This is a genomic window from Pseudomonas corrugata (assembly GCF_001269905.1).
Lineage (GTDB): Bacteria > Pseudomonadota > Gammaproteobacteria > Pseudomonadales > Pseudomonadaceae > Aquipseudomonas > Aquipseudomonas corrugata.
The window spans coordinates 56824-284006 of record NZ_LHVK01000022.1; the positions used below are offsets into that span (position 1 = coordinate 56824).

Genomic DNA, 227183 nt, shown 5'->3' on the forward strand with positions numbered 1-227183 from the left:
TCCAGCGCCTTGAAGAACAGCGAGCGCGAGATCGTCAGCGAAGGCATGACACGCATCACGTTGCTGTAGCGACCGCAGGGGATCATCAGCACGCCGTGGTTCAGCAGGTAGCCCATGAGTTGGCCGATCCTGGCGCCTTCCAGCGGTGCCTTGGTGGCCGGGTCTTCAACCAGTTCGATGCCGATCATCAGGCCGCGGCCGCGCACCTCACCCACGAACGGGCTGTTGAAGCCACGGATACGTTCCTGCGCTTCCAGCCCCAGGGTGTGCGCACGGTTGAGCAGATCGAGCTCTGGATCCTGCAGGATGCTGATGTTGGTCAACGCCACGGCGGCGGACAACGAGTTGGCAGCGAAGGTGTTGGGCACCGAGCCGTCAGGAATCGCAGCGGCCAGGTCCGAGCGCATGATCAGGCCCGCCATGGGCAGGTCGCTGCCGATGCCTTTGCCGAACGTGAGCATGTCGGGTTTGACGCCCGAGTGTTCAACTGCCCACATCTTGCCTGTCCGCCCGGCGCCGGATTGCACTTCATCGACGATCAGCAGCGCGCCGCTGCGGTCGCAGGCCTTGCGCAAGAGCTGCAGGAACTCAGGCGAGGGAGGCACGTAGCCGCCTTCGCCCTGTACGGGCTCGACGATCACGGCGGCGACGTCATCGGCGGCGGTGTAGGGAGTGTTCAGCAAGTAGTCCACGTAATCGCCGGCGATCTGCTCGGCGCTTTTGTGGGTGGTATCGAACGGGAAACGGTAGGCATAAGGGTAGGGCGCGTGAATGACACCGCCCATCATGGCGCCGTAGCCCTTGCGGTAGGCCGTACCTGTCGTCAGCGCGCCTGATGCGTTCCACACGCCATGGTAGCCTCCATGGAAGGCGATGATCTGGTGCCGGCCGGTGATGCGCTTGGCGAACTTGACCGCGGCCTCCAATGCATCGCTGCCGCTTTGGGTAAAGAATGTGGTGCAATCGCCGCGCAAGCCATCGGGCGCGATCTCGGATATCTTGGCTGCCAGCTCGGTGCGTCGGGTGCTGTTGACTTCCAGGGCGTGCATCAACACTTCGGACTGTTCGCGGATGGCCTGTACCACTTTCGGGTGGCAGCGGCCCACGCTGCTGACGCCCACGCCGGCGGACAGGTCGATGTAGGTGTTGCCGTCCGGATCCTTGAAGGTCGCGCCGAACGCCCGGTCCATGGCCACCGGCATGCGTCCGCCGCCGCGGGCCATGGACTCGGTACGCGCCGACAACGCCAGGGCTTCGCGGGTCATGGGACCGGGGAGGGTGCTGGAAATAATCCGCGGGGCATCCGCGAAGTGGAGGGATTCAAGTTTGGCTTCACTCATGACGGTCTCTCTGGATGTCGATTGGAGTGTGCCGATCATCTCCAGCGCGCCTCCCCAAGCGGTAGCCCGAATCGGCACATGGGTGAATTGCGCCGAAGGTGGAGAGTGATATTCTGCTATGGAATTTTTCGAAATTCCTTTAATGTGCGAATATCGGTCAAGAAGGCAGGATAAGAACAATAATATTTGAGAGGCTTTCGCGTATTATGAGAAATATTCACATAAACCACTTTCGCGACGTCCACCTCCATGCCGCTACCGTCCAGGAGTGGAGTCAGGACTACAACCAGCTCACCGCCGGTTCGGCCGAAAGTACGCTCATGCAGCTGACCACTGCCCATTGCCACGTCTTTCGCGAGCAGATCAACCAGCGTGTCGTGCAGCACGGCGTGGCTCCTCGAGGCAAAATGTGTTTCGCGGTGCCGATCAACGTCCCGGGCGCGATTCGGATGCAAGGGCGCGACGTGGACGACAGCAGCCTGTTCTTTCTTCACGGCGGTGAGGAGTTCATGTTCCATATGCCGATGGGCATGGAGCTGCTTTCAATCACCTTCGAGCGAGAGTTGTTCGAGCAGGCGCTGGCGCAAACGGCCTCGGCGAAGGACATCAGCCAGCTGCTGCGTCAACCGGTGATCAGGGTTTCCACGCCGCACTTCGCGCAGGCGCGTCGGCGGTTGCTGGCGATATTCTCCCAGGCCCTGGTGAACGAAGAGCTCGACTATGTGTGGGAACAGGAGCTGGAACAGGCGATGCTCGGCGAGATGCTGCAGCTCATGACCGATCCGGCCTGCGACAAATACCAACGCACCACGAGCTCCACCCGTAGCTTCATTGTCGAGAAATGCCACCGTCTGACCACTGCCGAAATGAACAACGTGCCCAGCGTGGATGAGTTGTGCCAGCGCCTGCAGGTGAGTCGGCGTACCGTGCAGAACAGCTTCCGTGCGGTGGCCGAGACGACGCCGCTGAACTACCTGCGCTCGGTCAGGCTGAACGGTGTGCGCCGCACCTTGATGTCCACCCAGGCGTCGCATCTGTCGATTGGCGATGCCGCTGCCCAGTGGGGCTTTTATCACCTGAGCCACTTCGCGGCGGAGTACCAGGAACTGTTCGCGGAGCTGCCGTCTCATACCCAGCGCGCGGCCATTCCCGAGTGCGCCCTCGCCTGAGCAACACAACCCCTGTGGCGAGGGGATTTATCCCCGCTGGGCTGCGTAGCGGCCCCCATAAGGCTGGTGATAGTTGGCTGATACTCCACAAAACAGGGTTTGGGGCTGCTTCGCAGCCCAGCGGGGATAAATCCCCTCGCCACGGTTTTTGTGGGAAGGGCTGTCTGATGACCGATTTGGGTTACTGGGGCGTTGATGGGCAGGCATAGGATCGAACCCGGCGTGCAACAAGAACAATAAGCCATTCGGTGCCGGTGAACGGATGACTGCATCGATCCCACAGCGACTGCCTCATACAATAAGGTCAAGCACATGAGTGTATCTCTCCCGGTCAACAGCTCCACGGAGCTCAAGCGTGGTGCCTTGGGTGTCGGCTTCATCATTTTCTTCGTGGTGTCGGCGGCGAGCCCGCTGAGTGTCATCGCCGGTGGCTTCCCCATTGGCATCATGCTGGGTAACGGCGCCGGTACACCGGCGTTGCTGATCCTGGCCTTGCTGGTGTTGTTGATGTTCTCGGTGGGCTACACCACCATGTCCCGGCACGTCACCAATGCCGGTGGTTTCTACGCGTTCACCTCCCGTGGCCTGGGTGGCCTGGCGGGTGGTGCGGCAGGGGTGTTGGCGATGTTTGCCTACAACATCCTTCAGGTGGGGTTGTACGGCATGTTCGGCGGCGTGGTCAGCGGCACCATGGCCAGCGTGTTTGGCCTGGAACTGCCCTGGTGGGCTTATTCGTTGATGGCAATGGCCAGCGTCGCGATCCTGGGGTATCGCAAGATCGATCTCTCGGCCCGGGTGCTGTCGGTCATCGTGATTGCCGAGTACCTGGCGATCCTGAGCCTGGACTTCGCCATCCTCAGCACGGGCGGCGACAGTGGCGTCAATCTCGACGCGTTCGATCGCAGCCACGTGTTCAGCGGCACGCCGTCGATCGGCCTGCTGTTCTGCTTCGCCGCGTTCATCGGTTTCGAGGCCACGACCATCTATGGCGAAGAAGCCAGGAACCCGCAACGGACGATTCCGATTGCCACCTACTGCTCGGTACTGCTGATCGGCGGGTTTTATGCGCTGTCGGTCTGGTCGATGGTGGTGGGGGTGGGCGCGGACAAGATCGTGCCGATGCTGCAGGCCCTGCAGGATCCCACGACCTTTATCTACGGCATGTCCGATCACTTTGTCGGCCCGCACCTGACCCAGATTATCCGGGTGCTGTTCATGGTCAGTATCTATGCCGGGCTGCTGGCCTTTCATAACGCCGCCGCCCGTTACTTCTACGCCATCGGACGCGACGGGCTGTTGCCGCGCCAACTGGGAACGACTCATCGGGTCCACCAGAGTCCCCATATGGGCTCTGCCTTGCAGAGCTTGATTTCTGCGGTGGTGGTGCTGATTTTCGCCGCCATGGATGCCGATCCGATCCTGCAGTTGTTTGCCTGGCTGTCCAACCTGGCCACGCTGTGCGTGATCCTGCTGATGGCGCTCACGTCCGCCGCGGTATTTGCCTTTTCCCGCAGCCACCCCGAGCTGAGGCTCGGACTCTGGCGTGGGGGGATCTTTCCCGCGCTATCCTGCCTGGTCCTGTTGGCGGTCCTGATCATCGCGGTGCTGCATTTCGATGTGCTGACAGGCGCCAGCCAGACCTTGTCCTATGGCCTCTGCGCGATTATCCCCGCAGCTTTGCTGGCTGGAGTGTTCCTGGCGGCTCGACTGCGCAAGAGCGCCCCGGAGCGGTATCTGGCATTGGGGAGCCACAAGCTCTAGGAGGTCACAGGTGCTGCTTCAGGACGCGTATAAACTCAAGGGCCAGTTGCGAAGGTTCTTCCTGGGTAGGCAGCAGCAAGGCAATCTCGTACTTGATGGCGGGCTTGAAGGGTTTCAGGACCAGGTTGCGGGCGAAGGGACGGCTGACCACCGGATCGACCATACCGACGCCCATTCCGGAGCGGACCAGTTCGCATGCTGTCGCAAAGAACTCTGTCTCGGCCACCACGTTCCAGGATGACCCGTACGCCGAAAACGCCATTGCCAGTTGCTGGTAGAGGGGGTCGCCCTTGAACAGCGAAACGAACGGCACGCCATCCAGCTCCGCCGGGGTAATCATGTCCAATGCTGCCAGCGGGTGATCGGCAGGCATCATGCACTGGCATTCATAGGCAATCACCTCCATGCGGGACGTCGGATAGTCGAGCGGCAGCTCGGCAATGGCCAGGTCGAATTGCTGCGTCGTGATCAACTCACGAACGGACTGGGAGTTGCGGGTGATGACCTTGAGCTCCAGGCCCGGGCGCTCCCTGGCGAATTCGGCCATCAGGCGTGGCAGCAAACTGATCGAGATGCTGGCGTAGGCGGCGATCGCCAGATGACCGCGCTTGCCCGTGCGGATTTCCTTGGCGATGCGTTGGGTTTTCTCCACGGCCTCCAGCGCCCGTTCCGCCTCGATGAAGAACAGCCGGGCTTCAGGGGTAGGTTGCAGGCGACCGCCCTTGCGCACGAACAGTTTGAGGCCGGTTTCATGTTCCAGGTTGGCGATGGTGCTGCTGATCGCCGGCTGGGAAATATTCAAGAGCTCCGCAGCGCGGGTCATCGTGCCGTGAATCATCAAGGTTCTGAAGCACTCGAGCTGGCGGATTCGCATGGGTTGACCTATAGATCCAACTTATACTGAAGCCACTTTATATTATTGGTTTGAGGTTTTCTTCTGTGTTTTCCTTGATAGCAGGCCCATCAGCGCAGAGGAAAACCGCGACATGAACACGATGACTTCGATGACCCCCGGTGAGCGGCTTCTCCTGCCAGCGCGGCAGGGTGTAGCGCTACGGTTGAAGCAGGGGCAGACCCTCCAGGTGGTCAACACCCATGGCAAACAGGTGGTGGACACCTGGGCCTTCAACCCGGGCGACCTGCAGGAAGCCATGTCGATGGAGCACAGTCGTCCCTTCTGGTTGAAACTCAACCCACGGGAAGGCGACAGCTTGCTGACCAACAAGCGTCGCAGGATCCTGACGCTGGTCGAGGACACGACGCCGGGCATCCACGACACCCTGGTCGCCGCCTGTGACCCGACCCGCTATGTTCAACTGGGCGTCGTCGGCCATCACGCCAGCTGCAACGAAAACCTCTTCCTGGCCCTGGAGGCCATCGGTCTGTTGGCGCCTGATACGCCGAGCCCCTTGAACCTCTTCATGAACGTCCCGGTGCGCGAAGATGGACGCATCGAGTTTGCCGAGCCTGTCAGCAAGCCAGGACAATATGTCTGCCTCAAAGCGGAAATGGACGCTATTGTGGTGCTGTCCGCCTGCCCTCAGGACGTGACGGCGGTAAACGGCATGCGGCCCCAGGACGTCCATTACCGCATCCTCTGACGGATCGCCAACCTGCTGGCACCTGTTGCTCGCCAGCAGGATACTGAATACGTCGCAAGCACCCCGTCGGGTGCCCGGAGAAAACCATGCGCAAAATCCCCCCTCTGAATTCCGTGCGCGCGTTTGAGGCGGTCGCACGGCACCAGAGTTTTTCTGCCGCGGCGAACGAGCTCTCGGTGACGGTCGCCGCGGTCAGCCATCAAGTGCGCCAATTGGAAGAAGGCTTGGGGCAAAAGCTCCTGGAAAGAGGCCGAATGGTGACCCTCACGCCTGCCGGGAAGGCGATCTATCCGTTGCTGCGCGAGGGCTTCGACCAGATTGCCCAGGCGTTTGCCTTGTTGGGCGGGGCAAAGGAGGGCGATGCCATCCACGTGTCCACCACACGGGCCTTCGCCGAACGTTGGCTCATGCCGCGTCTGGCGAAGTTCAACGAGATTTATCCGAACATCGTGGTGTCCATCCACGCCTCGGAAAAAGTCGTGGACTTGCGTGCTGAGACCGTCGACCTGGCGATCCGATATGGACCGGTCGATGCCGAAGTGCGCGGGCCGGTGTTGTTCGAAGACCGGTTCATCGCGGTCGCGGACAAGCGCATTTGCCCACTGGAACACAACGCAACGATCAACGATTTCCCTAATCGATCGCTGCTGGCGTTCAAATGGAAGAACCAGGCACTCGAAGCCCCCTCGTGGTCGGCCTGGCTGGCCGGGGTCAAACGCGATACCTCGGGTGATTTGCGAATCTCCTGGTACAGCGAGGAAACCCTGGCGCTGCATGCGCTGGAGCGGGGCCTGGGGCCCTTGCTGTGCAGCGATGTGCTGATTGACGATGAGTTGCGTTCGGGGCGGATCCGGCGGCTAGAAGGACCGACCTTGGCGGGCTTCACCTATCACCTGATTGAAAACAGCCATGGCCACCCACGACGCAGCCTGGCGCTGTTCAGGGAATGGCTCCTGGACGAGGCCAGGTCATTCAGGGGCAATGCCCTCAATGACCTGGCGGGACATCAACGGTTACTCACCACCTGAGGCCATCCGCGAGCATGGCCGACTCTATGGCCAGGCATGCGCTGAGCAGTGGGTCATCGCGACCCCGGGTCGTCGAGAACAGCACTGAAGTGGCAAGCCCGAGGCTGTCCTGGCCGGATGGGAGGGCAACCCCCGGCATGTCCAGCAGGCTGCCGATCATAGTGAGTGACAAGGTCTCCAGATTGACCGCCGCGAACAGCGCGTCGTCCTGCTCCAGGGGCGCCATGGGCGGGGCGACATGCTTGACCGTCGGCATCACCAGCAAGGCACCGTCGAGCTCATCCTCGATGGCCGCCATCAGTGCTTCACGTGACTGTCGGATCCTGGCCTCGGTGGCCGAGTCGATGTCCTTGGCCGCACGCAGGCGCGCGCGCACGCGTCTGTCCATCCGGACACCTTGCGGGCTTTCCACGATCGGGCCCAGTAGACGCCAGGCTTCTATCGCGCCCAACCAGACCGAACGGGCAATCAGTTCACGGGTTTGGGCAACGGCGGCAAACGTTCGATACTCAACCTGGGTCCCGGCGGCGCGCAGCCGTTCCATCGTGGCGACAAGGTTCTGCCGTACCGCTGGTTGCAGCGCCGGGTCGGACAACACACCTTCGTCGACTACAAGGCGCAGGTCCGAAAGCCTCGCAGCCGGGCAGCCCCCGTCGTTGATCCCGCGCATCGCCCTGTCCAGCGCGGCGCAGTCAGCCACGCTGCGGGCGAAGGCGCCCAGGCTGTCGAGCGTGACAGCGAGGGGGTGAACGCCTTGCTGGCTGTATCGGCCTGTCGAGGCCTTGTAGCCGACCACGCCATTGAACGCCGCCGGGACGCGAATCGAGCCGGCGGTGTCCGTGCCAATGGCGCTGGTGACGATGCCCCGTTGAACCGCGATGGCCGAACCGGAGGAGGAGCCGCCGGGCACGCGGGTTTCATCGACCACGACAGCTGAGGCCGGTGTCCCGAAATGCGGGTTCAGGCCCAGGCCGGAATAAGCGAACTCCACGAGGTTGGTTTTCCCCAGCGGGATCATGCCCTGCGCGGTGAGGGCGGCGATGACTGCCGCATCCTCGACGGCGATCTCAGCGTCGACCCGCGTGATGGAGCCGGCCGTCGTCCGGCTGCCGGCAACGTCCAGCAGGTCTTTGACCGCGTAGGGAATGCCGTCGAAAGCGCTCAACGGGGTGCCTTGTTGCCAGCGCCGGGTCGACGCGCGGGCGGCGTCGAGGGCGCGTTGCTCCAGCAGGGAGATGAACACCGGCTGCGCTTCTTTCGCCGCGGCCAATGCGCAGGCGACCAACTCATCGGGTGTCGTCAGGCCTTGCCTCAATCGCTCGGCGGTTTGCAACATGGTGATCATGTGTTCTCCCTTGTCGAATAGGCCACGGTGCTGGACGCTCAAGCCAGCGACACCTGGTGTTGTCTTTGCTCGATCATCTGCCGGACCAGCACCGGAACGGCGTCGAAGGCATTGGCGATGGAGGCTTCATGGCGAGCGTCGGCAAACTCCTGGTAGTCGATGGAAATCACATGGGTTTCATTCACGCCCAGGTAGTGCGCGCACGTCTGGATGTGCGTGTCCAGGTGGTTCATGTTCTCGCGAACGCCACCCGGGCCAAACCCGAATTCGCCTCGGGACGACAGGATGACCAGTTTCTTGCCGCTCATGATCGGTTCCAGTGGGTAGTCGCCACGCTCCAGGTCGAAGGTGAAGGTTTTGCCGATTCGGATCACCTTGTCAAACCAGGACTTGAGCGCGGCGGGCATCCCGTAGTTGTACATCGGGGTGCCGATGACGATGACGTCGGCGCGGTCGAGCTCATCGATCAGTTCGTCCGAGAGGCGGATTTGCTCACGTTTTTGCGGCGTCATCTGCTCTTCGGGGGTGAAGACCGCGGCAATCCAGGCTTCGGTCACGAAAGGAGGTGGGTTGCGGCCGATGTCACGGGTGATGACCTGGGTGTTGGCATCGCGCTCACGCCACGCCTCGACAAAGGCCTGGGACAGTTTACGGCTCAGTGAGCGGTCGGATCGTGCGCTGGCGTCAATGTGAAGAAGGGTGGTCATGTCATGTTTCCTGTTAATACCGAGGTGGAAATACCTCAGTGACGGAGACAAGTTGGCCATGGGGTTCAGTTGTTCGACTATTGATATTTATTTGAACGACATCAAATAAAACTCAACAAGTGAATATTCTTGCTCGGACTGTTTTGAAAAGACGTTATTTTCAGCCCTGAAAGGCTAGTTTCATGCCTGGAAGTCTTGCGCGCTTAAGGAAAACTCAAGACGGCAAGTTTTCTAAAGGACGCTTTAGTTATCGTCAATTACTTAAATTTGCGGACCTCGCTTTAATGAATCCGGGCGATACAGGTGGTCGCCGGTCAGCGAGGAAAATAATAATGTCAACGCGTCGCGAATCTGAAAACAGCTTAATCAACGAGGCTAACTATGATGCACTCGGTGTCGAGCCCGTGCCCGATAGTCATCGCACTTCTACACCCCTGGACCAGTTCTGGATCTGGGCAGGGGCGAACGTGGCTCCGATCAACTGGGTATTGGGTGCCATCGGTATCCAGCTGGGCCTGAGCCTGATCGAAACCCTGCTGGTCATCGTGGTCGGCAACCTGTTGGGCGCCGCCTTGTTCGGCGGCATCTGCATCATGGGACACCGCACGGGAGTGCCGCAGATGGTGCTGTCCCGGCTGGCGTTTGGCCGACGCGGTGCCTACCTCCCGACCCTCATGCAAGTGCTGATGCCGATGGGCTGGGTGGCGACCAACACATGGATCGTGCTGGACCTTGCGGTGGCCGCCCTGGAACGAATCGGCATCAGTGGTGGCATGGAGCTCAAGTACGGCATTGCCCTGGTCGTCATGATCGTGCAGGTCGGGATCGCCGCCTGGGGTTTCAACGCAATCAAGTGCTTCGAGCGCTACACCATGCCGGTGATCCTGCTGATCATGGTGGTAATGACCGGTCTGGCCTTCACACACGTGGATATCCAGTGGCAGCGTTCGACCGTCGAGGGCATCGGCAAGCTCTCGGCCATGAGCAGTCTCATGACGGCGATCGGGATCGGTTGGGGCATTTCGTGGCTGGTATACGCTTCGGACTACACCCGCTTCACCCAGCGCAAACTGTCCGATGGGCAGGTGTTCCGCTCGACGTTCCTCGGCATGTTCCTGCCCACCGTATGGCTGGCTTTCCTCGGCGCGGCGATTGCCTCCGCGGGTGCCGGCTCGGACCCGGCACAATTGATCATTGCGGTCTTCGGCACCATGGCGTTGCCGGTCCTCCTGGTGCTGCTTCATGGTCCGGTGGCCACCAACATCGTGGTCATCTACTCGGCAGCGCTGGCCACCTTGTCCCTGGACCTGCGCGTCCCACGCTGGGTGGTTTCAACGGTCTCGGGCCTGGTGGCGCTGTTCATCCTCTATCTGTTCCTGCAATCCGGCGAGTTTGTCCACGCCTTTGAAAACCTGATGGTGTTTTTCGTGGTGTGGATCAGTCCGTGGGCGGGTATCACCCTGGTCGATTTTTTCCTGATTCGCCGGGGCCAGGTCGACTTGAAGTCGCTCTACTGCCATCACTCGGAAAGCAACTGCACCGATGTGAACTGGAGAGGGGTATTTGCACTGGCGGTCGGGGTGTTGGCGGCCTGGTTATTCCAGGTAGGCACCATTCAATCGCTGCAAGGCCCTCTTGCGATGGCATTGGGTGGAATTGATTTGTCCTGGTTGGCCGGGTTTGGCGTGGGCGGCGGTATTTATTACGTATTGCACCGTTCGCGCCCCACTGAAGTTATTCGCTCGTCAGTGATGGCCAAGTAAGCGCTGTGCAACGATTCATCATTAAAGAGGTTATTGCAAATGTCTCATCTTGAACAAACCAATGTGCTGGCTGCGTTGAGCGGCGGCGCCGAGATCGATGCGTTCCTGGGCAACGTCGTGGAGATCGCGATCGTGACCCGGGACCACAAACGCACCATGGACGGCTTGCTCAAGCTGGGGATTGGTCCATGGCGGGTGTACACCTTCAGCCCGGAGAACACCCAGAACCAGACGTACCACGGTGAACCGGCCGATTTTGTGCTGAAAGTCTGCTTCGCCCAATCCGGAAACATGGTCTGGGAGCTGATGGAGCCGGTGTCCGGGCCGACGATTTTCGCCGACTTCCTGGAAAAACACGGCGAAGGGATCCAGCACGTTGCCTATGACTGCAACAACATTCCGTTCGAGGAACGTATCGCTGAATTGCAGCGGCGCGGTTTCAAATGCGTGCAGTCCGGCTCCTGGATGGGTGTGAATCATTTCGCGTTCTTCGGCACCGAGGCCGACACCACCACGGTCTTCGAAACCTACGCCTTTCCTGACGATTGGGATTATCCGGAGCCGGAGTCCTGGTATCCGCCACGGGCATAAGCCCGCACGGCATCACCAGGTTTCGCCTGGGCGCCACTAGGTACAGAGCCTAGCGTCCAGGCTTGGCCGCTTTGCAACGACACAGGAGTAGAACCATGAACCCTGTCCGGATGGATAACATCAGTTGGGTGGACTATGAGCGCCGAGTGCGATCAGGCGCAGTGGTCTTGCTGCCTATCGGCGCCACAGAGCAGCACGGGCCCCATCTGCCCTTGGGTACTGACGCCTTGCTCGCCAGTGCAATCAGTGAAGACGTGGCACGGGAGATCGACGGTGTGGTCGCCCCGGCCTTGTCCTACGGCTATAAATCCCAGCCCAAGTGTGGAGGCGGGCAGCACTTCTGCGGCACCACCAGCGTGGATGGCGCGACGCTGATCGCCATGGTCCGCGATGCCGTGCGTGAGTTTCATCGCCATGGCGTGAAGCGCCTGGTCCTGGTGATCGGTCACTATGAAAACCAATGGTTCGTGACCGAAGGTATCGAGCTGGCGATGCGCGATATCGGCCCGGAGGCCGGACTGGAGGTCATGCGCCTGGAGCACTGGGAGTTCGTGAAGTCACAGACCCTCGACAAGGTCTTTCCGAACGGCTTTCCTGGCATCGCATTGGAGCACGCAGCAGTCATCGAGACGTCGATGATGCTGCATTATCACCCGGAGCTGGTGTCCCTGGACCAAATCCCCGATCACGGCCCGGCCGAGTTCCCGGTCTACGACATGTACCCGACCCGAACCGAATGGGTGCCGGCCAGCGGCGTGCTGTCATCCGCGCTGGGGTCGAGCGCAGAGAAGGGGCAGTTGCTGGTGGCGGATGTCATCAGCGGTATCGTCCAGGCGGTGCGGTCGGAGTTCAGGCTCGCCGGGGCCGAGTCGCAGGTTTCAAACGACTGAACCGGGTTCTTGTGCAGGGTTGCCGGACGCAAACATCGGCAACCGCTGCAACATCCAGTTCAGCAACTCTTGGGCAGGGGCCGCCAGCGCCCGTCCGGACTTCACCAGCAGTTTCGCCTCCACCCCTTGGAACAGTGGATGATCGACGGCCACCACCGCGAGGCTGCCTTGCGCAATCTCCCGATAGGCCGCCACTTCGCCCAATAGCGAGGCAAACTCGCCGCTGGCGACAAGGCGCTTGAGGGCGGCCAAGGAGTTGCTGACCAGCGCCGGACGGATCTCGATTTTCTCGGCGTACTCGAGCATCTTCAGCGCGTGGCCTATACCGAAGCTTGGCGGCGTCAGCACCAGTGGGCAGTCGAGCAAGTCAGCGACGGTTGCCATTGTCCCTTTCAAGGCCAGCGGATGGTCCGGGCGAACCAGCAGCATGACGGGCTGCCGGGACGTCGCGCGGTAATCGATGTGAACGTGGGGAGGCGGGTTGTAGGCCAGGCCGATGTGTGCGCGATTTTCCGCGATTTCGTTCAGGACATCGTCCACGGGCAGTATGTCCAGCCTGACGTCGAGCTTGGGATACTGTTTACAGAACGGTGCGAGCACGTGGTCCACCAGGGTATCGACGTAACCTTCGCTGATGACCACCCGCACGTGTCCCTGTTGCAGCCCCTTGATGGCCTGGAGCTGATCTTCGAGCTTCTCCTGATGTGATCGATAGCCGCGCCAGAACTCCAGCAGGTGTGCGGCAGCCTCGGTGGGCTGGACGCCACGGGCCTGGCGTTCGAACAGCCGGGTGCCCAATTCCTCTTCCAGCAACTTGATCTGACGGGTGATCACCGAGGGGGAGGTGTTGATGCTATCCGCTGCGCCACGGATCGATCCGTGGGTCAGCACTTCATGAAAATACCGCAAGCGTTGCTGGTTGATCTCGCGCATGGCTGGTGTCCTTTCGAATCTGCGTTGCCCATAGAGCAACGTTACACGAACATAGTTGCTCTTGCTGCTATTGAGGCCGTCGGCGCAACATCTTCGACACATCAGAGCAACAAGAAAATTGGAGACGCCCATGTCGACCATCGTGAATCCGGTACCTAGCGCAGCCCTTTCAACCTTGTACCGCAAGCTCAATTGGCGCCTGTTGCCACTCCTGTTCGTTTGCTACGTTTTCGCCTACCTGGACCGCATCAATGTCGGCTTCGCCAAGTTGCAGATGCAAAACGACCTCGGGCTGTCCGACGCCGCTTATGGTGTCGGGGCAGGGGTGTTCTTCCTGGGCTATGTGCTGTTCGAACTGCCCAGCAACCTGATGCTGCCCCGGGTGGGGGCGCGAAAGACCTTCAGTCGCATCCTGGTGTTATGGGGCATCACCTCGGCCTGCATGCTGTTCGTGCGCAACGTGCCGATGTTCTACGCCATGCGCTTTCTGCTAGGAGTCTTCGAAGCCGGTTTCGCCCCGGGGATGATCTATTACCTGTCCTGCTGGTACGGCCCCAAGCGCATGGCCCGGGCCATCGCGATCGTATTCATCGCCGGCCCCGCTGGCGGCATTATCGGGGGGCCGCTTTCGGCCTGGTTGATTACCACGTTCGAAGGCGTGGGAGGGCTTGCCGGGTGGCAATGGATGTTCCTGATCGAAGGCTTGCCCTGCGTCCTGCTCGGTGTGTTTGCCTATTTCTACCTGTGCAACCACCCGGCCGAGGCTCGTTGGCTGAGCAGCGAGGAAAAGCAACTGCTGCAGCGTGAGCTGGGAACTGCCCCAGGCGGTGCGCATTCGTTCCGGGCGGTGTTGCGCGATCGCCGGATCTACCTCCTGGCGAGCGCTTACTTCTGCATCATCTTCTCGATCTACGCCATGAGCTTCTGGCTGCCGGCAATCCTCAAGGCCCAAGGCGTCCACGACATGATGCAGCTGGGCTGGTTCGCCGCCATCCCCTACGTGGCAGCGGGCGCTGGCATGTACTGGATCGGACGTCGCTCCGACCGCTTCGGCGAGCGTCGCTACCACTGTGCGGTCCCGGCGGCCGTCGGGGCGGTACTGATACTTCTGTATCCTTCTGCCGATGGGAACCTGATGCTATCAATGGTTCTGCTGACGCTGGCGATCGCCATGATGTTCATGGCCTACACGGTCTTGTGGGCGATGCCCTCCGAGTTGATCAAAGGCGAAGCGGCGGCGGGTGGCATCGCCCTGATCAACACCATCGGCCTGTGCGGCGGTTTCTGGGGGCCAGCGGTGATCGGTTGGGCGAAGACATCAACGGCGAGCATGAACCCTGGCATCGTCGCGGTCGGTTGCGTGTTTCTGTGCGCCGCGCTGGTGATCATCGCGAGCAAGCCGCTGGCGCGTCGCGACCGGGTCTTGAATCCCGTGCAGATTGAACAGGCGCTTTGAACTTCACATCCATCGTGTTCCGCAAGGAACCTTTCCAAAGAGAGAACGCAGATGCTTTTACATCTATCCACCTGGGCCGAAATCGAAACATTCCTCCAACGCAGCCGTACCGTGGTCATCCCGATCGGCTCCAACGAGCAGCACGGGCCTACCGGCTTGCTGGGGACGGACTGGATGTGCCCCGAAATCATCGCCCATCAGGCGCAGCAGGCCGCAGACATTCTGATTGCCCCGACCTTCAACATCGGCATGGCGCAGCATCACCTCGGGTTCCCGGGAACGATCTCGCTCAGGCCTTCGACGTTCATCGCCGCCATCGGTGACTGGGTACGTTCGCTGGCTGCCCACGGGTTTGAAAAGATACTGTTCCTCAACGGCCACGGCGGCAATATCGCCTCCATTGAAGCGGCGTTCTCGGAGCTCTACGCCGAGGCGAGTTTTGCCCGGCGTCCGGCGGGTTTCGCCTTGAAGCTCTGCAATTGGTGGGACCTGGAAGGGGTCAATGAGCTGGCGCGGGAGCAGTTCCCCACCGGTCACGGTGTCCATGCGACGCCGTCGGAAATCGCCGTGACCCAGTGGGCCTATCCCCACGCCATCAAATCGGCGGATTACTCGCCACAGATCGCCAACTGGGGCCCGATCCGGGAGGCGGCCGATTTCCGCGCCCGTCATCCAGATGGCCGCATGGGGTCAGACCCGGCGCAAGCTTCTGCGGAGAAAGGCCGGCAACTGGTGATGCTGGCTGCACAGGGTCTGGTGCAAGAGGTGCAAGCCTTCAGCCGCGAGTCCATGCCGGGTTGAACCGCAGCGCTGCCATTGCGCACGCCTGGGCATCCCGGGCGTTGGCGCTTCATCTCGTAAAAACCGCAATCAATCAGGTACGCCGCGATGTGGAAAATCGATCACAGTTACATCGATGGAGCCTTCGTTCCTGTCCATGGAAATGAAACGGTGGTATGCATCAACCCGGCGACCGAGGCGGTCATCGGAACGGTCACCTTGGCTGATCGCGATGACGCCCGCCGCGCCATCGCTGCGGCGGCCCGTGCGCAAGCCGCGATGAATCGTACCTCCAAGGCTGAGCGTATCGAGATGCTCGAACGCTTGCAGGCCGCCGTGCTGGCGAGCACGAACGAGATCCGCGATACCGCCATCGAGGAGTACGGCGCGCCGCTCGCCCGTGCCCAATGGGTCAGTGGTTATGCTTCGCAGTCATTCGCCAACGCGGCGCAGGTATTGAAGGACTACGAACTGGTTCGCTCGATTGGCGACGCCACCGTGGTGATGGAACCAGTCGGCGTATCGGCACTGATCGCCCCCTGGAACAGCACCGCCGGAACGATCTGCAGCAAACTGGCATCGGCCATCGCCGCCGGTTGTGCGTCGGTCATCAAGCCGAGCGAGTTGAGTCCCTTGCAGACCGACGTGCTTGCCCGCGCATTGCATGGCGCCGGTTTGCCGAAAGGCATTTTCAACATTTTGCTGGGACGCGGCAGTGACGTCGGTGATGAAATCAGCACCAACCCACAGGTCGCCAAGATTTCATTCACCGGGTCCACCGCCACCGGAAAGCTGATCGCTCGTGCCGGTATCGAGACCATGAAACGCGTAAACCTGTCGCTCACCGGGAAGTCGGCCTCTATCGTCCTGGATGACGCCGACCTCGACACGGCCATTCCCCTTGCCTTGAACGCGGCGTTCATGAACAACGGCCAGGCCTGCGTCGCTGGCACGCGCCTGCTCGTACCGCGCACGCAGGCCAAAGAAGTCATTGAACGGGTGAAAAGCCTGGTCGAGGCGATGGTCGTCGGCCATCCGCAGGCCCCGTCCACCGTCATTGGACCGCTGGTCAACCAGGCCCAGTTCGACCGCGTGCAGGGCTACATCCGCCGCGGACAGGCGCAAGGTGCAACGCTGGTCATTGGCGGTGAGGGCAGGCCGGCTGGTTTTGACCAAGGCTATTTCGTCAGGCCCACCGTCTTTGCCGACGTCAGCAATGACATGGATATTGCACAAGAGGAGATTTTCGGCCCGGTGCTGTCGATCATCGCTTATGACTCGCAAGAGCAGGCGATCGACATCGCCAATGCCAGCCTCTACGGCCTGCAGGCCTACGTGTTTTCCCGAAAATCGGACCGCGCCCGAAGCCTGGCGAGCCGGCTGCAGGCGGGCTCGGTGCTGATCAACAGAATCACACCGGAGCTGCTGGCCCCGTTTGGCGGGGTCAAGCAGTCTGGGGTTGGGCGGGAGTTTGGGGTGTTTGGTTTGGAAGGGTTTTTGGAGGCGAAGAGTATTGTGTTGGGGGAGTGCGGAGTTTGTGGAGCAGGGTGAGCCGATAGCAGCTGCCTCCGGAACGCACGGGGGAACGAGCGATCAGATCAACGCCGGATAGTCGGTATACCTATCAGCGTACCGTACGTGCTCAATGCCGGGAGCAATTTTTATGCGGAGTCTGCCGATCAGATCGAAGTGTTGCTGCGAGTTGCGATGAGGTGAGCAACGACTCGACCCAGATCGCGGGTCGCGTCAGAGTGGCCGCCTCCCATGGATTTCTTCAACTGGTTCCCGGCACAGGTTATCGCTCAGCTCGTAGCTGAGCGCCCGCGAGCAAACCTTGAGTTCGAGTTGAATGACGCCCGAGTGGATCTACTGGGCGAGGACATTGACGTCGCGTTGCGCGGAGGTGATCGGGATCCTTCACTGTTCGCGCGCAAGCTCGGCACGGGTTGCCAGACCCTGGTAGCGAGTCCGGGTAACCTGGCGGCACATGGCGTACCGCCACAGCCAGGCGATTTGAGTTCCCATCACTGCGTCACCTCGCCGTCGCACGGTGGGGCGGCGCACTACCTGGCGGTTGGGAGGCGTCGACAATCAATCGGTAACCGTGGAAGTGGCTGGACCCTTTCAGGCCTATACCTCCTCTGCTTAGCTCGAAGGAGCACTGGCCAGAATGGGCATAGTGCTGCTGCCCCGCCGCACTCCGTGCACCCCATCGACGATGGGGTGCACTGTTCGATATCTGGGGATTGAGATCGATGACGCCCTGAGATGGCGGAACAGATTGAGGTTTGACCATGCACAGCGACGTTCGAAGTCAGGCCGTCGAGTGATGATCCGTGTCTGCTCAGTTAACCATATTGGGTGGCTCGGTCCATCCCAGAAAGTTGACCAGCTTAGCCGCTCAAAAAAAATTCCAAGCGAGGCTTGACCGAGGAGAACGATCGTTCTACATTGAGTCCGTGGAGATGAAAATGACAGATACCCGAGAAAAGATTCTAATGACCGCTGAGAAACTTATTTATCAGAACGGCATTCATGCGACAGGCATGGATCTTCTGGTGAAGACCTCAGGTGTCGCTCGCAAAAGTATTTATCGCTATTTTGCGACCAAAGATGAAGTGGCCGCTGCTGCACTGAATGCTCGTGATGTACGTTGGATGCAATGGTTCAGAACGGAATGCGACAGAGCGGATACTCCGCAAGAGCGTATTCTCAATATATTCACGGTGCTCAAGGGATGGTTTGAGTCAGACGGATTTCGAGGCTGCGCTTTCATTAATACAGCCGGAGAAGTTGGGGACCCCGATGATCCTATTCGCCATATCGCCAAACTGCATAAGCAGAAGTTACTCGATTACACACTCGAGCTGACCGAGCAGTTGAATACGGAGCACCCGGTCGTCTTGGCGAGACAACTGCTCATATTAATCGACGGCGCAATCACCATGGCGCGCGTGATGGGCGATTACAGTGCCGTCGATGACGCAAAAGAAGTTGCACGGTTGCTCTCGTATCCGTTCGCATAGCTAGATTGTTGAGATACTGATGTAAATCGCGATTATCGTGACGCGTTGATGTTGTGATGATGATCGCTGAAAGAAAGTTGTACCGCTTTGCTGAGTTCCGAAAACGTTAAATAAACCGATACATCCAATTGTCTTGGAGGCACTACCATGTCCAATGCACAAACTCGTCCGCCACTTCCTCCGTTCACTCGTGAAACGGCGATTGAGAAAGTCCGACTCGCTGAAGATGGCTGGAACACCCGCGATCCCGAAAAAGTATCGCTTGCCTATACACTGGATACCAAATGGCGCAACCGAGCGGAATTTGCTACCAATCGCGAAGAAGCCAAAGGTTTTCTTACACGCAAATGGAAAAAAGAGCTTGATTATCGCCTGATCAAAGAGCTCTGGGCGTTTACCGACAACCGCATCGCTGTACGTTACGCATACGAGTGGCATGATGATTCAGGTAACTGGTTCCGCTCTTACGGTAACGAAAACTGGGAATTCGAAGCGGATGGCCTGATGCACCGTCGCTTCGCCTGCGTGAACGACATGCCCATCAAGGAGAGCGAACGCAAGTTCCATTGGCCACTGGGACGCCGCCCAGATGACCATCCAAGCCTGTCTGACCTCGGTCTGTAAATATCTCAACCGACCTGATCCTTTCGTTGAAAAGGCTCAGGTCGGTTTTTGAGCCTAACGTTATAAATAGTTTCTTCATCAAAAATCCTCTAACCCGTAACCGCCCGCAATCCCTCCAAAGTTTTATCCTCCAATTCTTTGCCGGTCCTATCCAGCTCTTCCGCCTGCCAACGATCCTCACCGCCTGTTTCGCGAAAGGTCTAGCGGTCGCAGCTTTCCAGCCATGAGTCTATTACTGAAGGCCTCTAACAATACCTGCTCCACCAGATCCACCCATGAGGCTGCAAAGGCTTCGTAAGGGTTCTGAGGGCAGCCGGCTAAAGCAGGCATCAGTACCGGCGGGACAGACGAGAGGTGCGCAATTTTCAGGCACTACCGTTCAGGGAAATAGAGTTACCTGCACTTTTACTTACGCGATTCTCAACGTGATGCTCCATGACTGACCTGGATTGTGCGAATCAAGTCCCGTCGGCGCGGTGCTGTGCTGTGGTCCTGTTCTTAACGACGGCAACTGATCTCCCATCGTAATGCACGAGGTGGTAGCAAGTTGTTCCTCAGATCCATGCGCAGCCAAGTGGGGCGCGCTGATGACTGCTGCACTTACAGACTGAACGCAATCCTTCTCGCTCAAGCGACAGCGCTCGTGATCGTACGGCGTCCCTGCCTGAAGACACGACAAGGTGCGCTGGCCCGAATAGAGGATTCAAGGTAAGGGTTCGGCTTCTGACTTTGCGTTTAAGCCGGCGTGAAAGTGACAGAAGTGCCACGTCGGTCGATTTCCTCTCGCTACTCCGTTTCTAGCAAGCGGGAACTCGCGGTGAGCTGGAATTTGGCAGTCAGCCGTCGGCGGTTCTTGGTAGTGGATACGGCCTGAGTAAACGCACTTGCGTGCTATTACTGCCGAGTAGAGGCGGGAAGCGCGCTGTATGGGCGCAAGTGACGAAGGGTTATTTTTTCAAAGGACAAGGGACCGCGGTGTCTGAGCCCCCGTCCCTGGCGCCGAGCGATCGAGCGCCAGAGCGGACGGGAGAGGAGTCAATTGGTACAGCCGGTACCTATGACGTGGTACTCCATGATGTGCCGGTCGCCCTTGGAGTCGTCATAAGTCATCTGCACCGGCACTACATCACAGACACTTGGTATCTGAGTAATCGACACAATGTGAGCGATGTCCAGGTGTTGAGAGTAGCGATAGGGCTCGACCGTAATATGCGCAGTCTGAGTATCTTGCTCATCGGCCATAGCGACAGAGCCAATGCAGGCTAGGAGTAAAACGAGTAACAGTTTCATAGCGATTACCTGTGTTGAGGGCGTGAGAAGGCCAAAGCACTTAAGCGGTGCTCAGTCGTACTAAAGGGTTGGGGTGTAGCCCGGTCGCCGTCTGACGCCGGGCTGACTTGCATCAGAAGGGTTTGGTAGGCAGGTACTTGCCGTCCAGCGTGATCACAGCGCGATGGCCGCCCTCCGGATCTTCGACCTTCTTGATGTCCAGCTTGAAGTTGATGGCGCTGATGATGCCGTCGCCGAACTTTTCGTGGACCAGAGCTTTGAGGGTGGTGCCGTATACCGACATCATCTCGTAGAAACGGTAGATGGTCGGGTCGGACGGTACGCCGTCAAAAAAACTGCCGCGAACTGGCATCGATTGCAGCAAAGCGACTTGATCAGCATCAAGGTCGAGTTTCTTGCCCACGACATGGGCGGCGCTGGAAGGCAGCGGATGCTGGCCGAGCAGGGCGGCAGTGACGAAGGCTTCGGACAGGCCGGTACCGTCAACGATCTCGGCGAAAGACAGGTCCTTGCGAGCCTTGGCCAAAATGATGGTTTCGGTCAGTTCTTGGCGCGCGGTGCGGGTGGCTTGAGTCTGGATCATGGCGAATCTCCTAGGTTAGTAAGGGGTACAGGTACGGGTTTCAGGCAACGTGCCTGGCTTGCTGGGAAACGGCGTGGATTTCGGGGTTCTCTGCGAGGGACACGAAGGTCCCGGTACTGCCATCGAAGGCGTCGATACGCCCGCTCTCGATGTCATAGATCCAACCATGCAGGGTGACGCGGCCTTCTTCGAGAGCCAGGCGAACGGATGGATGTGTCTGGAGGTTGGCCAGTTGCGCGATGACGTTTTCACGCACCATGGACGTAACTTTGCTCGGTAGATCCGGGTGGTTGCGGGCTTCGTTAACCACCTTGGCCGAGTCGGCGTAACGGAGCCATCCGGCAACGGCAGGCATGTGATCCAGGCACTTGCACGTGGCTATGGCGGTCATCGCGCCGCAGTCGGAGTGGCCGCAGATCACGATGTCTGCGACCTGGAGAGCGGCGACCGCATATTCAACAGAGGCCGAAACGCCACCCGGCTCCGGGCCATACGACGGCACGATGTTGCCGGCATTGCGGATTACAAACAGATCGCCTGGCTCGCGCTGGGTGACGAGTTCAGGCACCAATCGGCTATCTGAGCAAGAGATGAACAACGCTCTTGGGCTCTGCTGATTAGCCAAGTCCTTGAACAGTTTGACCCGCTCAGGGAAGGCGTTTTTTTGGAATTTCAGAAAACCGTCGATGATCGCTTTCATGGTTGCTGTCTCAATGTCTGGGTGTGAGACAAAGATTAAGCGGCGCATTACATAAGGTAAAAGTCTGATTTATTATGATGTGAATCAGATTATCTTATGGGTTGAATCATGCTTGCTCGCCACATTCAATACTTCCTTGCGGTTGCGGAACATCTCAGCTTCACGAAGGCCGCAGCGGCGCTCCATGTGTCTCAGCCCGCCCTTTCGCAGCAGGTGAAACAGTTGGAAGAAAGTCTTGGAGCCCAGTTGTTCGACCGCTCAGGACGCACAACTCGTTTGACTGACGCGGGAAACGTCTATCTTCTGTATGCACGCCGTGCTTATCAGGAATTGCGAGATGCTAAAAGCGCCATCCACGATGTGAGCGATCTCACCCGCGGTTCATTGCGCCTGGCCGTGACGCCGACGTTCACGACTTATCTGGTCGGGCCGGTGATCGAAGCATTTCACTCGCGGTATCCCAAGATCACTCTCAACCTGAAGGAGATTTCCCAAGAGCGCATTGAGGAGCTGCTTTTGGCAGGAGAATTGGACGCGGGGATTGCGTTCGATGAAATAAGTACACCGAATATTGATGCCATCCCTTTGCTGAACGAAACCCTCGCTTTAGTGGTGAGTCGCAGGCACCGCCTGGCCGAGGTGCGGTCCATTGGATTGCAGGGTCTGAATGCCGAATCTCTGATTCTGCTCAGCCCAGAGTTTGCAACCCGCGAACAAATCGACCGCTACTGCCGCAAACACGCGATTCGTCCTCATGTGCAGATGGAGGCTAATGCCCTCGGCGCAGTGATCGAAATTGTTCGCAGAACTAATCTATCGACTTTATTGCCAGCCAGAATCGCGTTGAACCATGATGATCTGGTGGCCATCACACTGGAGCCCGAGCGCTTGCAGCGCACCGCCGTCCTTATGCGGCGCAAAGATGCCTTTCAGAGCGCAGCGATGCGAGCTTTCATCGAGGTGGCTAAAGAGGTATCCAATCAACTAAATGTGTAATAGCTGCGGCCGTCGATCCGGAAGGGGCTAAGCCGAGCCTGTGCCCTGTCAATAACAGGCTTGTTAGAAAAAACAGACTGCCCCTTTTTAAGAAATTCTGCTGTCCGCGCGAAGATATGTTCGCGTGCTACGATTGCAGTGACAGCTTCTGGCTGGCTACAGCCGGTCGTGGAAGGCAGAAATAGACCCAAAGCGTCCATCCAGGACAAGCGACTATCCCTGCGCGTTACTTCAGCCCTCTCAAGCGCATATTCGCCCGTTGCACCGCGGCCATTTTTTCAGGCCGCTTCATGCGTTTCCACTTTTTAATGTCCTCCTTGCTCCGCCCACAACTCACACACAGATCCCCCTTCAGCAGGCATATCGAGATGCAGGGATTTTCGATTTCCTTGGCCATCGTCAATCCCCTCTAGCCAGACGCTTTTGCCAATCGCCGCTATGAGTGCGCTGGCATTCTTCTTCGGAGTCAAGGCGGACATTGCGATCTGACAAGTTCAGATCGATGCCGGCCTCATTCAACGCGATGGCTGTCAGCTCAAAGATGCGAGCCTTCGCGTCAACCTGGGCCAGCTGTCTGTCAGCGAGGGTTTCGAACACCCAGGTCACCCTCAGGCTTCTCGCTAACGCGTTCAGGTCCGCCGTGTGGGTGAGCCAGGTAAAGCCCTGGATCTCACCCTTTGCTGTTTCGCACGCTTCGGTCAGCGTGGTTATCAACCGGCGTTCGATCCGCGCCAGTTCACGTTGCCCTGGAGGCATCGCAAGTTCCTTTGGAGTTAATGGAGGGCAGGCCCTGAATCAGACCGGTCGAAACTCGACCGTAAGATGGCTGACTTCGTGAACCGGTTTGAGACGCTCACGAATGCTGTCGGTGTTCGCAGTGGCTTCACCGAGGACGCTGACGATGGCCGCATGGGCTTGCGGTCCAACCCGCCAGACGTGCAAGTCCGTGATGGAGGCGTCCCCCGGCTTTTCGACCAGCTCGCGGATTTCCTCGGCAATATGTGCGTCTGTCTGATCCAGCAATACACCTGCGGTGACCCCCATCAAGGTCCATGCCCAACGCGCGATAACGATGGCGCCGACGATGCCCATGACCGGGTCCAGCCATACCCAGCCCAGATACCGACCGGCGAGTAGCGCAGCGATGGCCAGAACCGAAGTCAGCGCGTCGGCGATGACATGGGCATAGGCCGATTTCAGGTTGTTGTCGTTTGCATGGTGAGCATGGCCATGGCCATGATGGTGGTCGTGGTCGTGGTCGTGGTCGTGCCCGTGCCCCAGCAGCAGCGCACTGACGATGTTGACGATCAAGCCAGCTATCGCGATGAGTGTAGCGGTGCCGAACTGGACTTCCGTTGGCTGCAAGAGGCGCATGACGGATTCAGCGCCAATGCCCAAGGAAACCATACCGAGAATCAGCGCCGAAGCGAACCCTCCCAGGTCTCCAACCTTTCCGGTACCGAAACTGTAACGCTGGCTGGAGGCGTGGCGTTTTGCGTATCCGTACGCGGCCGCCGCGATGCCCAATGCGCCGGCATGAGTTGCCATATGAAAGCCATCGGCCAGTAATGCCATCGAGCCCGTGATATACCCAGCGGTGATCTCGCCCACCATCATCACAACGGTCAGTACTACCACCCAAAGCGTGCGCCTGGCATTCTCGTCGTGCGCCGAGCCAAGGAACAGGTGATCGTGTGCGTAGGGAGTGTTGTTACTCATGAGAGTGTACCTGGATGCGTTCACTTGGAATAACGGCGAATGGCTTCAAGCAGCTCTTCGACGCCCTGGTTGCGCTCTTCTTCGCTGAGCGCAGGGTTCGCGACATGCTCCCGCGCGTGATCCTCGATGATTTCTTCCATCAAGCCGTTGATGGCGCCGCGGGTAGCGGCAACCAGATGCAGTGTTTTGGCACAGTCGAGATCCGATACCAACGCCCGTTCAATGGCCTGGATCTGTCCCGCGATACGTTTTACGCGCTTGAGAAGATCGTCTTTGTTTGCTGCGACATGACTCATTGGATACCCCCTATCCTGATCATGTGCATGATAGGTATACCCCCTATGCCTATGCAAGGGGGGCGGACAAAGGGGATCATCTACGGCCTGTCGTGGGAAAGTGTCGTTGAATATGAGGGAACGCATGACGGTTTGGAGCGGCCGCTTTCCGTCAAAGAGCGGGCTTCGCCAGGATCTGTATGGCACTCAAATCGGGGAGCGGGTCACTAGGCTCTATACGAAAAACCTGGTTGCCTGGCAAGCACCAGGTCTTCAGCCTGCGGAGCGCATTTGGCTTCTCCAGCGATGCCTTTGACTCCCCAAAACAATCACAGCGGCTCCAGGGAGCCGCTGTGCCGTGCACGCAACGTCGAGGCCATGTTCGCCAGCGGCTTTTGACCCCGGCCGATAGCGAGCCAGACCATCGCCACGGGCAGCAGATTACCGATCACGTCCGCCATAGCGTATGGAATGCGATCCGATGGATCAGCTCCGTGTGCATGTCGTCCCGTTCGCCGCCCCAGATACGCAAGCCGTTCCGCTTGTCCGAGGTTGCCTCATCTTCGATCGGTAACGAGCGCGCTCGGACTTCTGTCAATCGAGTTTCTTGTCCACCTCCACCAGCAACGCGGCGATTTCTTTACGTCGCCCGGCGTCCGCGCTTTCCCGGCCGGGCCGGGGCGCGGCTTGCAGGGCTTTTTGCAGTGCTGCCTTGGCTTGCGCGTAGTGTTTCTGACGGTAGAGGTGATCGCCCCAGAAGTACAGGCTGTCGATGCCATCAGGGTTGAGTTGCAGCGCTTGCTTGAGCAATTGCTCGGCCTTGTCGCTGTCACCGAATCCGATCGGCCAGCCCGGCACCCGGTCATACAGCGCGGCCAGGCTGGTGTAGGCCGAGCCTTGCAAGGCTTTGGGGTCCAGGGTCAGGGATTTCTCAAGGTCAGCCTTGGCGTCCTTGGCCTTGCCCAAGGCTCCGAGTCCACCCTCGGCACCGGCCCAACTGCTGGTGACAATGCCTTTCCAGATCCATGCTTCGGCGACGGCTGGACGCTCCGTGGTGAAGTTCGTGGCTTGCGACGCCAGTTGTTCGAACGCGTCGGCGCGTTGTTTTTCCGGCGTTTCATATTGGATGTGCGCCCAGCTCTGCTGGATGCTGCTGAGGCGTTGCTGATCTGCGGCGTCCAGGGCCCAGACACTTTGGCTGAGGGTGCCCAGCAACAGACATGCGAAAAGTTTCTTCATGGTTTTGGCGGCTCGTTTTCGGTTTTTTCACTGAGACGACGGATCAACGGCAGCTGTTTGCGCAGGCCACGATCCACCAGGTTCGGCAAGAGGCTGTTGAGGCGCACGAAAAAGCGCTCCGGCCAGCCCAGGTACAGGTCGCGACGGTCGCCGGCAATCGCGTGGACCACCGCCGACGCCACGGCTTGCGGATCATCGACATTGGCCTTGAGCGCGCTGTTCAGTGCTTGCGCGGCGGCGCTGTTCATCGAAGTGCGGGTGGCGCGGGGCGCGACGTACAGTACGCTGACCCGGGTGTCCGCCAGTTCCCGGCGCAAGGCTTCGGAAAACCCGCGCAGGGCAAACTTGGTGGCGCAGTAACTGGCGTAACCGGGGTATCCGATTGAGCCATAGGTCGAGCCAACGTTGACGACCATGGCGTTGTCGGCCTGTTTGAGCAGCGGTAGCAGCAGTTTGGTCAGGCAGATTGGCGCGCTGATGTTCACCGCCAGCATCGCACTGATGTCGCTGTCGTCGAGCTGTTCAAGCATGGCGAAGTGATTGACCCCGGCCGCGTTGATCAGCAGGTTGATTCCGCCAATGCCCTCGGCAGCGGCCAGCACCTTGCGCCGGTCACTGAGGAAGGTCAGGTCGGCGGCGACGTGACACAAGGTATCAGGGTATCGGCTGAGCAGCGGCGCCAATGCCTCGTGATGGCGTGCTACGGCCAGCACTCGGGCTCCGGCGGCGCACAAGACGTCTGCAATGGCCAGGCCGATGCCACCACTGGCACCGGTCAATACGACACGTGCATCACGCAACTGCATATTGAACCTCCGGATCGCGGGGCAATCCACGGAACATATCGGTATAGAGTCGATAGACGACTTTCGAAGCGTGGATCACCGCCGCTTGGTCTTCCTTGTCCTCAAGTTTGTTCATCAGTGCGCGATAGGTCTGCATGTGTTCGATATCCAGCGAACCGTGAGAACTGAGATAGCTGAAAGCGGTTTCCGGCAATGCCAAACGCTCGCGAATGCTGCCCGCTGCGTGAGTGGCCAAAGCAATGCTGGTGCCTTCTAGCACGTTGACCATTCCGAACAGGCCAACCGGATTGCCCCGGGCGATCAGGTCGTAGAGGAAACTGATCATCAGCTCGATAGGCAGGGACGGCTGCGCGTCTCGCACCGCATCGCGATCCCCGCCGCACGCGGCGATGTCGTTGAGCACCCACTGTTCGTGACCATATTCATCCTCTATGTACTCGCACACTGCTTTGCGCAGCCATTCCAGGCGCATCGGAAGGCGTGCGCCACAGGCCATCATCAGCGGGACGGTGTGGCGCACGTGGTAGTAGGCTTGGGCGAGGAAGGCCCGATAACTTTCCAGACTGACCTTGCCTTGCAGGGCATCCAGGATGATCGGCAGGTTGAACAGCTCATGGCGTTCCTGTTGCGTGGCTTCTTGCAGGGTGTCGAAAAAACTCATGATGCGGATTCCTCGGATGCGACAGATCCAGTCAAGGTGTGGCGGTATAACTCGATGATGGCGTCCCGACGCGGGCGGCCATTGGAGGTCAGCAGGCCATTGGCGGCGCTGAAGGGCTGCGGCAGACGCGTCCAGTGATGCACTTGGGCGTAATCGGGCAAGGCTTCGTTGGCTTCGGCAACGGCCGCGGCCACTTCGGCGTCGGTGCAGTCCGGACGATGCGGCCAGAGTAGGGCGTGGTTGTGCGCAAGCGCTTCGCCGTAGACGAAGGCCTGGGCGATGTGGCGGCGCTGGGTCAGCTCCGACTCGACCCATTCCGGGTTGACGTTGCGCCCGTAACTGGTGACGAACTGATGCTTCTTGCGGCCCTTGAGATAAAGAAAACCTTCCTGGTCGAACTCGCCCAGATCGCCGCTCGGCCACCACTCATCGCCGTACGCCGGCTCGCCGAGATAGCCGAGCAGGGTCGAGCCCTTGATCAACACTTCGCCGTCCTCGGCCAGGCGTACTTCGACATGGGGCAGTGGTTGGCCGACGCTGCCCGGCCGGTGCGCACCGGGACGGTTGAGGCATACCACCGACGCGCATTCGGATAAGCCATAGCCTTCGTAGACCGGTATGCCGACCTGCTGGGCACGGTGCAGCAAATCCTCCGAAACCCGCGCTCCACCGACGGCGGCGAAGCGCAATGTTTGCGTATCGAAAGCTTTCTGTTCTGCGGCGTTGGTCAACAGCAACAGCAATTGTGGCACCAGGATCAGGCTCTCGGGCTTGCGCCCGGCCAGATAACCGAGCAAGCGCGGCACATCGACGCCACTGGCGCCCTGGATGCCCAGGCTTTTCTGGCTCGGCAGACTCAGCGTGACACCGGCGTACAGCGCCGCGTAACAGCCGAGGTTCTCCAGCAGGATCGCCAGCGGCAGCAGCGCCATGTGGTGTTGCGGATGGGTAGACTTGCTCGCCTGATCCAGCTCCCGCGCCACTCGCAGCAAGCTGTCGGCGCTCAGGCATACGCCTTTCGGGGTGCCGGTGGTGCCGGAAGTGAAGGTCAGTTTGGCAGTGCGGGCGGGCATCCGGTGGGGGCCGTTGAAGCGTCGGCACCAGAACTCGCCGCGTTTTTCATAACCGGCGTCGCGCAATTCGGCTTCCAGCGCCGGCTCGGCGATCACCCGTTCGGCCTGGCTTTGTTCCAGGCAATGGATGCGTTGCGTCGGGCTGAAGAATGGTGGCAGCGTCACGCAGGTCAGACCTTCGAACAGCACCGCCAGATCCCACAGCATCGCCTCGACGCCATTATCCAGCGCCAGAGCGATCACCTGTACCTGTTCGTCGCGCAGGCGCTCCTGGCGATACATTACCTCGGCATACAGCGTGGCGTAGTCGAGCTTCAGCGTGTCGCCCCACAGGGCGACGGTGCTGTCATTGCGTCGGGCATGATCGCGCAGGGTTTCCTGGAAACGGTGCAACTCAAGCGACATGGCAGGCTCCTTCAATCGAGGTCGGCAAACCCAGTCGGGTAAAGAGGCCGATGTTGCACAGATGGATGAAGCCGGCGCGGATGTTGCCTACGTGCACCCAGGGTTTGCTTTCGTAATAACTGCCCCAGTGTTGGCGCTCATCACCCAGGCGCTGCGGGTCGGCAGCGCACAATGTCACCGGCTTCAGGCCGAGACGATGGAAGCTGTTGACCAATCCGATGTTGCCAGTGAACGTCACCCATTCCAGACCGCCCATGGCGAGCAGATAAGTGATGGCGATGATGCTCATGCGCGCGCTGCCTGTGTCGCTGGCGGCGAGGTTGCCGACTTCGACAATGCCTGCCCGGTCCACTGGGCGATCAGCTGCGGTGCTGATCAGCGGTTCGATCGGTTCATCCAGGTAACGCTCCAGAAACAGTGGCTCCAGATGTGCCCGACGCACCCCGGCCACCGCGCACAACTCGCCGTTGCCGTTATGCACCCCGAACAGCTCGGGCATGAAGTGTCGGATGTCTGCGCCATGGGCCTGGCGAAAACGGTGTTGGATGAATGCTTCGAACGTCTCTCGTAGCGGGTCGTCGGGCAAGGCGCCGGTTAACGTCATCTGCAGGGCATCGGCTTGCCCAAAGCGCAGGGGAAGGGGGATGTTCCAGTCAAGATCGGGCATGGGCAGAACGCCTCCCTTAATGGTTTGAACGGAGTATGGGAGGCCTTTCTTAACGAAGTCTGAAGGTGAAATTCAGTTAACGACCGATCTGTCTTCAGACTGTCTTAAGGATGGGCTGGCAGGGTGGCGCCATCGGTTCGCTGGGCAACCGGATCGAGACTGTCGAACGATTCGACCGTCACGAAGGACAATCACGAGGCGCTTCTTATGACCCGCGACAAAGGCATACCCCGTTATGGAAAACTCTCAATCACCCTGCACTGGCTGATGCTCGCGCTGTTTGTCGGCGTGTACGCGTGTATCGAAATCAAAGGCTTCCTGCCCAAGGGCAGCGAAGCGCGTGGCCTGCTGTTGGGCTTTCACGGTCTCTTCGGCCTGAGCATCTTTGCTTTGGTATGGGTGCGACTGCTCGGACGCCTTTCGCCACGTCCACCAATCACCCCGCCGCCCCCTGCATGGCAAACCGGCACATCCCATCTGATGCACTTGGCGCTGTATGTGCTAATGATCGCCACGCCGGTACTGGCCTGGTTGATGCTGGCCGCTGGAGGCAAACCGTTCCCCTATTTCGGCTTCCATTTGCCAGCCCCGGTGGCGATTGACCCTGATCTAGCTAAGCGCTTGAAGTATTGGCATGAACTGTTGGGCAGCACCGGCTACTGGCTGATCGGTCTGCATGCGGCGGCGGGACTGTTTCATCACTATTGGGTAAGAGACAACACGCTGACTCGGATGTTGATTGAGCGAGATCATTCCTGAGGCGCAAGTCACGCTCGTCTCGGCACTCGGAAGGTACTGAATTCGTTGACGAGCGCACCGTTGCGGCGCTGCCGGGTGAGGGTGAACGGCCCAAAGCGCGCTGAGCTTGAGGACTGTCCCGGCCTCGGGGCGGTCTTACTGCGGCCACTGCTCAAGCAGGATAGAGACAAATTTCTCGGCGGCGGGGGACAGGGAAGCACCTCGTCGATAGACCAGGCCCAGTGACCGGTTGACCACCGGTTCGATCAGCGGCACGCTGACCAGTGTCGGATGGTCCCCGGCGGGCATCGCCAGGCTGGGCATTGCCGACACACCCAAGCCAGCCTCCACCAGCCCCAGTGACGTGGACAGGTGTTGCACCTCGTAGAACCACTGCGGACGCCAGCTCAGGCCCGACAAGGCATGATCGAGCAGCATGCGATTGCCGCTCAGGCGACCCACCCCGATCAAGCGATAGTCACTGAGTTCCGACCAGGTGACGGCGCTACGTCCAGCCAACTCATGATCGCGGCGGCAAGCCAGGACAAAGGGTTCGTTGACCAGAGGCACGAATTCGATATCCGGATGCTGGCCGCTCATCATGTTGATGCCAAAGTCGGCTTCGCCGCGCAGTACCGCCTCGAGTCCTTCGTTGGCACTGAGATCGAGAAGGCGGATGCGGATTTTCGGATAGCGCTCGTTGTACAAACGGATCACCGACGGCAGGAAATAGAACGCTGCGGTGGGAATGCACGCCAGGGTCACCCGGCCTATCTGCCGCTCGGCCAGCTCGCGAATGTTGAGGATCGAATCGTCGAAGTCATCCAGCAAGCGCCGCGCCTTGGGCAGGAAGTCACGTCCGACGCTGGTCAGGCTGACCTTGCGCGTCGTGCGATCGAGCAAGGCGGTGCCCAAACCTTCCTCCAGTTTCTTCATGCGCCGGCTCAGGGCCGGCTGAGAAAGGTGCAGGGCGTCGGCAGCCTCGTGGAAGCTGCCTAGTTCGGCGATTTTGACGAAAGATCGTATGTCCTGAAGCTCATATTCCATGCCAGATCCCATAAGCAAAGCGATGCGTCGTGCCAATCATCCTACGGTTATTCATTCGTCAAACGCAATAAAACCTCCGATCTTTGCATTGGAAACACTTTTCAAAGCCTGCCACTCTTGCCTCCAGAACATCAATTATCCAGATTGATTAACAAGAGTTAGTGTTCATGCAACGAATTCCTTGTGTGCTCATGCGCGGCGGTACCTCCAAAGGCCCGGTTTTTCTCGCTTGGGACCTACCGGCCGCCATCGTTGAACGTGACGAGCTGCTGCTCGACCTGATGGGATCTGGCCATGAGCTGGAGATCGACGGCATCGGCGGCGGCAGCCCGCAAACCAGTAAGGTGGCGATTGTCAGCCCATCATTGCACCCTGATGCGGATGTCGATTACTTGTTTGTCCAGGTCATGGTCTCCCAGCGTCGGGTCGATACCGCGCCCAACTGCGGCAATATGCTCTGTGCCGTCGGCCCGTTCGCCATCGAGCAGGGACTGGTCAAGGCGGGCGGCGACCGTACCCAGGTGCGTATCCGCAATCTCAATACTGGTACCTTCGTCGTTTCCGAGGTGCAAACCCCGGGCGGCAAGGTCAGCTATGAGGGTGACACCGCCATCGACGGCGTACCGGGCACTGCCGCGCCGGTGCAACTGACATTCCTGGATGCGGCGGGCAGCAAGACCGGCAAACTCTTTCCCACCGGCCAGCCGCAGGACGTCATCGACGGCACAGCGGTGACTTGCATCGACATGGCCATGCCCATGGTGATCGTCGAAGCGAGTCAGCTCGGCAAGCGTGGCGACGAAAGCCCCGCCGAACTGGATGCCGATAAAGCCTTCCTGCACCGCCTGGAATCCTTGCGACTCAAAGCCGGCTTGGCCATGGGCCTGGGCGACGTCAGCGACAAGGTGATTCCCAAGCCGGTGCTGGTGTCGCCGGCCAAGTCTGGCGGAACGCTGCAGGTGCGCTACTTCATGCCGCACAACTGTCATCGCGCGCTGGCGATTACCGGGTCCATCGGCCTCGCCACCGCGTGTGTGACCGAAGGCAGCGTGGCCGCTAGATTGATCGGCGGCGTCAGCGAGCCACGCTTGCAGCGGGTCCGCATCGAGCACCCAAGCGGTGGTATCGACGTGGTGTTGTCCTATGCCGGGGATAAGGGTGAGACCATCCGCGCCTCGGTGGTGCGTACCGCGCGCCGACTGTTTTCAGGTTTCGTCTACGCCAAGGGTTCCCAACGACTGGCCGGTTAGCCAGGCTGTCGTTGTCGTTTGCATCAGAACAATTCCAAAAATGGGTGATGCCATGAAAGTTGTTAAATCGCTCTACTTCCAGATCATCTGCGCCGTGCTGTTGGGTGTAATGGTCGGGCACTTCTGGTCGCAACAGGCGATTGCCTTGAAACCGCTGGGCGACGCCTTCATCAAGCTGATCAAGATGATGATCGCGCCAGTGGTGTTCTGCACTATCGTCACCGGCATCGCCGGCATGAGCGACAAGCGCTCGCTGGGGCGCTTGTTGAGCAAGACGATGCTGTTGTTCCTGGGCTTGACAGTGGTCAGCCTGATCATCGGCCTCGTGGCGGTCTATGTGTTCAAGCCCGGAGCCGGGATGAACATTGATCCGACCCGGTTGAACACCCAGGGCCTGGCGCAGTACGCCGACTCCGCGGCGAGGCTGGGGGTGGTCGACTTTTTCATGCACATCATTCCCGACACCTTCATCGGCGCCTTCAATAAAGGCGAGGTACTGCCGGTATTGTTCATCGCAGTGCTCTGCGGTTTCGCCCTGTCTTCATTGGGGGAGCGGGGCAAACCGGTACTGGACGTGCTGGAATCGGTTTCGCACATGGTGTTCAAGATCTTTTCCTACCTGATGCGCTTCGCCCCGATTGGCGCGTTCGGCGCCCTGGCATTCACGGTCGGGCAGTACGGCATCACTTCGCTGGGCAGCCTGGCCAAGCTGATCATGACCTTGTACATCGCCTGTGCCTTCTTCGTTTTCGTGGTCTTGGGCGGTATCTGCCGTGCCCATGGCTTCAGCCTATGGAAGCTGCTGCGTTACCTGCGCGAAGAGTTTCTGGTGGTGCTGGGCACCTCTTCGACCGAGCCGGTCATGCCGCGTATGCTGGAGAAACTCCAGGCCCTGGGTTGCAAGAAGGGAGTAGTGGGGCTGGTGCTGCCGACCGGTTACTCGTTCAACCTGGACGGTACCGCGATCTACCTGTCGCTGGCGGCGATCTTCATTGCGCAGGCCTGCAACATCGACCTGACGCTGACCCAGACCTTCACCATGCTGGCAATCATGCTGCTGTCTTCCAAGGGCGCGGCCGGGGTGACCGGTAGCGGGTTCGTCGCGCTGGCCTCGACCCTGACGGTCATCCACGACATTCCCCTGGCCGGCCTGGCCCTGTTGATCGGCATCGACCGCTTCATGTCGGAAGCCCGGGCACTGACGAGTCTGGCAAGCAACGCGGTGGCGACCGTGGTGATCGCCCTCTCGGAGGATGCCTGCGACCGCCAAGTGCTGTTGCAGACCCTGGATGGCAAGCCTTCCCCGTCAGTGGCTCAGGCTACGGATGACGCCTGGGACGACGCCAAGGCCGCGAAACACCTCTAGCCGGTCACGGCAAACTCGATATCACGGCGCTGCATCATTCATGACCTCTGCCAGGCACACTGAACGTGTCGCCTGGCAGGTTGGAAGGCGTGCGCCTGGGTGTTGGTAAAGCTACTAATAACAACAAGAGAACTGACCTATGCTCGCTTTACTTGGCTTGGCCATGGTGGTGGTCTTCACCTTCCTGATAATGACCAAACGCCTGTCGCCGATCGTGGCCCTGACGATCGTGCCAATTATCTTTGCGGTGATCGGCGGGTTCGGCGGCACCACCGGCAAAATGATGCTGGACGGCTTGAAGATGGTCGCGCCCTCGGCAGCCTTGCTACTGTTCGCGATCCTGTTTTTTGGCCTGATGATCGACACGGGCCTGTTCGATCCGCTGATCCGCAAGATCCTCAAGCGGGTCAATGGCGACCCGATGAAAATCGCCGTCGGCACGGCCCTGCTGTCGTTGGTGGTGGCGTTGGACGGTGATGGCACGACGACTTACATGATCACCTGCGCCGCCATGCTGCCGTTGTACAAGCGCATCGGCATGAACCCGATGATCCTGGCGACCGTGGCGATGCTCTCCCTGAGCATCATGAGCGGCATGACCCCCTGGGGCGGCCCGGCGACCCGTGCGATCGCCGCACTGGGCCTGGATGCCGGCGAATATTTCGTGCCCTTGCTGCCGACCATGATCGGCGGTGCGCTGTGGGTGGTGTTCACGGCGTTCCTGCTGGGCCGTGCCGAGCGCAAGCGCATTGGCAACGTCCAACTGCAAAGCGGCGGGGGGGACTGCTATATCAAGGCAATCATCGAGGACACCCCGCACAAGCGTCCGAAACTGGCCTACGTCAATCTGCTCCTGGTGAGCGCGGTCATGGCTGCCCTGGTGATGGGGCTCATGCACTCGGCGATCCTGTTCCTGATCGGTTTCGTCCTGGCACTGATGATCAACTATCCGCAACTGGACATTCAGAAGGAGCGCATTCTTGCCCACTCGGGCAACGCCATGACCGTGGTCCTGCTGGTTTTCGCGGCCGGTATTTTCGCCGGTATTTTCTCCGGGACAAAAATGGTCGACGCACTGGCGCAGACCCTGGTCGATTGGATTCCACCCTCGTGGGGACATCTGTTCCCGCTGGTGGTAGCGATCACCAGCATGCCGCTGACCTTTGTGCTGTCCAACGATGCCTACTACTTCGGCGTCGTGCCCATCCTGGCCAACGCCGCTGGCGCGTATGGGATCGATCCGGTGGAAATCGCCCGCGCATCCATTCTCGGTCAGCCGGTGCACCTGATGAGTCCGCTGGTGGCTTCGACCCTGTTGTTGGTGGGCATGGTTGATCGCGACCTTGGCGACTTCCAGAAGGCGACCGTCAAGTGGGCGGTGCTCACGTCCCTGGTGATTACCGCGCTGGCCTTGCTGACGGGTGCGTTGACCCTGTTCTCCTGATCAACCCGATACTTTCGCTTTGCGCCTGACACGCCTCGCCGCCGAGGGGTGCGCTGGCCTGCACGCAAAATAACGACAACGAGAAAACCTGGATATGAACACTTTTCTGACCCGTGGGGCTGTATTTTCAATGCTCGGCCTGTTGCCGCTGGCCACGGCCAGCGCCGAAGGTTTCATCGACGACAGCAAGCTCAAGCTGCAATTGCGCAACGTCTACATCAACGAGAATTTTCGCGACGAGCATGGGATGAGCGCAGGAGCGGCGAGAACCGCAAAGAGCGAACGCACCGAATGGGCTCAAGGCTTCCTGTTGGATTACCAGTCGGGTTTTACCCCCGGCACCGTTGGCTTTGGCGTCGATGCCCTGGGGCTGCTCGGGGTCAAGCTCGACTCCGGGCGCGGCCGCAGTGGCACTGGCCTGTTGCCCGTCCATGACGATGGTCGTGCCGCCGATGAGTTTGCCAGCGCGGGGATGACCGCCAAGGCCAGGGTAGCCAAGACCACGCTCAAGTACGGGACCTTGTTGCCCAAGACACCGGTGCTGATCTACAACGATGCACGAGTGTTGCCCCAAACCTACCAGGGCATGCAGATCAGCAGCACAGACGTCGACAATCTCGCCCTGACCGGCGGCCATCTTGAGCGTTTCAAACTGCGGGATTCCAGCGACAGCATGCCGATCGTGCCTGACGGCTACCGTGGGGATCAGTCAGGCGATTTCAACTACGCCGGTGCCGATTACAAGCTGGGGAAAAATACCCGACTGAGCTACTTCTATGGCGAGCTTGAGAACTTCTACCGACAGAATTTCGCCGGCATCCAGCACGACCTGCCGCTGGGCAGCGGGGTACTGACTGGCGACCTGCGTTACTTCAACAGTGTCGATTCCGGTTCGGCCTACGGCGGCAAGATCGACAACGACATGCTCAGCGGTCTGCTTTCCTACGCCGTTGTCGGCCATACATTCAGTGCCGGCTACCAGACGCTCAGCGGCGAGGCCGGTCTGCCGTACATCAGCGGCGCCACGGTCTATTCCTTCAGCAATGTCGGGATTGGCAAGTTCATCGAGGAAGACGAGAAGACCTGGATGCTCGGCTATGGCTACGATTTTGCCCGCCTCGGCGTACCTGGCCTCACGTTTTCCAGTCGCTACCTGAGCGGCAACGACGGCAAGTCCGACAGCGCGGTGAAGGAATGGGAGCGTGATGCCGAAATCGCGTATGTCGTGCAGCAAGGCACCTTCAAGGGGCTGGGGGTGAAGCTGCGTAACTACGTCTATCGCTCGGATTTCTCACGGGGGCGTGACAGCAACCGCATCTATTTCACCTACGATGTCGCGCTTTGGTAGGACGCTGGCCGAACCGGCTTGAACGTCTGCCCCAATGTGGCCTCTGAGAGTAATGCAGGGCGAGCACACTTCGCCCGTTTACCTCGGAGGCTGGATGCACATGAACATTCTGATGGTTCTTACCTCTCACGATCAGTTGGGCGACACCGGCAAGAAGACCGGTTTCTGGCTGGAAGAATTCGCCGCGCCTTACTACGTGTTTGTCGACGCCAAGGCTTCGGTCACGCTCGCGTCTCCCAAAGGCGGGCAGCCACCTCTGGACCCCAAGAGCAACGAAGCAGATGCTCAAACCGATGCGACCCGTCGTTTTGGTGCGGATACCCAGGCCCAGATGGCATTGGCCAACACCGTGCCGCTGGGCGAGATCGACCCCTATGACTTCGACGCGGTGTTTTATCCAGGAGGCCATGGACCTCTCTGGGATCTGGCCGAGGACACCGACTCCAGGGTCCTTATCGAAGCCTTCTACGGGGCGAATAAACCCATCGCCGCCGTCTGTCACGCGCCCGGGGTGTTCAAGAACGTCAACGCACCGGATGGGCAGCCGATTGTGAACGGTAAAAAGGTGACCGGTTTCACCAACTCCGAAGAGGAGGCGGTAGGGCTGACGCAAGTGGTGCCGTTCCTGGTGGAAGACATGCTCAAGGCCAAGGGCGGCGAGTATTCCAAGGCTGCGGACTGGGCCAGTTATGTGGTCGAGGATGGGCACTTGATCACCGGCCAGAATCCCGCGTCCTCTGAAGCTGCCGCCCATGCGCTGCTCAAGCGCCTTAAGCAGGAGCAATCGGCCTGACTCATAGGTTGTTCGCTTAAAGAAACGGACACTGTCGGCCGCGATGGATGCGGCCGGCCGCGGAGGAAAACGGCTCATGCACGACACTTACAATCTGTCCCGTTTTGTCGAAGCCCAGCGCCCGGTGTTCAGCAGCGTCATGGACGAGCTGCGGGCAGGCCGGAAAACGAGCCACTGGATGTGGTTCATCTTTCCGCAGTTGGAGGGGCTCGGACGTTCAGGGATGGCGGCCCGGTTCGCCATCTCCGGTCTGGCCGAAGCCCGCGCGTATCTGCAGCACGCGGTGCTCGGCCCTCGGCTGGAGGCGTGTGTCACCACTGTCCTGCAACACCACGACATGAGCGCCCGGCAGATATTCGGCTCGCCCGACGATCTGAAGTTTCGCTCCTGCCTTACGCTGTTCATGACGGCACAGCCCGAGTCTGCGCTGTACCCACAGGCGCTCGATCAGTTTTATTCGGGTGAGCCCGATAGCAGAACGCTTCTGCTGCTGGAAGGCTGATCATCAATGCCCGAACGCCGCGGTCATGCCGAGCAACCGCTTTTGCCGCCAGATCGGCGCGCTGGTGGGAAAAAGCACCTCGTTTGGTCGAAAGCGGGCGAGGCCGCAGGCGGCAGCGATGCGCTGGCGTTGTTGGCCGCAAATCAGTACCTGTTGAAATGAGCGTTCGCTGTGCGCCAGTCCCAGTAGGTAGCGAGTGCCCACCTGAAACTGACCGCCGTTGGCTTGCCACCAGGCTTCGATCGGGCGCGGATCGGGCCAGGGCAGGTTCTCATCGGGGTCCATGGCGACGTCCGGGTCTGCGGGGTTGTCGTTCGGGCCTGCATTGAAATCGGGCAGGTCCTGCAATTCAAGATCAAGTAGCGCCAGGTCGGCGCCGGTGATCATGCTGAAGGCTTCGCCGGCGACGCGGGCGTAAGGCAGGTTGCTCATCTGCTGGATCAGCCAGGGTACGCAGACCGGATCACCCAACAATCCAAGAGCCTGGATGCCAATCCGTAGGTCCCTGGGGTCCTGTACCAACTGGCGTATCCAGGCGATGCTGGGCTCGAGTTCTTGCCACACCAATAATGCGCAGAGGGCGCGATACTGGAATTGACCCGGTCGCTCGGCGAATTGGCGCAGAGGCTCAAGGGCTGGCTGATCGCCCATCTGGACTGCGGCCCAATTGGCCCAGAAGCGCGTGGCGGCCTCAGGGTGCCTGCAGTGGGCGCGGATGCTGGGTAGCAACTCGCGCCGGCGCAGCTCGCCAGCGGTACGAGCGGCACGGGCCAGCACGCTTGGATCGGTGTCGCAAAGTCCGTCAAGCAGGGCTGGACCAGGGTCGTGCCGATGCATGCCGCAGGCCGCCAGGCCCAGGCGGCGGAACATGGCTTCAGGGGCGGCGAGCATGCGATCGATCCAGGGCGATAGCTGCTCCCAGTCGAGCCAGCCCAAGGCCATCAGATAACCGCGTTCCGTTTCTGCAGCACTTCGCAGGTGTTCACTCAGCTGTGATAACACTTTTCCGTTGGCCGACTCGAAAGCCAGCACCACGCAGGCAAACATCTCGCCAATGGCATGGGGGCCAAGTTGGCTCAGCAGCGTTTCCAGGCCGTTACGGGCTGCAATACGCAACCCGTCGAGGTGAGCGTCAAGGCGGTTATCGAGTATGCCGAGGTGTTCGATGTCGTAGTGAGGCGCGTGCAGGGCGTCGTCCCGCAGATTGGCGAGGAAGCTGGCGTCTTCGGCATGCTGTTCGATCACCAGGGACAGCGAGTTGTTCATGGGAAGTTCATGTGTTGTGCAGGCATATCAACCGCTCCCACTGTTTGCCATTGAGTTTGAGAGGATGCTTGCCTTCTAGTTGATCTGCACCGAACCGCCCTTGATGCGGTTGACCCCGCTGGAGCGGCTGGAGAGGTAGGCGCCGCTGATGATCACTTTGCCCGCGCGGGTCAGGGTGATGCTGGCCTTGCCGCAGCGCAGGACGATTTCCCGTTCGGCGGTGAACTCCAGGCGTTCGCCATCCAGGTGGGCGAGCGCTGGCGATGCAGGCTCCTCCAGGCGCTGGATGCGGCCAATCACCAGGGGCCGTGCCGGGTCGCCCGCCTCGAACATCAGCGCGACCTGGACGCCGATATCTTCACGGGTCAGTGGGGTGGTGGTGCGGGCGGCGAGGCCGGTTTCACCGGGGCAGCCGGGAAAAGCCACCACCGGGGCGTCCACCCTGGGCACGTCCAGCAATACGCCAATCACCACGCCATCCACGCGCATCGGCGCGGAAGTGGGGGCTACGGGAAGCTGGTATTCAACGGTCATAGCGGCCACTCCATGGCTAGTTCTGCAGGATCTTCTGGCCCTTGACGACGACGTTCCTGTTGGCCTTGATATTGATGGCGCCGGAGCCGTCGAGGGTGATGTTCTTGCCGCTGATCATGATGGTGCCGTCCTTCTTCATGGTGATGCTGGCCGCCCCCGTGGTCAGCGTGATCGAGTCGCCGGCGGTGACGGAGAAATGCTTGCCAACCTCCAGGCTGTCGTTCTGCTTGATGTCGGTGCTGCGGTTCTGGGCGACATCACGGGATTCGTTCTGGCCGATCCGGGTGTTGTGGTTGCCGTTGATATCGGTGCTCTGGTTGCCGCTGATCTCGATGCCTTCATTGCCTTTGACCGACTCATCGCGGTTACCGGAAATGCCGATCGTCTCGTTACCGCCGACGTCTTCGCTGCGGTTGCCGACGATGGTGATGGCCTCGTTGGCGCCGACTTTTTCCGTGCGGTCCGCACCGATGGTGATGGTCTCGTTGCTGCCGACTTTCTCGGTGCGATTGACGCCGATGGTGATCTTTTCGTTGTTGCCCACTTTCTCGGTACGGTCCACGCCGATGGTGATGGTCTCGTTGTTGTCCACCGTTTCCGTGCGGTCATGTTTGACGTGCACGGCTTCATCGTTGTCGATGGTCTTGCTGCGGTCATGACCGACCCAGTGGGTTTCGTCGTTCTCGACCTCGATGTCCTGGTTCTTCTCGGCATGGATGAACAGCTGCTCCGCGCCTTTCTTGTCCTCCATGCGGATTTCGTTGAAGTTGGCCGGCGACCCGCCCTTGCTTGAACGGCTTTTCACCCCGCTCTGGGTGGCACTGGCGGGCAGCCCATAGGGCACGGTCTGTTCGGCGTTGTAGACGCGGCCGGTGATGATCGGCCGATCGGGGTCGCCTTCCAGGAAGCTGACGATGACTTCCTGGCCGATCCGTGGGATCTGCACCGAACCCCAATTCTTGCCGGCCCAGGCCTGGGACACCCGAATCCAGCAGGAGCTGTTTTCGTTGGATTGGTCGTGACGGTCCCAGTGGAAATGCACTTTGACCCGGCCATACTGGTCGGTCCATATTTCCTCGCCACCGGGGCCCACCACCACGGCGGTCTGCGGCCCGCGGACAATGGGCATGGGTGTCAGCGGGAGAGGGCGGAAGGCCTGATGAGCGTCCATGCAGTCCAGCTCGCTGACGAACTGTTCGGTCAGATCCGACTGCCCGCTTTCATAGGGATCCTGGCGGATCTGATAGCGTGCGACCACCACCAGGTATTCGCGATTCTGGTCTGCCCGGTCGTAACCCGTCAGCGTGAACAAATGACCGGAGCCCAGCCCACGAGCGAGACCGCGCAACTGCACCCGTTCAAACTGGCTGTGAATGGCTTCGATGCGGGTACGCGCGTAGTGCTCGCCGTCATTGCTCTGCAGGTATTCCCCGGGGTAGTCGTAGAGCGGGTAGTCACCGTTGCTGTGGTCGCGCATGACACTGGAGCGCACCTCAAGGCTGGCGCGAGGGCGTTGGAAGTCATAGTCGTTCAGCGCCAGGGAACCGGGTTGGACTTCCCGTGCCAGTTGCCAATCGTAGAAATGGTCCCGCTCGCGCATCTGTCGATCAGGCGGATAGAAGGGGACGCAGGCGTAGTCCGGCACCGTGGTATGGGCACCATAGGCATCGGCCAGCACCAGTACATGGCGTGCCTTTTCATGCCGGAAGTAATAGTAGATGCCTTCCTGTTCCATCAAGCGGCTGACGAAATCGAAGCTGGTTTCGCGGTACTGCACGCAGTACTCCCACTCGCGATAACTGCCGCTCAGGCTGTCTTCGAAGTCGGAGAAACCGAGGTCACGGAATACCTGCTTGATAATGTCCGGGACTGTCTTGTTCTGGAAAATCCGGCAGTCCGACGTGCGTGTTAGCAACCAGAACCACGGCCGCAGTGTGACCCGGTAACCGGCGAACTGGCCGTGGCCGGTCAATTGACGGCAACTGCAGACAATCCCGTGGAAGTAGCGTTTACCGCCGTCGTACAGTTCCAGGGTCAAGCCCATCGGCTTGCCCAGCAACTGATCGAAGGTGATCGCCCGGTCTTCGGAGGTCAGATCCAGTTCATAGTGAAAACAGCGACCTAATTCTTCACTGCCTTCCATGCCTTGCAGCAGCAGGACGTCACCACCGAGGGGGCTGTCGACCTGCACCAGGCGGTTGTTTTGCGTGATTGGCATCAACGGCGTCCTCTGGCTCGGGTTCGGACGTCAGTGGGCCGTCTTGACTGCATATCGCTGTCTATCTACCACAGGATGATCTCCCTATCGGTCTGTTCGGCGCTCAGTTCCACCCGTCTTCTACGGGCCGAGGGTGTCGTGCGCTTTAGCCTCGTTCAGCAAGCGTAGACGGGAATGGCGGTGTTGTTACTCGCCTCTTGGTCAAAGAGTCGAGCCAAGCGCCGAGCCAGCGGCATGCTATCGTTGCAGTACAACAACGCAGGTGTGCCAAGGAAAGGGAGGTGTGGGCTCGTATCGCCACGGCATAGGGTGTTCATGCCCTTCAGGACTGTTGCCAGGCTATGTGCACGAGCCACCAGCACTATGCAGATCACCAGCAACACCACCCCGTTTCTCGCCGAACGCTTTGTTTCAACAGATAAAAGCGGACAGAAGCACTGCGTTGTGGTCGTCAGGGCGACCTTTGACGTTATCGATCAGGGCCGCTGCGTGCCTGCATCGGAGCAGGTCCCCTTTGTCTATTGCGACCAGCATCACGGCGATCCCGGTACGACATCGGTCCGTTTCGAGACCGACTTCGCACCGGTGAAGCCACGCGTCGATGTGCTGGTCCATGCCTTGGCCGTTTCTCCGAAGGGTGAGCCAGTAAGCCGATTACAAGTCGGCTTCGCGGGTGCGGGTATCCATAAGCATGCAGTGGTGAGTGGCGATCGTGTCTGGACGCTCGGGGCTACTGGCATCATCGCGTCGCCGCCGTCGTCCTTCACCTCGATGCCGCTTTCCTGGGATCGTGCTTTTGGTGGCAGCGATCAATCCCATTACGACGAGACGAAACGTGGCAGCGATCTTCGTAATCCCTCCGGTGTTGGTTTCCATCTGAATGACCGAGACGACAACATCCTCAACACGATGTTGCCGAACGTGGAGCGCCACGACGATCTGATGGGGGCATGGACGGATAAGCCGCAACCCATTGGTTTTGCACCCGTCGGCCGGGGCTGGCACCCGCGTATTGGCTTCGCAGGGACATACGACCGGCACTGGTTCGAGACACGCCGGCCCTTTCTGCCGGAAAACTTCGACGTTCGTTATTTCCAGGCGGCGCCGCTCGATCAGCAGCTGGATCGTCTGGACGCTGGCACACGTTTCACCTGTGCCAATATGAGTTCGGGCGGGGCGTTTGTCGCTCAGACGCCGGCCTTTGAGATCCCGATCACCTTCCGCTTCGAAAGTCGCCAGGTACAGGCGCTCATCAACGCCGACACCGTTATCCTCGAGCCCGGTTGTGCGAGGCTTACGTTACTCGGCAGAACATCGGTGCCGCTGCCTCGCAAACTGGCGCAACTGCGAGAAATACAGGTCGGCAAGCGCCGTTATACAGACCTGCACGGTAAACCGCATTTCGCCAACCTGGCAGACTTGGTCACCTCATCTGGACATGGGCAGGCGAAGACATGATGCAGCCCGTCTACCTGTCTTGCCTGGGATTGGTCTGCGCTGTCGGTCTGTCTCCCGCGGCCGCTGCTGCAGCAATGCGTGCAGGGATAAGCGGCTTCGATGAATTGCCATGGGTCGAAGATGGCTTGGAGCCGATCATTGGGGCCAGAGTGCCAACGGTAGCGGAGGATCTCCACGGACGTGCACGGCTCGTAGAAATGCTGGTTCAGGTCCTGGAGCATAGCCGTGCCGCATTGGCGGGCCGCGCGGATCCAGGTGAGTTGCCGCTTCTTCTCTGCACCTCCGAGCCGCAAAGGCCTGGCTCGCGCATTGACGGCATCGTGACGGAAGTCGAGGCGCGATCAGGATGGCTGCTACAGCGTAAAGGCGCTGCCCATGTAGCCCTTGGACATGTTGCAAGCATCGAGGCGTTGAGTCTGGCAGAGCGGGCCATGGACCAGGCCGACCGTGACGCCTGCCTGATCGTGGCGGTCGACTCCCTCACGGATCCTCGCTGTTTGCTCTGGTTGGAGCAGAGCGGTCGACTCAAGAACACGCTACGCTCAGACGGCGTGATACCGGGGGAAGGCGCGGCGGTGCTACTCGTCAGTCGAAAGCCAATGAATGCGGCGCCCTTGGTCGTTCGTGGCGTGGGTACTGGAAACGATGCCGCCACAGTGTTCAATGACGAGCCACAACTGGGACTGGGAATGACAACGGCTGTCGCAGCGGCCATTGCACAAGCCGGCGTTGCCATGCACGACATCGCTTGGCGTTCGAGCGATGTGTCGGGCGAAGCCTATGGATTCGAGGACCTGGCCCTGGTCCAGTCTCGCCTGATGCAGCAAACCCGCCCGACCCAGGATCTATGGCATCCGGCGAGTTATGTTGGTGACTGTGGAGCAGCGCTGGGCGCGATACAAATCGCTTGGATTGAACAAGCGTTTGCGCGTGGCTATGCCCCCGGTCCGATTGCGCTGGTACACAGCTCATCAGCGAACGGTGCACGCGCAGCCGCCGTAATCAGTGGCACAGTGAGGGAGCGCTGACATGTCGCACGAGGTCTATGCCAACAGCAATGAGATTGCCGGAAAAGCCGGCATGGGCAAAGTGATCGCCTCGTTTCCCGATGTCTGCCTTTCGCCCCCAGGGCCACCTGCCGGGCCGATTCCGGTTCCTTATCCAGATACTTCCTTCTCGTCGGCGCTTAAACAGGGCTCCAGGACGGTCATGCTGCAACGCAAGCCGGCAGCGTTGTCACAACAGTCCTATTACCAGCCATCCATGCTCGGCGACGAAGCGGCAACCCGGGCCTGGGGAATGTCGGTGATCACGCACCAGATTACGGGCAAGACCTATTTCCAGGCCTGGTCGATGGACGTCCAGATTGAGGGCAAGTATGTCTGCCGACACTGCGACATCACCACCAGCAATCACGCCAGCGCACCTGGCGTGGGGGCTCCCAATCCGAATCTTGAAGCAGTGGGTTGGGGCGAACTGGAGGATGAAAGCCCTTACAAATGCGCGTGTTGCAACGGGCCTCGTCATTCCGCCGGCAAGCCGATGACGATGGACGATTGGTACATGAAAGATTCTGCCGGTAATGTGGCCCCCCATGCGGCTACATACACCACCTTGATGAACGACGTGAGCAATCGCAAGACGGCAACGCCTCCTTGCACCTGCAACAGCCGGCTCGTTCCGTCTGCGCCCTGCAACGTATTCAGGCGACCCGTGACGCCAGCGGAGCGGCAGGCGAACAAAAGTGCCTGGAACAGCCTGCGTGACACGTACCAAGGGGTCTTCAATGTACCGAGCGAAGCACAAGTGATTGCAAATCTGACGCCGAAGCTGGGTCGCGCACCGGTGCAGGCCGAGATTCAAGACGAGCGGCAAGTCAATCACTTGGTTCCCAAGGCTGCGGCCGGCGGCTGTCCCGTCGGTGAAGGTAATCTTGAGAAAAACGGCGACTTGTGTCCTGTATGTCGGAATCTGGACAAGCGCTTTGGTACGCTGCAGTCATTGGCTTCAAAAGCCTGAACCAGCGCAAGCGACGACTGTGAGGAGTGACAATGGAGTGGAGTCGTTATGGCAACCCCGAAATGGTCGACTGGGAAGGGCGGGGGTATTTTGCCTACCCTGATGCAGTGACCATGCCTCCCAAAAGGGAAGTCGGGCAGCTGCCGCAGGAGGATGACTACTTTCAGTGGTTGGAAGCCCTGAGGCGGGCAAAGCATGGCGATTTCAGCCTACTGCCAGGGCTCGTCGAGTTGAGCGGCGGCGACACCCATCCGGTAAACCGACGCCTATGCGCGGAGCTGCTAGGCGATGCCGGACCGACTTCTACCGTCGACACTCTCGCAGCACGACTGGCATCCGAAGACGTGGGCCTGGAGCTCACACTGGCCTGGGGCGCAGTGCTCACGCGGCGCGGGAAGCTGGCCGATATGCCCATTGTTCTCGCTGCATTCGAACGGGTCGCGACCATCAGCGACGCCGAGATCCTGCCCGTGCATCTCTCGGGTTGCCTGGAGACGGGATACGAACTTTGCGACCACCAGGACTATGACTCACTGGACAGCTATCGCAACGCGGTGCTGAACAAATGCGCCGAACTGGCAGGTAGATTCGGTACGGACCAAGTCTGTGTCGACGGCGGTGAACCGCTGAGCGTGATTGGCTTGGCCCAGCGGATTCTACGGCGCCTGCGGGAACCTTGCTTCCCATTCGAACTGCGACGGCGCTTCGAATGTGCGACCGGCATCGACTGCTCTTCCTTTTATCATGATCGGGTGTTCAGACCGATGCAGGCGTCAGCACTTCTGGAAGCCTTTCTCGAGGACTCCCATGCCAGTGAGTTTGAAAGTGGCGTCCGTTATTTTTTCGGGCATCGCATTCCGGACTAGGAGAACCCTGCAAGGTCCACGCTAATTTGCCTGGTTACCTGCCTTTTCGGCCGGGGCAAACTCGGGAAACTCCACCAACAATGCCTTGTTCCCGCCGATGATGAGTTTTTTCACTGCCCGGGAAATGTTCAATCGCACCACTCCGGTCGAGATGGAATACATCGCCCACGCTTGTTCGGGGGTGCAATGAATAATTTGTTCTTCAATCTCATTGTAGGCTTTGCTTTCGTCCGAGTTCAGGCTGTTTTGACAATCGCCTTGGCACATGATCTTGTCCCTCCCTAAGACCTCTAGGCTTTGTCTGAAAAGCCTTGATACTCGTTCATGCTGCGTTGAAAACCGGCTCGTGCGCGAGTCCGATCGGAATGCTCATTTACTCCAGTAAAGTCGAGCGCGACCCCGGCCGTTCCTCGCTGGTTTTCGTCTTGCCTGACCTTCGGCTCAAGACTTTTCAAACAGAGCCTAAGACAGTCCTCTTTAGTGAGAACTGTCCTCCCCTATGTAGTTTTAATTACGTCAAACAGGCACACCCTGGCCGGGGGCGATTCGCCTGTCCAATTGAGTGCTAGGCAAACCAGTGGTTTAAATGCCGCTCTTCACTTTGGTCCAGACGCGAGTGCGAATTCGTTCCAAGGCCAGGGGCAACGGCTCTAGAGGGACAAGTGAAGCAACTGTTCTCTTGTCTGGATAAATCCAGGGATTGTCACGTAACTGTTGCTCGACAAACTCAGTGGCGTCTTCGTTGGCGTTGGGGTACAGGGTGTGATTTGAAGTCTTTGCGATGATTTCTGGGCGTAGCATGTAATTGATAAACGCCATGCCTTCCTTCGGATGGGGAGCATCTTTCAATAAGACCAGATTTTCCGACCAGACCAGTGCTCCCTCGCGAGGGAGGCTGTAGGCGATCTTGCGCCCGGTTTGGTTTTTCTCGTTGATGGCCTGGGCAGCCAGAGCACCATTGGCCCATCCCACTACCGCACAGATATTGCCGTCGGCGAGGTCAGCGTCAATTCGGGATGAATCGAAATAGAGCACGTAAGGACGGATTTTCAACAGCAGCGCCTGGGCCTTCTTGTAGTCATCCGGATTCTTGCTGTTGCTCGGCAGCCCCAGATAATGCAAAGCAATCGAAATGATTTCGCTGGGTGAATCGAGCATCGCCACGCCACAGGACTTCAGTTTACTGATGTTCTCTTCTTTGAATATCAGGTCCCAGCTGTCGACTGGAGCATCATCGCCCAGTGCGGCCTTGACTTTATCGACGTCATAGCCGATGCCAGTGGTGCCCCAAAGATAGGGTACGGCGTAACGATTGCCAGGATCATTGACGGCAAGTTGAGACAAGATGTCCGAATCGACATGGGATAAATTGCCCAGCTGTTTGCGATCCAGCGGCTGGAGCACCCCGGCCTTGATCAGACTTGGCAAGACATTGGATGTGGCGACAACCACGTCATATCCCGTGCGGCCAGCCATCACCTTGCTCTGCATGATTTCGGCACTGTCGAATGCATCCATATGGAAGCGGATGCCGGTTTCCTGTTCGAACTCCTTCGGGGTCTGCGGGGCGATAAACCCAAACCAGTTGTACAGATTCATGCCGGGTTCCACAGCCCCCACCGAGCTGCTTATCCCGATACAAAGAAGCGAGGCTGAAAATATGCTGCGCAGGCGCGACTTGCTCATACAGCTATCCTTGTCAAGAGGAGGGCCCTCATGGCCCTCGTAACTCGGTAGCGAATATACCGGGCATTGACGAAGAGTAAATACCTACGAATACTTACCCGCGCCCGACGAATCCCTAACCCAAAAGGGGTAGAAAATGCCTCTCGACCTCCATAGCCTGGCTTGGCATCGATCGATTGGACAATTGATCATGCGACTGAACCGTCCAGAATTCTGGAGCTCACTTGTTCGTTTGTTGAATGAATACGTGCAGGTCGATAACTGGGTTGTACTGATTTTTAGCAATCACCAAGTGCAAGTTGTCAGCCTTCCTGAAGTGGCCGATACAGAAGAAGTCGATGCGTTTATCCATCGCTATGTGAAGGGTCTTTACATGTTGGATCCGTTCTACATAGCAGATCGAGAGAACCCTCAAAGCGGCTTCTTTCATATGCTCGATGTCGCACCTGAGCACTTTCTCGAGACAGAGTATTACCATCAATATTTTGAACAGTATATTTCGGTGGATGAGGCGCAATACAACGTCAGACTCGATGCTGAAAGAACCTTGTGCGTTTCTTTTGGAAGTCATATCCGCTTCAGTCAGGAGCAGATAACCACGCTTGATCTTATCAAGCCCTGGGTGACGGCACTCATGCATCAGCGCATGAATTTCGAGGTTGACGTCGCGAAGGATTTTACCGCGCCAGCCCCATGGCCGGAGACAATGTCCCCACTCGGCACGCCGTTGACGACGCGGGAGAATGATGTGCTCAAATTATTGCTGAGCGGTTTTTCCAATAAGGAAGTCGCGGGTAAGCTTTCCCTGTCAGCCGAAACGATAAAAGTGCACCGTCGCAATATCTACTCGAAATTGAATATCAAGTCACAGTCCGAGTTGTTTGCTCGCTTCTTTACGTCGAAGCAGGATGCTCTTACGTCGAGTTGAACCTGCGGACTGCTCCAAAGGTGGCTCTTACAAGGCGCTACCTTTTCTTCCAGTACTTCTGCATTTCGAGAAACAGAAAGGACGCCGTCCAGGTGATCAGCACCAGACCGGTCAGCGCTTGTAGGCCGGTCAGGTACTTGAGGTCGCCCACGGGGGTGATGTCGCCGAAACCGATGGTGGTATAGGTCGTGAAGGAAAAGTACACGCAGTCCATGAACGAGCCATTGAACTGGCCGGAGAGGTTGCCCCACTCGCCATCACGAGTCATCAGGTAATACGTCAGGGCGAAGCACCAGACTTCGATCGCGTGAGCCAGCAGAGCACCCAAAACTCCGATGACCATCCTGAAGCGGCTCCAGACCTTCAGCCGTGGCAGCCAATCGTTCAGACGCAACAGGCATTCGTAATGAATGACCACCGCGATGGTCACCACCAGCATGTTGATCAGCGTGACGGTCAGCATGGTGAGCCTCGGCAGGTTTTTTCAGGGCGCTGCCAAAATCGCGGCAACCGCAACCGGTGCAAGTGGCAACAGCGCGGGGAAGTCCTCTGGGGTCAGGCTTTCCTTTTCCATCAACAGTCGCGCGCCGGCCTCCAGGTCGGCGCGATGCGCCTGGAGCAAGGTCTTGGCCCGTGCGTAGGCTTCGTCGAGCAGGGCACGTATACACAAGTCGACCTCCCGGGCGGTCTGTTCCGAATAATCTTTCTGCCCTGGGGCCTGCATTTGCTCGCCCAGGTAGCTCAGGCTTTGTCGCTCCAGCACCGACTGTCCCAGCTCGGCGCTCATGCCGAAGCGGGTGATCAGCTGCCGGGCGATATCAGTCGCGCGGGCCAGGTCGTCGGCGGCCCCGGTGGAGATCTGGCCATAGATCAGAGACTCGGCGGCGCGGCCGGCCATCAACACGGCGATGCGGTCCTTGAGCATCTGGCAACTGATCAGGAAGTGGTCTTCCGTCGGACGCTGCAGGGTGTACCCCAGGGAGCCAATGGCACGCGGTACGATGGAGACCTTATGTACCGGGTCCATGGCCGGCAGGTGAGTTGCCGCCAGGGCGTGCCCCATCTCGTGGTACGCCACCACCTGGCGTTCTTCGGGGCGCAGCACGCTGCTCTTGCGTTCGAGGCCGGCGACCAAGCGTTCCACGGCTGCGGTGAAATCGTCCAGGCTGACCGTGTCGGCACCACGGCGGGTCGCGACAATCGCCGCTTCGTTGACCAGGTTCGCCAGGTCTGCGCCGGTGAAACCGGTGGTGATCTCGGCAATGCGTGCGCTGTCGAGAGTCGGGTCCACGGTGATTTTTTGCAGGTGCACGCTGAGAATCGCCTGCCGGCCCTTACGATCCGGACGATCGATCAACACCTGACGGTCGATCCGGCCAGCGCGCAGCAGTGCCGGGTCGAGAATTTCCGGGCGGTTGGTGGCGGCCAGCAGCACCACGCCCTCGCGTGGGTCGAAGCCGTCCAGTTCCGCCAGAAGCTGGTTGAGGGTCTGCTCCTTCTCGTCATTGCCACCCAATACGCCAACGCCGCGCATCTTGCCCAGAGCATCCAGTTCATCGATGAAAATGATGCAAGGCGCGGCCTCGCGGGCCTGTTCGAACAGATCATGGACCCGCGCAGCGCCGACGCCGACGAACATTTCGACGAATTCCGAGCCAGAGATCGAGAAGAACGGTACCCCGGCTTCGCCTGCGATGGCTTTGGCCACCAGGGTCTTGCCGGTGCCCGGCGGTCCGACCAGTAATGTGCCTTTGGGAATGTGCGCCCCCAGCCGTGCGTACTTGGCCTTGTCCTTGAGGAACGAGACGATCTCCACCAGCTCGGCCTTGGCTTCATCGATGCCGGCGACATCGGCGAAGGTGATGCCGGTGTCCCGTTGAACAAATACCTTGGCCCGGGACTTGCCGATGTTCATCAGCCCGCCCAGGCCCTGCTTTTGCGCGACGCCGCGGAACAGGAAGTGCCAGACCACCATGATCAGGATGAAGGGCAACAGCCAGCCCAGCAGGCCGCTCAAAAAGCCATTGTCATTGACGCCGGTGAAGCTGGCACCCGACTGCGCCAGGTTCGTGGCCAACGCGGGATCGACCCGTACTGTCGAGAACAGCGTGTGACCGTCGATCGGCACTTGCAGCTTGCCTCTGATCTGGTCTTTCTCGACCAGCAGGTCGCTGACTTTCTGTTCGTTCAACAGTTGCAGAAACTGGCTATAGGGGATGGTTTGCACTACCCGATGTTCCGCCCACAGAAACTGTGCAGCTGCGAACACGACAAACGCGGTCAGAAAGTAAGACAGGTTCCATTGATGGTTCTTTTTCATGACCTTGACTCACAAGAAGGTGCGCACCGCGAGTGCAGTCTCTGAATGCCCCCGGTTCGCCGGCCGATGTCCTGGGGCATGCCTCACTTTCAGGCCAGCAGCAGGTGATCTTCCACCCGCATGACTCCCGGCACCGACCAGGCGGCCCGCTCTATGAGTTTGCGCTGACGCCACAGGTGGACCTTGCCGTCGAGCCTGACCACATCACCGTCGACTTTGATGTGTATATCCCTGGCGTCCACTTCGGCACTGCGTTTGAGCGCTTCTTCAATCCGTTTGTGGATATCGACGATGTCCACCCGCGGGCTCAGGGTCAGCCGATTATTGACTCCAAGCACGCCGGACAGCTTGCGTACCATCTTCTCCACGGTTTCCTTCTGGTACTGCCAGTCGACTTCTCCTTCAAGTGTGATCCAACCGTTCTGAACGATGACTTTAACGGCGTTGGGCGGGACGTCGGCGCTCCAGCTGATGATTTTCAGAGCGCGGTTGGCGATGGTGTCGTCCGCTGTGCCAGCACCTTTGTGCAGTCTGACTTCAATTTCCTCGGCCACGGCGCGCACGCCTTTGACCGCTTTTACCGCGCGCTCGGCGCTGATTTTCTGATCGTAGCTACCGACATGTCCGGTCAGTGTGACAACGCCGTTTTCCACCGCGACACCGATGTTGGCTGCATCGATCTGGGGCTGGAATTCAAGTTCTTCCAAAATGGCCTTACGCAAGCTCAAGTCGCTCATGATGGTGTCCTCAGTCGAATTCGTGGCTCATGACGGGCCGTGAGTGGCCAGTGAATGGTTTCTACACCCGAGCCACGGAAAATCATTGAGGTATATCAACAAGGCCCGAGTGATTCGGTCATTGGGTTGGAGCATGCCATTAGTTGACAAAAATCAGAGCGTACGCAGGGCAGCGCCAGATACTTGAACGACGGTTTTCAGTCGTAAAGCAGGGAAGTCGCGTTGTATTCAGGGGGCGCACGCACCCAGGTCGAGGTCTCTAATGTTGTCACTCAAACGTATTTTGTTGATTGCGCCTTCAGAGATGATACGCACCCCTGCCTTTGACCGGGGCCAGGCACTGGCCAGTGCCACTGGTGCGCTGTTGCATATTGTGGCGTTTGACTACGTCACCCCGCTCGCATTGGCCGGGCTGCTCGACCATGAGGCGATGGCCCAGGCCAGGGAAGGCTATCTACAGATCCATCGCCACTGGCTGGAGCAGCAAGTTCGCTTTCAACGGCGCGCGGGGCTGGAGATCAGCTATGAAGTGGTGTGGGCAAAACCCAGCCCGGCGCATGTGCTGGCGTATGTGAACGACTTTAACGCCGACCTGGTGGTCAAGGACGTTCAGCATGTTTCGGCCCTTGACCGGACCTTCCATCAACCCCTGGATTGGCTGCTTTTACGCGATTGTCCGGCCTGTCTGCACCTGGTCACCGACGCCCAACATGCAAAGCCGTTGAAAGTACTCGCCGCCGTGGACCTGTCGCATCTGGAAGAACTGACCTACGGCCTGAATGAGCGCGTGCTTGAATTGGCGTCGACATTGGCACAGGCGTGCGACGCGCAATTGCATCTGCTGAATGTCAGCAACTGGTCGGTGATGGGCGATCCCCCAATGAGTGTGCCGACCCTGAGCCTGGAGAGTAATTTGAGCGATGCGGTCCATGACGCCCAGGCTGAAGCCTTCGACGCTCTCGCCGAGCGCTACGGCATCGAGCAGGCGCGCCAGCATGTATTGACCGGCATTCCTCACAAAGTGATCAGCCTGTTCGCCCGGCACAATGGGTTTGACGTGGTTGTGCTGGGCACGGCCTATTGCGACAGGCTCGACCGGATGATTGGCAACACCGCAGAGAGCGTGCTGAACCGCACCTCATGCAGTTTGATGATGGTCAAACCCCTTGCCCTGGCTTGACTGAAACCGCTGACCCCATGGCATCTCGGGGAGACAACCCAGGGGCGTGACATTTATTTGGGGTAGCGGGTACGGGCACCGGCAGTAGATACCTGCTGGAGGCAATCGAGCCGTCTGCAAACTGATTACCCCGCATTGGGTGCCGCAGCAATTGGCGCACGGGGTTTTCGATGTCGCGCGTACTTGATTTTTATCAATCGCTGCCTGCGGAAAAACGAGCAACGTGCCAAGCAGTATGGCTGGTGATTTGCGGTTGCCCAAAGGTGCGGAATGCCTGGTCATCCTGGTCCATGGCAGTGGGGGCGGTCATTCGAACCCTCGCAACCAGTTCATTGCCGACTATCTGTCGCGCCATGGGATGGGCACGCTGGTGGTTGACCTGCTGACCAGAACAGAGCAGCGCTGGGATAACCTGACGTTGGTCGCCGCCGCTCACAGCGGCAGTGTGCGGGCGGTGGTCAGTCGGGGAGGGCGCACCGATCTTGCCGCCGAGGCATTGTCCCGGGTCAGTGCGCCGACCTTGCAGGTGGTGGGTTCGGAAGATCCGATGACACTGCGCCTGAATGTGCGGACCGGCCAGACGCTGCACTGCATGCAACGTCTGGAGGTGGTCAACGGTGCCACGCATCTTTTCAAAGAACCCGGCGCGCTTGCCGACGTCGCAAGACTGACCGCGGATTGGTTCGAAATGTACTTGCACAAAGTGCCTTTGCCCACCGGGCCACTGCACAGAATGAACGGCAAGACCTCAACCTCATCGAGTATCGGTTGACGGGGCCTGCACCACCGAACCCGTCATGGAGCAATCATGCATTTCCTAGCCTTGGCGGTGGACTATGACGGCACTATTGCCGAGAGCGGCAATGTTCCGGAGCAAGTCTGCACAGCGCTGGCCACCCTCAGGGACAGTGGTCGCAAGCTGTTGCTGATTACCGGCAGGGAGCTGCAAGCGCTCAAGCATCATTTTGACCGTTTGGATCTGTTCGACCTGGTGGTCGCGGAAAACGGAGCGCTCCTGTATGACCCGCGCACCGATACAGAGGAGCTCATCGCCGATTCGGCCTCGACTGAACTGGTACAGCGCCTGCGCGAAAAAGGCGTTTCGCCCTTATCGGTCGGCAGGTCTGTCATCGCCACCTGGCATCCGTTCGAGGGCGCGGTGATCACCTCGATACGCGAACTCGGCCTAGAGCTGCAGATGACCTTCAACAAAGATGCGGTCATGGTCTTGCCGTCGGGGGTTAACAAGGCCTCGGGCCTGAGCGCGGCGTTGCTGAGACTGGGGATCTGTGAATTGAACGTGGTCGGTGTGGGCGATGCTGAAAATGACCATGCGTTTCTGGCGATCTGCGGCTGTTCGGCGGCGGTGAACAACGCCATTGAGTCGATCAAGGCCCAGGCGGATATCTGCCTGCGCAATGATCACGGGCAAGGTGTCTGCGAATTGATCGACATGCTCCTGGAAAAGGACGCGGCGCTGGTTCCGGTCGAGCGTATAGGCATGGAACTGGGGCAGACCGCCGATGCACGCAAGGTCTGGCTGGCGCCGGAGTCGGTGATGCTGGTCATCGGCAATTCCGGCTCCGGCAAGTCGAGCTATGTGACCTGGCTGACCGAGCGCATGGTTGAGGCGCGCCAGGGATTTTGCATCATTGATCCCGAAGGCGATTACCTGTCCCTGGACGGTGCGGTAACCGTGGGTGGCCTGACCGTTCCGCCGACCACCGAAGAGTCATTGCATCACCTGTTGCTGGCACGGCTCAACGTCGTGGTGAGCACCTTGGCCCTGGACCCGCCGGCCCGGGTGCAACTGTTCGGCGAGTTGCTGCCTTTTATCCAGCAGCTACGCAGCACCTCGGGCCGGCCCTACTGGCTGGTGGTGGACGAGGCTCATTACATGTTGCCCCACTGTGCCGCCTGGCCCGCGGGGTTTCTGGCCAATATGGGAGCGGTCATCGTGGCCCTGGATTTCGATCAGGTCTGCCCGTCCTTGTTGGAGGCGGTTGATGTACTGGTGACGTTGGGCAGTACCGCCCGGGAGCTGGTCCAACGTTATGCCCAACACACGCAGCGCAGCAGCCCGGAGTTTGCGCCGCGCACCTCAGCGCCTGAATACTGCTTTCTCTGGGAGCTGCGCAAAGGTAATGAAGTGGTGCAGATGACCCCGCAGCAACCCCAGCAGAAACATCATCGCCACAGCGGCAAATATGCGGTGGGGGATGTGGGGGACTGGCATGCGTTCTACTTTCCAAGCCTTGACCAACGCGCATCGAACCTGGCTGAGTTTTTATCTTCGCTGGCGCGCCTGGACGATGGCGCCTTCTGCCAACACCGCGAGGCCGGAGATTTTTCCAACTGGTTTCGCGAGGTGATCCGCGACGACGTGCTGGCCAACGAAACCCATCTGCTGGAAACCGACGCCTCGGTGGCGTCCCAGGATGCCTTGGCTCGGATCGCGCGCCTGGTACAAGCGCGCTACCACCTGGAACACCGATGAAAAGTCGGGCAACTTACCCGATTAGAGCTCCAGTTCGTGAACAATGCGATCAAAGTCCCGGTCCAGGTAAGTCGAGGTAAAGCCAAATTGTTTGTACAACCCATGTACCGGGTAATCAGTCGACAGGTTCGTCGAGCACATTTTGCGATACCCCTTGCGCTTGGCTGCATCTATCAGATGCCCGAGCAATAAACGGCCCAGGCCCTTGCGTAGCCAGGGTTCGGCAACGGCGACAGCGCAACCGCAGTGTTCGGGATTATCCTCGGCACGCCTGTAGTGGCTGACGCCGATGACCTGCAACTCGCCCTCATGGTGGATCAGTGCCAGGTAACCTCGGCTGAACATCTCGGACTCACTCAGCAGTGTATCGATGGCGTGCCCATCGACATGGTGCACCGCCCCCAGAAAGCGCAAGCGCAACGACAGAGGAGACAGACGCTGGAAAAAAAGCAGCAGGCGCGCATGATCATCGGTCGACAGCGGACGAATGAGCACATGGGTTCCGTCGTTCAGTTTCTCCAGCCAGTGCTCTGCGGGCGATGCTTTATCCATCTCGGCAATGAGAGCAGCAGTGTGTTGATTAGCTAGCATGGTGGACTCCAGCGCACAGTGAGGTCGAACAACGACCGGGACCACATTGAGGGTTTGGCGGCGCAAACGTATTGATCAAAGTCAGAAAGCGCGCTGCGGACCCGCAAAGCCCGTCGCGTGACATTCAGCGGCACATGCTCCACCCGCACATCCGAGCCACTGCCGTTCGCGGTTTGACCTGGATCAAACGCAGCCATCCGTACCGCGCCAGAATCAGGCACTCTGCTGATTCGTTCAGGGGCACGGCATGCCTGTCAGATCGCCCACTTCAGGTGTCATTGATTCGCCTGTGTTTGAAGAAGAGCCCCCCTATAGCCGCTCCGCGCTGTGGCTAACCTGGCTGCTGGGGGCCGCGATGTTTGCAGCCGTGGTCGGCGTGGCCCTGCGATTCACCGACGTCGAATCGTTCACACGCCTGCTGGCCCGGGCAGAGCCGTTATGGCTGGTCACCGCGCTGGCTCTGCAGGGGTTGACGTATATCGCCCAAGGCCAGGTCTTTCGGGTCGTGCTCAAGGCCGGGGCGCAATCGCTTTCACTCTGGGACGCGGGCAGACTCAGTGTGATGAAGCTGTTTGTCGATCAAGCGCTACCGTCCTCGGGTATCAGCGGAGCCTTCGCGGTCGTGGCCTCCTTCGTCCGCCTCGGGTTCGCAAAACCGGTGGTACTGGCAAGCCTGGTGCTGGACTTGTCCGGGTATTTTCTGGCGTATGCAGTGTCAGTCGGCGTGGCATTGCCGGTGGTGATCCTTCAGGGCCATGCCACACCGACGGTCATGACGGCGTGCCTGCTCTTCGTCAGCGTGAGTCTGCTGCTGGCAGTCGTCATGCCTCGACTGACGGGCAACCCGCGCCTGGTGGCGCATCTTCCGGGGCAGCGCTTCTCGATTGTCGCCAGAGTCGTGTCATTGCTCACGGGCGCGGACAAAGACCTGGCTCGCAGCCCGGCTCTGCTCTGGCGCATTACCCTCCTGGAGCTGATGATCATTGTGCTGGATAGCGCGACATTGTGGGTTCTGGTCCGGGCGCTGGGTGTCTCGGCACCGCCGTTGGGGTTGTTTGCCGGCTTTATGCTGGCCAGTGTGCTGCGCAGTATCGGCATCGTGCCCGGTGGGCTCGGTGCCTTCGAAGCAGCGGCGGTGGTGACATTGCATTGGATCGGGGTGAACGTTGCAGTGGCACTTTCCGCCACTTTGTTGTTTCGCGGGTTGACCTTCTGGTTACCGATGCTGCCCGGCCTTTGGCTGGCCCATCGCGAATGGCGCTCCACCGCCAGGCAACCGGAGCGCTTGGCTACCACCGATTACTGGAGCCCGGCGCTTAACCAGGTGTTCTGCAACGTCCACAGCAGTCCGCAAGGGTTGAGCCAGGCCGAGGCCCGTGCGCGCATGCGTAGCGCGCCGGCCCGGCCCAAGGACCGCCCGCGCGGTCTGGCCAGGCTGGTGCTGGAGCAAATGCGCACGCCCCTGGTGCTGATCCTGATTGTGGGCGCGCTGGTGGCCGTGTCGGTGGGGGACTGGCTGGATGCGGCGATTGTCGGCTGCATTGTGCTCATCAGCGCGGTACTCAGCGCCTGGTATGAAAATCGCGCGAGCACGGCGGTGGAGCAATTGCGCAGCAAGATCGCACTGCGCGCCACGGTACGTCGCGACGGCAAGCCCCTGGATATTGCCGCCAGCGAGGTGGTGCCGGGGGATATCCTGTTGCTCAGCGCCGGCAGCCTGATCGCGGCCGATGGCCGGATTCTGCAGGCCCTCGATTGCTTCATCGGCGAGGGTCTGCTTACTGGCGAAACCTTCCCGGTAGAGAAATTACCGGGCGTTTGCACACCTGAGGCCACCCTCGGCCAACGGCACAACTGTGTATTCATGGGCACCTCGGTGCGCAGCGGGACCGCCGAGGTGCTGGTCACCCGCTACGCCTCGGACAGTGAAATCGGGCGCATTGCCAAGACCCTGACGCTGCGCCCGCCCGAGACCGAGTTCGAGCGCGGCCTGCGACGCTTTGGCGGGTTGCTGCTGCGGGTGATGCTGGTGATCACGATTGTGGGTTCGGCATCAATATCCTGTTGCATCGTCCCGCCCTCGATACCTTGTTGTTTGCCATCGCGCTGTCCATCGGGCTGTCGCCGGAGCTGCTGCCGGCGATCCTGAGCATCACCCTGGCCAAAGGTGCGCAACGCATGGCGGGCAAAGGCGTGATCGTGCGTCATCTCAATGCCATCGAAAACCTGGGGGCGATGGACATCCTGTGTACCGACAAGACCGGTACGCTGACCCGGGGTGTCGTCGTGCTGGACGGCGCCATGGACGTAGAGGGCAATGGCGATGCCACTGTCCTGCAGCTGGCGGTATTCAATGCCAGTCTGCAGACCGGCATGCGCAACGCGATGGATGATGCGATCACCCTGGCTGGCAAAACCCTGGCACCCTGTCCCGGGGCGAACAAACGCGATGAAGTACCGTATGACTTCGTCCGCAAGCGCTTGAGCGTGGTGGTCGCGAATGCACCGGAGGCCGTGAGGCTGATGGTGACCAAAGGGGCGCTGGACAACGTGCTTGAGGTCTGCACCCATGTGCGCCGTGGTGAACAATTGTTGGCGCTGACCGCGACCGAGCGGGCCGCGATCACGCAGCGTTTCGCCGACTGGAGCGAGCAGGGGTTCAGGGTTCTGGGCCTGGCCACGCGTGTCTTGCCGGACCTTCCGCACTATGGTCGGGACGAAGAAAAAGACATGACCTTTCGCGGTTTTCTCCTGTTCTTCGATCCGCCGGAGCCGGGTGTCAAAGACACCCTTGCCAGCCTTGACCGCCTCGGCGTGCAGGTGAAGATCATCAGCGGCGACAGCCATCTGGTCGCCCGGCATGTCGGCCAGGCCGTGGGCCTGCCGGTGGAGCGGATCATCACCGGCGCCGAGCTCAGCGCCATGAAAGATGAGGCATTGATGCACTTGGCGCCGCTGACGACGCTTTTCACCGAGGTCGACCCCAACCAGAAAGAACGCATCATCCGCGCCCTGCAAAAGACCGGGCATGTCGTTGGTTATATGGGGGACGGCATCAATGATGCTCCGGCGCTGCAGGTGGCCGATATCGGTATTTCCGTGGATAACGCCGCCGATGTGGCCAAGCAGGCCGCCGACTTCGTACTGCTGGAGCACAACCTCGACGTGTTGCGCGAAGGCATCGAGGAGGGCCGGCATACGTTTGCCAATACCCTGAAGTACATTTCCATCGTCTCCAGTGCCAATTTCGGCAACATGATCAGCATGGCTCTCGCGTCCCTGGTCTTGCCCTTCCTGCCGATGCTGGCCAAGCAGATCCTGCTCAACAACTTCCTCTCTGACATCCCCTCCATGGGTATCGCCAGCGACAACGTCGACCGCGAATGGGAAAACACCCCTCATCGCTGGAACATCAGTGACATCCGCAGCTTCATGGTGGTGTTCGGACTGGTCAGCTCACTGTTCGATGTATTGACCTTCGCGGCGCTGTACCTGTTGGCGGAAAAGGGTCCCGAAGTCTTTCGCAGTGGCTGGTTCGTCGAGTCGCTGTTGACCCAACTATTGACGATTTTCATCGTGCGCACCTACCGCCCGTTCTACCAGAGCCGGCCGGCGACGCTGTTGCTGTCGAGTGCCGCTGCCATCGGTGCGTTGGCCGTCGGGCTGCCTTACAGCCCGAAAGCGCCGTGGTTTGGCCTGGTACCCTTGCCCTTGCCGATCCTGCTGACGGTGCTGGCAATCAGCGGGGTGTACATGGCGGCGGCTGAAGGAGTGAAGCGGCTCTTCTACCGCCACCAACGTTTGAGCCGCGCTCGCGGTATGCCATAGGGTCGGGTGTCATTCGTCACGAGTCCAGGTGATGTGTACGCCGTACTCAGTATCGCCGTAACGGTACTGAGCCTTTCCCTTGAACGCGCCTTCCAGGGCATGCCCCAGGCGATTCGCGAGATGGATGCCGGTGGTGGTCACCGTCAAATCCTGCGCAACGGGCGACAAGTGGATGATGCGCTCGAGCGCATGCTCCGCCATTTCTTGTTTTTCGGTGTTCTCGATCAGGTGGATGATTTCATCATGGTGCTTCTGCATGAAGCTCCCCGTTAGCGTAAGGGTGCCGGCCGGGGCATTATCCGCGATGCGACGGCAGGCAGGGCAGGTCACGCTTTGCGCGTTATGCACTACAGCGCTCTCGGGTTGGATCCAGGTCCAGTTCCCGGCCTGGTACACCGCGTTGCACTGCGGGCACACGGCTGAACCTTCAACACGCTGCAAGCAATAGGGATCATGGGGCGGTGTTTTGAACAGTTTGTTTTTCTGGCTCTGCTGATATTTGTCCATGCTGGTTCTCCTGGCGCGTCGAAAGGGGAAAACCCACGTATTGAGGCACGCGTGGATTTCACACTCTGATTGGGACGCGGTTTGCCGCCGGGCGGATTGATTTTTGTCAACTCTCGGAGCGCCGGGCGACAGTCGGTAAACCAACGCGACAAGCCTCGTCATGGGTATGGCTTTGTTGATAAAAGTCAACATGGGCACCGCCTCTTCAGAGAAGCATGCAGATTCCGTCGAACCGAAAGGAGAGCACTCTGGTGGCCCACAGCAAAATCGAGTTTCGCGCGGCCGCGCGCGAGCGAGTCCTCAGTGGTGCCACACAGTTGGCGGATGCGGTGTGCGTGACACTGGGGCCGAAATCCAAATCGGTGTTGATGCAGAATAAATGGGGCAACCCCACGGTCTGCAACGACGGCGTCACCATCGCCAAGCGCATTGATCTGCAGGACCCCGAACAAAACCTCGGTGCGCAAATGCTACGCCAGGCCGCGGAACGTACCGGTGATGCGGTAGGCGACGGCACCAGCACCGCAACGATACTGGCTCACGCCATCCTGGCCGATGGCATCCGCAACGTGGTCGCCGGCGCCAGTGCCATCGATCTCAAGCGCGGCCTGGACCGTGGCCTGTTGTTGGTGCTGGAATCGCTCGCGGCGCAGTCCCGCACGGTCAGCACGCCCAAGGAAAAGGCCCAGGTCGCGACGCTGTCGGCGCACAACGATCCAGTTGTCGGGCAACTGGTGGCGGATGCCCTGGAGAAGGTCGGGGTCGAGGGCGTGGTCAGCGTCGAAGAGTCCAAGACCACCGAAACGGTGGTCGAGGTCATGGAAGGGATGCGCTTTGACCGGGGTTATGTCTCGCCCTACTTCGTCACCGACACCGAAAAGATGCAGGTCGAACTCGAAGACGCTTGCCTGCTGCTCTGCGACCACAAGATCGGCGGACTCAAAGACTTGATTCCTTTACTGGAGCAGGTCGCCAAAAACGGTCAACCCCTGGTGTTGATCGCAGACGATATCGAAGGGGAAGCGTTGACCACCCTGGTCGTCAACCATATCCGCGGCGTGCTTAAAGCCGTGGCGATCAAGGCCCCAGGCTTTGGCGACCGACGCAAGGACATGCTGCAGGACATGGCAGTGTTGACGGGGGGCACAGTGATTTCCAGCGATCTGGGGATCTCCCTCGAACAGGTCGAACTGCAGCAGTTGGGCCGAGCCCATCGGGTGGTGGTTTCAAAGGACAGCACTTCGCTGATAGGCGGCGCCGGTACTCGCGAAGCCATCGACGCACGCCTGCAGCAGATTCGCGCGCAAATGGCGGCTACCACCAGCGACTATGACCGTGAAAAGCTGCAGGAGCGGGTGGCCAGGTTGTCCGGCGGCGTTGCGGTGATACGGGTGGGCGCGCCGTCCGAAGCCGAAATGAAGGCGCGCAAGGACGCCTTGGATGATGCGATCTCGGCGACCCGTGCGGCGATTGCCGAGGGGATTGTCCCGGGAGGAGGGCTGACGCTGCTCAAAGCCGTGACGTCGATTGCCGCCGAGGAAGCCCGTCATGAGGGGGATGTCCGTACCGGCCTGCAGATACTGCGCCGGGCATTGGAAGCGCCGGCCCGGCGTATCGCGGAAAACTCGGCGGTAGATGCCGGCGTTGTCGTGGCGCGCATGCTGGCGGAGCCTGGAAACATCGGTTTCGACGCGGCTGCAAACACGTACGTCGATATGTACGAAGCCGGCATTATTGATCCGACCAAAGTCGTGCGGATTGCCCTGGAGAATGCGGTTTCAGTGGCCAGTATCCTGCTACTGACCGAGGCGACCATCACCGATATTCCAGAAAAAGAACCGCCAGCCCAGCCGTCGTTTCCCGAGGGTTGAGCGGCAGGTCACGCCTTGCTTCGATATGAATCACCCGACCGTCCGCTCGGGTGGACGCCGTGATGAAACACTGGAGGCACGTACGCATGAACCTGACCCAGGCAATTTCCGGACGGCGCTCGACACGTGATTACACGTCTGAGCCGGTCGATGAGAAACTCATCTGTCGCTTGATCGAAGCCGCCGTCCAGGCGCCCAGCGCGATGAACCAACAGCCGTGGACGTTCACGGTGATTCGCGATCAGGCGTTGCTGGAGCGGGTTTCCCGCGAGGCCAAGGCCTGGATGCTCGCCACCATGCCGGCAGGCAACCACTCCAGCCACTTTCAGGCGTTGCTCGGCCAGGACAGTTTTCAGATCTTTTACCACGCGCCGGTACTGGTGCTGATCTCGGGTAACGCGCCCGGTCAATGGATGGTCGAAGACTGTGCCCTGGCTGCCGAGAACCTGATGCTAGCGGCGTATGCCGAGGGGCTCGGAACGTGCTGGATCGGTTTCGCCCAGGGCTTCCTGAATACGCCGCAGGGCAAGCATGCGCTGGGACTTGCGTCCGAGTGGACGCCCGTGGCTCCGATTATCGTGGGGCATCCCAAGTCGGCACCTGTGGCCATCGCGCACAAGCCCCCCGAGATCCACTGGATAGGCTGATTACCAACGCAAAAAGCAATAGCGCGCCTGCGTGCGCAAACCGGCCGCGCCGCGCCGCAAGCGGAGGACAACATCATGAACATGGACGCACTGAAACAGCGAGGCGCACGCACAGGCCCGGTGTAATCAAACCAAAGGCGTCAGCGCCTGACGAGGTGACCCATGACTCATAACCCTTCTCTGCAAACCCTCTGGCAGGATCGGTCGGCGGCCGGTCAAAGCCTGGTGGAGCCGTTGCTTAAATACGCACGGCGCCCCGACGTCATCATCCTGGCCTTGCCCCGTGGCGGTGTCCCGGTGGCGTATGAGGTGGCTAACGCCTTGCAGGTGCGGCTGGACCTCCTCGTGGTGCGCAAGCTCGGCGTTCCGTCCCAGCCGGAATTCGCCATGGGCGCCATCGCCAGTGGCGGGATACACATCCGCAATGAAGAGATGCTGCGGGCGCATTCGATAGATCAAGACAGTTATGACGCCGTGGTCGCACGGGAAACCCGCGAGCTATTGCGCCGCGAGCAGGTGTACCGGGGGACGCGGCCGCCGGTGCTACTCAAAGGTCAGGTGGTCATCCTGATCGATGATGGCCTGGCCACGGGGGCCTCGATGATCGCCGCCATCCACGCGGTGCAGCTGCAGGCCCCGGCGCGTATTGTCGTGGCGGTGCCGGTGGCGCCGCCAGATACGGTGGAAACCCTGCGCTGCATCGTCAATGAAGTGATCTGCCCGCTGATCCCTGGGCGGATGATGTCCGTCGGTTACTGGTACTCGAATTTCCCCCAGACCAGTGATGAAGAAGTCATTGAGCTACTGCAACGGGCCTGGCAGCGCGGATCGACGCAAGGGCGCCCGCCGCAGTAGTAACATCGGCCGCCGCCACCTGGCCACGGTCGGTGCTACCGATCGACATAGCCGGCGTCCGGCCAGTCGGCGTCTCAGCACTACCTGGGCATCGGTGAAGCGATCGAAATTGAGGTTTATCAATAAAGCCTGCTCCGCCTTGAGCGAAGGTGTTTGTACACTGAACTCGGGCTGTCGACGCTGATCATGGAGGTATGTGGTATGACGCGCTCTATCTCCCTGACGCTTGCCCTTTGCATGGCGACGCTCGTGGGCTGTACCGGCACAACGGATCGGCCCCCGGAAAAAACCGCGACAGCGCCCGCGCTGGTTCTGGTCGATGACGTGTGTTCCCTGTGTCATGGGCTGACCGGGGAGTCGGTTTCACCGATGTTTCCCAAGCTGGCCGGGCAGCAGAACGACTACCTCAAGGTGCAGTTGATCGATTTCAAAGGCCATGCACGCATGGACAAGGCCGCGACCCAGTACATGTGGGGCTTTACCCATTTGACAGAGTCGCAGATAGCCGGGTTGGCGGACTACTTTTCCAGGCAGCGCCCCATGCAAGCAGAAGCCGAAACGCCTGACTCAAGAGGGGAGTTGATCTTTCGCCACGGCGTACCTGAGTCAAATATCGCCCCGTGCAGCACCTGTCATGGTGCCGAAGGTCAGGGTCTCGGCCAGACGCCGCGGGTGGCGGGCCAGCACGCGGCCTACATGGTTCGCCAGATCAAGTTGCTCCAACAGGCCGACCTTCAGGAGCGGCGTGATCCAGGCAATCAGATCGCGCATGCACTGTCTGATGGCGACGCGCAGTCTGTCGCGCTTTACATGGCAAGGCTGGGGCGATGAGGCTGAAGGCTGCAGCGTCTCGGGCACCGCTGTCGACCCCGACCACAAGTTCACGCGCAATGAGCAACGATGACATTGCCGGGATTTTTGACGACATCGCCGACCTGCTGGAGATCGATGAGGCCATCGACGCACGCCGGTGACTTGGCGATCATGGATGAGTAGGGTTATCTGAGGATCATCGGGCGCAAACAAAGACATGATCATTCGGGGTGGCGAGAACATCTATCCACGCGAAATCGAGTAATTCTTCTTCACCCATCCTTCGGTGGCAGACGTGCAGGTGATCGGGGTGCCGGACGAAGTTTATGGAGAGGAGATCGTAGCTTGGGTAAGGTTGCATGAGGGGCACCAGGCAAACGCCGACGATCTGCGCGAATACTGAAGGCTGTATTGCTCATTTCAAGACGCCACGCCACTTCAAGTTCGTTGACGACTTTCCCATGACCGTCAGCGGTAAGGTGCAGAAATTCCGTATGCGTGAAATCAGCGTAGAGGAACTGGGGACGTCAAGTTGCTTTCACCCATGAGTACAGAAAGACCATATGAGTAGCGAAAGTCCACACACCAATGTTGAGCGTCTTCGTATTCCGCGCACGATCTGGGCCTTGGGCTTTGTCAGCCTGTTCATGGATATATCGTCTGAGCTTGTACACAGCTTGGTGCCCGTGTTTTTGGTCACCACGCTAGGTGCGAGCGCATTGACTGTCGGGATAATCGAGGGGATTGCCGAGTCGACCGCCATGCTCGTCAAGATATTCTCTGGCGCCATCAGCGATTTCATTGGCAGGCGCAAAGGACTCCTGTTGCTTGGGTATGGTTTGGCGGCCCTGACCAAGCCGCTTTTTCCTTTAGCTCACTCGGTTGAAGTAATTTTCACTGCACGCTTTCTGGATCGAGTCGGAAAAGGTATCCGAGGTGCGCCGCGAGATGCCCTTGTGGCAGATGTTTCGCCACCCGAGATCCGCGGGGCCTGCTTTGGGTTACGCCAATCGATGGATACCGTAGGGGCCGTTCTCGGCCCCGCTCTGGCGATCTCGCTGATGCTGTGGCTCGCAGATATACAGCTTGTACTGTGGGTTGCGGTGATTCCCGCAGCTATAGCGGTGGCTCTCATTGTCACTGGAGTAAAAGAGCCCGCTAGCGCCTCTCGAGAACACAAGTTTCGGTCTCCAATACATTGGCGAGTTCTTCACGACTTCTCCGCTGGGTATTGGTGGGTGGTTGTCGTTGGCGGGGTGTTTACGCTCGCCCGGTTCAGCGAAGCGTTTCTGGTGTTACGGGCACAACAACTGGGCTTGTCAGTGACTTGGGTTCCGCTGGTGATGGTAGTAATGGCGCTTTTCTATGCGTTGTCCGCTTACCCTGCCGGTTGGCTATCTGATCGTATCAGTCGCACGAAACTGCTCTGTGTGGGTATGGGGCTACTTGTCTTGGCGGATCTGATTCTTGCTCAGTGCGGTTCTGTCATCACGATGCTGCTGGGTGTTGTGTTATGGGGAGGGCATATGGGATTCAGCCAAGGGATTCTTGCCTCGCTGGTGGCCGATAAAGCGCCCGGAAAACTCAAAGGTACGGCCTTCGGCATTTTCAATCTGGTTAGCGGTGTATGCATGCTGATCGCCAGCATTCTTGCGGGCTGGCTATGGCAAAGCATTGGATCAGACAGCACGTTCCTCATGGGAGCATTGCTTGCCACAATCGCTCTAGTCTTGCTTTTATTCAAGAAGCAATAGCATCTTGGTCGGGGAACGCTTTGACGCGTTGTTCACGGTCTCAAAGAGTGTTTGAAGTCCCCCGGACAGGTCAGTGATCTGGGTGAACACCGGAAATCCTCTTGTTCTCCAGGACGGGGGCTTGTTGGGCGGTGCGCAAAGCAATTCCGCCGAAGGATACGCTGGCATCCACATAGCGCAACGCCGACTTCATGTCCTTCCAGCCCACATATTCCATCAATCCCTTGATGTCCCAGCCGTTCGCAGACGCCCAAGTCGCAAAGCCGCGCCGCATCGAGTGACTGCTGTATAGCTCCGCTGGTAGTCCGGCTTCTTTGAAAATACGGCGCAGTACGGGGATAAGACTATGGGGCTGCATGGGTTTGCCTGACAGGTTGCCCCAGCGATCAATCCGCTGGAACACCGGACCTTTCGCGATCCCGGCCACCGTTATCCAGCTGATATAAGCCTCTACGGGGCAAAGCATGACCAGCGCTGGCGTATGGAAGGAAGTGCCCTCATGCTGACGATCCCCCTTGGTGTAGGGCAGGAAAAAGGTAATGCCTTCGCCGCTTACGGCTTTCGTATTCTCCACCGTGAGCCTTGCCAGCTCATCGCCCCGAAAGCCACGCCAGAATCCGATCAAGATAATCGCCACCGAGCGACGATGACGCACCAGCGACTTGTAGTCTCCGCGTTCAAGCGCAGCTGCAGCTTGCCCTTCAAGCCAGGTGACCGCCTGCTCCAGATGTTTCAGCAGCAGCGGGGCGGCCTGTCTGACCTGTGCCGGATGCACGACCCTGATGCCTTTGATCATTTGACGAACGTCAGGCGTCTTGGTCGGATCTGGGAAGCCCTGAGTGATGTGCCACTGCGCCAGGGCTGCCAGACGCTGCTTCAGCGTGTTGATGGAGAGCTTGTCGGCGTACTCCGCCAAGTACCGAACCACACCTGTGCCGGTCGTGGGTAGATACCCGCCCCACGTGACCTCGAAGTGCTCGATCGCCGCCCGGTAGCTTTTCCGCGTGTTCTCCCGGGTGCCGGCGCTGAGGTACCGATCTGCCTTTTCCATCGTCTGCCGCCTTCAAAATCGGAGCGTTTCTGCCTGCATACGCCGCGGGGGAGGTGCTCCGGACGCAGCGACGGTTCAAGAAGCCATAAAGCACTATTATGGACTTCTAGATAAGCGCGATAAAAGGGTGTAATGTTCGCTTAATTCATTATGTATTTACATGACATGTAATACGGTACGTAATCGTAGGAGGCCCCATGGCTCGAGGCGGAATCAACAAAGCTGTAGTGCAGAAAGCACGTCAGGCGCTGCTGGCCAGGGGCGCCAACCCCAGCATCGACGCCGTGCGCGTAGAGCTCGGTAACACGGGCTCCAAGACAACGATTTCGCGCTACTTGAAGGAGCTTGAACCCTCCAACTCAGAGCCTGCGACCTCACGTGAACGCATGGGCGAAGCGCTCAGCGGCATGGTGCAGACGCTGCTGGATCAGCTGATGGAGGAGGGCCAGGAAGTCATCTCCCAGGCGACCGCGGCTTTTGAGCAGCAGCGGACTGCGCTGGAAGACCAGCTCGTCGAGCTCAGATCGGAGTTGGCGACCACTCAACGTCATTTGGCCACCCAGCAGGCCGCGACAGAGACGCAGAGCGCTGAGCTTGCGACCAGCCAGTCCTCGCTTCAGGCTGAGTTGATGCGCAACGCACGCCTCAGTCAGCGCTGCACCGACCTGGAGTCTCTGGTTGCAGAAAAGGACAAGCACATCCAATCCCTGGAGGAAAAGCATGTGCAGGCCCGTGGGGCACTCGAGCACTATCGAGCGGCGGTGAAGGAACAGCGAGATCAGGATCAACGCAAGCACGAGTCTCAACTGCATGAGATGCAGGTTGAACAGCGCAAGCTGCGAGAGACCATCGCCGTAAAACAGGACGATCTGACGCGACTCAATCGCGACAATGAACGCCTGCTTGGTGACGCCAGGCAGCAAACCAAAGCCCTGCATACTCAGGAAGCCTTGGTTCAGTCTCTCAACATTCAAATTGAGGCGCTACGCCAGAGGGAGGCGAAGACTGTTGGGGTGACTGAGCACCTCATGGAGCAGGCTTCGGCTTTGCGTGAGGAGGTAAAGGCCCTCCACAAGGCCACCGTTGTAGCCGATCTGCGTGAGCAGGAAACCATGGCGCTGCTGGCGTCGCTTCAGAAAGAGAATGAGCAACTTCGGCAGGCTGAGACAGATGAGTCAAGGGTAGAAGAGGAGGGCGCTGACTCCTCCGGGGCAGAGGATAAAGCGCCCGCCAAACCTACGAAACGACCTAGGAGATGATAAATGGAGCAGATCGCAGGAAAACCGCACAGCCGTGACGAAGGCACGTCAGCTTGGAAATTCGCTCATCAGCGTCTATCCCAACTGCTCACGGACAGGGGTGAGCCGTTTGGCCCACTGACTCCGATCATGAAGCTGGATGCGGCCCGAAACAGTCAACCTGTTAGATGGAGGTAGTGCATGTGACGCTCGTACTGGTCGAGAATGTCGCCGATCACTTCCTCACGTGACCACCCCATAATGTCAGTGTCTTGGCCACCCTCGCGTAAATGCACTTCAGCTCTGAAATACTTTCGTTCCTCATCTTCGGTGTCGCCCATCACAAAGCTCGGCATGGCATAGGGATGAGGACGCACCTCGTAAACGAACTTTGGATTCTCCGCGCTCCCGACACGTAGTCGAACACCTCCGTCTTCTCCATCTTCGACATCGCATGTGTAACCTTGCTTGCGCCATTCTTCCACCACGGACATGCAAGCGGGTTTGGCTGTCTCGGTGATGAAGCGTAGAACATGAGCGCGACGTGGGAACATGGCCATTGTTCTAAGCCGGCGCTGCCATCCGCCTGTGCTACGAGCGGTCGCAGATGATATCGATTGATAGCGAAGCCCGCGCTTGGTCGCGTCAAGTTTCAATGCCTTCAGCAACCCTCGTATACTGCATAGCAGCGCGATAGTGAAGGGGAGCGCACTGGCAATGGTTGCCGTTTGTAGCGCCTTCAATCCGTCAGCCAACAACAATGCGATAGCTACCAGCCCCATGCTGGAGGCCCAGAATACTCGTTGCCACACCGGGGTCACAGGTGATCCCCCCGAGGCGAGCATATCTACCACCATCGCACCGGAGTCCGCAGAAGTTACAAAGAAGACCACCACCATGATGATGGCGACCAGCGAAATGACACTCGAAAACGGGAAGTGCTGAAGAAAGGCAAACAATGCCAGCGAGGTGTCCTTGTCAATAGCGGCACTCAGGTCAGTCACCCCCTCGGTCAGAATCATATGAATAGCAGTGTTGCCAAACACGGTCATCCATAGCAGCGTGAATGCAGTGGGCACCAGCAGGACGCCCATCACAAATTCACGAATCGTTCGACCGCGGGAAATTCGGGCTATGAAAAGACCTACGAATGGAGACCACGCCAGCCACCATCCCCAGTAGAAAAGTGTCCAGCCACCAATCCAATCCGTTGGCTGATAGGCATACAAGTTCAAGGTTCGGCTGACTATCTCGGTCAGGTATCCACCCGTGTTCTGTACAAAGGTCTGCAGGATAAATACGGTCGGCCCGAGCACAATCACCATCAAAAGCAGTAACACAGCTAACGACAGGTTCAGTTCCGAAAGCCGTCGTACGCCTTTGTCCAGGCCGGTTACCACCGAGATGGTGGCGAGCGCAGTGGTTGCGAAGATCAAGATGATCTGCACTGTCGTATTGATGGGCACATCGAACAGGGCATTGAGTCCGGTATTGATCTGAGAGACACCGAATCCTAGGGATGTCGCTACGCCTAACACTGTGCCGATGATCGCGAAGATGTCGACTGCATGACCAATAGGACCAAAAATTCGGTTGCCAATCAGTGGATATAAGGCCGATCTCAATGTCAGCGGAAGACCATGCCTGTAGCTGAAGTAAGCCAGGATTAACGCGACGATGGCATAGATCGCCCACGCGTGCAGACCCCAATGGAAGAACGTGATCTTCATTGCTTCCCGCGCGGCTTCAACCGTGTTGCCGTCCCCCACGGGCGGGTTGAGAAAGTGCATGACGGGTTCGGCAACGCCAAAGAACATTAAACCGATTCCCATGCCCGCCGAGAACAGCATCGCGAACCAGGTTGTGCTGCTGTAATCCGGTGTGCTGTGGTCTGGTCCTAGCTTGATGTCTCCGTACCGGCTGATTCCAAGGAACACTACAGTGCCCAGGATGATCGCGACGGCAAGGATGTAGAACCAACTGACGTTCGTGATGATCCAGCTCTGGACGTGCCCGAATACGATCTGGGCGTGACTGTGAAAGACACTTGCGTATAACACCAGCAGAAGCAGAATGACGCCTGAGGTGTAAAAAACCGGCGGATTAAGCGTCGGCTTCCGAGGTGGCTCGACCTGGTCTGGCATGGACATCTCCTTCGGTGCGAGCCCAGGACAGCAACAGCCCGGGGCATGAATCGTGTGACACAAGATTGTGCATTGTTTAAAGCGCTGCCTTTGAAGAGAGTAGCGCTCATGATGTATCGATTTACTCGGCCTCTTCGCCGCTAACGTTCAGGCCCGAGAACAAGCCTAACGGATTCGACCGCCAGCAACGCATTTCGTCCCAAACATGGGGGCGGCAGACATCTTGAACTCGCTCGACGTACCTGGAATCAGCCTTGCCGGCCAAACCTTGAGTGTGAAAGTTCACGCATCCGAGCCCGTTCAAGGCTCAGATAACCAAATTCAAGAAACCTTCGTGTTCTGTCTCAAGTCGAACGTCTGACGAGGAAAAACTCCTAAACCTGACGGGAGAATTCAGATGACCAAGACTTACGAAGATTGCGTTTCCGAGTGCTTACGCTGCGCTTTAGCATGTGAAACGTGCGCATCATCTTGCTTGCAAGAGCAAAACGTTCAAATGATGGCTAATTGCATCAAGCTGGACCGAGACTGCGCGGATATGTGCGTACTCGCGGCAAGACTTATGGCACGCAACAGCGACCTTGCTACCGGCATCTGCCGTCTATGCGCTCAGGCCTGTCGAGCATGCGCCAACGAGTGTGGCAAGCACGAAGCGGAGCACTGTCAAAAATGTGCGCAGGCCTGCCGGACATGCGCTGAAGCTTGTGAGGCGATGGCCGCATAACAGGTCGTGAATCGGGCTCGGAGGAGGGTAGTGATGTCTCCGGGGGTGGAGGATATCCAAGCCCCCCGTGAAGTTAATCGGTTAAAAGCGTCCCAATCCAAGGGGATACTCGATCACCACGTAAATCCGGTCGATGTCATCCCCGCCCTGGGCGCTGTTGGCCCGATGAGTCACCTGGGACACCTGCAGGGACAAATCCTTGGCCCGCCCCGATTGCACGGTGTAGTGCAGATCGATATCCCGCTCCCAGTGGCGACCGCCATCCCCTTGTTGCGGGATGAATTGGCCGGTAGCCGGGTCAAATGGGTTGTAGGCGCCACCTAGAGGGGCATGGGAGCCGTCGATGCCGCGGCCGGTAACGTAGCGGGTCATGAATTTTAATCCCGGGATACCAAAAGCTCCCAGGTCGAGGTCGTAGCGGGCCTGCCACGAGCGTTCGCCAGCGCCGTTGAAGTCAGCGTATTTGATGGAGTTGGCGAGGTAGATCGAGTCGCCGCCCACAAAGTCGAAGGGCGTGTCGCCATGGATTTTCTGATAGGCCAGGGTGAATCCCTGAGCGCCGAGGGTGTATTTGCCAGACAGGCTATAGGCGGTGTTATCAATCGCGCCAGCCTCGGCGTCGCCGTAATCCTGGGTATGGTAAAGGTTTGCGTCCAGAAAGAATCCCGATTGTTTCAGATGCAGGTTGGCGTAGTACTGACGCCAGGTGTCGGTCAGTTCGGAAGCATACAGAGCGCCGCCCAACGGCTGGTCTTCGAACAATTGGGCACCGAGCAAGCTGATGCTGCCGGTATCGGTGCCCACTCCATAACCAGTGAAATCCCCTCTGCTGGTCGAGGCGTCCTGATTCTTGAAAGCGGTGAAACGCCCGGCCTGCAAATGCACGTCGTCGAATTCCAGGCTGTCGAGCAGAAACCCCGTGGCGTATTCCGGTTGCAGGCGTTTGTCGGCAGTGTCGAACACCGGGGTTTCCACGGTCATCTCACCGTAGGCCAAGGTGGTTCTAGAGGCGCGCAGTTTCAACGCACCACCGGCACTGGAGAAATCGCTCTCACTTCGGCCATCCGAATCCAGCGGCAGCAAACCTGTTCCGGAATGCCCCTTGCCACCATCCAGTTTCACACCGAGAAAACCATGGGCGTCGACACCAAACCCAACGGTGCCAGGGGTAAAGCCGGAGGCAAATGAGGCGATGAAGCCTTGAGCCCACTCCTGCTTATAGTTTTTGTTCGCCGGGGAGGGGGATCGGTAGTCATTCTGCAGGAAGAAATTGCGGCTCAGCACATCCAGGGTTGAGCCGTCCATAAAGCCTTGCGCCGATGGCTCGGCAGCCAGGGCTGTGCCGCAGGTGCCAATCAGCAACATGGATAACCAGAGCTTGGATCGTGGCCATTGTTGGGCGCGAGCTTTACTGCTGCAAAGGCTCTGGGTGTTCAGTGCTTGGTTTGCGGTATGCATGCTGTAGCCAGTTCGGTGACGAGGGCCTGATTATTGGCCGCGGGGCTCTGGCTGGTGAGTTAAACGTTGTTAATTCTGAGTGGGTACGACTCGTCGGGCTAAAGCTGGCGCAAGCTCGTATAGCATTGAACGCCTCGCAGTGCCTGTCCTCCAAGCACTATCAGAAAGAAGAAGGAGAACCAGCATGCAGCCTGAGACTGAAGGACTTGAAGAGCAGGGCCCTAGCGGCGTGCCTTACATCAACGATCCGGAAAAGCCCACGTCACCGCCCTTGAACGATGCCGACGCCACGGATGAGGATGAGGCGGAGGAAGATATTCAGGACGAAGCAGAATCCATTTGAATGTGAGGAGCAGGGCAATGGACAACTATCACCTGAGCCCGTCTGCGGATGGCTGGGAACTTAAGAAAGCCGGCGCAGAGCGTGCCTCTAAAAAAGCTGCCACAAAGCAGGAGCTGATGAACTCTCTGGCAGATTTCTTTGATGGCAAGACCGCCTCGGTGAAGATTCACAAAGCCGACGGCTCCATTGAGGAAGAACGCACCTATCCGCGTTCCGCTGACCCCAGGCGAACCAAGGGGTGACCCCCATTTCCGCTGCCGACCTGGGTATCGAGATCGACGCCCCGGGCGGCCACGGAGTGTTTCGGTGGCTGCTCGCCAGTTTTCTGATCGGTAAAAGGATTCGGTCCTCTGTCGCCGTCGAGGCGTACCGGAACCTGGTTGATCGATATGGCCTGGATACGCCTGCAAAGCTCGCCCGATGCTCCCGTCGAGACCTTGTCAGGCTCCTCGGGCAAGCGGGCTACGCACGCTACGATGAGTCCACGGCGCGGCGACTGCACGAGCTGGGTGTAGGCCTGGATACCGAACTGGAATCTCGGATGAACGCTTTGCAGAGCGGTTCAATGGAAGCTGCGGAGTTTGAGCGATGGTTGCTCAGCTTTAACGGCATCGGGCCGAAGACGTTGGAGATCTTCAAGCGCGGAGTTGCTCTAGGAGACAAATGACGCGTGTTGTCGCATGACTTTCCCTACCCAGTTGATTGGCCTGGAGCTTGTCCTCGGCCACCACCAGCCGGTAGCGGTGTGCCTCGTCGAACACATGGAGCCTCCAAGTACGTAAACGGCAGGACTGGCAAAATGCCACGCGCGTTGCTATTTTTTGACGTATCGACGGTTAGACTTACTACCGGACATTCGCGGACGTCGCTGTATCTGCCCAATTCGCTGCGGAAAAGGAAACCCGGAGTATGTACATCCCATCGGTTACGCGAAGCCCGGCGCCGCGCTTTGCATCTCTTCTAAAGTTTTTAATTGTCGTTGCCATTGCGCTGAATCTGTTTGCTCGTCCCGCGCAAGCCGAAGACCGGGAAAAGACATTTCGTTATTTCCCTTCCGGGCCCATCTATGAGTATCGCTGGAAGCTCCTGGAGCTGGCGCTTTCGCATACACAGGCGACCGATGGCCGCACCCATCTCGTTCCCTATGGGCAGGAGGCCAGTCAGAATCGTGGCATGGAGTTGCTTCAGACGGGGCAGATCGATGTCATCGCACTGGGAACCAACACCGAACGCGAATCCCTTATGCTGCCGATCAAGATCGATATCTTGCGTGGTCTTATCGGTTACCGCCTCCTCTTGATTCGTGCTGCCGATCAACCTCGCATCGCGCGGATGGACGAACAAGCGTTTCGCGAGCAATTGACATTCGGCCTTAATAGTCAATGGGCCGATGTACCCATCATGCAAGCCAGTGGTTTTACGGTGGTCACTTCGAGCAACTATGAAAATCTTTTTGGCATGCTTGCAGCTAAACGCTTCGACGCGTTCCCGCGTGGATTGAATGAAGCGGCTCGTGAGCTTGAGGAGCACAAGGATCAATACCCTCAGCTCGTCATTGAAAACAGCAAGGCGTTGTTCTTCCCTTATCCGGTGTACTTTTGGGTCAACAAGAGCGACACCGCGCTGGCCCGACGCATCGAACATGGACTCAATCTGTCGTTGGCGGACGGGTCCTTCCGCAAACTGTTTGAAACTTACCACGCAAAGGAGATAAGCGCGCTTGCCAAGGAACATCGGAGGGTCATCCGTCTTGCCAATCCCGTCCTGCCTGCCGGGACGCCTGAACCGGATACCCTCTGGTGGTGGAAATAAATGCAAGTAGGACGGATGTTTGCCGCTCAGACGCTTTTCAGGCGACTGCTTTACACCATGTTCCCGTGGTATCTCTTGATTGCTCTGGGTATGACTGGGGCGCAGTTGAGCATTCAATATTTCAGCGTCAGCAGGGATATCACGGATGACCTGGTCTCCCTAAGCAGAACCATCAGCCCCAGCTTCACCAAGGCCGTATGGGAACTGGACAAGGCTGAGCTCATGAGTATTGTCACAGCCGTGCGTCAGAACGCTATCGTCAGCGGCGTCCAGGTGGTCTCTGCCGGGGGGGAGGTCCTGGCGGTCTCCGGGCATGTGCCAAGCGGGAGGAGGGAAGGGCGGACGCTCTTTCCCGCCAGGTTCCGCCAAGCCGAATTACCGCTTACGTCGCCTGGGCAGGCGGGCGAGCATAATGTGATCGGTGTTCTCAAGATGTATTCAGATCGCAGTGTGCTATGGGATCGGACCAAGTACGCCTGCCTGTTCATTCTGCTCAATTCGATCGTCATTACCTCGGCACTCTGGCTGATCATTCTCTGGGCCATTCGTTATCGACTGTCCAATGCCGTCACCCGGGTCTCCCACGCTGTAGCGAACTGGCGTTTCAGGCCGGACAATGCGCCCGTGGAGAAAATCCAGTATCCCTACCGCGACGAGCTCGGAGAGTTGGTAAACGCCTTTAACGAGAGCCGCAGTCGACTCTTCGATTCGCTGCAAGCGCTTAACCAGCTCAATCACAATCTTGAGGGCATTGTTGCCGAGCGAACTGAAGAACTGCTTCTTGCCAAGGAGGAAGCGGAGCGGCTGACGCAGGTCAAGAGCGATTTCCTGGCTAACATGAGCCACGAGATCCGCACCCCCATGAACGCCATTCTCGGCATGCTCTATCTGGTCCTGAAAAAGGATCTGCCGCCGGCCTTGCGTAGCCAACTGGGCAAGGTACAAACGGCCGCCCATTCACTGCTGGGTGTGATCAACGACATTCTTGATTTTTCCAAAGTTGAGGCGGGCAAACTTAAACTCGAACAGATCGAGTTCGGGTTGGATTCCGTGTTGGAGCAATTGACGGATGCCATCGCCTTCCAGGCCGAAGAAAAAGGTATCGAGTTTCTTATTCGTCATGACCCCACCATTCCCACGCGGTTGTTGGGCGACCCATTGCGCCTGGGCCAGATCCTCCTCAACTTGTGCGGGAACGCTATAAAATTCACGGAAAAAGGCGAGGTGGAGTTAGCACTCCACAGCTTGGGCATTCGGGACGACATCCTGCATATGCAGATTAGCGTGCGCGACACGGGCATTGGCATGAGCCCTGAAACACAGCGTCATCTCTTTGAAAAATTTACCCAAGGCGACTCATCCACGACGCGGCGATTCGGTGGAACCGGCCTTGGGCTGGCCATCAGCAAGAGCCTGGCCGAACTGATGGGAGGGCGTATCTGGATTGAAGACTCGCAATCAGGCAAAGGCAGCACGATCAGTTTCACCGTGCAGTTGCCCGTCGCGCGGCAAGCACAGATACACCAACGACAACTGGTCGAGCAGAGCGGACCGTTGCTCAAGGGCATCCGCGTCTTGCTGGTGGATGACAATGCGGTCTCTCGTGAAATCCTGGCCGAGATGTTGCGTTTCTTCCAATTGGAAGTTGTCACCGTTGCCAGCGGCCCGGCCGCCCTCACCGAACTGCAGGCCCCAGCCGCTGAGCCCTATGATCTGGTCCTGATGGACTGGCGTATGCCCGGCATGAATGGCGACGAAACCACCCAGCGCATTCACCGTGATATTCGTTTGCCCCGTCTTCCCAAGGTCATCATGATCACCGCTTATGGTCGCGAAGATGTCTTGCGCCTGGCCGAGCAGGCCGGGGTGGACGGGTTCTTGATCAAACCAGTCTCACCTTCAGTGCTGCTTGACTCGATTCTTTCAGTCCTTGGACGTGGCCGCGTTCTCGGAATGGATGCTCAGGGCAGACCTACAACGCTCCAGCCCCCGAATAACAATCAGTTGGCGGGGGGCCACGTACTGGTCGTTGAGGACAACGATATAAACCGGGAATTCGCCGCCGAGTTGTTGCACTGCGAAGGCATGGTCGTGGATGAGGCCGTGAACGGTCAGGAAGCGCTCGACAAGGTCCAAGGTCATGATTATGACGCGGTGTTGATGGACATCCAGATGCCCGTGATGGATGGCCTGGAGTCAACCAGGCGTATTCGGGCATTGGCTGATATGCCTGGCGGAGAACGCTTTGGTGCACTACCGATTATTGCCATGACCGCGCTGGCGATGGCGCAAGATACCCAGGCCAGTCACGATGCGGGAATGAACGACCACATTACCAAGCCAATTGCACCCGATAGGCTGATGACCGTACTCTGCAAGTGGATACAATCGCCCGGCCGGCGTAGCGATCAGCCTGCGGTGCTCGATGTTGTTAAATCGCCGGCAAGTAGCCTGCCTGCCGATCTGCAGACAATGGTCCATATCAACGCTCAGGACGGTTTACGCCGTATTGGCGGCAAGGCTGATGGCTATCGAAAACAGCTGCGGCGGTTTCGCCTGCATTACGCTGACGCGGTCCTCAAGATCCGCTGTTTTGTTGCAAGTGGCGACAAGCAAGGTGCAGAGACATTCTGTCATTCACTCAGGGGCGTTACCGGAAATATCGGGGCCCAGCGCCTGTATGACATCGTTAAAACCATCGACGATCAACTCAAGCAGAACAGCTTCCCTGATGATCGCGTCCTGGAGGAGGCTGAAGGTCTCCTCCAGCTCGTGCTCTGTGAGATCGATGGGATTGCCGAGATTGATTACCCGTCCCAGTCGAGTGTCGAAACACCCTTATCACCATCATTGCTCGACGCGTTGCTGAACCAGCTCGTACAGGCCCTGGAATCGGACCTTGGTGCGGCAGAACCTATACTCGCTCAGTTGCTCAAGGGGACGCGCGGAACCCGGATCGAGCAAGAAATATCCGCTATTGCCGCCTTGATCGATGATTTCGAAATAGACGCCGCACTTACTCGATTACAGCACCTGAATGGGGTCGCCCCGGATACGTCTTCATGAACGAACTTGCTCCTAACAACAAACGTGCCCGCATTCTGATCGTCGATGATATCCACGAAAATCTGCATGCCTTGATGGGGATGCTGCGCGACGATTTTTCTCTGTGTGCGGCTACCAACGGTGAAAAGGCGCTTGAGCTGGCCAACCGCCAACCGCAGCCAGACCTGATCCTGCTGGACATCAAGATGCCGGACATGGACGGTTACTCCGTTCTTTCCGCACTCAAGCTTGACCCGTGCACCACGAATATCCCGGTGATTTTTGTGACCGCCCTGGCTGATGCCATGGATGAGGCGCGAGGCCTGGCGATGGGTGTCGCCGATTACATCACCAAACCGTTCAGCCCTGATCTGCTCAAGGCGCGCATCCACAATCAACTTGAGCTCAGGCGCCTTCGCCAGAACCCCATCCGTTTCGATATAGCCGGACCGGCAGACCCAGCCAACCGCCCCTCGCTGTTGGTTGTCGATGACATCCCGGAAAACATCCATGAGCTACTCGAGGCGCTCAAGGATGACTACCGCATCATGGTTGCACGCACTGGCGCCCAGGCGCTGGACGCCATTCAGGGCACCGTGCCCCCAGACCTTGTCCTCCTTGATATCGTGATGCCTAGCATGGACGGCTATGAAGTCTGCAGGCGCATCAAGGCAACGCCGACAGGCAGCCGAATCCCCATCATTTTTGTCACGGTCATAAATGCTGCATCAGAGAAAGTCAAAGGCTTCGAGATCGGAGCTGCCGACTACATCACCAAACCTTTCGATATCGACGAAGTGCGCGCGCGTATTCGCACCCATTTGGAGTTGGCCAGGCTGCATCGTTTCCTGGAGGATCTGGTGGCGCAGCGCAGTGCGTTACTGCAATTAACTGAAGACAAATATCGCATTCTTGCCCATCGCGACCCTCTGACCGGCTTGCCGAACCGCGTACTGTTCGCGGAATTGCTGGATCACGCGATTCTGCAGGCCGAGCGTGAGCAGTCCCAGTTTTCCTTGCTCAACATAGACCTGGATAACTTCGCGACGATCAACGAAAGCCTCGGCCACAAGTCGGGTGATCAACTGCTGACCCAGGTCGCACAGAGGTTGCGAAGCCTACTGCCCGAAAACGATAGCATTGCACGCATTGCCGGGGATGAATTCAACATTATTCTGGAGCATGTCGATGTTCCAGTGGACCTGATGTCCCAGCGCATCATCAATGCGTTGGCAGAGCCATTCGTACTAGGCAAGCAGAATGTCTACATGGGGGCCAGCATCGGAATTACGCTCTATCCCGACGATGGGACTGACTCCGAGACCCTTCTGAGCAATGTCGACGCCGCACTTCATCGAGCCAAAGAGCAGGGGCGGGGAGTGCTGTGCTTTTTCTCGCCAGAGATGACCCACCGCGCCAAGCGGCGTTTAAAACTCGAAGCAGAGTTGCGCAATGCCCTTGAGCAAGGAGAGCTGCGGGTTTACTACCAGCCCCAAGTTGATCTGGATACCGGTAATATTGGCGGTCTTGAGGCCCTGGTCCGCTGGCAACATCCCGAGCGCGGGATGATCTCTCCAGGCGAATTCATTCCCCTTGCAGAGGAAAGTGGCCTGGTTATACAACTCGGCGATTGGGTGTTGCACGAGGTCTGCCGCCAAATCAAAAACTGGTCAGAGGCAGGCATTGCGCCGTGTCAAACAGCGGTGAACATCTCTGCTGTTCAGTTAAGCGCGGGGAATCTGGTGAAGTCGGTCAAAAACGCCCTGGCGCAAACCGGCATCGAGCCCAGTCAGCTTGAACTGGAAATCACCGAAAGTTATGTAATGGTGGACCGCGATCAGTCATTCAAGTCCCTGAGCGAACTCAAGGCGCTGGGTGTTCGACTGTCGATTGATGATTTCGGAACGGGTTACTCCTCGCTGGGATATCTGCAGCAACTGGAAGTGCACAGGCTCAAGATCGATCTCTCCTTTGTCCGCGATATGACGACTAACGCGGGCAATGCCTCTATCGTCAAGGCCATTATCGCGCTGGGGCACAGTCTCGGCCTTGAAGTGGTGGCCGAAGGCGTCGAACATCCCGGTCAAGCGCGGTACCTGCGATCTATGCACTGCGATCTGATCCAGGGTTACCTGATCAGCCATCCCATGCCCGTCGAAGACACGGAACGCTTTCTCTCTTCCTACCAGCCACTGCATGTCGTACTTGAAAATGAAACATCATCGACGTTGTTGCTGGTGGACGACGACCTGGGCGTTTTGTCCTCGCTCAAGCGCCTGCTGCGCCACGAGAACTACCTTATCCTCACTGCAACGAGTGCCCAGGAAGCCCTCAAGCTTCTGGCTGAACATCAGGTTGGCGTCATCATCGTTGACCAACACATGCCGGGCATGAATGGCACGGAGTTACTCGCTCGTATTCGAACCATGCACCCCCATACCGTTCGAATGGTCCTGTCAGGCTCCGCCGCCGTCGATAACGTGACCGAGGCAATCAACCGCGGTGAGATCTACCGTTTTCTGACTAAACCCTGGCATGAAGCAGAGTTGCTCGAGACTGTGCGCGAGTCTTTTCGCCAGTACCGAACGTTGAGCGGGGTAAAGTCGTAGGAGTGGGGTGTCCTGGGTGATCTAAAGTAAAGGAACGGCGACCCCGCCTTGCCTGATTACGCCGGCTGTCACTTATACGACGTTTAGGGTGTGGTGGTTCTTGGGCTTAGCACCACACCCATGAGATCGCCGCCCGACCTATGCGCTTTGACAGGTCAAACCTGAAAGCACAGATCTGAGTCGATCCATCGTTGTTGAGGAGCAAGTTTGCATGGGCTCACGAAGCTCGTTGCTGATCAAGCCGTGGACGCTCAGAGCTGCTTTGATGACAGCCGGGTTGGGCTCAGCGAACGCCATCTTTATCCAAGGCAGGAGGCGGTAAAATGTAGCCCGGGCGCACATGACATCGCCTCTATCCATCTCCTGCATCATCTGGACATACAGATTTGGACGAATGTGTGCCGAGGCCGAAATTGCGCCGGCTCCGCCCAGGGCGAGGTTTGTGAAGATCTGGATATCCTCGCCGGTCAGAATCTCTGCATTGCCGTCCTCGATCAGGGCCATGGTGGTTTCGACATCACCACCGCAGTCCTTGACCGCTGCGATTTTGGGGTGACGCACGATCCTTCTCAGCGTCTCTCGTTCGATCCTCACGCCTGTTCGATAGGGGATGTCGTAGAGGACCACCGGGACAGATGAGGCATCAGCGACTGTTTGGAAAAATGACTCGATGCCTTGCTGCGAAGGCCGAATGTAGTAGGGTGCTGGAACCAGAACGCCGGTGATGTCACGGCTCTGGATCTTTTGTTGGAATGCCAGGGCTTCCTGCAGGTTGTTGGCCGACAGCCCCATGATCACCTGGTCAGGTCGAGCAATCTGTAGAACTGCATCCAGTACCTCGAGCTGTTCATCCTTGTTCATCGCTGCGGCTTCACCAGTGGTGCCGCATACGACCAGCCCCCTAACGCCTCCAGAAAGGAGCGTTTTCACCAAACCTTCGAGCGCGTCGAAGTCGACGTGTCCCGAATGAAAGGGCGTGGCCAGTGCAACCCAGATACCGCGAAAATTAGACATGCATTACTCCTCAGGCAGACCGATTAGTCGACGTCAGAGGAGGGGATGGGAATCAAGCGGGGAGGAGGCCTGGCGCTATCTGTCCTGTCAGCTCATCTGACGGGACAGCGCCCCGGTCAAATGAGCGGCTGTTTCTTGGATTTCTTGGCAACGGACACGCATGCGCATGCCTGGGCGCAGTGGCCCTCGGCAGACAGCATGTGGTCAGTGGTGAGAATCATGGTTGATCCGTTGCGAAGAGGAACTGCTCGATAGTGCACAGGGAACGGTGGCTTGGTCAACTCTGCAGCGGAAAATTGATCACGCAGTTCGGTTGGGCGCCATGCTCAACGGCGTGACAATCCACGAGGGGATAAGCGGTGGACATGTTCAACCTCCTTGAGCACAGGCATCCAGCGCTTGGGTGATGTCGGCCAGCAGGTCCGCGATGTCTTCAAGGCCCACCGACAAACGCACCAACCCCTCGGAAATCCCGTGGTGCGCACGCTCTTCAGGCGTGTAGGTGGAATGGGTCATGCTGGCTGGATGCTGGGCCAGGGACTCGGCGTCTCCCAGGCTGACCGCGCGGGCGAACAACTCCAGTGCGTTCATGAAACGCCGGCCGGTGGTCAGGCCGCCCTTGAGTTCGAAGGCGATCATGCCCCCAGGCAACTTCATTTGCCTCGACGCCAGGTCGTACTGAGCAAAGGAGGGCAGGCCGGGGTAAGCGACCCATTCGACGGCCGGGTGCGCGTGTAAATACTCGGCGATCACCTGGGCGTTGCTACAATGGCGTTCCATGCGCAGTGACAGGGTCTTGAGCCCGCGCATCAGCAGAAAAGCGTCCTGAGGCGACATTACCGCACCGGTCAGGTCCTTGAGGCCTTGCAGGCGAATGCGGTCCGCCAGTGGATGACTGGTAACTACGATGCCGGCCGTGATATCGCCATGGCCACTGAGGTACTTGGTGGCCGAATGCACCACTACATCCGCACCCATTTCCAAGGGGCGTTGCAGGTATGGAGTGCAGTAGGTGTTATCGACCACCAAGGTGACATTCCGATGATGGTGGGCAATCTTAGCCACCGCGCAAATGTCGACCAACTGCATGTTCGGATTGGCCGGGGATTCGAAATAGATCATGCGCGTCGAAGGACTGATGGCATCGCGCAGTTCGGCCAGGTTGGACATGTCAACATGACGCACCTTGACGCCAAACTCGCCGATACCGTGGTGCAGCAGGGCGAAGGTGCAGCCGTACAACGTACGGTTGAGAATGATCTCGTCACCGGGGCGCAGCAGGGTCCAAAAGGTCGCGGCAATGGCTCCCATGCCGGAGCTGAAGGCCACCGCCGCCTCGCCGTTTTCCAAAGCCGCCATGCGTGACTCCAACAGAGCCAATGTGGGGTTGGAGATCCGCGTGTAAAAATGCCCGGATTCTTCGCCGGCGAAACAACCGGCGCCGTACTCGGCGGTAGGGAAGGCGAACGTGGAGGTCAGGTAGATCGGCGGGATCAGTGCGCCGTTGTGGTCCAGCGGCTTATAGCCGTGATGGATGGCGCGGGTGGAAAAGCCCAGTTCATTGTTTTTATTGTTCATGTTGGACGCTCCTGTATTTCCTACAATGCTATGCTCAATTTCAACAAGAAAAATTCCAAATTGACCCAGAAATAACCCATAAATTGGAATAAAGGCTCCGGAAAACAAAATTAGGAGGCAAGACATGCCTAGCGAGCTGGATCGTACCGACAAGGCCTTACTCGCGGCCCTGCAAGGCAACGCCCGGCTGACCATCGCCGAACTGGCCGAACATGTGGCGCTGACCACTTCGCCGTGTTGGCGCCGGGTGAAAATTCTTGAAGAGAACGCAGTGATTACCGGCTACCAGGCGATTCTTTCGCCCAAGGCACTCGGCTACGGCGTCACCGCATTTGTTAGCGTGATGATGGAGTCCCACAGTCAGGAAATGGCTCGATCCTTCGAACAGCGCCTATTGGAAATCCCGGAGATCGTCGCCTGTCACAACGTTTCCGGACGCTACGATTTTCTACTGGAAGTGGTGGCCAAAGACCTGGAGTCTTTCGGCGAGTTTGCGCGAGAGGTGCTGCAAACCTTGCCGGCGGTCAAAGAGATTTATTCAAGTTTTTCGTTCAAATCGGTCAAGCCCTCGCGGGTGATCCCGGTGCTGGGCTGAGCGCGGTATTACCTTTTGATGTTTGTCCGGGCAGGCGCGTTATTTGGAGTGAAGGCCAGGTCGCAATATGGCTTCGTTAGCGAAGCTGATCACTTCAAGCACAGATGAGCTTGTCCACCTGTGCGCTGCGCAGTTGAGGAGGGCCCTCAGTTGAATACGTCGATGGTTCCAATTGCGATAGCCGCCACGAACATGACCAGGCACGTACCGATGCTCCAGCAGATGGACGCTCGCTGGTTGTCGCCGTAGTCGATATACAACAACCCGCACAGCAGGTAGGTGGAGGCTATAAGTGGGCTTAGGAGATGAACGGGCTGGCCGATGAGACCAGCAATGGCCATCTCTTTTGCGCCAATGCCATAGTGGCTAGCGGTCTCGGCCAGGATCGTCATAATCCCGAAGTAGAAAGCGTCATTCGTCGACACGATCCTTTGTTGAACAAGTGGGCGATGTCAGATGTTCATGTGTCGGTCAAGGCGCCGTAATAGCTGGATAGCATTCTATGAATGGGAATGGTTGTTCATCTATACGTGTTCATGAACCTTGTTCGTCCAGTACAACGGCAGCAGCGTCTGCTTGGAGATGGGCAACCTCGAATAGGAAGGAAAGACATCGCCGTGGTTCACGAAGAGTCCTGAAATCGCTATGTCCGGCGCCTTGCTCTAATTGTGGAGCCGAATGTTCATAAATTGATGCTCATGAGAGACAGCTCTCTAGGCCCCCCCCTTTTTCGGACCGCTGCAGCGCGTTCAGATTGAACGCGCTTGTCTGATTCATGCTGGACCGACTCAGCTCACCTCGGGGTGAATGAACCCGCCTGCTCTTGATACCCTTTGCGTAGTTTCTCCCCGATCAGCTTTTCCGCTTCACGCAAAGCACGTTCGGGACTGTCGAGGGACTTGATCAGGGTCTGACCCTCGGTGCCGATACGGCCAAAATTCACCGTCACCTCGGCCTCTGCGACACCAATACGCCAGAACTTGTTGGAGTTGCCTTCACCGAAGGTGAACTCGCGCATCAAGGGTGTCGCTTCAGCGGTGACAGGCGGCTCAGCCTCGATCTCGACGCTTTCCTCTACCGACTCCGGTTCCGGCAACGCAGGGGCTTCCTCACCCCGCAGGAGCGTTTCGATGCGATTGAGCACGTCTTCCGGATCGCGCAGCCAGTCATGGCTAAGCACGTCGATGATCTTCCAGCCAAAACTGCGCAGTACCGTCGGGCGGAAGATGTAGCGCTCACGCACGTCAGTGGCCGATGCGGTGTCGCCGTCCAGCAGCACGCCGAGGCTGAAGTGTTCGCCACTGGCGTCACTGATCGCCAGGTCACAACGGAACTGAGAACGCCCGACATATTCCTGGACCGAATGCCCGCGTTTGCGCAACGCAGCGGCTAGGGCGCTGCGCAGGTGGTCCTTGGGCAGGCTGACGGCAAAGGATTGCTTGGCGCCTGGATTGAGGTTGGCGAGGATACCCTGGGAGCGCGGCGCATCCCCAATGGCACTGGCCTGGGCAAACTGCAGGAACGCACGCAATGCAGCGGCACCATCGTTGTGGGTGTTGGTGATGGCCTCGGACTCAATGCTGGAGACGATCGCCATGCGCTTGCGGGCGCGACTGAAGATCACATTCAGGCGTTTTTCCCCGCCACGCTGGTTGATCGGGCCGAAGTTCATCAGCATCTTGCCGTTCGGCCCTGGCGCGTAGCAGATGCTCAGGATAATAACATCACGTTCGTCCCCTTGGACGTTTTCCAGGTTCTTGACGAACAGGCCATTGAATTGCCCGGCATCTTCACGCACATACTCGCGCTCAAGCCGTGTGGCAAAGGCCGAGTCGCTGCTGGCCAAGTCTTCCAAAGCCTGCTCGATAGCGCCTTGCTGGGCCTCGGAAAACGCCACGATGCCCAGGCTAAGGCCGGTCTCGCGTTGCAGCAATTCACGCACCAGGTTGGCGATATAGCGTGCTTCGGCCAGGTTGCTGCGGCTGAGATAGACACCGTCGCTCATCTTCAAGAAGCTGATCGGGCTTTCCAACAGCGTATCGGCACCTTGGATCACGGCCTCGGTATCCGTGGAGTCCAGCGCGGCGTGGGCCGGGGCAGGGCGCTCGATGCGACGGTCGGGAATGGTGATCAACCGCCCTTCATAGAACGCCGCGTTGGAAAAACTGATCAAGGCTTCGTGGCGGCTGCGGTAGTGCCAGGCCAGCAGGGTCGCCGGCAGGTTACGCGCAGCTTGACTGAGCAGGCTGTCGGCATCAAGGTTGATAGCGATCTGTTCGCCGTCCTCCATGGCAATCAGTTCGTTATCGTCCTGGTCGCCGGCACTGGAGAAGAAGTTGGTCGGTGGCAACTGCATCTCGTCACCCACCACAATCACCTGCTGCGCACGGCTCAAGGCCGGCACGGCTTCTTCGCTGGGGATCTGGCTGGCTTCGTCGAAAATCACCACGTCAAACAGGTCCGGCGTCAATGGCAGGGTGTCGGACACTGACAGTGGGCTCATCAACCAGATGGGCTTGAGGTCGTTGATCACCCGGCCACTGTCACCACTGGCCATTTCACGAATGGAGCGATAGCGCATGGTCTTGCCCAGCTCATGCTCCAGTTCACGGCGACCCTTGGCGTAGGCCTTCTTGAACTCGCGCGCCTGGGCGTCCAGTTGCGTCACCGACATCGCCGATTGCTTCACATGCTCCAGAAAACGCTGGTGCAGCGTGGCGCTGAGTACGTGAGCGTTGCTTTTGAGCAGGTTGCTTTCTGCCTGGCTGACCTGACGCGCAGCCAAACTCAAGGCAGGGCCATCGAAGCGGGCCAACTGAGGATTGGCGCGGTACAGGCGGGTCAGGTTTTCCTGGGCAATCAAACCGTCCAGTGCACGTTGCGCCAAGGCGTACTGTTGCACGACCGCGAGGCAGACAGGATTGGCCTGGTGCAGCTCATTGAGCAGGGGCAGGGTATCGGGCAGTTCGTCGAGTTCTTCACGTAGATCGCGCAGGTATTCCGCCAACTCGCCCAGGCTTGGCGCGGGGTCGAACACACAATGTTGCGCGACCACCTCGGCCAGGCGCGCCAACGGCTGACGCAGGCTGGCTTCCTGGCGCACGCCGGGCAGGGCATCCGGGTTACCCCGCAGGCTTTCGACCCACTGGCGCAACAGCGGTGATGCGCTGAGTTGCTGGAGCAGGGCTTGCAGGTTGTGCACGAACAGGTCGATGTCCGGGATTCCATAACGGCTTTGCAAGCGTTGCTGCTCGGCGTGCAATTGGGCCGTGGCGCGGTGCTCGCCCGCCAGGTTGTCGAGCACACTGCGCAAACTCGGGCGAATCGCGTGCTGGCTGAAGTCGTAGCGTCGTTGCAATTCACCGCGCAGCCGCCACCAGGCGGGTTGCAGCCAACGCAGCGGCGAGCTTTCCAGCCGCTGTACCAGCTCGAGGGCCGCCTGGGTGTCCTGTGGTGCAAGTTTTTCACGCCAGTAGTGGGTGGATTCGCGGGCGTTGTGTTGCTGCACAGCCAGTGCCTGCAACGCCGCTTGTTCGGCATGCAGCGCTTGAGAGCCTGATGAGCCTGGCTCCAGCAGATCGAGGTGCGCGGCCAGGTTGGCGCTGGTCAGTTGTTCGGCGGCCTGGGTCAGTACGCACGCATCTGCCAAGCGAGTATTCCCGGACAGCAGGCTCGATGATGACTCCAGAAACAGCTCGACACTGTCCATCAACCCACAGGCTTCATCCAGGAACGCCTTGAGTTGACCGTACGCATGTTCATGGGTAATCAGGCTTGAGGCCAAATGGCTGAAAGGATGACGTGCAAAGCTGTCGAGACCGAAACGTTCTTTGATCGCCTGATACACGCGGCCGGTCAGCTCGCTTTGGGCCTGCCAATGACGCCACTCGGGCAGACGCTCCAAGGCTTCGGGTGGCAGCTTGGCAAGCACGGGCGGCAGCTCGATCAGATGACGCACCAGCTCGCGTCCCGAGCATGCCAAAGACTCCGGCACGCCCGTCATGGCCTGTTCAAAACGCTCGATCAAGCCCAGCTGTTGGCTCAGGCCGGCCAGTAAGGTGTCGCGCCGCGCTTGCAACTGCGGCGACTGGGCATCGCCGGCGATCCAACGCTCATAGCACTCGCGCAGGTTACCCACGAAGGCTTTCTTATCGGTCTGGGAGTCATGGATCAGGCAGCACAAGTCGCCCAGTTCACTTTGTTGCAGGCGATGGAATACCACGTCCAGCGCCGCACGTTTCTCACAGACAAACAGCACTCGCAGGCCGCGACCGGCATAGTCCGCGATCAGGTTGGTGATGGTCTGGGATTTGCCCGTGCCCGGCGGCCCCTGAATAATGAAGTTGCGCCCGGTGCGGGCCAGGCTGACGGCAGCATTTTGTGTCGCGTCGCCGGCCACCACGTTCCACTGTTCGGGTAGTGGGATAGGGTCGGGGGCCTTGACCTCGACGTCCCGAGGCTCGATGGAGAACATCCGGTCAAACGCTTCGTTCTGCGCCGGTTCGTCGATCAACTGCGCATAGTCACGCACCAGCGACATCTTGCGATAGTTGAAGTTGGCCAGGGTCACCTGGGTTAGGTCGATGTCCCAAGCGTAGCGATGGCCCTGGTTCTCGGGCAGGGCGAAGGTGCTGTTTTCGGCGCTGCTCGCAACCATCTGAGGATGTTGATTGCGCAGCACAGGTTTGGCGCCTACGGCCAGGCGCAGCGGCAACTCACTGGGCAGGACCTTCTGCTGGAACCATTGCAGGCCCAGCGGACGGAAATCTTCGCGGTCGTAGCTGAAATCCGGTTTCACCAAAGGCGTCGACAGGCGCTGGCGGGCACGATGGCGCTGGAAGTGGTGCAGATGCTGCACGGCCTTCTGGTGGATCAGCTCGATTTGCGGTTTGCTTTGCAGGCGTAGCTCGACCCCGGGCTCGGTCAGTTTGATCTGGCGCGCAATATCGGCGTGGATGTCTTCCAGCGAAGTCTTTTGCAGGTCGACGGTTTCCGGCAATCGGATATCGTAGAGCTGACGCAGTTGATGGCGCAGCACCGGGTTGAATTCGGCCTCGGTTTCGTCGCACTGCAACACGAACTGATCACGCACGCCTTTCTTGCGACTCAACTCCACTGGAAGCCACAGCAGCGGGGTGACGATGCGTTCTTCCGGCGTGTCCTTGAGGTTGTGCCAGCGCATGAAGGCCACCACCAGGCGCAGGTTGCTGAAACCGAACTCGGCGCGGTCGCGGCGGGTTTCCTGGATGATGCGCTCCAGCGACGCCTGCAACCAAGTCTGGTCTTCAAAGCGCAGCCACTGTTGCAGGCCAACGGGCTTGCCGCTCAGCACTTGCTCGGAGAATCCGCCGAAGGTCGGCTGCCAGGTGCACAGCGCTTCGGGCCGGATGCTTTCAATGCGCATCACCAACGGCACGCTAGCCACGGTCAAGTTGACGTTGGCCTGGGTCGGCCGGAAATACAGCAGGCGATTGCGCCGCGAAAGGTCAAACAAGCGGTTGCGCAGATGTTCCAGCACCACCGTACGCCGCGACGCCGGGCCTTCAGCCTGGGCCAACACACGCTCGACATCCAGGCTGGCCGGCTGTTCGCGCCAGGACTCCAGGCGCCGCGCCAGCGAGCCGACATCCGTGGCACGTTCGTGGCGGTTGAGCTCCGTCATCTCGACGATCAGGTTGGCCAGCACCGGGTTGAGCCGGCCATTGAGCTGGAACAGGTTACGGCGGTGCCGTGCAAACGTCTTGAGGTCATTGATATCGGCAAAATCCAACCCGCACGCCAGACACGCCAGTAACTGACCAAGCTGGAATATGTCGGTGATCTCATCGTGGTGCCCGAGGCGATGCTCCCAACTGTGCAGGTCCGGAAGGAACACCGGGTGGTCGATAGCCTGATGCAGATCCTCCTGGACCTGCAGGTCGGTAATGGCCACGCCACTTTCCGAATCCCGGGTCAGGCGGACTTTGCCGACGACGTTCAGCGCCGATTCCGGATTGGGCTGCACCTGCTTGATCGCTTCCAGCGCCAGCCGCGGCGGCACACCCTCAGGATTACGCAGTTGCAGCGTGCGTTCCGGTCCCTGCAGCACATCGAGATAACCGAGCTGGGCGACACGTCCCAGTTCGTGAAGTTGTGCCACTTGACGTAGCAATGGCAGCGCCAGGAACAACACATCGTCGATGGGCACGGCGGCGCCATCGTGGCTCTGCAGTAATTGAGTGAACGTGACGGGTTGGATTACTGGGTCCATGTGTCGACCTCCGCTTTGAGCGCGCGAACGAGCGGGTCGAGCTCACGTTTGGGTAATTTGATATCGCGCTTGAGCACGCTGATAAAGTCATCGGCGCTGCCGAGTTTCTTCGCGGTGCGCGCGGCATGCAGCAGAGCCTCATCCCGCAAGTCACGGTCCACGAGGCTCAGGTCGAGCATGATGAAGTGCAAGTATTCATGGATGCTGGTGTCGATGCGCTCGGCATTCAACGTCGTCAGGTCGAGTGGCGTTTCGTTGTCTTTCCAGTCCGGGAAAAAACCACGTACCTGATTGAGCACAACCTCGGATTGCAACACCGGGGAGCCGATGAAATGGGCCATAAAGCCGCGGGTGAGGGCGGTCAACTCGACCTGATCGGTCACATCCAGGCGATTGAGCGACAAGGGCCCGCGCAACCGGCGATCCAGCCAGTTATCCGTCTGCGGGAGTTGCTGCCACCAGCTGTCCACCGCCTGGGAGCGCAAAAACGTCTCCGGATGGGAAACGCCCTGGGACAGCTGCGCATCCTTGCCATCCAGCTCGCGGGCCTGCTTCAAGTAACTGGCCGCATCGACGCTCACAATGCCGGTGTGAATCTTGACCAGCGAGGTAATCGACGCCTCCGACCCATTGGCCACCAGTGCCGCGCCGCGGTCGGCATAGATCTCAGTGTGCAGGCTATATAGACGTGCAGTCTGTTCCAGGCTGGGCGGCGTATTCACGTCGGCCATGGCGTGATTGAGAATCCGCTCGGCGGTGAGAAAGTCGCCACCGTGCTCCGACCACAGTCGGTAATGAGCCAGCTCGTGCCCAAGCAATGCCAGCAGTTCCTGGGCGTCCAGACGCTCAAGAATCGGCCCATAAAACACCACATGCACCTCATCGGCCAGGTAATACAGGCTCGCGTTCATCGCGCCGTCGCCGGCCTGGTAAAGGGTGGCGGGTGCCTTGATCTGCAAGCACTGCAACGCCTTTTCACAGGCTTGATAGGCCTGTGGATGGGCCTCGGGGCTCAGGCGATAAGTATCTCGCAGTAACTGTGCACGCACATCTTGAGCATGTTCCTGCTGAACACCCAAAGACGATGCCCAGTTCCAAACGACAGGTTCATGGGTCTTCAGGTAATCAACCACACGTTGCTGGTAAGGCAGTGGTGTCAGGTTGCTGATATCCAGCGCGGGGGGGCTCATCGTTCAAACATCCTTGAGGATACGGCTCCATAACTGCGACTGCGCAGCAGAGATATGGGCTGGCATCCCGGTATCAGTGATTGGCAATAAGCGCGGAGCATACCTAGGGGGCAGGGAAATTACTTGTGAAACTGCATGTTACCTGGCTCAAGAGCTCAGGCGACAAACCAAATACGCATCGTTTAACATAATATACATTATGCGTAACAAAATATTACCAAGCCTGCCTAGTCATGAACGCACATTGCCCCAGCGCTCACCGATTCCGACCAAGACAACTGACGAAGCTATCCAATCCCTTGAGACGCACCTCACACACCACAAGCCCAGCGCTTGTCCAACGCGAAAGTCCGTGCAAGCCTTGGGCAGCATCTGGAATCGTTTCCCCTTTGTCTGGACCACTCATCATGCCGCGTCTCTTACCCTTGGCTTTATTCCTCCTGGCCAGCCAGGCCATGGCGCACCCAGCCCTGAAGGACACCGAGCTCTACACCGAAAAAGCCAGCGACTGCCAGGATGTCGACCTGGCTACCTGGCAGCACCCAGCTCGAACCGTACTGGAGAGAAACGGCATCAAGCTGGAACGGGTTCAGCTATGTAATGGTGGGCGTTATCCGATCTTTCTGGGTGACGTCCCGTACGATCCTCAGGGTCAGACCAAGGATTTCTTTTACCCCTTGTATGAGCAACTGCGAAAGGCAAACGGCAAGTGGCCCTATGTACTGGTTGCCAGCAATTACGGCGAGATGGTGTACGTCAGCTATCCGGGGAGCGATTCGATCTCCCTGGCCTACGAAAACTTTGAGGCGCCTTAGCGCTGGCTGACTGCTCTTGGCAACGGTCTTATCCAGTCGCTGCCGTTCTACCCTGCCCCAGCCTATTGAATTCACTGGATTTTTGCTCGGGTGCATGCCGCTATCCAGACGTAAGCTTGCCAAGCTTGGTCTATAGATTTTCCATAGCCTTTAACCTCCCAGCATCGTAAAAGCGCCAACATAATGGCGTTATTTTTTCCATAATCATCGATATCTGAAAAAGTGACGTTTTCCCGACGGAAGGCATGGGTGCGCCATTGCTGGAGGTTCGAAGGAAGGATCATCATCCGCTTGTCATTGTTACTCGCTTAAGCCTTCCCGGGCTTAATGCAAGACACATCAATCGCATTGCTTCTATGGGAGCAACATCAGGATGATGACCGTTTACTTTATGGTTATGACCCTCTGCAGGGGCGACGAAGGCTGCGTGGATGTGCGAAAAACTGAGCCGACTTACCTCACTAAAGAGCTGTGCATGGCAAAAGCCAGGGACATAACACCTCGCAAAGGCGTGAAGTACAAATGTCGCAGCGAGCGGACGTGGGGGCCGAGCAAGGCACCCAGTGCCAATAGCTTGGACAGCGTTGTCTCGACCGACGTCAAGCAGCAGCCTTGAAGCGTGCAACAACCCGGCTCAACGGCTCGGTATATCCAAGTCCAGCAACGCCGCACCCAATGCCTTTCCATGGGCATCGAGTGCCAGCGAACGGGTAACACCACCGCGCAAGACACCGGGCAAGACGAAGTTCAGCGCGTGCACGCTAGGTAGCTCATAGCGTCGCACCGCCGGTCCTTGGATGGGCAGCAATTGAGCAAAATGTTCGGCCACCCGTTCCACCGTCAGCCATTCGCACAGACGTGGATAGTCTTCGGCATTGAAGGCGATCACGGAGATATTCGACGTATCGCCTTTGTCTCCCGTACGGGAATGGGCCAGGTCACGCAATTTAAGACGAGTCACTACACGTCCTCCAAATGAATCTGCACGCTGACAGCGTCCCGTGGCAGCAACAGCGACGCCACCGCCACCACTTGGCGCACCGATTTACTCGCTCCGCCGCCGCCGTAAGGACCGTTGGTGTAGAGGGTTTCCACTTCGTTTCCAATCCGCACGGCCTCGGCGCGATCGGTGCAACGGGCCGCGACCCGCAGGCGCACTTCCCAAGGCTCGCCGTCCAGTCGGGAACCCAACTCAGGGCCGTGCAAGGCATCGACGCCGATCAACTCTGCGCGGATTTCTTCATAGACCACGCCTGTCAGTTTCAAACGTTCCAGCACGATTTCCCGCGCCAATCTGCCTCGTGCCAAGGCTCCCGGTCCGCCATAGGACATCTGGCCTTCGCCGATCCAGCCGTCGAGATAACCCACTGACACTTTCAGCGATGAGGGGCGTTCCCGGCCATCGGCGCCCTGGACCTGTACCTGATTCGGTCCCTGGAGCGTAAACGACACCTCGGAAAAGTCCGCACTGACGTCTGGCGTGAGGTATGCGGCGGGGTCGTGCACTTCATAGATCATCTGTTCGGTGCAGGTCGCGGTATCGATGCGCCCGCCTGAGCCTGGGACTTTGCTGATCACTGCATGGCCCGTCGCGTCCACTTCGGCGAGGGGAAATCCCAGCCGCGCCAGGTCCGGCACATCCTTGAACCCAGGATCGGCAAAGTAGCCGCCACTGATCTGGCCTGCGCATTCGAGCAGATGGCCGACCAAGGTGCCGCGTCCTAATCGTGGCCAATCGTCCGTGGCCCAGCCGAACTCGAATATCTGTGGCGCGAGGAACAGCGACGGATCCGCCACTCGCCCAGTAATGACCACGTCAGCATCCGCCTTCAAGGCCTCGATGATGCCGTCCACGCCCAGGTACGCGTTGGCCGAAATCAGGCGTTCGCCCAATGAGGCCAGGGTGATGCCGTTGTCCAGTGTTTGCGTCGGATCGCCGAGCAGTGTGGTCAGCACATCGTCACCCGTTACGGCGACCACTTTGAGGCCCGACAAGCCAAGCTGCCCGGCAATGCGCCGCACTTCCCGCGCTGCGCCCAATGGGTTGGCAGCACCCATGTTGGTGATCACGCGCAAGCGCCGGCCCCGGCCATTGGCACCACGAGCGACAAAGGGCAGTACTCGACGCATGCGCTCGCTCAACAGTGGATCGAAGCCGGCCTGCGGATCGAGCAGACGCGCTTGCTGCGCCAGGGCAATGGTGCGTTCGGCCAGGCATTCGAACACCAGATAATCCAGCTCGCCGTGCTCGGCCAGCTCAATCGCCGGTTCGATGCGATCCCCGGAGTAACCGGCACCGGAGCCGATGCGTAAGGTTTTCATTCAAAAGACTCCAATGAGCAGCGCCGTCACCGTCATCAGCACCGAGGCGGCGAACAGATAAGGAATGGTGAAACGTTGATGATCGGCCAGTTCGACCTTGCAAAGTCCCACCAGCAAGAAGGTCGCCGGGGTCAGTGGGCTGACCGGGAAGCCGGTGGTGTGTACGCCCAGCAGGGACGCCTGGGCCACATGCAGCGGATCGACACCCAGGGCTCGGCCGACTTCGGCCACCACCGGCATTACGCCAAAATAGAAGGAATCGGGATCGAACAGCAGGCTCAGCGGCATGGAGATGAACCCCACGACCATCGGAATCAACTTGCCGTGCCCGGCAGGAATCTGTGCCACCGCCACCTCGGCCATGGCCTTGAGCATGCCGCTGCCTTGCATGATGCCGGTGAAGACCCCGGCAGCCAGGAGAATGCTGGCCATTGTCAGGGCGGTTTTCGCATGGGCGTCGATGCGTGCCCGTTGGGCGTCGACGTTGGGATAGTTGATGCACAGCGCCAGCACCGTGCCGAGCATGAACATCACCACCGGATCGACCACGCCAGCAATCATCACCCCCATCACCACCACGGTCAGGATCAGATTGACCCAGAACAGCCGTGGCTTACGCAAAGCGCTCTCGGCCTCGGACAGAACCCGCTGCGGTATCACCTCCACCCCTGCCCCGGCGCCCAACCCCAGACGCTTTTCTTCGCGACGACCGAGGAACCAGGCGCAAGCAAAGACGAACGCCAGACCGATGATCTGCACCGGAATCAGCGGCTGGAACAAGTCGGCCACCGGCACGTGCAAGGCGGCCGATGAACGCAGCACCGGGCCGGTCCATGGCAGGAAGTTGACCCCGGCCGCCATTGCCGTGACGCAAGCCAGAATGCGTTTATCCATGCCCAGGCGCATGTACAACGGCAGCATGGCCGGAATGGTCACCAGGAACGTCACCGCACCGGAACCGTCCAGGTGCACCAGCAGCGCCAGCAGCGCGGTACCCATGACGATGCGCGTCGGACGGGTGCCGACGCGTTTCAAGATGCGGTCAATGATCGGGTCAAGCATGCCGGCGTCAGTCATGACGCCAAAGAACAGAATCGCGAACACGAACATCCCGACCACCGGGGCGACGTTCTTGATACCGGTGATGATGAACGCGCTGGTTTGCAGGCCAAAACCACCGATCAGTGCGGCGATGATCGGCAATGCGATCAGTGCAACCAGGGGGGACAGGCGTTTACTCATCACGCAGATGAGCAGACAGAGAATGGTGACGACACCGAGTATGGCGAGCATAGGTAGGTCCTGTTCGGCACTTCTGTCCGCCGTGGCGATGAAATGCGCTGTTGTTGTTTTCACCGAGTATTGGAATTGCCGTTATTCTTTGTAAATTGAAATGTTCGGCTGCCTGTATTCGGAAAAACAAAATGAAGAACTCGATCCAGCACATCCGCGCCTTCCTGGCCGTGGCGCAAACCGGCAATTTTGCCAAGGCTGCCGCGATGCTGAACCTCTCGCCTTCGGCCCTGACCGTACAGATTCAACAGTTGGAGGATTGGCTCGGCGTCGCGCTGCTCGAACGCAGCCCGCGTCATGTGGCGTTGACCAACGCCGGACAGAACAACCTGCTGCCCATGGAGAAACTGCTGCTGGACCTGGACAACATTGTCAGCGCTTCTCGGGACCTGGCAGCGTTGCGTCGAGGCGTGGTTACCATCGCCGCCCTGCCCTCGCTCTGCGCCGGTGCGCTACCGCCGCTGTTGAAACAGTTCCGTGAGAAATTTCCCGGGATAGAGGTACGCCTGCGGGACGTGGTGGCGCGCCGGATCGACACGTTGGTGCGCGACGGCGATGTGGATTTCGGCCTTGGGGTGCGGGCAAGGACGAGCCATGGGTTGGAATTTCAACCGGTGCTGGAGGATCGGTTGTGCCTGTTCATTCCAGCCGACCACCCCCTGGCCCGTCGACGTACGGTCAAGCTAAGCGAGTTGACGACGCAACCGATCATTCTTACTGGGCGCGACAGCAGCGTACGAGAGTTGGTGGAGCAGCTGTTCGCCGATGCCAACCTCCCACTCTTGCCGGGCCTCGAAGCCAATTACATGTCGACGGTCCTGGCGCTGGTGCGCCAGGGGCTGGGCGCAAGCCTGCTACCGGAGTCCGCGGACGAAGGTCGGGAGGAACTGGTCAAGATCCCCATGGACCATCCCGGCGTTACTCGCCAGATCGGCTTGATCACCCGCCAGAGCCAGACAATGGCGCCGGCAGCCGAGCAATTCATCGAGATGTCCAAAGGTTTTTTTGAGGAGATGGCGAGAGCCTGAGCAACCTGGCTTCAGGTCCGGAACTGGGCAACGGCCTCCCGCAGCTCGTGCTCCAGCCCGGCCAGATCTCCGCAAGCCTGGACCACTTGCTGATTCACCCCGACACAACGCTCGGCCTCATTGCGCACCTGCATGACATTGCGGCTGACCTCCTCGGCCACGATGCTCTGCTGCTCGGCGCTGGCGGCGTTCTGTTGGTTCATCTGCTCGATCAGCGACACCGCTCCAGTAATGCCGCCCAAGGCTGTGCTCACCTGATCAGCCAGGGTGACGGTATCCACCATCAGGCGCGCGCAGCCCTGGATCTGTCCGACGCTGTGTTGCGACAGATGCTGCAGTCCGACAATCAGCGTCTCGATCTCGCTGGTCGAGGCCTGGGTTCGCCGTGCCAGCGCCCGCACCTCATCGGCGACCACGGCAAACCCCCGGCCCTGCTCTCCCGCCCGAGCGGCTTCGATGGCCGCGTTGAGTGCCAGCAGGTTGGTTTGTTCGGCAATTGAAGCAATCACGTCGGCGACCGTGCCGATGGTCTCTACCTGCCGCTGCAAGGACTCGATGGCTTGCTCGGAAAGTGCCATCTCCGCTGCCAGGCGATGGATCTGCTGGCTCGCCAGCTGCACGACCTGCTCACCACTGCGTGCCTGATGGTCGGCTTCGCCGGCGGCCTGGGAGGCCTGTTCGGCGTTGTGCGCCACTTGCGCAACCGTGCTGCTCATTTGCTGCATGGCGGTGGCTGCGTGTTCTGTCTCGACCCTTTGGCGTTGGGCCGCCCCGCTACTTTGGGCGCTGGCTGTGCTCAGGGTCCGGGTCGTTTGCCCCAATCCCTCGACACTCAGCCCGATACGCGCCACCAGCCGACGCAGATTGGTCGTCATCTCTCCAACCGCCGCCTTCAACTGACCCAGCTCATCCCTGCGCTTCGTGATGCCTTCGACCGCGTCACTCAGATCGCCCTGTGCAATCCGCCGGGCAATCTGCAGCGCCTCGCGCAGAGGGGCGACAATCAGATGGCGGATAACCAGAGATGCCAGCAACGCCAGGACAACGATAATCACCGCTCCCATTGCTTGCAGGCGCATCATCGAACTGCCCCGCTCGCCCATCTGCAATTGTCGATCGGCGGCGGCTTGTTCGACCTGGGTAAGCACGGCCTGGGCCTGGGAATCCATCTGCCCGGCCGTTTGCCTGCTCAGCGTCCGACTGTCCCGATAGCGCTGGAATGCCTTGCGATATTCGACCAGCGCCGCCCGTGCCGCCGCCAGGGACTCTTCGGAGTTCTCATCCACCCGGCCCTGGAGCAGCTCCAGCGCGTCACTCATTTCCTCCACTGTCTCGGTCCAGCCCTGGAGCGCCTCTGCTGCGCCCTCTTCCACATAGCGAAACTCCCGGTTGCGGGTGATCAGCAATTTTCGTTGCAGCGCCGAGGCCTGTTCGGCGAGGCTCAGCGGATCCCCTTCCAGAGCCTGGCCGCTGTTCAGTACACCGCGGATCTGGTCGTACATATCCAGTTCGACGGCCTCGAACTGCAGGCGGGCCTGTTCCGCCTGCTCCTGCATATGACGCAACGCCTCCACCGCCAGGCGCTGATGATCGATGAAGTGTGCGAACTGACCTGCATAGCTATCGACGGATTGCTGCATGGCGGTCAGTACCGCCACATCCTCCCTCGATGCGCCGGTCTTCACTTTATCGAGTTGAGTGCCCAGTGCCTGAATCAAATCCCGGACCTGGCGCATTGCCGAAGGTTCGGGATCAAGTGCATAGGCTTTCTCAGCATTGCGCATCTGCAGCGTCAGGCGATTGATCTCCACCATGGCGCCGACCTGCCGACTGTGTGCCAATAGACTAGCGCTGGCATACAAGCCCTGGGCGATGGCGGCCACCGCGAGCAAGGACACCAGGCCGAAACCGAGCAGCAGCTTCTGCCCCACCGAACAGTCGGCGAGCAGCCGGGCAGTTTTCTTCAGCATTATTCTTATCCTTATGCCTGAAGCAGATTGAGAGCACGCCTGAACACGGTCGCTGAATGACCCCGTCAGCCCTCCTCGACCGCCTGCAACGCGCCGCAGGCCTCAGGCTTTTTTGCGAACAACCTCTGCGGCAACAGGAAGTGAGCCAGCGCCGGTAACAGGATCAGGGCACCGAGCATGTTCACCAGGAACATGAACGCCAGCAGGATGCCCATGTCAGCCTGAAACTTGATCGGTGACCAGGCCCAGGTCGCCACCGCGATAGCCAGGGTGATGCCGGTCAACAGCACCACCTTGCCGGTGAAGAGCAGTGCCCGGTAATACGCCTCGGACAGCGAGGCGCCGGCACGCATGTGCGCCAGGATGATGCTCAACACATAGAGCGCGTAGTCGACACCGATGCCTACGCCGAGGGCGATCACCGGCAACGTCGCCACCTTGACGCCCATGCCGAGGCCAACCATCAGCGCCTCGCACAGGATCGACGTGAGTACCAGCGGCAGCACCGCGGCCAGTACCGCGCGCCAGGAGCGAAAGGTCACCCAGCACAGCAGGATCACCGCGCCGTAAACCCAGAACAGCATCTCGTGCATGGCCTTCTTCACCACGATATTGGTCGCTGCCTCGATCCCGGCGCTGCCGGCGGCCAGCATGAACTTCACCTCCGGCAGTTTCTGTTGCGCAATGAACGCTTCGCTGGTCTGCACCACTCGCTCCAGGGTGTCGGCCTTGTGGTCGGCCAGATACACGTAGAGCGAAAGCAGCGAACAGCCCTGGTTGAACAGTTCGCGTGGTGCCCGAGTCTGCACGGCGCCGAGGGCACCGTCGTTGGGGATCAACTCGTACCACTTGAAGTTGCCCTCGTTGTAACCGGCGGCAGCGACTTTACTCAGGGCAGCCATGGAGTTGGTGGATTCCACACCGGGCAACTGCTCCAGTTGCCAGGCCAGCGAATCGACCGCGGCCAGTGTCGGATAGCGTGTGCATTGGTCCTCCGGGGTTTTCACCATGACCACGAAGATGTCCGAACTGGCTGCGTAGTTCTGCGTCATGAACGCCGCATCACGGTTGTAGCGCGAGTCTGGTCGCAGCTCCGGGGCACCGGGATCCAGATCGCCGATCTTCAGGTGCAGGCTGACGGCAAACCCGCCTGCTGCCAGGGCCAGGCCGACCAGGCAGGCGGCAATGGCCCAGGAACGCCGGGTAAACAGGTCGAGAAAACTCCACAGCGGGTGCTTGACGTTCGCGCTCAACTCAGCGGTTTCCGCCCGCAGGCTGCGGGCTGCGGCCTTGGCACCGACGCCGATGTAGCTGAGCAGGATCGGCAGCAGGATCAGGTTGGTGAAGATCAGCACCGCCACGCCAATGCTGGCGGTGATCGCCAGGTCCTGGATCACCTGGATCTTGATCACGATCAGCACAGCGAAACCCACCGCATCGCAGAGCAGTGCGGTCATGCCGGCGGCGAACAGACGGCGGAAGGTGTAGCGTGCCGCGACGACCCGGTGGGTGCCACGGCCGATGTCCTGCATGATCCCGTTCATTTTCTGCGCACCGTGGCTCATGCCGATGGCGAACACCAGGAACGGAACCAGCGCCGAGTATGGGTCCAGATCGTAGCCGAGGGTGGCGAGCAGGCCGATCTGCCAGAGCACCGCCACCAGGGAGCAGAGCACCACCAATGCCGTGCTGCGTGCACAGCGGGTGTACCAATAGAGCACCGCCACGGTCACCAGCACGGCGACCGCGAAGAACAGCATGACTTGTCCCAGCCCGGCGATCAGGTCACCGATGATCTTGGTGAAACCGGTGATGTGAATCTGGATGCGCTCGTTCTGGTACTTGTCGCGCAAGGCCTCCAGTTGCCGTGAAAACTCACCGGCATCCAGTGCCTTGCCGGTCGCCGGGTTGATTTCCAGCAGCGGCACGAAAATCACACTGGACTGGAAGTTGCCGGCCACCAATTGGCCGATCTCACCGGAACGGGCAACGTTGGTCCGCACCTCATCCAGGCTGGCCGGCGAACCGTCGTAGCTGTCCGGAATCACCGTGCCGCCATCCAGGCCGTCCTCGGTCACGGCGGTCCAGCGCGTGGTCGGCGTCCACAGAGACTTCATGTAAGGCTTGTCGACACCTGGCAGCAGGTAGATCTCGTCGTTGAGCTTGGCGAGAGTATCGAGGTAATCCTTGTTGAAAATAGTGCCTTGCTTGACCGCCACGGCGACGCGGATCGAGTTGCCGAGGCCGCTCAACTCACTGCGCTGTTCGAGAAAGTTGGCCACGTAGGGATGGGAGGTCGGGATGGTCTTCTCGAAACTGGCATTGAGGCCGATCTTGCTGGCCTGATAACCCAGCACCAGGGTCACCAGCAGGCAGAGCAGCATGACCCAGGGCCGGTGGTTGAAGATCGCCCGCTCGCCGAGGTTGCCGGAACGCGGATCGAAATCCTCCAGGCGAGCCATCACCACTTGCTGTTCGAGGGAGGAATTATGGTCGTTCACATCGGACTCCAAATACGGCCGCATGGGCTGTGCAAATAGCGCTCTGGCAAGTAGGTTCAGCGCTGCGCCGAGGCAAGGGCTGGCTCGAGGCGGGTCAGCCCGCCCAGGCCGACGCAGATCAAGCTGCCATCGGGGGCCGCCACCAGACCGGCGATCGAGGTGCCGGTCGGACCGGAAAGATGCCGCAAGCGGCTTCCCCGACCGGAACTGAGCAGCAGGTCACCGGCCTGGCTGGCCAGGACCAGCGCTCCGTCCTTCAGTTGGGTGCCGGCGGACAAAGCCACCTCCAGGCCGGTTTCGATACGCCGCCAACTGTTCCCCTGGTCACCCGACCAGAAGGCGTTGCCGCGCAGGCCGAAGGCGATCAACTCGCCGCTGGCACTGCCTTGCAGACCAAAGAAACTGCCTTCATAGGGGGATTCGAGCGACTGGAAGCTGCGACCGTTGTCTTTGGAGCGCAGTAACAGACCCCGCTCACCGACGATGAACAGTTCGCCACCCATCGCCCGGATGCCATAGAGGTTGAGCCCCTCGGGGTTGTCCACCTGCTGCATCCATGGTTTCCAGGTTCCACCACCGTCCACGGTATGCAGGATCAGGCCATAGGCACCGACTACGTAGCCGTTGCGACGGTCGCTGAAGTACAGGTCGAGAAACGGCTTGTCCGGCCCGTCCGCGACCAGCCGTTCGGCGTCTTCGATACGCTGGGTGTCGTCGCCCTGTTGCGCGTCAACCAGCGCCAACTGCGCCGCAGCGACGCCATCGAGTTGCTTGACCCAGGTTTCGCCACCGTTGGTGCTGTGCAGCACCACGCCCATATGGCCGACGGCCCAGCCCTGCTCGTCATCGACGAACTGCACCGCCGTCAGGCTGACACTGACCGGCACCCGGGCCTGGCGCCAGCTCTTGCCGGAATCGTCAGAGAGCAGGACGATGCCGCGCTCGCCGACCGCCACGAGCCGTTCGCCTGCGCGAGTCACCGCCAGCAACGCGGCGTGCGTTGCCTTGGCACTTTGCAGTGCCGTCTGGTCGAGCAAGGCAATTCGTGGGCTGGCCGTTGTCCAGCCCGACATCAGCAAGACCGTCAGCGCCAGGACCACCGACGACGCCCGCCTGAGTGAAAAGTTACCGATCATATCCGCTCCAGCCACCACTCAAGAGTTATCCAAACCGAACGCGCCAGTGCCAGGGCTCCGGCGCGTTGGCAACGGCTCAACGCGAACTGTCGTTGGCCATGGCGTCAGGCGTGAAGAATGAAGATGGCGGACGCGGATAGCTCTGGTACTGGATATCCAGGTCGTTGGCGGCCGAGTTCAGGAAGTAGGCGCCGGTCTCCAGGTTGTAGCTGCCCCACGACATCTGTGCGGTGAGCGCCGGCATTTCCGGTGCCAACAGGGTCAGCGAGTAGTTGGTGCGACCCAATTTGCCCTGGGCGTCGTAACCGTCCACCAGCAGCACTTGCCAGGAGTCCTCGTCCACGTAATAGGTGCGTTTCGGCACCACGTGACGCTTGCCGTCCTTGAGCGTGGCGCTCACTACCCAGACCCGGTGTTTCTCCCAGCGCACCAGGTCCGGATTGAGGAAATTCGGCTTGACCAGATCATCGCTCTTCGCCGCGGCCGCACGGTTGTTGTTGTAGGGCACGAGCAACTCTTTCTTGCCTATCAGCTTTAGGTCGTGACGGTCGGTCGGGCCGAAGACCATGAAGGCCTCGTCGAAGAAGCCCACGCCCGAGGTGACGAAGTCCGGCGTGTCATAGGCGATGTTCGGTGCGCGCCGTACTCGACGCTGGCCGACCAGGTACTGCCAGGCGGCGCGTTTGCCGGGGTCCATGTCCCAGTGGGTCATCAGGCCCTCGCCGGCCTTGGACGAGGGCAGTTCCGTGGCCAGCTTGCCGATCAGGAACTTGCCGCCGAAGGTTTCGAGACTGCCGTCCTTGAAGTAATAAGGGCTCTGATACCAGAAACGTGCCCGGGTGGCCTGGATCTTCTTGCCGCCGGCGGTCATCAGCCAAGTGTCGAACGGTGAGTAAAAGGTATCGGCCCCCTGCCAGGACAGGCGGTAGTTCCACAGCACCTCGGCCCCGTTCTGTGGCAACGGGAATGGGATGCCGCCATAGGCACCGCTGACTTTTTCCGAGTCCACGTCAAGGGTGGCACGGGTCGCGTTCTTCAGCGTGTTGTCATACACCCATTGCGGTGCGGCGGCGCTGCGGTGAGTCGGATAGACGTCCAGGCGATAGCCCGGGTATTTCTGTAGCAAGGCTTTAGCGCCGTCGGACAGCTGGTCGGCGTACTGCGCCATGTTGGCCGCGCTGACCGAGTACAACGGCTTGTCGGCGGCAAACGGGTCGGCACGCTTGTCGCCGTTCTTGTAGCCCGCCGGTGCTGTCGTATAGCCGCCGGTCCATGCCGGAATGCTGCCGTCCTTGTTGCCCGCGCGCTCGGCGCCCATGGGGGTGAGGTCAGTATTGAGCCGCGCGGCCTGGTCGGGGGAAACCGCCGCCTGCACCACGCCGGCACTCAGCAAGGCAATGGCCAGGGCCGACATACGCAAGGAAAATTGGCTTTGCATAAGGGATGAAACCTCTTATTAGAATGTGGTTTTCACGTACATGGAGACGAAGTCACGGTCGGCCAGCGATTGCGCATAGCTGAAGTTGCCCGCCTCGTTCAGCCCTGCCGCAGCCTTGCCGAAGAAGTTCACGTAGTTGATGCCGAAGTCCCAGCGCTGCAGGTAAGTGGCCTTGAGCCCTACGCTCCAGTCACCGGCGTGGGAATTGCCGAAACCGCCCTTGCTGACGGCGGACGAGCGACCATCGAGGCCCACGCCGAAACCCACCGGTACGCTCACGTCGAGACCGTCGGCCACTTGGAAGTAAGTCGGTTCAGCCAGTACCCGCAGAGCAGTGGCATCCCGGGTGGTGTTGGGGTCCAATGCACCTGGGTTGTCAGTCACGCTGAGGGTGCGGTTCCAGGCCAGTTCGGCAAGTACCGAGCCACCGTCCCAAAGCGCGCCGGGCGACAGCAGGTAGATCGTCGACAGGTTCACATGCGCGGTCTTGCCTTTGGCGTAGAGCGCATCACCGTTGTTGTCCGCCGCGGTGCCCGGTGTCACCACCTGCAGATTGCTGACCAGCGGTGCATTCCAGCGCACCGAAGTTTCCCCGGCGAAGTTGAACGGGCCATAAGCCGTGGAGAAGCTGGCGCCGACAGTCTTGATGTCTTCGGCGTAGACCTGGCGGTAGGAACTCAGGATCGGCAAGCCAGTGGCGGCGGCCGCCGCACCGTCCAGGTAGGCGTACAACGCGCTCGGCGTCTTGTCGTGATACTGGGCGGCGTAGAAACCGAGTTCCAGTTCGGTGTCTTCGGGCTTGAAGCGCAGTTGCAGGCCGCCCTGCCCCGAGTTCTTCGCCTCGATATCGGAAGCATGGACGGTGGTGTTGCCAAACACCTCGGCCCAGTCCCCTGCCCCCTTGCCAATACCATCGTTGTCGCTGAGGTAGCTGCCCGCCCCTGGCACGTTGGAACGCTCCCACTCGAACTGGTAGTAGGCCCCAACGGACAACTGCGGGTTGATCTGCAACTGGCCGGACACTTGATTGACCGGACGCAGGATTTCCTTGAACTGGGTCCCTGGTACGCTGAGCAGCTTGACGACGTCGGTTGGCCCTTGTGCGGCGGCGATGCCGTTGCTGCCGTAGAACAGGCTCTCGCCATAGATCAGGCTATGCCGGCCCAGGCGTACGGTGCCCTGGCTCGCATCGCCGACATCACCGCGCAGAAACACGAAGGCATCCAGCAATTCGGCGTCGCGCCCGTGGAGTTCGCGGGTATCGCTGAGGAAATGCGGATTCGCGCTGTCGTCGGTGTCCTTGTTGTAGATATCGTCATACCAGGCCGCCCCGCTGACGCGCAGCCCGTAATTTTCCCGATTCAGGTCCATTTCGCTGAACAGGTCCAGTCGGTTGGAGACCAGGCCGCGACTGAAATTCTTGTCGCCCTGGCCCTGGATCGAAGGGTACAAGCCGCCCGCCGTGGAGGCGTTGGTCAAGTGGTCGTCGGCACCTTGCAGGCGCCAGGCCTGGCTGTACTTGATGGTGTTGTCCCAGCGCAGGCGCCAGTCACTGTCGCCCAGATCTATCTGTGCGGCCTGGGCCTGGGCGGCCAGCCCGGCGAGGCACACCGAGAGTGCCAGGGTGGAACGCTTGAAGCCCGGATAGCATCGAGTGTTGTGCATGGTGTTCCTCATTGTTCTTGTTGTGTGGAAACGTGTTGTCTGGAAAGCGACCGGCAATGAGCTGCCCGCCAATGTGCAGGCGATGGTTCCTCGTTCAGATGTAGGTGGAGGCCAGCCCGCCATCGACAGGCAGGTTGACGCCATTGATCCAGCGGGATTCGTCTGCACTCAGGAAGGCGATGGCAGCCGCCACCTCATCGGCATAGGCCGGACGCTTCATGCGATGAGCATCGGCCTCGACGCGTTCCTGGCCGAGCATGCTGACGAAATCACCCAGGATGGGCGTGAACACCGGGCCCGGCGCCACGCTGTTCATGCGTACCGAGGACTGCAGGAACCAGGGCTGGGCCTGCACATAGTTCCAGACGATCAGGGCTTCTTTGAAATACTGGTAGCAGCTCTCCTGGGGCACCGGGTGCTGAGCCAACCAGGCTTGCCCCTGGAAAAAACTTTCAGTGCGGGCCAGGGCTTTATGCAGCTCTAACCGCTGTGGCCACTGCGCACCGAGGATCGAGGCCACGTTGACGATGCTGCCTCCGGCTCGGATCCGGGGCAGGACCGCGGCGCAAAGGTGACGCAGGCCGAGGTAATTGACCTGGGCCACCAACTGCGGATCGGCTGTTCCTGGCACCCCGGCGATGTTGCACAAGCCGTCGATCTGTTCCGGCAACCGTCGCACGGCGGCATCGATGGCCTCGGGGTGACTGAGGTCGGCCTGGACAAAGTCATCCAGGCTCAGGTTGGGCTCGTTGCGATCCATGCCGATCACGATGGCCCCGTGGGCACGCAGGGTTCGGGCTGTCTCGGCGCCGATGCCCGAAGAGACTCCGGTCACGACGATCCTTTTGCTGGTCAGCTTCATACGGGTTTCCCGATTCGTGCTCGTACTGCCTCCCATGAAAGCGGGCAGCCAAGTCATATTGTTATTGCCGAACTAGTTATGCTCGGTAACTAGTTGTAGCAAGCGATATGCCATCTAACGGCAATGACAGGGCAACCGCTCAAGCTCGCGGCATACAGACATTCTTGGTGAATATCGACGTGAGACAGGGGGAGTCGGGCGCTGAAAAAAGTGATGATTTCAGCAATTTCATGCTGCACTATGCAGATTATGATTACTCATATTAAGGATTTCCGATGGCAGACAAGCTGATCTCCCTGGCCGAGCTCTCCAGCGGAGTCCGAAAGAAACCCGTGCGCGGCGCGAGCGAACAATTGCCTCCCGACACGGCCCCCACACTGCAGGATCTGACCGAATGCCTGATGTTCAGCCCCGGCGACGGTCGTATCTGGCTCAATGGCGCACGCATGCTGCTGATGCACAGCAGCGGCGTTGGCGCGCTTCGTCGGGAGATGATTGAAAGCATGGGCCTGGCCCGCGCCCGCGGCATTCTGCTGCGCACCGGCTACCACTGCGGTGCGCGGGATGCGGCACTGATCAAGGAGCGCTTCCCCGAGGCCGACTTCCTGGCGCTGTTCGCGGCCGGTCCGATCATCCATGCCATCGAAGGCGCGGTTAAAGTCGAGCCCGTGCATTTCGAATTCGATATGAACCTGGGCACCTATTACGGCGAATTCCTCTGGCACCACTCCAGCGAGGATGACGAGCACATCGCCCAGTTTGGCATCGGTACCGAGCCGGCCTGCTGGATGCAGACCGGCTATGCCACTGGATATACCTCGGCAATGGTTGGTCGATTGATCCTCTACCGCGAGGTCGAATGCCGTTCCACCGGTTCAAGCATCTGCCGGCTGATCGGTAAACCCGCGGAAGAATGGGACGATGCGGAAGAGGACCTGGCCGCCCTGAAAGCGGAACCCTTCGTCAGCAGCGGCGGACGTAGCACGGTGGCTCCCGACCCTGGCGGCAAGGGCGTATTACCGCCCGGTCTGCAAGCCGATCCGCAACCGACCCAGGACGGCGACATGGTCGGTATCTCCTCGGCCTTCAACGCTGCCTGCCACATGCTGCGCCGGGTCGCACCGACCCAGGCGACCGTGCTGTTCACCGGCGAATCCGGCGTCGGCAAGGAAATGTTCGCACGCATGCTGCACCGCATCAGCCCGCGGCACGATGCGCCTTTTGTCGCGATCAACTGCGCCGCCATTCCGGAAAACCTGATGGAGTCGGAGCTGTTTGGCGTCGAGCGCGGGGCCTTCACCGGGGCGACCCAATCCCGCGCCGGGCGTTTCGAGCGAGCCGATGGCGGCACCCTGTTTCTCGACGAAATCGCCACTCTCAGCCTGGTCGCCCAAGGCAAGCTGCTGCGGGCCTTGCAGGAAGGTGAGATCGAGCGGGTCGGCGGCAGCCGAACCTTGAAAGTCGATGTTCGAGTGGTCGCTGCGACCAACGTCGACCTGCGCGCCGCCGCCCAGCGCGGCGAGTTTCGCGAGGACTTGTTCTTCCGTCTGAATGTCTTCCCGATCCACCTGCCGCCCCTGCGCGAGCGCAAGGAAGACATCCCGTTGCTGATGACTCACTTCCTGCACCGCTTCACCCGTCATCATGGCCGGCAGATAAGCGGCTTCACCCCGCGCACGGCCGACACCCTGCTTGCCTATGACTTTCCGGGCAACATCCGCGAGCTGCAAAACCTGGTGGAGCGAGGCGTGATCAGTGCGCCGGATGGCGGGGCCATCGACCTGGCCCACCTGTTCACCAGTGGCGAGCGGCTGGCCCAGCCGATGTTCTCCATTGGCACCCGCGGCCAACTGGCGGCCGCCCCGAATGACCCGGCCACCCCTGCGCCTGTCGCGCCTGCCCATGCTGGCAATGAGGCGATCCAGGCCCTGTTCGGCGGCAAGGACCTGAGTCGGCTGTCACTGCAGGAAATTGAAGAAACGATGATCGACCATTGTCTGGCCGAGGTGAAAGGCAATGTTTCCGAGGCGGCACGCCGGCTTGGGTTGACCCGTGCTCAGCTGTCGTATCGGCTGTCGCGGCGGTCGGCGGGGGATTAAGGATCCATGGCGAGAGTATCTGTGGGAGCCAGGCTTGCCCGCGATGAAGTTAACGCGGTTTGTCCTGAAACCGAGGCGCCTTCATCGCGGGCAAGCCTGGCTCCTACAGTTCTCTTGCCAAAGGCTCATACCGACTCTGATTCGCGCTGGATGAAGCAACGCCCAAACATGTCGAGGGCCACGTCGACCCGTTGGCCGATCTGCTCGTCGGACCAGCTCTGCTGAACCCCAAGGGTGAACAGCTTGAGCGGTTGCGAGATCAACAGCGCATCGATCAGTTCGACCGCCGGTTCGACATCCCCACGTGCCAAGAGCCCCTTGCCCGCTGCCTTTTCCAACCAGCTGCGCAACAGACCCAGGCAGCGCTCGGCGCCCTCCTGGTACCAGATCCTGGCGATGTCCGGAGCTGTCTCGCGCCCTTGCGCGGCCATCAAGTAGAGCCCCAGCGCCAACGGCGACAGGGTCAGGCGCGCCCATAGGGTCAGGTACATGCGCAGTTCGCTGAGCAGGTCTTCGGCGCAGTCGATTCCGCTTTCCAACAGCAGCTCGAGGGTCGACAAGTCCCGGGCCACCAATTGTGAAAGCAGCGCTTCCTTGCTCGCCACCAGCAGGTACAAGGTTTTCTTCGAAATGCCCGCGGCGCGGGCGATGGCATCCATGGTGACGTTGGCAAAGTTGCCACTGCCGAGTATCTGCGCCGCCGCATCGAGCAACAGACTCATCTGCTCCTCGCGGCTGCGCACCGGCGGACGACCGCGCCTGACGGCCTGTGGAGTGGTTTCAGGCATGAGGGGCATCCTGGTTAGCGTTGATCAAACATGCACATGTTACCTGTGGCGAGGGGATTTATCCCCTCGCCACAGGGGGAGTCAGTGATTCTCGACCAGCATGCTATCGGCCTCCACCCGCCCCCCCTCGAAAGCCCCGCGCAATGCATCCTCGATGAACTGCCATGCCTCATCCGCAGAAGCATCCGGTCCCAGATGAGTAAACATGTGATCGCAGCCGGGGAACATTTTCTCGTTCACCGTAACGCCGGCCTGACGCAGTTTCTCTCCATAGGCCTCGCCTTCGGCGCGCAGGATATCGTACTCGGCAGTGATCAATGTGGCGGCAGGCAGGCCTCGCAATGCCTCGACCGGCGCCAGCAATGGCGAGACGAGGGGATCGCGGGCCTGTGCCGGATCGCTCAGGTAACACCGGTTGAAAAAACGCATCAGCCCCGGACCGAGTAACGGTTTGTCGAGGGTCGAACGCTTCAGTTCGGGAGCCTGGGAGACATCCAGCGCCGCATAGTCGATGATCTGGTGCACCAGCCGCAGGCGCTGGTGCCCTCGCGCCAGGATAGCCAGACCGGCGGCCAGGTTGCCGCCAGCGCTGTGCCCTCCGACGGCGATGCGCTGCGGATCGATACCCAGCGTCGCGCCCTGCTCTGCCAGCCACTCCAACACCTCGAAGCTCTGGCGCAAACCCGCCGGAAAGGGATGCTCGGGAGCCAGGACGTAATCCAGGTTGACCACCAGGCAACCCAGGTTGTGAGCCAGACGGCGGCAGTAGCTGTCGTCGTGTTCCGGCACCCCGGCGACAAATCCACCGCCATGCAGGTTCAGATACACCGGCAGGCGTTCCCCGGGCGGCACATCGGGCCAGTAGAACAAGGCTCGCGCAGCCCCCCAGGTCGTCGGGATGTACTGCTCGTCGACCGAACGCAACGGATAGCGTGCCGGGTCGTAGACGAACTTGGGCTTCATGCGCTTGGCAAGGGCGCGCAGCAGCTTGGCCTTGAGCGTTTGCAACAGGTTCATGGTCAGATCTCCCGGGTGGCTCAGTTGGCCGTCAGCAAGTGGTCAAGCAGGCCATGGATCATCGGGCCGTAGGGAGCGCGCATTGCCAGGTTGGACTCACCGATAGCGCTCTGCACAACCACCGCCTTGGCGTGGCTGAATGTTCGGAAACCATAGACGCCATGATAGGCCCCCATGCCGGAGTGACCGACCCCGCCAAAGGGCAGTGCCTCGAACAGCACATGGCTCATCACGTCATTGATCACAACGCCGCCCGAGGTTGTCCGCTCCAGCACGTCGCGGCGCTCATCGGCGTCTTCGCCGAAATAGTAGGCCGCCAACGGCCGAGGCTGCCCGTTGACGTAGTCGATGGCTGTGGCGAAGTCGCGATAGGTCTTGATCGGCAGCAACGGTCCGAAGATTTCCTCGCGCAGTACCTGCATCTGCTCACTGGGATCGAGCACCAGAGTCGGGGCGATCTTGCGGATCTCGCGGTCGCTCAGGTCTTCTTGAGCGGGGTTGATCTCCACCAGTCTGGCCCCCTTGGCCTCGGCATCGGCGAGATAGTCCCGCAGACGGTCGAAATTGCGCGGGTTGATGATTGACGTGTAGTCAGCATTGCTGCGCAGGGACGGGTACATGGCGCTGACGAAGCGTATGGCCTCGCTGACGAAATCCTCCAGGCACTCTTCCGGCAGCAACACATAGTCCGGAGCCAGGCATATCTGCCCGGCGTTGAAGGTCTTCACCGTCAGGACCCGCTGCACCACGGTAGCCAGGTCGGCGCTACGGGAGACCAGCACCGGCGACTTGCCGCCCAACTCCAGGGTCACCGGCACCAGATTGTCCGAGGCGGCACGCATGATATGCCGGGCCACTGACGTGCCACCGGTAAAGATCAGATGATCAAAGGGTTGCGCGCTGAACAGCGCTCCCACCTGCGCATCGCCCAGTACCGTGCAGAGCTCGCGCTCGTCGAAATATCGGGCAATCAGCTCATCCAGCAGAGCCGAAGTACGCGGCGTCAGCTCCGAGGGCTTGAGCATGGCCCGGTTCCCGGCAGCGAGAATACTTGCCAGCGGCCCGAAGGCCAACACGATGGGGAAATTCCACGGACTGATCACCCCCACCACGCCCAACGGCTGGTAGTCGACCCGCGCTTCGCAACCTGGGAACGGAGCCGGCTGCGTCTCCGACTGCATCCACTCGGCCAGGTGCTCGCGGCAATGCTTGAGGCTCGCCACCGAGCCGGCGATATCCGACAGCAGGGTCTGTTCGCGACTGCGGTTGCCGAAGTCCGCAGACACCGCCGCGACGATGGCTTCACGGTTATCCAGCAGCAGGGCAATCGCCCGGTCGAGTCGGTCACGGCGCAACTCCAGGCTCGCGGGCCCATCGTCCACGTGGGCCTGCTTCATCCGTGCAAGAGCGCTAGCAAGTTGTTCGGCGGGGGGCATTGTAGCGGGGCGACCGAGAATACTCATGACATGGGTTCCTGCTGGTTAAATTGTTATTAGCCAGTACTAATACCGGACAAGCTGGCACCTCTGCCGGCTCGCACGATGGAGTATGACAAAAAACAAAATAAAGGAAACCCATGGGTTTCCTTATTTTCAGCAGGCGGACGAATGGCTTTTAATGCCCATAAACATGGGGTTCATCTCTAAAGGATGGTCATGCCGCGCAAAGGTGACTTCGAGCATGACTGTTTTCTGAGAATCCTTATCTACGACTTAAAAGCGTGCCCCCGCGAAGAATTGATTATATTTACTAACATTACCCTGGCGCCGCTCATTTGAGCAGCGCCTTGCTGTGGCCCTCTGCTTACCAAAGCGCCATCGTATAACTGACAATCAACCGGTTCTCATCCAGGTCATTGCCAAAGTTCGATCGCACCGAGGCGTTGCGCCATTTCAATCCCAACCCTTTCAACGAGCCGTCCTGCACCACGTAGGCAATGTCGGTGTCGCGTTCCCACTCCTTGCCCTCCCCCGGCGCAGCACGTTGCACGTTATCACCGGAAATGTAGCGACTCATGAACGTCAGACCAGGAACACCGAGGGCGGCGAAATTGTAGTCATAGCGCGCTTGCCAGGAGCGCTCGTCGATATTGGCGAAGTCGCCGATCTGGACGAAGTTGACCAGGTACGGGTCGCTGCGACTGATGTACGGGAAAGGGTCGTCGCCACTCATGCGCTGGTAGCCCAGGCCTAATGCATGACCACCAAGACTGTAGGTAAACAGCGCGCCAAAGGCCTGGTTGTCGATGTTGCGGAAGTTGCCGTCCTCGCTGCTGCGCGAATAGCGCACGTCGCTTTTGAGTGCCTGGCCGGCCCCCAGGTCCAGGGTATGGACGAATCCGAAATAATTCTGCTGGTAAATGTCCTGCAGCTTTCCATAACGGTATTGCGCCGTAAGGTTCGGCAGGAACTGATAGTCCGCTCCGGCGAACTGGAACTTGTCACTGGTGCCGCCGATGCGGTTGGCGGTCATGTCCTGGTAATCAGTGGAGTCGACGACGTTGATCTGGGTGATCTGCCCACCGGTCAGCTTCAAACGATCGATTTCCTGCACATTCAGCAGCCCCCCCTTGAACGTCGCCGGCAGCAGCCGCGTATCGTTGGAGCTCACCACCGGATCCTTGATCTGCAGCGTTCCCGCCTTGAGGGTGCTGTTGGACACTCGCATCTTGGCGGTCAGACCCAGTTCACCGTAGCGGTCTTGAGACCCTCCGGACAAGTCCGCCGGCAACAGGTTGGTACCCGCCGTGCCGCCACCCGAATCCAGCTTGAAACCGGCCATCCCCAAGGCATCCAGGCCGAAACCGACGGTGCCGGCGGTGTAGCCCGACTCGATCCGTACCAGGAAGCCCTGGGCCCACTCCTCGGCCTTGTCCCGTGAACCTTCCTGGCGAAAGTCGCGGTTGAAGTAGAAGTTGCGCGCCTCCAGGGTGCCTTTGCTGTCGGCGATGAAATCCGCATGGGCGGCGGGCATGCCGATCAGGCTCAAGCCAAGTACCGTACCGATTGGGGCGTATCTGCGTGGGGAGTATCTGAAATGTTGCATGCGTGCTCCTTTTATCGGCGCGAGCGAACCCTCTCGGGGGGCTTTGCGGGCGCCTCGTTATTCTTGTGTGAAGACGTTGTCGTTGGGACACGAGCGCAGCGACCTGCGTCGTCGGAGTGGATTCTTCGCGCCGCGCCTCGAAAGCGTCAAACGGGAAAAAAGGCAGATCGGGTATAAGAAAATTTGATGCATCCATCGGCCGGATCTGGAGTAACAATTGCAATCATAAGAACCACAAGCACCAAGAGAGCCGTCATGAACCTCAAGTTTCTCGAAACCTTCGTATGGGTTGCCCGGCTGCAGAGCTTCAGCCTGACCGCCGAAAAGATGTTCAGCACCCAGGCCGCGATCTCCGCCCGGATCGCATCACTGGAGGACGAGTTGGGCCAGCGCCTGTTCGTGCGAGATTCCCGGGGTGTATCGCTGACGCCCGAAGGCTTCAAGGTGCTCAATTACGCCGAGCAGATGCTCGAGGTCCAGCGTGCGCTTAAGCAGTCGCTGGACACCGGCAGTGAGCAGCAAGGACTGGTGCGCATCGGTGTGATGGATACGGTGATCCACACCTGGCTGAGCCCGTTGATGTCAATGCTGATGCAGGCCTTTCCGGCGGTGGAAATCGAAATCACCGCCGACGCTGCACGTAATCTGTGCGAACAGTTGCAGAAGGGTTACCTGGACATCGCTTTCCAGACCGACCTGGTCCGCCACGAAAGCGTGCGCAACCTCGAATTGGGGCACTACCCCATGCATTGGATCGCCGCCAGTCATTCGATCTATGCCCGCCCGTATGCTTCGCTGGCCGAGATGGCGAGTGAACGCATCATCACCTTCGTCAAGCAGTCACGCCCCCATCAGGATGTACTCAACCTGCTGTATGCCCAGGGGGTCAACACGCCACGGGTCAGTTGCGTCAACTCCGTGTCGGCCATGACGCGGTTGATTCGTGACGGTTTCGGTATCGGCGCCCTGCCTGCAGCCTTGGTGGCCAAGCCCCTGGCGAGCGGCGAGTTGATCCAGTTGGAGCCGGGCACGTCCCTGCCCCAGTTGAACGTCGTTGCTTCCTGGCGCGCGGGCGTGGGACTGGAGCTGATCGAAAGCATCGTCCAGATGAGTCGCCAAGTGGTCGGTCAATATGCCCTTGATGTCGGTCCTCAACGCATGGTGGCGGCGCCAGGTCTGAACAGCCTGCTCGCCCTCGAATAACTTTTATTTGTCACGGGGTAGCAACATTCCTTGTTGGACGCCATTGCCCGGGTTTTCTAAAAAGAACGGACGAACCCACGGAGAAACCTTGATGTCCCTCCCAGCCCTGTCTTTTGAACAACTGCAGCAGTACGACCCCCTTGCCCTGCGCCAGCGCATCGCTGCCGGCCAGTACCAGGGGCACACCAGTGGCTTGGGCAGGGGCCGGGTACAAGCCAATATCGTGATCCTGTCCGGCGATTGGGCCAACGAGTTCCTGCGCTACTGCACTCTCAATCGCCAGGCCTGCCCGATACTGGATGTGACCGAACCCGGGGACCCGTACTTCCGCAACCTGGGCAACGCCATCGATATCCGCCACGAAGTGCCTCGCTACCGGGTCTTCCGTGACGGCGAGTTGAGCGAAGAGCCGCGGGACATCGAGCATCTCTGGCAGGACGACATGGTCGCCTTCGCCCTGGGCTGTTCATTTTCTTTCGAACAACCACTGCTGGAAGCCGGCATTCGGCTGCGACACATTGATCTGGGCCGTAACATCGCCATGTTCCGGACCAACATCGACACTCGCCCCACCGCCCGGCTCTCCGGCAAAATGGTCGTGACCATGCGGCCGATGAAAGCCGCCGCCGCGATCCAGGCGATCCAGATCACCGGTCGCATGCCCAATGTCCATGGTGCTCCAGTGCACATCGGCGACCCTTCGCTGATCGGCATCCAATCCCTGGGCAGACCGGATTACGGCGACGCCGTGCCAGTCGAGGCGGATGAGATCCCGGTGTTCTGGGCCTGCGGCGTGACCCCGCAATCGGTGGTCCAGGCCTCCCGTCCCCCGCTTTGCATCACCCACGCACCGGGTTGCATGCTGGTGACGGATTTGTGGAATAGTGCTTTGTAGAGAACGAACAAGGCTCCTCGGTCAAGCCACCCATCCTGTGGGAGCGAGCCTGCTCGCGATAACGGTGTGTCAGGCACCGTCGATGTTAACCCTGCCGCCGCCATCGAGAGCAGGCTCGCTCACACAGGGTTTTGCGTGGCACTTTCAATCAGACATGGATACCCGATGAACACGGCCCAACGATCGATCCAACAGTACATCAATGCCAAGGACAGCAACCGCCCCCACCTGCTGGACCAGGCCTTCACCGCCGATGCCACGCTGGACATGGTCGTGCGCACCGGCTCGATTTCTTTTCCGGGGCACGTGGAAAGCCGCGAGGCCATTGGCGATGTCCTGGTCAGGCGTTTTGGCCAGACCTTCGAAAACGTCTATACGTTTTGCCTGAGCGCCCCGCCTTCCGGGAATGCCGAGGCATTCCAGTGCACGTGGCTGGTGGCGATGTCGGACAAGCACAGCAGCGAGGTCAGGGTCGGTTGTGGGCTGTATGACTGGCAGTTCGAGCCTGAGTCCAATCTGGCCGAGGGACTGACGATCACCATCGAGCATATGGTGACGTTGCCGGCAACCGATCTGGCGCCGGTCATGGCGTGGGTCTCGGCGCAGGACTATCCGTGGTGCGCCGTTCGCGCGCTCATGAACAGCGTGCCGGATACCGCGGGGCTTGAAGCGGTGCTCCAGTATGTGGCGGCCCAAACGCAGTAATCCACTCATTGCCAATCTCAGTACCGGAGAGCCGCCAACGTGAATATCAAGTTTCTGGAAACCTTTGTCTGGGTCGCTCGCCTGAAGAGTTTCCGGCTCACGGCGGAGAAACTGTTCACCACCCAGGCGTCCATTTCCAGCCGTATCGCGGCCCTGGAAGACGAGATGGGCGTGCGGCTGTTCGTGCGCGACTCCAAAGGAGTGTCGCTGACCTCCGAAGGGCAACGGGTGCTGGAGTATGCCGAGCGCATCATGGACACCATGCAAAGCATGAAAGCCGTGATCAAGGATCCGCGCCAGGTACGCGGCAGGATCCGCATAGGCGCCATGGATACGGTCATCCACACTTGGCTCAGCCCGCTGGTGACGCGCCTGATGGAATGCTATCCGGCCCTGGAAATCGAACTGTCGGCCGACACGGCGAGCAATCTGTGTTCCCAGTTGGAAAAAGGCTACCAGGACATTATTTTTCAGACCGATATCCTGCGTCTGGACAGCGTGCGCAATGCACTCTTGACCCGTTATCCGATGCATTGGGTGGTGCGCACCGGCTCTATCTATGACCGGCAATACGCCTCGCTGGAGGATCTGTCCCAGGAGCGTATCGTGACGTTTTCACGCAACTCGCGGCCCCACCAGGACATCCTCAACCTGCTGCACTCGGCGAACATCGTGTCACCGCGCATCAACTGCGTGAACTCGGCCTCGGCCATCACCCGCCTGGTTCGTGACGGCTTCGGCATCGGCGCCATGCCGGCGGCGTTGGTACAGGGCGAACTGGCCCACGGCACATTAACCCTGGTGACCGGCGTACCGCTGCCCTCGGTGATGGACATCGTTGCCAGTTGGCGCACCGGCGCGGGCATGGAGCGGGTGGAAGACATCGTCAGCCTGACCCGGGAGGTGGTGGGTGAGTTCGTCGCCGCTCTGCCGGTAGAGTGCCGTCTGGACGCACAGTAGGCGTCCCTGGCCTCTGTGGGAGCGAGCCTGCTCGCGATAGCGGTGTATCAGTCAACCTCGTCATCATAGCTTCACACCGATGGCCTACCGTGTGCGCCGATTGCTCCAGTCCCCTTCAATCGGTGAGTCGCTTACCTGATGCAAGCCCTCCTGAAAAAAACAAGAAATCAAGCCACCAACGCCGCGCCAGCAAACCTGCAACCAGCCCATGACGATGAGATCGATGTCCGGTTCCTGACGTCTACCGATCTCCCTGCGCTGCTGGAGCTCGAGCAAAGGAAATGGACCGACGACCAGCGTGCCGATGCGGTCATGCTGGCGAGTCGAATTGCTGCCTTCCCCACCTTGAGTGTCGGTGCATTCTGCGTCCATACCGGCGCCGCGTTGGCCTCGTTGTTCATGAAACCCACCCGGCACGACGTCATCCACCGCTGCTCGACGTGGGAAGACTGTGCCAGACGACAGCACGGCGATGAGTCCGCAGCGACCGGCACGTTGTTCGGCATCAGCCTGAGCAGCATCGACCCGAAAGCCGCGAACGCCATCTTCGAGTTCTTCTGGCCCTACGCACTCAAGCAGGGATGGTCGGACATCTACCTGGGCTCTCCCGTCCCAGGCCTGCGGAGCTGGCGCTCGAAGAACCCCGATATCACGGTCGCGCAGTACGTGCGCAGTGAACGCCAGGGGCTGCCGCTGGACCCACAGCTGCGTTATTACTTCAAGAAAGGTTTTCGCCAGATAGTCGCGATCAAGGACAACTACTTCCCCCATGAGCCGTCGCTGGATGTCGGCGTGTTGATCCGGGGTAAAGTGCCGCTTTCCGGGCTTTCATTCATCTGGAGGCGAATGCCGTTGCCGTGGTTGCAACGCATGAAAAAACTGGTCTTCGTGTGCTTGTGAAGACCAGCCTTCCTGGCACCGGAACCAACCTGCCCAGCTATCTGTTCCTGGCACTGTGTATCGGGAATACGGCTGCACTCGCCTGGCTCGCAGGGGACGAAGCATTCGGATGGCTGGGGCTTGCGCCGTTGGTGATACTCCAGGCGGTCCTGATGATCGGTGTCCAGGAGATCAAGCACCAGGGCGTGCATCGTCAGTTCCTCGTCGGCACGCGCCTCAATGACGCCGCAGGAATGCTCGCAGCGGCGATGTCCGGCGCCAACTTCGTCGGCTACCGCTACTTTCATCTGGAGCATCACCGTAAGACCTGTCAGGCCGACGATCCCGAAGGACTCATGTATGAACAGTCATGGCGAACGCGCCTGATCTGCCTGCTGGGCCCCGTCGAGCAACTCTGGACGACCCTCTCCACCAATGCCATCTCCCGACGTTATGTCCCGCCTCGCGAAGTCTGGCGCTGGCGCCGGAACAACGCCTTGATCGTCCTGCTCCTTGCCGCGCTGGCAGTGGGGATCCATGAGGTGCCTCGCCAAGTCATATGCGCCTGGCTGATCCCCTACTGCCTGTTTGCCTGGCTGGATTTCTGGTTGACCCAGGCCGAGCACTACGGTGTAGCGATCTTGGCCCAGGGTTCGCGTCGTGCCCCGGCGGAGATCACGACGGACGTTTACCTGCCGACTTGGGTGTCCTGGCTCATCCTGCACCGCTCGCTGCATCGCACGCACCATGATGCGCCGGCGACCCGTTGGTTCCATGCCCTCGCCCGCTCGAAGGTGCTGGCTGAAACCCGGCCAGGCAGCGCGGTGGGGCTGTGCGCCTTTCTTGCCACCTGGATGCGTTTCGGTCCTCGACTCTGGAAGTAAGCCTTGGAAAATCAAAAGCAGGACGAGCCTTTGCCCTTCCAGCCCTTCTGGAACGACACGCCGATCAAGACCTATCTGTTCGATGCATTTTCAGTGCTGCTGCCCGCGGGTGAACAGTTTGTGATTTCGGTGGTGGAGTCAGCCGCCTCACAGCTGCAACAGACCTCGACACTGGCCGCCGAATCGCGCCGTTTCGTCGCCGAGGAGCGCGCCCACCAGCGAGCACACAGGCTCTACAACCAGCAACTGGAAAAACAGGGGTTCGAGGTCAGGAAGTACGAAATCAGCATCGAAAAGGACCTCGGGCATGCGCAATCGAAGTTGTCGCTCAATGCACAACTGGCCCTGGCTGCCGCGTTCGAGCATGTGACGGCGGTGATATCCGGGATCGCCTTGCGCCAGGGCGGCCTGCTCTCGGAAGGGGAGTCTTCGCAGACACGCCTGTGGCGCTGGCATTGCCGCGAAGAAGTGGCACACCAGCACGTCACCACGGACCTGTTGCAAGCGTTGGGCATTCCTTACTGGCAACGCATGTTCTGGTTCATGGTGGCATCGGCGCTGCTGGCGTTCGACGTGCTGCGCCATGTCCACGGTTTTGCCCGCTTCGACATCCGGCGTGGTCGGGTCAGCGGCGCACAAGTGCGACGAGCTGCAGCTCGCCTGTTGCTGCGCGATGGCGTGAACCTGGGCTTGTTGATCGCCGGGTGGATCGGCTACTGCTTGCCATTAAGATCCGGCGCGACTGCGAACTGTCAGTGAACTGCAATATTCCCGACTTATTCTGGGACCCATACGCCACGGTTCATCACGGATCGCGGGTCATGCGTGCCGGGAATTGCCCAGGGAGCCCACCAGATGAAAATAACGGTATTCGGAAGCGGTTACGTCGGGTTGGTGCAAGCCGCCGTGCTGGCCGAAGTGGGCCATGACGTGATCTGCATGGACATCGACGAGCAGAAGGTCGAAAGCCTGCGTCAAGGCCAGGTCAGCATCTACGAGCCGGGCCTGGCGCCATTGGTGCGTGAAGGGCTTGACGCTGGAAGACTGCATTTCACCAGCGATGAACGGCTCGCCGTGCAGCACGGGCAGGTGCTGTTCATCGCGGTAGGCACACCCTCCAGGGAAGATGGCTCGGCCGACCTGTGCCAGGTCATGGCGGTGGGTGAGGCAGTCGCCCGCCATCGCGAGCACCCGGTGCTGTTGGTGGAAAAGTCCACCGTACCGGTGGGTACCGGAGACGCCCTACGGGCACACATCGACAAATGCCTGATCAAGGCCGGTCGCTTGCTGCAATTCGATATCGCCTCCAACCCGGAGTTTCTCAAGGAAGGCTCGGCGGTCGCCGATTGCCGGCGCCCGGATCGTATCGTGATCGGCTGCGAGCGCGATGAGGTGCGGGAAACCATGCGAGACCTGTACGCGCCGTTCAATCGCAACCACGACAGGGTCCTGTTCATGGACCTGCGCAGCGCCGAGCTGACCAAATATGCCGCCAACGCGATGCTCGCGACCAAGATCAGCTTCATCAATCAGATTGCGGAACTGGCGGAGCACCTGGGGGCCGACATCGAAGCGGTGCGCCTGGGCATCGGTGCCGATTCACGCATCGGCTATCACTTCATCTACCCGGGCTGCGGCTATGGTGGCTCGTGCTTCCCCAAGGACATGCGTGCCCTGATCCACAGCGCCGAGCAAGTCCATTGCGCCAGCGATCTGCTGCAAGCGGTGGAAGCCATCAACGGACGTCAGAAGCACAAGCTGTTCGAGCGGATCAAGGCGTTCTACAACGGCGATCTTCGCGGCAAAACCTTCGCGCTGTGGGGGCTGGCCTTCAAGCCCAACACCGACGACATGCGCGATGCCCCGAGCCGCGTGCTCCTGGAGTCACTGTGGGCCGCCGGCGCTGCTGTCCGGGCGTTTGATCCGGAGGCAATGCAACAGACCCAGCAGCTCTACCCCAACGAGTCGAAACTCATGCTGATGGGCACTCCGGAGGCGGTCTTGCCGGGGGCCGATGCGCTGATCATCTGCACCGAGTGGCAGCCGTTCAAGGCACCGGACTTTGCGCTGATTCAGCAACGGCTCAAGGCCCCGGTGGTGTTCGATGGTCGCAATCTCTACGACCCGGAGCGCATGGCCGACAAAGGCTTCACCTACTTTCCGATGGGGCGCGGGCGGTCATGCGACTTGCCCATCGCACCGCAAGCCAGGTACCAGATCCCGCGAAGCGCTTGAGCACACCCTTACTTCAAAATAAATGATCTCAAACAGCATTAATATGAATTTGTAAGCGAGGATGACGAACGTCACACTGTGCATCGTTCCTTCCCCAATTGTTGGAACACTTAAAGGGCTTTCAGGGATTCTCCCGTAAGCCCCTTTTTTTGTTCGCTTTTCGGATCTGTACTCAATGCTTTCTCGCTGGTTCCCTGCTGCCGTCAATACCCGTCCCACCGAGTGGAGTCGTGCCGCCATCGGCATGGCCCTGGGGGTCATGTTCAGTGTCTGGCTTTGCGGCCAAGTGTATGGCCTCGAAGTGGCGCAACACTTGATCGGCCCCCTGGGGGCTTCGGCGGTACTGCTGTTCGCGGTGTCTTCGGGCGCCCTTGCCCAACCCTGGTCGATTTTTGGCGGTTACTTGTGCGCATCGGTCGTGGGGCTGCTGGTGGCCCACGTGCTGGGCCGCACGCTGGGCAGCGCCTGCCTGGCAGCCGGCATGGCACTGGTGTTGATGTGCTGGCTGCGCTGTATTCATCCGCCGGCCGGTGCACTGGCAGCGACGTTGGTGCTGGCGGATTCGTCCATTGTTGCCCTGGACTGGCAGGCCCTCGGCGCGGCCATGCTCGCAGGTTGCGCTCTGCTCGTCAGTGCGCTGGCTTACAACAACCTGACGCGGGTGCGCTATCCGAAGCGGGCCAGCGAGCCGGTTGCGATCATTCCGGCCGACCACCCCCCTGTGGACCGTCAGGCCATTACCGCCGAGGACCTGAAACTGGCTCTTGCGGAAATGGAAGCGTTCTTCGACGTAACCCCTGAAGATCTCGAACAATTGATCCATGCCAGCGAGCGCAATGCCAAGCGCCGCAGCATCACGGAGGTGCTGTCGGGTCGCGACTGAGCCTGTGGCTGCTATAAATATGCAGACAGGACCTGCACGTATACCGGTTGTGCGAGGCAATTTTGCACTGTTACGATCCCGACCGGATACGCGCGAAAAAATTCATAAAGAACAATAAAAGCAGGGAGTTAGCGATGACTGCTCAGGTTTCATCCCAAGCCACAGGGAGCGTCGAAGTCGTGGCCTGTGAGGTGTTGGTCGATGTTCGCAATCACATCGGCCATTTGACCCTGAACCGCCCCGCCGGCCTCAATGCCCTTACCCTGGGCATGGTGCGCAGCTTGCAACAACAACTCGATGCCTGGCTTCCCGACCCTCAGATCCATGCGGTGGTGTTGCGCGGCGCCGGAGACAGAGCGTTCTGTGCCGGTGGCGACATCCGGTCGCTCTACGACAGCCACAAGCAAGGCGACACGCTCCACGAAGACTTTTTCGTCGAGGAGTACGCCCTCGACCTGACGATTCACCATTACCGCAAACCCATTCTCGCCCTGATGGACGGTTTCGTCCTGGGCGGCGGCATGGGGCTGGCGCAGGGCGCGGATCTGCGGGTGGTGACCGAACGCAGCCGCCTGGGCATGCCCGAGGTCGGCATCGGCTACTTCCCGGATGTGGGCGGCAGTTATTTCCTGCCCCGTATTCCTGGCGAGCTGGGTATCTACCTGGGAGTCAGCGGTGCCCAGATAAAAGCGGCCGATGCGTTGTACTGCGGCCTGGCCGACTGGTACCTGGAAAGCCGCAAGCTCGCTCAACTCGATGAGCGTCTCGATCGGCTGGAATGGAGCGACATGCCGCTCAAGGACCTGCAGAGTCTGCTGGCGAAACTCGCCGTACAGCAACTGCCTGCCCCTCCGCTGGACGATCTGCGCCCGGCCATCGATCACTTCTTCGCCCTACCCGATGTACCGAGCATGGTCGAGCAATTGCGCCAAGTCACCGTCGCCAACAGCCATGAATGGGCGCTGCAAACCGCCGAGCTGCTGGAAACCCGTTCGCCCCTGGCCATGGCGGTCACCCTGGAGATGCTGCGACGTGGTCGCCACCTCAGCCTGGAAGAGTGTTTCGCCCTGGAGCTGCACCTGGACCGGCAATGGTTCGAACGCGGCGACCTGATCGAAGGCGTGCGCGCCCTGCTGATCGACAAAGACAAGAAGCCCCGCTGGAATCCGCCGACCCTGGATGCGCTGGACGCGAACCTGGTGGCGAGTTTCTTCGACGGCCTCGACGACCTCGGGAACTGAATCCATGCACGACCTCGAACTGACTGAAGAACAAGTGATGATCCGCGACATGGCCCGGGACTTTGCCCGCGGCGAAATCGCGCCCCATGCCCAGGCGTGGGAAAAGGCCGGGTGGATCGACGATGGCCTGGTGGCGAAGATGGGGGAACTGGGCCTGCTGGGCATGGTGGTGCCCGAGGAATGGGGCGGTACCTACGTCGACTACGTCGCCTACGCCCTGGCAGTGGAGGAAATCTCCGCAGGTGATGGCGCCACTGGCGCACTGATGAGTATCCACAACTCGGTGGGTTGCGGGCCGGTCCTCAATTTCGGTACCGATGAACAGAAACAGACATGGCTGGCCGACCTGGCGAGCGGACAGGCCATTGGCTGCTTCTGCCTGACCGAGCCCCAGGCCGGGTCCGAGGCCCACAACCTGCGTACCCGCGCCGAACTGCGGGACGGCCAGTGGGTCATCAACGGCGCCAAGCAGTTTGTCAGCAACGGCAAGCGGGCGAAGCTGGCCATCGTGTTCGCGGTGACGGACCCCGACCTGGGTAAAAAAGGCATCTCGGCCTTCCTGGTGCCGACCGATACACCGGGCTTCATCGTTGATCGTACCGAGCACAAGATGGGCATCCGCGCTTCGGACACCTGTGCGGTCACCTTGAACAACTGCAGCGTTCCCGAGGCCAACCTGCTGGGCACGCGTGGCAAAGGCCTGGCAATCGCCCTCTCCAACCTGGAAGGCGGCCGGATCGGCATCGCGGCCCAGGCCCTGGGCATCGCCCGAGCGGCGTTCGAGGCCGCCCTGGCCTACTCCCGGGATCGGGTGCAGTTCGACAAGCCGATCATCGAGCACCAGAGCATCGCCAACCTGCTGGCCGACATGCACACCCGCCTGAATGCCGCTCGCCTGCTCATCCTCCACGCAGCCCGCTTGCGCAGCGCTGGCAAACCCTGTCTTTCAGAGGCTTCCCAGGCGAAGCTGTTTGCCTCGGAAATGGCTGAGAAGGTCTGCTCCTCGGCAATGCAGATTCATGGCGGGTACGGTTATCTGGAAGACTATCCGGTGGAGCGCTACTACCGCGATGCACGGATTACCCAGATCTATGAAGGATCGAGCGAGATACAGCGGATGGTCATCGCCCGAGAGTTGAAAAACTACCTGGTTTGAAAGCATCGCGGGCAGGTTCGCTCCCACCTGGGATCGGTGGTCTACGCAATATCTGCATACACCACCTGCCCCCCTGTTGGACCGAGCCTGCTCGCGATAGCGTCGTACCTGTCACTGAACTACTGAAGGTGCCGCCGCCTTCGCGAGCAAGCCCGCTTCCACCGGGAATGCTACGCGATCAATCGTAGAACGGTTCAACCAACGTCCGGCTGCCGACAAAGAAACTATCCGCCACCAGCCGCAGCGGTTGCAGGTCCAGGTCGCTGGCCTTGTCAGCGATCAGCTGTTGGAAGTGTCGATACACGGCTGCGTACTCGCCCTCCTCCGAAACCGCCTGCCGCACGCCATCAATGCTCAACAGGGCGCCGCCGTTGTCCAGGCGCAAGGTGCCTTCGGCGCAGCGGATCTCGATGCTCCATAGTTCATCATGACCATGGTCGAAATCGAACTCCGCGCGGATGTCGAGGTGGCGCGCGTCCGACATCCGGATGCTCGCGGCGATGGGCGACTGGCAGTTGTCGGGAACGCGCAACTGCGCCGACTCGACAAACAGCGGCCGTGGCAACAGATGGGTCGCAATCGACAAGGCATTGATGCCGGGATCGAACACCCCCAGGCCACCCGGTTGCCAGATCCACGCCTGGCCCGGATGCCATTTGCGCACGTCTTCTTTCCAGTCGATCTTCACGCTTTGCAGGGTGCGGCTGGCCAGCCAGTCCCGGGCCGCTTCGATCCCGGGCGCGTAGCGCGAATGCCAGGCAAACAAGGCACTGACGCCCTGCCCCTCAGCCTGGCCGACCAACGCCATCGCTTCGCCAAGGGTAGCGCAAGGCGGTTTTTCCACCAGGACGTGTTTGCCGGCGGCCAAGGCCTGCTCCACCAGCGCGAATCGACCCTGCGGCGGAGTACAAAACGCAATCGCATCAACCTGGGGACCGCTGGCGAGCAGCTCGTCCAGGGACTTGAAATTCTCTACCCCGGCACAGGGCTGCCCTTGCGTGGCGACCGCCACCAGTTGAAACGCGGGATTGGCGTGGATGGCCGGGACATGTTGATCCTGGGCGATCTTGCCGTAGCCCACCAGACCGAGACGAATCGGTTGCATCTGGGACTCCTGATTTTTTTGTATTTGTGATCGGCCAGCAAACTAGACGTAAATCGCGTGGCAGACAATGGGGCAGTGGAATTTCCTGCGAGTCGTGTCGCCGTCGCGACCGTACGCGCGGTGATAGTGATGCGCGTCACAGATCAAACGGCGCCTGACCCGTTGAAGGGGCTTTTTCCCGCATAAACGCTTATAAAAGCGCTCAGGAATTCGCGGAAGAAAGCTTGACCACTGCATGGACCATCAGGAGCCGTAAAAATGAGCACCACCGAACAAGTACAAACGACTGGCAAGTACAGCGCCAAATGGCAGGAACGCTTTAATTTCTTTGATACCTATGGCGCGCCGAACGACCCGCGACACAGGGAAGCTTTCAAGGCGCTGCCAGGCTTCAAGAAGAAAATGCTGATCAATGCCAACGTGATTGCCTTCTTCTTCGGCCCGATCTACCTGTTCGTCCTGGGGCTCTGGAAGAAGAACCTGGCCATGATCGGCATCATGATCGGGATCAGCATCGCAGTGAGCGTGATTTTTGCGCTCATGGGCACGGAATCTCCAAGGGCGCTGGATTCGGGCATGAGCGCGGCCTTTTCGGTGATGTACGCGATCATGACCAATTACGCGTACTACCTGAAAGAAGTCAAAGGCGAGCAAAGCTGGAACCCGTTCGAAGGCATGCGCTTCTGATCGCAGGTTTCGGTCGCCCAAGAGCCCGCACCTCGTCATGAGCGTGCGGGTTTTCTGTTTCCGGGCCGCAGAGTTTCAGATGAATCCGTGTCATCGTCCCTGCGGCGAATATTCGTGTCGAACTTCCCGGATGATCGCTTGTTCAAAAAAAGGAAAGACCACTGGAGCTTCGGCGAGCTCTTAACCCTGGCGATTAGGTGGTCTTTGTAAGCCTATGGCATGATGCCCTAGTACTTTCCCTGATGAGAGGCTGGTTGTGTCAGAGATTCCCCTAGTGGTGTGTGATGACTCCAACATGGCCCGTAAGCAAGTGTTACGGGCATTGCCGGCGGACTGGTCAGTCTCCATTACCGAGGCCAGTAACGGTCGCCAGGCCATGGAGGCCATACGCAAGGGGCTGGGCCACGTGGTGCTGCTCGACCTGACCATGCCGGAGATGGATGGTTACCAGGTGCTGAGCGCCCTGCGCACCGAAGGATTGAAGGCGCAAGTCATCGTGATTTCCGGTGACGTCCAGGAAGAAGCAGTACGCCGCGTCAGCGAATTGGGCGCATTGGCGTTCCTGAAAAAACCTTTCGATGAAAACGAACTGCGCCAGACCCTCAGCAGACTGGGCCTGTTGACGAAGTCCGCGCAGACGCCACAGCAGCATCGCACCACAAGCAACACCGCCATTCATTTTCACGACGCGTTCCGCGAGACGGTCAACGTTGCCATTGGCCGGGCCGCCGCCCTGATCGCCAAGGTCCTGGGTGTCTTCGTGCAGTTGCCGGTGCCGAACGTGAACATTCTCGAAGTTGGTGAGTTGCACATGGCACTCTCCGATGCCGGCAGTTCCCAGCAGCTCACAGCCATCTGCCAGGGCTTTATCGGCAGTGGTATTGCCGGTGAAGCCCTGCTGATATTCCATGACTCGGAAGTCGCCGATATCGCGCAATTGATGCAGCGCCAGAGCGCCGATTATTCGGATCTGGAAATGGTGCTCGATCTTTCCAGCGTGCTGATCGGCGCGTGCCTTAGCAGCATTGCCGAGCAGATCGATGTGGTGTTTTCCCAAGGTCACCCGCAGGTGCTCGGCCAGCATGCGGCGATCGACGAGCTGATCCTGGTCAACCAGACCCGCTGGAAGAAAACCCTCGCCGTGGAAATCAGCTACAGCCTGGAAGGCCACGACATTCGCTTCGACCTGTTATTGCTGTTCACGGAAGACTCAATCGAGCGGTTGACCCACAAACTCGCCTACTTGATGAGCTGAGCCATGAACAATCCTGTTGATCTGAACGAATTCCACTGGTTGCTGGCGATTGTCCAGAGCATTGACGTCGGCGTGGTGGTACTTGACCGCGACTATCGGGTGCAGGTCTGGAATACGTTCATGGAGAACCGTTCCGGGGTCCAGCCGAAGGACGCCCATAATCAGCATTTCTTCAGCCTGTTTCCCGAAGTCGATCACCAATGGTTCAGTCGCAAGGTGGAAAGCGTCGCCGCCCTGGGCACACCCGCCTTCACCGTCTGGGAGCAACGTCCCTATCTGGTGCGGTTCAAGAACTACCAGCCGATCACCGGCCACGAGGAGTTCATGTTCCAGAACACCACCCTACTGCCCCTGCGCTCCCCTGACAGCAAAATCAATCATATCTGCCTGGTGATCTATGACGTCACCGACGTCGCCACCAACCGGCATCAGCTCCAGGCCGCCAACGCACAGTTGCAGCAACTGTCCAGCACCGATCGGCTGACCGGTCTGTATAACCGCGGACATTGGGAGGAGAACCTCAAGGCCACCTATGCCCGGCATCAGCGCTATGGCAACAATTCCAGCCTGGTCATGTTCGACATTGACCACTTCAAGCGCGTCAATGACACCTACGGTCACCAGGCCGGCGACAAGGTCATCGAGCAGGTCGCCGGCCTGGTCCGCGAGCATGTACGCGACTCCGATGTTGCCGGGCGTTATGGTGGCGAAGAGTTCGGCATAGTGCTCTCAGACACCGACAAGGCCGGTGCTCGGATGTTCGCCGAGCGCCTGCGCAAGGCCGTCGAAGAAATGGATGTGCCGTACGGTGACCAGGTCATCCGTTTCACCATCAGCCTGGGGGTGGCCGACTTGAGCCCGCCATCCAACAGCCACGCTGACCTGATCGCCTGGGCGGACGAGGCGTTGTACGCCTCCAAGAAAACCGGGCGCAATCGGGTGACGGTACACGAGTAACCAACTATGTAGCCTGCTGGCTCCTCAATGCACCGATGATGAAGGCGTGAAGGCTGTTCACTGCCTTCGAGCCCCGAGAGGCTCGACTCCGGAAGACCGAGACCTCCATCGGTTGTATGCCGCCCAGATCATGTTCGTTGCCGAGCACTTGCAATGAAGCCGGGACACTGCACTGGGTGATGGCGGCGATGGCAATCCCGCCTTCCACCGCCGCGACTTGGCCTGCGAGGCTGGAGCTGTTGTAGACCACCTTATACCGACGGCCTTGCAACGTTAACGAATTGACTGCGTTGCGCCGGGCCAGGCTGGCGCTTTCGTAGACCGCGATCGGTATGGGGTCGCGCCGCCAGAGCTCGAACTGAGGCGACCCCACCCACACCATGGGTTCCTTGAACAGAAAGGTGCCCCGTTGAGGAGAATCCCTGGAAACCAGCGCCAGGTCCAGGTCCCCACTCACCACCCGTGGAATCAAGGTTGTCGACTGCTCGCAATCCAGTTCTATTTCAACGCCCCCATAGCGGGGAGCGAAACGCTTGAGCACAGGCGTCAGGTACTTGGCCGCGTAATCCTCGGCAACGCCCAGCCGTATACGTCCGGTCAGCTCTTCGCCATGGAAAGCGGCCTGCGTCTCGGCATGCAGCGCCACCATGCGCCGTGCGTAGCCCAGGAGGGTCTGGCCGTCGAGGGTCAGCTGCAGATGCCGCGGGCCGCGACTCAACAACTGCCGCCCAAGCGCCGTTTCCAGCTTCTTCATCTGCATGCTCACGGCGGACTGCGACCTATGCACCTCAAGGGCCGCACCTGACAGCGAACCGGCGTCCACCACCGCAACAAAGCACTTGAGCCAGTCCATCTGCAAATCGCCGGAAGGCATGTTCACGACCTCTATTCGATAATCGAATGTCTAAGCCATGAATTATGCGCTTCCGTTGACCGGGTTTCACCACCAGGATGTGGAGAGCCGACGCTGCCTTTCACTGGAGAACATCATGCCCTTCGAGACCTGGCTGCTTTATCTGGTTACCTGCTGCGGCATTGCGGTGGTACCAGGGCCCAACGCGTTGCTGGTCCTGACCCACGGCGCGATTCATGGCAACCGCAAGACCCTATTCACCATCAGTGGCGGTGTGGCGGGATTCGTCGTGATGCTGTCGCTGTGTGCCCTCGGGCTGGGTGCATTGATCCAGGCTTCAGTGACCTGGTTCATGGTGTTGAAGATCGCCGGCGGGCTCTATCTCATCTGGCTGGGCCTGGGGTTGTGGCGGTCGGCGCCGGTTTCCCTGGACGTGGATGCCGTGACAGGATCCGGCCCCTGGTCGCTTTTCCGACAGGGCCTGTTGTCTGCGGTCTCGAATCCAAAGGCACTGTTGCTGTTCACTGCGTTTATCCCGCCCTTTCTTGATCCACACAGAAACCTGCTTGCCCAGACCGCCGTTATCGCGCTGACCTATGCCGTCGTGGAGTTCACTGTCGAGTACATCGTGGCCACGGCGGCGTATCGGGTCAGGCCATGGCTGGCCCGGGCCGGGCGTCGGTTCAACAAGGTATGCGGCGGTTTTTTCGTGGCATTCGGCTTGGTCTTGCCGGTCCATTCTTGATCCGGGGAACTATTCAAACGTCGCAGAGGGAAGGTTCACACCGATAATGACGCCTGACGCCGTGCCCATCCAACCCTCAGGCTGGACAGGCTGCAGGACACATCAAAAAGCGCCGGCGTCATGGATTCGACTACTGCTCAGTAGTCCCAGAAAGCCGCCACCCAGCGAAACGCGTCCCCCTCCACCGCGACCCTTCCCACCGACGGAAACGGCAAATGCGTGGCGACCAGCAGCTCGCCGCTCGCCGCCGCTTCCTGCATGAGCCGGACCCGAACGCGAACGGCTTCCTCGGGGTCATGTTCAAAACCGTTGTGCCAGTCAGGATGGTCGAATGCGACCGGAAACAACGCGTCGCCGGCGAAGGTCAGCCGTTCACCAGCGGACATCACATGAACCACGCTGTGCCCCGGAGTGTGTCCCCCCGTCAGCCTGGCGATCACACCCGGCGCGACCTCATGCTCGTGTTCGAACGTGCGCAGTTTGCTGCCGTACACCTTCATGAACTCATCGGCAGTGGCCCGCAGGACGTCCGGCACCGGTGCCGGCATGGAAGTCAGGGTGAAATCGGGTGACGCCCAGAACGCAACCTCGGCGGCTGCAACGTGGATCCGCACGTCCGGACGCAGCCGGTTCTTCACCTCGTCGACCAGCAGCCCGCCGATGTGGTCCATGTGCATGTGGGTGATGACCACGTCGGTCACGGCCCCCAGATCGATACCGGCGGCCGCCAGTCGCTTCGGGAACTGCCCGGCGCGCGGAAAGCCGGGGAACTGCCCACCCAGCCCGGCATCGACGAGTATGGTTTGCTCGCCGCTGCGCACCACCAGCACGTTCAGCGCCCAATCGAACGCATCCGGGCCCAGGAACATGTCCTTGAACCATGCCGCGCGAGCCGCCGGATCGGCGTTGGTGGACATCGTAGTGGTCGGCAGCGGCAGTACGCCATCGCTCACCACCAGCACGTCGATCTCGCCGACCCGCACGGCGTAGCGCGAAGGAACAAGCTCTTCGACGTTCAACCCGGTTGGGGCCAAGTGCATGCCCGACGCCGGTTGAGCGTGGTTGTTTTCTTCATCGTGAGTGCGGTAGTCCTGATGTGTTGTCATGGTCACTCTCCATAGATTTGAGGGCAGCAATCCGCTGTTCTCAGGACGAGAACGACGAAGCGCCTGGAGAATGAGTGTGCGATGCAACGCGCTGGGTCCGATACCGTACGCGGGTATAGCGCGCACCCACCTTAGGCTGATCGATCCAAACAGAAAGATAGGGAGGCTGGATGGAATAGCCCGCCGGCCAGTGCGCAGGATCGGGCAATCATCAGCCTGAATTGTGCAATGCGCTTATGGGATTCCTTCCTATAGTTGATCGGAGCCAAACCTTGCGGAGCAGGTCCCACCATGAGCGCCCTCAACATCAATGGCCGTGACTACACGGTCGACGTCGATCCTGGCACCCCTATTCTCTGGACATTGCGTGATACGTTGGGCATGACCGGCACGAAGTTCGGCTGCGGCGCAGCGCTGTGTGGCGCGTGCACGGTTCACCTGGACGGCCAGGCCATCCGCTCCTGCGTGACGCCTGTCGCCGCCGCCGAAGGCAGGAAAATCACCACCATCGAAGCCGCCACCGACGGCAGCGATCCGGTCGGCACGGCGGTGCATGAGGCCTGGGTCAAGCATGACGTCGCACAGTGTGGCTACTGTCAGAGCGGCCAGATCATGAGCGCGACCGCGTTCCTCAAGGCCCAACCCAAAGGCAAGCAACCCACCGCCGCCGAGATCGACTCGGCCATGGCCGGCAACATCTGCCGCTGCGGTACCTACGTCCGTATCCGTGCTGCCGTGGCCGATGCCGCCAAAGCCCTTGCCTGACCGGAGTGCGCCATGCTGAACGACATTTTTCCAGAGGAACTCCCTCGCACCCTGCAATCGATTCTCACCGACGACGACATGAACAGCTTCGCCGCACTCCCCCGGCGCAGCTTTCTCAAAATCGTCGGCATTGGCGGTCTGGCGTTGGGGGCATTCCCGCACTTGGCCCTGGCACAACAAGCAGGCGACGGCGCGCAAGCGCTCAAACCCACCCAGCAACCGTCGGCGTTCGTGCACATTGCGCCCAACGGCGAGGTAACGGTCACGATCAACCGCCTGGAGTTCGGCCAGGGTGTGCAGACCGGACTGCCCATGATTCTGGCCGAAGAGCTCGATGCCGACTGGAGCCTGGTGCGCACTCGCAATGGCAGCAACGACGCCGCTTATCAGGATCCGAGTTTCGGTATGCATATCACCGGCGGTTCCAACTCGATCAAGAATAGCTACACCCAGTATCGCGAACTGGGCGCCCGCGCTCGCGCCATGTTGCTCGCGGCAGCGGCCGCGCGCTGGAATGTCGATGTGGCGAGCCTCAGCACCCAGGCGGGCATGGTGCTTGGTGCCGGAGGCCGCAAAGCGAGTTACGGGGAACTCGCCGATGCGGCGATGGCATTGCCCGTGCCTGAAACAGTCACCCTCAAGAATCCTAAGGACTTCCGCATCATCGGCCAGGCCACGACGCGCATCGACGCCAAGGCCAAGAGCAGCGGCCGGCAGGAGTTCGGCATCGACATGCACCTGCCCGGACAACTCACCGCCGTGGTGGCCCGCCCGCCTGTATTCGGGGCTCGTATCGCTTCGCTGGATGACAGCGCGGCGCGTGCCACCCAAGGGGTGAAAGCCGTCCTGCGGGTGCCACTGGACGGAGGGGCCGAGGGTGTGGCGGTGGTCGCAGAAGGCTATTGGCAGGCGAAAACGGGCCGTGATGCGCTCAAGCTGCAATGGGACACGTCCACCGTCGAAAAGGTGGACAGCGAACAACAGCTGGCCCAGTACCGGGACCTGGCCAACCAGCCCGGCCCCCTTCATTTCGATGCCGACATGACGCCGCTTGCGACGGCTGCGCATCAACTGGAAGCCGAGTTCCTGTTTCCCTACCTCGCCCACGCGCCCATGGAACCGTTGAACTGCACTGTCCAGGTTTCCGGGGACCGCGCCCAGCTATGGGTCGGTACACAGTTCCCCGGTGGCGACGGCGTCGCGGCGGCACGGGTGTTGAATCTCAAGCCTGAGCAGGTCCGGGTCAATGTGCAGACGGCGGGCGGTGGCTTTGGCCGGCGTGGCGTTCCCTCCGGCGACTTCGTTGTTCTCGCCTGCGAAGTCGCCAAGGCCGCGCGCACCGCCGGGCTCGATGCGCCCATTCGCACCCTGTGGAGCCGTGAAGATGACATCAAGGGCGGCTACTACCGCCCCATGCACCTGCACCGTGCGCGGATCGGTTTCGATGACAACGGCAACGTACTGGCCTGGGATCACGTGCTGGTCGGGCAATCGATCCTCGCCGACACGATGTTTGGCGCTCGGATGAAGAACGGTATCGACCCCACGGCCACGGAAGGTTTGCGCAACCCCTATCCGCTGCCGATGCGCCTGACGGTGCATCATCCCAAGCTCAACGTTCCGGTGCTGTGGTGGCGCAGCGTGGGATCCACCCATACAGCCTTTGTGATGGAGACATTGATCGATGAAATTGCCCGGACAACCCGGCAAGATCCAGTAGCCTACCGGATGAAGCTGTTTGCCGATCAAAACCCACGCCATCGCGCCGCGCTGCAACTGGCAGTGGACAAAAGTGGTTACGGCAAGAATCAGCTGCCCGAAGGCCAGGCCTGGGGCGTGGCGGTGCACGAGTCGTTCAGTTCGGTGGTGGCCTACGTGGTCCAGGCCTCGGTACAGAACGGTCGTGCGGTGCTGCATCAGGTGACCGCGGGCGTCCATTGCAACCTGGTCGTCAACCCGCGCAGCGTCGAGGCGCAGGTACAGGGTGCGGCCCTCATGGGCTTGTCCATGTGCCTGCCGGGCGGCGCCGTCACGTTGAAAAACGGCGTCGTGCAACAAAGCAACTTCGCCGACTTCAGCGTGCCGCGTATCACCGATACGCCGCAATTCTCGATTCACCTCGTGCCCAGCGCCGAACCACCCACAGGTATGGGGGAGCCCGGCCTGCCGGCATTGGCACCGGCCTTTGCGAATGCGGTGGCGAGCCTGACGGGTAAGCCGGTGCGTCAGTTGCCGTTCAACCTGACGTGACTGGGTTATCATGACCATCATTTCAATCCCCTGACCTGATGGAACCGTCATGACTTTCGATTTCGACCTCGTGTTCGAGCGCCACGGTACCGGCAGCACCAAGTGGAGTCGCTATCCGGCCGATGTGTTGCCGATGTGGGTAGCCGATATGGACTTCGCTGCCCCGCCCGTGGTCATCGATGCGCTGCGCAAGCGTCTCGAGCATCCGATGCTTGGCTACAGCGTGGCCCAGGACACCCTGCGCGCCGCTATCGTGGCTGATCTCTGGAACAAGTACGCCTGGCGCGTCGAGCCTCAGCAGATCGTCTTCCTGCCGGGTGTTGAGCCGGGTTTCAACATGGCTCTGCATGGGCTGGTGGAGCCGCAGCAGAATGTCGTGGTGCAGGTGCCCAACTACCCGCCGCTGCGCAATGCGCCGGACCACTGGCAGTTGAACAAGGTGGAATTGCCTTTCAACCCGGTCAACGGCGAATTCCACACGCCCCTGCCGGCGTTGCGCGAGGCCCTGCACGGTGGCGGTGCCCTGTTGCTGAGCAATCCCCACAACCCGCTGGGCAAGGTGTTCGGCCGGGACGAGCTCAAGGCCGTGGCGGATATCTGTCTGGAGCAGGATGCCTGGATCATCTCCGACGAGATCCATGCCGAGCTGTGTTTCGACGGCCGGGTGCACATTCCCACCGCCAGCCTGAGCCCGGAAATCGCCGAACGCACTATCACTCTGATGTCCGCCAGCAAGGCCTACAACATCGCCGGGTTGAAAACCTCGTTCGCCATCATCCAGAACGCCAAGGTGCGCGAACGGGTCAACAACGCCCGTGCCGGTATGGTCGACAGCGTCAATGCCCTGGGCCTCGAGGCGACCCGTGCGGCCTACAGCGAGGCCGGCCCGTGGCTCGAAGCGTTGAAGGTGTATCTGCAAGCCAACCGTGATTACCTGGTCAATGCGGTGCAGACCCGTCTGCCGGGCGTCGCCATGACCATCCCCCAAGGCACCTATCTGGCGTGGCTGGATTGCTCGGGATTGGGCTTGGACGACCCGCAAGCCTTCTTCCTCAATGAAGCCAAGGTAGGGCTCAGCGCAGGGCTGGATTTTGGCGACGACGCCCAACAGTTCGTGCGCCTGAACTTCGGCTGCCCTCGGGCCTTGCTGGAGGAAGGGATTGCACGGATGGAGAAGAGCCTGAAGGCTCGGCGCTGACTGTTGGAATAACCTACGTGGAGAGGGATTTATCTGTGGCGAGGGGATTTATCCCCGCTCGCTCGCCCAGGGTTCTCAGTGCTGGAAAAGCCGGGTTGCTACGCAACCCAACGGGGATAAATCCCCTCGCCACAAATGATTACTCATGCAGATCCGGCGCATACACAAAACACAGCTTGTTTCCCTCCGGGTCCCGGCAATAGGCGCCAAAGTAGCCCTCCGAGTACTGCGGCCTCGGGCCCGGCGGGCCTTCGTCGAAGCCGCCCATGGCGATGGCCAGGTCCCAGGCGGCGCGCACGGTTTGCGGTGAGTCGGCGGCGAAGCTGACCTGCATGCCATTGCCCCACGTAGCCGGCAAGCCGTTGAAGGGTTTTTGCACGAATACCTGGGGCCAACGCTTGCCGGGTTGATGCCAGCCTTCCCCAGGCGGTCCGGAATCGTTTTCGCTGTCCATGCGCACCAGTCCCAGGCAGCCCAGGACTGCATCATAGAAAGCAATCATCTTCGGCAAGTCTCGCGCACCGATCTGTATATGACTGAACAATTCTTTCTCCCCATTGAATAACGTATGGCCGTTGGAGAATGCCTGTTCTCCAACGTTGCCACGGGCAACTATTGGTCGACAGATGGAGCCGCATCCCGATTGTGGCAAGGGGACCTGTCCCCTCGCCACAAGAACTGCGCATATGAGCGCTGGCGAAAGCCTTCCGGAAAGCCTTCCGGCTCGGTGTGGTTGCTCATGGGACTGTCCTATCGACGCTCACCCGCCAGGGCACGCTGATGAAAGTGTCGCAGTTGCAGGAGCGCGTGTTCGGCGGCCCACAACTGCACCTGTCCGCGACCTCCGAAGAAGCGCTCCTGCCGGCTGAACAGCGCCCGTTTGCCATTCATCTCAAAGGCCCAGGCGAAGCACACGGTGCCTGCCGGGATGCCATCCATGTCGTCTGGTCCGAGGATACCGGTGGTGGCCACCGCCACGTTGGCATTGGCGTCGTGCAAAGCGCCGAGGGCCATTTCCTCGGCCACTTCACGACTGGTGAGGTTGAAGGCATCGATGGTGCGCGGGCTTACGCCTAACAGCCGTTGTTTCGCCTCGGGGGAATACACCACGTAACCGCTTTCGATCAGCGCACCGCTGCCCGGCACCTCCGCCAGCAGCGTGACGATCTGGCCGGCGGTACAGGATTCGGCCGTGGTCAGGCGCAAGTCATGGTCTCGCAGATAATCAACCAGGGAGTGGGCGACAGTCATGGTTCGAAGTCCTTCCGGGATGCTGATGGGTTGCCCCCTGCCGCTTGGATTCATTCCCTCTGATCACCTTCCGACGCGCCTCGCCAAATAAATGAAACCGTCACTCAATACTGCGCCTCAAACCCATAAAGGCCTCACGCTGAGGCTGTGCCGATCAGGAGGTCGTCATGTCCGCATCTTTCGTCAAACTGCTCACGCATCCCGAATTCGCCTGGCAGGACATCCGCCAAGAAGAACAGACCCACCCTCGCCACTACCTCGGCCACTTGCTGTTGCTGGCCTTTATTCCGGCGGCGTGCCTGTTCCTCGGCACCACCTGGACCGGCTGGAGCCTGGCCGAGAACGAAACGGTACGGCTCACGGCCCCCAGCGCACTGCAACTGTGTGTGCTGCTGTACCTGACCATCGTCGTCGGCGTGGCCCTGATAGGCCTGTTCATTCGCTGGATGTCACGCACCTTCGAGGCGCGTCCGACATTGAATCAGTGCATCGGCTTTGCCGCTTATACCGCCACACCGTACTTCCTGGCCGGGCTTTGCGGGGTTTACCCCAGCCGCTGGCTGGCGGTAGCCGTATTGCTGGTGGCCTCGGCCTATTCGACCTACCTGCTGTTTATCGGCTTGCCCAAATTCATGAGCCTCAAAAAGGAACAGGGACTGTTGTACTCGGCGAGTGTCTGGGGTGTCGGGTTGCTGGTCCTGGTGACCATGCTGGTGGAGATGATTTTGCTGTGGTTCAACGTGTTGCAGCCGGAATACTTGCGGTTTCCGGTGGGGTGATCACGGGAGGGGCGAGCGACGCAGGCCCCATCTCCGCTCACACAATCCGTTTGACCCGTTGGATCATTTATCCGTTTTCTTCATGCCGATTCGCCGGCGCATATCGGCCGTGATGCTCTGGCGGGTTTTCTTCAGGTCGGCCCAAGGCTCGTGCCCCACTTCCGCAAGACGCTCATGAACGTTGTGTACATTCCACAGATTCGCCCCCTTGAGCTCCGCCACCTCATCCCGAAAGATGGGCACCGACACCGGCAGCCCCTCTCGGGTCCGGACGGCGTAGGCGCAGATGGTGGTGGCGCCCAAGCCATTGCGCAGGTAGTCGATGAAGATCCGCCCTACCCGATTCTTCGGCCCGGACACCGCAGAGAAACGATCCGGCAGCAGCTTTGCCATATGGCTGACAATGGCGTGGCTGAACCCCTTGACCTCGTCCCAGCCGAGTTTGCGCGTCAGCGGCACCACCACATGGATGCCCTTGCCGCCACTGGTCTTGAGGAATGCCTTGAGGCCCAGTTCATCGAGCACCGACAAGGTCAGCTGGGTCGCTTCGACCATGCTCTTCCAAGGCAACGCCGGGTCCGGGTCGAGGTCGAGGACGAAGCGATCCGGCTTGTCCAGATCCACGGTGGTGGCATTCCAGGTGTGCAACTCCACCGTACTCATCTGCACCGCACCGATGAGGGCTTCGGCGTTGTTGATGATCATCACCGGCTGCCCGGTCAGTGCCTTGTCCAGGCTGGTAATCCCGGGGATCGCCAGGCGCTCGGGATTCTTCTGGAAAAACAGCTCGCCGGCGATCCCGTCCGGCGCCCGAACCAGTGCTACCGGACGCTCGTACAGTTCCGGCAGAATGAACTCGGCAACGCCGGCGTAATATTCGGCCAGTTGCAGCTTGGTGGTACCGCTGGTGGCGTCGATGACCCGGTCAGGATGGGTGATCCGCACCTTGCCATCCATCGCCGGGATTTGAGTGCCCTTGGTTTTCGTCGCGGATTTGACCGGTTTTTTGCCGGCTTGTGCAGGCTTGTCCAGCGTTTTCGGACGCTCCTGAGTAATTTCCCTGGCTGGTTTATCACTGCGTAAACCATGGAACACCGCGTGGCGCACCGAACCTTCCTTGGTCATCTCGGCATACGCCACTTCGGCCAGCAACGTCGGCTTGAGCCAGTGCACGCCCTTGGCTTCGTAGCCGGTGGGCGGATTCACCACGGCAGCTTGCTTCGTCTCCAGGGGCAGCAACTGCTGGTGGATGTTCTTGAGGGTGGTCTCGTTGAACCCGGTGCCGACCTTGCCGGCGTAGCGCAACTCGCCGCTGTCGGCGTCATGCAACCCCAGCAGCAATGCACCGAAAGCACTGCGCGCGCCTTTGGGGTCGCTGAAACCGACCACCACGAACTCCTGGCGATTCTTGCATTTGAGCTTGATCCAGTCGCTGCTGCGCCGGGACACATAGGCACTGCCCGCGCGCTTGCCGATCAGCCCTTCCATTTGCATCCGGCAAGCGCTGTTGAGCAACGCTTCGGGGGTTTCCTCGAAGGCATCGGAGAAACGCAACAACGGACTCTCACTGCCTTCCAGCACTGCAGCCAATGCAGCCCGGCGTTGCTCTACCGGTACTTTGCGCAAGTCCATGCCATTGAGATAAGGCAGGTCGAACAGGTAATAAGCGATCTTGCCGCTGCTGCCGGCGTCGAAGGCGTTTTGCAGGGCCTGGAAATCCGGTACGCCCTGTTCGTTGACCACCACCATTTCTCCGTCGAGCCAGGCCGACTCAAGCCCGAGCCCGGCCAGGGCCTCGGCCTGGCTGGGCAACTTGTGGGTCCAGTCGTGGCCGTTGCGGGTAATCAGGCGAACGTCACCGTTCTCGATACGGGCCATGACCCGATAGCCGTCGAATTTGATTTCATAGAGCCATTCGCCGTCGGGGGCGCTTTCCACCAGGGTCGCCAGCTCCGGCTTGAGTGTCTCGGGAATCGGCACGGCCACCGCGCCGCTGAGGGTGGTTTTCGCGATTTTTTTCGATGACTTGGGCTTGGCGGCTTTGTCCGGCTGCTTCACCGCTTTGGCAGCAGCGGCTTTACCCCGGCGCTTGGGTGCGATGGTGCGATCGCTGAGCACGCTCTCCGGCTCGGCCTGCACTACGTCGTATTCACTCTCAGGACGAGCGGCTTCGTCCTGGTGTTTGATCAGGAACCACTGTTCCTGCTTGCCCGGCATGTGCGTACGCACCAGATTCCACAGGCCGGCCAGCTTCTCGCCTTGCAGCTCGAACTTGAGCCGGCCTTTCTCGTAGGCCTCATGGGGATCGCCCTGGGGAATCCACACGCCCCGATCCCAGACAATGACATCGCCGGCGCCATAATGACCTTCCGGAATGCTGCCCTCGAATGTTGCGTAATCCAATGGGTGATCTTCGACATGCACGGCAAGGCGCTTGGACTTGGGGTCCAGGCTCGGTCCCTTGGGCACCGCCCAGCTCTTCAGTGCGCCGTCCAGTTCCAGGCGGAAGTCGTAATGCAGGCGTGAAGCATCGTGTTTCTGAATGCAGAACTGCAAGGCGTGGGCGGTTTTCTTCGATTTGCGCGTGCGCTTCGCCGCCGGCTCCGGGGTGGCGGCGAAATCACGCATACGGTTGTATTCATCAAGGTTCTTGCTGGTCATCGGCCACCTGCGACTTGCTGTAGCGCCGGACCGGCCACCGGCAGCCCGGCAGTTTCCGATACCAATTGATCCACGACCCGACCCAGGGCCTGCACAGGTGTATCTCCCAGGAGCAAGCCTTGTTCGTAGAGGACCACTTGCCGGTCAGCACTGGTGCCTTCCTGCACGATGCGTCGCGCCTGCTTGAACACGTCGCAAACGCCCAGGGCGGCGGCCGTTTCACCAAAGGTTTGTTCGGCCAGGGTCAGCCATTCACCGATGAGCATGGGCTGCTCCTGCCCCTCGATGATGAACTCCGCGAGGATCCCGTGGCGTTTGGCCCGCCAGCGGTTTTCCTTGAGGATCCACTGGGATGTCTGGCTGTAGCGCGCCCCGGGTTTGGGTTGGGCAATGGCGTGGGCCACCATCAGCCGAAACAGCGAGACGAGACAGAGCACATCATCGATCCGGGGACAGGCATCGCAGATGCGCATTTCCAGGGTGGGGAAATGCGAGGAAGGCCGGATCACCCACCAGCAATCGCTGGCCTGGCGAATAGAACCGGTGCGCATGAGCAAGTCGACATACTCGGCAAACGCCGATTCGTCTTCGAAAAACTCAGGGACACCCATGCGCGGCCACTCATCGCAGGCGACCTGGCGGTAGCTGTTAAACCCGGTATACGCGCCATTCCAGAACGGTGACGAAGCACTCAGCGCTAGAAACATCGGCAGCCAGGGCAGAACCTCGTTCATCACCCGTACCCGGTCCCGGTCGGCCGGGACCTCCACGTGCACATGCAAGCCCGACAGCACGCTGCGTCGGGCCACTCGCTGGTAATCATCGAACAGTTGCTGGAAGTGCAGTTCATCGGTGGGCTGTAATCCCTGGGCAGCCATGGGATGAGAGCCGGCGCTGAGCAACCCCAATCCATGGGGCGCCAAGCGCCGCGTCAGCCCTGCGCGCACTTTGGTCAAGTAATCGGCGGCCTCGGGCAGGCTGCGAAAGATGGGTGACGCCACCTCGACCTGGCTCTGGAACATTTCATGGGCGAAATGCTTGCCCAGCTCGATCCGGCATTCGGCCACCACCGCTTCAGACGTTTGGCCGGGCATGCAGCGGGTTTGCAGATCGGTGATGAAATATTCCTCTTCAATGCCGAACTTCAGACGCCTGTTCATCGATAATCCCTCCGATTCCCGCGCCGATGCGGGTTACCACCAACGCCACCACGGCGATCCTTTCCACGTCCCGATAACCCGGTGTCAGCAATTCTTCACCAAACACGTCCGGGTCCAGTTCCTTGTAGGTCCAGCCAAAATCCGGCGAATCGCGCCAAGCTCCCAACGCCTCCAGGAACGGATCGCGACCTTCGACCATCGCGACACCGGTGTAGAGCACCAGGGAGCCGCCTGGCATGAGCCGGGGCAACGCCTGCTCGACGATGCGCAACGACAGTCCGGCGCCGAGGGTTCCACCACCGTCGCGATAGGCGCGCTCCGCCGGATCGGCCATATACGGAGGGTTGGCGACGATCAGGTCGAACTGGCCGTCCACGTTCTGCAGCAGGTCGCTATGCGCGATCTCTAGGTTACCCACCTCGGCCAACGCGGCGTTGACTGCGCTCAGGCGCAGGGCCAGCGGGTTGATGTCCAGGGCGAGCACCTGGGCCTCGCGACGGGCCCGGGCAATTACGATCGCGCCGACACCGGCGCCACAGCCGATGTCCACGGCTCGATGCACTGCCGTGAAATTCTGTTGCAGATGAGTATGGATCAGTTGTGCGAAGCGGTAGCTGTCCGGGCCAAAAAACACCGCGTCGCTGGACTCGGTAGGGAATGCCGAATGGGCAAACAGCAGCCCATCCAGGCTCGACCAGCGTACCCGGCTGCGAAGCAGACCTTCGCGCTCTTCCAGCACCTCGGCTTCCTGCAATTGACGCTGCTCATCGGCCGAAATCAGCCCCGGCGCAAATGGCCGCGACCAGCCGAACACGTCACGCAACGTCTTGGAATGTTCGTTTCCGGGGCGCTGGTTGACCCGCTTGTGGGTCAACGGCGTTGGCGTGATGAAGCGATAACCGTCGGCTTGCAGGCGACGGCCCAGCTGTAACAGCGCCAGGTCGGGTTCGGACAGGCGTTCTTCCTGATTCATGCAGGGCTCCTAGCGAAGTACGGATTTGAGTTCGATGAACCGGCGGGTCGCCAGCAATCCGGCCGGATGGCTGTGGCAACGGGGCGAAAGCCAGGGCATCAATGTCTGCATCTGCTGGGCGGGCGTTTGGCCACGTAGCGCCTGCTGCAGACTTTGCACATCGGGATCTTCCGCCGGCGTTGGCAGCGCGCTGGCGGCGCCGTGGTTGCGCCGGGGCGCCGCACGAGGGCCTTCGTCCAGCCAGTCGCCAGCGATCCAATCATGCAAGAGCTGTTTTTCGTAAGGGCTGAACACCCCGAACATCGCCGCGCCGGGACCTTCGATCAGGGTCCAGAACCGGCTGTTCTGCGGGTCCTCATGGCGCTTGATCCAGCCTTTGCCCTGCAGCGCATCGAGGAAGCCTTCCAACTGTCCCGGCATCGCCAGCCACTGGTTGACGGTCTTGCCCTCGAATTTGCAGTAATCGGAGTGCATATGCTGGCCGAACGGGCGTTTGCGTTCGAGCATGTCCAATACTTCGCGATACAGGTCGAACGACTCGATGATCGTCCGGCTGCCTCGCCCGAGGTCATTGAGGCGATAACCCAGGGTCACCCGGCGCCAGAAGGCGTCGCGATCGGCTTCCATCGGCATCAGTTGCAACAGCGATTGCACGGCTTTGTGAGCGTGGCCGGTACTGGCGTTATCGATGGTCACGTGGAGGGTGAAGTAATACGGGTCAATGTCCAGTTCGCTCAGCTCATAGGCGCTGATCAACAGGTGCAAGGGCAGTTGCTCGTAACCCAGGTTGTAGCCGATGACCTCGGGCAGGTATTCATCACCGGCATATCCCAGGGCCAACTGCACCGCGCCTTGCAGGTAGTGGTCATCGTCGATGTCCGGAGCATCCGCCAAACCATGTTCGGCGAGCAGCTTGCGGTAGATCACAACATGGTTCTGCGCCGGAACGCCGTCGCCCAACTCTTCCAGGTAGGTGCACAGCAGTCCTTCGAAGCGGTGGTCGTGCCAGTGTTCAAGCACGCCATACAACCAGGCTCCGTCTACCAGCTTGGTCGGTGCGACGGCCTGGAGGAAGTACAACGCGTGGGCCTTGTTGGAAAAAAACTCCCGTGCGCCTCCGTTTTTGCGCCGTTCCAGGTAATCACCATATTGCCGGGCCACACCGGCGCTGTGTTGCTCGACCCAGGCTTGCAGAGCCATGGGGTCGTCGGGCATCTCCTGCGCCAGCGTGGCTGCTTTATCCAGGCATGACTGGACAAAAGCTTGGGCCACAGCCTGCCGGTCGGCATCGTCCGGGCCCTGGAGCAGCCGCTCGTAGCATTGGCGCACGTTGCCGGCAGCGGTGAACGGATCTGTAAACGGTCGCACGGTGGCGGGCCGGTGAAGGGTGGTCAGCGCAGTCATAAGGGCCTCATGGGTGCTTGGCAGGACGCTGAATCAGCACGTCTCTTCCAGTGCAGAGCCTTGAGCGGAGCGAAAAATTCCCTCGGATTGAAATGCAGCCGGATAAACGGGGCGTGCTGTTGTAAGGGGAACCCTGGCTTTGTTCGAGCTCTCGAATGGAAGAGCCGAAGGTAAGTGCCAACCCTTGTGGCGAGGGGATTTATCCCCGCTGGGCTGCGAAGCAGTCCTAAAACCTGCCACTGCGGTGTACCAGACAGATTGAGTTGACTGTTCTAGGGCCGCTTCGCAGCCCAGCGGGGCGGTGCGACGTTTCGATAAATCCCCTCGCCACAGGGTTCTGGTTTATCCCGCCATCAAGGAGCACCAATGATTTTCACAGCGTGGGTTGCGGTGCTCGGTACCGTATTGCTGACCCTGGCCCTGACTTCTTCATACCTGCGCTGGATGCCGGTGACCACCTCGGCGATATGCCTGGCGCTGGGCGTCGCCATCGGTCCGGCGGGGGTGGAGTTGTTGCAGTTGGACATCCATGACTCCACAACGTGGATGGAACACCTCACTGAAATAGCCGTGGTGTTTTCGCTATTCGTCAGCGGTCTCAAGTTGCGCCTGCCCTTCAAAGACCGTACCTGGCGCGTAGCCTATGGGTTGGCCGGACCGGTGATGATCCTGAGCATCGCCGGTCTGTGCCTGACGCTGCATTATCTGTTCGGCCTCGGCTGGGGCGTGTCACTGCTGATCGGCGCGATGCTGGCGCCGACCGACCCGGTGCTGGCGGCGCTGGTGCAGGTCAACGATGCCCGGGACGACGATCGGGTGCGTTTCGGGTTGTCCGGTGAGGCCGGGTTGAACGATGGTACAGCGTTTCCGTTCGTGATCCTTGGTCTGCTGATGCTGCGCGACGGCAACGACGGTTTCCTCGCCGAGTGGGCCTTGCGCGATGTGCTATGGGCCGTACCGGCAGGCTTGTTGATCGGTTACATGATGGGCCGTGGCATCGGTCGCATGACCTTGTCGATGCGTATCAGGAATGCCGACAGCACCCTCTCGCCCAATGATTATCTGGCCCTGGCGTTGATTGCGTTGGCCTACGTCGCCGCCGAATCGGTCCAGGGCTACGGCTTTCTCTCGGTGTTCGCCGCCGGGTTGGGGTTGCGCCAGGCCGAAGTGGCTTCCACCGCCGAGGACTCGCCGCCAGCCGAACACCTGGTGCAACCGGTGGTAGGACACGAAACAGTCGCTCCTCGGCAAGCCGTGCTGGGGGACACCGAATCCCTGGAAGACAGCCAGGTGGCCGCCGGTGTGATGATGGGCGACATGCTCGCGTTTGGCAGCCTCGTGGAGCGCGCCATGGAGGTGTTCCTGGTGACGCTGCTCGGGATAGTGCTGGTTAATCACTGGGACTGGCGGGCCCTGGCCATCGGCGCGCTGCTGTTCGCCGTCATTCGTCCATTGTGTGTGCTGGCAATGCCTTGGGGCCGTTTGATGGACCGCTCGCAACGATTGCTGATCGGGTGGTTCGGCATACGTGGCATCGGCAGTCTGTTCTACCTGTTCTATGCCTTGAACCATCACTTGCCACCCGAGGTGGCGAATCTGTGTATCAACCTCACGCTCTCGGTGGTGGCCCTGAGTATCCTGGTCCACGGTTTGAGCACCCAGCCGACCCTGGCGTGGTATGAACGCCACAAGCGTTCAGGCTAGACCAGTGACCTCAAGCCCCGGGGTCGCTCACCTGGATGTAGACCGAATACATCCCCAGCAGTACCCAGAACGCGGCGAAGATCCACGGCGTACGCACCGAAAACAACAGGGATTTGCGGTACCCCTTGTGGGTCGATTCCCGCTCGCTGAACAGCGGCGACTCGTCATAGACCAGGCCCATCATCGGTTCGGAGCGCAACAGCTCACTTTGTTTGAAATGCCAATGATCGATGATCTCGTAGGCGGCACGAATACCCGGCCAGGCGTTGAGGGAGCTAAGGAAGCCCAGCAAGGCCAGGAACGGCGGCACGATCAAGGTAAACAGCTTGCCCCATTCCGGGTTCAGGTTTGCCATGCAGGAGGCGAAGGCGATCACCAGGAACGACTGGGCGGCAAGATACGCATCGGTACGATTGGCCAGGATACTGGTTTCGTACTGGATCTCCCGACGATAGAAATCCAGTCGTTCCTTGGGGGAGCCGAACAGTTTGGCCTGGTGTTCCGTCAGCGCTTCTTCCTGGGTCTGGCTGGTCAGGATTCGGGGCATTGCGTGGGCTATCCCTCGGTAATGATTCGAACCTGTTAGAGGACCGCGCCAACAGGCAAGTTCAAGTCGATGGACCGCAGGTTCAACGAAACGTCGTCCCGCCGCCAGGGTCTTTAGATCATCGATGGCGTTGAGGAAAATTGGGTGGATTATCTTGCATGGGTGCAGTGGCCGGCGATGGTGGTGACGGTGCTCGCCGCCTGGCTGATCGGATCACGCCAGCCACGGCGGCGGCTAATGGGCTTCAGTTGCTTCATTGCAAGCAACATTCTGTGGGTTGTCTGGGGGCTGCATTCGGATGCGTATGCGCTGATTGTGTTGCAGTTCTGCTTGTGTGCCATGAATCTGCGGGGGTTCAGCAAAAATGCCCGATAGCCAGGGAACGCAAGCTTCTGTGACAAGGGTATCTGTGGGAGCAAGGCTTGCCCGCGATGAAGCTGATGCGGTCTTCTCAGAAACCGCAGTGTATGTATCGCGGGCAAGCCTTGCTCCCACAGGTTCTCCTGCCACAGGTTCTCCTGCTACAGGTTCTCCTGCTGCTGGGGATCATCAACAGGCCATGGTCATTTCATCGTCTGCCCAATAGCCTGCACCAGGTCAATCTGCTTGAACGGCTTGGTCAGCCGCGGCAACTGCGTGGCGAAACCCTCCAGGCGCTCGGCGTAGCCGGTGGCAAGAATGACGGGCAAGGTGGGTTGCCGGTCTCGTAGCAACTTAGCCAAGTGCGCCCCATCCATCTGTGGCATGGCCATATCGGTGATCACCAGGTCGATGTCCGGATTGCGCTCGTATAATTCCAGCGCCTGCGCGCCCGACGGGGCGCAGAGCACCCGGTGCCCCAGATCTTCGATCAACAGGCGAGTGCTGGTCAGCACCAGGCTGTCATCGTCGACCACCAGCACCAGCAGTTCCTGGGTCGACAACGGTGCCTGCGCCTGTACCGGCACCGTCTCCGGCACCGAGTGATCAGCCACTGGCAGCCATAACTCAGCCGTGGTGCCGACCCCCTTCTGGCTCTTGAGTATCAACCGCCCCCCCAACTGTTCGGCCAGGCCATGCACCATGGACAAGCCCAGGCCTGTGCCCTTGCCGACACCCTTGGTGGTGAAGAACGGGTCCACGGCCGAGGCCAGCGTCGCCTCATCCATCCCCTCGCCTTCGTCGGTGATCGACAGACAGACGTACCGCCCGGTCCTCAGAGACGTGTCCGGAGCCCCAGTATCCCGTCGCTCATTGGCCGCAATCAGGATGCGCCCGCCGTGGGGCATGGCGTCCCGGGCGTTGGTCGCCAGATTGAGGATGGCCAGTTCCAGCTGGTTGACGTCCGCCAGGACCGGCGACAGCGCATCGGCGAAAGCGGTCTGGATATGTATCGACGGGCCCATGGAGCTTTGCAGCAGGCCGCTGATGCCCTGCACCAAGGCCGCCAACTCCACCGACTCGGACGTCAGTTTCTGCCGACGGGCAAAGGCTAGCATCCGCTGGGTCAGCGAAACCCCGCGCAGCGCGCCCTGTGTCGCGTTGTCCAGCAATTGGGCCAGTTTCGGGGTACCAGGCATGCGCTTGCGCACGATCTCCAGGTTGCCGAGAATCACCGTGAGCAGGTTGTTGAAGTCATGGGCAATGCCGCCCGTGAGTTGACCGATGGCCTGCAATTTCTGGGACTGGAACAGGGCCTCGCGGGTCTGCTCAAGGGCCTGCTGCGCCTGGGTGGCGTCGGTGATGTCGCGGGTGATCTTGGCAAACCCCAGCAGCGTGCCGGTGTCGCTGCGGATCGCATCGATGACCACATGGGCCATGAACCGCGTACCGTCCTTGCGTACCCGCCACCCTTTCTTCTCGAAGCGCCCTTCGCTGGCGGCGATGCTCAACGCCCGCTGTGGCTCGCCATTTTCACGGTCTTCGGGGGTATAGAACATCGAAAAATGCCGGCCAATGGCCTCAGCCGGCAGGTAGCCCTTGATCCGTTGCGCCCCCTGGTTCCAATTGGTCACTTGCCCTTCAGGATTGAGCATGTAGATGGCGTAATCGGTGACACTCTGTACCAGCAGGCGAAACTGCTGCTCGCTTTGCTTGAGGGTTTCCTCGGCCATCTTGCGATCGGTCAGGTCGCGGGTGATCTTGGCAAAACCGAGCAAGGCGCCGCTCTGGCTGTCGATGATCGGGTCGATGACCACATGGGACCAGAACAGCGTACCGTCCTTGCGCACCCGCCAGCCCTCGCCTTCGAAACGGCCCTCGCGCAAGGCGGTATCCAGCGCCCGTTGCGGCAGGCCGGCGGCGCGGTCCTGGTCGGTGTAGAAACGGGAGAAATGCTGGCCGAGGATCTCGGACTCTTCGTAGCCTTTGAAGCGCCGGGCACCGGAGTTCCAACTGGTGATGATACCCGTAGGGTCGGTCATGTAGATGGCATAGTCGACCACGGCGTCGATCAGCAGCCGAAAACGCTGTTCCTCGTTAATGCGGGCAGTCTTCTGATTGTTCTCAAGCATTTTTGGCCGGGGTGTCCGTGTAGATTCTTTGCGAAGTATGGTGCAGGTCCTGCCTCGGAAATTATTAACCGGCGGGACCAAAAATGGAAATCGACGCAAATCCCTTTGTGGGAGCGAGCCTGCTCGCGATAGCGGTCGTTCAGTTGGCCCTAAGTGACTGAAACGCCGCAATCGCGAGCAGGCTCGCTCCCACAGGATTTAGCAGGATGTTCTTGAGTGACAGACCACCAACCCGGCAATAAGTGCTGCACCCGGGCTTCGCCGAACCGGTCGTCGATCAGCATCACCACCCCACGGTCCTGTTGGGTGCGGATGACGCGCCCGGCGGCCTGGACGACTTTCTGCAAGCCGGGGTACAGGTAGGTGTAGTCATAGCCGTCGCCGAAAATCGCGGCCATGCGCTGCTTGATCTGTTCGTTGACCGGATTGAACTGCGCCAGCCCCAGGGTGGCGATAAACGCGCCGATCAGCCGCGAGCCCGGCAAGTCGATTCCCTCGCCGAACGCACCGCCCAGCACCGCGAAGCCGATGCCCTGGCTGTGCTCCATGAACCGTTCGAGAAAGGCCTGCCGGGACGCTTCGCCCATGCCCCGGGATTGGGTCCAGATCGCAATGTCCGGGTGCCGTTCGGCGAACAGCCCGACCACCTGTTGCAAGTAATCGAAGCTACTGAAAAAGGCCAGGTAGTTGCCGGGACGTTCGCCGAACTGGCGCGCCATCAACCCGACAATCGGTTCCAGCGATGCCTGGCGGTGGGCGAAACGGGTGGAAATCCGACTGACGACCTGAACGTCCAGTTGTCCGGCATGGAACGGTGATTCCACATCGATCCACACCATATCCGCCGGTGTGCCCAACAGGTCGGCGTAGTAGTGCCGTGGACTCAGGGTGGCGGAGAACAGCACGCTGCTGCGGGCCGCCGTGAGCCTTGGCCGCAAGAAGCCGGCCGGCACCACATTGCGCAAGCACAAGGTGGACAGGCTGCGTTGACGACCGAGCTCACGCTTATGGATGTCAAACAGGAAATGCTCATTGAACGATTCCGCCACCCGACCGAACTGCAAGGCCTCGAAGTAGAACGCCTGCAAGTCGCCGTCCAGGCCCTGGGGATGGTCATTGAGGTAATCGCCGATGGCCGTGGTGCACAGGGACAGTGCCTGGAGCAGTTTCTCCGGTGGTTTTTCATAGGCCTGGTAGGCCGCAACCTGAAGAGCGTGCAAGGCGTTCCACTGGCGATTGACCCGCTGCAAGGATTTCTTCAGGGGTTCGGGGGCGGTTTTGCGCACCGCGGCCAATGTGGACTGGTCGAGGGTCGCGCTGTACATCTGCCGCCCCCGTTCCACCAGGTTATGGGCTTCATCAACCAGGGTCGCGACGGTCAAGCCATCGGCCTGGGCCAGGGCGAACAGCAAGGCGCTGAAGTCGAAATAATAGTTGTAGTCGGCGACGACCACGTCGGCCCAACGGGCCATTTCCTGGCTGAGGTAGTACGGGCACACTTCATGGGCCAGCGCAATCTCGCGCAACGCGGCCTGATCGAGCAAGGTGAGCCTGCTGGCGGCCTCGCGGGCGCCGGGCAGGCGTTCATAGAAGCCACGGGCCAGTGGACAGGATTCGCCATGGCACGCCTTGTCCGGATGCTCACAGGCTTTATCCCTGGCGACCATCTCCAGGACCCGCAACGGCATCGACGGTGCGCTATGGGTGATCACCCGCGCGGCATCCAGCGCCAGCTTGCGTCCCGGCGTCTTGGCCGTGAGAAAGAACACCTTGTCCAGTCGCTGCGGCGCCAGGGCCTTGAGCATCGGGAACAGCGTACCGATGGTCTTGCCGATGCCGGTGGGCGCCTGGGCCATGAGGCAGCGTCCGGTGCTGACCGCCTTGAACACCGACTCGGCCAGGTGCCGTTGTCCCGGCCTGAAGCCAGCATGGGGAAAGGCCAGCGCCTGCGCACCGCCGTTGCGCGCTTGCCGGTGAGCCATCTCCTGTTCGGCCCAGGCCAGGAACAATGCGCACTGCTCTTCGAAGAAAGCCTCGAGCTGCGTCGCCTCGAAGCCTTGCGTCAGGCAGGTTTCCTGTTCACTGACGATGTCGAAATACACCAGGGCCACGTCGATGCGCGACAACTGCAGCTTCTGGCACATCAGCCAGCCGTAGATCTTCGCCTGGGCCCAGTGCAGCTGGCGATGATTGGCCGGTTGCCTGGACAGGTCGCCGCGATAGGTCTTCACCTCCTCGACGCAATTGCGGGCCGGGTCGTAGCCGTCGGCCCGCCCCTTGACCCGCATGCTCCGGTAACGGCCTTCGAGGCTGATCTCGGCCTGATACGTCTCGTTGCGCCGGGACGCCACGGTGCGGTGGCCAACGATGCCTTCCAGTGCTGTGGGCGACGGGGTAAAGCGCAGATCCAGGTCGCCGGTCTTGGCAGTGAACTCACATAACGCCCGCACGGCGATGCTGTAGGCCGGTTCCGGGGTCATGCGCCCTGCTCCATCCATTGCACATGGCAGACCGCGACGGGCATCCGGTGTTCGTGACAGAACGCCAGCCAACGCAATTGGTTGTCCTGCAGGCGGTCGCCGGGGCCTTTGACTTCGATCATGCGATACGTCTTGTGCTGCGGCCAGAACTGGATCAGGTCCGGCATGCCGGCACGGTTGGCCTTGATGTCCAGCAGCAGGCGATTGAACCAGTGCTTGAGGTGTTCGGCCGGGAGGCAATCGAGTGCCTGATGCAACAGTTCTTCAGACATCGCACCCCAGAACACGAAAGGCGATTGGACACCCCATTTCTCTGTATAGCGACGCACAATGGTGTCCCGATAGCGCCCATCGTCGAGTTCCGCGAAGCAGGTGGCGAACAGTTCGGCGCGGCGGACCGGGAAATCTTCGTTGAGCAGGTCCACCGGGCCGCGCTGGAACGGATGGAAGAACGCCCCCGGCAAAGGCGCGAAAATAGCCGGCCAGCACAACAGGCCGAACAATGAGTTGATCAGGCTGTTCTCGACGTAATGCACCGGGGCGGTCTCGTCGTGCAAATGAGCCTGGACGTGATACTCCACCGACAAGGCCGGATCGACGCGGGGCAGACGAAGGTCCAGCCGCTCCGTTTCCCGGACCACGGCACGAGGCACCGGCGGGCCGCCCAGCTTGCGCTGCAACCGCGGCACGACCCTGAGCAACGCCTGGCTTTCAGCTGCGTTCTCCGGCGCCAGGGCTGCCGCTTCCCCCAGCTCCAGGGCCAAGGCGTACTCACCGAGGCGCTCCAGCACGCGGATCATCCGCAACCGTGCGCCGGGGTAGCGGCAGTCGCGATAGATGCACAGGGCCAGGGCAAAATCGGCGATGCGTTCGGCGTGCTGGCCGATCTGGAACAGCAACTTGCCTCGGCGCCGCTCCAGCCACGGGTTGTCCAAGACCAACGCGTTGACTTGGGCGACGATGTCGTCCAGTGGCTCGCCGGCTTCGAAGCGCTGCTGGCACCCGTGCAGGAACAGACAGGCATCGACATCCTGTCGGCTGCGCAAGCCTCGGGATTCGGCGCTGAACGCCACGGTTTCGTAAGTGAAGATGCCCAGGTCCGCCAGCACGAACTCCGACCAGTCCTGATAGAGGTTGCCAAAGAACATCAACCGCAGCCGGTCGCAGGTTTCCATGATCGTCAGGCTGTACAGCCGCTCCTCCAACTGCGGGCACCATTGATTGAATGGCCGTGTTTCGTCCAGACGATCGTCCAAGGCCAGCAGCCATTCGGACTTTTTCGCCTTGGGCCGTTCGATCAGGTGGCCCAGGCACAGGATGATTTCCGGCTTGAGCAGCACCTCGAACAGTTCGGCAAGGTTCAGGGGTTGATCCTGTACCCAGCCCAGGGACAGCAGCGGTTCGACCGCCGCGCCAATGTCACCGATTTCCAGGTAGTGCAATTTGCTGTGCCGAAAGCGCAACCCCTTGCGCATCACCATGCGTACCAGCAAGCCCTGGGACGAGCGAGGCAACGACGCGAAGTCGTCGATAAAGCGCTGCTCCTCGATGCTGAGTACGTCGGCATAGCGTTGCGTCAGCCAGGCAAGCACCTGCTGGAAATTGTTCAGGTAATAAAAGGGATCGTCGAGAGGGTTGGCTGTCACGGGAAGAAGCGCCACGGGTATTGGAGTACTGGTTATGCGTACAGATACCAGCTACGGACGACTCGGGCAACTGCAAAGGATGAGTGGTTCCCTCAATCAATAAAGTGAAATCCTCTAGTCGGCGATGAACTTTCCTACAGTAAGCGGGACCAATGGCGGTTGATTACAGTGATGGCGCGGCCGGATGAGCCGCGTCCTTTGATCGAGAGGTATGGATATGAATATCAGATTTCTGGGCCTGCCTTTGGCTGCCGCAGCGTTCCTGGCGCTGGCCGGCTGCTCGACGCCGACCGTCGTGACCTTGCAGAACGGCACCCAGTATTTGACCAAGGACACCCCCAACACCCGAACGTCCGATGGCTTTTACGAATTCGAAGACATTGCCGGCAAGAAAGTCCGGGTGCGCGCCGACGACGTGGCGACGATTCGCAAGGAAGACTGAATATCTTTGGCCTTGGCCGGGATGACGATGGCATCGCTGGCATCACTTGCGGCTGTACTGCCGCCATCGCGAGCAAGCTGTGCTCCCACAGGGGATCTGCGGTGGTCATGGAATCAAAGTCAGCCCCGATCCATGTGGGAGCGGGCTTGCTCGCGAAAGCGGTGAATCAGTCGCTTAAAGGATTGACTGTACTGCCGCCATCGCGAGCAAGCTTTGCTCCCACAGGGGATCTGCGGTGGTCATGGAATCAAAGTCAGCCCCGGTCCATGTGGGAGCGAGCCTGCTCGCGATGGTGGCACATTCAACATCGATGCAGCAGGTCCACCGCTATCGCGAGCAAGTTCAGTTCCCACAGAGGTCAGGGTTCAATACCCAGGAATCAGGCAAACACGATGTTGTCTCCAACCTGCCCCAGCCCTACCCCCACCAAGGTCACGGAGTTGTCGCCAACCGTGAGCAGCGTATCGGCGCCCACCTGCGACAAGTGCTGGCTGTAGTCATAACCCGCCCCAGCCCCCTGTATGCCGAGGAAAACCAACTTGTCACCCCCGTCGTAACCGCTGATCCGGTCCTGACCGAATACGCCACTGAAGATGAAGGTGTCGCTGCCGCCACCCGATTGCATCACGTCGTTGCCCGAACCGCCGACGAAGGTGTCGTTGCCCACACCACCCACCAGTTGGTCGTTGCCGTCCAGGCCGAACAGCCAGTCACCGGTCGCCCGAGCCATCAAGGTGTCGTCAGCCGCGCTGCCGTTGACCGATGAGGCATACGCCGTCAGGTTGCCCGCGGTCACCAGACCGTTGGCGGTCACGCTGTGGCTGACCTCATCCTTGAGCATTCCCCAGAGCGATCCGGGCTCCCGGCTGACCAGCGTACCGATGTCACGGGTGATGCTGATCCCGCCATGAGCATCACCCATGTACAGCGTTCCGGCCCCGTCATGGGCAAAACTGAAGTCCTTTATCGATTGCTGCAGTTGCAGGCAGTTGGTGCCCTGCCCGCCCAGGATAACGTTATAGCCACCGCCATCGCGGAACGTATCGTTGCCGGCGCGACCTTCCAGGTAATCGTTACCCTGGCCGCCCTGGATCAGATCCGCCTGGTCGCTGCCAATGATGAACGTACTGCCGGTATGGGCTTCGGCATTGCGATTGAGGTCCTGCACCCACGTATTGCCCCGAGCCGGGTCCGACAGATTGGCAACGATGATGGTGGAGTCCTTTCCGGTCAGGTCGTAGAACGCCGAGCCCATGATCCGCCCCATGCCATCGCCGTAGCCGGTGGGCAGATGGGAAATCCAGGTGGGAATGTTCAGGATGGAAAACGGCAACACGTTCCAGGCCGTCGACGCGTAATGGTCGTTGAAGCTGACGATGTTGTTCGTGGCTGATTCCTGCTGCGCATCATGCACGCCCACCGACGCCAGATTGAAGGTCGAACCGTCCAGCGCCCGGAATACCGGATCGTTTTCATAGCCGATGTTCAGCACTTTGTCGGTGCCGCTCTGGGTCGGTGAAGCATAAGCGATGTAGTTCGCGCTGTTGTAGAAGCCCGACCACTTGTCCGCGCTCAAGTCGGCCATGCTATTGACCGCCAACCCACCCAGGCTGTGGCCGCTGACCAACACGTCCTTGCCCGTCAGGCCGTGGGCCTGGGCAAACTTCGCGACGTCGGCAAGCAGATTGCCGAAGGCCTCACCTGCGTAGTTTTTCGCATAGTCCTTGGGCCCCAGGGCGGCCATCAGGTCGTTGATCACATCGCCTATTGAGTCGGTGATCAGGTTTTCCCGGGGGCCGCTGGTGCCACGAAACGACACGCCGATTTCCTGCAGATGTCCATCAGCGTCGTACTTGCCAAGGATCTCCACTTGCGCGGTGGTGTAGCCGGTTTTCTCGCCGAAAAATGTTCCGCGACCATCCACCTTGCCGGTATAGCCCAGTTGCGAGGCACTGATGGGCGTCCAGCCGGCCTTTTGCACCGCTTCCAGGGCAAGCTTTTCCGAGTCGGGATTCCACGGCACGCCGGGAATCACCCCTTGGGAATCGGTGCCGCCCAGCAGTGCCGTGACCAGGGTCGCCGGTAGACCGGCACCGAAGCCATTGTGCTGGTACCCGGCAGCAAAGCCATTGTCGAGGTTATGGTAGGAATACAACATGATGGCCATTGCATCGCTCACCAATGCCTTGGACTCGGTGGTGCCGAGGTTCTTGTAGTCGTAGATACCCATGTGTAGCTGCCTCTCTTTTTGTTGTTGGAATGGGGGATGAAGTGAAGGGGCCAACCGGCCATTTATCCTGGTTCAGAACTGCCAATCCAGCGTCAGCCCGACACCATGGCTTTTATCCCGGGCACCGAGCACGCCGTTGTAGTCCAGGTTGACGCGCACATCCTTGGCCACTGCGAGCCCGGCCCGTGCACCGATCACCGCGGCATTGCGGTCCATGGCCACGCTCTGCACCGCGAAGGTATCCGCGCTGCCGGCGAACGCCAGGTCCTGTTCGGAACGGGTGTTGCTCAAGTTGTGCTGCCAGCCGAGTGACCCGGAGAGCTGCAATTGCTGCGTCTGCGACAGCGCCAGGGTATGGCTGGCCCGCACACCCAGCGTCGACAGCACCGCATCGCGACGGTCGTTGCCACCGTGCAGGGCTGCGCTGTCGCCTTTCTCATGGAAACTGTCACTGTCCAGATGCACATAAGCCAGGTTGGCGAACGGTTCCAGGTCCACGGGTTGCAGGTCGAGGCGATATGCCGCTTCGGTGAAGAGCTGGGCGGTGCGGGCATCACGCTTGGCTTTCTCCCGACCATTGATCTCGGCCCACTGCAGCTCGCGTTTCACGTCGATGCGATGCCAGCTGTAGGCGCCACCGACGGTCAGGCGCAGCGCGTCGATCTCATGTCCCAGGTAGACCCCCAGGTGATAGCTGTCGGCCTTGGCCGACGAATGCGTGCCATCCCCCATGCTCAACGAGCTGTCGCTGTATCCGGTGACGAAACCCAGTCGTGTCCGTTCGCTGATCAAGCCATCGCCACCGATCAGCAGCCCGCCGATGGAGCTGTTGGAACTGGCATTGTCATGTCCCCCTTCGCTTTTGCCCCAGGCACCGAGCACCTTGACCCAGAGGTTGCTCCCGGTATCGGTGGGCGTATTGGCGTCGTACAGCGCGTCCTGGCGCAGGCGATCACCTACGGCATCTCGCAGGTAACGGCTTTGGTTGATCAACAACGTGCCAATGGCTGGATGGATCTCGCCGGACAGTTGCTGGAACGCCTGTTGGGCCTCGGCGGCGCTGGGTGACAGCAACAAGGCTTCGTAGAGGCCGTTGCCGGCCCCCAATTGCTCTGCCGCGGTCGCCACCGAGCGCTGGTTGGGGGTCAGGCCAAGGCTGCTGAACGACGTTGCGTTGCGCGCCACCGCCAATCGAACGCCGCTGGCGGAATACACCAGGTTTCCTCCCAGGAACGCATAATTAGGTAGCACCTCGCCAAAACGCCCCTCGATACCGTCGGCCGCCTGCAGGATGTCGAGCTGACGCCCCAGCAGACTTTTCACTTCGCTGGCGGAAAGTAGCGTCGGGCTGTTTTCCAGGGACAACGACACCGTCGCGCCGTCGATGGAGACCTTGCCGCCGGCAATGATCAGATCGCTGGAGGTAGGCGACACCTCCACCGCGTAGGTCGAACCCGATTGGAAGGTCACATCCCCGGCCACCTGCAACGTGCCGATGGAATTGCCCGGCGCCACGCTGCCTCCCTGCTTGGCCGTCAGGCTGGCGATGCGGCCATTCCCGCCCAGCACACCGCCGTCATTGACAGTCACGGCCGATGCCAGAGAGCCGTTGATTGCAAGACGCCCCTCGTTGACCAGGGTCGGCCCGCTGTAGGTATTGTCTCCCGTGAGTACCAAGGTGCCGACGCCTTCCTTGGTCAGGCCACCGTGACCAGTTATGTCGTTGCGCCACACATCCAGCCCGCACTGGATTCCGCTGCACACCCGTTCAGTGGGTTTGCCAGCATCGACGATCGCACCGACGCCCGGCAGGTCCGCCACGAATTGCCCTGTGCCGTAGGCGCCGTCGATACGGAATTCCACGGGAATGTCTTGCTCGGTCACCAGCATCGACGGGCCGTCTATGGCCTTGCCCAGGTTGATCATGCCCCAGCCATACAGCGAATCGACGCCAGGGGCGCCCATGTCGGTGGCCGTGGTACGCAGCACACTGGCGACCTGAGCACCGGTCATGTAGGGGAAGCGCTCCATCAACACCGCCACACTGCCGGCGACATGGGGCGCCGCCATGGAGGTGCCGCTCTTGTTGGCGTAGCCGACCGTCAGGTCATCGGCGCCGGTGCCGCCGATCACGGCGCTATAGACCCGGGTGCCTGGCGCCGATACACAGAAACTGGCGGTATAGCCACAGCGCGACGAGAAGGTGCTGATGGTGTAGGGATCGGGGCTGCTGGTATCGGGGTTGATCTGAAGGGCGGCAACCGTGAGCCAGTTCGGCGCGATGTCTGGCACGAAATACGCCAGGCCCGCGATGGCGTCGGGGTTGTTGAGGTTGTAGTCGTTGCCGGCGGCGAAAATAGTCACGATTCCACTGCGGGCCGCAGCGATGGCGCCTTCGTAGGCGCCGCCCGGCCGGGTGCCCAGCAGCGGCTGAATCTGGTCGAACTGCAATTGCGCATCCTGCACGGAGAAGTGCGGGAAGGCGGGGTCGCGGCCGCCTTGGTCGAAGCGGTCGGTGATGCCGATGCCCCAACTGTTGTTGATGATCCGTGCGCCGCTGGCGATCAGCGCATCCCAACCGGCCTTGTACACCGCGCCATCGTTGCCCAGGATGATGCCGTCTTCGGGTCCTGGATCGCCGTTGTCGGCACTGATAATCTGAGCGTCGAACGCCACGCCGTGCATCGGGCTGCCATCACGGCTGCCGGCGGCGATCCCGCCGACATGGGTGCCATGGGAGCCCAGCTTGCCATCGGAGCCTACCGTGGGCGAGCCGTCATAGCGGAAGGGGTCACCGGCCCTCACCGGGATGTACGGGTCGGTGTATTCACGGATACCGCTGGTGACCAGGGTCACGACTTTGTCGGTGCCGGAAAACTCCGGATGCGCGGCATAGACCGGCTGGTCGAAAATCCCCAGCTTGACGCCCTTGCCCGTGTAGCCGGCGGCATAGGCCTGCTGAGCATTGATCGCGCCCAACCCCCATTCGGCGTTGAATTCGGCACTGCGCCAACTGTCCGGGTCCCCGGACCTGCCGCCCTCGACATAAGGCGCCGCCTGGGCCGTGCCCAGGGTCGCCACAGCGCAGAACACGGCCAGATTCAAGGTTTTGAGCAGGAACAGACTGCCTGTTTTTCCGGGGTGCTTCTTGTTATCGATTTTCATGAACCATCCTTAGTTGATGCAAAAGTCCTGTAGCTTTCCCGTCCCTTGGGGCTTGCACTGGTCTCCTGTGGCGAGGAGTCAATGGATCAGCGGGTTACAAACGCCTCATCCACCTTCGCCAGGTCCTGTTCCCCCAAGGTGCCGGCGTAGTAATGCAATTTGACCCAGGCCATGAGGTAGTCGTAGCGGGCCTGTGCAAGGTCGCGGCGAGTGGTGTAGAGCTGTTGCTCGGCGTTGAGTGCGTCAAGGTTGACCCGCTCGCCACCAAGAATGCTTTGCCGGGTCGACACCACCAGCGCTTCGGCGGAGACCAGGGCTTTCTGATAGGCCCGCAGCTTGTTCACCCCCGACACGCAGGCGCTGAATTGCCGACGCAGTTCGATCAGGGTTTCGCGGGTCTTGGCGTCCAGCTCGTACTCGGCCTGTTCCATGGTGCGGCTGGCCTGACGGGTCGAGGCCGAGACGCCACCGCCGGCATACAAGGGCACGCTCACTTCCAGGCCAATGGTGTTGGTGTCGTAGCGCTGGTTGTAGGTGTTGCCGCTTTCCGACTCGTTCTGGCGCATCGTCGCGTAAGCGCTGATCTTGGGCAGATGCCCGGCGCGGTTGCGCTCTACCTCGTAACGCGCCACGTCCACGGCTTGGCGCTGGGAAGCCAGGTTGGGGTTGTTGCTCACAGCCAATTCATGCCAGGTATCGAAACCGGCGGGCTGCAAGGCGAAGGTCTGGAAAGTTTCGTTCAACGGAGCCAGGTCGCCGATCGCCAGGGTGGGCACGCCGATCAGCGAACCCAGCTCGCGCAGAGAGGCATCCTGTTCGTTGTGCGCTTCGATCTCTTCGGCAGTGGCCAACTCGTAGCGCGACTCAGCCTCAAGAATATCGGTACGGGTGCCTTCGCCCTGGCGGAACAGGTGCTCGTTCTGGCGGAACTGCTGTTCGAAAGCCTTCTTCTTGGCCTGGGCAATGTCGATCTGGTCCTGAGCGAACAGCGCCTGGGTGTAATGGCTCAGCACCCGCACCAGCAACTCCTGGCTCTTGCCGCGGAAGTTCTCATCGGCGAACAGCGCCTGCGCCACGCCTTTGCGATAAGCCGCGTAAGCTTCGTAGTCCAGCAGTGGCTGTTGCAGGGTCAGGCTGGAGCCGTAACTGCTGTAGTTGCGATCGTCGTGCTGGCTGGCGCCGCGGTCATTGAGGTAGGTGACCTTGGACTGGTTGCGGCCCTTGTTGTAGCTGTAGCCCAGGTGCGGCAGCAGCCCGGCACGGCCGATGGCGCGATTCTCCAGGCCCGCGTCGCGCTCCTTGATCGCCCCGAGATAAACCGGGTCGTTGCGCAGGGCCTGTTCGTAGAACTCGAACGGCCCCATGGCCCAGACATTGTTGCAAATAGAGACGGCCAGCAGTGCCACCCCGTAGAATCGCTTCATACACCGGACATCCTTATTCCTCGGTCAACGCAGAGCCGGCCCGGTCGAGCAGCGGTTTGAACAAGTAGTTGAGCAGCGAGCGCTCGCCGGTACGCACGAACATCTCCGCCGGCATCCCGGGCTTGATCACCAGGCCATTGAGTTTTTCCAGCGCCGCATCGCCAACGTTGCTGCGCAACACGTAGTACGGCGTACCGGTTTTTTCGTCGATCATCTGATCGGCGGACACCAGGCTGACCTCCCCCGACACCCTCGGCGTGCGGCTCTGGTTGAAGGCAGTGAACAGGATGTCCACCGGCAGATGGATACCGACCTTGTCGATCAGGCTCACCGGCAGGTGCCCTTCCACCTCCAGCCGTGTGCCTTGGGGCACGATCTCCAGCAGGGTGTCGCCCTGGCGCACCACTGCGCCTTCGGTGTGCACTCCCAGGTTGACGGCGATGCCATCGGCGGTGGCGAGGATCTCGCTGTGTTGCAGCTCGAACCTGGCCGACGTGAGCTGTTGTTGCAGGGTTTCACTCTTGAGCTGGGCGTCGGCCAATTGGCTGCGGACTTCCTTTTGATACTCCTCGCTGTGTTGCTGCAGCTTCAGCCGAGACTCGATGATCCCCTGCTCCACCCGGCCGCTTTCGCCGCCGTTCTGAGCCAGCTCCTGCTGTACCTGGGACAATTGCCGTTGATAGTCCAGCAGGCGGTTACGCGGGATATAACCGTTATCTGCCAAGGGCTGCAGGTTGCCCAGTTGCAGGCGCAGGGACTCGGCCTGGGCAGTCAGGTCGCCACGGGCCCGTCGCATCCCCGCCAACTGCGCGATGGCGCCGTCGATGCTGGCGCGCAACGCGGCTTGTTCCCGGGCGAAGGCTTCGCGGCGGCTGCTGAACAGTTGTCGCTGGCCTTCGAGCACAAGCGCAAGGCGTGGATCCGGGTCCTGGCTCAATGCGCTCGGAAAACTCACTTGCGCCAGGTTATCCCGCTCGCTTTGCCAGCGCGCCAGGCTGGCCCAGGCCATCTGGTACTGGGCTTGCAGCGATTGCACGTCCGCTGCGGCCTGGGTCTGGTCCAGACGAAACAACGGCTGCCCTTGCTTGACCGCTTCGCCCTCTCGCACCAGGATCCGACTGACCATGCCGCTGCTCATCGATTGCACAGCCTTGCGCTTGCCGGAAACCACCACTGTGCCTTGTACGGGAATGCCCTGATCCAACGGGGCCAGGCTGGCCCAGGTAAAAAAACTGCCGGCGCCAAGGAGCGCCAGGGCCCAGCCCATGCGCATGAAGAAACGGGCGTCACGTTCGGGGCGCTCGTGGTGTCGAGTGTGTTCGAGGGTCATGTCGCGATCCTTGCTCATGCGTTTCCGGGCTTGCCGGCGGCCTGGTACTGACGACTCATGCTCAATCCGTTGGGCGTTGCCTGGGGTTTGTCTCGCGGAGTGTCCGATTGGCCGGATAGCGCCCGCAGCACTTCCTGGCTTGGTCCGAACGCTTGTAGCCGACCTTCGTTAAGCACCAGCAGCTTGTCGGCCTGGGCCAGCGCCGAGGAGCGATGTGTCACCAGCACGACGCTGGTGCCCTGGGCCTTCAGCTGCGCGATGGCACTGGCCAGCGCCGCCTCGCCGACGGTGTCCAGGTTGGAGTTGGGCTCGTCGAGCACCACCAGGCTCGGCCGGTCGTACAGGGCCCGGGCCAGGGCGACCCGTTGTTTCTGCCCACCGGACAAACCGCTACCGTCCTCCCCCAGGACCGTGTCGTAACCTTGGGACATGCGCAGGATCAGCTCATGCACGCCGGCCTGCTGCGCGGCAGCGACGACTTTCTGTGGGTCGGCCTCGCGAAAGCGGGAGATGTTCTCGGCGATGCTGCCGCTGAACAGTTCGATGTCCTGGGGCAGATAGCCGATGTACGGACCGAGTTGGTCACGATTCCAGCGATGGATATCGGCCCCGTCCAGCCGCACTGCACCTCCCAGGATCGGCCACACGCCCACCAGCACACGGGCCAGGGTGGATTTGCCGGAACCCGAAGCCCCCAAGACCCCAAGTACCTCGCCGGCAGCGAAACTGAAACTCACTTGATGCAATGTCGCCTGGCGCTGCCCCGGCGGTCCGGCGCTGACTTGCTCAAAGCTCACCTGGCCCTTGGGCGGTGGCAGTGGCATCGCGTCGTCCTGGGGCGGATAGGCCTGCAACAACGCGTCGAGACGACGATAGGCCAGCTTCGCGCCGCTCCATTGCTTCCACACGGCAATCAATTGATCGATAGGGCTCAATACCCGGCCCATCAGGATCGAGCCGGCAATCATCATCCCGGCGGTCATGTCGCCCTTGATCACCAGCAGCGCCCCCAATCCCAGCACGAGCGATTGAAGGCTCAGGCGCAAGGCTTTGCTGAACGCACTGATGACCGCACCGGTGTCGCTGGCCTGGTTTTGCAAGCCGAGAAAACGCGAATGCACGGTAAACCAGCGGTTGCGCAGTGCATCGAGCATGCCCATGGCCTGGATCGATTCGGCGTTGTGCAAATGACTGGTGGCCAGTTGACTGGACTGTTGCGAGTAGCCGCTGGCCTGCCCCAACGGTTTGCGGGTCATGATCTCGTTCAGGCATGCCAGACCGATGAGCAGCAGCGTGCCCACGCTGGCGAACACGCCCAGCCAGACGTTGAACAGATAAATCACCAACAGATAGACCGGGAACCAGGGGGCATCGAAGAAGGCGAATAGCGCCGGCCCGGTGACGAACTGGCGCAGATGGGTCAAGTCACCCAGGGACTGCCCGGCGTTGCCTTCGCCCTGGAGCAGGTTGCGCTCGAACGCGGCTTTGTAGACCTGGAGATTGAATCGTCTCTCCAACTGGCTGCCGATGCGGATGACAATGAAGCTGCGCACCATTTCAAGCAACCCGATGAACACAAAGAAGCCCACCACCATCAACGACAACATTACCAGGGTGGTTTCGTTTTGCGATGATAATCCCCGGTCATATACCTGGAGCATGTAAATGGAAGGCGCCAGCATCAGGACATTAATCAGCGCGGTAAAACAACCGACACTGAGCAGAATGTTTTTATAATCGCCCAGCGCCTTGAACAGCGGCACCGCGGCGGCGGTCTTTGCCCTCTTCATCATTCTTCCCTGCAATTGGCTTCGCCACAAAGTTGGCAAACACTTGAACTTTCCAATCATTTAATAGTTGAGCATGCCCACACCAAAGTGCGCGCCTGATGAACAAGCGCGTCTGGATTCAAGGTAAAACAGGCTCAAGCCGTACGAATAAGCTAACGCGCGCCCTCTTGGATATTGCGCTCAAGGGTGACGCTCAATCCCGATTTCAAATTGACTTGATAATGCTGGCCCTGACGCAACCCCAGATGAACTCTGGCATCTTGCTTGCCAAGCAGCGAAAGACCATCGGGCTCAGGAAACCAACGGACCGGTTCATCCCCGAGCCACTGGCCCAGGCAGTCGGTTTGCCCGCCTACGGTCTGGTCCGCCTTGAGCTCGATGACACAGATATTGGACGGTTTGTCCTGCAGCGCCTGGGTTTGTGCGTTGTCCTGCGGGCCTGCCAGAACGGCGCGCCACTGACCGGCCAACTGTGAGGGTTCTGCTAACAACAGGCTGCGCGCCATGGTGACTTCTCCGGAAAACAACATCAGCGTAGCGAGTAACCAGGCGGTTGCCGGAAGACTGCGGGGCATGATCTTTACTCGCTGAAAGAATTGGAATGCGTCTGTGGCGAGGGAGCTTGCTCCCGCTGGGCTGCGAAACAGTCCCATTGTCGATGGGAACACCCCCCTCACCTCAGTGAGTCACACGGGCATCAAGCCACGATGTCCGAAACCGCTGCCTGGCCGACGGTGCTGACCAGGAAATCGGCCACGCCATGCCCGGAGAAGTCCACCGACAACAGGCTGTTGCCACCCGATGTCGACAGCACCGCATCGCCCGCCGCACCGGTGAACGCATTCACGAAGTGCAGGCCCGCGCCGTTGGTGATGCCGGTCAGGTCGATCTTGTCCAGGCCGCTGACGAAATCGAGGATCTGGTCCGTGGCACCCGGCCGCGAATCGGAGCTCGCGGCGAAGACGAACGTGTCGGCACCCGAACCGCCCGACAGCTTGTCCGCACCGCCGCCCCCCCAGAGGATGTCATTGCCGGCGCCCCCCTTGAGCTCGTTGGCCACTTCGTTGCCGATCAGCAAATCGCTGCCCGACCCGCCGATGGCATTTTCGATGGTGGCGCCCTGAGCGATGGACACGTTGCCCACCATGCCGCCAACGTCGGAGAACGAGGCGTCATTGAGATTTATTTTCTGGTTCTGGGTGAAACCGGAAAAGTCCAGGGTATCGCGACCGCCCGCATCCCATACCGAGAACACCACCTTGTCCGACGAGGACGATGCGCTGAGGAAATCGCGACCGGCGTTGGAATTGAAGCCGTAGGTGGTGTCACCGGTACGGGTGCTCATGTTGGCACCGTAGAGTTTCTGGATCGCCGCGATGTCGTCCATCAACGGGCCTGAGGAATAGGCTTCGACGCCGCCTTTGCTGAAGTTCTGGTCGGTGTTGCTTTCACTCCAGTAGCTCATGACGCTGTAGCCACGGGTGTCCTGGCCGTACGTGGCGTCATCGTAGGTCGGGCTGCCTTCGCCGGCGTTGTAGTCGCCTGGGTGCGCCAGGCCCAGGGTGTGGCCGATTTCGTGGGTCAGGGTCTGCCGGCCATAGTTGTTCAGGCCCGGATTCTTGTTCTGGGTGTAGCTACTATTGATCAGGTACCAGGACGTCCCGTCATACCCGGCGCCGGTCCCCGGCAGGTAGGCGAACGCCGCTGCGCCGTCCTGGCCACTGCTGTAGTTGCCGAAGGTCATGTGTCCGTCGCCACCGCTGCTTCTCTCGGTAAAGGTGACATTGGCCACATCCGCCCAGGACTGCATGGCCAGGACTGCCTGGCCCTTCTGCTGAGTACTGAACTGGCTGAAACCGCTGATTCCATGCTTGTTCATGGTGCTCGAGGAAGCGGAGGTCAGAAAGGTATAAGTCAGCTCGATCTTGCCGCTGCCGTCTCTGTCCTGATACGCCGCGCCGTCGCGCAGCAATTGAGTCGCCGCCTCGTCCACCGAGTACGAGGGTTTGCCATTGATGGTGAGGTTGCCGCCACGGTCATATTGATGGCTGAAACTATTGATCTGGTTGAATGCATTACTGGACGCGGCCAATGATTGCGGTGCCCAGAGGAGTTGTTCAGCAGAATCAACAGTGCCGGTTTTGACTTTCGACATAAACACACTTCCTTGTTTGCAATGGAACAGTTTTTGTCAGACAGACAATCTCTGGCGAGATCGTCCTATCACTCGCCCAATTGAGGACGCAAGAAAACTGACACAATTCGAAATCATACGTCTAGCGATTTTTTCGACGCATATGAACAACAACTCTGACGACACGCGGGGCACTAGGCGCCCGTCCCGTTAATACAGGCAGCACAGCCTCAGGATCAAAAATTGTCGGACAAAACCCTATTTAAATATTAAATATCGCCCTATGTCGAGCAGTACACTTTCAGCAACTAAGTGCCAGTGAAGTGCTATTAATTAATATGAATTAGTGGCCTATTTGCTCCCCAGTGTTGCGCGCGCAAACCTCACGCAAACAACCTCGCAGCCAGCGGTGTACCGGATCGGCATCCATTCGTGGATGCCAGAGCATGGCAATCGTGAATATCGGCACCGGGAACGGCAGCGCAAAGCTGTGCAGGCCGGCGCGCAGGCGGGTGGTATAGCGTTCGGGCACACTGGCGATCAGGTCACTGGACCGCGCGAGCCCCAACGCCGTGGAAAAGCCGGGGACGGTGGTGATGATCTCTCGCGTCAGGTTCAAGGGCTCCAATGCCCGATCAATGGGGCCGTGGTCGAGGTCGCGCAAGGCGACAGCGATATGCCCGCCCTCGGCATAAGCAGCGGCGGTAACCTCGGCCTGGCTCAGCGGATGCCCCAGGCGTACCACGCCGATAAGTCGGTCGACAAACAATGCCTGGGTGCGTAGCTCCGGTCGGGTGTCCTTGTCCACGACGGCGGTTTCCAGGTCCACGGTCCCCTCGCGCAGTGCCGTACTGCTCTTGTCAGCCTTGTCCACGAAGCGCATTCGGACACCGGGGGCCTCCTCGCCGATGCGGGTAATCAGGTCGATCCCGAAGTTTTCCACGAACCCTTCCCGGGTGCGCAGCGTAAAGGTCCGATTCAACCGCCGCAGGTCCGGGGCCTCGACCGGGCGCAGTACTGTCTGGGCATCCTGCACCAGTTGACTGACCTGCTCGCGCAGTTCCAAGGCACGGGGCGTGGCCACCAGCCCTCGCCCGGCCCGCACTAACAGCGGGTCACCGGTGGTATCGCGCAATCGCGCCAACGCCCGGCTCATCGCCGAAGGACTGAGCCGCAGCCGTTGGGCCGCTCGGGCAACGCTGCCTTCCGCCAACAGCACGTCAAGGGTGATCAACAGGTTGAGGTCGGGAATGGACATGGTCAGGCCTCGGGCTTATAGATGGCGTCGCATGCAGCTATAAAGTGCAAATGCTGCGTCTTCCGCCATGTTATGCCCGGGCGTACTGTTCTGACAGTCCAGTTTTTGTGAACCGCTCCGGAGAACAGCATGAAACCAGTCCATACGCCGCCGGACATTCCCGGCGCTCCCCAAGCCTCCTCGTCGCGCTGGGCGTTGACCAGCCTTGCCCTGGCAACCTTGCTCGCCTCGCTGGGCACCAGCGTCGCCACAGTCGGCCTGCCCGCCTTGGCCGAAGCGTTCGGCGCCTCTTTTCAGGCAGTCCAATGGGTGGTGCTGGCTTATCTGCTGGCGATCTCCACGCTGATTGTCAGCGTCGGGCGCCTGGGTGATCTGCTGGGACGCCGACCACTGCTGTTGACCGGCATTCTGTTGTTTACCCTGGCGTCTGTTCTCTGCGGGCTCGCGCCTTCCCTTGGGCTGTTGATCATGGGCCGGACGCTGCAAGGCCTGGGAGCGGCCGTCATGATGGCGTTGACCCTGGCTTTGGTCGGTGAAACGGTCGAGAAGGAGCGAATCGGGCGCGCCATGGGCTTGCTGGCCACGCTGTCAGCGGTAGGCACCGCCCTTGGACCCTCGCTCGGCGGCACGCTTGTCAGCGTATTCGGCTGGCACGCTATCTTCCTGATCAACGTGCCCCTCGGACTGCTGACATGGCTGTTGGCCTGGCGCTCCCTGCCCGCCCATCGCCTGCCGAGGGATGTCGAAAAATCCGGCTTCGATATCAAGGGCACGGTGCTGCTGGCGACGGCACTGGGCGCTTATGCCCTGGCCATGACCCTGGGCCGCGGCCATTTCGGCGCAATCAATATCGCCTTGCTGCTGTTGGCGGTCGTTGGCGGCGGACTGTTCGTCCTGACCCAACGCAGGGTGAGGTCGCCGCTGATCCCCCTGGCGTTGTTTCGCGATCGGCTGCTGGTTTCGGGCCTGGCAACGAGTGCATTGGTCGCCACAGTCATGATGGCGACGCTGCTGGTAGGACCTTTCTACTTGTCCATCAGCCTTGGACTGCCGACCTCGCTGGTGGGATTGGTGCTGGCCGTCGGGCCCTGCGTCGCTGCGTTGGCCGGCGTGCCTGCCGGGCGCCTTACGGATCGGTTCGGCGTGCGGCCCATGCGGCTTGCCGGGTTGGCGACCATGGTGCTGGGCTGCTCGATGCTGGCGCTGGTGTCACCCGCGTTGGGCATGGGCGGCTACGTCATGGCCATCGTGGTGACTACGCTGGGCTATGCGCTGTTCCAGACTGCTAACAACACGGCCGTGATGGCGGATGTTGCTGCACAGAAGCGCGGCGTCATTGCCGGGTTGCTCAACCTGTCGCGTAACCTGGGTTTCTTTACCGGTGCATCGGTGCTCGGCGCGGTATTCGCATCAGCATTACCGACGGTCGGTGTCTCCGCGGCCAGTCCCGGGGAGGTCGCAAACGGCCTGCATCTCACCTTCGCCGTCGCTTTATCGATGGTGGGCCTGGCTCTACTGATCGCTCTGCAATACCGCGCGCCAGAGGCGTTGAGAAACCAGCAGACTTCGTCAGGAAAAGGATGATGGCATTCTGAGTCCTGGCCTTTAAGTCATGATGCAGATCAAAAAAAGTGAACCAATCGCAAAACGGACTGAAAAAAGCCACATGACTTTCATTATCAGGTGCTATTTTTAGTTTTCACTGGTAGGGCCATGATGGCTCTTCCTTCCTGACAAGAGCAAACGGAAGCGCTTGATGAAGAAGGTGGGCAGCAGATGAATAAAGGATCGTTCAGCAAGGTTACGTTTCCCAACGCTTGCCAGCTGATGCGCTGGCATTTCCATCCAATGGGCTTCGAGGCCAGTATGGATGCGCCGGGCAGCATGGTCGCCCGGCTGTTCGACCGTGCCAGCGGCGAAACCATGATCGCGATTGCGGGTATCCCCTGCGCGACCGTGATGAATGCCCCTGACGTGGAGCGAATAATCGAAGCGGTGGAAGCCGAGCTGGAGGCCTTCGTACCACCGGTTGGTTTGAGGCGATTCGCCTCCTGAGTAAAAAAGCCCGCATTCTGTGGGCTTTTTTGTGGGCGCTATCCCGGGCATTTGTGCCAGCTGTCCCGCCGCTATCGCGAGCAGGCTCGCTCCCACAATGTCTCGGGGCGGCTTCAGCAAGTGTGTTCACCCAACCCCCTGTGGGAGCGAGCCTGCTCGCGATGGCGATCCTCCAGGCAACTACCAGACCAGTCCCACTCAACCGCGGGCGCGGCGATGGTCAACAAAGAAAGGCTTGCCTTTGTCGATACGGTCCGAGGCCCTGGGCCCGTTGGCGGCCTGACTGTCCGGCTCCTCCACGTACCAGTAGCAATGCTGCACGGCACGGGTGATGCCCACGTAGGCTAGGCGCAGGATTTCGTCCTTCTGCGCCGTGTCGTACGGCTCGGTGTCACTGTCCTGGCCCAGCCCGGCCATCCGATAGACCTGATTCTTGTAGGGGGAATGGGTCAGGTGCTGGCAATCTCCCAATAAGAATACTGCATCAGCCTGGAGCCCCTTGGCACTGTGATAGGTCATCTGCCTGAGGCGCCGCATCTCATATGGCAAGCTAGAATCCACATTAACTATTGACTGAATATGCTTCTCTATCAATGTCTTATCGATACTTCTTCGATACAACATCAATATCGAATCCCCCTTGCGATAATGCTCCTCCAGCCGTTGGGCCAAGCCCTCATCGTCCCGATCCAGCACATTGACCGGGCTCAGCAATGGGGATTTGCCGCTGGCCTTGGCCTTCTTGCCAGGGATGGCAGCCGCCGCACGGACAATATGCTCGGCAGCATCGATGATGTGCTGATGGCTGCGATAATTGTCAGTGAGCATCACTCGGGTAGTGGCCGACGACGGGAATTGTTGGCTGAACGCCATGAAATAGCTCGGTGAACTGCCGCGCCAACCATAGATCGACTGCCAGTCGTCGCCGACACACAGCAATGAAGAGTGTTGAGCACCTCGCCCCACATGCATGGCAGGGCCCCGGCGACGCACTTCCCGAAGGCTTGCACGAAGCCAGGAGACGATCTGCGGGGAAACGTCCTGGAACTCATCAATCATCAGGTGTGACATAGGCCTGAGAAGCGCATCGCCCAGTAACTTGAAGTTCTCCGGCGAATGCTCGCTGAACAGCGCAAACATGCGGTTGTAGGTCATGATGGGAGGCGACTGGTCGAGCAGATGGTCTTCAAACGCCCGCCAATAGCGGCTCAACGCCTCGAAAAAGAACCGATCAGGGTCATCCTGGGCGAAACACATTCGCCCTACGGCATCCGGTACATCCAAACCCAGGTTCTCAATGAAACCGGCAGCGGCGACGAAACAGTCCAGCAATGGCGCCGAACCCAGCTCCCCCTTGACCTTGTAATCGAAGCCAGGCCCTGCGCTCGCGTCCCCGGCCAACGAGGCGAGAAGACGCTTGGATGACTCATAGCTTTCTATCCATATCAACGGCTTACGGCAGAAAGCTTGAAACAGGGTTCGCTTTACTGCCCATTCCGCACGCAGGCTCAGCCGCGCGCCTGGACGACTGAGTCGGGCATCCTCCCGCGAATCGAACCCCAGTATCACCCAAGCATCCAAGGCTGGGACGTAACCATGACAATGGAACGTTGAACCGTTGATGTTGAATGTCTGACGCTTGGGCTCGACACCCTTGATGGGCCACGCGCCGGCGCGAAACCACAGATCCTCGATGGCATCGCACAGTTCTTCATCACGTTGGGCAGCCAGTTCGGTCACGGCTACCCGCTTCTGCACGTCCGGGTGGTCACGCTCCAGTTGCCTGAGCTGAAAAGCGTGCCGGGACAGTGGTTTGATCAGCTCGCGAAAACGCTCGTCGCGTTGATAGAGATGGTGATAACACGCATTGAGTTGCTGGCGCTGAGCATCGTTGATGCGCAAGTCGAAGGGGTTGCCGTCGATGTCGTCATCGCCCGCCCCCGTGCGATGGCCCAGGGTTTCGAAGGCCTGGAGCCGCTCGAATCCCGGCAGGCTGCGCACCATGGGCAAGATGCGCGAATGGAAGGTCCGCACCAGATCGCGGGCTTCCCTGGGGTTGACCGCTCGCCCCCACAAGGCGAAGACCTCGATCAACTTCTGAATAAAGTCTTTGCGCGATTCCCGGGTAAACGTCACCACGGTCATCGAATCCAACTCGCAGCCCAGATACTGAGACAGCAACACGATGCGCAGCACCAGGGTCGTGGATTTACCCGCACCGGCCCCGGCAACCACCGAGGTGGAAGGCGTGTCGCTGAAGATCATCTTCCACTGCGCAACACTGGGCTGTGCATGAGCCGGCAGCAATCGGGCGACATCCGCCTTCACGCGCTTCTTGAGCTCGGGGGTCAATGGCAGGCGCCAGTCGTCGAACAACAGGTCATCCACTTTGGGCGCCGGGTGTTCCGTACTGCGGAAGTCGCGGATCAACAAGACCTGGCGCGCCTCCTCCAACCCCTCGGTCTTGCCCTCTTTGAATCCGTAATCGAAACCGGCAGCATGACCGCTGCGAAAACCATCAGCCTGTCCATGTAACCAGGAAGCCCTATGCTGCCCGCGCAGACGTGTCAGTCCATGGCCAAAGAATCTGGCTGCCAGACGCTTGAGCAGCGGCATTTGCGCCAGGGGAAGCAGTTCGGGAGGAAGATCGGGAGAGTGTTGCGGCACGCTTTGGGACTCCGGCGTTCAAAACCATGACGACTATGGTGTCTGGATTTACCGATGAGTGCTACCCAAAAGCTTGTAGGTCATGGGGTTAGGCGATGAAGTGAAAGTGGTATCGCATCGACATGACGGCCGCCTTGACCACCGCTATCGCGAGCAGGTTCGCTCCTACAGGATATCTGTGGCATACGACCTCTATATGTACGCAGCAGAATCTGTGGGAGCCAAGCTTGCTCGCGATGACGTCGGCACATTCAACATCTATGTAACTGACCCACCGCTATCGCGAGCAGGCTCGCTCCCACAGGGTTCTGTGGCATACGACCTTTAGCCGCTGATAGCGCCATCCACCAGCGTCTGCGCCTCACTCACCAACTGTTTGAGGTGCTCGTCGCCAAGGAAGCTTTCGGCGTAGATCTTGTAGATATCCTCGGTGCCGGACGGACGCGCTGCGAACCAGCCGTTTTCGGTCATCACCTTCAGGCCGCCGATGGCCTGATCGTTCCCCGGCGCGTGGCTGAGAATGCTCTGGATTGCCTCACCGGCCAGCTGGGTAGACGCGACCTGATCCGGTGAAAGTTTGCTCAACAGGGCCTTCTGCTGCGCAGTAGCCTTCGCATCGACGCGTACGGAGAACGGCTCCCCCAGTTCGTCTGTCAGGGCGCGGTAGGCCTGGCTTGGGTCGCGGCCGGTGCGAGCGGTCATTTCAGCCGCCAGTAGCGCCGGAATCAGGCCGTCCTTGTCGGTACTCCACACGCCACCGTCCTTACGCAGGAACGAAGCACCGGCGCTTTCCTCACCACCGAAGCCCAGAGAGCCGTCGAACAGGCCATCGGCAAACCACTTGAAGCCTACCGGCACTTCATAGAGACGACGCCCCAGGCGCCTGGCCACGCGATTGATCAGCCCGCTGCTGACCACCGTCTTGCCCACACCGGCATCGGCGCGCCATTGCGGACGGTTCTGGAACAGGTAGTCAATGGACACAGCCAGGTAGTTGTTCGGTGCCAGCAAGCCTCCGGATGGTGTCACGATGCCGTGGCGGTCGTGATCCGGGTCGCAGGCGAAGGCGACGTCGAAACGCTCCCTCAGGCCGATCAGCCCTTGCATCGCATAGCTGGAAGAAGGGTCCATGCGGATCTGCCCGTCCCAGTCGACCGTCATGAAGCGGAACGTCGAATCCACCTGAGTATTCACCACGTCCAGATCCAGGCGGTAATGCTCGGCGATGGCTGGCCAATAGCGCACCCCTGCCCCGCCCAGCGGATCGACGCCCAGGCGCAGCCCGGCGGCGCGGATGGCATCGAAATCGATGACATTGATCAGGTCCGCCACGTAGGTGTTGAGGTAGTCGTGACGATGAGTGGTTTCGGCCTTCAGGGCCCGCTCGTAGCTGATGCGCTTGACGCCGGCCAACTGGTTGGCCAGCAGTTCGTTGGCCTTGGCTTCGATCCACTTGGTGATATGGGTATCGGCCGGGCCACCGTTGGTAGGGTTGTACTTGTAGCCACCACTGTGCGGCGGGTTATGGGACGGCGTGATGACGATACCGTCCGCCAGCCCCGTAGTGCGCCCCCGGTTGTAGCAGATGATCGCGTGGGAAACCGCCGGCGTCGGTGTGTATTCGTCGCCTTCGGCGATCATCACGGTCACGCCATTGGCGGCCAGCACCTCCAGCGCACTGGCCCCCGCAGGGGTAGAAAGCGCATGGGTGTCGATACCAACGAACAACGGGCCATCGATTCCGTGGGCTTCACGGTACAGGCAGATGGCCTGACTGATAGCCAGTACGTGCCATTCGTTGAACCCCAGATCGAAGGAGCTGCCACGGTGACCGGAGGTGCCGAAAGCCACTCGCTGGGTCGCAACCGAGGCATCGGGCCGGCCGGTGTAATAGGCCGTCACCAGTCGCGGGATATCGATCAACAACTCTGCCGGCGCCGGCTTGCCCGCAAATGGACTGACTGTCATGCAAAACCTCTGGGTGGAGTGGCTTGGGAAATGGGATGCAGTTTACTGACAGTTCGACCATGGCGCGATGGGTTCGATCCATTGCCCTTCTCACGATTGCTCGAGCCGCAAGGCATCGGCCAACGCGTGGAACGTAGTGTCCAGGTCGGTTGCCCCACTCAAGGCATGCGTCATACGCAAATGCTGGGTATAAAGCCCTTGGATACTGAACAGTTCGCCAGGAGCAATGACGATGCGCTGGGCCAGCAAACGCTGGAAAACCTGCCGCAGGTCCACCCGGCGTGACGATCGAATCCAGATCGTTGCGCCTCCCTGGGCTTCCACCCATTGCAGGCTGTCCCCCAGCCTTTCCCGCAGCAGTTGCATCGTCGAGGTCGCGCTTTCACGCAACAGTCGCCGTAATACCAGCAAATGCTGGTCCATCCGGCCGTTGCTGTACAGCCGCGCAATGGCCTTCTGCCGAATGGGCGACAGGCGAAATGCGCGCAGCAGGAAATGCCGCTGCAGTTGCAGGGTCAACTGACGCGACAGCACATAGCCATACGGTGCTTCCGGGCCGATGGTTTTCTCGAAAGTGGAATAGACAATCAAGCGATCCGGATCGAGCAGGTCGCGAAAAGGCACCACCCCGGTGTCGAATATCAGGTCCGTGTAGCTGTCGTTCTCCAGCACCCAGGTACCATGGACCTCCAGCAGATTCGCGACGGACCGGCGGTTGTCCTCGGGGATACACGTTCCCCTTGGCATGCTCAACACCGAAGACACCACCACCAGGCGTACGGTTTCGTTCTGCAGAAGTTGTTCCAGTTGCTCTAGACATATCGCGCCGTCCGCCAGCAACGGCAGCTCGATGACCTTGACGTCGGCTGCTTGCAACAAGCGCAGAATCATCCAGTCGCACGGCGACTCGATCAATATTGTGGAGCCCCTGAGCGCCAGCACGGCGATCAGGATCTCCAGTACACCACGCAGATCCGCACCGAGGTACACGTCATCGGCCTTCCAGCAGCGCGCTGGCGAGGAGGTGTAACGGGCCGCCAAGGCAGCACGCAGCTCCAGCTCACCCCAGGGCTGAGAAGGCATCTGGGAAACGCGCGGATACTGGCGCAACAGCTCGCGTTCGAGCAGCAGCAGCGGGCTGTCCAACGGCTGCATCGAGGCTGGCTCGTCCGCGCTGAGCACCAGCATGCCCGGTCGCCGGGTATTGACGTAGAGCGTCTCGAGCAGATCGTCACTGCCCCCCAGGGCGACCATACTGGGTACTGGCAGCGCGTAATAACCGGACTTGGCAATCGAATAGACCCGGCCCTCCTTTTCCAGCAACGAATAGGCGTACTGGATGGTAGAAATCGACACGTTCAACCGGTCAGCCAACTGCCGTAGCGACGGCAGTCGCACCCGGGCATCGCTTCCCAGCTCGCTGATCAGGGCCGTCAGGTAGCGATAGACCGCCTGATAAGCGAAATCCGTTTCCCGCGAGCCCTTCATGGCTTCAGCCCCGTCGGAGGGGCCACGACCGGCCGCGGCGTGACATCAACAGCTGCAACTGGATACAGGGGGGGTGAAGCCGTCAAACCGCACCCCTCAATATCTGGCCGAGCTTTCGCGCAGGCCGTCGTCAGCCAGACCGGGCGCCTCGGTATCGGCGCTGTCGACGGCTTGTGAGCCGGTTCCCGGCGCACTTTCGTATTCCGGGAGCGCTACGCTCGCCCCATAGAGCCTGCCGAGCATGTCGATCGAAAGACCACTGACATCGACCATCCATTGCGCCACCTGATCGGCAACCGTCGCACCCTGCATGGCCTTGTGCAGGTCCGGCATCGCTACCAGCATGCCGGGGTGGCAACAGCGCAGGAAGTGCTCCAGCCCCGCGCCTTTCTCGACAAAGGGCGCGAACAGCATGCACACCAGTTGCGCCTCGTTGAGCCCGAGAGTCGCTTGGGCTTCTGCAGCAGCCTGGACACGGCGCTCCCCAATGGCCGAGGACGGGCCGAACAGCTCCCGGGCCTGTTCGCAGACATGTTCCGGCAGTTGCTTGCGATGCATGATCATGATTGCCCGCTGCACGTAGTCCCCGTAGCCTGCTTCGTAGCTGCGTCCCTGCAGGCAAGCCGCCTGCAGGCCATGCAAATGGGCCGACAGCAGCGGACTGAGGTATTCGTTTTCCGGCGCCGAAGCGATGAGGTCGTCGGTTCGTATCCTCAGGAACTCACTGAACAGCAACCAGTTCATTTCTTCGCAGCGATCGACGATCAGGTCGTCGATGCCGATGTGCCCTACCCGCCGGCATGCCTCGAAATGGCCCTCGGGTTTCCATGAGCAGGGGCGTTGCGGCCCATGGAAATGCCGATAGAGATCGCCCCCCAGGGCATCGAGTTGCGCAAACAGATTGTCGAAAGTGCAGCTTGTGTCGATGCCCAGGCCGATCTTGCGGCAGGCACGTCGCAGGCCCGACATGAACTGTTTCTGCTGGCGCGGCGTGTCGCTGCTGACCAGGGAATCGACCCCGGATTCCCAGCGGGCCATGTGGCGATAGAACTCCGCCATGGCCAGGTAGCCGTCATCGCCGACCTCCAAATGACTGTCGACCGAACGGAGATGCCCCATGACCAGCATGTCCATGCGATTGGATTCGTGCCCGGCCACCGACAATGGCTGCCTGTGGTTGAACGGCACCACTTCGCGGTTATCCGCCATCAGCAGCTCCACCCGGGGATCGTCGTAGACGAACAGCGCGCTGTAGCATCGATGGATGTTTTCCAGGGTCGCCTGGGTGGTCTCGCTCAACCGCGGCGTCGCGACGCGCAGGTCGAAGGTCACCGGATTCCTGCCCGCGATGCTCAGTTGCGCAGCCCTCAGCGCCGTCAGCACGTAGAAGCTGTCCCGACTCCCGTTCAGGACCGTCAGTACGCGGTAATCACCAATCCGCTCAATGCCACCAGCGGCGACGATCAAACGCTGGATCAAAAGCTGCAACGCCGTACGTTCCGCACGGGAATAGAAACCCAACAGCCGCTGCAGTATCTGTTGATACACGTGAATCATTGCCTGCTCATGAATTGCGCTCATAACCATTTACCTGGAAGTTCAATATCAGTGCCGCACCCACCCACGTGTCGCGCGACGCATTCGGATGGAGGACTTATTTCATTACTGCGAAGAGTATTAGCAATACGTTCGAGCTTTGCTCGTCGTAATTATTTGACACATACACAAAGGGGCGACCGATGAATCTCCCGCAAAAGCCTGAAAGGCGCCAAATCATTGGGCCTTGCGCACCCTGCGATGCGTCCTAGGAGAATTCCGACAGCGTCCCACAGATAATGAGTACGAAAAACAAAGAACTTGCCGAGCTTTAATTGACCGCTTGCCTCGTACTGCTTATCCAATAATCGATGGAAGATCCTGCCTCCATTAATACCTGACGCATCTTGAACAGACATTGAGGGATCAAGTCTTGCCGTAAACATGTATTGAGCCATGACTTCTTCCTTGAGCTGAAAACCAGCATTCAATTATCAGGACTTCAATAATGATTAGAAGATACAGATTGAGGGCAAAAACCAGTTCAGTTGCCGACAGGATAAACGGCGTGGTTGTGAACGGGCCGTCGGGCGCGCACGCAAGTTGAAGCAGGGAGGGAGGAAGGAAGGCCTGATTCAGGCCAAAGACAACGCAAGAGCCAAGGAACATGACTCTTGCGCAAGACAGGCGTCAGGCAGGATCGACGACCTGAAGGGCTACGCGCTCACGGCAAGGACATTCGTCCATGTAACGGTGAGCCTCGACAAACTCGTTGAACGGAAAAACCCGGGTCTTGAGTGGCAACAGGACGCGGTCGGCAGTCAATTGATTGATATCGCGCAACGCCCGCTGCACCGCCACCTGATCCTGGATGATGCCCAGTTCCGGCTTGCCGGTGAAATTGCCAATGCAATGCACGAAGAACTGAATGTTCTTCTGGAACGCCGCGCAGGCAGGGAACGGTGTCTGATTACCCCCTTGCAGGCCATACAAAACCAGGCTGCCTCGTGGGGCAAGGACATCGCCGAGCAATGACATCTGCGGCCCGCCCAAACCGTCGAACACCACGTCGACGCCACGACTGTCGGTGAGCTTGTTGATTTGCATCAGCAAGTCCTGCTCTTCCGTGACGATGACTTTCTCGGCACCCAGGGACAACAGGTACTCACGTTCGTCAGCGGTCTTGGTGGCAGCAATCACCCGTACACCCAGCGCCTTGCCGAGCTGTACGAAGGAAGGGCCGGCGCAATGGCTGGCATCGGTGACCAGGGCGAACTGCCCGGGTTTGACCCGCGCCAGGTCAACGTAGGCAAAATAGGCGACCAGCAGCGGCGTGTAATGCACCGCGGCTTCGATCGGGCTCAATACATCCGGGTATCGGGTCAGCGCGGTGCGCGGCAGCACGATGATCTCACCGTACACAGGATAATCGTTCGCGCTTTGCGCGGGGAAGCTGGCGACCTTGTCGCCCACAGCCAGATCGTCGACACCTTCGCCGACGGCCGTCACCACGCCGGCCATTTCGTGGCCCAGGCCGGAAGGCAGGCGGGCCTGGGACGGCGCCAGGTTCTGGCGCCACAGGGTGTCATGCCAACTGATGCCGATCGCTTCGACACGGACCTGCACTTCTCCTGGCGCAGGAAGAGCCGCCGGCTGCTCTTCGCATTTGAGCACCTCGGCACCACCAAACTTGTGAAAACGGATCGTGCGGGACATCGCAAACCTCGTCAAAGTAACCTCTAATGCCATGAACTCTATCCGGGCTTTGTAGCCAAGACCATCAGTGGCTATTAATAGTCGACATGCCTGTCATTGATTCCGCAGCAAGAAAATCAATCAGCCCCCTAGGGCAAATCCTACAAAAATTCATTTAGCCAGTGCAGAGTACCAGTCTTTCCCCGTAAGATTCATGCCGGTCATTGTTCGCATATGGCCGCTCACGTCAAGCTCGCCGAATCTGCCAGGACCCCAGATGAATCGCAATGACCTGCGTCGTGTCGACCTGAACCTGTTGATCGTATTCGAAACACTGATGCATGAACGCAGCGTGACCCGCGCCGCCGAGAAGCTGTTCCTCGGCCAGCCGGCCATCAGCGCCGCGCTGTCGCGCCTGCGCAGCCTGTTCGATGACCCGCTGTTCGTGCGTACCGGTCGCAGCATGGAACCCTCGGCCCGGGCGGTGGAAATCTTCGCCCTGCTCTCCCCGGCCCTGGATTCGATTTCCACGGCGGTCAGCCGCGCGGCGGAATTCGACCCGGCCACCAGCACCTCGGTGTTTCGCATCGGGCTGTCGGACGACGCCGAATTCGCCCTGCTGCCGATGCTACTCAAGCGCCTGCGCGCCGAAGCCCCCGGCATCGTGCTGGTGGTGCGCCGGGTCAACTACATCCTGATGCCGAGTCTGTTGGCGTCCGGCGAGATCTCCATCGGCGTCAGCTACACCGACGACCTGCCGGCCAACGCCAAGCGCAAGGTGCTGCGCCGCAGCTCGCCCAAGGTGCTGCGGGCCGACACCGCACCGGGGCAACTGACCCTGGACGAATTCTGCGCGCGCCCCCACGCCCTGGTGTCCTTCGCGGGCGACCTGAGCGGTTTCATCGATGAAGAGTTGGAAAAACTCGGCCGCAAGCGCCATGTGGTATTGGCGGTGCCGCAGTTCAACGGGCTGAGCACTCTGCTGGCAGGCACGGACATCATCGCCACCGTCCCCGACTACACCGCCGATGCACTGACCGCCGCCGGCGGCGTGCGTGCAGAAGACCCTCCGATCCCGGTGCGCAGCTTTGAATTGCACATGGCTTGGCGTGGTTCCCAGGACAATGACCCGGGGGAACGCTGGTTGCGGTCGCGGATTCAGATGTTCTTTGGCGATCCCGATAGCCTATAGGCGTCCTCCGCAGCACAAGACCCTACCGCTCGAAGCACATGGCAGCATCGATAGTTGAAGCACCCTCTGCTCCCGACCTTCAACGACGACCGCTGCCCCCGTGACCGCGGTGCAACCGAGCTACATTCTGATCGATACTGCTCTGGATCGTGCGCAAGGTGTCTTGGGTAATAGCCTGTGGGTGCAGGTCCTCGGCGATGGTTGCAATAAGGCTCGCTCCCACAGACACCTACTGTTGGAGCCAATACCTGCGCGCCCGGCCAAATCGGCTTGTGTCATGTCCAGCGCCAAGCGCTCGGTGCGCAAGCGAGCGCAGAGGCGCTTGACGACTTCGCCCGGCTTGATTCGCTAGCGCCAATCCAGATAACGAAACAACTCTTCCTCCTGTTCAAAATGCAGTTGCACCAAGGTGTCCAGGCGGATCAGTTGATGTTGGATCTCATCGGCAGTTGCCGTGGCGGGGGCGCAACTGAAATCGTCGCTCATGCGCGCCAGCAGATGAATAAGCCGAAAAATCTCCCGGTGGACGTGGCTCATGGCCGATAGCGGGTCCTCACCGGCCATGTTTCGTATCAGCAGTGGATACAACGTATGTTCATCTTCGCGTTCATGCTGTACCAGAGAGGTCTGCAGATGGTTGACCAGTTCCGCCAGGTCGGCCCGTGCCTGTTCAGGTGGTCGCTGGGCAAAGTCGTTGGCCAGCCGGTGCAGATTGCTCGTTAGAGCAGAGAGTTGCTGGTGTTCAGCTTGCAGGTGATCAATGTGCTCAGCGGCCAGCTTTCTTTTACCCAGCGCTCGCAGCGGCCCCAAGGCGCGCAAGGCGTTGACGATGATCACCACGTCGATGCCCTCCTGCACCACGGCGCCAATCAGCGGCGGTAGATAACCGAGGGCCGCCAGCGTCATGGCCAGCAATGACATTCCCATCCCCACCAGCACGCCTTGACGAGCAATAAAACGGGTTCGCCGGGCGATGTCCAATGCCTCGACCAAGCGATCGAGGCGATCAACCAGCAGCACAACGCCCGCCGCTTGCGCAGAAGCGGTGACACCGCTGGCCCCCATCGCCACGCCGACGTTGGCCGCCGCCAGCGCGGGGGCGTCGTTGATGCCATCACCGACCATCAATGTGCTGGCGCGCAGGCAACCCTGCTGTACAGCCTGCACTTTATCCTCGGGGCTCAACCCGGCACGCAGTTCATCTATCCCGGCGGACAGGGCAATCATTTCGGCAGTTTCCAGGCGATCCCCGGTGAGCATGACGATCCGTTCAATCCCTCTATTGCGCAGTCGACGCAGGGTTTGCGGGGTTTCGCGCCGAACGGTGTCCAAAAAGACCAGCAGGCCAGCGAGCTTGCCATCCACGGCGATGAAGCTTGCGCTGCATGCCTGGTAGTCCATGTGGCGCAGCATGGTGGTGGCCCAGTCGCTCACGGGCGCATCGTGATTGGCAAACGACAATGTGCCAAAACGCACCTGTACACCGTCGACCTGCCCAGATAGCCCTGCACCAGGACTCTCCTCTACCCCTTGCGGAACGTAGAGCGGTAGTTTGCGCTGATGCGCCGCGTCGACGATGGCCTGGGAGATGGGGTGCGTCGAAGCCTGTGCGAGTGAAGCGGCCAGCCCAAGCAGACGTTGCGGATCGATGGGGCCATTCGTCTCGATCGATTGCAAGCGGCCATGCCCGCTGGTCAAGGTGCCGGTCTTGTCGAGGAATACCTGTTTAATATCGGCCAGTGCTTCCAGGGTCACGCCATCCTTGATCAGAATCCCACGCCGCGCTGCCCGCGAGATACCGGACATGATGGCAATCGGCACCGCCAGTATCAAAGGGCACGGCGTGGCCACCACCAGCACCGCCAGTGCCCGCAGGGCATCGCCACTCATGTACCAAGCCGCGGCTGCCATCAGCAACGTCAAGGGGATGAAGAACAGCGCATAACGGTCAGCCAGGCGTACGAAAGGCGCCCGCGAACGGCGTGCCGCCTCGGCTAGGCGCACGATCCCGGCGTAGGTGCTTTGCGCTGCCGTACTTGTGGCGATGAGCAGGATGGAGGCGCCGACATTGGAAACCCCGCTGGACAGTTGCTCGCCTTCCCGGCGCGTAAGGGGTAACGACTCGCCGCTGAGCGCCGATTCGTCGAGAACGGCCGCAGGGCTCAGCAAGCGACCATCGACCGGAATCACTTCCCCCAGCCGTACCAGTAATGTTTGCTCGGGCTGGACCTGCTCAACGGGGATCTTGCGTAGGCCGTCCTCCTCCTGCACCCAAGCGAAACGTGGCGCCCGATCGATGAGTGCACTCAGCTCCCGCTCGGCACGTTGGCGGGTGAAGAACTCCAGGATCCGGCCGCTCGCCAGCATCAAGGCAATCAGCGCGGCCACCAGGGCCTGCCCAAAGATCAGTGCGGCGGTGATCGACAGCAGGGCTATCAGGTCGACACCACCCTCGCCCCGGGACAGGCGTTTGAGGATTTCAACCAGCAGGACCCCGGCCATCACCAGGCTACCCGTCGCCCAGCCTATCGACGCCCACTCTGGTTGCTGCGCGACATGCGCAACGGCCCCAGCCACCAGTGTCAGTGCGGTGAGCAGCAAGAGAACGGGATCCAGCCATTTATCGAGCATAAAAAGTCCCTCAAAAACGCTTGGCCTGCCTCGCTGCGCGGATATTGGCAGCACGCCCAGGGCTTGAACCGCCTCTTTGTCGTTGCCTGTCGGGGCAAGCCCCTTACCTGTCGATCAGCGGCAAACGAGCACTGCGATCTATCTGACTTAACTCAATGTGCTGACGCTGCCCAGGGGTAAAAAGGAGAGTAGGCAAATCCTGCCCCTTCTTCAGAGGACATCGTCATGAGTGATCTGAGCCTGCGTAACACCATCCTGGAAGAGCTTGAATTCCAACCCGACATCGATGCCGCGGAAATTGGCGTTACAGTTCACAATGGGGTTGTCACCCTGACTGGGCACGTCAGCGACTACGCCCAGAAAGTCAGTGCCGAACGTGCAGTCAAGGCGGTGAAAGGCGTGCGCGCGGTGGCCGAAGAAATCCAGGTAAGACTGAACAAGGATGCCGGCACAACGGATGACGCCATCGCCAGTCGCGCTCTGCACATCATTGATTGGAGTTCCGATCTTCCAATAGGCGCTGTCAAGGTGATCGTGGAAAACGGCTGGGTCAGCCTGGAAGGCCAGGTGGACTGGCAGTACCAGAAGGAAACGGCAGAACGAGCCGTGCGCAAACTTTCGGGGGTGGTCGGCGTGGACAACCGACTCATGCTTCGTCCCCGGGTTGCCGTGGCCGATATCCAGCGGCGCATTGAAGAAGCGCTTGAGCGCAATGCCGAAATCGACGCCAAGGCGATTCAAATCAAGGTTGAAGGCAGCGTGGTCAAGCTTGAGGGCAGAGTGCATCTGTGGCGTGAACGCCAGATCGCGGAACGAGCCGCCTGGTCTGTGCCAGGGGTCAACAAGGTGGAGGATCATTTGCTGATCGCCTGAATCAGTGGCCCGATCAAGCCCCGTTTTCTCCGGGGCTGCTGGCTATGTTCAATGTAACGACCTCGGGCATGGTCCGAAACGGGCGAACCAGGCTTCTGAGGCGCCGCACTGCAATACGCAGGTCATGCAACGTTTCAGGATTGGTTCGTGCTTCCAATCGTGCGCAGGCCTGATAGCGCCTCACGTGCAAGGCAATGGCGATAGCAGCGTTCCGTCCGGGTGGGGCATGGCGCAATCCCGACGCAATGGGGTGGATGACATCAGCATCGCCGATCCCGCTCCCTTGTCCTTGATGCAGATCAGACGAGCCTGAAGGATCGCGTCGATGGGCAGTCGCACGGTTCATCATGGGTTGCTTCCATAGAGGTTTGTCCTTGCTTGGAAGATTCGAGCTTTTGTTGACTCACCTCAATCCATCCCCAGCAGCACGGTGTAGGAGTAATCAAACAGGCCAAGACAGCAGGTTTGAAGCGTTAACGCACCGTGTCGAGAACCTGCGCAACGACTCCGGGCGGTGCGGCGTCTGATAGGACATAGACGCCTTACTGCCACCCGCGGCTCACTTTAGAGGGATGACGTTCATGAACTCGCCTTCGCAAAAATTGATGGAAAAGCTCTATGGCCGGCAATATCACGTTGATAGAGCCGACATAGTCCCTTTGCTGCGTCAATACGCAGAACCACTGCCGGACCTGGACTCACCCAGTTTTGCCGAACTGTTCGATCGCTACGCCGAAGCGCGCGTGGTGCTGATCGGCGAGGCGAGCCATGGAACCCACGAATTCTATCGAGCCAGGGCAGCGATTACCCAACGGCTGATCGAGCGTCACGGGTTCAACATCGTAGCGGTTGAGGCCGATTGGCCGGACGCCGGCCATGTCGACCAGTACGTCCGGGGGCTGGCGCATTCGGCGTGGAAGCGCCATATCTTCAGCAGGTTCCCCACCTGGATGTGGCGTAACAGCGAAGTGAAAACCTTCACCCATTGGCTTCACGAGCACAATCACCGACTGGCTGCCGAGCAGCGCGTCGAGTTTCGCGGATTGGACGTCTATAGCTTGCGCAACTCCATTCATGAGGTGCTGAGCTATTTGGAGCGGGTCGACCCGCAGCTGGCCCATGAAGCCCGGCGACGCTATGGTTGCTTGACCCCGTGGCAGGATGACCCTGCGCTGTATGGCCATTTTGTCGAGCGCGACGGTGTGATGCCCTGCGAGCAACCGGTGGTCGAGCAACTCAACGTCATGCTGGCCGAGCAATTGGCCGGGCTCATTCGCGACGACGAGGCGTTCTTCAACGCAACGCAGAACGCCAGGGTGGTGGTGGCGGCGGAACAGTATTACCGCGCGGTTTATCGAGGATCGACACTCTCCTGGAACCTGCGGGACCGACACATGTTCGAGACATTGCGTGCATTGCTCGAACATCGAGGGCCGCACGCCAAGGCAGTGGTTTGGGCACACAATTCCCATATCGGCCACGCAGGCGCCACGGAAATGGGTTGGAAGGGGCAGTTCAACATCGGTCAGCTGTGCCGTAGCACCTTTGGGCGCGACGCCGTCCTGATCGGCATGGCCACCGACAGAGGCCAAGTGGCTGCCGCCGATGACTGGGACGGTGAGATGCGGATCAAGGACATTCGCCCTTCCCGACCGGACAGTTGGGAACATCAGTTCCTCAAAGCTGGGGTTGCGGCGTCCCTGACCGACTGGCGGGATCCGCAGCGAACAGAGCTGCGACGGGTCTTGTCTCCTCCTTTGCTGGAGCGGGCCATCGGGGTGATTTACCGCCCCGAGAGCGAGCGTTCCAGCCACTACTTCGAGTCGGTACTGGCCGAACAATTCGATGCCATGATCTGGTTCGAGCAAACCACGCCGGTCACGGCACTGCCCCTGGCGCACAACCAGCCACTGGAACCGGAAGACGAAACCTATCCGTTTGGCGTATGAGGAGGTAGGCAGCCTGCGGAGGGGTCGGAAGCCAGCAGGAATTTTTCAAACCAGTCGCCGGCTAGCCTGGCGACTTCCTCCAGAGTGCCCGGCTCTTCGAAAAGATGCGTGGCACCCGCCACGACTTCCAATGCCTGCTCGCACCGAAGGGCTTGACGACTTTGACAATTCAAGTCGAACACCCGCCGGTCCTGTGCACCGACAATCTGCAAGGTCGGCGCCTCCACCTTGAGCAACGCCGGCCCCGCCATGTCGGTTCGCCCTCCCCGGCTGACCACTGCCGCGACCACATTCACCCGCTCGGCCGCCGCCACCAGCGCCGCAGCTGCACCGGTGCTGGCGCCAAAAAGTCCGACCCGCAGCGCATGCAGTTCAGGGTTGCGGCCGACCCAGTCGATCACATGGATCAGACGCCGGGCCAACAGGGGGATATTGAAGCGCAACTCGCCGGTCAGATTGTCCATGCGTTGTTCCGACTCCGTGAGCAGATCGAACAACAGCGAACCCAGGCCACGACGGGCCAGGACATCGGCCACGTATTGATTACGCGGGCTGGTACGACCACTGCCACTGCCATGTACGAAGATCACCAGGGCGCGGGTGTCCGCCGGCAAACGCAGATCGGCTGATAACTCCACGCCTGGCAGGTCGATGGTTCGAGATCGAGGTTCAAGCATCAGGAGGCTCCATCGTGCAACCGCTCGCCGCTTCCCGCTGCCAGGCTCGGTGCATGAGATCGATGACTTCGTCGTCCGAGGTCTGGGCAAAACTCAAATACCAATAACCGATCGACGTCATCCACTCGGGAATGAGCGGGCAAATCACTTCATTCACTTCGCTGCGCAACGCCTCGACCGTTTCCAGGGGAGCAACCGGCACCGCGACAACGATGCGCGCCGGGGACTGCACGCGTACCGCATGGACCGCGGCCATCATGGATGAACCGGTTGCCAGGCCGTCGTCGACCAGGATCACGACCTGGTCCTTGAGCTGCAACGGCGGGCGATTACCCCGATACACCTGTTCGCGCCGCAATAATTCCTGCGTTTCCCGGGCAACGACGGCATCGAAACTTGCGCGGTCGATCGGGTGCACCCGCAGCGCCTCGTCGTTGAGGATTTGTATGCCACCACTGGCAATGGCGCCCATGGCAAACTCCGGGTGCGATGGGACGCCAAGCTTGCGCACCAGCATCAGGTCCAGGCGAACGTTCAGGGCCGTCGCGACTTCATAAGCCACCGGGACGCCACCACGGGGCAAGGCAAGGATGATGACGTCAGGTCTGTTGGCATATTTGAACAAGGGCTCGACCAGCCGCCGACCGGCCTCGGTGCGGTTCGGCAAAGTGATTTGCAATGAGGGGCTCTGAATCATGGGAACCTCCTGAGGCAATGATGCCTGTCGCTTCGTTATGGACGTTGCTGGTCGCCCTGGATGGCCAGGACGCTGCAAGTTACCTGGTACAGGGTATGTTCGGTCGTGCTGCCCAAAAGCTTGTCCAGGCCATAGGACTGGACCCTGCCCATCACAATCACATCCATATGCTGCTCATCGGCGAACGTGCTCAGCACCGCGACAGGATGCCCTTCAATGAAGTGACGTCGGTCAGCAGCCACGCCATGTCGGTCAGCCAGGTCGAAAAAGGACTTTTCATGTTCTTTGCGCAACTGCTCGTCGAGATCCGAGAGCGCCAGACCGCCGCCGCCCATATCGCCCATGTACACCATCGAAATGTCGCAGGCGTAAAGCAAGTGCAACTCGGCATCGCATTGGATGGCGAGTCCGCATGCCTGCTGGATGATCCGCTCATTGAGCTCGTTGTCTTGCGCCAGGGTACTGGACACGTCGACCGCCGCCACGACCTTGCGAGGCAAGGAATGGTTGCCTTCACCCAGCAGGTACACCGGTACCGGGCAATGGCGCAGCAAGCGCCAGTCCAGGGGGGTGAAAAAGGCCCGTTTGAACGCTGACTCGTGCTGCACCTGCTTGATCAGCAGGTCGGGCTGCATCTCGGTGACGTGATCGAGAATGTCTTGCTGCATGTCATCGGCCCAGGTCACCTCCGTGGTCACCTCGATACCTCTGTCGCGCAGGTGATTCGTCTGGTTCTTGAGCCAATTGCGATGGTCTTGCAGGTAGCCTTCGCGCGCCAGCTCCCGATCACCCTCTTCGAGCAGTGACAACAGTTTCCAGGAAGGGATCAAGGCGGCGACGTGCAGGCTCGCACCGCTGGCCTTGGCCAGGGCCGCAGCGTGTCCCAGGGCACGGGAGTGGCGCAGGGCCGGGTTGATGATCAGCAATAACCGTTGATACTGGCTCATGATCGGACTCCATGGAGCTTGCATAGGAACTGGCACGTTTGTCACTGCCTGTCACTGCGGGCCATTGTCGTATCTGCCGCTGTAACGGACACCTTCGTTGTAGATTCACCATCCTCTGTCAGGGCAACCGTGGCGTTGATATATCTCAATAACTTTCGTCGACCAGGCCTTCAACGGCGCATGCGTGTCGGGACGGGGTGACGGTTCGCCCTCGTCAATCACCGGCCTTTGTTTGGACCGCGATTGATCAATGTCAATCTCGTCAGTGGCAACCGGATTACCTTGGGTACATAACCCGTGGTTTACGGACAGGAGAAAGTCGATGACGATCCTATTGGCCAGTCAGCGGGTGCGCCTGTATGACAGCAACGAGCTGGATGACGTGCTGCAGGTAATGGCGCGCAAGGCCGCGAGCCTACTGCCCCCGACCCACGCAGCACTGATTGGTATCCAGCGCCGGGGCGAACCACTGGCTCAACGGTTGCGCGAGTACATCGCGCATCGGACCGGCCAGCCGCAATTGCCTCTTTACCCTCTCCAGGTCAAGCGCTACGCCGACGACCTGCAAGTGCTGCATACCTACACCCAATTGACCGAAAACCCGGCCCTGGGCGGTCTCGACCTGGCCAATACCACATTGCTGGTGGTCGACGATGTGCTCTTCGAAGGCCATTCGCTCTTGCGTACCTGCGCGTATCTGGCGCAACTGGGGGCTCGTCGCGTCCATACCGCCGTACTGGTGGACCGGCATATCTGCCAGCAACCGATTCGGGCCGACATTGTTGGCATACATTTGCAGGTCGCCGCCGATGACATCGTCGAATGCCATGTGCCACCTTTCGAAGAGACGTATTGCATTGAGGTGGTGCGCCATGGCGCCGCCCGTTGAGGATGCGCTCGATCAAGGCCGGTGGGCCATGCAGACTCGCAATGACAAACATGCATAGGGATACGTGCCACTGAAATGAGGCGCCATTGCCGGCAGCCTCAGAGGAGTCTTGCATGCTAACCCTGCCCCCCCTTCTTTTTGCCCTGCAAGGTAGCGAGCACTATGCCGCTCGCGTGGCTCAACGACTTGGCTGCCCGTTGGCACGCCATGAGGAACGTGACTATGAAGACGGCGAGCACAAGTGTCGGCCGTTGGATCCGGTAAACGGTCGCGAGGTCGTAGTCTTCCACGCCTTGTACGGCGATGGCCGGGAGAGCGCCAACGATAAGCTGTGTCGCCTGCTGTTTTTTTGCGGCGCCCTCAAGGATGCCGGCGCGCACCAGGTGCAGGTGGTTTCACCTTATCTCTGCTACGGGCGCAAGGACCGCCGCAGCCAGCCTCAAGACCCGATCATCACCCGCTACGTGGCGTCGTTTTTTGAGGCCAGTGGCGTGGATCGCCTGCTGACCCTGGACGTGCATAATCCCGCCGCGTTCGATAATGCATTTCGCCTGCCTGCATGGAATCTGCAGTGCGCGGAACTGTTCGCAGAGCATTTCGCCACACGAGTCGGCGACGCCGCCGTGGTGGTGATGTCGCCGGACTCAGGAGGGACCAAGCGCGCCGAACACTTTCGTCAGGCCCTGGAGCGGCAGCTGGGGCGTACGGTCGGCAGCGCATTGATGGAAAAGCACCGTACCCATACCACGCTCACGGGCAGCCTGCTGATCGGCGATGTTGCCGGCAAGACCGCCATTGTTTTCGATGACCTGATCAGCACCGGGGACACGCTCAAACATGCCGGCCTGGCTTGCCAGAATGCCGGCGCCACACGTTTGTTCGCCGCCGCCACCCATGGTTTGTTTACCGCAGGCAGTCACCTGTTCGACCCGCCGATCTTCGAACACATCGCGATTACCGACACCGTTGCGCCGTTTCGCCTGCGGCCCGACTGCGTCACACAACACTTGCAAGTGCTCGACAGCACCGGCCTGGTCGCGGCGTTCCTGGCGCAAAATGGTGCATTTGAACGTCTGTGAACACGTGGATCATTGATGCCCCGCCTGGGGCAGTCTGGCCAGTCGATGTTCATCAGTGCGTTCCTCAAAAACGGTTATGTCGTATTCACCGCTTGTGGGTCGAAGGCTCAGGTGTGGAGGATCGTCCTGTTTGCTCCAGATAGGTGATGAGCTTGTCCAGGGTATCCACGTGTTGGTAATCGCTTTCGGGAATTGCCATAGGTCGAATTCGACTCCGAGATTGCCGCACTGGGGGCATATCTGGAGCATGCTTTGGATGGTTCAAAAGGATGCCCTGTCCGGGCCTTGAAATTCCCCCCCCGAAATCACTCTCGTCCAAGCCAAAGAGTGGCCTCTTTCCAAGCTCCGACCGTCACAAGCTCCTCCAGGGTTTCCAGCAGAATCTTTTCCCAGCTCAATGCCAGGCGACTGTTCCTGCGCTCCCTGAGCGTGGTCAACGAAACCGTGGAGCGAATACCCGGTCGTTCAATTGCATGGCCCACCAGGACTCCCTTGGCGATATCCTCCTGGACAGCGGCATGCGCCAGGATCGAATAGCCCATGCCTTCCGCTACCAGTCGCTTGGTCAGGCTGACGCTGTCGACATCGAATCCGACATTCAACTGAAAGCCATTTTGCGCTGCAACCTGTTCGATCAGCCGCCGATTGCTGTGGGGCAAGCCTGGAAGGATCAACGGAAAATCCGCCAACCCCATGATGCGCACCGACTTCGGTGCCTCCCCAGGCGGCCCGACCAGCACCATGCGTTCACTGAAAATCGGCCTGACGTCAAATGCTTCGAGCAGCGGCTGGTTATACACCACCGCAACCTGAATCCGCCCGTCCAGCAACCACTCCTGCAGAGAAGTGCTCAAGCCTTCCAGTACATGCAATGAAGCCTTCGGCCAGCGTTCGTGAAAACGCCGGATCAACTGCGGCCCAACGATGGTACCGATCGCAGGCGGCAACCCGACCGCCAGATGGCCGCGCTCTTCAAACGCACTGTTGCGCACATGGTCGGCGGTTTCTTCCATATAGCGCAGCATCACGTCCGCGCGCTCGAGCAAGCGCGCACCGGCAGCGGTGAGTTCCACCCCCCTTCCATGCCGAATGAACAGTGCCACCTGCAACTGCTCTTCTAACTTGGCGATCTGCCGACTCAGCGCTGGCTGGGCGATGAAGAGCTCTTTCGCCGCGCGACTGAAACCACCGCACTGAGCCACTTTTACAAAGGAGCGAAGTTCTCGAATGTCCATCGTACTTACCATGCCGTCAGAGCATAGCTTTGTATCAAAATAAGGTTTTTGTGCCTAGCGCTGGTTTTTTCTATGCTCAACACAGATAGCTGAAGGCCCAGCTTGACCGTCTAGGGACGTGCTACCACAAGAATAATGATGCCCACTATTGGGTCAGGAAATGCCATGAATCAGTTGAAGAAGCTCCACGTACAGGTGCTGATCGCACTTGTTGCAGCCGTCATACTCGGTTTCGCCGCGCCGCAATGGGCGGTTGCCATGAAACCCCTCGGACAAGCGTTCATAGCTCTGCTGAAAATGATGCTGGCGCCGATCGTATTCGTCACCCTCGTGCATGGCCTTACCCACGTCCAGGACATGCGCAAACTCGGCCGGCTTGGCGTCAAATCGCTCATCTACTTTGAAGTGGTCAGCACAGTCGCCATGTTGATCGGTTTCATTCTGGTCAACGTGGTGGAGCCCGGCGTGGGCCTGCATGCCACCAGCCTTGAAGAATCCAGCGAAGCGATCAAGGCCACCTCAGCTGCCGGCAGTGTCTCCATGATCAACTATATGCTGGGGCTGATTCCGCATACGTTGGTCGATGCATTCGCCAAAGGCGACATCATCCAGGTACTGATTATCTCGGTGCTGGCCGGTATCGCAATCAACCGAGTGTGCGGCCCGGACTCGGTCGCCGTGAAAGCCATTGGTGAAGCCCAGAGCATCTTGTTCAAGATGCTCAGTTTCATCATGAAACTGGCTCCGCTGGGCGCATTCGGCGCCATGGCCGCCGCCATCGGCAGCTATGGTGGCGACACCCTCCTCTACCTCTTGAAGCTGATCGCGGTGTACTACGCGGCGTCCCTGATCTTCGTGTTCGGCATTCTGGGTTCGATCAGTTGGTCCATCGGTTTGCCGTTCGGCAGCGTGCTGCGCTTGATTCGCGATGAAATTCTGCTGGTATTCGGCACCGCGTCCGGTGAGGTGGTGTTTCCACGGCTGATCGAAAAACTGCAGCGCAGCGGTTGCGATGAAGTGGTGGTCGGTTTTGTCCTTCCCGCCGGCTACAGCTTCAACCTCGACGGCACAGCGATCTACATGGCGATCGCCATTGGCTTCATCGCCCAGGCCACCGATACGCCGTTCTCCCTACTGCAGCAATTGGGCCTTCTGGCCATCCTGAGTATCACCTCCAAAGGCGGCACCACAGTGGCGGGCGGCGCGTTCATCAAATTGGCCGCCACCTTGCAATCGGTCCAAACCCTGCCGCTGAGCGGCCTCGGGCTTCTGTTTGGCATCGACCGCATCATGGCCACTGCCACCGCCCTGACCAATATCGTCGGCAACACGGTCGCGGTGTTCGCCATCGCCCGCTGGGAAGGCGCTTTTAACCCTGAAGACTTCGAGCGCGAAACCGGCGGGAAGCCGAGCCGCAGCCTGCTGCGCCCGCCGCAGGAGCCTGAATCGGCCGGGCGGCCCATCGAGCCGACGCAGAAACCCCATATTCACAGTCACCGCGCCCCTGACAGGAAAGTTCAATGAATCGTCTGGCCCCTATCGACCCGAACAACCTCAGCGATACGCAGCGCCCGGTCTACGAGCGCATTGCCAACGGCCCGCGCAAAGGCGTGCGCGGCCCCTTGGCCATCTGGCTGCATCGGCCTGAACTGGCCGAGTGCGCTCAGGCGTTGGGCCGCTACTGCCGCTATGACACCTGCCTGAACCCGCGCCTGTCAGAGCTGGCCATCTTGATGATGGGTCGCTACTGGCTCGCCGAATACGAATGGGCAGCCCACAAGCCGTTTGCCCTTGAAGCCGGCTTGGCACCCCACATCATCGATGCCATTCGCGATGACGTGGCGCCTGCGTTCGAAAACACCGACGAAGCGCTGGTGTACCGCTTCATCCGCGAACTGCATGCCGAGCGTGCAATCAGCGACGGTTTGTATGCCGAATTCGTCGAGTTGTTGGGCACCGATGCCGCCGTCGACCTGGTCGGCATCGCGGGCTACTACAGCCTGATTTCCATGACCATCAAGGTATTCGAAGTGCCTCCGCCCGCCGGCGCCGCTGCCGAACTGCCGACTAAATTGAAGTAAGGATATGTACATGATCGATACTCTTCCAAAAAGTGATCGCCTTCAGGGCAAGGTCGCTATCGTTACCGGTGCCGGTTGTGTCGGCAGCGGCTGGGGCAACGGCCGCGCGGTCGCGGTGATATTCGCCATGGCCGGTGCCAAGGTTTTCGCGGTCGATCGTGATCTGGGGGCCATGGAGGAAACGCTGGAGCGCATCCGCAATGCCGGCGGTGAGGTCACGCCTTATGCCTGCGACGTCACCAACACCCAAGCCGTCGCCGCAATGGTCGCAGCTTGCAAAAAGACCTATGGCACGGTCGATATTCTGGTGAACAACGTTGGCGGCTCGGCGGCGGGTGGCGCCGTTGCCCTGGCTGAAGAAAAGTTCGATGCCCAGATTGCCCTGAACCTCAGTAGCGTCTATCTGACCTGCAAGCACGTGCTGCCGCTGATGGAGGCCCAGGGCAGCGGTTCGATCATCAATACCGCATCGACGTCCGGTATTCGTTGGACGGGCTCGGCCCAGGTGGCCTACGCCGCCAGCAAAGCCGGTGTGATTCAGCTGTCTCGGGTTACAGCCGTGGAATACGCGTCCAAGGGCATCCGCGTGAACACCGTCGTGCCAGGGCAATTGCATACGCCGATGGTCGAGGTGCGCCTGGCCGGGCAACGCACGGGGGGTGACGTGAGCAAATTGCTCGACACGCGTCTGGCACGCATTCCACTCGGGTTCATGGGTGATGGCCGCGACACCGCTTATGCCGCGCTGTACCTGGCCAGCGATGAATCACGCTTCGTCACCGGCACCGAAATCATCGTCGATGGCGGCATGACCGCACGTTGCGACTGAGCCACCCGAAGGAGCCAGCATGTCGACTTCATCCAACCCTATGGGTGTGTGGGATTGCCACACGCATATTTACGGCCCCTGGGCTCAATTTCCTCTGCCGGCCAATGCCACCTACACGCCAGAGCCCGCGCCGTTCTCTGAGTTACTGACCCTGCATCGTCAGCTAGGCATCAACCATGGCGTGCTGGTGCAGGCTGCGCCCTACGGCACGGATCACGCCGCCATCCTACAGGCAATTGCCGGCAGTGGCGGCCGCTACCGTGGTGTCGGGATCATCGACGATACCACCACCGATGCCCAATTACAGGCGCTCCACGACGGCGGCCTGCGGGGTATTCGCTTCAACTTGATGGGCCACCTGCCAGGCACACGCGACCCACAAAAACTGCGCGCCCTGGCCGAGCGCGTCGCGCCTTTCGGCTGGCATGTGCTGGTGCATGGGGACTTGGCTGTGCTGATGCCGTTGCTGCAGGCCTGGCGGGATCTCAAGACGCCACTGGTCATCGATCATATGGCTCGTCCCGACCTCACCGGGCCTGTCGATCCGACGCTTATGCGCGAACTGCGTACCGAACTGGGCCACTCGAACCGCTGGATCAAATTGTCCGGCATCGATCGCGCCATGCAAGGCAGGCCCGGCCCGTGGCCACAGGCGCTAGACCAGGTGCGTACGCTGCTCGAATGTGCACCGCACCGCGCTATCTGGGGCTCGGACTGGCCGCATCCGAATATCAAGGGGCCGGTTCCGGATGACGCGCATCTGCTCGATTTCATTCGACAAGTCTGCGACAGCCCTGCCCTGCGGCAAGCGGTGCTGATCGATAACCCGGCGCGCCTCTACACCTGACGCCCACCCATTTCGGAGATCAAACGATGGACGAGACTCCCTGGTCGTCCAGCCCACGCGTGCCCGATCCCAGGGTACGTGAGCTGGACCCGCGTTTTGCCCACTACCGTCTGGCCCATGCCAAGGTCGAGCGTCTCGGTAGCGGCCTGCGCTGGGCAGAAGGCCCGGCATGGTTCGCCGATGGTCGATTCCTGTTGCTCACCGACCTGCCCAACGATCGCATCATGCGCTGGGACGAGGCCACAGGGGGCCTGGGCGTGTTTCGCCAGCCCTCGAACCAGGCCAATGGCATGACCCGCGACCGTCAAGGTCGTTTGCTGATCTGTGAGCATGGCGGGCGGCGCGTCACCCGCACCGAGTACGACGGCAGCACCACGGTGCTGGCTGAAAGCTTTGCGGGCAAGCCGCTGAACTCGCCCAATGACATCGTGGTGAAGTCCGACGACAGCATCTGGTTCACCGACCCGCCTTTCGGCCTGATCAGTGACTACATGGGGCGCCAGGGCACACCCGAACTGCCGGCCAACCTCTATCGCCTCGATGCCGACGGCACCCTGCGCTGTGTCGCTGAAGATCTCGAAGGGCCGAACGGCCTTGCCTTTTCCCCGGATGAAAGAACTCTCTATCTGGTTGAGTCCAGGGCTCGCCCCCGGCGAATCGTGGCCTACAGCGTCGATGAGCACGGCCAGGTCGGGCAACGCCGTGAGCTGATCGATGCCGGCAGCGGGTTACCCGATGGTCTACGTGTCGATGTAGACGGAAACCTTTGGTGCGGCTGGGGGGCGCTTGAGCCTGGTCTGGATGGCGTGCGCATCTTCGCGCCAGATGGCACGGCAATCGGCCATATCGACTTGCCGGAACGCTGCGCCAACCTGTGTTTCGGCGGTCCGCGCGGCAATCGCCTGCTGATGGCTTCAACCACGTCGTTGTATTCGTTGTTCGTCAATACCCGTGGCGCTTGAAACGGGCGCTCATTAGAGAAGGTAGCATCATGAAAAAAACAAAATCCGCGCCGATATTGGTGACCACCGGTTTGGTCAGCTTGCTCGGTTTCTCTCAGTTGGGCGAGGCGGCCGAGCTGAAGGTCATTGCCAGCGGCGCACTCAGGGGCGCAATGGAACACCTTCGGCCGGCCTATGAAAAAGCCAGCGGCAACACCCTGAAGTTCAGTTGGGGACCCTCCATGGGTACGTCGCCTGAATCCATTCCAGAGCGCATCAAACATAAAGAGCCCATGGACCTGGCTATCATGGCGGACGAAACCCTGGAAGTGCTCTCGACCACAGGCGCCTTCGACATGACCACCCGCCGCGAGATCGCTGATTCGCGCATCGGTGTCGGCGTACCTCACGGCAAACCTGCGCCAGATGTCTCAAGCGTCGCCGCGCTGAAATCCGCTCTGCTGAAGGCCGACAAGATCGCTTACTCCCAGGGCGCTAGCGGCGTATTTATCCGCACCGAGCTCTTCCAGCGTTTGGGCATCAGCGACCAGATTAGGGGCAAGACCATTGAGATCGCCGGCAAGGAACTGGTTGGCACGGCCCTGGCCAGGGGAGATGCGGATATCGGAATGCAGCAAATCAGCGAGTTGAAAGTAACTCCAGGCGTCGACTACTTGGGCCCACTGCCCGAAGAAGTTCAGAAAGTCAGCCGGTTCTGCGCCACCGTTGCACGCCAAACCCCAAACGCGGCCCCTGCCCGCGAATTCATTGCCTACCTCAGCAGCCCGGCAGCACGCCGTCTGCTTGAGCAGAGCGGTCTTGAGCCGGTGCACAACCTGGCTGCCCAGGAGTCCAAATAATGAAAACTGTCTCGCGCCTTCTAATCGGTGCCACGTTGAGCCTGGCCTCTGCTGTAGCCATGGCCGCCGGTGCTCCACCCAAGCAAGAGCTGGTCCGTTATGACAATGTGCAAATCGAAGTCAACACCCAAGGCACCGGGCCGGTGATCGTAATGTTGCCCTCGCTGGGTCGCTCGGGTCGCGACTACGACAAGGTCGCCGATTACCTTCAGGCCGACGGGTTCCGCGTGGTCAGACCGGAGCCGCGTGGCATAGGACAAAGCAAAGGACCGATGGAGAACCTGACCGTGCACGACTTTGCCCGTGACGTCGCGGCAGTGGTCCAGCATGAGAACAAAGGCCCAGTCGTGGTAGTCGGTCACGCATGGGGCAACTTCGCGGCGCGTATGCTCGCTGCGGACCACCCTGACCTGGTACGTGGCGTGGTCATGGCCGCGGCGTCCGCGGGTAAGGTACCGCCGGGCTCGACTGAAAAACCCATCAACGCTGAGATGCGCCAGGCCATCGACGGCGCGGGCGATCTGTCGCTGTCCGAAGAGCAACGCCTGATCTACCTGCGCAAGGCATTCTTTGCGCCCGGCAACGACCCCAAGGTCTGGCTGGGCGGCTGGCACCAGGCGACCCACGATGCCGAAGGCCATGCCCGCAACATCACGCCGGTGGACGACTACTTCGCCGCGGGCACCGCACCGATTCTCGACCTGCAGGGTGAGGCGGACACGGTTGCCCCACGACGTTTCTCCGGCGTGCTCAAAAGCATGCTTGGCGATCGGGTCCAGGTGGTGGTATTGAAAAATGCCGGCCACGCCATGGCCCCGGAACAACCCGAGGCGATGGCGGGTGCGATCGCTACGTTTGCCAAGGCGCAGTACGCAAAAAAATAGCTGTTGCGAGACATGAAAAATGCTCCGAACCAAATGGTTCGGAGCATTTTTCGTTGGGATGGGGCCAGACAGCGAAGAGAACTCTCCTCAAGGGATCGAACAGCCCCGCTAATTACCTGGTTGCATACACGCGCTTAGCAAAGTCGGCGATGGCATCGGCCATTTCACGAGGCTGCTCGGGCGCCATGGCGTGCCCAGCGTTGGCGATGGTCTTGTGTTCGACCCGCTCACCGAGCATCGATTCAAGTATGTTCGGAATCACCACCGCATCATGCTGTCCCTGCAGGTCAAGGATGGGCACGGTGTTACCGGCTGACCAATAGAGCTCAACAGGCGTAGTGTCCCGCGCATGGTCCTGGGCCTGGTGGGTCTTGTCGTACCAGCCAGTCAGCCAGGCACGCGGATCATTTCCGGGTGCGAAAAACGCCTCTTTGAGATAGTCGATACGCTTGGCTTCAGGCAGAGAATAATTACCCGCGCCTTTGATCGCCTCGACCATCCGCCCATAGGGTTTTTCGGATGAGCCTGCGGGCAACTTGCCAATCGAAGCAGCCGCCAGCACGATGCCGTTGACCAGGTCCGGGCGATCCACCGCAAGCATGCGCGCCGGCTGGCTGCCCCAGGCATGCCCGACCACAACCGAAGGTCCGGTCTTGGCCTTGTCCATCACCAGCGCCACGTCGGCGGCGAAATCGTGCAGTGTCGGCGTATCCATCGGGGCCTTGCTGCCCTTGACTCCACGCGGCTCAGGGCGGATCACGCGGTAGCCGTCGGCGGCCAAGTAGCGTGCCACCTCGTCATAGTCATTCGCGCCACGGCCTTTGGACGGCAGGATCACAATGACATGGCCCTTACCCTGATCCAACGCCTCGATATGTACATTGCCTTTCTCGGCAACAAGGGTGTGTACCGAATCATCTGCATTTCCAGGCAGGCTATAGGCAACGAGACCAGCGACGATTAAAGATTGCATGACGCGAGTGTAGTGCATTGGATGAGCCTTTTATTATTGTTTGGCACGCCAAACCTATGGATGTGAGGCCTCAGGGTTATGCACTTGGAAGAAAATAACCAATACTGATATCTCATGGTTTTCGATGCTCATCGGGCATGACCGTGCGCTGCATCCAACGCCCTCTAAGTCCCATGCCCTGCGGTTATGGGTACCTATGGTTTAAAGGTCTTGGCGCGCACTGGAACCCCGCCCATATGCTTCCAGGCTCCTGATTACAAGAACAATGGAGCCCCATGAATACACTCACCACCGCTCAATCAACAACGCAGGCCGCCCTGGAATCCAGCGCCTGTCGCAAAGCTGCGACAAGGCTGATTCCACTGCTCGCCATCGCGTATTTTTTCAACTATCTGGACAGAACCAACGTCGGCTTTGCGTCGTTGACCATGAATGACGACCTGGGTCTTACCGCCTCACAATTCGGTTTTGCGGCAGGCATCTTCTACGTCGGTTATTGCCTGTTCGAGGTACCCAGCAACCTGGCGCTCTACCGTTTCGGTGCTCGGCGATGGCTCGCCAGGATCATGATTACGTGGGGGCTGTTCTCGGCCTCCACCGCCTTGGCGCAAGGGCCAACCAGTTACTCGGTGATTCGGCTGCTGGCCGGCATTGCCGAAGCCGGTTTTTTCCCCGGCGTGATCTTCTTCCTGTCGCTGTGGTTTCCCATTCAATATCGAACTAGGGTCATGGCCTGGTTTCTGTTTGCCATTCCGGTGTCTTCGGTACTGGGTGGGCCACTTTCCGCTGCCATGCTGGCAATGGATGGCATCTGGGGCTACCGCGGCTGGCAGTGGCTGCTGATGCTGCAAGGCTTGCCGGCGTGCATATTGGGGGTGATGTGCCTGAACATGCTGGCCGACCGGCCTGCCGAGGCGAAATGGCTGACCGAGGATGAGCGCCAGGCGTTGCAATCGGCCCTCGATGCCGAGCACGAATCGAAGGGCTCCCACAGCTTTCGCGAGTCAATCAAAGACGTACGTGTATGGTTGCTGGCAGCCATTCTGTTCAGCTATATCATCGGCATCCTCGGCATCGGCGTCTGGCTGCCGCAAATCCTCAAGACCCATGCGCTGACCACCACCCAGATCGGCTGGGTGTCGGCGATCCCGTATCTGATAGCCAGTATCGCCATGCTGCTATGGGCGAAAGTGCTTGCGCGCAAGCGCCGTTATGTCCTGCACCTGGCAATTACCTGCGCCACGGGGGCGGCCGGCTTTATCTTCTCGGTGGTTTACAGCGACCTGATTCCGGCGCTGATTGGCCTAACGGTCGCCTTGATCGGCCTGAGTTCGGTGCGCACCTGCTTTTACAGCATCCCGGCGACGTTTCTGAGCAAACAGGCTGCGGCCGGCGGCATTGCTTTCATCAACGCGGCGGGAAGCCTTGGCGGATTGGTTGGGCCGTACGCAGTAGGCTGGCTCAAGGACATTACGCACTCATTCAACGCCGGGCTCATTGCGATGGCTGTGATGCTGTGCGTCGCCACCGTATTGACCTTGATTCTGCGGTCGGTGGTCAAGGAAGCCTGACACAGCTTGGCCCCGGTGGCTCGACATACCACCGGGGCTTTTCGTCAGCTGCCGTGAAAGGTTTTCTGGCGGGCCATGAACATCGCGAGTTCCTTACCCTCGCGGTTGTAGTGCTTGAGCGCACTCGCCACGGAGCCAAGTCCTATCTGGTCGGCGTAGTAGGTCAACCCGCCCTTGTAACGCGGGAAGCCATAGCCATGAATCCAGACCTGATCGATATCAGCAGGGTGCGCCACGATGTCGTGGTCGATCAGCCAGGCGGCCTCGTTGATCATCGCAAACAGACAGCGCTCTTCAATTTCCTGATCGGTGATGCTGCGGGGCGTAATGCGCCATTGGTGTCGATGATGCTGCAACAATTCGACCAGCCAGGGGTCAGGCAAGGCCTGACGGCTGCCCGGCGCGTAGCGATAGAACCCGAGACCTGTCTTTTGCCCAAGCCGACCTGCGGCATACAGTTTATCGACCCAGTCGCAGCGTTGTTCACGCGCACTCAATTGCGATAGACGCCCCTGGCGATTGCGCCAGGCGACGTCCACGCCAGCCATATCCCTCAGTTCAAAAGGGCCAATGGGAAAGCCGAACGAGCGCATCGCTCGGTCGACTGCTTCGGGAGATGCACCCTCCTCCAGCAGGAACATGGCTTCGCGCTCCCGGGCCGCCAAAAGCCGATTGCCCACAAAGCCGTCACAGACTCCCACCGTGACCGCCACTTTGCCCAGTCGCAGCGCCAAATCAAGCACCGCGGCCAGCACGGACCTATCGGTTTGGGTAGTGCGCACGACCTCCAGCAGCTTCATCACCGGCGCGGGGCTGAAGAAGTGCATGCCCAATACCTGCTGTGGGCGACGGGTACAATCGGCGATGGCCTCGACGTCCAGATACGAGGTATTGGTCGCCAGTATGGCGTCCGACTTACACAGGGTGTCCAACTGGCGAAATACCTCGCGCTTGACCTCCATGTCTTCGAAAACAGCTTCGATGACCAAGTCGGCGTCCGCCACAGCGTTCAGTGATGTCGACGGCGATATCAGCGCTCGGCGCTCCTGGCAGGCGTGCTCATCCATGCGTCCTTTGAGCAAAGCCTCCCGGTAATAGTCGTCGATATTTTTTACACCGCGTTGCAGTGCGGCGTCCTGAACATCAATCAGGATCACCGCCACACCTGCATTGGCCATACAAATGGAGATCCCTGCGCCCATGGTGCCTGAGCCGATCACCGCGACCTTTTTAATCGCATGCCCCTGGCCGGTAGCGGCGAGCTTGCGCGTGCGGCCGGCCAGGTCTCGCTCAGCGAAAAACAGATAGCGCAAGGCCTTGGCCTGGGCCGATTGCCGCCGCTCTAAGAACAGTGTGCGTTCCAACGTCATGCCGGCGTCAAACGACTCGGTCAGCGCTGCGTTGATCGCTTCCAGAGCCGCCTGGGGGGCTTGTTGCCCAGCCAGTTTTTTCATCACCGTGGTCACTTTTGCATCGAATTCAGCGGCGCTGTGGACCGGTATCAATCGATCCCGCGTGCGTCCCAGGAAAGAATGAGTAAGGATAAAGCGCCTGGCGTGCTCGATGGCTGCGCCTTGCGGGTCGGAGGTCACACAGTGGTCTACCAACCCGACAGCCTGAGCCTGCGTCGCAGTCAGACGCTGCCCTGCGATCACAACATCAACGGCAACCAATGGCCCGCAAAGGCGAACCAGCCGCTGCGTACCTCCCGCTCCAGGTATCAAACCCAGGCTCACCTCCGGCAAGCCCAGCACCGTGTGTTCATCGGCAATACGCAAGTGACACGCCATCGCCAATTCCAGACCGCCACCGAGCACCGAACCATGCAGGGCCGCGATCACCGGCTTCTGGTTGTTTTCGATAACGCTCAGAACGTCCGGCAGATGGGGCTCCATCAGTGGCAGATCGAACTCCTTGAGATCGGCGCCGGCCACAAACGTCTTGCCCTGGCAAGTGATGACAATGGCTTGCACCCCGGAGTCGGACGACGCCTGCGCGAGACAGGCTGAGAGCTGTTGCCGGACGCCTTGGGACAGGGCATTTACGGGAGGGTTATTGATTGCTATGACAGCGATGCCGTCATCTGTTTTCAGACTTACCAAGGATTCCATAGGGGTTACCCGCATCACAGGAAGGAAATGGGATAGCTGAGGATCACCCGCGTGTCGTTAGCATTGCGAGAGAAGTCCGAACGGTACGCAGCGTTGCGCAAGCGGATGTCCAGTGCCTTCAGCGGTCCGCTCTGTACCCGGTATTGCAATTCGACATCCAGCTCGCGCTCGCGGCCTGAATCAGTGGCCGACACCTGGGCATCCGCGCCCTTGGTATAGCGGGTCATGAAGGTCAGCCCGGGCAGGCCCCACGACGCCAAATCACGGGCATAGCGCGCCTGCCATGAACGCTCGCCTTTCTCGGCGAAGTCACCCACTTGCACGAAGTTGACCAGATACGGATCGGTGCCCTCAACGTAAGGAAATGCTGAGTCCCCGCTCATTGCCTGGTATCCCAGGCTGAACGCGTTGCCACCCCATTCATAGGTTGCCATCGCGCTGAACGCGCGATTGTCGATCGGACCGGCATGGGCCTGCCCCTGCTCGTCACTGACGAACAGCCGCAGGTCCGACTTGAGCTTTCCTTCACCGACCTGGTGGGCACTTGTGAGTCCCAGGAAATGCTGCTGGTAGACGTCTTCCAGGCGACCGACCTGGTAGGTCAGTTGCACAGTCTTCCAACGATAGGCGGCGCCCGCCACCTCAAAATCGCCGCCGTCCAGCGGGCCGCTGAAGCGTCGGTTCTTGTTGTTGATGGCCAACCCCTGCGCACCCGTAGCATCGCGGTCCGTGACCTGGTCAAGGTGTCCGCCTATCAGCTCCAGGCCGCCCCACTCGCGGGATTCGAGCATGCCGCCATGGAAGGTCTGGGGTAGCAAGCGACCGAAGTTCGATTGCAAGGTAGGCAGCTTGGGTATCAATGTGCCCACCTTCAGCTCGGTTTTGGACACGCGCATTTTTGCGGTCAAGCCGGCCTTGGAATACTCATCGGGTGCCCTGCCATCATCGTGAACCGGAAGCAGCCCGGTGCCGGTGCGGTCAGGGCTGGAGTCGAGCTTCACGCCTACCATGGCGATAGCGTCCAGGCCGAAACCGACAAATCCGGGGGTATAGCCCGACTGCGCGCGCAGAATGAAGCCCTGGGCCCATTCATCGCGCTTTGATTGGCCGTTGCCATCGCGAAAATCGCGGTTCATGTAGAAGTTGCGCAGCTCCAGGTTGACTTTGGCATCTCCCAGGAAGTCCGCGGCCTGTGCACTGACAAGCCATGGCCCGGCGGCAATGATCAAACACCAGGATGCAGCTGTTTTCTTATTATTCATGAGCAATTCCGGGCCGTACTCAGTCACACCGAACTCGATTGAGGTCGGTGGACCGGTACGTGCATCAGTGTGAGAGGAGTATCAGCGTGTCGAGGTCATGTAGTCGCTGGCCTTGCCTGGAATCGAATGGCCCTGGATCTTGCCGAGAAACGCAATGGCACGGGTCACATCTTCCTCGCTCAGATAGGGCGTTTGCGGGAACGAGTGCTTGTTGGATTTCCACGCCGCGGCATAGACGTTGTCAGGCGTACCTGCAAAGCGGGCACGCACCAGCTTCATCGCCTGCTCGGGATTTTCGTTGATCAGTTGGGTCGCTTGCGCGAGGCCGTCGAGGAACTGCTTGACGGTCTGCGGATTTTCATCGGCCCACTGTTTGCGTGCGCTCAGGGCAATCGAAGGATAGCCATCAAGTTCCTTGACCTGCCCGTCGGCCATGTCCAACAGGATGAAGCCTTTGTGCTCGATAATTGCGCTGTCCGAGGTGGGCGACGACAAGGCGAAGCCGTCGATCCTTCCTTGGGAGAACGCGGTCAGAATGGCACTGGCGCTGTTGAGGTAGAGCAAGGTAAAGTCTTTCTCGGCCGAAAGTCCCCCCTTCTCGCCGAGGAAGCGCACCAGAAAGTCAGCGCTACCGCCGGCACCGCTGACGGCAATCTTCAAGCCCTTGATCGCCTTCAAGCGTTCTTCCATAGGCGTCTGCGCGGTCAGTCCAAGCTGGTCGGCTTTCTCCTGGCTGATGACCACATTACTCGCATACTGCCCAACCAAGCGCCCCAGCAGGGTCAGGTCGGCGCCCTTCAATTTCGCATTGATCGAATTCTGGATCGCGCACGAACAGAACTCGACGGTTCGACTGGCCAGTCCCGACGTTGCGGCGCCGCCGCCCTTGAACTTGATCAGCTCGACATTTATCCCCTGCTTTTTGAAATAGCCACCGTCCACTGCCACGAACAACGGCATGTGCACGAAACCGTCGGTGCCCAAGGCAACCTTGATGTCCTGCGCATAAGCGCCGGCGCTTGCGGCCACCAGCGTAGCGACCAGGCCCATCTTTGCAATCAGCGTTCTAATAGACATGTGTACACCTTTATCTTCTTGTGCGTTATGGACAGGTCAAACCGAGGCTTCACGATCACCCAGGTCTTTTTTCCACGGCATCAGACGGGTTTCCACCATCCGCACGACCGCTTGCAGCAGCAGCGCCAGGGCGATAATTGCGATTAGTGCAGCGAACACGCCGGCCGTGTCCAACTGCCCGGCGGCATCTTGCAACAAGTAGCCGAGCCCACGATTGGAGGCCATGATTTCGCCGACAATGGCGCCAATCAGGGCATAGGGCACCGAGAGCTTGAGGCCGGTAAACACCCATTGAATGGCCGAAGGGAAGACCACTTTGGTGATCAGGTGGTGTTCGCGGGCACCCATCAGGCGCAGGATCTCCAACTGCTCGCGATCGACCGCTCGCACGCCGCTGTAGGTGTTGAGAAACACCAGGAAGAACACGATGGTGGCGGTCAGGATGATCTTCATCTCGATACCGATACCGAACCACATGATGAAAAGCGGAGCCAATGCCACTTTCGGCAGGCTGTAGATCGAGATCAGGATCGGATCGAGCAGTTTGGCCAGCAACTCGTTACGGCCCAATAGCAGCCCCACGGCAATCCCGACGGCCGCCCCGAGCACGAAACCTGAGAGGGTTTCCACCACGGTAATACCGCCATGGGAGAACAGCCGGCCACTGATGACCAGTTCGTAGAACTTGCCGGCGATCTCGCTGGGTGAGCTGACGAAGAAGGGGTCGATCAACGGCCCCGATGAGAGTTGCCAGGTGACGAAAAGCACGATGAAAATCGCGAGGCGTCCAAGGAAGATATTCATGCTTGGTTATCCTTTGCTGCATCGTTCAAAGACGGGGTCATGAAGTCCCACAAATCGCCGCATAGCTGGTGATAGCGAGGGTCCTTGCGCAACTGCAGAATGTTGCGCTCCCCTCCCAGGGGAATTTGCACGTCCTTGACGATGGTGCCGGGGCGACCGGCGAAGATCAGACAACGGTCGCCAAGTGCAACGGCTTCGTCCAAATCGTGGGTGACAAAAATGACGGTCTTGTTCAACCGCCGGCTGAGCCGGATCAGCTCGGTCTGCATGCGCATGCGCAGTTGCGCATCAAGCGCCGCGAACGGCTCGTCCATCAGCAGGGTTTCAGGGTCATACGCCAGCAGGCGGGCCAGCGCCGCACGTTTGCGCATGCCACCGGAGAGCTGGCTGGGGTAGGACTTTTCGAAACCTTCAAGACCCACGAGTTGAATCAGCTCCTGGATGCGCACACGCCGTTCGGCCTTGGCCATACCCTGTATTTCCAACGGCACGGCTATGTTGCCGACCACATCACGCCAGGGCAGCAAGTGGTCACTCTGGGTCATGTAGCCGGTACGGCCATTGACCCCGCAAACGGCCTTGCCGTTGTAGACCACCTGCCCTTCGGTGGGCGCGAACAGTCCCGCGACCATGTTCAGCAGGGTGGACTTTCCGCAGCCCGACGGCCCGACCACGGTGACTACTTCGCCTTGGTTGATCGACAGGTTGATGCCGTGGGAGGCCTGTTTGGCCACGCCCTTTACAGTGAAGGATTTGGAAACGCCGACAAACTGGATGAGCGATAGAGCCTGCTCGCCGCGTTCGACGCTTGGCAGAGCGAAGGCTTTCATTGCGACAGGCATGATGGACTCCCGCTCTGAGAATGGACGTTACCCAGAGGGAGCGTTTGATTCGATGTGCAATTAAGTACGTTCATAGCGACCTACTTGTTTTTATGAGTCGTTGATGAAGCTGTCTTTGATTATGAAAGCGAGGGTATGAGGGTCAATCCACCTGTTCCACGTAATGGAACAGGTGGCACCTCAAGCCAGCAGCGCGAGGCCATCCACTGCCCTTACGCCCTGCCCCTCGGCCAACACGCGCAAGGGGTTGATCTCGGCCTCTTGCAGCTTTGTGCCCAGGGTGGTTGCCATGTCAGCGAACGCGACAATGCAATCGATCAGCGCGCGGATATCGGCCTTGGGCGCACCGCGATAACCGTCGAGCAACGCGAAGGTTTTCAGCTCCCGGAGCATTGCGTCCGCGTCATCGCGCGTGATCGGCAGCAAGCGCATGCTGGTATCGCGCAGCAGTTCGGCGCTGATACCGCCCATGCCCAGCAGTAACGCCGGTCCTAGTTGCGGGTCGCGATGGAAGCCCAGGATCAGCTCCTGACCGCCGCTGACCATCTCCTGGACAAGGAAACGCTCGGGCGCGAACCCGGCCTTCTGCGTGACAACGCGGCGCATGGCGTCCAATGCCTGACCAATGCTGTGTTCGGTCAGGCCGAGTGCAACACCACCGACTTCGGTCTTGTGGGGGATGCGCTCGGAGAGCACCTTGAGTACTACTTTCGGGCCGAGCGCCCGGGCGGCCTCGATTGCCTCGCCGGCGTCCGCGACCGCCTGCTCGCGGGTGACGGGCACGCCAAAACGAGTAAACAAGGCTTTGCTCTGCTGTTCATCAAGGCTTCCGCCGGGCAACTGCTCAACGTCCGCGGCGCTCATGTTCTGGCGGCTTGGTTGCGCTCGCGGCGTGTCCTGGACGACGCAGGGTCTGGCCTTGAGCGCCAGCAACGCACTCGCACAGGCCTCCGGCGCAGTAAAGGCGACGCCCAGGTTGCTGTTGATGCGCAGCAAAGCTTGCGGCGCGTAGGGGCTGACATAGGCGAGCACAGGCTTGCTGCTGTCGCGCTGGCTGTCACGGATCGCATCGGCCATCAGCGTCGGGCGCGCAACACCGGATGAGCCCACCACACTGATGACCGCGTCGTAGTCCGGGCTTTCCAGCAGGATGCGCATGGCCTCTTGCATGATCTGCGGCTGCAGGCCGGCCAGGGTCAGGTCGATGGGGTTGCGGTCGAGCACCGCCTGGTCGCCGAGATCCAGATCACGCAAACGTGCAGCAGTGGCTTCCCCCGGCGGCGGCGTATCGAAACCAATGGCGCCCAGAGCATCGGCGATCAACGTGCCGGCGCCGCCGGTCGAGGTCAGAATTGCCACGCGGTTACCCGCCATCGTGCGTCGGCTGGCCAACGCGAACGGAAGGTCGAGCAGATCGGCAAACGTCTGTGCCCGCACAATGCCCAATTGCTTGAAGTACACGTCGTAGAGTGCGTCGGCTCCCGCCAGGGCACCAGTATGGGACGCCGCCGAACGAGCCCCGGCTTCGGAACGCCCGACCTTGAATACCACGATGGGCTTGCCGGCCGCGCGAGCTTTGAGCGCAGCGCGGCTGAACTTCTCGGTATCGCGCACCCCTTCAAGATAAAGGGCAATGACTTCGGTGGCGTCGTCATCCACCAGGTAATCGACGAAATCGGCGACGTCCAGGTCGACCTCGTTGCTGGTCGCCACCAGCTTGGAAAAGCCGATGCCGGCAGCGGCACCACGGGACAGGAGCGAGCCCAGGATCCCACCACTCTGGGAAATCACCGCGATGTTGCCCGCTCTCAATGCCTCCTGATCCAACGCACCGCTGGCCGACAACGTAATGCCTTGGGTAAGGTTGATCAGGCCGATGGTATTCGGCCCCAGGATACGCATGTTGCCTCGCGCCTTTTGCAAGGCATGCTGGCGAGCGATGCCCGTCTCGCCGGCCTCTCCATAGCCACCGGCAAGGACGATGGCCGCTGGCGTGCCCATGGCCGCCAGTTCGGCAACGGCCTGGTTGGCACGCTCAGGGCCCAACAGGATGATAGCGGCGTCCGGCACCTCTGGTAGCGCGGCGATAGTGGGATAGCAAGTCAACCCATCGATCTCGGTGTAACGCGGGTTGACCGGATACAAGCGACCTTCGAAGCCATGTTTGCGCAGGAACGCGATTGGCCGCCCTGAGGTTTTTTGTGCATCGCCGGAGGCGCCGATCACAGCGACACTGCGCGGGTTCATCAGGCGGGAAATGTTATCCATGTTCATCCTCTCTTCGCCTTGGCCGCCAGGAAAGCCGCGACCGACGCCTGATGCTCGGCCGAGGTGTAGCAGATGCCTTGGGCCTGACTACCCATGGCCAGTACTTGGGCCTGGGTCAGTTCGAAGCTGCTGTTGAGGATGGACTTGCTCAGTGCCAGCGCGGTCGCCGAGCCGGCGGAGAGCTCCAGCGCCCAACGCCGGGTTTCGTCAAGCAGATCGTCGTGTTCGACCACTCGGTCCACCAGGCCGATCGCCAGTCCTTCGTCAGGCAGTACGCTACGGCCGGTATAGATAAGCTCCTTGGCTTTGGACAGTCCGACTCGACGCGGCAGCAAGTACAAGCCGCCACCGTCGGGGATCAGGCCCCGGGCGATGTAACTCATGGCATAGCTGGCTTGTCGGGAGGACACCACGAAATCGCAGCTCAATGCCAGGTCGCACCCCAGCCCAGTGGCTGCACCATTGACCGCAGCCAGGGTTGGCTTGGGCAAGTTGAGCAACAGGGAGACCGCATGATGTACTCGCTGCTGACGCTTCCAGCCGTTGTAGGCCACCTCACCCGTCGGAGCGCTCATGCGCTTTTCCATGCCCTTGATATCGCCTCCCGCACAGAAGCCTTTGCCGGTGCCTGTGATGATGAGGGCGCGGATCTGGCCGTTTGCAGCCACCTCTTCCAGCAACTCGATCATCTGGCTACGCATCTCGTCGCTGATGGCATTGCGCGCTTCGGGTCGATTGAGGGTCAACACCGCGATGCCATCGTCATCGACGGCCATGTGGATCGGCGAGGTAACACTTTGCAGCATCGTCATGGGAACTTTCTCTCTTGTTGTCGACATGGCAGCGGCCCAAACTGAGGGACCTTGCGCTGATCTCGAGTCTATGGAGCTCCCCATGATTGACAATCCGCCAATTCCACTGGGTGGAACACAATGAAAGAGGACGACGGGTTTGATACGCCGGGTGCCGGCAAGGCTCCGATAAACCGTTCGCTGGAGCGCGGCCTTGAAATTCTGCGAGCATTTCGCGCGGGCACCGAGTACCTGGGCAATGGAGAAATCAGCGAGCGCACGGGGTTGTCCAAGTCCACTACCAGTCGCTTGACCCAGACGCTGATCCACAGCGGCATGCTGGTGTACGACGGCCAGCGCAGTGCCTATCGCCTCGCACCCGCCACCCTGTGCTTCGCCAACGCGATGTACAACAGCAGCTCGCTGGTACAGCTCGCCGCGCCCTTGATGCGCGAAGCCGCCCATGCCCTGAGAGTGAATGTCGGACTGGCCGCCGCCGATCGCGATGAAATGGTTTACCTGGAGTCCATCCGCTTGAGTCGCAAGAACACCCCACGCACCGTACAAACCGGTCAGCGAGTCCCCATGGAGTTCACTTCCCTGGGGCGCGCCTATCTGGCGACAATCAGCACCCGTGAACGGCAAGCGCTGATGGCGCACTTCAAATCCAGGCGCTGCGATGCCAGGTGGGCGGTATTGGAAACGGAGATTGCCGCCGCCTGCGAAAGCGTGCAGCTAACAGGGTACTGCGCAGCATCCTGGCAGGCCGAAGTCGTGGCTATTTCAACCCCGCTCGGCATCCGCAACTACCAGGACCATATTTTGAATATCAGCTTGTCCACCCCACAGTCGATCGACGCCGTCGTGACGCGTTACGCCGGCCCGTTAATGGTGCTGGCAGACAAGATCCGCGCCGGTTTCAACGTCGTCTGACAGTCAGCCGGACCGTTCGGGCCTGGGTAACCTGGTTAAGATAGCGCAACGGGGCACCTAGGCGCCTTGCTGCACCCAAGGTCCCGCATTTGTCGATTTCATGTGCGAAAGATGCCCGGACATGCCACTGACTCTGAATGGATAGAGCCCCTTCGTCCTACTCGTGCGCCCGCTTTGGTTCGGATACTTCACTGGCGTTAGTGCCCTCAAGAGGGATATCGAGGGTAAAGGTTGCGCCCTGCCCGACTCCGTCGCTGTGCACGGTCAAGCCGCCGCCCATTTCCTGAGCGGCCAGCGCGCAGCTGTGCAGCCCAAATCCGTGACCGTCCTTGCGAGTCGTGAAACCATGGGAAAAGATTCGCTTCAGATGCTCTGGCGCAATCCCATTGCCGTTGTCGGTCACCGTAATCCGCAGTGCTGGCCCGTCAGCGAGAAAGGCGCCAAATGTGATGCACGGGCTACGATCTTTCACGCCTTCCAATGCCTGCCTGGCATTGCGGATCAGGTTCACCAGAATCAGCAGCACCCGGTGCCGGTCCAGTAACAGCAGGGGCAAGTCGGTAATTTCCTTGACCACCGTCACCTCCTGGCGCGCCAGTGATCCAGTACTCATGCGCAAGGCATCGTCAACTAACTCGGGAACCGGAACCGCCTCGACCACACTGACGGCAACCGCATGGGACTGCTGGGCGGCGACAACGGTTTTGATGTGGTCAATGCCCTTGGTGAGCAGCCCAAGCTCTTCGATGATGCCCTGCTGCTCCGCCGTCACCACCTCCGCCAGCTTGAGCAGGTAGCCGGGTAGCATCTTGCCTTTCAGGTCTGCGGTGAGGAAATCGCTGAGGTCATCGGTGTGTTCGTTTATCAGCTGAGCCACCTTGCCCAGCCCCTGGGCCTTGGAGGCGCGCATCTGGCGGCTGACCGTCTCAGCCGACACGTTCACACTGTTGAGGATGTTGCCAACGTTGTGCAGCACAGCAGTGGCGATTTCGGCCATACCCGCCTGGCGGGACCTTGCCTGCAATTCGGCTTGCACCTGACTCATGCGCAGCACCGCACGAACGCGAGCCTTGAGCTCCAGCGGCGAGAAAGGTTTGGCGATATAGTCGTCGGCGCCGCTCTCCAGCCCGGAAACACAGGCCTCGCTGCCGCCACGGGCGGTCAACAGGATGACAGGCAAATGGGCAAATCCGGCGCTGGCTTTGATTCTGGCTGTCAGGCCAAAGCCATCGAGCTCCGGCATCATCACATCCGAGAGGATGACATCGATTGGCCGATGCTGCAGAAGCGCCCAGGCCTGCTCGCCATCAGTTGCGGTGGTGACGATGTAGTCGTCGAGCAAAAGTTCGCTGAGGTAATCCAGCATTTCCGGGCTGTCGTCTACCACCAGTACCCTGGATTGCGAGGCGTGCTCCGAGTGCTGCTCATCATCTGTACCTGGCGCCGATGTTCGGTCACTGCTACTGCCATGGTGGCCATCATCGAAACGCAGATGACGCTGTTCGGTTGTGATCGTTGAACTCGGGGATAATCGTCCGCGCCCATTGCCGGTTTCAGCCGGTACGGTATTTTGCGCAGTCCCCAGCGGAAGCCGGACAAAGAAGCACGATCCGCGTCCCGGCTCGCTGCTGACACCGACGTCACCGCCCATCAGTTCGACCAGATCCTTGACCAGCGCTAGGCCAATCCCTGTGCCGCTGTAGTGGCGCGTGGCGGAATTGTCGATCTGGGAAAACCGCTGAAACAGCAACTGCAGTTTGTCAGGCGCAATGCCTATGCCAGAGTCGTGCACGGCCAGTTCGAAACGCTCGCCCTCCAGTGTAGTTGCAGCCAGGTGGATAGTGCCGCCAGTGGGCGTGAACTTGATGGCATTGCTCACCAGGTTGAGGAGAATTTTTTCGAAGTGTCCGGGATCCACAAACACCGTTGTGAGCGCAGGATCGATGCTGAACGTCAAGATGCAACCTTTGCTCTTGGCCACCATGGCGGCATCCTCGGCAAGCACACCCACCGCCTTGTTCAAATCAACGGGCGCCGGACATGACTCGAACTTACCCGCTTCGGCCTTGGAGAAATCGAGGATGTCGTTCACCCGGTTCATCAGGCGCAGCGCGTTGCGTTGGGCGCGGTCGATTTGTGCACGCCAGTCCGCCGGCGGGGTGTTCGCCGCCGAGAGCTGCTCCAGAGGGGCGAGAATGAGGGTCAGCGGGGTGCGCAGTTCGTGGCTGACCGTGGCCACGAAATCGCTCTTTGCCTGGTTCGCCGCCTCGGCCTGGTTGCGCGCCTGAATGAGTTCGACGGCCTGCGCCTCGAGCATCCGGGTCTGATGGTGCAGCGTGTCGGTCCGTTCGGCGACCATCCTTTCCAAAGAGGCCTGGACTTGCTGTCGCTCCGCTTCAGCCTCCGCCTCCAGCACCCGGATGCGCAGGGCATTCTCCTGGAACACCCGTACGGCACGGGTCATGATCCCAATTTCGTCGCCACGTCCGGCGCTGGCGATCTCGGCGTTCAGGTCGCCGGCCGCAAGCCGGCGCATGACGGTGGCCAGGGCCACGATGGGCTGCGCGACAAACCGCGACGTGCTCCAGGCGATGGCGCCGGCTAGCAAGATGGCGACGGCACCCGCCACCACTGTCGCCAGCATGCCGCGATCCTTGTGCACCAGGGCGTCGGAGCGCGCTTCGCCAGCGAAGCGCGCAACCAACAGGCCGGCGCTCCGAGCCTCGTTGCGCACCTGGTCGCGCGCGTCGCTCAAGGCGTTGCTCGCCTGATGGAACCTGGCGAATGCCGCCCGGTAGCCGGCAATTTGATCACTGACAGTCAGGGGCGCAGCCTTGGCTTGCAGTCCTCCGGCCGACGGGAGCACACGAGAAAGACGCGAGAGCTCGTCCAGGATATCGCCGACAGAGCCGGCGACCTCGGCCGACGGTGCCAGACGAAACGACAAGGTCTGCGCCTCCAGGGTGGCAACACGCTCGGCGAAACGCTTGGACAACGCTGCTGCATTGTGCAACAGCCCGGTTGCGGCCTGAATGTCGTTTGCGTCATGGCTAACGTGCTCGTCCAATTCATCCAGCATTGCGTCGAGGCGCTCGACCACTTCCTCAACGGCGGCGAGCTGCTGCAAAGCTTCGGTTCCCCGCAGCTTGGGCGCCTCGTCAAGGTGATCGACCGCCAGGCTGGCAGCAGCGACCGCCGTCGCCAACCGGTCCAGGGCCTCTGCCTCCTGCGGCGTCCCCATCACCTCGCGCAACTGTTCGACCACAGGCGCGAGTGCCGAACTGGCATTGCGCGCCGTGGCGGCAGCTGCCCCATTACCGGACACCAGCATCTTGGCCACATTGGCGGTGATGATCCGTTCGCCATTGCGCAGGACATCCAGGATGCGATGGGCGCTTTCGATGTTGCTCCTGCGCGCTTCGTGGTCATCGGCGCGCGTATCAAGTCCTTTCAGCCCATCGGTGACGCCCTGTTCGATGAGCCTCGTCGCCTCTCGCATGCGGCCATAGTGGGCAGTCATGTTCTCCGTTTCGCCATCCATGGTCAGGGTCGCCGCACGCAAGGCGGTGATCGCCGCGGCGAGCCTCTCCAGGCTGCCTTTGAGCGATTGCGCTTCTGCCACCGGAATAGCGGTGAGCCCGGCAATCGCCGCTGTCACCATGCCTTCGGCCTGGAGCAGGCTCTCCAGGTCGCGGGTGGCGATGAAGTTTTCCACCCGCCCGGTGGCGCCGTTGACCGAGGCCAGGATTTCCGCGGAATGGCTGGCGGAGTCCACCGCACGTACCATGCCTCGCAGGCCGTAGAAGTTCACTACCGATACCACCAGCATCAGGAATACCAGTGCGGCGACCGCCATGCCGATCCTGACGGCAATAGGTCTGTCCCTGGCTGGTTTAAGTGTCACCATGACCTCTCGCCTCCCCCCGGCGCCACTACTGCTTGATAACCTCCGGCAGAGACGCCGACGGCGCTGTACGATTGACGGCCGCATCGATCATTGCCGCAACGGACGCCTGGCTATAGAAAGGATCCGCTGCGCCGCCTGCTGGCATAGTCGCGAGCCAGGTATCCAGGTCTTTCGCGTCGATGCGTACCAGCGGCACCTCGACGAGCTTCGGCACTTGCTTGCCCGCCAGAATTTGCTGGGCCACCCAGAAGCCCACCTGGGAAACGCTCGGGGAGGCAGAGACCGAGACAGTCTCGTAGCCATTGCTATCGCGTTCCTGTTTCCACAGGGCGAGCTCGTCCTGGCGGTTCCCCATGACGATGATCGGCAAAGGTCGACCCGCCGCCTTGAACGCCATGGCAGCACCATAACCGTCGCCACCCTGGGTAGCGACCGCATCAATGCTGGGCAGCGACGGCAGCGCCAGCGCCACTTCCTTGCGTGCGACGGAAGCCGTCCAGTTCCCATACACCGTCTTGGCAAACTTCAGGCCCGGATAGTCGCGGGCAGCCTTGTGAATGCCGTCACTGATATTTTGATCGGTGGCATCGCCGGCAATGCCGCGTATCTCCAGCAGCGTGCCATTCCCTTTGAGGCGCTCGGCGATGTAATCCATTTCCACGCGCCCCATGGCGGACCAGTTGTAGTCCACGGTATAGACGCAGCGTTCGGTGACCAGGCTGGCCATGACGACCACCACTATGCCGGCATTGCAGGCGTCCCGGATCACGCCGTCGAGGGCCGTGTCGGACGCGGCCAGGATGACGATAGCGTTGACGCCCTTGACGATCATGTCTTGTATGTGGGCCGCTTGCTCCGACGCGGAGTTATTGGCGCTGACCACCGGAGCCTCCCGGATCAAGCCATCTTTTTGCGCCTGGGCGGCAACCTCCTGCCAGTTGCGCACCATCACCTTGCGAAAATCACTGCCTGCGTAGGAGTTGCTCAAGGCAATGCTAAAGTTCCCGGTAGGGCCGCTGGCGATGCCGCCGTCGGCCGCCTGGACTGGATGGGCCGCAACCATCGCCAGCCCGGTCATGCAACCGGCCAGGCGCCACAAGATTGTGCGGATCCGTTTGATGTTCATGGCATTTTCCATCGCGCTTGGGGTTGACCAGCGGTACTCCATCTGCGCCTGCCGACAGGACCGGCTGTTCGATCGGGTTGACCGGGCTTCAGGATCCGCGGCGCAGGTAAGCCGAGCGGAGGTTTAGAGTCGATCCCGCGGGGCCTGGCAACGCCTTTTCGGAATCGACCAGAGACAACGCTCTCACCGAGTCGGGGATGGGGAGCTTGAAAAAGCTTTCATGGAACGAGGGTGTGTCGTCGATCATCCGGATACGCCAATAGGCAGGCGCTGCCGGACGGGTCATTCGGCCATTCCGATGATGGAATCGGGCATTGAACGCTGAACTCATGGGGACTCCTTTCCTCGGCGATCGACACGTAAAACCCATACACTTGCTGCAATAGCGATGAGCATAGCCTCAATTCAGGCTTCATCCTGCTGAAAGAACCGCCGCCCTCGGCAAGCTTGTCAATCGCGTCGAACCCCTGCCCTGCAAAACCCTCCAAGCACACGTAAACTGGGAAAATCCTCTCAACCCGCCCCTTTCGGAGACCGCAATGCTTCGTGCGTTTGAACGAAGACTCGACCCTTTCCCGCCCGACGAGGCACCACCGCCACCGGTTGGCCTGACGCGGTTCCTGTGGGCCTGCACCCGGGGCGCCCGGGGCTATATCCTGGTCTTTGCGCTGCTCAGTGCCGGCGTGTCGATCTACGAGGCCTGGCTGTTTTCCTTTCTTGGACAGGTCGTAGACTTGCTCTCGACCTGGCAGGCCGGCGGTGATGCGCAGGGGCAGGAAAGCCGAGTGCTGTGGGGGATCGGCATCGTACTGATCACCAGCATCGGGCTGGTGGCGCTGCGGACCATGGTTCAGCACCAGGTATTGGCAATCAATTTGCCGTTGCGGCTGCGCTGGGACTTCCATCGCCTGATGCTGCGCCAAAGCCTCTCGTTTTTTTCCGACGAGTTCTCAGGCCGGGTCACGACCAAGGTCATGCAGACGGCACTGGCCGTGCGCGAAGTCTTGTTCACCGTGATCGAAATCGCACCCGGCATCGGCGTGTACTTCATCGCGATCATCGCGCTGGCCGGCGGCTTTGCCTTGAAACTGATGCTGCCTTTTATTGCCTGGATCGTGCTGTTCGGGCTGGCCATGCTGTATTTCGTGCCGCGTCTGGGGCAAGTCGGCCAGGAACAGGCCAATGCGCGGTCGTCGATGACAGGGCGCGTTTCGGACGCCTACACCAACATCACCACTGTAAAGCTGTTCTCGCACTCCAAGCGAGAAGCGCACTTCGCGCGCGCAGCGATGGAAGACTTCAAGCAAACCGGTTTTCGCCAGATGCGTCTGGTCAGCCAATTCGAGATCGTCAATCAGGCGCTGGTGGTGGGGCTGATCCTTGGCGCAGGCGGCTATGCCTTGTGGCTTTGGCACCAGGGCGAAGTCGGCACGGGTGCGGTGGCGGCGATCACGGCCATGGCGTTGCGTATCAATGGCATGTCCCATTGGATCATGTGGCAGATGACCTCGTTGTTCGAAAGCATCGGCACCGTGCAGGATGGCATGGATACCTTGACCCGTGGCCCCAAGGTGCAGGATGCGCCGGACGCAGGCGTGCTGGCGCCCTCCGGCGGCGCGGTAACGTTCGACAACGTGAGTTTCAACTACGGTGGTGAACGCCAGGTGCTCGACGGGCTTAGCCTGACGATCCGTCCGGGCGAAAAGATCGGTCTGGTGGGGCGTTCCGGTGCCGGCAAATCCACGCTGATCAATCTGCTGCTGCGTTTCTACGACGTGGACAGCGGTGAGATTCGCATCGACGGGCAAAACATCGCCCACGTCACTCAGGACAGCCTGCGCAGCGCCATCGGCATGGTCACCCAGGACACCTCCCTGCTCCACCGCTCCATTCGTGACAACATTGCCTACGGCCGCCCGGATGCGACTGAAGCACAGATCCGCAGGGCCGCAGCCGAAGCCCAGGCCGACGGGTTCATCAACCAATTGAGCGACCGGCAAGGCCACACCGGCTATGACACCTTGGTCGGCGAGCGCGGCATCAAGCTATCCGGCGGCCAGCGCCAACGCATTGCGATCGCCCGGGTGATGCTCAAGAACGCCCCGATCCTGCTGCTTGACGAGGCCACCAGTGCCCTGGACTCGGAAGTCGAAGTCGCCATCCAGGAAAGCCTCGATGAAATGATGCAAGGCAAGACGGTGATCGCCATTGCCCATCGTCTGTCGACGATCGCAGCCATGGATCGGCTGATTGTCATGGATGACGGGCGCATCATTGAACAAGGTACCCACGCCGAACTGCTGGCGAAAAACGGCACCTATGCGCGGCTGTGGCAGCATCAGAGTGGTGGCTTCCTGGGTGAGGATCAGGGGGTCGCCGAAGCTATGGTATAGGAATGGCTCTGCCCCAGGCAGGACACCATTCCTTGTGGCGAGGGAGCTTGTTCCCTCGCCACAAAAACCACGCTCCACTGTCAAACCGATTGGCGTGTCCTAGAACCACGTTTCCATCTGAATGCCGTACTGCCAGACCCCACCTGCGTTGAAATCCGTCTTGCCAAACGAATCCGAGGCACTGTAACGGTCCAGATCCGAAGACCAGTTCATGACGCTCGCGAACACCCGCAATTCAGGACGGGTGAGCAGGTCGCCCAAGTCAGGCTTGAATGTTGGTGCAACGGTGAATTTCCAGAAGTTGCCGTCCACCGCGTTACGCTGTTTGTAGCCCTTGGGATCGAGGTCCATGGTCTGCCAGCTCATCTCATAGGCCATCTCGAAATTGCTGTTGATCTCGTTGGCCAGTCGCACGTTCAGGGTCATCCAGCGGTAGTCATCCCCCTTGACGTAACGGTCCTTGCTCTGCTCGGCCAGCAAGCTGGGGCCAATGCGCCAGCCGGGCGCAATCGGGGTTTCACCGTAGAGCGCCAGGCGCAGGGCACGGGCTTCGTCGATCAGCTCGCCGTCCGCACCGATGTTCTTGACCTCCGCGCCCAGGCCTTGACCATAGAGCAGCGCCGTCTTGAAGAAGCCTTCTCGGCCAAAAAAACTGCGCTGATGATTCGCGATCATGCTGTGCAGGCCGGAATCCGCCGGGGCCAGACCCGCTTCGTTGGTGCGGGTGCTGAAATCGTTTTTCTTCGAGCCGATGCCATTGAACATCCACTGCCACTCTCCGTTGGCAAAAAACTGATTGGAGGTCAGGACATAGCTCTCCACATCGGCATTGACCCCACCCTCACTGAAGTCCCCGTAGTTACGCCCGATCAACGAGTAGTTGGAACGCCAATCCTTGCTCATCTGCACGTCGTAGATGCCACCGCCGGTACCGGCCAGGTAGACGACGTCCGAGTCCAGCCAATGGATATCGAAGTTGTCCCGGTCGAATCGCTTGCCTGCCCATAGGGTGGCCTTCTCGAACATCGGATTGCCCTTGAACGCGGCAAGATGGTCGAGTTCGGTAAACACCTGGCGCACGTTCAGGTTGCTTTCTTCGGCGGTCCAGTCATTGGAGCTTTCCACACCATCGGCAATGGAAACGGTGAATTTGGAACGGGTGCCGTTCTGCGCGTACAGCTCTTTCGACAGGTCGATGCGCATGTAGGTGTCGTCCTCGTTGCCCAGTCGTCCGACCGCGCCACCCACGGAACCGGCCGGTGTGGTGTAGGGACCGCCGCGCCCTCCTCCCAGCCCATCGTTGATCAGCAATCCGGAGCGGGCGTAGCCCTTGAAGCTGAACCCGTCGGAGAGGTGTCCGCCGCTGCCCGCCTTTTCCAGGTTTTGCTGATTGGCTTCGAGTTTTGCCAACCGCGCGTCCAGGGTGGGTGCCACGGGAGTGCTCGCAACGGAGGCTGTCGGTTGCAAGCCAGGATGCGTGAGCTTGAGTTGCTGCAGTTCCCTGGCGAGTGCCTGGGCCTGCTGTTCGGCTGCGGCTGCGCGCTCTTCCGCTACGCTGGTGCGGGCTTCGAAGGCTGCCATGCGCTCTTCCAGTGTTGCGGCCTGGACAGTCGCCGCCGAGGTTCCGAGCACGCCCGCAATGAGCCAGCTTGATGCTTTCTGCATGTGGATTTCCCTGTTTTGTTTTTATTGTTCTGTCTCGCGACCGACCTCTTTTTCATGGAGGATCAATTGTCACATTCCACGAAAAAAAGGGTGCCTCATCGCAAATACGCTGCTACATTTGGCGATGTTAACGTTAACTTTTATAAAAACAAAAATAAAGAGGGCTTTATGAAACGACTCAAATCGCTCCTTCCAGCAGCGCTGTTCAGCGCTCTTGCCGGGCTTCCCTGCCTTTCCAGCGCAGCCGATCTGACGATCTCCTGCGGCGCGGTGGGTGCGGAGTTGCAACTGTGCAAAGAGGCTGTCGAGGCCTGGTCGAAACAGACCGGCCACAGCGTCGACGTGGTTTCCACGCCAAACTCGGCAACCGAGCGGTTGTCGTTCTACCAGCAGATCCTCAGTGCGCAGTCCAGCGACATCGACATCATCCAGATCGACATGGTGTGGCCGGGGATGCTGGCCAACCACTTGATGGATTTGCGCGAGATACTCCCCGCCAACGCGACCCAAGGCTACTTCCAGGCCCAGGTGGATAACGCCACGGTGAATGGGCGGCTGGTCACGATGCCGTGGTTCACCGACTCGGGGCTGTTGTATTACCGCAAGGACTTGCTCGATAAGTACGACAAGCAGGTCCCCCAGACCTGGGAGGAAATGACCGCTACCGCCAGGGCTGTGCAACAGGCAGAGCGCAACGCCGGAAATGCCAATGCATGGGGTTACGTCTTCCAGGGGCGCGCCTATGAGGGCCTGACGTGCAACGCGCTGGAGTGGATCAGCAGTCAACCGGACGGCGGCCTGGTCAATCCGCAAGGCGACATCGTGGTCAATAACCACGCCTCAAGGGCTGCGCTGACGCTGGCGAAAAGCTGGGTAGGCGATATATCTCCCCGTGGCGTGCTCAATTACACCGAAGAGGAAGGACGTGGGGTATTCCAGTCGGGCAATGCCCTGTTCATGCGCAACTGGCCGTATGCCTGGGCCCTGGTGCAGAGTCCTGACAGTGCAGTGAAGGACAAGGTCGGCGTCGCGCCCCTGCCTCGTGGCGGCGCGACCGGCAGCCATGCTTCCACCCTCGGTGGCTGGGGCCTGGCGGTATCGCGCTACAGCGCCAGGCCCAAGCTTGCTGCGGAACTGGTGAGCTACCTGACCAGCGCCCAACAACAGAAACATCGTGCGCTGGTGGGTGCCTACAACCCGGTTATCGAGTCGCTCTACCAAGACCCTGAGCTGCTCGCGGCCATGCCGTATTACAGCCAGTTGCACAACATCCTCAACGATGGGGTCATGCGCCCCGCCGCCATCACTGCCGCCCGCTACCCACGGGTCTCCAATGCGTTCTTCGATCAAGTCCACGGAGTCCTGGCTGGAGAGTTGCCGGTCGATCAGGCGCTGGTCGACCTGGAAAGCGAACTCACGCGCATCAAACGCCGGAACTGGTAAGCCACAAGGAAGGAAATCACCATGTCTGTCTCTTCTGCCCACGCGCCCTGCGCCGAGCACCTGCCCGCCCGGGAAACGCCGGTACAACGCCGTCGAGTACGCGCCGCCTGGCTGTTCCTGGCGCCGATGCTGCTGTGCCTGACTCTGGTGGCGGCCTGGCCGCTGCTGCGTACGCTCTGGTTCAGCCTGACCGACGCCAGCCTCGCGGACACCAGCGGCGGCACCTTTGTCGGCTTGAGCAATTATCTGTTCTACAGCGACTCCGGCTGGTCCGGCGTGCTGGTGGATCCGCAATGGTGGAACGCGGTGCGCAACACCCTGCATTTCACCGTGGTGTCGGTGGGACTGGAAATGGTCCTGGGGCTTCTGGTGGCGCTGTTGCTCAACGTGCGGTTCACCGGGCGCGCCCTGGTACGGGCATTGATCCTGATTCCCTGGGCGATTCCGACCATTGTCTCGGCAAAGATCTGGTCATGGATGCTCAACGACCAGTTCGGCATCATCAATCACCTGATGCTGGGCCTCGGTCTGATTGACGCGCCCCTGGCCTGGACCGCAGATGCGCAGCTGTCGATGTGGGCGGTAATTATCGTCGACGTCTGGAAGACCGTCCCTTTTGTCACGCTGTTGATGCTGGCTGCCTTGCAGATGTTGCCGGGCGATTGCTACGAAGCCGCACGGGTCGATGGCATCCACCCGTTGAAAGTGTTCTGGCGGGTCACCCTGCCATTGCTGCTGCCGGCGCTGCTGGTGGCAGCGATCTTCCGCATTCTCGACGCCTTGCGGGTGTTCGATGTCATCTATGTGCTGACCTCGAATTCGTCGAGCACCATGAGCATGTCGGTCTACGCCCGTCAGCACCTGGTGGAATTCCAGGACGTCGGTTACGGCAGCGCCGCCTCGAGCCTGCTGTTCCTGGTCGTGGCAGTGATCGCCATCGTCTATCTGTACCTCGGACGCCGCCAGATGGAGGTCCGCTCATGAATCGGCGACTGCTGAAAAAAGCGCTGTTGCGCCTCGGGTTCTGGTGCCTGATCGGGATCCTGCTGCTGTATGCGGTCTTCCCTTTCTACTACGCCATCGTCACGTCGCTGAAGTCATCCACGGCCTTGTTCCAGGTGAGCTACTGGATCGACAACCCTGACTTTTCCAACTATGCCGCAGTACTCCAGCAAGCCTCGTTCCTGCGGGCCATCGGCAATTCGCTGGTGGTTTCGCTGTGCGTGGTCGCGCTGGCGCTGTTCCTCAGCCTGACGGCTGCCTATGCATTGGGCAGGGTCAAGTTTCGTGGCCGAGGCACGGTGTTGATGCTGGTCCTGGGCGTGTCGATGTTTCCTCAGGTCGCCGTGCTGTCCGGGCTGTTCGAGGTGATACGGGCCCTGGGCCTTTACAACACGTCCTGGGCACTGATCCTGAGCTACACGATTTTCACCTTGCCCTTCACCGTCTGGGTGCTGACGACTTTCATGGGACAACTGCCCCACGAATTGGAGGAAGCGGCAATCATGGACGGGGCCTCACCCTGGGTCACGCTGACCCGCGTGTTGCTGCCGCTGCTCTGGCCGGCACTGGTCACCACCGGCCTGCTGGCCTTCATTGCGGCCTGGAACGAATTCCTGTTTGCCCTGACGTTCACCCTGACCGACACCCAACGCACGGTCCCGGTCGCCATCGCCCTTATCTCTGGCGGCAGCTCCCATGAACTGCCTTGGGGGTTGCTGATGGCGGCGTCGGTGCTGGTCACTGTCCCACTGGTCATCCTGGTGCTGATCTTCCAACGCCGGATCGTTTCCGGACTTACCGCCGGCGCGTTGAAGGGCTGAGGCCCCATAAAGACAAGGAACCCCATCGTGAGCAAATTGAAACTGCACAACGTGAACAAACAATTGGGTGGCGCGCGCATTCTGCGCGATGTCAGCCTGGACATCGCGGCGGGTGAGTTCGTGGTGTTCGTCGGCCCGTCCGGTTGCGGAAAATCGACCTTGCTACGCCTGATCGCCGGACTTGACTCGATCTGTGGCGGCGACCTGCTGATCGACGGACGCCGGGTCAATGACCTGGAACCCCGTGAGCGTGGCGTTGGCATGGTCTTCCAGTCATATGCGCTGTACCCGCACATGACCGTCTACGACAACATCAGTTTCGGGCTCAAACTGGCCAAGACCGAAAAGACCAGCCTGCGCGAGCGCGTGCTGAAAACCGCGCAGATCCTGCAACTGGACAAGCTCCTGCAACGCAAGCCAAAGGAGTTGTCGGGGGGCCAGCGTCAGCGGGTGGCCATGGGCAGGGCCATGGCGAGGGAACCGGACATCCTGTTGTTCGATGAACCGCTGTCCAACCTGGATGCCTCCCTGCGCGTGCAGATGCGCAACGAAATCGCCCGGTTGCACGCCCGGCTGGGTTCGACCGTGATCTACGTCACCCACGATCAGGTCGAGGCGATGACCCTGGCCGACAAAATTGTCGTGCTCAACGGTGGTCGCATCGAGCAGGTCGGCTCGCCGCGTGAACTTTACGAGCGCCCGGCCAGCCGCTTTGTCGCCGGTTTCCTGGGCTCGCCCAGGATGAATTTTCTTGCGGCGTTTCTGCATGCGCCAGGGGAAACCAGCCTGGTGGAAAGCTTCGTGTTGGGCAAGGTATCCCTGCCCTTCGACAGCTCCGGCCTCGCGGCGGACACCCAACTGAGCCTGGGGATCCGCCCGGAACACATGACGCTGGAAGCCGCGCCAGGATCCGCTGGCGTGGTCGTGACCGGGGTCGAATACCTCGGTAGCGAAACCTATGTGCACGTCGATACCGGCCAGGACGAGCCTTTGATCTGTCGTTGCGAGGTGAACGCAGGCTGGCAGGTAGGCGACCGGGTCACACTGCGCCTGGAAACCGACAATCTGCACCTGTTCGATACCGACGGGGTGGCCTTGAAGCGCCACGCCCTTGAAACCCTGCCCGATAGCGTGCCACTGCACCCGGCACCCGCAGGCGCCCTATGACCTTGTCTTTGAATACCAAGAACGCACCTATGCCCCCTGCAACCCTGTCCCCGGCCCTTGAACATGCACAGCAGGCGCTGAGCGATGGCCAGTCCCGCGTGATCCAGGATTACCGACCCGACTATCATCTTGCCCCTGTGGCGGGCTGGATGAACGACCCTAACGGAGTGGTGTACTTTCGCGGCGAATACCATGTGTTCTATCAACACCATCCCTTCGAAGCGAAATGGGGCCCCATGTACTGGGGCCATGCCAAGAGCGTCGACCTGGTCCATTGGCAGCATCTGCCGATTGCCCTGGCACCGGGCGACGACTTCGACCGCGACGGGTGCTTTTCCGGCAGTGCGGTGGTGTGCGGAGATACCCTGGCGCTGATCTACACCGGGCATGCGTGGCTGGGGGATATGGGAGATGAACGCCTGATCCGGCAAGTCCAGTGCCTGGCCACCAGCGTCGACGGCATTCACTTCGTCAAGCACGGCGCGGTGATCGAACGCCCACCCGAGGACACGATCATGCACTTTCGTGATCCCAAGGTCTGGAAGCAAGATGACCATTGGTACCTGATTGCCGGCGCTCGCCTGGGCGACACGCCACTGCTGCCGCTGTACCGCTCGACGGATCTGCACACCTGGGAGTTCCTCGATTATGTCGACCGGGGCGGTGAAGGCGACGGCTATATGTGGGAGTGCCCGGATCTGTTTCGACTGGGCGGACGCGATGTGCTGCTGTATTCCCCCCAGGGCATGTATCCCCAGGGTTACGAACGTCTCAACAAGTACCAGGCCGGTTACCGGGTAGGCCGGCTCGACAGCGATTGGCACTTCGTCGGCGGGCCCTTCATCGAACTGGATAATGGCCATGACTTCTACGCTGCGCAGACACTGGAAGCCGCCGATGGTCGACGCCTGATGTGGGCGTGGCTCGACATGTGGGAGAGCCCGATGCCGAGCCAGGCACATCACTGGTGCGGCATGCTCGGTCTGCCCCGCGAACTTGAGCTGCATGGCGATCGCCTGCGCGTGTTCCCGGCGCGGGAGCTGACGGCCTTGCGCCAAGCACCGTTTCCAGGCCCCCCACCGTCGGCCGGTCCGGGCACTCAAGGGGTGTCGCACATCAACGGCGACCGGCTCGAGCTCCTGGTGCACCTGGACCTGCTCGGCTGCACCGACGGTCATCTGGGCGTCGCCTTGCGCTGCAGCACTGATGACGAAAGCGCCGAACAAACCCTGCTCTACTACGATGGGGCGTTGCAACGCCTGGTACTGGATCGCAGTCGCTCGGGGGCGCAAGTCGACGGTCAGCGCAGCGTGCCGATAGACCCATCACTCGAGCACCTGGAATTGCGCGTGTTTCTTGATCGTTCGTCCATCGAGGTGTTTGACCAGAGCGGACGCTTCAGCCTCAGCAGCCGCCTCTATCCCCGCCCCGACAGCCTGGGGGTGAAGTTGCTGGCCAGCGGGTCCGGCGGGCGCGTCTCCATTCCAAGGGCATGGCCGCTGGGATCAGGCTGGCTATGAACGGTCGCGAGAAGCCCGGACCCTGTGTCATGATTGCCCGTCAACCTGATGGGCCCCACTTCGCATGACTTCAGTGAAAGACGTTGCACAGCTGGCCGGCGTGTCCCTTATGACGGTTTCCAGAGCGCTCAACAATCCGGAAAAACTGAGCGCCGAAACCCTTCAGCGGGTACGGAGCGCCATTGATGAGTTGCAGTTCGTACCGAGCCTGTCGGCACGCAGAATGCGTGGCGATAACCTCCAGGCACGGACCATCGGAGTGTTCGCCCTGGACACTGCGACCACGCCGTTCGCGGTCGAGCTGCTGCTGTCCATCGAACAGACCGCGCAGCAGGCAGGCTGGAACGTCTTCATCCTCAACCTGTTGAACAACCCGCCCACCGACCAGGACATCGACCTGATGCTCTCGCACCGGCCCGACGGGTTGATCTTCAGTGCCATGGGGTTGCGCCAGGTGAGCATTCCCGAGCGCCTGAAGAGCAAACCGCTGGTGCTCGCCAACTGCCTGGAGGATGACGGTCGCCTGGTCAGTTATGTGCCCGATGACGAGACCGGCCAGCATCGCGCCGTGCATCACGCCTTGAGCCAGGGCTATCGGCGCCCGCTGTGCATCAATCTGCCAAAACGCAGCCTTGCCTGGGGCCTGCGACAGGTCGGCCTGCAGCGTGCCTGCCAGGCATTCGGGCTGCCTCCCGAAGCACTGTTGCAATACGACCTCTCCGATCACGATGCCTATGGTGAAACCGCCACCATCCTCGACCGGCACATCGTCGACGGCCGCCCCGAGTTCGACATCCTGATCTGCGGCAACGACCGCATTGCCTTTTGTGCCTATCAGTTGCTGTTGGGCCGTGGCCTGAAGATTCCCGGTGACGTGGCCGTGCTCGGCTATGACAACATGATCGGCATCGCCGAACTGTTCATCCCGCCCCTGACCACGGTGCAACTGCCGTACTACGAGATCGGCCGCCGGGCCGCCCGGCACCTGATCGAAACGCTTGAGGTCACGGGCACCCAGCCAGTGGATTGCCCGTTGGTAATCAGGGCGTCGCTCTAGACCGACGCCCCGTTCGCCCCCTACTTCGCACCTTCGCAGTTGACCATCCAGGCAATCCCGAAACGGTCTTCGAACATGGCGAAACGTTCCGCCCAGAAAGTCTTTGCCAACGGCATGAGCACGCTGCCCCCCGCACTCAAGCCATTGAACAGTCGCTCGGCCTCGGCCACGCTGTCGACATTGAGGGACACCGAAACACCCTGCGGTTTGCGGTAAGGCTGGCCTGGCGGGCAATCGGAGGCCATCAGGCTGAAGTCGTCCACGGTCAGGCAGGCATGCAGGATCAAGTCGTTATCCTTGGGCATGCCCGTCTCTTCAGGCGCTTCGGCAAAGGACATGGAAAACAGCTCGCCGCCCAGCACGTCCTTGTACAAGGCGAAGGCTTCCTTGCAGTTACCGTTGAAGGTCAGGTAGGGAATGATTCTCATGGTCGGATCTCCTGGTGTCAGGTTTTACGATTGATCAGACATCTGCGCCCGCAGACGTGCTTCCTGCTCGCGCAGGTCGGGAGTAAAGGTCTCGCCGAAATCATCCATTTCGAAGATCTGCCGGATCTCGATGTCGCTGTCGCTGACCATCGGGTTTGGACAACGCTTGACCCAGTCAATGGCCTCCTGCAGCGACTGGACCTGGAAGATCCAGAAGCCGGCGATCAGCTCCTTGGTTTCAGCAAAGGGGCCGTCGACGACGGTCCGGTCCTTGCCGGAAAACTGTACGCGTACGCCCTTGGAACTGGGGTGCAGGCCTTCACCCGCGAGCATTACCCCGGCCTTGACCAATTCTTCATTGTAGGCGCCCATGGCGGTCAGCAACGCTTCACTGGGCATTTCTCCGGCTTCCGATTCCGGACTGGCTTTGACGATCACCAAAAATCGCATGGTCTTATCTCCTGATGCTGAGTTAAGCCGCCATTGCAGCGGTTCCATGGTTAATCGAATGGCGATGGGGGAAATCGACAGGCTGGCGGAAATATTTTTGTGGCGAAGGAATTTATCCCCTCGCCACAATGACTCATAAGCCGATCGGTCAGGCGACCAGATCACTGGCGCTGAAGGTGTTGACACCCACCAGCTGGATTTCGAAATCCGCTCCCAGATTGCCGTCGATGTTGCCGGAAAGCACATGATCGACGAAGCGCAATTGCCCTGCACCGCTGAAGTCAGCCGAATCGATGAAGCTGAATTTGTTGATCCCTGTGGCGAGGATATTGGCATCCAGCTTCGACAGGTCAAGTTTGTCGCCTTGGAGCCTGCTGAAATCCGTAATGACGTCGCGGGCAACGTCGATACCCAGCTCATTCAGCGCGCTGAACACAAATCGGTCGGCTCCAGCACCACCGCTCAGGGTGTCAGTGCCAATGCCGCCGATCAGCAGATCATTGCCTGCGCCGCCATCAAGTTGATCGTTGCCTGCGCCGCCGTTCAGCGTATTGCTGGCAGCGTTGCCGGTCAGCACGTTGTCCAGTGCGTTGCCGATACCATTGATAGCGGAGGTGCCGATCAGCGAGAGGTTTTCCAGGTTGGCACCCAGCGTCCAACTCACCGAAGAACGCACGGTGTCGATTTCGCTGTCCAGGGTACTGGTTTCGCTGACGATGTCCTTGAGGTTGTCGACGATATACGTGTCGTTGCCGGTACCGCCGATCAAGGTATCGGCTCCCGCGCCGCCGTCCAGGATGTCCGCACCGTCCAGGCCATTCAACACGTTGGCGGCACTGTTGCCGACCAGGCTGTTGTCCGAGGCGTTACCGACAAGGTTGATGGCGCCAATGCCGAGCAACTGACCGTCCTCGACGTTGGTCGACAGGGTATGACTGACCGACGTGCGTACCAGATCGCGGCCTTCGCCGGCGAGCTCGGTGACCGTGTCACCGAGGTTATCGACAAGATAGGTGTCATTCCCCGCACCGCCGATCAGGGTGTCCCGCCCGGCTCCGCCATTGAGCACGTTGTTGCCGGCGTTGCCGATCAATACGTTGCCCAGAGCGTTACCGGTGCCGTTGACGGCGGCGTTGCCAGTCAGCGTGAGGTTTTCCAGGTTGGCGCCCAGGGTCCAACTCACCGAGGAGCGCACGGTA

Annotated in this window: 188 protein-coding genes and 6 pseudogenes (1 of these 194 running past the window's edge); 94 read left to right on the forward strand and 100 right to left on the reverse strand. The window is 60.2% G+C overall.

The window, feature by feature from the left end:
• Positions 1–1340, reverse strand: the 5' portion of a protein-coding gene (locus AD665_RS22855; protein ID WP_053193917.1) for an aspartate aminotransferase family protein. 37 nt of this gene lie to the left of the window's left edge; only the first 1340 of its 1377 coding nucleotides appear in the window; its start codon is at positions 1338–1340; its stop codon lies beyond the left edge, outside the window.
• Positions 1341–1546: 206 nt separating this feature from the next.
• On the opposite strand from AD665_RS22855, the gene AD665_RS22860 reads away from it, so the two are divergent.
• Positions 1547–2509, forward strand: a complete 963-nt coding sequence (locus AD665_RS22860; RefSeq protein WP_053193919.1) for a helix-turn-helix domain-containing protein — start codon at positions 1547–1549, stop codon at positions 2507–2509.
• A 312-nt stretch (positions 2510–2821) separates the two neighbouring features.
• A complete protein-coding gene (locus AD665_RS22865) occupies positions 2822–4270 on the forward strand; it encodes an APC family permease (RefSeq protein ID WP_053193921.1) in 1449 nt (482 codons plus the stop codon).
• A gap of 4 nt (positions 4271–4274) precedes the next feature.
• Here AD665_RS22865 and AD665_RS22870 read toward each other — a convergent pair whose 3' ends face one another.
• Complete coding sequence (locus AD665_RS22870; protein ID WP_053193923.1) at positions 4275–5144, reverse strand: LysR substrate-binding domain-containing protein; 870 nt, start codon at positions 5142–5144, stop codon at positions 4275–4277.
• 112 nt (positions 5145–5256) lie between these two features.
• On the opposite strand from AD665_RS22870, the gene AD665_RS22875 reads away from it, so the two are divergent.
• On the forward strand, positions 5257–5871 hold the full coding sequence (locus AD665_RS22875) for a DUF1989 domain-containing protein (protein ID WP_080996612.1): 615 nt from the start codon (positions 5257–5259) through the stop codon (positions 5869–5871).
• Between the two features lie 86 nt (positions 5872–5957).
• Positions 5958–6899 (forward strand): LysR family transcriptional regulator, encoded by a 942-nt coding sequence (locus tag AD665_RS22880; protein ID WP_053193924.1) that lies wholly within the window; start codon positions 5958–5960, stop codon positions 6897–6899.
• Here AD665_RS22880 and AD665_RS22885 read toward each other — a convergent pair.
• The gene (locus AD665_RS22885; RefSeq protein WP_053193926.1) at positions 6889–8244 is read right to left on the reverse strand and encodes an amidase family protein; all 1356 of its coding nucleotides are present in this window, start codon (positions 8242–8244) and stop codon (positions 6889–6891) included. The genes AD665_RS22880 and AD665_RS22885 overlap by 11 nt on opposite strands.
• 38 nt (positions 8245–8282) lie before the next feature.
• The gene (locus AD665_RS22890) at positions 8283–8951 is read right to left on the reverse strand and encodes an FMN-dependent NADH-azoreductase (RefSeq protein WP_053193929.1); all 669 of its coding nucleotides are present in this window, start codon (positions 8949–8951) and stop codon (positions 8283–8285) included.
• Between the two features lie 404 nt (positions 8952–9355).
• Between AD665_RS22890 and AD665_RS22895 the strand changes: the two genes are divergently transcribed.
• From AD665_RS22895 to AD665_RS22905, 3 genes are all read left to right on the forward strand, one after another.
• Positions 9356–10714: a purine-cytosine permease family protein gene (locus AD665_RS22895; protein WP_231995031.1), complete on the forward strand. Its 1359-nt coding sequence runs from the start codon at positions 9356–9358 to the stop codon at positions 10712–10714.
• 39 nt (positions 10715–10753) lie between these two features.
• Complete coding sequence (locus AD665_RS22900) at positions 10754–11305, forward strand: VOC family protein (protein ID WP_053193933.1); 552 nt, start codon at positions 10754–10756, stop codon at positions 11303–11305.
• A gap of 95 nt (positions 11306–11400) precedes the next feature.
• Positions 11401–12195: a creatininase gene (locus AD665_RS22905; protein WP_024777271.1), complete on the forward strand. Its 795-nt coding sequence runs from the start codon at positions 11401–11403 to the stop codon at positions 12193–12195.
• Here the strand turns inward: AD665_RS22905 and AD665_RS22910 are convergent.
• Positions 12184–13128, reverse strand: coding sequence for a LysR family transcriptional regulator (locus tag AD665_RS22910; protein WP_053193935.1), 945 nt, complete (start codon positions 13126–13128; stop codon positions 12184–12186). The genes AD665_RS22905 and AD665_RS22910 overlap by 12 nt on opposite strands.
• Positions 13129–13258: 130 nt before the next feature.
• On the opposite strand from AD665_RS22910, the gene AD665_RS22915 reads away from it, so the two are divergent.
• The 6 genes from AD665_RS22915 (at position 13259) to AD665_RS22935 (ending at position 19014) form a co-directional block, all read left to right on the forward strand.
• Positions 13259–14584 (forward strand): MFS transporter, encoded by a 1326-nt coding sequence (locus AD665_RS22915; RefSeq protein ID WP_053193937.1) that lies wholly within the window; start codon positions 13259–13261, stop codon positions 14582–14584.
• Between the two features lie 51 nt (positions 14585–14635).
• Positions 14636–15385, forward strand: a complete 750-nt coding sequence (locus AD665_RS22920; RefSeq protein ID WP_024777268.1) for a creatininase family protein — start codon at positions 14636–14638, stop codon at positions 15383–15385.
• Positions 15386–15472: 87 nt separating this feature from the next.
• Positions 15473–16915: an aldehyde dehydrogenase family protein gene (locus AD665_RS22925; protein ID WP_053193939.1), complete on the forward strand. Its 1443-nt coding sequence runs from the start codon at positions 15473–15475 to the stop codon at positions 16913–16915.
• Between the two features lie 213 nt (positions 16916–17128).
• A complete protein-coding gene (locus tag AD665_RS28245; RefSeq protein WP_080686200.1) occupies positions 17129–17614 on the forward strand; it encodes a LysR substrate-binding domain-containing protein in 486 nt (161 codons plus the stop codon).
• A gap of 215 nt (positions 17615–17829) precedes the next feature.
• Positions 17830–18390, forward strand: a complete 561-nt coding sequence (locus AD665_RS22930) for a TetR/AcrR family transcriptional regulator (protein WP_053193941.1) — start codon at positions 17830–17832, stop codon at positions 18388–18390.
• 147 nt (positions 18391–18537) lie between these two features.
• Complete coding sequence (locus AD665_RS22935; RefSeq protein ID WP_053193943.1) at positions 18538–19014, forward strand: nuclear transport factor 2 family protein; 477 nt, start codon at positions 18538–18540, stop codon at positions 19012–19014.
• A gap of 1035 nt (positions 19015–20049) precedes the next feature.
• Here AD665_RS22935 and AD665_RS22940 read toward each other — a convergent pair.
• The 3 genes from AD665_RS22940 to AD665_RS22950 form a co-directional block, all read right to left on the reverse strand.
• Complete coding sequence (locus tag AD665_RS22940) at positions 20050–20304, reverse strand: DUF2790 domain-containing protein (protein ID WP_024777264.1); 255 nt, start codon at positions 20302–20304, stop codon at positions 20050–20052.
• Between the two features lie 112 nt (positions 20305–20416).
• Entirely contained in the window at positions 20417–20887 is a 471-nt protein-coding gene (gene cynS / locus AD665_RS22945) for a cyanase (protein ID WP_024777263.1), read from the reverse strand.
• 40 nt (positions 20888–20927) lie between these two features.
• A complete protein-coding gene (locus AD665_RS22950) occupies positions 20928–21587 on the reverse strand; it encodes a carbonic anhydrase (protein ID WP_024777262.1) in 660 nt (219 codons plus the stop codon).
• Between the two features lie 108 nt (positions 21588–21695).
• Between AD665_RS22950 and cynR the strand changes: the two genes are divergently transcribed.
• Complete coding sequence (gene cynR / locus AD665_RS22955) at positions 21696–22583, forward strand: transcriptional regulator CynR (protein ID WP_053193944.1); 888 nt, start codon at positions 21696–21698, stop codon at positions 22581–22583.
• Between the two features lie 226 nt (positions 22584–22809).
• Here the strand turns inward: cynR and AD665_RS22960 are convergent, their stop codons facing one another.
• The 10 genes and pseudogenes from AD665_RS22960 to AD665_RS23000 all read right to left on the reverse strand — a co-directional run bounded on the left by AD665_RS22960 (position 22810) and on the right by AD665_RS23000 (position 29428).
• Positions 22810–22980: a DUF1289 domain-containing protein gene (locus AD665_RS22960; protein WP_024777260.1), complete on the reverse strand. Its 171-nt coding sequence runs from the start codon at positions 22978–22980 to the stop codon at positions 22810–22812.
• 2 nt (positions 22981–22982) lie between these two features.
• The gene (locus AD665_RS22965) at positions 22983–23339 is read right to left on the reverse strand and encodes a hypothetical protein (protein WP_053193947.1); all 357 of its coding nucleotides are present in this window, start codon (positions 23337–23339) and stop codon (positions 22983–22985) included.
• A gap of 39 nt (positions 23340–23378) precedes the next feature.
• Positions 23379–24302, reverse strand: coding sequence for a CDF family Co(II)/Ni(II) efflux transporter DmeF (dmeF, locus tag AD665_RS22970; RefSeq protein ID WP_053193949.1), 924 nt, complete (start codon positions 24300–24302; stop codon positions 23379–23381).
• Between the two features lie 20 nt (positions 24303–24322).
• Positions 24323–24598 (reverse strand): metal/formaldehyde-sensitive transcriptional repressor, encoded by a 276-nt coding sequence (locus AD665_RS22975; protein WP_024777257.1) that lies wholly within the window; start codon positions 24596–24598, stop codon positions 24323–24325.
• 311 nt (positions 24599–24909) lie between these two features.
• Positions 24910–25124, reverse strand: a pseudogene (locus AD665_RS27155) (two-component sensor histidine kinase); the annotation flags it as partial.
• A 47-nt stretch (positions 25125–25171) separates the two neighbouring features.
• Positions 25172–25816, reverse strand: a complete 645-nt coding sequence (locus tag AD665_RS22980; RefSeq protein ID WP_024777256.1) for a tetratricopeptide repeat protein — start codon at positions 25814–25816, stop codon at positions 25172–25174.
• Complete coding sequence (locus AD665_RS22985; RefSeq protein WP_024777255.1) at positions 25813–26622, reverse strand: SDR family oxidoreductase; 810 nt, start codon at positions 26620–26622, stop codon at positions 25813–25815. Before AD665_RS22985 ends, AD665_RS22980 begins: the two co-directional genes overlap by 4 nt.
• A complete protein-coding gene (locus tag AD665_RS22990; RefSeq protein ID WP_053193951.1) occupies positions 26609–27283 on the reverse strand; it encodes an iron-containing redox enzyme family protein in 675 nt (224 codons plus the stop codon). Before AD665_RS22990 ends, AD665_RS22985 begins: the two co-directional genes overlap by 14 nt.
• On the reverse strand, positions 27280–28761 hold the full coding sequence (locus tag AD665_RS22995) for an AMP-binding protein (protein ID WP_053193952.1): 1482 nt from the start codon (positions 28759–28761) through the stop codon (positions 27280–27282). Before AD665_RS22995 ends, AD665_RS22990 begins: the two co-directional genes overlap by 4 nt.
• On the reverse strand, positions 28751–29428 hold the full coding sequence (locus tag AD665_RS23000; RefSeq protein WP_053193954.1) for a thermostable hemolysin: 678 nt from the start codon (positions 29426–29428) through the stop codon (positions 28751–28753). Before AD665_RS23000 ends, AD665_RS22995 begins: the two co-directional genes overlap by 11 nt.
• Before the next feature lie 207 nt (positions 29429–29635).
• Here AD665_RS23000 and AD665_RS23005 point away from each other — a divergent pair, with 207 nt between their 5' ends.
• Positions 29636–30187, forward strand: a complete 552-nt coding sequence (locus tag AD665_RS23005) for a cytochrome b (protein WP_024777251.1) — start codon at positions 29636–29638, stop codon at positions 30185–30187.
• Positions 30188–30322: 135 nt separating this feature from the next.
• Here AD665_RS23005 and AD665_RS23010 read toward each other — a convergent pair whose 3' ends face one another.
• Positions 30323–31213 carry a LysR family transcriptional regulator gene (locus tag AD665_RS23010; RefSeq protein ID WP_024777250.1) on the reverse strand — a complete coding sequence of 297 codons (891 nt, stop codon included), beginning with the start codon at positions 31211–31213 and terminating at the stop codon, positions 30323–30325.
• 167 nt (positions 31214–31380) lie between these two features.
• Between AD665_RS23010 and AD665_RS23015 the strand changes: the two genes are divergently transcribed.
• The 6 genes from AD665_RS23015 to AD665_RS23040 all read left to right on the forward strand — a co-directional run bounded on the left by AD665_RS23015 (position 31381) and on the right by AD665_RS23040 (position 37916).
• The gene (locus tag AD665_RS23015) at positions 31381–32463 is read left to right on the forward strand and encodes a 4-oxalomesaconate tautomerase (RefSeq protein WP_053193956.1); all 1083 of its coding nucleotides are present in this window, start codon (positions 31381–31383) and stop codon (positions 32461–32463) included.
• A gap of 40 nt (positions 32464–32503) precedes the next feature.
• Positions 32504–33829 (forward strand): dicarboxylate/amino acid:cation symporter, encoded by a 1326-nt coding sequence (locus AD665_RS23020; protein WP_024777248.1) that lies wholly within the window; start codon positions 32504–32506, stop codon positions 33827–33829.
• Between the two features lie 139 nt (positions 33830–33968).
• On the forward strand, positions 33969–35273 hold the full coding sequence (locus AD665_RS23025; RefSeq protein ID WP_053193958.1) for a CitMHS family transporter: 1305 nt from the start codon (positions 33969–33971) through the stop codon (positions 35271–35273).
• Positions 35274–35367: 94 nt separating this feature from the next.
• On the forward strand, positions 35368–36621 hold the full coding sequence (locus AD665_RS23030; RefSeq protein ID WP_053193960.1) for an OprD family porin: 1254 nt from the start codon (positions 35368–35370) through the stop codon (positions 36619–36621).
• 100 nt (positions 36622–36721) lie between these two features.
• On the forward strand, positions 36722–37414 hold the full coding sequence (locus AD665_RS23035; RefSeq protein ID WP_053193962.1) for a type 1 glutamine amidotransferase domain-containing protein: 693 nt from the start codon (positions 36722–36724) through the stop codon (positions 37412–37414).
• Positions 37415–37490: 76 nt separating this feature from the next.
• Entirely contained in the window at positions 37491–37916 is a 426-nt protein-coding gene (locus tag AD665_RS23040; protein WP_024777244.1) for a DUF1810 domain-containing protein, read from the forward strand.
• A gap of 3 nt (positions 37917–37919) precedes the next feature.
• Here AD665_RS23040 and AD665_RS23045 read toward each other — a convergent pair whose 3' ends face one another.
• The 3 genes from AD665_RS23045 to AD665_RS23055 form a co-directional block, all read right to left on the reverse strand.
• Positions 37920–39182: a TIGR02270 family protein gene (locus tag AD665_RS23045; RefSeq protein ID WP_053193964.1), complete on the reverse strand. Its 1263-nt coding sequence runs from the start codon at positions 39180–39182 to the stop codon at positions 37920–37922.
• 75 nt (positions 39183–39257) lie between these two features.
• Positions 39258–39716 (reverse strand): DUF6484 domain-containing protein, encoded by a 459-nt coding sequence (locus AD665_RS23050; protein WP_053193966.1) that lies wholly within the window; start codon positions 39714–39716, stop codon positions 39258–39260.
• A 16-nt stretch (positions 39717–39732) separates the two neighbouring features.
• A complete protein-coding gene (locus tag AD665_RS23055; RefSeq protein WP_053193969.1) occupies positions 39733–41934 on the reverse strand; it encodes a type VI secretion system Vgr family protein in 2202 nt (733 codons plus the stop codon).
• Between the two features lie 363 nt (positions 41935–42297).
• Between AD665_RS23055 and AD665_RS23060 the strand changes: the two genes are divergently transcribed.
• From AD665_RS23060 to AD665_RS23075, 4 genes are read left to right on the forward strand one after another with little or no spacing between them, the layout of a single operon-like run.
• Positions 42298–43392 (forward strand): DUF2169 family type VI secretion system accessory protein, encoded by a 1095-nt coding sequence (locus AD665_RS23060; protein WP_050593792.1) that lies wholly within the window; start codon positions 42298–42300, stop codon positions 43390–43392.
• Positions 43389–44420, forward strand: coding sequence for a hypothetical protein (locus tag AD665_RS23065; protein WP_053193971.1), 1032 nt, complete (start codon positions 43389–43391; stop codon positions 44418–44420). The genes AD665_RS23060 and AD665_RS23065 overlap by 4 nt, the downstream gene beginning before the upstream one ends.
• A gap of 1 nt (position 44421) precedes the next feature.
• Positions 44422–45411 (forward strand): PAAR-like domain-containing protein, encoded by a 990-nt coding sequence (locus AD665_RS23070; RefSeq protein WP_024777238.1) that lies wholly within the window; start codon positions 44422–44424, stop codon positions 45409–45411.
• A 32-nt stretch (positions 45412–45443) separates the two neighbouring features.
• On the forward strand, positions 45444–46277 hold the full coding sequence (locus AD665_RS23075; RefSeq protein ID WP_053193973.1) for a hypothetical protein: 834 nt from the start codon (positions 45444–45446) through the stop codon (positions 46275–46277).
• A 21-nt stretch (positions 46278–46298) separates the two neighbouring features.
• On the opposite strand, the gene AD665_RS23080 is transcribed toward AD665_RS23075, so the two are convergent.
• Both AD665_RS23080 and AD665_RS23085 read right to left on the reverse strand, forming a co-directional pair.
• On the reverse strand, positions 46299–46544 hold the full coding sequence (locus AD665_RS23080; protein ID WP_053193975.1) for a hypothetical protein: 246 nt from the start codon (positions 46542–46544) through the stop codon (positions 46299–46301).
• 315 nt (positions 46545–46859) lie between these two features.
• Positions 46860–47963 (reverse strand): polyamine ABC transporter substrate-binding protein, encoded by a 1104-nt coding sequence (locus AD665_RS23085; RefSeq protein WP_053193977.1) that lies wholly within the window; start codon positions 47961–47963, stop codon positions 46860–46862.
• Positions 47964–48099: 136 nt separating this feature from the next.
• Here AD665_RS23085 and AD665_RS23090 point away from each other — a divergent pair, with 136 nt between their 5' ends.
• The gene (locus AD665_RS23090) at positions 48100–48891 is read left to right on the forward strand and encodes a helix-turn-helix transcriptional regulator (protein WP_024777232.1); all 792 of its coding nucleotides are present in this window, start codon (positions 48100–48102) and stop codon (positions 48889–48891) included.
• Positions 48892–48928: 37 nt separating this feature from the next.
• On the opposite strand, the gene AD665_RS23095 is transcribed toward AD665_RS23090, so the two are convergent.
• The 3 genes from AD665_RS23095 to AD665_RS23105 form a co-directional block, all read right to left on the reverse strand.
• On the reverse strand, positions 48929–49354 hold the full coding sequence (locus tag AD665_RS23095) for a potassium channel family protein (protein WP_024777231.1): 426 nt from the start codon (positions 49352–49354) through the stop codon (positions 48929–48931).
• 21 nt (positions 49355–49375) lie between these two features.
• A complete protein-coding gene (ftsH, locus tag AD665_RS23100) occupies positions 49376–51211 on the reverse strand; it encodes an ATP-dependent zinc metalloprotease FtsH (protein WP_053193979.1) in 1836 nt (611 codons plus the stop codon).
• An 89-nt stretch (positions 51212–51300) separates the two neighbouring features.
• Positions 51301–51948 carry a BON domain-containing protein gene (locus AD665_RS23105; RefSeq protein WP_024777229.1) on the reverse strand — a complete coding sequence of 216 codons (648 nt, stop codon included), beginning with the start codon at positions 51946–51948 and terminating at the stop codon, positions 51301–51303.
• A gap of 262 nt (positions 51949–52210) precedes the next feature.
• Between AD665_RS23105 and AD665_RS23110 the strand changes: the two genes are divergently transcribed.
• The 3 genes from AD665_RS23110 to AD665_RS23120 all read left to right on the forward strand — a co-directional run bounded on the left by AD665_RS23110 (position 52211) and on the right by AD665_RS23120 (position 55625).
• A complete protein-coding gene (locus AD665_RS23110; RefSeq protein ID WP_053193981.1) occupies positions 52211–53128 on the forward strand; it encodes a universal stress protein in 918 nt (305 codons plus the stop codon).
• A 235-nt stretch (positions 53129–53363) separates the two neighbouring features.
• Positions 53364–53900, forward strand: a complete 537-nt coding sequence (locus tag AD665_RS23115) for a dienelactone hydrolase family protein (protein ID WP_050593787.1) — start codon at positions 53364–53366, stop codon at positions 53898–53900.
• A 36-nt stretch (positions 53901–53936) separates the two neighbouring features.
• Positions 53937–55625 (forward strand): HAD-IIB family hydrolase, encoded by a 1689-nt coding sequence (locus tag AD665_RS23120; RefSeq protein WP_053193983.1) that lies wholly within the window; start codon positions 53937–53939, stop codon positions 55623–55625.
• 21 nt (positions 55626–55646) lie between these two features.
• Here the strand turns inward: AD665_RS23120 and AD665_RS23125 are convergent, their stop codons facing one another.
• The gene (locus tag AD665_RS23125) at positions 55647–56216 is read right to left on the reverse strand and encodes a GNAT family N-acetyltransferase (protein ID WP_053193985.1); all 570 of its coding nucleotides are present in this window, start codon (positions 56214–56216) and stop codon (positions 55647–55649) included.
• Between the two features lie 247 nt (positions 56217–56463).
• Between AD665_RS23125 and mgtA the strand changes: the two are divergent.
• A pseudogene (mgtA, locus tag AD665_RS23130) lies at positions 56464–60044 on the forward strand (magnesium-translocating P-type ATPase).
• Positions 60045–60053: 9 nt separating this feature from the next.
• Here the strand turns inward: mgtA and AD665_RS23135 are convergent.
• Positions 60054–60551: a BCAM0308 family protein gene (locus tag AD665_RS23135; protein WP_024777223.1), complete on the reverse strand. Its 498-nt coding sequence runs from the start codon at positions 60549–60551 to the stop codon at positions 60054–60056.
• Positions 60552–60802: 251 nt separating this feature from the next.
• On the opposite strand from AD665_RS23135, the gene groL reads away from it, so the two are divergent.
• The 7 genes and pseudogenes from groL (at position 60803) to AD665_RS23165 (ending at position 66491) form a co-directional block, all read left to right on the forward strand.
• Entirely contained in the window at positions 60803–62422 is a 1620-nt protein-coding gene (gene groL, locus AD665_RS23140) for a chaperonin GroEL (protein ID WP_053193987.1), read from the forward strand.
• An 86-nt stretch (positions 62423–62508) separates the two neighbouring features.
• Complete coding sequence (locus tag AD665_RS23145) at positions 62509–63069, forward strand: nitroreductase family protein (RefSeq protein ID WP_024777221.1); 561 nt, start codon at positions 62509–62511, stop codon at positions 63067–63069.
• Between the two features lie 162 nt (positions 63070–63231).
• A complete protein-coding gene (locus tag AD665_RS23150) occupies positions 63232–63924 on the forward strand; it encodes a phosphoribosyltransferase (RefSeq protein ID WP_053193989.1) in 693 nt (230 codons plus the stop codon).
• Positions 63925–64077: 153 nt separating this feature from the next.
• Positions 64078–64755: a c-type cytochrome gene (locus tag AD665_RS23155; RefSeq protein ID WP_231995030.1), complete on the forward strand. Its 678-nt coding sequence runs from the start codon at positions 64078–64080 to the stop codon at positions 64753–64755.
• A complete protein-coding gene (locus AD665_RS27935; RefSeq protein WP_155514796.1) occupies positions 64752–64898 on the forward strand; it encodes a hypothetical protein in 147 nt (48 codons plus the stop codon). Before AD665_RS23155 ends, AD665_RS27935 begins: the two co-directional genes overlap by 4 nt.
• Positions 64888–65285, forward strand: a pseudogene (locus AD665_RS27685) (AMP-binding enzyme); the annotation flags it as partial. The gene AD665_RS27935 and the pseudogene AD665_RS27685, both read left to right, overlap by 11 nt.
• A gap of 15 nt (positions 65286–65300) precedes the next feature.
• Positions 65301–66491, forward strand: coding sequence for an MFS transporter (locus tag AD665_RS23165; protein ID WP_024777217.1), 1191 nt, complete (start codon positions 65301–65303; stop codon positions 66489–66491).
• Between the two features lie 70 nt (positions 66492–66561).
• Here AD665_RS23165 and AD665_RS23170 read toward each other — a convergent pair whose 3' ends face one another.
• A complete protein-coding gene (locus AD665_RS23170; RefSeq protein ID WP_024777216.1) occupies positions 66562–67542 on the reverse strand; it encodes a tyrosine-type recombinase/integrase in 981 nt (326 codons plus the stop codon).
• A 197-nt stretch (positions 67543–67739) separates the two neighbouring features.
• Between AD665_RS23170 and AD665_RS23175 the strand changes: the two genes are divergently transcribed.
• Positions 67740–68801 carry a DNA-binding protein gene (locus AD665_RS23175; protein ID WP_024777215.1) on the forward strand — a complete coding sequence of 354 codons (1062 nt, stop codon included), beginning with the start codon at positions 67740–67742 and terminating at the stop codon, positions 68799–68801.
• 155 nt (positions 68802–68956) lie between these two features.
• On the opposite strand, the gene AD665_RS23180 is transcribed toward AD665_RS23175, so the two are convergent.
• Complete coding sequence (locus AD665_RS23180; protein WP_053193993.1) at positions 68957–70924, reverse strand: BCCT family transporter; 1968 nt, start codon at positions 70922–70924, stop codon at positions 68957–68959.
• Between the two features lie 397 nt (positions 70925–71321).
• Here AD665_RS23180 and AD665_RS27160 point away from each other — a divergent pair, with 397 nt between their 5' ends.
• A complete protein-coding gene (locus AD665_RS27160) occupies positions 71322–71648 on the forward strand; it encodes a four-helix bundle copper-binding protein (RefSeq protein ID WP_080686197.1) in 327 nt (108 codons plus the stop codon).
• Positions 71649–71729: 81 nt separating this feature from the next.
• On the opposite strand, the gene AD665_RS23185 is transcribed toward AD665_RS27160, so the two are convergent.
• A complete protein-coding gene (locus tag AD665_RS23185) occupies positions 71730–73013 on the reverse strand; it encodes an OprD family porin (RefSeq protein ID WP_053193994.1) in 1284 nt (427 codons plus the stop codon).
• Positions 73014–73290: 277 nt separating this feature from the next.
• Between AD665_RS23185 and AD665_RS27635 the strand changes: the two genes are divergently transcribed.
• The 6 genes from AD665_RS27635 (at position 73291) to AD665_RS23210 (ending at position 80915) form a co-directional block, all read left to right on the forward strand.
• Positions 73291–73449 carry a hypothetical protein gene (locus AD665_RS27635; RefSeq protein WP_167355714.1) on the forward strand — a complete coding sequence of 53 codons (159 nt, stop codon included), beginning with the start codon at positions 73291–73293 and terminating at the stop codon, positions 73447–73449.
• 17 nt (positions 73450–73466) lie between these two features.
• Positions 73467–73691, forward strand: a complete 225-nt coding sequence (locus AD665_RS23190; protein ID WP_024777212.1) for a DUF2188 domain-containing protein — start codon at positions 73467–73469, stop codon at positions 73689–73691.
• Positions 73688–74116 carry an HhH-GDP family DNA glycosylase gene (locus AD665_RS23195; protein WP_024777211.1) on the forward strand — a complete coding sequence of 143 codons (429 nt, stop codon included), beginning with the start codon at positions 73688–73690 and terminating at the stop codon, positions 74114–74116. The genes AD665_RS23190 and AD665_RS23195 overlap by 4 nt, the downstream gene beginning before the upstream one ends.
• 242 nt (positions 74117–74358) lie before the next feature.
• Positions 74359–75261 (forward strand): substrate-binding periplasmic protein, encoded by a 903-nt coding sequence (locus tag AD665_RS23200; protein WP_024777210.1) that lies wholly within the window; start codon positions 74359–74361, stop codon positions 75259–75261.
• A 15-nt stretch (positions 75262–75276) separates the two neighbouring features.
• A complete protein-coding gene (locus AD665_RS23205; RefSeq protein WP_053194130.1) occupies positions 75277–78327 on the forward strand; it encodes a hybrid sensor histidine kinase/response regulator in 3051 nt (1016 codons plus the stop codon).
• Positions 78324–80915 carry an EAL domain-containing protein gene (locus AD665_RS23210; protein ID WP_053193996.1) on the forward strand — a complete coding sequence of 864 codons (2592 nt, stop codon included), beginning with the start codon at positions 78324–78326 and terminating at the stop codon, positions 80913–80915. Before AD665_RS23205 ends, AD665_RS23210 begins: the two co-directional genes overlap by 4 nt.
• Before the next feature lie 138 nt (positions 80916–81053).
• Here the strand turns inward: AD665_RS23210 and dapA are convergent, their stop codons facing one another.
• Positions 81054–81929, reverse strand: a complete 876-nt coding sequence (gene dapA / locus AD665_RS23215) for a 4-hydroxy-tetrahydrodipicolinate synthase (protein ID WP_053193998.1) — start codon at positions 81927–81929, stop codon at positions 81054–81056.
• A gap of 369 nt (positions 81930–82298) precedes the next feature.
• On the reverse strand, positions 82299–83507 hold the full coding sequence (locus tag AD665_RS23220; RefSeq protein WP_053194000.1) for a methionine gamma-lyase: 1209 nt from the start codon (positions 83505–83507) through the stop codon (positions 82299–82301).
• Between the two features lie 124 nt (positions 83508–83631).
• Between AD665_RS23220 and AD665_RS23225 the strand changes: the two genes are divergently transcribed.
• The gene (locus tag AD665_RS23225) at positions 83632–84102 is read left to right on the forward strand and encodes an Lrp/AsnC family transcriptional regulator (protein ID WP_041022790.1); all 471 of its coding nucleotides are present in this window, start codon (positions 83632–83634) and stop codon (positions 84100–84102) included.
• A 146-nt stretch (positions 84103–84248) separates the two neighbouring features.
• Here AD665_RS23225 and AD665_RS23230 read toward each other — a convergent pair whose 3' ends face one another.
• From AD665_RS23230 to AD665_RS23240, 3 genes are all read right to left on the reverse strand, one after another.
• The gene (locus tag AD665_RS23230; RefSeq protein WP_024777204.1) at positions 84249–84527 is read right to left on the reverse strand and encodes a transporter permease; all 279 of its coding nucleotides are present in this window, start codon (positions 84525–84527) and stop codon (positions 84249–84251) included.
• 368 nt (positions 84528–84895) lie between these two features.
• Complete coding sequence (locus AD665_RS23235) at positions 84896–90352, reverse strand: WGR domain-containing protein (RefSeq protein WP_053194002.1); 5457 nt, start codon at positions 90350–90352, stop codon at positions 84896–84898.
• Entirely contained in the window at positions 90340–91542 is a 1203-nt protein-coding gene (locus AD665_RS23240; protein ID WP_024777202.1) for a M48 family metalloprotease, read from the reverse strand. Before AD665_RS23240 ends, AD665_RS23235 begins: the two co-directional genes overlap by 13 nt.
• 407 nt (positions 91543–91949) lie before the next feature.
• Between AD665_RS23240 and AD665_RS23245 the strand changes: the two genes are divergently transcribed.
• A complete protein-coding gene (locus AD665_RS23245) occupies positions 91950–92357 on the forward strand; it encodes a hypothetical protein (protein WP_053194004.1) in 408 nt (135 codons plus the stop codon).
• 71 nt (positions 92358–92428) lie between these two features.
• Here the strand turns inward: AD665_RS23245 and AD665_RS27480 are convergent, their stop codons facing one another.
• The 4 genes from AD665_RS27480 to AD665_RS23265 all read right to left on the reverse strand — a co-directional run bounded on the left by AD665_RS27480 (position 92429) and on the right by AD665_RS23265 (position 95972).
• Positions 92429–92644: a hypothetical protein gene (locus AD665_RS27480; protein WP_147460419.1), complete on the reverse strand. Its 216-nt coding sequence runs from the start codon at positions 92642–92644 to the stop codon at positions 92429–92431.
• A gap of 347 nt (positions 92645–92991) precedes the next feature.
• Entirely contained in the window at positions 92992–93318 is a 327-nt protein-coding gene (locus AD665_RS23255; protein ID WP_053194006.1) for an AtuA-related protein, read from the reverse strand.
• A complete protein-coding gene (locus tag AD665_RS23260) occupies positions 93318–94679 on the reverse strand; it encodes an acyclic terpene utilization AtuA family protein (RefSeq protein ID WP_053194007.1) in 1362 nt (453 codons plus the stop codon). Before AD665_RS23260 ends, AD665_RS23255 begins: the two co-directional genes overlap by 1 nt.
• Positions 94680–95972: a CitMHS family transporter gene (locus AD665_RS23265; RefSeq protein WP_024777079.1), complete on the reverse strand. Its 1293-nt coding sequence runs from the start codon at positions 95970–95972 to the stop codon at positions 94680–94682.
• A gap of 131 nt (positions 95973–96103) precedes the next feature.
• Between AD665_RS23265 and AD665_RS23270 the strand changes: the two genes are divergently transcribed.
• Positions 96104–97000, forward strand: a complete 897-nt coding sequence (locus AD665_RS23270; protein WP_053194009.1) for a LysR family transcriptional regulator — start codon at positions 96104–96106, stop codon at positions 96998–97000.
• An 11-nt stretch (positions 97001–97011) separates the two neighbouring features.
• Here AD665_RS23270 and AD665_RS28250 read toward each other — a convergent pair whose 3' ends face one another.
• The 7 genes and pseudogenes from AD665_RS28250 to AD665_RS23300 all read right to left on the reverse strand — a co-directional run bounded on the left by AD665_RS28250 (position 97012) and on the right by AD665_RS23300 (position 106572).
• Positions 97012–97875 (reverse strand): methyl-accepting chemotaxis protein, encoded by an 864-nt coding sequence (locus AD665_RS28250; protein WP_392397183.1) that lies wholly within the window; start codon positions 97873–97875, stop codon positions 97012–97014.
• Positions 97870–98970, reverse strand: a pseudogene (locus tag AD665_RS28255) (HAMP domain-containing protein); the annotation flags it as partial. The gene AD665_RS28250 and the pseudogene AD665_RS28255, both read right to left, overlap by 6 nt.
• Before the next feature lie 65 nt (positions 98971–99035).
• Complete coding sequence (locus AD665_RS23280) at positions 99036–101432, reverse strand: efflux RND transporter permease subunit (RefSeq protein ID WP_231995060.1); 2397 nt, start codon at positions 101430–101432, stop codon at positions 99036–99038.
• A gap of 95 nt (positions 101433–101527) precedes the next feature.
• The gene (locus AD665_RS23285) at positions 101528–102607 is read right to left on the reverse strand and encodes a WD40/YVTN/BNR-like repeat-containing protein (RefSeq protein ID WP_053194012.1); all 1080 of its coding nucleotides are present in this window, start codon (positions 102605–102607) and stop codon (positions 101528–101530) included.
• A 76-nt stretch (positions 102608–102683) separates the two neighbouring features.
• The gene (locus AD665_RS23290; protein WP_024777074.1) at positions 102684–104045 is read right to left on the reverse strand and encodes a DUF1329 domain-containing protein; all 1362 of its coding nucleotides are present in this window, start codon (positions 104043–104045) and stop codon (positions 102684–102686) included.
• A gap of 18 nt (positions 104046–104063) precedes the next feature.
• A complete protein-coding gene (locus AD665_RS23295; protein ID WP_053194014.1) occupies positions 104064–105710 on the reverse strand; it encodes a DUF1302 domain-containing protein in 1647 nt (548 codons plus the stop codon).
• A 94-nt stretch (positions 105711–105804) separates the two neighbouring features.
• A complete protein-coding gene (locus AD665_RS23300; RefSeq protein ID WP_024776432.1) occupies positions 105805–106572 on the reverse strand; it encodes a coniferyl-alcohol dehydrogenase in 768 nt (255 codons plus the stop codon).
• Between the two features lie 275 nt (positions 106573–106847).
• Between AD665_RS23300 and AD665_RS23305 the strand changes: the two genes are divergently transcribed.
• Positions 106848–108671, forward strand: coding sequence for a sigma-54-dependent Fis family transcriptional regulator (locus AD665_RS23305; protein WP_024776431.1), 1824 nt, complete (start codon positions 106848–106850; stop codon positions 108669–108671).
• A gap of 125 nt (positions 108672–108796) precedes the next feature.
• On the opposite strand, the gene AD665_RS23310 is transcribed toward AD665_RS23305, so the two are convergent.
• The 4 genes from AD665_RS23310 to AD665_RS23325 all read right to left on the reverse strand — a co-directional run bounded on the left by AD665_RS23310 (position 108797) and on the right by AD665_RS23325 (position 113521).
• On the reverse strand, positions 108797–109459 hold the full coding sequence (locus AD665_RS23310) for a TetR/AcrR family transcriptional regulator (RefSeq protein WP_053194016.1): 663 nt from the start codon (positions 109457–109459) through the stop codon (positions 108797–108799).
• 81 nt (positions 109460–109540) lie between these two features.
• The gene (locus AD665_RS23315; RefSeq protein ID WP_053194019.1) at positions 109541–110476 is read right to left on the reverse strand and encodes an alpha/beta hydrolase; all 936 of its coding nucleotides are present in this window, start codon (positions 110474–110476) and stop codon (positions 109541–109543) included.
• A 20-nt stretch (positions 110477–110496) separates the two neighbouring features.
• Positions 110497–111939 carry a coniferyl aldehyde dehydrogenase gene (locus AD665_RS23320; protein ID WP_053194021.1) on the reverse strand — a complete coding sequence of 481 codons (1443 nt, stop codon included), beginning with the start codon at positions 111937–111939 and terminating at the stop codon, positions 110497–110499.
• A gap of 340 nt (positions 111940–112279) precedes the next feature.
• Positions 112280–113521 (reverse strand): OprD family porin, encoded by a 1242-nt coding sequence (locus AD665_RS23325; RefSeq protein ID WP_053194023.1) that lies wholly within the window; start codon positions 113519–113521, stop codon positions 112280–112282.
• Between the two features lie 255 nt (positions 113522–113776).
• Between AD665_RS23325 and AD665_RS23330 the strand changes: the two genes are divergently transcribed.
• The 11 genes from AD665_RS23330 (at position 113777) to AD665_RS23380 (ending at position 124562) form a co-directional block, all read left to right on the forward strand.
• Positions 113777–114724, forward strand: coding sequence for a LysR family transcriptional regulator (locus AD665_RS23330; RefSeq protein WP_024776426.1), 948 nt, complete (start codon positions 113777–113779; stop codon positions 114722–114724).
• Positions 114725–114815: 91 nt separating this feature from the next.
• Positions 114816–115619, forward strand: coding sequence for a putative hydro-lyase (locus tag AD665_RS23335; protein ID WP_024776425.1), 804 nt, complete (start codon positions 114816–114818; stop codon positions 115617–115619).
• A 165-nt stretch (positions 115620–115784) separates the two neighbouring features.
• Positions 115785–116324: a hypothetical protein gene (locus AD665_RS23340; protein ID WP_053194025.1), complete on the forward strand. Its 540-nt coding sequence runs from the start codon at positions 115785–115787 to the stop codon at positions 116322–116324.
• A gap of 39 nt (positions 116325–116363) precedes the next feature.
• Entirely contained in the window at positions 116364–117284 is a 921-nt protein-coding gene (locus AD665_RS23345; protein WP_024776423.1) for a LysR family transcriptional regulator, read from the forward strand.
• Between the two features lie 138 nt (positions 117285–117422).
• On the forward strand, positions 117423–118184 hold the full coding sequence (locus tag AD665_RS23350; RefSeq protein WP_231995029.1) for a hypothetical protein: 762 nt from the start codon (positions 117423–117425) through the stop codon (positions 118182–118184).
• Positions 118181–119047 (forward strand): fatty acid desaturase family protein, encoded by an 867-nt coding sequence (locus AD665_RS23355; protein WP_231995028.1) that lies wholly within the window; start codon positions 118181–118183, stop codon positions 119045–119047. The genes AD665_RS23350 and AD665_RS23355 overlap by 4 nt, the downstream gene beginning before the upstream one ends.
• Before the next feature lie 3 nt (positions 119048–119050).
• Entirely contained in the window at positions 119051–119806 is a 756-nt protein-coding gene (locus AD665_RS23360; RefSeq protein WP_053194029.1) for a metal-dependent hydrolase, read from the forward strand.
• 96 nt (positions 119807–119902) lie between these two features.
• Positions 119903–121282 carry a UDP-glucose dehydrogenase family protein gene (locus tag AD665_RS23365; RefSeq protein WP_053194030.1) on the forward strand — a complete coding sequence of 460 codons (1380 nt, stop codon included), beginning with the start codon at positions 119903–119905 and terminating at the stop codon, positions 121280–121282.
• A 175-nt stretch (positions 121283–121457) separates the two neighbouring features.
• Positions 121458–122165 (forward strand): HPP family protein, encoded by a 708-nt coding sequence (locus AD665_RS23370; protein WP_024776418.1) that lies wholly within the window; start codon positions 121458–121460, stop codon positions 122163–122165.
• A gap of 134 nt (positions 122166–122299) precedes the next feature.
• Positions 122300–123406, forward strand: a complete 1107-nt coding sequence (locus AD665_RS23375) for an enoyl-CoA hydratase/isomerase family protein (protein WP_024776417.1) — start codon at positions 122300–122302, stop codon at positions 123404–123406.
• A 4-nt stretch (positions 123407–123410) separates the two neighbouring features.
• On the forward strand, positions 123411–124562 hold the full coding sequence (locus AD665_RS23380; RefSeq protein ID WP_024776416.1) for an acyl-CoA dehydrogenase family protein: 1152 nt from the start codon (positions 123411–123413) through the stop codon (positions 124560–124562).
• Between the two features lie 178 nt (positions 124563–124740).
• Here the strand turns inward: AD665_RS23380 and AD665_RS23385 are convergent, their stop codons facing one another.
• Positions 124741–125667, reverse strand: coding sequence for a Gfo/Idh/MocA family protein (locus tag AD665_RS23385; RefSeq protein ID WP_024776415.1), 927 nt, complete (start codon positions 125665–125667; stop codon positions 124741–124743).
• 258 nt (positions 125668–125925) lie between these two features.
• On the opposite strand from AD665_RS23385, the gene AD665_RS23390 reads away from it, so the two are divergent.
• The 3 genes from AD665_RS23390 (at position 125926) to AD665_RS23400 (ending at position 128566) form a co-directional block, all read left to right on the forward strand.
• Positions 125926–126354, forward strand: coding sequence for a DUF2628 domain-containing protein (locus AD665_RS23390; RefSeq protein ID WP_053194032.1), 429 nt, complete (start codon positions 125926–125928; stop codon positions 126352–126354).
• Positions 126355–126610: 256 nt separating this feature from the next.
• On the forward strand, positions 126611–127609 hold the full coding sequence (locus AD665_RS23395) for a response regulator (protein ID WP_080996615.1): 999 nt from the start codon (positions 126611–126613) through the stop codon (positions 127607–127609).
• A gap of 3 nt (positions 127610–127612) precedes the next feature.
• Complete coding sequence (locus tag AD665_RS23400) at positions 127613–128566, forward strand: GGDEF domain-containing protein (RefSeq protein WP_024776412.1); 954 nt, start codon at positions 127613–127615, stop codon at positions 128564–128566.
• Positions 128567–128570: 4 nt separating this feature from the next.
• On the opposite strand, the gene AD665_RS23405 is transcribed toward AD665_RS23400, so the two are convergent.
• Entirely contained in the window at positions 128571–129440 is an 870-nt protein-coding gene (locus tag AD665_RS23405; protein ID WP_024776411.1) for a LysR family transcriptional regulator, read from the reverse strand.
• A 115-nt stretch (positions 129441–129555) separates the two neighbouring features.
• Between AD665_RS23405 and AD665_RS23410 the strand changes: the two genes are divergently transcribed.
• On the forward strand, positions 129556–130164 hold the full coding sequence (locus tag AD665_RS23410) for a LysE family translocator (protein ID WP_053194134.1): 609 nt from the start codon (positions 129556–129558) through the stop codon (positions 130162–130164).
• Positions 130165–130301: 137 nt separating this feature from the next.
• Here the strand turns inward: AD665_RS23410 and AD665_RS23415 are convergent, their stop codons facing one another.
• Positions 130302–131204, reverse strand: coding sequence for an MBL fold metallo-hydrolase (locus AD665_RS23415; protein WP_414860487.1), 903 nt, complete (start codon positions 131202–131204; stop codon positions 130302–130304).
• A 357-nt stretch (positions 131205–131561) separates the two neighbouring features.
• Here AD665_RS23415 and AD665_RS23420 point away from each other — a divergent pair, with 357 nt between their 5' ends.
• The 3 genes from AD665_RS23420 to AD665_RS23430 are packed head-to-tail and all read left to right on the forward strand — an operon-like array spanning position 131562 to position 135483.
• Entirely contained in the window at positions 131562–132035 is a 474-nt protein-coding gene (locus AD665_RS23420) for a (2Fe-2S)-binding protein (protein WP_053194039.1), read from the forward strand.
• Between the two features lie 12 nt (positions 132036–132047).
• A complete protein-coding gene (locus AD665_RS23425) occupies positions 132048–134285 on the forward strand; it encodes a xanthine dehydrogenase family protein molybdopterin-binding subunit (RefSeq protein WP_053194041.1) in 2238 nt (745 codons plus the stop codon).
• A 49-nt stretch (positions 134286–134334) separates the two neighbouring features.
• Entirely contained in the window at positions 134335–135483 is a 1149-nt protein-coding gene (locus tag AD665_RS23430) for a MalY/PatB family protein (protein ID WP_024776406.1), read from the forward strand.
• Between the two features lie 139 nt (positions 135484–135622).
• On the opposite strand, the gene AD665_RS23435 is transcribed toward AD665_RS23430, so the two are convergent.
• Positions 135623–136027 carry a VOC family protein gene (locus AD665_RS23435; protein WP_024776405.1) on the reverse strand — a complete coding sequence of 135 codons (405 nt, stop codon included), beginning with the start codon at positions 136025–136027 and terminating at the stop codon, positions 135623–135625.
• A 206-nt stretch (positions 136028–136233) separates the two neighbouring features.
• Positions 136234–136734, reverse strand: a complete 501-nt coding sequence (locus tag AD665_RS23440) for a CinA family protein (RefSeq protein ID WP_053194044.1) — start codon at positions 136732–136734, stop codon at positions 136234–136236.
• Positions 136735–136901: 167 nt separating this feature from the next.
• On the opposite strand from AD665_RS23440, the gene AD665_RS23445 reads away from it, so the two are divergent.
• The gene (locus AD665_RS23445; RefSeq protein WP_053194046.1) at positions 136902–137513 is read left to right on the forward strand and encodes a Yip1 family protein; all 612 of its coding nucleotides are present in this window, start codon (positions 136902–136904) and stop codon (positions 137511–137513) included.
• 63 nt (positions 137514–137576) lie between these two features.
• Here the strand turns inward: AD665_RS23445 and ligD are convergent, their stop codons facing one another.
• Genes ligD through AD665_RS23465 form a run of 4 tightly spaced genes read right to left on the reverse strand, consistent with a single transcriptional unit; the run spans position 137577 to position 143711 of the window.
• On the reverse strand, positions 137577–140174 hold the full coding sequence (gene ligD, locus AD665_RS23450) for a DNA ligase D (RefSeq protein ID WP_053194048.1): 2598 nt from the start codon (positions 140172–140174) through the stop codon (positions 137577–137579).
• On the reverse strand, positions 140171–141334 hold the full coding sequence (locus AD665_RS23455) for a carboxylate-amine ligase (protein ID WP_024776401.1): 1164 nt from the start codon (positions 141332–141334) through the stop codon (positions 140171–140173). The genes ligD and AD665_RS23455 overlap by 4 nt, the downstream gene beginning before the upstream one ends.
• Positions 141306–142307 (reverse strand): methyltransferase, encoded by a 1002-nt coding sequence (locus AD665_RS23460; protein ID WP_024776400.1) that lies wholly within the window; start codon positions 142305–142307, stop codon positions 141306–141308. Before AD665_RS23460 ends, AD665_RS23455 begins: the two co-directional genes overlap by 29 nt.
• Positions 142308–142316: 9 nt before the next feature.
• On the reverse strand, positions 142317–143711 hold the full coding sequence (locus tag AD665_RS23465) for an iron-containing redox enzyme family protein (protein ID WP_053194050.1): 1395 nt from the start codon (positions 143709–143711) through the stop codon (positions 142317–142319).
• A 366-nt stretch (positions 143712–144077) separates the two neighbouring features.
• Between AD665_RS23465 and AD665_RS23470 the strand changes: the two genes are divergently transcribed.
• Positions 144078–145415, forward strand: coding sequence for a cation:proton antiporter (locus AD665_RS23470; RefSeq protein ID WP_053194052.1), 1338 nt, complete (start codon positions 144078–144080; stop codon positions 145413–145415).
• A gap of 10 nt (positions 145416–145425) precedes the next feature.
• On the opposite strand, the gene AD665_RS23475 is transcribed toward AD665_RS23470, so the two are convergent.
• Complete coding sequence (locus tag AD665_RS23475) at positions 145426–145962, reverse strand: hypothetical protein (protein WP_024776397.1); 537 nt, start codon at positions 145960–145962, stop codon at positions 145426–145428.
• A gap of 144 nt (positions 145963–146106) precedes the next feature.
• Between AD665_RS23475 and AD665_RS23480 the strand changes: the two genes are divergently transcribed.
• Complete coding sequence (locus tag AD665_RS23480) at positions 146107–146337, forward strand: hypothetical protein (RefSeq protein ID WP_024776396.1); 231 nt, start codon at positions 146107–146109, stop codon at positions 146335–146337.
• 188 nt (positions 146338–146525) lie between these two features.
• Here the strand turns inward: AD665_RS23480 and AD665_RS23485 are convergent, their stop codons facing one another.
• The 3 genes from AD665_RS23485 to AD665_RS23495 form a co-directional block, all read right to left on the reverse strand.
• Positions 146526–148454, reverse strand: a complete 1929-nt coding sequence (locus tag AD665_RS23485; RefSeq protein WP_053194054.1) for a hybrid sensor histidine kinase/response regulator — start codon at positions 148452–148454, stop codon at positions 146526–146528.
• Positions 148455–148603: 149 nt separating this feature from the next.
• The gene (locus AD665_RS23490) at positions 148604–150934 is read right to left on the reverse strand and encodes an ATP-dependent DNA helicase (protein WP_053194056.1); all 2331 of its coding nucleotides are present in this window, start codon (positions 150932–150934) and stop codon (positions 148604–148606) included.
• Entirely contained in the window at positions 150931–152595 is a 1665-nt protein-coding gene (locus AD665_RS23495; protein WP_069018540.1) for a VRR-NUC domain-containing protein, read from the reverse strand. The genes AD665_RS23490 and AD665_RS23495 overlap by 4 nt, the downstream gene beginning before the upstream one ends.
• A 202-nt stretch (positions 152596–152797) precedes the next feature.
• On the opposite strand from AD665_RS23495, the gene AD665_RS23500 reads away from it, so the two are divergent.
• The gene (locus AD665_RS23500) at positions 152798–153022 is read left to right on the forward strand and encodes a YgdI/YgdR family lipoprotein (protein ID WP_024776392.1); all 225 of its coding nucleotides are present in this window, start codon (positions 152798–152800) and stop codon (positions 153020–153022) included.
• 379 nt (positions 153023–153401) lie between these two features.
• Here AD665_RS23500 and AD665_RS23505 read toward each other — a convergent pair whose 3' ends face one another.
• The 8 genes from AD665_RS23505 to AD665_RS23540 all read right to left on the reverse strand — a co-directional run bounded on the left by AD665_RS23505 (position 153402) and on the right by AD665_RS23540 (position 166353).
• Positions 153402–155252 carry a polyurethane esterase gene (locus AD665_RS23505; protein ID WP_053194058.1) on the reverse strand — a complete coding sequence of 617 codons (1851 nt, stop codon included), beginning with the start codon at positions 155250–155252 and terminating at the stop codon, positions 153402–153404.
• Positions 155253–155324: 72 nt separating this feature from the next.
• Entirely contained in the window at positions 155325–158417 is a 3093-nt protein-coding gene (locus tag AD665_RS23510) for an autotransporter serine protease (protein WP_053194060.1), read from the reverse strand.
• A gap of 86 nt (positions 158418–158503) precedes the next feature.
• Entirely contained in the window at positions 158504–159841 is a 1338-nt protein-coding gene (locus AD665_RS23515; protein ID WP_053194062.1) for a TolC family outer membrane protein, read from the reverse strand.
• A 13-nt stretch (positions 159842–159854) separates the two neighbouring features.
• Entirely contained in the window at positions 159855–161189 is a 1335-nt protein-coding gene (locus AD665_RS23520; protein WP_024778496.1) for an HlyD family type I secretion periplasmic adaptor subunit, read from the reverse strand.
• Positions 161186–162961, reverse strand: a complete 1776-nt coding sequence (locus AD665_RS23525; RefSeq protein ID WP_053194064.1) for a type I secretion system permease/ATPase — start codon at positions 162959–162961, stop codon at positions 161186–161188. The genes AD665_RS23520 and AD665_RS23525 overlap by 4 nt, the downstream gene beginning before the upstream one ends.
• A 152-nt stretch (positions 162962–163113) precedes the next feature.
• Positions 163114–163536: an AprI/Inh family metalloprotease inhibitor gene (locus tag AD665_RS23530; RefSeq protein WP_053194066.1), complete on the reverse strand. Its 423-nt coding sequence runs from the start codon at positions 163534–163536 to the stop codon at positions 163114–163116.
• A gap of 122 nt (positions 163537–163658) precedes the next feature.
• Positions 163659–165116, reverse strand: a complete 1458-nt coding sequence (locus AD665_RS23535; protein WP_024778499.1) for a serralysin family metalloprotease — start codon at positions 165114–165116, stop codon at positions 163659–163661.
• Between the two features lie 322 nt (positions 165117–165438).
• Complete coding sequence (locus tag AD665_RS23540) at positions 165439–166353, reverse strand: LysR family transcriptional regulator (protein ID WP_024778500.1); 915 nt, start codon at positions 166351–166353, stop codon at positions 165439–165441.
• A gap of 129 nt (positions 166354–166482) precedes the next feature.
• Between AD665_RS23540 and AD665_RS23545 the strand changes: the two genes are divergently transcribed.
• Positions 166483–167937, forward strand: coding sequence for an MFS transporter (locus AD665_RS23545; RefSeq protein ID WP_053194069.1), 1455 nt, complete (start codon positions 166483–166485; stop codon positions 167935–167937).
• Positions 167938–168129: 192 nt separating this feature from the next.
• On the forward strand, positions 168130–168408 hold the full coding sequence (locus tag AD665_RS23550) for a DUF1652 domain-containing protein (protein ID WP_003201764.1): 279 nt from the start codon (positions 168130–168132) through the stop codon (positions 168406–168408).
• A 198-nt stretch (positions 168409–168606) separates the two neighbouring features.
• On the opposite strand, the gene AD665_RS23555 is transcribed toward AD665_RS23550, so the two are convergent.
• The 5 genes from AD665_RS23555 to AD665_RS23575 form a co-directional block, all read right to left on the reverse strand.
• Positions 168607–171075, reverse strand: coding sequence for a UvrD-helicase domain-containing protein (locus tag AD665_RS23555; RefSeq protein ID WP_053194071.1), 2469 nt, complete (start codon positions 171073–171075; stop codon positions 168607–168609).
• Positions 171076–171399: 324 nt separating this feature from the next.
• The gene (gene pgm, locus AD665_RS23560; RefSeq protein ID WP_053194073.1) at positions 171400–173043 is read right to left on the reverse strand and encodes a phosphoglucomutase (alpha-D-glucose-1,6-bisphosphate-dependent); all 1644 of its coding nucleotides are present in this window, start codon (positions 173041–173043) and stop codon (positions 171400–171402) included.
• Positions 173044–173133: 90 nt separating this feature from the next.
• Positions 173134–174531, reverse strand: coding sequence for an aminotransferase class I/II-fold pyridoxal phosphate-dependent enzyme (locus tag AD665_RS23565; protein ID WP_053194075.1), 1398 nt, complete (start codon positions 174529–174531; stop codon positions 173134–173136).
• A gap of 96 nt (positions 174532–174627) precedes the next feature.
• Positions 174628–176112 (reverse strand): hypothetical protein, encoded by a 1485-nt coding sequence (locus tag AD665_RS23570; protein WP_024778505.1) that lies wholly within the window; start codon positions 176110–176112, stop codon positions 174628–174630.
• A 645-nt stretch (positions 176113–176757) separates the two neighbouring features.
• Complete coding sequence (locus AD665_RS23575; RefSeq protein WP_024778506.1) at positions 176758–177783, reverse strand: zinc-dependent alcohol dehydrogenase family protein; 1026 nt, start codon at positions 177781–177783, stop codon at positions 176758–176760.
• Positions 177784–178039: 256 nt separating this feature from the next.
• Between AD665_RS23575 and AD665_RS23580 the strand changes: the two genes are divergently transcribed.
• On the forward strand, positions 178040–178954 hold the full coding sequence (locus AD665_RS23580) for a LysR family transcriptional regulator (RefSeq protein WP_024778507.1): 915 nt from the start codon (positions 178040–178042) through the stop codon (positions 178952–178954).
• A 79-nt stretch (positions 178955–179033) separates the two neighbouring features.
• On the opposite strand, the pseudogene AD665_RS27940 reads toward AD665_RS23580, so the two are convergent.
• From AD665_RS27940 to AD665_RS23585, 3 genes and pseudogenes are all read right to left on the reverse strand, one after another.
• Positions 179034–179171 (reverse strand): annotated as a pseudogene (locus AD665_RS27940) (type II toxin-antitoxin system HipA family toxin); the annotation flags it as partial.
• Between the two features lie 14 nt (positions 179172–179185).
• Positions 179186–179299: pseudogene (locus AD665_RS27165) on the reverse strand (helix-turn-helix domain-containing protein); the annotation flags it as partial.
• Between the two features lie 3 nt (positions 179300–179302).
• Complete coding sequence (locus AD665_RS23585; RefSeq protein ID WP_053194077.1) at positions 179303–181585, reverse strand: heavy metal translocating P-type ATPase; 2283 nt, start codon at positions 181583–181585, stop codon at positions 179303–179305.
• A 225-nt stretch (positions 181586–181810) separates the two neighbouring features.
• Between AD665_RS23585 and AD665_RS23590 the strand changes: the two genes are divergently transcribed.
• A complete protein-coding gene (locus tag AD665_RS23590; RefSeq protein WP_053194079.1) occupies positions 181811–182458 on the forward strand; it encodes a BON domain-containing protein in 648 nt (215 codons plus the stop codon).
• 13 nt (positions 182459–182471) lie between these two features.
• Here AD665_RS23590 and AD665_RS28260 read toward each other — a convergent pair whose 3' ends face one another.
• Positions 182472–182807 carry a CHAD domain-containing protein gene (locus AD665_RS28260; RefSeq protein WP_420892713.1) on the reverse strand — a complete coding sequence of 112 codons (336 nt, stop codon included), beginning with the start codon at positions 182805–182807 and terminating at the stop codon, positions 182472–182474.
• Positions 182808–183039: 232 nt separating this feature from the next.
• Between AD665_RS28260 and AD665_RS23595 the strand changes: the two genes are divergently transcribed.
• Positions 183040–184407 carry an erythromycin esterase family protein gene (locus tag AD665_RS23595; RefSeq protein WP_053194081.1) on the forward strand — a complete coding sequence of 456 codons (1368 nt, stop codon included), beginning with the start codon at positions 183040–183042 and terminating at the stop codon, positions 184405–184407.
• Here the strand turns inward: AD665_RS23595 and AD665_RS23600 are convergent.
• From AD665_RS23600 to AD665_RS23610, 3 genes are read right to left on the reverse strand one after another with little or no spacing between them, the layout of a single operon-like run.
• A complete protein-coding gene (locus AD665_RS23600) occupies positions 184389–185084 on the reverse strand; it encodes a dienelactone hydrolase family protein (protein WP_053194083.1) in 696 nt (231 codons plus the stop codon). The genes AD665_RS23595 and AD665_RS23600 overlap by 19 nt on opposite strands.
• Positions 185077–185781, reverse strand: a complete 705-nt coding sequence (locus AD665_RS23605) for a phosphoribosyltransferase (RefSeq protein WP_024778512.1) — start codon at positions 185779–185781, stop codon at positions 185077–185079. The genes AD665_RS23600 and AD665_RS23605 overlap by 8 nt, the downstream gene beginning before the upstream one ends.
• Before the next feature lie 35 nt (positions 185782–185816).
• Positions 185817–186728 carry a universal stress protein gene (locus AD665_RS23610; protein WP_024778513.1) on the reverse strand — a complete coding sequence of 304 codons (912 nt, stop codon included), beginning with the start codon at positions 186726–186728 and terminating at the stop codon, positions 185817–185819.
• A gap of 322 nt (positions 186729–187050) precedes the next feature.
• Here AD665_RS23610 and AD665_RS23615 point away from each other — a divergent pair, with 322 nt between their 5' ends.
• Both AD665_RS23615 and AD665_RS23620 read left to right on the forward strand, forming a co-directional pair.
• Positions 187051–187617, forward strand: a complete 567-nt coding sequence (locus AD665_RS23615) for a phosphoribosyltransferase family protein (protein WP_024778514.1) — start codon at positions 187051–187053, stop codon at positions 187615–187617.
• Positions 187618–187730: 113 nt separating this feature from the next.
• A complete protein-coding gene (locus AD665_RS23620; protein ID WP_053194085.1) occupies positions 187731–188696 on the forward strand; it encodes a ribose-phosphate diphosphokinase in 966 nt (321 codons plus the stop codon).
• 305 nt (positions 188697–189001) lie between these two features.
• On the opposite strand, the gene AD665_RS23625 is transcribed toward AD665_RS23620, so the two are convergent.
• Positions 189002–189931, reverse strand: coding sequence for a LysR family transcriptional regulator (locus AD665_RS23625; RefSeq protein ID WP_053194087.1), 930 nt, complete (start codon positions 189929–189931; stop codon positions 189002–189004).
• Positions 189932–190096: 165 nt separating this feature from the next.
• On the opposite strand from AD665_RS23625, the gene AD665_RS23630 reads away from it, so the two are divergent.
• The 7 genes from AD665_RS23630 to AD665_RS23660 are packed head-to-tail and all read left to right on the forward strand — an operon-like array spanning position 190097 to position 196373.
• Positions 190097–191455 carry a cation:dicarboxylate symporter family transporter gene (locus AD665_RS23630; protein ID WP_053194089.1) on the forward strand — a complete coding sequence of 453 codons (1359 nt, stop codon included), beginning with the start codon at positions 190097–190099 and terminating at the stop codon, positions 191453–191455.
• Positions 191452–192012, forward strand: coding sequence for a carboxymuconolactone decarboxylase family protein (locus AD665_RS23635; RefSeq protein ID WP_053194091.1), 561 nt, complete (start codon positions 191452–191454; stop codon positions 192010–192012). The genes AD665_RS23630 and AD665_RS23635 overlap by 4 nt, the downstream gene beginning before the upstream one ends.
• 10 nt (positions 192013–192022) lie before the next feature.
• Entirely contained in the window at positions 192023–192841 is an 819-nt protein-coding gene (locus AD665_RS23640) for an SDR family NAD(P)-dependent oxidoreductase (RefSeq protein WP_053194136.1), read from the forward strand.
• A 19-nt stretch (positions 192842–192860) separates the two neighbouring features.
• The gene (locus AD665_RS23645) at positions 192861–193688 is read left to right on the forward strand and encodes an amidohydrolase family protein (RefSeq protein ID WP_053194092.1); all 828 of its coding nucleotides are present in this window, start codon (positions 192861–192863) and stop codon (positions 193686–193688) included.
• A 26-nt stretch (positions 193689–193714) separates the two neighbouring features.
• A complete protein-coding gene (locus tag AD665_RS23650; RefSeq protein WP_053194093.1) occupies positions 193715–194650 on the forward strand; it encodes an SMP-30/gluconolactonase/LRE family protein in 936 nt (311 codons plus the stop codon).
• 29 nt (positions 194651–194679) lie between these two features.
• Complete coding sequence (locus tag AD665_RS23655) at positions 194680–195489, forward strand: substrate-binding domain-containing protein (RefSeq protein ID WP_053194095.1); 810 nt, start codon at positions 194680–194682, stop codon at positions 195487–195489.
• Positions 195489–196373 (forward strand): alpha/beta fold hydrolase, encoded by an 885-nt coding sequence (locus AD665_RS23660; RefSeq protein ID WP_053194097.1) that lies wholly within the window; start codon positions 195489–195491, stop codon positions 196371–196373. The genes AD665_RS23655 and AD665_RS23660 overlap by 1 nt, the downstream gene beginning before the upstream one ends.
• Before the next feature lie 112 nt (positions 196374–196485).
• Here AD665_RS23660 and AD665_RS23665 read toward each other — a convergent pair whose 3' ends face one another.
• On the reverse strand, positions 196486–197346 hold the full coding sequence (locus tag AD665_RS23665) for an alpha/beta fold hydrolase (protein ID WP_053194138.1): 861 nt from the start codon (positions 197344–197346) through the stop codon (positions 196486–196488).
• A gap of 275 nt (positions 197347–197621) precedes the next feature.
• Between AD665_RS23665 and AD665_RS23670 the strand changes: the two genes are divergently transcribed.
• A complete protein-coding gene (locus AD665_RS23670; protein ID WP_053194098.1) occupies positions 197622–198917 on the forward strand; it encodes an MFS transporter in 1296 nt (431 codons plus the stop codon).
• Positions 198918–198961: 44 nt separating this feature from the next.
• Here AD665_RS23670 and AD665_RS23675 read toward each other — a convergent pair whose 3' ends face one another.
• From AD665_RS23675 to AD665_RS23705, 7 genes are all read right to left on the reverse strand, one after another.
• Entirely contained in the window at positions 198962–201028 is a 2067-nt protein-coding gene (locus AD665_RS23675) for a 3-hydroxyacyl-CoA dehydrogenase NAD-binding domain-containing protein (RefSeq protein ID WP_053194100.1), read from the reverse strand.
• A 14-nt stretch (positions 201029–201042) separates the two neighbouring features.
• A complete protein-coding gene (locus AD665_RS23680) occupies positions 201043–202290 on the reverse strand; it encodes an OprD family porin (protein WP_053194102.1) in 1248 nt (415 codons plus the stop codon).
• A gap of 81 nt (positions 202291–202371) precedes the next feature.
• A complete protein-coding gene (locus AD665_RS23685) occupies positions 202372–203367 on the reverse strand; it encodes an ABC transporter substrate-binding protein (RefSeq protein ID WP_053194104.1) in 996 nt (331 codons plus the stop codon).
• A gap of 36 nt (positions 203368–203403) precedes the next feature.
• Complete coding sequence (locus tag AD665_RS23690; protein ID WP_053194106.1) at positions 203404–204171, reverse strand: ABC transporter permease; 768 nt, start codon at positions 204169–204171, stop codon at positions 203404–203406.
• Positions 204168–205001: an ABC transporter ATP-binding protein gene (locus AD665_RS23695; protein ID WP_053194140.1), complete on the reverse strand. Its 834-nt coding sequence runs from the start codon at positions 204999–205001 to the stop codon at positions 204168–204170. Before AD665_RS23695 ends, AD665_RS23690 begins: the two co-directional genes overlap by 4 nt.
• A 192-nt stretch (positions 205002–205193) precedes the next feature.
• On the reverse strand, positions 205194–207281 hold the full coding sequence (locus AD665_RS23700) for an acetate--CoA ligase family protein (protein ID WP_053194142.1): 2088 nt from the start codon (positions 207279–207281) through the stop codon (positions 205194–205196).
• Positions 207282–207283: 2 nt separating this feature from the next.
• Entirely contained in the window at positions 207284–208093 is an 810-nt protein-coding gene (locus AD665_RS23705) for an enoyl-CoA hydratase/isomerase family protein (RefSeq protein WP_053194108.1), read from the reverse strand.
• Between the two features lie 120 nt (positions 208094–208213).
• Between AD665_RS23705 and AD665_RS23710 the strand changes: the two genes are divergently transcribed.
• Positions 208214–209005, forward strand: coding sequence for an IclR family transcriptional regulator (locus tag AD665_RS23710; RefSeq protein WP_053194110.1), 792 nt, complete (start codon positions 208214–208216; stop codon positions 209003–209005).
• A gap of 157 nt (positions 209006–209162) precedes the next feature.
• On the opposite strand, the gene AD665_RS23715 is transcribed toward AD665_RS23710, so the two are convergent.
• Both AD665_RS23715 and AD665_RS23720 read right to left on the reverse strand, forming a co-directional pair.
• Positions 209163–212912: an ATP-binding protein gene (locus tag AD665_RS23715; protein ID WP_053194112.1), complete on the reverse strand. Its 3750-nt coding sequence runs from the start codon at positions 212910–212912 to the stop codon at positions 209163–209165.
• A 25-nt stretch (positions 212913–212937) separates the two neighbouring features.
• Positions 212938–214038, reverse strand: a complete 1101-nt coding sequence (locus AD665_RS23720; RefSeq protein WP_122319461.1) for an ABC transporter substrate-binding protein — start codon at positions 214036–214038, stop codon at positions 212938–212940.
• Positions 214039–214577: 539 nt separating this feature from the next.
• Between AD665_RS23720 and AD665_RS23725 the strand changes: the two genes are divergently transcribed.
• Positions 214578–216431 carry an ABC transporter ATP-binding protein gene (locus AD665_RS23725; protein ID WP_053194116.1) on the forward strand — a complete coding sequence of 618 codons (1854 nt, stop codon included), beginning with the start codon at positions 214578–214580 and terminating at the stop codon, positions 216429–216431.
• A gap of 99 nt (positions 216432–216530) precedes the next feature.
• Here the strand turns inward: AD665_RS23725 and AD665_RS23730 are convergent, their stop codons facing one another.
• Positions 216531–218096: a carbohydrate porin gene (locus AD665_RS23730; protein ID WP_024778549.1), complete on the reverse strand. Its 1566-nt coding sequence runs from the start codon at positions 218094–218096 to the stop codon at positions 216531–216533.
• A 168-nt stretch (positions 218097–218264) separates the two neighbouring features.
• Between AD665_RS23730 and AD665_RS23735 the strand changes: the two genes are divergently transcribed.
• The 6 genes from AD665_RS23735 (at position 218265) to AD665_RS23760 (ending at position 225106) form a co-directional block, all read left to right on the forward strand.
• Complete coding sequence (locus AD665_RS23735; protein ID WP_024778550.1) at positions 218265–219539, forward strand: ABC transporter substrate-binding protein; 1275 nt, start codon at positions 218265–218267, stop codon at positions 219537–219539.
• A 21-nt stretch (positions 219540–219560) separates the two neighbouring features.
• The gene (locus AD665_RS23740; RefSeq protein WP_024778551.1) at positions 219561–220523 is read left to right on the forward strand and encodes a carbohydrate ABC transporter permease; all 963 of its coding nucleotides are present in this window, start codon (positions 219561–219563) and stop codon (positions 220521–220523) included.
• The gene (locus AD665_RS23745) at positions 220520–221362 is read left to right on the forward strand and encodes a carbohydrate ABC transporter permease (RefSeq protein WP_024778552.1); all 843 of its coding nucleotides are present in this window, start codon (positions 220520–220522) and stop codon (positions 221360–221362) included. Before AD665_RS23740 ends, AD665_RS23745 begins: the two co-directional genes overlap by 4 nt.
• Before the next feature lie 27 nt (positions 221363–221389).
• The gene (locus AD665_RS23750; protein ID WP_053194118.1) at positions 221390–222529 is read left to right on the forward strand and encodes an ABC transporter ATP-binding protein; all 1140 of its coding nucleotides are present in this window, start codon (positions 221390–221392) and stop codon (positions 222527–222529) included.
• Complete coding sequence (locus AD665_RS23755; RefSeq protein WP_053194120.1) at positions 222526–224049, forward strand: glycoside hydrolase family 32 protein; 1524 nt, start codon at positions 222526–222528, stop codon at positions 224047–224049. The genes AD665_RS23750 and AD665_RS23755 overlap by 4 nt, the downstream gene beginning before the upstream one ends.
• 64 nt (positions 224050–224113) lie before the next feature.
• On the forward strand, positions 224114–225106 hold the full coding sequence (locus AD665_RS23760) for a LacI family DNA-binding transcriptional regulator (protein ID WP_053194122.1): 993 nt from the start codon (positions 224114–224116) through the stop codon (positions 225104–225106).
• Positions 225107–225126: 20 nt separating this feature from the next.
• On the opposite strand, the gene AD665_RS23765 is transcribed toward AD665_RS23760, so the two are convergent.
• The 3 genes from AD665_RS23765 to AD665_RS23775 all read right to left on the reverse strand — a co-directional run.
• The gene (locus AD665_RS23765) at positions 225127–225534 is read right to left on the reverse strand and encodes a VOC family protein (protein WP_053194123.1); all 408 of its coding nucleotides are present in this window, start codon (positions 225532–225534) and stop codon (positions 225127–225129) included.
• Between the two features lie 24 nt (positions 225535–225558).
• Positions 225559–225984 carry a YciI family protein gene (locus AD665_RS23770; protein ID WP_024778557.1) on the reverse strand — a complete coding sequence of 142 codons (426 nt, stop codon included), beginning with the start codon at positions 225982–225984 and terminating at the stop codon, positions 225559–225561.
• Positions 225985–226132: 148 nt separating this feature from the next.
• A partial coding sequence (locus AD665_RS23775; protein ID WP_155514797.1) for a calcium-binding protein occupies positions 226133–227183 on the reverse strand: 1051 nt, incomplete at its 5' end.

Coding starts and splice junctions, on each gene's coding strand:
- AD665_RS23595 (WP_053194081.1), top strand. CDS start 183,040: ATGAACTCGCCTTCGCAAAAATTGATGGAAAAGCTCTATGGCCGGCAA.
- AD665_RS23270 (WP_053194009.1), top strand. CDS start 96,104: ATGAAGAACTCGATCCAGCACATCCGCGCCTTCCTGGCCGTGGCGCAA.
- AD665_RS23115 (WP_050593787.1), top strand. CDS start 53,364: ATGGCTGGTGATTTGCGGTTGCCCAAAGGTGCGGAATGCCTGGTCATC.
- AD665_RS23285 (WP_053194012.1), bottom strand. CDS start 102,607: ATGATCGGTAACTTTTCACTCAGGCGGGCGTCGTCGGTGGTCCTGGCG.
- AD665_RS22975 (WP_024777257.1), bottom strand. CDS start 24,598: ATGAGTCATGTCGCAGCAAACAAAGACGATCTTCTCAAGCGCGTAAAA.
- AD665_RS23060 (WP_050593792.1), top strand. CDS start 42,298: ATGCAGATCACCAGCAACACCACCCCGTTTCTCGCCGAACGCTTTGTT.
- AD665_RS23485 (WP_053194054.1), bottom strand. CDS start 148,454: ATGCTTGAGAACAATCAGAAGACTGCCCGCATTAACGAGGAACAGCGT.
- AD665_RS23405 (WP_024776411.1), bottom strand. CDS start 129,440: ATGCCTTCCGGCGATTTGCAGATGGACTGGCTCAAGTGCTTTGTTGCG.
- AD665_RS23175 (WP_024777215.1), top strand. CDS start 67,740: ATGGCTCGAGGCGGAATCAACAAAGCTGTAGTGCAGAAAGCACGTCAG.
- AD665_RS23700 (WP_053194142.1), bottom strand. CDS start 207,281: ATGGATAACATTTCCCGCCTGATGAACCCGCGCAGTGTCGCTGTGATC.
- AD665_RS23650 (WP_053194093.1), top strand. CDS start 193,715: ATGGACGAGACTCCCTGGTCGTCCAGCCCACGCGTGCCCGATCCCAGG.
- AD665_RS23310 (WP_053194016.1), bottom strand. CDS start 109,459: ATGCCTGAAACCACTCCACAGGCCGTCAGGCGCGGTCGTCCGCCGGTG.
- AD665_RS23740 (WP_024778551.1), top strand. CDS start 219,561: ATGTCTGTCTCTTCTGCCCACGCGCCCTGCGCCGAGCACCTGCCCGCC.
- AD665_RS23375 (WP_024776417.1), top strand. CDS start 122,300: ATGACTGCTCAGGTTTCATCCCAAGCCACAGGGAGCGTCGAAGTCGTG.
- AD665_RS27480 (WP_147460419.1), bottom strand. CDS start 92,644: ATGATGATCCTTCCTTCGAACCTCCAGCAATGGCGCACCCATGCCTTC.
- AD665_RS23210 (WP_053193996.1), top strand. CDS start 78,324: ATGAACGAACTTGCTCCTAACAACAAACGTGCCCGCATTCTGATCGTC.
- AD665_RS22985 (WP_024777255.1), bottom strand. CDS start 26,622: ATGCAGTTGCGTGATGCACGTGTCGTATTGACCGGTGCCAGTGGTGGC.
- AD665_RS23515 (WP_053194062.1), bottom strand. CDS start 159,841: ATGAAGCGATTCTACGGGGTGGCACTGCTGGCCGTCTCTATTTGCAAC.
- AD665_RS23530 (WP_053194066.1), bottom strand. CDS start 163,536: ATGCCCCGCAGTCTTCCGGCAACCGCCTGGTTACTCGCTACGCTGATG.
- AD665_RS23095 (WP_024777231.1), bottom strand. CDS start 49,354: ATGCTGACCGTCACGCTGATCAACATGCTGGTGGTGACCATCGCGGTG.
- AD665_RS23110 (WP_053193981.1), top strand. CDS start 52,211: ATGTTGTCACTCAAACGTATTTTGTTGATTGCGCCTTCAGAGATGATA.
- AD665_RS23320 (WP_053194021.1), bottom strand. CDS start 111,939: ATGAGTATTCTCGGTCGCCCCGCTACAATGCCCCCCGCCGAACAACTT.
- AD665_RS23350 (WP_231995029.1), top strand. CDS start 117,423: ATGCAAGCCCTCCTGAAAAAAACAAGAAATCAAGCCACCAACGCCGCG.
- AD665_RS22935 (WP_053193943.1), top strand. CDS start 18,538: ATGTCCAATGCACAAACTCGTCCGCCACTTCCTCCGTTCACTCGTGAA.
- AD665_RS23260 (WP_053194007.1), bottom strand. CDS start 94,679: ATGAAAACCTTACGCATCGGCTCCGGTGCCGGTTACTCCGGGGATCGC.
- AD665_RS23035 (WP_053193962.1), top strand. CDS start 36,722: ATGAACATTCTGATGGTTCTTACCTCTCACGATCAGTTGGGCGACACC.
- AD665_RS23635 (WP_053194091.1), top strand. CDS start 191,452: ATGAATCGTCTGGCCCCTATCGACCCGAACAACCTCAGCGATACGCAG.
- AD665_RS23720 (WP_122319461.1), bottom strand. CDS start 214,038: ATGAACATCAAACGGATCCGCACAATCTTGTGGCGCCTGGCCGGTTGC.
- AD665_RS23770 (WP_024778557.1), bottom strand. CDS start 225,984: ATGCGATTTTTGGTGATCGTCAAAGCCAGTCCGGAATCGGAAGCCGGA.
- AD665_RS23120 (WP_053193983.1), top strand. CDS start 53,937: ATGCATTTCCTAGCCTTGGCGGTGGACTATGACGGCACTATTGCCGAG.
- AD665_RS23040 (WP_024777244.1), top strand. CDS start 37,491: ATGCACGACACTTACAATCTGTCCCGTTTTGTCGAAGCCCAGCGCCCG.
- cynR (WP_053193944.1), top strand. CDS start 21,696: ATGCTTGCTCGCCACATTCAATACTTCCTTGCGGTTGCGGAACATCTC.
- AD665_RS22980 (WP_024777256.1), bottom strand. CDS start 25,816: ATGAAGAAACTTTTCGCATGTCTGTTGCTGGGCACCCTCAGCCAAAGT.
- AD665_RS22920 (WP_024777268.1), top strand. CDS start 14,636: ATGCTTTTACATCTATCCACCTGGGCCGAAATCGAAACATTCCTCCAA.
- AD665_RS23050 (WP_053193966.1), bottom strand. CDS start 39,716: ATGACCGTTGAATACCAGCTTCCCGTAGCCCCCACTTCCGCGCCGATG.
- AD665_RS23245 (WP_053194004.1), top strand. CDS start 91,950: ATGCCGCGTCTCTTACCCTTGGCTTTATTCCTCCTGGCCAGCCAGGCC.
- AD665_RS22860 (WP_053193919.1), top strand. CDS start 1,547: ATGAGAAATATTCACATAAACCACTTTCGCGACGTCCACCTCCATGCC.
- AD665_RS23005 (WP_024777251.1), top strand. CDS start 29,636: ATGACCCGCGACAAAGGCATACCCCGTTATGGAAAACTCTCAATCACC.
- AD665_RS23180 (WP_053193993.1), bottom strand. CDS start 70,924: ATGCCAGACCAGGTCGAGCCACCTCGGAAGCCGACGCTTAATCCGCCG.
- AD665_RS22940 (WP_024777264.1), bottom strand. CDS start 20,304: ATGAAACTGTTACTCGTTTTACTCCTAGCCTGCATTGGCTCTGTCGCT.
- AD665_RS23330 (WP_024776426.1), top strand. CDS start 113,777: ATGAACCTCAAGTTTCTCGAAACCTTCGTATGGGTTGCCCGGCTGCAG.
- AD665_RS22950 (WP_024777262.1), bottom strand. CDS start 21,587: ATGAAAGCGATCATCGACGGTTTTCTGAAATTCCAAAAAAACGCCTTC.
- AD665_RS23185 (WP_053193994.1), bottom strand. CDS start 73,013: ATGTTGCTGATTGGCACCTGCGGCACAGCCCTGGCTGCCGAGCCATCG.
- AD665_RS23315 (WP_053194019.1), bottom strand. CDS start 110,476: ATGAACCTGTTGCAAACGCTCAAGGCCAAGCTGCTGCGCGCCCTTGCC.
- AD665_RS23620 (WP_053194085.1), top strand. CDS start 187,731: ATGCTAACCCTGCCCCCCCTTCTTTTTGCCCTGCAAGGTAGCGAGCAC.
- AD665_RS27160 (WP_080686197.1), top strand. CDS start 71,322: ATGACCAAGACTTACGAAGATTGCGTTTCCGAGTGCTTACGCTGCGCT.
- AD665_RS23420 (WP_053194039.1), top strand. CDS start 131,562: ATGAGCGCCCTCAACATCAATGGCCGTGACTACACGGTCGACGTCGAT.
- AD665_RS23505 (WP_053194058.1), bottom strand. CDS start 155,252: ATGGGTATCTACGACTACAAGAACCTCGGCACCACCGAGTCCAAGGCA.
- AD665_RS23725 (WP_053194116.1), top strand. CDS start 214,578: ATGCTTCGTGCGTTTGAACGAAGACTCGACCCTTTCCCGCCCGACGAG.
- AD665_RS23545 (WP_053194069.1), top strand. CDS start 166,483: ATGAAACCAGTCCATACGCCGCCGGACATTCCCGGCGCTCCCCAAGCC.
- AD665_RS23010 (WP_024777250.1), bottom strand. CDS start 31,213: ATGGAATATGAGCTTCAGGACATACGATCTTTCGTCAAAATCGCCGAA.
- AD665_RS23460 (WP_024776400.1), bottom strand. CDS start 142,307: ATGAATCAGGAAGAACGCCTGTCCGAACCCGACCTGGCGCTGTTACAG.
- AD665_RS23565 (WP_053194075.1), bottom strand. CDS start 174,531: ATGAAGGGCTCGCGGGAAACGGATTTCGCTTATCAGGCGGTCTATCGC.
- AD665_RS23680 (WP_053194102.1), bottom strand. CDS start 202,290: ATGAATAATAAGAAAACAGCTGCATCCTGGTGTTTGATCATTGCCGCC.
- AD665_RS23430 (WP_024776406.1), top strand. CDS start 134,335: ATGACTTTCGATTTCGACCTCGTGTTCGAGCGCCACGGTACCGGCAGC.
- AD665_RS23340 (WP_053194025.1), top strand. CDS start 115,785: ATGAACACGGCCCAACGATCGATCCAACAGTACATCAATGCCAAGGAC.
- AD665_RS23730 (WP_024778549.1), bottom strand. CDS start 218,096: ATGCAGAAAGCATCAAGCTGGCTCATTGCGGGCGTGCTCGGAACCTCG.
- AD665_RS23055 (WP_053193969.1), bottom strand. CDS start 41,934: ATGCCAATCACGCAAAACAACCGCCTGGTGCAGGTCGACAGCCCCCTC.
- dapA (WP_053193998.1), bottom strand. CDS start 81,929: ATGTCTAATTTTCGCGGTATCTGGGTTGCACTGGCCACGCCCTTTCAT.
- AD665_RS23090 (WP_024777232.1), top strand. CDS start 48,100: ATGCCTCTCGACCTCCATAGCCTGGCTTGGCATCGATCGATTGGACAA.
- AD665_RS23365 (WP_053194030.1), top strand. CDS start 119,903: ATGAAAATAACGGTATTCGGAAGCGGTTACGTCGGGTTGGTGCAAGCC.
- AD665_RS28250 (WP_392397183.1), bottom strand. CDS start 97,875: ATGACGACCAATCTGCGTCGGCTGGTGGCGCGTATCGGGCTGAGTGTC.
- AD665_RS23300 (WP_024776432.1), bottom strand. CDS start 106,572: ATGAAGCTGACCAGCAAAAGGATCGTCGTGACCGGAGTCTCTTCGGGC.
- AD665_RS22990 (WP_053193951.1), bottom strand. CDS start 27,283: ATGAGTTTTTTCGACACCCTGCAAGAAGCCACGCAACAGGAACGCCAT.
- AD665_RS23070 (WP_024777238.1), top strand. CDS start 44,422: ATGTCGCACGAGGTCTATGCCAACAGCAATGAGATTGCCGGAAAAGCC.
- AD665_RS23695 (WP_053194140.1), bottom strand. CDS start 205,001: ATGAAAGCCTTCGCTCTGCCAAGCGTCGAACGCGGCGAGCAGGCTCTA.
- AD665_RS23170 (WP_024777216.1), bottom strand. CDS start 67,542: ATGGAAAAGGCAGATCGGTACCTCAGCGCCGGCACCCGGGAGAACACG.
- AD665_RS23085 (WP_053193977.1), bottom strand. CDS start 47,963: ATGAGCAAGTCGCGCCTGCGCAGCATATTTTCAGCCTCGCTTCTTTGT.
- AD665_RS23080 (WP_053193975.1), bottom strand. CDS start 46,544: ATGTGCCAAGGCGATTGTCAAAACAGCCTGAACTCGGACGAAAGCAAA.
- AD665_RS28245 (WP_080686200.1), top strand. CDS start 17,129: ATGGATTTCTTCAACTGGTTCCCGGCACAGGTTATCGCTCAGCTCGTA.
- AD665_RS23015 (WP_053193956.1), top strand. CDS start 31,381: ATGCAACGAATTCCTTGTGTGCTCATGCGCGGCGGTACCTCCAAAGGC.
- AD665_RS23385 (WP_024776415.1), bottom strand. CDS start 125,667: ATGCAACCGATTCGTCTCGGTCTGGTGGGCTACGGCAAGATCGCCCAG.
- AD665_RS23525 (WP_053194064.1), bottom strand. CDS start 162,961: ATGAAGAGGGCAAAGACCGCCGCCGCGGTGCCGCTGTTCAAGGCGCTG.
- AD665_RS23690 (WP_053194106.1), bottom strand. CDS start 204,171: ATGAATATCTTCCTTGGACGCCTCGCGATTTTCATCGTGCTTTTCGTC.
- AD665_RS23305 (WP_024776431.1), top strand. CDS start 106,848: ATGGCAGACAAGCTGATCTCCCTGGCCGAGCTCTCCAGCGGAGTCCGA.
- AD665_RS23710 (WP_053194110.1), top strand. CDS start 208,214: ATGAAAGAGGACGACGGGTTTGATACGCCGGGTGCCGGCAAGGCTCCG.
- AD665_RS23045 (WP_053193964.1), bottom strand. CDS start 39,182: ATGAACAACTCGCTGTCCCTGGTGATCGAACAGCATGCCGAAGACGCC.
- AD665_RS23290 (WP_024777074.1), bottom strand. CDS start 104,045: ATGCAAAGCCAATTTTCCTTGCGTATGTCGGCCCTGGCCATTGCCTTG.
- AD665_RS23200 (WP_024777210.1), top strand. CDS start 74,359: ATGTACATCCCATCGGTTACGCGAAGCCCGGCGCCGCGCTTTGCATCT.
- AD665_RS23415 (WP_414860487.1), bottom strand. CDS start 131,204: ATGCACTTGGCCCCAACCGGGTTGAACGTCGAAGAGCTTGTTCCTTCG.
- AD665_RS23640 (WP_053194136.1), top strand. CDS start 192,023: ATGATCGATACTCTTCCAAAAAGTGATCGCCTTCAGGGCAAGGTCGCT.
- AD665_RS23540 (WP_024778500.1), bottom strand. CDS start 166,353: ATGTCCATTCCCGACCTCAACCTGTTGATCACCCTTGACGTGCTGTTG.
- AD665_RS23280 (WP_231995060.1), bottom strand. CDS start 101,432: ATGGCTCGCCTGGAGGATTTCGATCCGCGTTCCGGCAACCTCGGCGAG.
- AD665_RS22880 (WP_053193924.1), top strand. CDS start 5,958: ATGCGCAAAATCCCCCCTCTGAATTCCGTGCGCGCGTTTGAGGCGGTC.
- AD665_RS23370 (WP_024776418.1), top strand. CDS start 121,458: ATGCTTTCTCGCTGGTTCCCTGCTGCCGTCAATACCCGTCCCACCGAG.
- AD665_RS27935 (WP_155514796.1), top strand. CDS start 64,752: ATGAGGCTGAAGGCTGCAGCGTCTCGGGCACCGCTGTCGACCCCGACC.
- AD665_RS23670 (WP_053194098.1), top strand. CDS start 197,622: ATGAATACACTCACCACCGCTCAATCAACAACGCAGGCCGCCCTGGAA.
- AD665_RS23455 (WP_024776401.1), bottom strand. CDS start 141,334: ATGAACAGGCGTCTGAAGTTCGGCATTGAAGAGGAATATTTCATCACC.
- AD665_RS22995 (WP_053193952.1), bottom strand. CDS start 28,761: ATGTCGCTTGAGTTGCACCGTTTCCAGGAAACCCTGCGCGATCATGCC.
- AD665_RS22965 (WP_053193947.1), bottom strand. CDS start 23,339: ATGCCTCCAGGGCAACGTGAACTGGCGCGGATCGAACGCCGGTTGATA.
- AD665_RS23575 (WP_024778506.1), bottom strand. CDS start 177,783: ATGTCCCGCACGATCCGTTTTCACAAGTTTGGTGGTGCCGAGGTGCTC.
- AD665_RS22905 (WP_024777271.1), top strand. CDS start 11,401: ATGAACCCTGTCCGGATGGATAACATCAGTTGGGTGGACTATGAGCGC.
- AD665_RS23765 (WP_053194123.1), bottom strand. CDS start 225,534: ATGAGAATCATTCCCTACCTGACCTTCAACGGTAACTGCAAGGAAGCC.
- AD665_RS22925 (WP_053193939.1), top strand. CDS start 15,473: ATGTGGAAAATCGATCACAGTTACATCGATGGAGCCTTCGTTCCTGTC.
- AD665_RS23440 (WP_053194044.1), bottom strand. CDS start 136,734: ATGACTGTCGCCCACTCCCTGGTTGATTATCTGCGAGACCATGACTTG.
- AD665_RS22915 (WP_053193937.1), top strand. CDS start 13,259: ATGTCGACCATCGTGAATCCGGTACCTAGCGCAGCCCTTTCAACCTTG.
- AD665_RS22960 (WP_024777260.1), bottom strand. CDS start 22,980: ATGGCCAAGGAAATCGAAAATCCCTGCATCTCGATATGCCTGCTGAAG.
- AD665_RS23020 (WP_024777248.1), top strand. CDS start 32,504: ATGGGTGATGCCATGAAAGTTGTTAAATCGCTCTACTTCCAGATCATC.
- AD665_RS23065 (WP_053193971.1), top strand. CDS start 43,389: ATGATGCAGCCCGTCTACCTGTCTTGCCTGGGATTGGTCTGCGCTGTC.
- AD665_RS23410 (WP_053194134.1), top strand. CDS start 129,556: ATGCCCTTCGAGACCTGGCTGCTTTATCTGGTTACCTGCTGCGGCATT.
- AD665_RS27635 (WP_167355714.1), top strand. CDS start 73,291: ATGCAGCCTGAGACTGAAGGACTTGAAGAGCAGGGCCCTAGCGGCGTG.
- AD665_RS23625 (WP_053194087.1), bottom strand. CDS start 189,931: ATGGACATTCGAGAACTTCGCTCCTTTGTAAAAGTGGCTCAGTGCGGT.
- AD665_RS23025 (WP_053193958.1), top strand. CDS start 33,969: ATGCTCGCTTTACTTGGCTTGGCCATGGTGGTGGTCTTCACCTTCCTG.
- AD665_RS28260 (WP_420892713.1), bottom strand. CDS start 182,807: ATGATGAACCGTGCGACTGCCCATCGACGCGATCCTTCAGGCTCGTCT.
- cynS (WP_024777263.1), bottom strand. CDS start 20,887: ATGATCCAGACTCAAGCCACCCGCACCGCGCGCCAAGAACTGACCGAA.
- AD665_RS23400 (WP_024776412.1), top strand. CDS start 127,613: ATGAACAATCCTGTTGATCTGAACGAATTCCACTGGTTGCTGGCGATT.
- AD665_RS23510 (WP_053194060.1), bottom strand. CDS start 158,417: ATGAAAATCGATAACAAGAAGCACCCCGGAAAAACAGGCAGTCTGTTC.
- AD665_RS23165 (WP_024777217.1), top strand. CDS start 65,301: ATGAGTAGCGAAAGTCCACACACCAATGTTGAGCGTCTTCGTATTCCG.
- AD665_RS23145 (WP_024777221.1), top strand. CDS start 62,509: ATGAACCTGACCCAGGCAATTTCCGGACGGCGCTCGACACGTGATTAC.
- AD665_RS23580 (WP_024778507.1), top strand. CDS start 178,040: ATGAATCGCAATGACCTGCGTCGTGTCGACCTGAACCTGTTGATCGTA.
- AD665_RS23225 (WP_041022790.1), top strand. CDS start 83,632: ATGCCTAGCGAGCTGGATCGTACCGACAAGGCCTTACTCGCGGCCCTG.
- AD665_RS23105 (WP_024777229.1), bottom strand. CDS start 51,948: ATGAGCGACTTGAGCTTGCGTAAGGCCATTTTGGAAGAACTTGAATTC.
- AD665_RS23490 (WP_053194056.1), bottom strand. CDS start 150,934: ATGACCCCGGAACCGGCCTACAGCATCGCCGTGCGGGCGTTATGTGAG.
- AD665_RS23325 (WP_053194023.1), bottom strand. CDS start 113,521: ATGCAACATTTCAGATACTCCCCACGCAGATACGCCCCAATCGGTACG.
- AD665_RS23535 (WP_024778499.1), bottom strand. CDS start 165,116: ATGTCGAAAGTCAAAACCGGCACTGTTGATTCTGCTGAACAACTCCTC.
- AD665_RS23755 (WP_053194120.1), top strand. CDS start 222,526: ATGACCTTGTCTTTGAATACCAAGAACGCACCTATGCCCCCTGCAACC.
- ligD (WP_053194048.1), bottom strand. CDS start 140,174: ATGACCAGCAAGAACCTTGATGAATACAACCGTATGCGTGATTTCGCC.
- AD665_RS23475 (WP_024776397.1), bottom strand. CDS start 145,962: ATGCCCCGAATCCTGACCAGCCAGACCCAGGAAGAAGCGCTGACGGAA.
- AD665_RS23715 (WP_053194112.1), bottom strand. CDS start 212,912: ATGGTGACACTTAAACCAGCCAGGGACAGACCTATTGCCGTCAGGATC.
- AD665_RS23265 (WP_024777079.1), bottom strand. CDS start 95,972: ATGCTCGCCATACTCGGTGTCGTCACCATTCTCTGTCTGCTCATCTGC.
- AD665_RS23705 (WP_053194108.1), bottom strand. CDS start 208,093: ATGACGATGCTGCAAAGTGTTACCTCGCCGATCCACATGGCCGTCGAT.
- AD665_RS22930 (WP_053193941.1), top strand. CDS start 17,830: ATGAAAATGACAGATACCCGAGAAAAGATTCTAATGACCGCTGAGAAA.
- AD665_RS23605 (WP_024778512.1), bottom strand. CDS start 185,781: ATGATTCAGAGCCCCTCATTGCAAATCACTTTGCCGAACCGCACCGAG.
- AD665_RS23590 (WP_053194079.1), top strand. CDS start 181,811: ATGAGTGATCTGAGCCTGCGTAACACCATCCTGGAAGAGCTTGAATTC.
- AD665_RS23645 (WP_053194092.1), top strand. CDS start 192,861: ATGTCGACTTCATCCAACCCTATGGGTGTGTGGGATTGCCACACGCAT.
- AD665_RS22870 (WP_053193923.1), bottom strand. CDS start 5,144: ATGCGAATCCGCCAGCTCGAGTGCTTCAGAACCTTGATGATTCACGGC.
- AD665_RS22900 (WP_053193933.1), top strand. CDS start 10,754: ATGTCTCATCTTGAACAAACCAATGTGCTGGCTGCGTTGAGCGGCGGC.
- AD665_RS23630 (WP_053194089.1), top strand. CDS start 190,097: ATGAATCAGTTGAAGAAGCTCCACGTACAGGTGCTGATCGCACTTGTT.
- AD665_RS23125 (WP_053193985.1), bottom strand. CDS start 56,216: ATGCTAGCTAATCAACACACTGCTGCTCTCATTGCCGAGATGGATAAA.
- ftsH (WP_053193979.1), bottom strand. CDS start 51,211: ATGAAAAAGAACCATCAATGGAACCTGTCTTACTTTCTGACCGCGTTT.
- AD665_RS22910 (WP_053193935.1), bottom strand. CDS start 13,128: ATGCGCGAGATCAACCAGCAACGCTTGCGGTATTTTCATGAAGTGCTG.
- dmeF (WP_053193949.1), bottom strand. CDS start 24,302: ATGAGTAACAACACTCCCTACGCACACGATCACCTGTTCCTTGGCTCG.
- AD665_RS23735 (WP_024778550.1), top strand. CDS start 218,265: ATGAAACGACTCAAATCGCTCCTTCCAGCAGCGCTGTTCAGCGCTCTT.
- AD665_RS23235 (WP_053194002.1), bottom strand. CDS start 90,352: ATGGACCCAGTAATCCAACCCGTCACGTTCACTCAATTACTGCAGAGC.
- AD665_RS23335 (WP_024776425.1), top strand. CDS start 114,816: ATGTCCCTCCCAGCCCTGTCTTTTGAACAACTGCAGCAGTACGACCCC.
- AD665_RS23000 (WP_053193954.1), bottom strand. CDS start 29,428: ATGCCCGATCTTGACTGGAACATCCCCCTTCCCCTGCGCTTTGGGCAA.
- AD665_RS23550 (WP_003201764.1), top strand. CDS start 168,130: ATGAATAAAGGATCGTTCAGCAAGGTTACGTTTCCCAACGCTTGCCAG.
- AD665_RS23190 (WP_024777212.1), top strand. CDS start 73,467: ATGGACAACTATCACCTGAGCCCGTCTGCGGATGGCTGGGAACTTAAG.
- AD665_RS23465 (WP_053194050.1), bottom strand. CDS start 143,711: ATGACTGCGCTGACCACCCTTCACCGGCCCGCCACCGTGCGACCGTTT.
- AD665_RS23380 (WP_024776416.1), top strand. CDS start 123,411: ATGCACGACCTCGAACTGACTGAAGAACAAGTGATGATCCGCGACATG.
- AD665_RS22875 (WP_080996612.1), top strand. CDS start 5,257: ATGAACACGATGACTTCGATGACCCCCGGTGAGCGGCTTCTCCTGCCA.
- AD665_RS23660 (WP_053194097.1), top strand. CDS start 195,489: ATGAAAACTGTCTCGCGCCTTCTAATCGGTGCCACGTTGAGCCTGGCC.
- pgm (WP_053194073.1), bottom strand. CDS start 173,043: ATGACAGTCAGTCCATTTGCGGGCAAGCCGGCGCCGGCAGAGTTGTTG.
- AD665_RS23030 (WP_053193960.1), top strand. CDS start 35,368: ATGAACACTTTTCTGACCCGTGGGGCTGTATTTTCAATGCTCGGCCTG.
- AD665_RS23205 (WP_053194130.1), top strand. CDS start 75,277: ATGTTTGCCGCTCAGACGCTTTTCAGGCGACTGCTTTACACCATGTTC.
- AD665_RS23445 (WP_053194046.1), top strand. CDS start 136,902: ATGTCCGCATCTTTCGTCAAACTGCTCACGCATCCCGAATTCGCCTGG.
- AD665_RS23075 (WP_053193973.1), top strand. CDS start 45,444: ATGGAGTGGAGTCGTTATGGCAACCCCGAAATGGTCGACTGGGAAGGG.
- AD665_RS23570 (WP_024778505.1), bottom strand. CDS start 176,112: ATGAGCGCAATTCATGAGCAGGCAATGATTCACGTGTATCAACAGATA.
- AD665_RS23390 (WP_053194032.1), top strand. CDS start 125,926: ATGAGCACCACCGAACAAGTACAAACGACTGGCAAGTACAGCGCCAAA.
- AD665_RS23600 (WP_053194083.1), bottom strand. CDS start 185,084: ATGCTTGAACCTCGATCTCGAACCATCGACCTGCCAGGCGTGGAGTTA.
- AD665_RS23470 (WP_053194052.1), top strand. CDS start 144,078: ATGATTTTCACAGCGTGGGTTGCGGTGCTCGGTACCGTATTGCTGACC.
- AD665_RS23610 (WP_024778513.1), bottom strand. CDS start 186,728: ATGAGCCAGTATCAACGGTTATTGCTGATCATCAACCCGGCCCTGCGC.
- AD665_RS23500 (WP_024776392.1), top strand. CDS start 152,798: ATGAATATCAGATTTCTGGGCCTGCCTTTGGCTGCCGCAGCGTTCCTG.
- AD665_RS23295 (WP_053194014.1), bottom strand. CDS start 105,710: ATGCACAACACTCGATGCTATCCGGGCTTCAAGCGTTCCACCCTGGCA.
- AD665_RS23220 (WP_053194000.1), bottom strand. CDS start 83,507: ATGAACAATAAAAACAATGAACTGGGCTTTTCCACCCGCGCCATCCAT.
- AD665_RS22885 (WP_053193926.1), bottom strand. CDS start 8,244: ATGATCACCATGTTGCAAACCGCCGAGCGATTGAGGCAAGGCCTGACG.
- AD665_RS23685 (WP_053194104.1), bottom strand. CDS start 203,367: ATGTCTATTAGAACGCTGATTGCAAAGATGGGCCTGGTCGCTACGCTG.
- AD665_RS23655 (WP_053194095.1), top strand. CDS start 194,680: ATGAAAAAAACAAAATCCGCGCCGATATTGGTGACCACCGGTTTGGTC.
- AD665_RS23745 (WP_024778552.1), top strand. CDS start 220,520: ATGAATCGGCGACTGCTGAAAAAAGCGCTGTTGCGCCTCGGGTTCTGG.
- AD665_RS22890 (WP_053193929.1), bottom strand. CDS start 8,951: ATGACCACCCTTCTTCACATTGACGCCAGCGCACGATCCGACCGCTCA.
- AD665_RS23760 (WP_053194122.1), top strand. CDS start 224,114: ATGACTTCAGTGAAAGACGTTGCACAGCTGGCCGGCGTGTCCCTTATG.
- AD665_RS23240 (WP_024777202.1), bottom strand. CDS start 91,542: ATGAGCCCCCCCGCGCTGGATATCAGCAACCTGACACCACTGCCTTAC.
- AD665_RS23520 (WP_024778496.1), bottom strand. CDS start 161,189: ATGAGCAAGGATCGCGACATGACCCTCGAACACACTCGACACCACGAG.
- AD665_RS23675 (WP_053194100.1), bottom strand. CDS start 201,028: ATGGAATCCTTGGTAAGTCTGAAAACAGATGACGGCATCGCTGTCATA.
- AD665_RS23425 (WP_053194041.1), top strand. CDS start 132,048: ATGCTGAACGACATTTTTCCAGAGGAACTCCCTCGCACCCTGCAATCG.
- AD665_RS23665 (WP_053194138.1), bottom strand. CDS start 197,346: ATGCAATCTTTAATCGTCGCTGGTCTCGTTGCCTATAGCCTGCCTGGA.
- AD665_RS23150 (WP_053193989.1), top strand. CDS start 63,232: ATGACTCATAACCCTTCTCTGCAAACCCTCTGGCAGGATCGGTCGGCG.
- AD665_RS23135 (WP_024777223.1), bottom strand. CDS start 60,551: ATGGACAAATATCAGCAGAGCCAGAAAAACAAACTGTTCAAAACACCG.
- AD665_RS23585 (WP_053194077.1), bottom strand. CDS start 181,585: ATGCTCGATAAATGGCTGGATCCCGTTCTCTTGCTGCTCACCGCACTG.
- AD665_RS22865 (WP_053193921.1), top strand. CDS start 2,822: ATGAGTGTATCTCTCCCGGTCAACAGCTCCACGGAGCTCAAGCGTGGT.
- AD665_RS23615 (WP_024778514.1), top strand. CDS start 187,051: ATGACGATCCTATTGGCCAGTCAGCGGGTGCGCCTGTATGACAGCAAC.